The sequence below is a fragment of the Lactiplantibacillus argentoratensis genome (genome assembly GCF_037290055.1).
Classification (GTDB): Bacteria; Bacillota; Bacilli; order Lactobacillales; family Lactobacillaceae; genus Lactiplantibacillus; species Lactiplantibacillus plantarum.
The window spans coordinates 345695-576380 of record NZ_CP147647.1 but is presented as its reverse complement, the minus strand read 5'-3'; the positions used below and the strand labels follow the sequence as shown (position 1 = coordinate 576380).

Here is a 230686-nt window from a genome sequence, read left to right as displayed (position 1 = left end):
TCTTTGATAACGTTAATCAAAGCAGTACCACCACCAGCAACAAAGCCTTCTTCAACGGCGGCCCGAGTTGCGTTCAAAGCATCTTCAATCCGGTATTTACGTTCCTTCAATTCAGTTTCAGTAGCGGCACCGACACGAACAACGGCAACCCCACCAGCTAATTTAGCTAAACGTTCTTGTAACTTTTCTTTGTCAAAGTCAGAAGTTGTTTCACCGATTTGGTTACGGATAAATTCAACCCGTTCTGAGATAGCATCCTTGGAACCAGCGCCTTCAACAATGGTGGTGTTATCCTTAGTAACCGTAACTTTGTTGGCTTGACCTAATTGATCGATGGTCGTGTCCTTCAATTCAAGGCCAAGGTCGTCAGTGATAACCGTCCCGCCAGTTAAGATAGCGATATCTTGTAATTGTTCCTTACGCCGATCACCAAAACCGGGTGCCTTAACGGCGACAACGTTAAACGTCCCACGCATCTTGTTCAAGACTAAGGTTGGTAAAGCTTCACCAGAAATGTCATCAGCAATGATCAACAATGGCTTGCCTTGTTCAACGATGGATTGTAATAGTGGTAAGATATCTTGAATGTTTGAAATCTTCTTATCAGTAATTAAGATATATGGATTGTCAAGATCCGCTTCCATCTTATCATTATCAGTAACCATGTATTGTGATAAGTAGCCGCGGTCGAATTGCATCCCTTCAACAACGTCTAAGCTAGTATCAACACCACGTGATTCTTCAATCGTGATAACACCGTCATGACCAACTTTTTCCATGGCTTCGGCAATCAATTTACCAGTTTCTTCACTTGCTGAAGATACAGAAGCGATTTGCGCAATATCTTCTTGCGTCTTAACTTCGTGTGCCATAGCGTGTAATGAGTCAACCGCCGTCTTAGTAGCTTCTTCAATCCCCCGACGAATGCCAACAGGGTTAGCACCGGCCGTAACGTTCTTCATACCTTCATTAACGATTGATTGTGTTAAGACCGTTGCAGTAGTCGTCCCATCACCAGCGATGTCATTAGTCTTTGAAGCAACTTCAGAAACTAACTTAGCACCCATGTTTTCGAAATGATCGTCTAATTCGATCGCCTTAGCAATCGTTACACCATCATTAGTAATTGTTGGTGAACCATATGATTGTTCCAAAACAACGTTGCGACCCTTAGGACCTAACGTTGACTTAACTGTGTCAGCTAATTGATCGACACCTTTTAGCATCGCTGAACGTGCATCTTCAGAGAACTTTAATTCTTTAGCCATTATCTCTATTCACCTCATGAATTTAATTTATTTTAAGTTGCGCAATTTAAATGGATTAGTCTTCGATTGCAACGATATCTTTTTCGTGCAATACCAAATACTTAGCACCTTGATACTTGACTTCGGTACCGGCATACTTATCGAATAATACTTGATCGCCGACCTTCACGCTGGGGTCAACTTTTGTCCCGTTATCTAAAACACGACCGTCATTGACGGCAACAACCTTACCGCTTTGGGGCTTTTCCTTAGCGTTATTGGCAATGACAATACCGCCAATTGTTTGTTCTTCTTCTTCTTGTTGTTGCAAGATAACGCGATCTCCTAATGGTTTTAACACGTGAATCCCTCCATTTATTCTTTTTTAGCACTCCTCAACCTCAAGTGCTAATTACATTGTCAACTATATCATTTTAATTCAAGATTGCAAGTGATTTGTCAATTATTAGTCAAAGAATGTCAAATCGACTATAATGAATACTATTGAAGTATCAATAAATCTTAAATCAAACTTTTAAAAGGACGTGACTTGATGGTTAATCGCCGCCAATCAATCTTTATTCTTATCATCTACTTTATTATTTACGCACTACCGAGCGTCCTTGTGACTGCTTTCCATCAGCTAGGGGCCCAAGTATTCGTGATTCAAACGGTCGACTACTTAGTCGGTGCAATCCTACTCATCTGGTTGGCGAGTCGCATGCGGACAAAAAACGTTGTTGAAAAACAACCAAGTAACTGGTTCATGACGTTCATCTGGGGATTGATTGGACTTATCCTAGTCATCCTCGGTCAAGTCATTATTTTAAAAATCACGGCTTTGATGGGCCAATCAACAGCCTCAACCAACACGACCACCCTCTTAACCGTTGGGCAACAATATCCCGCGTTCTTCCTAGCCATCATTGTCGGTGCACCCATTATGGAAGAAATCGTCTTCCGCAAAGTTATCTTTGGTAATCTAAGTGCGGTCACCGGCCAAATCGGCGCGGCCTTGATTTCCAGTGTGCTATTTAGTTTTGCACATGCGGATGGTCACTTTATCCTCTACGCCTTTATCGGGTTATTATTCTGCTGGCTATATCGGCACACCGGTCGGATTCAAACGTCAATGACGGCGCACATCTTAATGAATGCCTCGGTCGTGTTACCTACGTTATTAGGGCTAGTACACTAACATAACTTCTAGGCCAAACGATTACGGTTGGCGTTCACCAGCTATTGACTCTTAGTACGCGAAAAGGCTTCCCTGAAAAATTCAGAGAAGCTTTTTCGTATCAGTTTAACCTCAAAGATGAAACTGATTATTAATCTTCAGTCTCATTTTCATCGTCATTACCATTGTCACCTAATTGCTGACCGTAATGTTCAATGAAGTAGATCAATGTTTGTAATTCGTTGGTCAAATCAACGTTCTGCACCCGTACTGTCTCCGGAACGGAGATTCGTAACGGCGTGAAGTTCATGATTCCTTTGACGTTTGCATCAACCAAGTCATCGGTAATTTTCTGAACAACCGTGGTTGGTACCGTTAAGATAGCAATCTCAATCTGTTGTTCGATCAATTGCTTTTTGAGCTCCGTCATTGGGTACACTGGAACCCCACTTTGGACCGTATTGGCAATCGCCTCGTTGACATCAAATGCTGCTGAGATGCGGACATTACTGTTTTTGTGAAAATTAAAGTTCAGTAGGGCGTGGCCCAAATTACCGACCCCAATTAAAGCAACATTCGTTAAGGTGTCTTGATTTAAAATCTTTTTAAAAAATGCGAGTAACGTTTCAACGTCGTATCCATACCCTCGTTTTCCGAGCGCCCCAAAATACGAGAAATCTCGCCGAATCGTTGCTGAATCTACTTTAACCGCCTCGGACAACTCGGTCGATGAGACCCGCTTCTTATCTGCATCTAGCAAGATATTTAAGTAGCGGTAATAAATCGGTAACCGTTTTGCCGTTGCCCGTGGAATTTTTGTTTCTGCCATTCGGACGTGTCCTCCTAATTAAAAGTTTGTGAATTTGCTGACACTATTCTAGCATAACGTGTGACTTTGTGAAATAATAATTACTTATTATTCCTAATAATTGGGTCAGACCGTTACAATATGCTACAATTATGTCACGAATTAAATGTGAAAGGAGCTTAATAAAGCGTGATTTTACTACAAGTACAGCAAGTTATGCGGCGTTTTGGCGCCGATGTCTTGTTCGATAACGTACAAATGGACATTCAAGAACACGCCCGGGTAGCCCTCGTCGGTCGAAACGGGGCCGGAAAATCAACCTTACTTAAAATGATTGCCGGTGAAACGGTACCGGACGAAGGCCAGATTTCAATGCGTAAGGGCTTAACGATCGGTTACTTGGCGCAAGACCAGGGGCTAGATAGCAACAATACGATTTGGGAAGAAATGAGTAGCGTCTTCGCTGAGTTACATGCCATCGAAAAACGGATGCATCAGCTCGAAAATCAATTGAGTGACCCCGCAATTATGAATGATGAGCAGGCTTATCAACAGACGTTGAAAACCTATGATCAAATTCAGACGGAATTTCAACAGAAAAACGGCTACGGTTACCAAGCCGAGATTCGAGGCGTGCTGCACGGTTTTCAATTCGACGCCGACGTGTACGATAAGTCGGTCACGGCACTATCTGGTGGGCAAAAGACCCAGTTGGCCTTGGCCAAGTTGTTACTTGAAAAACGGGACTTACTCATCCTTGACGAACCGACGAACCATTTGGACGTCGAAACCCTTACTTGGTTGGAAAGTTATCTCCAATCTTATTCCGGCGCGCTGCTAATCGTCAGCCATGACCGCTATTTCTTAGACCGGGTCGTTAACGAAGTCTATGACTTATCACACCACGAAATGGTGCACTACACTGGCAACTACGACCAGTTTGTGCAAGAAAAAGCGGCCCGAATTCAAGCACAGTGGAAACATTACGAAAAACAACAGGCAGAAATCAGCAAACTTGAAGACTTTGTTAATCGTAACATTGTGCGTGCTTCTACGACAAAACGCGCCCAGGCTCGGCGGAAGCAGTTAGCCAAGATGGACCGCCTTGACCGCCCTGATAGTGACGAGAAAACTGCCCACTTTGGCTTTCATGCGGCTAAACAAAGCGGCAACATTGTGTTGACCGTCAAAGATGCAGCCGTGGGCTATGATGGTCAGATTCTTTCGGAACCCGACAACTTGAATATTAAGAAACATGAAGCTATTGCTATCGTTGGACCGAACGGTATTGGCAAATCGACTTTCCTAAAGAGTATTTTGGGACAGATTCCATTCATTAAAGGCCAGGCCGTTTTTGGCACCAACGTCGTTACGGGCTACTATGATCAAGAGCAACGTAATTTAAACGACAAAAAAACCGTCCTCAGTGAACTTTGGGATGAACATCCCACCACTCCTGAAAAAGACATTCGGACCATTTTGGGCAGCTTTCTCTTCACTGGTGAAGACGTTGATAAACCCGTTCATGCCCTATCTGGTGGCGAACGGGCCCGATTACTGTTGACCAAACTTGCCATGCAAAATGACAACTTCTTAATCTTAGATGAACCAACTAACCACTTGGATATCGATAGCCGTGAAGTTTTGGAAGTCGCCCTCAACGACTTTGACGGCACCCTTTTATTCGTGTCACATGACCGCTACTTCATCAACCAAGTCGCCACGAGTGTCGTAGAGGTTTCTCCGGAAGGCACGGAACTCTTCTTAGGTGATTACGACTACTACATCGACAAGAAACAAGAACAAGCTGAAATCGCGGCTGCGGCTGCTAGCCAAGCGGCCGAAAAAGCTGCTGAAGCCAGTGCAGCGTATTCAACCAGTGCCACCAATGCTGCTCCCCGCTCCAAAGGCCAGCAAAATTACCAAGCCAGCAAGCAGCAACAGCGTGAAAAACGTAAGCTTGAACGCTCAGTTGCCGCCCTGGAAGAACAGATGACTGCCTTAGATGGACAAGCCACACAGATTCAAACTGAAATGGCGCAACCTGAAGTATCGGCCGATGTTGGTAAACTACAAGACCTACAAAAAGAACTTGAAGCCATCAATGCTCAACAAGAACAAGTTGAAACCGAATGGACCGAACAAGCCGAAGCTTTAGAAGAACTGAACTAACTTTCCAACAACTCATCAGATAAAAATAATAGTCGCCGCAAGAATTAATACACTTCTTGCGGCGACTATTATTTTGCCCCTATCCGCGGCATAAATCATGATTAAAAGAGGATGATTCCTAGAATCAAAAACGACCAGCTTAGGCCCGCTGGAAACAGTTCGGGTTAGCGTAAACCTGCTTAGTTCGTTCGTCCTACACCGACCTCCAGGCATTTCTGCCAATTGCCGGAACGTGGTGGGCACAGATTTAAGCCGAAGCCCACGTCTTAAATACTGGCCTTGCACTAACCCAGCAAAGAACGCTTGCTAAGTGAAATTTCACCACTGGGCATTGTCAGAAACGCCTTCCAGTCGGGATAGTATTCGAATGGCAGACTGTGAGGTACCCAACTTTTGATGAATTGGTCGTTGCTTTTCATAAATGGTAATTTTGTCAATCAACTGTCAGACTGAAAGTAATATTGAGATAGCTTACTATTTTGGAATCACCATAGTAATAATCGAGCACCTCAACAAAGTAGTTAATGTAATCTTAAAGTCTTGTTTAAAGTTCCATTATCAAAATAGCCAACGACCAATTGTACCAAGTTAAGTGGCCGTTCATCAGCCATTCGAGCGGCTTACCGACCGGAGGGGCTGGGTGACAATGCTCAGTAGCCAAATTATTCTTAGTCGGAAGTGTTTTTCTTCCGGCTTAGAATAAGACTCGTATTTGAGATGACGCGGGTTGTGCGTTAGCTCAAATCGATGTCGGCTTACGTTCCAGCAATTGTCACCCAGCCCCGGAGGTCGGAATAGGACGCGCACCGGCTGACGAACAGGAATCCACCTAACCGGCACGTTTTAATCATAATTAATGAAAAGATACTAAAACGGGTGTGGTAAGAATTGACTTTTCACACCCGTTTATAACTGCTTCATTACTTCAACATGCCTGGCATCCAATCAAATTCTAAACTTGGATCGGCATTCAGCGACGCGTCGCCGAATTGGTGATGCTGATATTGAACATAGCCCGCAGCACCAATCATGGCACCATTATCACCGCATAGCTTTAGAGGCGCTAAGATTAGTTCGGTGTCAGGGAAAGCGGTTGGTAGATTTTGTTGTAACCGTTCACGTAGCCCCTGGTTCGCTGCAACCCCACCGGCTAAGACTAATTGCTTAACTGGATATTGTTTGAGGACACGTAACGTCTTACTCATCAGAACATCAACCACGCTGGCTTGAAAGCTAGCCGCTAAATCGTTCTTATCCAGCGTCGCGTCAATTTGATCTGCGTGATGAACCGTATTGATGAACGCGCTCTTCAGCCCACTAAAACTGAAATCATAGTTGTCTTCATCAATCATTGCTCGTGGAAATTTAAAGGTATCGTGACCTGCATGGGCCATCTCATCAATGACTTTACCTGCCGGATAAGGAACACCCAATACCCGACCGATTTTATCATAGGCTTCACCAGCGGCATCGTCACGTGTCTCACCAATAATTTCAAACTGCCCATCCGCTTGCATGTAGACCAATTCAGTATGACCGCCAGAAACTAATAGTGCCATTAGCGGAAATTCGAACGGCTTAACAAACCGAGCGGCATAAATGTGACCAGCCATATGGTTGACTGGAATCAACGGCAAGTGGTGAGCGTATGCCACCGTCTTGGCTGCATTGACGCCAACTAACAGTGCCCCGACTAACCCGGGACCATACGTTACGGCGACCGCATCCAAGTCAGCATACGTCACGTGCGCCTCTTGAAGTGCGGCTTCAATACAAATTGTAATTTGTTCAATATGATGACGGCTGGCAACTTCAGGAACCACGCCACCAAACCGTTTGTGACTATTAATCTGAGTTGCAATCACGTTGGATAAAATCTCATGGCCATTTTTAATTACTGCCACACTGGTCTCATCACAACTGGACTCAAACGCTAAAATCAAGTTTTGTTTTTCCACGGTTCCCATCCTTTTAATTAATCATTTTACGCATGATCCACGCATCTTCTTCAGGATCATGATAATACTTTTTACGCGTGGCAATCTGGTCAAAGCCACATTGCTGATACAAGCGCTGAGCGGCGAGATTACTGGCCCGGACTTCTAGGAATACGGGTCCTGCCGATAATTGTGCTAAGCAGGCTGTTAATAACCACCGCGCATGCCCTTGACGCTGATAGGCCGGATCAATTGCAATATTCGTAATTTCGGTCTCATCAAGCACCGTTGAGCGGCTGACAAACCCGATCAGTTCATCCTGCCACCGTAATAAATCATAGTGTACCGTTGGTAACGCCATGTCCGCCGCAAACGTTGCTTGCCGCCAAGGTGCACCACCGGGATATGCTAACGTCGCTAACTGGTAACAAACTCGGACGGCTTCGTCCGCGTCAAGCTGCGTACTGGCGACAAGCCGCCGTTCAGTCATCCGTAGCTACCGGAATACGATAAGTCATATCAATAGCATCTTCATGGTCGCCAAAATAGTAGCGTTTCTTGATGCCGGTCTTTTCAAACCCTAAATCGCGGTAAAGTTGTTGCGCAATCGTATTACTGTAACGAACCTCAAGGGTCACCGTTTGGTAATGCAACTTACGCGCCCGCTTCATCATGACTTGCATCATAAAATGGCCGAGTCCCTGACCTTGAACATCGGGATGGACAGCAATATTGGTGATATGTGCATCTTGGCGGCGATCATCAAAGACACAACCACAGAAAGCGACGAGGCGATCTTCATGACGCATCACAATATAGAAGCGACCACTCTGTCGGCGAAGTTCCGTCTTAAACGCATTTTCATCCCACGGTGTTTGCCCCGCATATACGGCCCGTTCAATGGCTAGCATCTCGGGCACGTCGGTAATCAGTGCGCGTGAGACATAGTAATTGACTTCGCCCACTTTTACGATGTGATTCTGAATAGCCAATATGCGTTGGCGGCGCTGATTGCCACCGGTCGTCATTTTCTGAAAGTACTCCTTAAATTTTCTCAACATAGGGCGCATGTTCCTTTTCTGGGTGCTTGGCTTGCCAATCACGTTCAGCTTGCGTTAAACGCAAATAGTTTGGCACAAAGTTATGAATTTCACTCACAGGTGTCATCGTTCGACCCATCAAGCCGAGTACCACGGCCTGGGGCAAATCAAGTTGTGGCGCTGCTCGCACGAACTGCTTGGCTAACGATTGCTGCAAAACTTCTGCGTATTGATCGACGTCGGCGCCGACAAAAGTAATCGGCTCGTTATAGCTCGCCAATCGTTGGCCCCACTCGGTCACGCTGATATGCTGATCGGCGACAACGGCAACTGGGTGCTGGTTCTGAATCCGATATAACCCGGCAAAGATGTTATCACGACGCGCATCAAATAACGGCGCCACTAATTGGCCTTCCGTCACAATGTTGCCAGCTAACACGGCCAAACTCGATACACCAACTAAGGCTTTATCTAATGTAAAGGCAAGTGTTTTAGCAGTCGTCACGCCAATTCGCAACCCCGTATACGACCCTGGTCCGGCAGCAACGACGATCCGGTCTAAATCAGCTGGTGCCAATTTAGCTTGAGCCATGGCTTGTTCAATAATCGGTAATAATGTACTACTGTGGTTACGGCCAACATTAGTGGTCGTTGTGGCCAAAATCTGGGTATCTTCTAATACCGCGACACTCAATGGCCGATTCGAAGTATCAATCGCCAACAACTTCATAATTTTAAAAAACTCCTCATTTTGAATTACTTCACATATCTTATCATAATTTACTTACTTTGAAAGCTTTACGGTAGTAACCAACCAATTCAATCCAGAAACAATCAACAACTATCCTGACCAGTTTCCACTCATACTTACCAATCACTGAATTGAAAACCGAATGTAAATATTATTTACATAACTTATACATATACTTCACTAATCCTTGTCCGCACATTTACAATACCTTGTTATGCTACACAAGTAACTAAAATTACTTGGAGGTAATTGGAAACTATGTCAAAAGTTAGTAAGTCATTATTAGGTCTTTCATTCATTTCGGTTTTAGGTTTAGGACTCGCAGGTTGCGCTAGCGGAACCAGTGCTAAATCTGGTGGCAGCAGTACGGATAGCAGCAAAACCATCACGGTGGTCTTCTATCCTAACGAATCAGCGAAGAGTTTTGCTGGTTCCCGTACGGCCATTAAGCAAGCAGTTGAAAAGGCAACGGGTAAGACGGTTAAATTACAAACTACGACCGACTATAACGTTGCGATTCAAGCAATTGCATCCGGTAAAGCTCAAGTTGCATACATGGGTGCTAACGGTTATATCCAAGCACACCATAAGAGCAAAGACGTTGTGCCGTTTGCCGCACAATCCGATGCTAAGGGAACGTTGAAGGACGCTACTTATAACTCCTACTTAATGGTACAACAAAAAGATGCCAAAAAGTATGAAGAAAACGGTAAGTACAGCATTAAGAACGTCAAAGGCAAGAAAATGTCTTACGTCTCCAACAGTTCAACTTCAGGCTTCTTAGTTCCAACAGCTGAAATCTCACGTGAATTCAACATCAAAACTGCTGACCAAGATAAATTAACTCAAAGCGGATCATTCTTTAGTAAAGTGCTCTATGGTGGCTCTCATCAGGGTTCCGCGGTCAACTTACTCAAGGGGGATGCGGATGTCGCTGCCTTTGATGATGCTGATTTAATGCCATACTTAAACGTTACCAAGGGATCATGGGACAAGGTCGGCTCAACTTTCACTGTTAAGGATAACGCCGAAGCGCCATTTACAAGTTTAGCCGGCAAGTCGGTCGTTAACATTGCCATGATGCCTGTTCAACAAGGCCCATGGGTATACAATACCAAGGCCCTCAGCAAGGATGATCAAAAGAAGATCGCCACTGAGTTCACGTCGAAGTCCTTTGCCCAAAACAAAAAGATCTTCTCTGAACCAAATGCGAAGACACCAATGATGTTCCCTAAGAAATCAGAAAAGTCCAAATTAGTTAATGTTACCGACAAGTGGTACGCGCCAACGCATAAGTTAGTAGGTTACTAAACCACGTACCATTAGTTCACAATGAAAGGATTTGCCAATGCTCAAGGTTATTCAGCTAGATAAAACATATGGTTCCAATAAGCATTCGCTCAAAGCAGTCAACTTCACAGCTAAACCGGGCGAAGTAACTGCCATCATCGGCCCGTCTGGTGCTGGTAAAACAACTATTTTACGGAGTATCAATCAGTTGATCCGCGATGATAGTGGTCAAATTTTGCTCGATGACACTGACATTCGTCAAGCGAACAAAGCTGAATTACGCAAAGTTCGTCATCATATCGGCATGATTTTCCAAAACTACAATCTGATCAGTCCGTTAACGGCCCTTGAAAATGTTCTGCATGGCCGCTTAGGCGCTAAATCAACAGTTGCTGGCATGCTCGGCCTTTACAGTAGCGCCGAAACACAAGAGGCGCTACAACTACTCGACGAAGTAGGGTTAAAAGAATACGCCTACCAACGTTGCGATCAATTAAGTGGTGGCCAACAACAACGGGTCGGGATCGCACGGGCATTAATGCAACATCCTAAAATGATTTTATGTGATGAACCGATTGCTTCCCTAGATCCCAAATCAACGACCATTGTCATGGACATTCTACGGCGATTGGCAAAGGAAAAACAACTGATTATCCTCATTAATCTACATCAGGTCGATATCGCAATGGCGTACACCGACCATATCGTCGGCATTAACAGCGGCGCCATCGTTTTCGAAGGCGCCACTAATGAAGTTGACGACACGGTCTTACAACACATTTATCGCCAACCTGACCAATCAACGGCGGTGGCTGCCAATGAAAACTAATCCAATGACACCGCAACGCTTTTTTCGGCAACGTCGGTTGCGATTATCAGTTGTTTTGCTCATTTTAATTGGCATCTACGTCTTATCCATGGCCCTCGTTAATTTTCAGGCGTGGGCTTCGATCAGTAAGATTCCAGCGGGCTTAATGTGGTTGTTTACCAACTTTATTCCGACAAGTCGTTCGATTTCTTATCTGGGACCGATTCTTTATCAGCTGTGGCGGACCTTGCTCGTGGCAATTTCATCAACCATGGTTGCTAGTCTATTCGCCCTGATTTTTGCAATCTTGGGTGCTAAGACGACCACCCCAACGCCTGTCCTCCGCTGGATTATTCGTTTTGGTGCTTCACTCTTACGTAATATTCCGGTGGTCGCTTGGGCGATGATTCTTCTGTTTTCTTTTAAACAGAGTGACTTTACGGGCTTCTTGGCACTGTTCTTTATGACGCTAGGCTATCTAACACGGGCCTTTACTGAAACTATTGAGGACCTCGATGCCGAAAAGCTTCAAGCACTGCAAGCCGTTGGCGCCAACTATTTCCAATGTGTCTTCTGTGGGGTGTTACCCGAAGCCGCTAGTACCTTGACTAGTTGGATTCTCTACATGATTGAAAACAACTTACGGGACGCAACCTTGGTCGGGCTCTTGACGGGTACAGGTGTTGGTTTTCTCTTTGACTACTATTTTAAGGCGTTCCGCTATGACGCTGCTGGTCTAATTGTTTTGTTAATTGCGATTTTAGTCATTGTTTTAGAATTGACATCTAATCGAATTCGGAGGGCAATTGCATGATTGAAAACAGTCAACCCAAAACACAAGTACTTCAACCGTCAGCACCACCAACCCAGTCGATTTCATTGGTGACTCGGCCCCGCAAAATCCTGCGAGCCGTTATGATTGGCCTAACGCTGATCAGTGTCTATTCATTAGTCACACTCAATAATGCCAACCTGAACATCATTGACGCTTTGCATAGCTTAGGTCTCAACCTGAATGCTATGTTCTTACACCCTAGCGTTGGTCAAGACACACTGGGGCAACTCTTACGGGCCCTAATGACTAGTGTTTCATTAGCGCTGTTGACGACTTTGTTAGGAGCGCTAATCGCCTTCTTCATTGCCGTCGGTGCTGCCCGTAACTTAGCACCCAGTTGGTTAGCTACTAGTATTAAAGCAGTCATGGCCTTTATTCGTGCCATTCCAACGATTTTATGGGTGTTAATTTACTCCGTAGTCATGGGATTAGGTGCTAGTGCCGCCGTGGTCGGCTTGACCTTCCACAGTGTAGCGTACCTGGTTAAGGCCTATTCTGAAAGTATTGAAGAAACCTCGCAAGATACGATTGAAGCGTTAAAGGCGAGTGGCGTGGGTTTTTGGCCAATTGTTTTTCAGGCCATTCTTCCGTCAATCATTCCAGCACTGCTTAGCTGGACGTTTATCCGGTTTGAAATTAACTTTGCCAATGCGGTCGCCGTTGGGGCTGCAGCCGGTGCTGACGATATCGGTTACTACCTCTTCATGGCTGGTAGTTTCTACTTTGATTTCCATGAAGTTGGTTTGATTGTCTACCTACTCTTGGGTGTCGCAATCGTGCTCGAACTGGTTTCTATGCGGTTACGTGGCCACTACTTAAAGAACAACTAAGTAAATTCAAAGGAGTTTTCATCAATGACAATTAAAGCAGTAATTTTTGACTGGGCCGGTACGACCATTGACTATGGCAGCCGGGCGCCCATCGTGGCTTTCCAAAAAGCCTTTGCCAACGTTGGTATTCAAATCTCTGAAGCTGAGATTCGCCAAGATATGGGACTAGATAAGTACACCCATATCCATAAAATCATGGATTTACCAGCCGTTCAAAACGACTGGCAGGCACGTTTCCAAGTCTTACCGACTGAAGACGACTGCAATCAAATCTTTAGCAACTTCAAAGCAATCTTGCTTAGCTCTCTAACTGAATTCGGGCAATTAAAACCCGGTATGTCAGCCGTAATTGATTATTTAGAGGCCCACAATATCAGCTATGGCACGACCACCGGCTACGACGCTGAAATGTTAGCCTTAGTCTTACCGATTGCGGCTAAGCAAGGCTATCGGCCCGCCGTCAACATCACTTCAGAACAAACTGGCGGTGTTGGTCGACCTGCGCCGGCAATGCTTGCGTTAGCCGCTGAACAGCTCACCATCACCGATCCAACGACCGTCATGAAAATCGGAGATTCCGTTAATGATATCTTAGAAGGCAATAATGCCAATGCTGTATCTGTAGGGATTATTGATGGTAGCAACATCATGGGACTTTCGGAGTTAGCCTTCAACGCCCTTAGCCCGGCCGAACAAGCTGAACGACGAGCCCACGTCACTGCCGCTTATCAACGCGCTGGTGCCGATTACATTTTACAATCGATGGCTGAATTACCGGCATTGCTTGATCAAATCAATCAACCGGTTGCCACTGATCATTAGCAGACAAGGAGCCCGATTTTTATGAAACAACCTTATTTACTCCTAACACCCGGTCCACTCAGTACAACTGCCAGTGTTAAGGACGCAATGCAAATTGATTATTGTACTTGGGATAGTGACTATCGGCACGTCACTGAAACCATTCGGCAACAAATCTTAGCTATGGCCCAAGCCAATCCAGAAAACTATACGACCGTCCTACTACAAGGAAGCGGCAGTTTTGGTGTTGAGGCCACCATTGGCACAGCAGTACCACGGACCGATGCGACTTTAATGATTGCCATTAACGGCGCATATGGGCATCGGATCAGTCAAATCGCGGAATATTACGATATTCCACATATCGACGTTGTGTTCAACGAAGATGAAGCCGTCGATCCGGTTCGGATTGAAGCAACCTTGGCTGACCATCCGGAGATTACCCACTTCGCAACCGTTCATAGCGAAACGACAACTGGGATTCTCAACCCAATCGAAGCCTTAATGCCTATCATGCATGAACACGGGATCGTAACGATCATCGATGCCATGTCCAGTTTAGGTGGCGTCCCGATTAACATTGATGAATTGGATTGTGACTACTTGATTAGTAGTGCCAACAAGTGTGTGCAAGGCGTGCCCGGTTTTGCGTTCATCATTGCAAAACAAGCGACCTTGGCCCACACTGCTGACAACGCTCGTTCACTTTGTCTAGATCTCTACGACCAATGGCAAGCCATGACCAAGCAACCAGGAAAATGGCGCTTCACTTCGCCAACCCACGTGGTACATGCCTTTGCGCAAGCACTCATTGAATTGCAAGCAGAAGGCGGCGTGACACCACGCTACCAACGTTACCGTGCTAGTCAACAACTCCTTAGCGACGGCTTACAAGCGCTAGGTTTTGAATTAGTGATTGATCCAGCCATTCAAGGGCCCATCATTACGTCATTCAAATACCCGAACGTCGACTTTGATTTTGCTGACTTCTATCAGTTCATCAAGCAACGCGGCTTCGTCATTTATCCTGGGAAGGTTTCAAATATCCCTAGCTTCAGAATTGGTACCATCGGTGATGTTGATACAACTGATATTCAACGACTCTTAACAATTATCGGTGATTATCAACAACTTCACCGCTAACTACATTGATCAATCTAAAAGGTGCGTGCCAAGGACTCAATCCTGACATGCACCTTTTTTGACGACCACAAAAGCGGCTTTGAAATCTATTGACGAGATTTCAAAGCCGCTTTCAATTATCAGCTAACCGATACTAGTCACGATCATCGTAGCCATTGGGATGCTTCTGCGTCCAAGCCCACGCTGTTTCAATAATATCGTTAACATTGTCATAATTTGGTTGCCAACCTAGCACGTCACGCGCCTTATCACTCGCCGCAACCAATGAGTCTGGATCACCAGGCCGCCGTGGTGCTAGCTTAGCTGGAATTGGTTGTCCGGTAACTTCACGAGCAGCCGCTAACATTTGTTTGTTAGAGAAACCAGTTGAAGAACCCAGGTTAAAGGCATTACTGTCATTTCCTGCAGCCAAGTACTTCAAAGCCAAGATATGTGCATCAGCTAAGTCGATAACATGCACATAGTCACGCACATTCGTCCCATCCGGCGTATTATAGTCATCGCCGAAGATTTTAAGTTCATCGCGTTTTCCTTGCGCAACTTGTAAAATGATTGGAACCAGATGTGTTTCGGGGCCATGATCTTCGCCAATACTGCCATCTGGCTTGGCACCCGCAACGTTAAAGTAACGTAACGCGACAAACTTAATACCATAGGCAACGTCCGCCCAGTGCATAATTTGTTCCATCATTAACTTGCTAGCGCCATACGGGTTGATTGGTAACTGTGGATCAGTTTCTTTAATTGGAATCTGCTTAGGTGTCCCATAAGTAGCGGCCGTTGATGAGAAGACGATTTGCTTCACATCATGGGCCTGCATCGTTTCAAGTAACGTGATCATCCCACCAGTATTGTTATCAAAGTACTTCAGTGGCTTACTCATTGATTCTGGTACGATTGAAAAGGCGGCAAAATGCACGACAGCTTCAATGTCCTCAGTATCAAAAACGTGATTCAAAAAATCCGCATCCCGCAAATCACCCTGATAAAACTTGGCCGCCGAATTAACAGCAGCACGGTGTCCCGTGACCAAATTATCAACGACCACGACGTCCGTACCGTGTTCTACTAACCGATCGACCATGTGAGAACCAATGTAGCCAGCTCCCCCTAAAACTAAAATTGACATAATGAACCTCCCCTGTATGGATGTATTAATCATAGCATACTGAATCGCCAGCGACTCTAATAAAAACGTGCGTTCTAATCGACCAAGTCGCTCACGATCACATCATTAACACACTAGTGTAAATACCAACCCAGCAAATTACTGAATCGGCTCTGGTAAAGTCCGCCATTGAATCGTGACCTCACAACACTTCTCATCATCAACTTCGATCAAATGACTCGTCGTGACCTGATCGGCCACTTCGCTCGGTAAGATGTTCGCATGAGCAGTCACCGTTTGCCCGTACTTGACTTCATTTTCATAGCGAACATCAACGTGAACTAAATCATGTTGAAGCAAGAACGTCGCGGGTAGCGTATCTACGAGCCAATCAAAATAGTGTGCATTATTAACATGCCGGTTGGGATCAATGTCAAAGAAGCGGACATGGTACGGCTTCGTAATCGTTGTATCGGTCGCTTCAAAACTAATCGGTCGTGGCAAGCGCGGAATACGCTTGACGACTTCCGACTGATACGGCGCGACCAGTTCTGGTAAAATTTTTACGATTCGCCGGGTCGTTTGACTCATCATGACCCAGATACTCGTAATATAGGCCAACTGTTGACCATCTGCGTCCCGAATCCAAAATTCACGGTAAGCAAAATATGGATTATAAGCACTACCCCGAACGGCAATCGTAACGACTTCGTCTTGGCGGGGCATCCGTGTAATATCGATGGCATATTGCGTGACGACCCAACCAACACCATGGCTTTGCACCATTTCCGTCGTTAAACCAAGGGCGTCGCTTTGATCCTCTGATGCCAATACGGCAATATCAATTAATGTCGTTAAGGTTGCGCGACCAGTGCGGTCACATTCATAATACGTAATCCGGTGCTGTTCACTGTAAAGACTCGCATTTGCGCCTAAAGTTGCCATTCATCAAGACTCCTCATCGTTGGTATTTAGTTCATGAAACTGATTATAAACGCTTTGCCGGGGAATATTCCGTCGCTTCGCAATCGTCTTAATGGCCACGTTGGGCTTATCTCCGGCTGCAATCAACGCTTCGACTTGGGCTTTGACTGGCAACTGTGCCAATTCATCCGTTGTTTCTGGTTCATCCTTATCCGGATTACCACCGATCAAAAGGACAAATTCGCCCTTTAACTGATGATCCTGCGCCCACGTCACCATTTCAGCCAAGGTTCCACGCGCGAATTCCTCGTAACGCTTAGTCAATTCCCGGCACGCCACAATTGGCCGCGTCCCTTCACAGACGGTCGCTAGGAGGGTCAAGGTCTTGGCAACACGGAATGGCGATTCGTACAAGACCACTGTTTCATGTCGCCGAGCCAATTTAGCTAAATCAGCTTTTTGTTCATTCTTCTTACGCGGTAAAAAGCCGTAGAAATAAAATGGCTGTGGCACTAGGCCAGAAGCAATCAGCGCAGTCAGGCCGGCATTGGCACCTGGTAGTGGCACGACTGGAATATTCGCGGCAATGCAGGCTGCCACAAGTTCTTTGCCGGGATCACTGATTGACGGCATCCCCGCATCGCTAACTTGTGCTAAGTTAACGCCCGTCTGTAATTTTTCAATTAACTGGGGAATCCGTTCTTGGGTGTTATGTTCATGAAAGCTAATTTGTTTCGTTGTAATTTCAAAATGATTCAATAACTTTTGGGTATTCCGGGTATCTTCTGCGGCAATTAGGTCAACCGTTTTAAGCGTCGCCACTGCCCGATAAGTCATATCCTGTAAGTTGCCAATTGGCGTCGGTACTAAGTACAAGGTCCCGATACCCGCATGATCTGCAAAACTTTGTTGTGTTTCCAAAACGTCCTCCTAACAATCCTCTCGACCGTGACTTGTTCCTATGAGTGACTCGTGGTGAAAAGCACAAAAAGTCTGGGACTACTCCCAGACTTTTTCGACTATGCGCGTTCACGTTCACCATAAATGACTTCCAAACAAAAAACGCAGGATTCGTCATCGTCACGCCGTTTGCCGTAAAACTGGTTGCAGACGTGGAAGCCCTCATCATAGAGTTTTTCCAAGTTTTGCCGTGACTTTGAGAGCGTGGTCGTGCTAGCCGCTTTTTTCGGCAATTCATTTTCAATTTCGACCATGTGTTCACGTAAATGTTCATTTTCAATGACCAATTCCGCGTTTTTCTCTAACACCGTTGTCATATCGGCGCGTAACTTAGCCATTTTGTCTAGCATTTGTTGCATCTGTTGTTCCATTTCACCGAAACTATCGTATAAATCACGCTTATCCACGCGCTCACCCTCGTTTTCCTTTATTTAAGCGTTTGTTTGAAAAATCGGCCATAACTTTAACGTTAAGCCTTCTAAGACATTTTGAAAACTAATATTGCTAGCTAGCTGGCGCTTGGCCGTTAAAGCTAGTTCTGTCGCCGCAATCAACTGCTCATCGCTGACTTCAGCCGTTAACCCGGCCAATTCTTTTTGGTACTGACCAAAGGTTAACGCTGTCGTTGCCACCTCAAAATGTAATTGCAATAGATCTTGGAACAAGGCCGCAATTAAATCCAACATAACCAGCTGATGATCAGCGTCCTTAGCCAAACCAACTAAATTGACCTGCACAGCCACAAAACTCCGTGGGTCACCCTTAACAGCCTGGTCAAACCACCGCCACAATGCTTGCGCAGCTTGTGGTAACCAATCATCCGCTAGCAACGCCTGCGCCTGGGTCACGCTATTTGTCAGGCCCCGTAACATCTGTGCTTGGTTTGGCGCAATCCCGGCCTGTTCAAACGTCTGCTGTAACGCCTGCGCATTTAATGGTGGGAATTCGATCACCTGGGTTCGTGAAATAATCGTTGGTAGCATCAGTTGCTTATTAGTCGTTAATAACAAGGCCGTGACGTTACCACTTGGCTCCTCAATAAACTTCAATAAGCTATTGGCAGCACTCGCTGTCATCTTCTCCGCATCATTAATGATGAACAGTTTCCGGTTACCTTCGACCGCACTCTTAGAGAATTCAGCTTTTAAGTAACGAACCTGATCAACGTGAATTCGCTGACCCTCGGGAGCCACTGTCACAATATCAGGGTGCGACCCATTAGCAATCCGGACGCACTCCTCACAAGTGCCATCTGGTTCACCATCATTAATATGCAGGCAGAACAACCGTTGCGCAATCCAATGGGCCAGTTCTGGTTGTCCAGCGCCTTCCATCCCCGCGAATAAGTACGCGTGGGCCAGATGGTTCTGGGCGATGATGTGTTTAAATGCCGCTAATAAGCGGGGCTGTTTCGCCGCTAACGTTTGCGCAAATGACTCGGTTGTTGCCATTAATAATCATCCTTCATTAAAATTGGTGAAATTGTTCAATTGGTAGAACAAAGACCGTGGCGCCACCGACTTGAACTTCAACTGGATAGGCAGCTGCGCCATCCATCGTCACGTCTAGATTGACTGGTGGTGTCATAAACTGTTCCCGCGCATGACTCGTTTCTTTAATCATGGCTAAAACTTCATCCACACGGTCATCATCAATACCAATCATAAAAGTGGTATTACCTGAACGTAGGAAGCCCCCCGTCGTTGAGAGCTTCGTGGCCCGAACATTGGCTTCAATGAACTGGCTGCTCAACCGGTTACTGTCCTTATCTTGAACGATTGCAATAATTAATTTCATTGGTCTTCCCCTCCCTTGGATGCCACATAAGTCGGTAACTGTGACGCCATAATCTCTAAGGCCTGCGTCACAACTTGGTCCAATGGCTGACTTGCATCGACGCGCTTGATACGGTCAGGATGATCAGCCAGTAATCTCAAATACGCTGCTTGCACCCGGTGATGGAAACTTAAGGCTTCCACGTCCAAGCGATTGATTTCATTTTGGCGATGTTGTTGAATGCGGTTTAATCCAACGGCAGCATCTACGTCAAAATACAACGTTAAATCTGCGGTTAACCCCGCGGTCGCGAACTGATTCATATCATAAACCGCTTGTTCCCCAATACCACGACCGGCCCCCTGATAAGCGACCGAGCTATCGATGTAGCGATCACACAAGACAAGTTGGTCGTTCTGCAATGCTGGTTGAATGGTTTGGACGATATGTTGTCGCCGTGCTGCCGCATAGAGTAACGCTTCCGTACGGTCGTCCATCGCCGTATTATGACGGTCTAAAATGATTTTTCGAATTGCTTCTGAGATTTGATTCCCGCCCGGTTCACGCGTCACAACTAAGCGATCCCCTAATTGTGGCTGTAATTTGGCCACAATCGCGTTTAAAGCTGACGTTTTGCCGGCACCGTCTGGCCCTTCAAAAGTAACTAATTTTCCTGTCAACATTCCCAATCCCATCTATTTTCTTATATGTAGCAATTGTACTTGATTTTTGAGTACCTGTCTAATACGGTTACCACTAGTGAGGGTACTTTTTCACGATTTTTACGTGGGTCGGCTACTACCAATTGTGGTTTTGATGATTTATTCGGTGAATTGCTAAAAAGTTATTAGGTAGTACTACCCACGATTGATAAATACCGATTTTAGTTTGTTATTCATTAGTAGATACACATCTTCTATTCCAATTGCCGCACCTAGCATGTCTTAATCACAATGCATGACAGATTAACTGGTAAAATAATGCTAGGGTTCTAAATCAAAAACGCACGCCGTAGATTTACAAAAATCAACGGCGTGCGTCTTTATTTTGAAACAAGTTATCTCTTAAATCACTAACAGTCTATTTATCAATGACCGAGCGCTGAATCGTCTGCCCATGAACTTGACGTAAACGTGCTTCACGATATAGATATAAATACTTAGCACGCGCTAAGGCGGTCTGCGTAACTAGTTCACTCGTATTATTATCATAGACCGCTTCTTGGTTCTGCTTCGCGCGGTCCCAGTCCAACTTAGCGGCATTCAGGGTCGACAACAACTGTTCATCAAAAACTTCCTTGGGATGCTTGATCTTCTGTTTACGTTTAAACATGGTGGCACCTCCAATTACATTTCTTGGCGACCTTCAACTGCTTTGAATAAGGTCATTTCATCCGCATATTGAATATCACTACCAACCGACAAGCCGTGCGCCAATCGGGTCACTTTGATTCCCGCCGGCTTAACTAGCCGCGAAATGTACATCGCTGTTGCTTCACCTTCAGGCGTGGCATTGGTGGCAATAATGACTTCCTTGATGGCTTCATTTTGCTGTAGCCGTTTCAATAAACTGGCAATGTTGATATCTTCCGGACCTTTGCCATCAATGGGTGACAATACCCCATGTAAGACGTGATACAGCCCGTTGTATTCCTTAATCTTTTCCATTGCCATGACATCCTTGGCCTCTTCAACAACCAGAACGGTGCTTTGATCACGCGACTTATCCTTACAAATCACACACGGATCATCTTCGGTGATATTACCGCAAATACTACAAAAATGCAGGTCCCGTTTGGCCGCAATCAGCGACTTAGCGAACTCGGTGACGTCATCACCGTTCATATCAATTGTATAAAACGCCAGCCGTGTCGCAGTCTTGCCACCAATGCCGGGCAACTTCATATAACTATCAATCAACTTAGCAATTGGTTCTGGATACTGCATGTACTTACCTCGTTTTTACTGTAATCCCTTAGTATATTTTCCCATCGTACTTTGTGTCTGTTCATCGACCTTAGTCAACGCGTCGTTCACCGCAGCGACGACTAAGTCCTGTAACATATCCACATCATCAGGATCAACAGCATCAGGGTTAATCGTAATATCCTTCATCTTCTTATCACCAGTAAAAGTGACTTTAACCATGTCGTCTGGCGCCGCACCCGTGAAGGTTTGTTCATTTAAAGCCGCTTGTTCGGCTGTCATTTGCGCCTGCATCTTCTTCATTTGTTTCATCATACTTTGCATATTGCCCATTCCACGCATCATAATTATCAGTTCCTTTCGTCTTTAGTCCGGCTGTACTTCAACTAAATCACCGAACATATTCTTAGCTTCTTCAACGACCGGTTCTTTGGCCGGTGCTTGTTGCTCTGATGTTGCACCTCCTGGCTGGTGAGTGGCCAAATAATCCTTACGAATTTGTGGCCACTGTTCTTTAGGCACACAGACAATCTTGGGTGCCTGTCCCATCAGCCGATCCAAACCATTTCCGAGTGCATCGATCAAGGTCTGGTCATCAATCGCTTTTTGATAAACAAACGCATAGTCAAACGCAACCACAACACCCTCTGAACTGGCCGCAACTGGTTGGGCCACGTGCATTAGGGCCCGCTGCGTCACACTCAAAATGTTCATCAAATCAGTCCAAACATCGCGCACCTTAATGAGATCATTCTTCGTTGCCGCTCCCAGAATAGGATAAATCTGACTGACATTAACCTTCTTAACAACCGGGCCATTACTCGACCGCGGCTTAGCCGGTGCGGGTTTAGTGACACTACCACCTTGAGAACGTAACGTTTTGACCTCGCTTTGCAACTGTTCAACTTGTTGTGCCAGTTTATGCACAGTGGGATCTTCAGGATTGACCGTTGCCGCAGCTACCGGTTGAACGGCCGCCTGACCATCCAACTGAGCTAGCTTGACCGTCAACACTTCTAAATAAACGTCGGGGTGCGTCGTGAACCGCATTTGTTGTTGAATATCGTTCAACGTCTTGACCATTTGGTACAGGACTTCAGCATCGATTTGCTTGGCAAATGCTTCAAATTGTTGATCATCCTCGCCCATCGCCACACTATCGACCATTTCAGGGGCCTGTTGATAGAGTAACACGTCACGCGTATAACTGATCAAATCTTCAATGAAACGGTTCGCATCTTTACCTTCTTGTAAGATTTGTCGCATCGTCTCTAGTGCCGGCTTCGTATCATGGTCGGTGACCTCACTGACATAGTTAGCCAGCAACTGCTTGGTCACACTTCCCGTCACCATTAACGCATCATCCAACGTAACCGTGTTATCTCCAAACGAAATTACTTGATCCAGAATACTTAAAGCATCCCGCATTCCACCTTCAGCAGCCGCTGCAATGACGCGTAGCGCTTTTTCATCATAGGTCACATCCTTCTCATTGAGGATGTACACCATCCGATCGTAGCTATCCTTAGCTGTAATCCGCCGAAAATCAAACCGTTGCGTCCGTGAAATAATCGTTAATGGAATCTTATGGGGCTCCGTTGTCGCTAAGATAAATATAACGTTAGCCGGGGGTTCTTCTAGCGTTTTGAGCAACGCATTAAACGCGCCAGTCGATAACATATGAACTTCATCAATAATGTAGACTTTATAGTCCGCTTGCGTTGGAGCATACTTCGCTTTGTCCCGAATATCACGAATCTCTTCCACGCCATTATTAGAAGCCGCATCAATTTCGATGACATCATTTAGTTGCCCCTTGGTAATCGCCGTACAAGTCTCACATTCATTGCAAGGTTCCCCATCAACAAGATGGTGACAGTTAATTGCCTTGGCAAAAATCTTTGCTGCCGACGTTTTCCCAGTTCCCCGGGGACCGGTAAACAGATACGCATGACTCGTCTGGTGGGTCATAATGGCATTTTTTAGTGTCTGGGTAATCATCTGTTGCCCGACAATCTCATCAAAGCGTTGGGGACGCCAAACCCGATATAGTGCCCGATACATGCGATTCTTCCTTTCTTACATCAGTCATACTTTGGTTATCATTATTTATTATAAGCCATTGTTTAAACGTCCTGAACAGTTAGCTTCCTGGTTGTGCTGCTTCCACTAACGATCAGTGTCAGTTATGCAAATTAAGCATCTAAGCGCACTTGCCAACGAGTCGATGCCCAGGCCTTTAACCACCTTTGTTAGGCGTTTGGTTATTCCTTCAACAAGCAGTGGCTTTAACTATCAGCCTGAAAAGCATCACCCAAATAACGTATTACTACTATAATAATAGGTAAATAAAAATAAACCAACCTATCAGCACGTTCAAAACTAGCACTCAATATTTAATTTAAATAAAAAGCTCTCAACCGAATGGCTAAGAGCTGTTACATTTCATAAAAACAAAAGGCACAAGATGAAGCAAACTTAGTGCTGCTTCCTTCCGGACCTGACACGATTCGTAAATCCACCCTTGCCTTTTGGCCTTGCGGCAAATACTATAATACATGATTTGCGCCACAATTACCAGCCATCGGCCTAATTTTTTTCAGCAGCTTCACGTCGTGCTTTTTTAGCCGCCTTTTTCCGTTTACGAATCCCACGGAAGAAGTTTTCCAACATCTCGCCGGCCGGACGTGCCAAGATGCGTTCATGAACCGTTACTTGATGATTTAACCGGGTATCATCCATCACCTGATACAAACTACGAACGGCGCCAGCCTTGGGATCACGGGCACCAAAGTAGAGTTCAGGTAGCCGTGCATTAATAATAGCCCCACTACACATCAAACATGGTTCCAAGGTGACATATAGCTGACAATCGGCTAATCGCCAACTATGCAAATATTCGCAAGCTTCCTGAATCGCAATAATTTCCGCGTGCATCGTTGCATCCTGACCATGCTCCCGTAAATTGTGACCACGGCCAATAATTTCACCCTGGTGAACGATCACGGCCCCAATCGGCACTTCGCCAATTAAGTAGGCCATCCGCGCTTCATGTAATGCTTCTTGCATCCAGTCTTCCGCTGTTGGTTCCGTCACGACTATCCCTCCTTTACACTTTGTAGGATGTAATACCCTTTGTCCTTCTTAATCACCTGACAATTACCAAAGGTCGTTTGCATCAATTTCTTCGCAGATGGTGCGCCCTGCTTTTTCTGTAAAACGACGGTGAGTGTTCCACCAACGACTAGCCGTGAAACGGCCCCCGTTAACATCGCATCCACCACTGCCTTACCTGCGCGCACCGGTGGGTTGGTGACAATCGCCGCGTAATTAGTCGCGGTGACTTGTTGATAGACATCAGACGTAAAAATATTAGTATTCGTAATTTGATTCAAAGCAACATTTTTACGCGCTAAGCTTAGCGCTAACTCGTTCACATCGACCATATCAACCGTTCGTTCGGGTGATTGATACGCGAGCGCCATCCCAATGGGACCATATCCGGTTCCCAAATCTAGCATTGGGCCCGCTGGCAAATCAGTTGGATCAAACGCTGCAAGTAGTGTTCGTGAGCCGTAATCCACGGTACGCTTGGAGAAGACACCGTTGTCCGTCGTAAATTTAAACGAGTGATTAAAAATTTCAAAATTCCATTGCTTTTCATCATGCACAATATCCGGATTGTGTGTATAATAATAGTTGGTCATATTTATTTTCCTCTAAATTTCTGGTCTATATCTATGATAACTGATTCAGCGAGTGAACCACAAATAATTTAAAAAACTTTTTAGTCGGTTAAAAGCTGACACTAACACAACATCTAGGGCTTGTGATTTTTACCACACCCTAGATGTTGTGTTTTTTGATTGTTTTTTTCACCACATGTTGTATACTAAATTTATCAGAAAAACGAGTTAGGATGATGAAAAATGAAAAAAGTTACTGTATTTACTAAAAACAACTGCATGCAATGCAAGATGACTAAGAAGTTCCTCACGGCGCACAATATTGCCTTTGAAGAGAAGAACATCAATACGAATCCTGAATACGTCGATTACCTGAAGAGTCAAGGTTTCCATGCTGTTCCGGTCGTTGAAATCAATGGCGAAGACAGCATTGCCGGCTTCCGTCCTGATGCTTTAAAACAATTAGCTGTTTAGTTTGTTCACGCTTTTTTGCGTGGTTACATAGCTGGTTTACCCTTTAAAATATGATAAACGACCCACAATCATCAACCTACTGATTGTGGGTCGTCGATTTTGCCAGCCACAATTATACTGATAGAAAGAGGATTCCTTATGACCTTAAAAGATTTAAAAGACGTCACGTATTACGACTTAAATAATGAGATCAATATTCCCGTTAACAATCAGATTCCGCTCAACAAGGATCAGGAGGCACTTGCCGCTTTCCTTGAACAAAATGTTGAACCGAACACGATGAAATTTGATAGTCTTAAGGCGCGCTTTGACTACCTACGTGAACACGACTATTTGGAAACCCCTGCCATTGATAAGTATGATTTTAGCTTTATCGAAAAACTTTACGATTACTTGCGGTCGCAAGACTTCCACTTCAAGACGTTTATGGCGGCTTACAAATTTTATGCCCAATACGCCTTAAAGACGGATGATGGCGACTATTACTTGGAAAACTTTATTGACCGTGTGGCAATGAACGCCCTCTACTTTGCTGATGGTAATGAAGACTTGGCGATGGACCTGGCCGACGAAATCGTTCACCAACGTTATCAACCAGCCACCCCCAGTTTTCTCAATGCTGGCCGGGCCCGGCGTGGTGAATTGATTTCTTGCTTCTTGATTCAATCGACCGATGATATGAACTCAATCGGCCGGACGATTAACTCCGCGTTACAACTTTCTCGGATCGGTGGCGGGGTCGGTATTAACCTCAGCAACTTACGGGGTGCCGGTGATCCAATCAAGCATATCGATGGCGCTGCTAGTGGGGTCGTACCCGTCATGAAATTATTAGAAGACAGTTTCTCCTACTCTAACCAATTAGGTCAACGTCAAGGTGCCGGGGTCGTTTACCTTAGTGTCTTTCATCCAGATATTATTGCCTTTCTTTCTGCTAAGAAGGAAAACGCCGACGAAAAGATTCGGCTCAAGACGCTTTCACTCGGTGTCACCGTACCCGACAAGTTTTACGAGTTGATCAAGGCTGACGCTGATATGTATCTCTTCAGCCCTTACGGCGTTGAACGCGAATACGGGGTACCGTTCTCATATGTCGATATCACCAAAGAATACGACAATATGGTCAAGAACCCGAACATCCGTAAAACTAAGATCAAGGCGCGTGACCTTGAAAATGAAATCAGCAAGTTACAACAAGAATCTGGCTACCCATACGTCGTCAACATTGATACCGCGAACCGCGAAAATCCTATCGACGGTAAAATCGTGATGAGTAACTTGTGCTCAGAAGTGATGCAAGTGCAAACCCCATCATTAATTGATGACCAACAACAGTATGAGAAGTTGGGAACTGATATTAGTTGTAACCTTGGTTCGACTAACATTGTTAACTTAATGACCTCTCCAGACTTTGGACATTCTGTTGAAGCCATGGTGCGCGCGTTAACTTTTGTTACTGACCACTCTAACGTCGACGTCGTTCCTTCCATCCAAAAAGGGAACCGTCAAGCCCATACTATTGGGTTAGGTGCCATGGGGCTCCATGCCTTTTTCGCGAAGAATCAGATGGAATACGGCAGTAAAGAAGCCGTTGACTTTACCAATATCTACTTCTTACTCTTAAACTACTGGACCTTAAAAGCTTCTAACGAAATTGCGCGTGAACGTCACGAAACCTTCGTTAACTTTGAAAAATCCAAGTATGCCGATGGTTCTTACTTTGACAAGTACACCACCCAAGATTGGCAACCAAAATATGACAAGACCGCTGCACTGTTTGACGGTATCTTCATTCCAACCAAAGCTGATTGGGAAGCCCTCAAAGAATCCGTTATGCGTGATGGTCTCTATCATCAAAACCGGATGGCTGTCGCCCCAAATGGGTCAATCTCGTACATCAACGATACGACTGCCAGCCTACACCCAATCATCAACCGGGTCGAAGAACGACAAGAAAAGAAAATTGGTAAGATTTATTATCCCGCTCCTTACCTATCTAATGATACAATTAACTATTATAAGTCAGCATACGATACTGATATGCGTAAAGTTATCGATGTCTATGCGGCTGCTCAACAACACGTTGACCAAGGAATGAGCTTGACCCTCTTCATGCGGTCAACTATTCCAGCTGGCTTATACGAATGGAAAGATGGTCGCACTGATAAGATGACCACGCGGGACTTAAACATTTTACGGAACTACGCCTACCGCAAAGGGATCAAATCGATTTATTATATTCGGACCTTTACGGACGACGATGGCGAAGTCGGTGTTAACGAATGTGAAAGCTGCGTAATTTAGTATCTTAGATCTCTAGGAGGATAACAAATGGCAACAGACTTGGCTTACTACCAAAAACTGCTCAGTAATGGCAACTATAAGGCAATTAACTGGGATCGAGTTTCAGATGCAATTGATAAAAGTACTTGGGAAAAGTTAACCGAACAATTTTGGTTAGACACCCGGATTCCAGTTTCCAACGACATGGCAGACTGGCGTGAATTAGATGATGATCACCGGTGGGTCGTGGGACACGTTTTCGGCGGTTTGACGCTGCTGGATACGTTACAATCACAAGACGGTCTGCAAGCACTTCGCCGCAACGTCTTAACTTCACATGAAACGGCCGTATTGAATAACATCCAGTTCATGGAATCCGTTCATGCAAAGAGTTATTCAACAATTTTTGAAACATTGAATACGCCGGACGAAATTAATGAAATTTTTGACTGGAGTGACAGTGAAGAATTCTTGCAAGCAAAAGCCCAATGGATCTACAAGCTTTACGATAACATCGACGAAGATCCATTGAAGCAAAAAGTTGCGAACGTCTTTTTGGAAACTTTCCTGTTCTATTCTGGTTTCTATACGCCACTGTACTACTTGGGCCACAACCAATTGCCAAACGTTGCCGAAATCATTAAATTGATTTTGCGGGACGAAAGTGTCCATGGCACTTACATTGGTTATAAGTTCCAATTAGGCTTCAAAGACCGTTCTGAAAAGCAGCAGGCAGAATTTAAAGACTGGATGTTCGATTTCTTATACAAACTCTATGAGAATGAAGAAAACTACATTCATTTAGTTTACGATCAAATTGGTTGGTCTGATGAAGTCTTAACTTTTAGTCGTTATAACGCCAACAAAGCCTTGATGAATCTCGGCCAAGATGCCCTCTTCCCAGATACTGCGGAAGACGTTAACCCGGTCGTCATGAACGGGATTTCAACGGGGACTTCTAACCATGACTTCTTCTCACAAGTTGGGAATGGTTACCGCTTGGGTCAAGTTGAAGCAATGCAAGACACCGACTACGATATTGGTAATCCAGACGATTAATCAACACGTTAGTTCACAAAAATGCGGCGCCTATCCGGGCCGCATTTTTGCTAGAAAATTTTATCTTGGGGGTAGTTTAGAATGGCAATTCATAATATCTGTGTTTTTTGTGGGTCTAATTCTGGTTTAGATCCCGCATTTAGTGAGAAAACGGTGGCACTCGGTCAATACTTGGCCGCTAATGATTACCAACTCGTCTATGGCGGTGGCGACCATGGTTTAATGGGGAAAGTCGCCAAAGCAACTATGGATGCTGGTGGCCGCGTTATCGGGATCATCCCGCATTTTCTGGTCGCAAGAGAACTTGCATTTAAGGACGTCACGACTTTTATCGAAACGCGCACGATGACCGAACGCAAGGAAAAGATGCTTCACCTCGCTGACGCCTTTATCGTTTTACCTGGCGGGTTTGGCACCTTTGAAGAATTCTTACAAATGTTATCTTGGAGTCAAATGGATATTCACCAAAAGCCGATTGCGCTCTACAACATCGACGGCTTCTACGACGATCTAGTCGCCATGCTACAAAAGACCGCTGATTTAGGGTTTGCCCCCGAGGCTAACCTCGACCTATTCATTAATGGGCATGATCTTGATGAAATTTTCGCTGGTTTCCATGATTTCAAACATGTGTTACCGCCTAAGTATACGAACTAAATAATCTAGCCTACGCAAAACAGCTCTAGTGCTTCTGCCACAATTAGTTCAGCCCTCATCATATTAGTCGGCTGAATTCTAAAGTCATCATAAAATGCCCCATCATTGCTTCTCGCAGTGATGGGGCATTTTGCTATGTCATTAACGATACTTACTTTATGACATACTATTCAGTTATTTCAATCGTTTCAACAACCATACTGGCCGGTGCCGCTCAGACTTGTGCACCCGGGTATTAACGACTTGTAGCAATTGTAAAATGGTGAAGATTAGTGAATTACGTTTTCGGTACGCAATGTACTTCGGTTCCCACTCAGTCACATACTTCTCTTTGTACGACCGTAATCCCTGAAAACCATATAACTGGTAGCCATATTCGTAAATTAAATGAGCAATTTTTTCTTGAATAAAACTGTAGCGTGAAACCCCTACACCGGATAATGGTGCCATTCCCATATTGAAATAAGCATAGCCATCGTCACGCGCCTGTTCAAATAGGTGCACAAAGACCGTGTCCATAATGCCGGATGGCGCCGATTTGCTTGACCGCATTAAGTCAATTGAAGTCGTCTGATGATTTCCCTGCGGCATAATATTCGCAAATGCGACAATTCGGTGGTCAGGATCATAAACGACCGCTACGGGTGCCTGATTGAGATACTGCTCATCAAAAAATCCGAGCGAGAATCCTTTTTCCGTCTCACCTGCTAACCAACTATCCGAAACGGCTCGTAATTCAGCCATAACGTCGGCACTGAACGGTGGCTGCAAGATGGCAAACTCATAGTGATCACGGGTAAACTTATTCATTAGGGCCCGCTCACCCCGTAGCCGTTTACCAGCCAAACTAAAGTCTGCCAATTTAACGTGCCCTTCTTCACCAGTTTTGATAAAGTCAAAGCCCATTTCGTGTAGGCGCATCGTCAGCATCTCACTAATTTCGTAAAAGACTAGCGAGCAACCGTCACTATCTGCGTCATCCAATAACTGTTCCAAGGCAGCTTGTAATACCGCTTGATTACCGAATGGCTCTCCCATAATAATCAGTTTATCAGCCTTCTGCTGGTATAAGAAGATCAGTTGATCGACCCCATCGACTTGATAGTAATATGCTAACTTATCATTCAAATAAGCCAAGTGTGAGATTTCATTGCCGCCATAAGTTTCAATCACTTGTTTGACCCGAGCCGCATCCATCTTTTGACGCAATCGGGCGTTATAGCCACTCGCAAAGTAGCGGTACATAATAATCAAAATCATTGCCGCTAAGACTAACCCAATCACCCCAAATAACCAGAGCTTTTGTGATGGGAAGAACAGAGCTTCAGGAACCGCATGCCGATGATGAATTTGGGGCGCGTTATAGACCCCCACAATCGTATACAAGATAAAGGTCACCACATACACGCAGCTAACCCACAACGTTTGCCCCCACGAAAAAGCCAACCGATCACGATAATAAGCATGCCGCGACAAAGCCACTAGCGCTAGAATCACAATCAAGAAAATCACAAATTTCATCGAAATTGCATCATAAACGACGAGCCAGCGAATCGTATTCAAAATTGCAATCAGCAGGACAATCACCGTTGGCCAAAAAGCTTTTTTGACCCGGCCAGCAGTTCCCAACGCCACCCCAATCAGTAAGAAGGCCATAATAATACTGCTGGCCTGATTAATAAAGAAAAAGGTGTACGGATAAAACTGTAAGAAGAGTTTATTGTTATATGCAAAGTTAGGGACCGTTGACATTAACAACATCAGAAAACCAGAAAAATAGAGAAAAACCGTCAGTACCATCTGAGCAACACGTTGTAATGCCTGCTTAGGAATACCCGCTAAGCGCACGTTTAAGCGATGGCCGGTGTCATGGATGAATAAGACCAACCCGATGGCAAACGGGATAATATAGTAGAATAACCGGTAAAATAAGAGCCATGCGACTGCGTCTGGTCGAGAAACTCCGACCGCACCGAGGCCAAAAATCATGAAAACGTCGAATGACCCAATACCACCGGGTACCATTGACACTTCACCGACAACCGAAGCAATCACGAATAACGGCACGACCGCTGCAAAATCAATGGGTAATCCCATAAAGTTTCCAATTAATAAGAAGAACAGCACACAGCCAGTCCATTCACCAAACGACCCACTCAATAACCGAACGACGTTGCCGAGCGTAAGGCCATCGAAGAATTCCGAATCGTTGACTCGTGTAAAAATAAAGATGGCTGGAAAATACAGTGCACCACCGACGAGCCAGATCCAGTAACTGCCATACATGTTCCCAATGCCAAAGCCATAGACTAGTACGAGTGAAATCATACAATATAATGACAATCCCGAAACTAAAAACAAAGCGATCTTGGAAATGGCAAACACGATTTGTTTCTTAGTGGCTTCGCGATTATAAAAGTTAGCACGCAGTGAGGCGCCCAGCACGCCCCCAAAACCACCGATATTCGTAAATGTATTGGTGATCCATCCAGCTTTTAAGATATAGCCAAGTGAATAGTGGTTGGGTAAAAACTTTGTAATCATGACGTCATACGTCAGCATTGGTGTCACTGCGATAATACCAATCACGACCATGCTCAACAGATGCCACCAGCTTTGCGAAGCAAGCGCATTCGCCAACTGCGCGCCACTGACTTCCTTCGCAATTTTGCCGACTTCCGTAATCACAAATAACAGGACAGAGAATACAAATAATGCTTTGATGATCCCCATGCGTTTATTGAGTGCCGTCCCGATTTTCTGTAACGTTGCCTTCAAAAAAATTCCCCCATTGGTGTGTTTGTTCTATTATCGCAATCTTAGCCTGTTTATACAACCGTTATAGGTCGTTAATAACCCCCACAGGTCTGATTTGTCGCCGTATTAAGCTATGAACATTTTAAATACCTGTTACTAAATTGTTCCGAATGGGTGTTAGTAGTTAGCACTAATTATGATTAATTATCGAAATTAATACCAGCATAAACCAATATTAATTGATTTTTAGTTGCCAAACTTGCTTTGCCAACCTTTACCGTTTATGTATAATTAAAGTGATACATAAACAAGGAGGAATTTCTTATGCACCATGCAAAAAAACTCGTCGTTGCACTAACGAGTCTACTCATCTTAACCGGCTGTACCACTGGTAATCAACAAGCCGCCAACCATACCAGTGTCAAAACCAAGACGGTTCGGGTTGAGAAACGGACTGCTGCTAATAAAGCCGCCTGGGCAAAAGCAAGGGCCGCTAGTCGGGCTAACGCGGCCTCAGCCAAAGCTCTTAGTTCAAACACGACCCAACTCGCAATTGCAACTAGTCAGGCTAAGCGTCAATCCGAACAACTAAAAGCAAAACATGACGACGCAATAGCATCATCAAAATCAGCGTCACAGGCTGCCGCCAAATCAGCTGCTAGTGAAGCGGCCGCACAATCACGCTCCCAGTCAGAAGCCCAGTCCGCTTCGGCCGTCGCAGCCGCTAGCCAATCTAAGCAAGCGGTCAAGGCCAGCAGTCAAGCAGCTGCTCAAAGTCAACAAACTCAAACTAGTACCGCAACCACGAGTCGGCAGAATAATTTTTCTGGCGATACCGATACCGCCCAAACTGGACGTATCGTGGGTAACCGCAATTCCAAAATTTATCACGTTGAAACGGGGCAAAACTACCGGATGGCCGGTAAAAATGCCGTTTACTTTAGTACGGAAGACGCAGCGCGGGCCGCTGGTTTCCGTAAGTCATTTCGATAGGAGGATCACTTCATGGCATTGATCGGCACCATCTTATTATTTGCAACCCTGTACTGGTTCTGGCGCTTACATCGGCGCTACCGTGGGCGTCAATGGTGGCGGCATAGTTGGCCGGCCATTATCGCATTGCTCGTCAGCTTTAGTATTCTCGGCACATCTGATGAATCCACTCAGCCAACTGTGAAAACAAAGACCGTTACTAAGACACACTTAGTAACGGCTAATAATGACAAGCAATTGACGGCACTTCAGGCTGCCAATCGTGCTTCTGCTAGCAGCTTAAAGCAGGCTGTGAAAAAACTTTCGAGTAGTCAACAACATATTGACAAACTCAAGGTTACGAACAAGCAATCTGGTGCAACTTCGACAACAGCACCAACCAAGGTCAATTCTGACCATAATCCAAGTAACACTACGTTGGCTAGTAAAACTTACAACGGTCAACAAACGATCACGATTAATCAGAATCAGCCCGCATTTACCGCTAAGGAGCTCAGTACGAGTCAGGGTGCCTGGCAACAATATGGCAATTTAGACTCACTTAACCGGGTGACGGCTGCTAATGCCCTCTTAAATCAGTCACTGATGCCCAAAGCTGAACGTGAGGCCTTGAATGTTCGACCAACTGGTTGGCATAACAAACGCATCAGTAGCGGTTGGCTTTACAACCGCAGTCATCTGATTGGCTATCAATTAACGGGGCAGAACAACAATATCAAGAACCTCATGACCGGAACCCGTTCTTTGAATGACCCTGAAATGACGACCTATGAAAACCAAGTTGCGGCCTATTTGAAAGAAAGTCCGAAAAACTACGTCCGCTATCAAGTGACCCCCATTTTCAAAGGTAACGAACTGTTAGCCCGCGGTGTTCAAATGCGTGGTCAGTCAGTTGGTAGCAATACTGTTAGTTTTAATGTCTATATTTTCAATATCCAGCCCGGTATGACCTTGAACTATACTGATGGCACTAGTCAGGTCAGTCACTAACGATCATTGATCATCGTATTCAGCCTATCACGCAGCAGCCACAAAAGTGATAGTGCCCTGTCGACCAGAAGTTCAACCCAAGTGAAATTTTAAAACAAGCCCAACAGACGTACTATGCGACGTTCTGTTGGGCTTGTTTTGACTTGCTTAATCCAATACGGTTACGCCTCTAACGCCAAGTCACCGTAATCATACGGTGGTTGATATCAAATTGCACTAACACTTAGCCTAAGTATAAATTCTCAGTAATCGTTATATGCGTGGTCATGCACGTGATTCGCACCAACGCCACATCCAGAGATAAAAAAAACCACACCCCATAGTAGGGTGTGGTCTGATGACGTTCCGTTAAGTAAATAATTACTTAAGGGTAACGACACCACCAACTTCTTCAAGCTTAGCTTTCATATCGTTGGCTTCGTCTTCTGAAACGCCTTCTTTGATGATTGAAGGTACGTTATCAACAAGACCCTTAGCATCTTTCAAGCCAAGACCAGTGATATCACGAACGGCCTTAATAGCCTTAACCTTTTGGTCACCGGATTCAGTTAATTCAACATCGTATGAATCCTTAGCAGCGGCAGCGTCGCCACCAGCAGCACCGGCAACAGCAACAGGGGCTGAAGCTGAGACATCGAATTCTTCTTCGATAGCCTTAACTAAGTCGTTTAAATCTGAGATTGAAGCTTCTTTTAATGAGTCGATAATAGCATCTTTATCAAAAGCCATTTTTTGTTCCTCCATTTTATATGAACTTATATTTTAGTTTTTTTAACACACTGACAGCAAATTAAGCTGCGTCTTCGTCGCCTTTTTCAGCAACCGCCTTAACAGCGTATGCAACGTTACGAACAGGTGCTTGTAACAAGTTGGCGATCGTAGCCAATAATTCTTCACGTGATGGCATCGTAGCGTATTCTTGAACAGTTTCAAGATCAGCAACTTTACCTTCGATCACGCCACCCTTTAATTGAAGGGCATCAGCGGTCTTCGCGAAGTTAGCCAAGATCTTTGCAGGAGCAACTGGGTCTTCTTCAGAGAAGGCAACGGCAGTAGGACCAGCAAATACAGGTTTTAAGTCTTCAAATCCGGCCTTATCAGCGGCACGCACCATGATCTTGTTCTTGATAACGCGCATCTTAACACCGGCTTCACGTAATTGCTTACGTAAATCAGTTACTTGTTCAACAGTCAAACCACGGTAATCAACAACAATGGCTGATACTGAGCTCTTCAATTGTTCTGCAACTTCTTCGACTTCTTGTGCTTTAACAGCAATTGTTTCTTTACTCAACAGATTCACCTCCCAGAATTTTGGTTCAGGGATTTATAAAAAAATCCCTATGTCCACCAAGACATAGAGAAAAAACAATGTCCTCGGCAGGTAGATTAAGGCCGTTAAGCCGCCTGAGTCTTAGGTAGAGATATTACTTAACCTCTAGTAATCTATCACAGATCACCCACGGGGTCAATTGTTTTCAGAATTTAATCCTTAAAATGATGCTAAATCAACACGTACCGCTGGGGTAAAGGTTGAAGTAACAACTAAGTTTTGGATGAAAGTCCCACGTACTGAGGCTGGACGAGCTTTCACGATGGTGTCTTCAATGGTCTTGAAGTTACCAACTAACTTGTCAGTATCGAATGATACCTTGCCAACAGGAACGTGAACGTTACCGTCACGGTCAGTCCGGTAAGTCACCTTACCAGCTTTTGAATCGTTAACGGCTTTAGCAACGTCCATCGTAACCGTACCAGTCTTAGGGTTAGGCATTAAGCCTTTAGGTCCAAGAACCCGACCTAAACGACCAACTTGGGCCATCATGTCAGGGGTAGCGATTGCGACATCAAAGTCTAACCAACCGTCTTGGATCTTCTGAACTAAATCAGTTTCACCAACAAAGTCAGCACCGGCTTCTTCAGCTTCTTTAGCCTTGTCACCCTTAGCAAAAACGATAACGGTTTGATCTTTACCGGTACCATTAGGAAGGACAACCGCGCCACGAAGTTGTTGGTCGGCTTGCTTTGTATCAACGTTTAATTTGAAGGCAACTTCAACAGTTGCATCAAACTTTGCGAAATCCATTTTTTTAACCAAGTCTACCGCTTCAGTTACATCGTAAGCTTTGTCACGATCAACGAGCTTAGCGGCGTCTTGGTATTGTTTACTTTTCTTTGCCATCTAAGTGTTTTCCTCCTTGCAAATGTGGTTCAAACGGAGATTTCCTCCCACTTGACACATTCATTTTGATGAAGTGTCCGACATACTCAACAGTACTGAATTAGCCTTCGACGGTGAATCCCATACTCCGAGCAGTACCTTCGATCATGCGCATAGCTGCTTCAACGTCAGCTGCGTTTAGATCTTGCATTTTAGTTTCGGCGATTTGCTTAACTTGATCTTTGGTTACAGTTGCAACCTTCTTCGTGTTAGGTTCACCGGAACCACTTTCAACACCGGCAGCTTTCTTCAATAGAACGGCAGCAGGTGGGGTCTTAGTGATGAAGTCGAATGAACGATCTTCGTACACCGTAATCACAACAGGGATGATCATACCTGCTTGATCAGCAGTACGAGCATTGAAATCCTTTGTGAAACCCATGATATTGATACCTGCTTGACCTAAAGCTGGGCCAACTGGCGGAGCAGGTGTTGCTTTGCCCGCAGGAATTTGTAATTTAACAACGTTAGCTACTTTTTTAGCCACGAGACATTCCTCCTTAGTCCGTGATGTGGTAAATGGAGCTGAGTTTTTGCTCCTCCCACGTAAACGTGCATATGTGACGCACAGACATCATTGTAGCATATCTATTTTTCACCAGCAACCTTTTTTGTGGCTTCTGGATATAAAAACTGGACGATTTGGCGATCAACTTCATAGTTTTCATGTAATCGTGAATGGCGGGCATTCTTACCATGTACCACAAATTCTTGATACTGGTCACGCGTTGGCCGCAGTAAAAAGCGCAATGACAACGCACTATTCAGAGCGACAGCACCATCACTTTGCGCCGCATCGCCAATGTTACCCGCAATATTCAAATACGAAATCGTGTTTGGCAATCGTTGGAGCGTTCGCAAAAAATAATTATAAACGGGCGTAGTCTTAGTTGGTCCGGTCGCCGTCAACGGGTGGTTTTCAATCGGATACGTATTTTGCCCGACCTCACTATCATTAAACGGCGCACCAATTGTGACAACCTTGCGGACTTCCGGTAAATTGACCAGTTTGGCAGCTGTCGTCAAGTATTGAAAGAGCACCACACCACCCATCGAATGAGCGACTAAATTGATCGTCTGAACGTGCTCATGCGCAATCAAATACTGCACAACTGCCAAGACGCCCGCCGCCTGTTGCCGTACAGCAACGCGTGGCGTGGCAAAAATCAACTGTACCATTGGGCGGTAAGCGTCTAGCTCACCAGTCACATGGGGATGATTATGTCGATCAATCATTACGACTAATGACTTATTGGCGATGCCACCGGCCGTAAAGCGTTGTAGCATGCCACCAAAAGAGAACCGGTTGCCCGCATACCCTGGAATAAATAGCGTCACGGCGCTATCATCTGCTGAATTAGCCGACACCGACTGCCGCAAATGCTGCGGTCGCCCGTATTGCCAAAATTTAAAGGTGATACGCCCCAAAATACCGAGCACTAAGGCGCCGATGATGACTAAAATTACTTCTGCCAAGATGGTCCACCAGCTTACTTAAATTAATTACCGAATCTGATCAACTTGATCGAAGTCCAATTCAGTACTTGTTTCCCGACCGAACATATTGATATTAACCTTGAGCTTCATCTTTTCGTTGTCAATTTCAGTAATTTCACCAGAAAGGCCAGAGAAAGCGCCATCGATGATGGTAACTTGTTCGCCAACTTCAACGTCCAATTCGGTATGCCGAGCACTCATGCCTAGTTGATGCAAGATTTGTTCCGCTTCTTCAGGCAACAATGGCGTTGGTTTACTACCTTGCCCATGTGATCCTAAGAACCCAGTAACACCTGGCGTATTCCGAACAATATACCAAGCTTGGTCCGTCATGACCATCTCAACCAAAACGTAACCAGGGAAGATCTTCTTCATTTCAACTTTGTCTTTCCCATTCTTGACTTCATGAGCTTCTTCTTCGGGAACAACGACCCGGAAAATATTGTCTTCCATTCCCATAGATTGAATACGGGATTCCAAGTTAGAACTAACCTTATTTTCATAACCAGCGTAGGTATGTAAGACATACCATCTTTTCTCAACAGACTCGACCATTATTATTCTCCTTTAAAATGTCTTTTGGCAAAATAAAAAAACCTCGTTTGCACGAAGTTTTCTTTCAATGCCATTATTATAACAAAAATTTGTTCAAAAAGCCATTAATGCCAGCTTGTTAACATTTGTAATAATAATTGGATAATCCAATCAAATAAAGCGAAAAACGCCACGAAGAACAGTGATGTTGAGACAACTGTCCACGAATCACGACGATTTTCCCGCCAAGTTGGCCAGGTCACTTTTTTCATTTCGTGTCCAACTTGACCAAAAAATTTAAATAAGCGCATATCTAATCCCCCTACCGCGTTTCACGATGAAGTGTGTGTTTACCACAATATTTACAAAATTTCTTAACTTCTAAGCGGTCAGTTCGATTCGGGTTAGCATCAATCGTGTAGTTCCGCGAACCACAAACGGTACATGCCAGTGCAACTTTTTTCTGTGCCATCGACAAAACCTCCATAATAAATCAGGTATAACATTAGCATGGAACTTTTCGAATGTCAATTTCAGGCAGCGTCTTGTAAAAAGTCACGCATCTTCTTGCGGCACCGATCCGTGGCGTTGATCACTTGATCAACTTTCACTTGCCGACTCGATGCGATTCGTTCTGGCGATTGCCCTGCTAGTAGATCCGCAAAAACCAATCCTTCAAATGTTGAACAGATTGTGGGAAAAGTCCGCACCCGCTCACGAACATGCACCACCTCTAGAGTTGACGCCCTTACCGTCTGAATATTGCACAAGAGATCCTCATCATTAACATCCAGTGATAAGATATCCCCTTCCGGACGGCGCTTGCGAGCCTGTGACCGGCGAATATGATCAATAATCTGATTACTCAATAGCACCCGGTAATAGGTACCAAAGCTACACTGCCGTAGCCGTTGATACTTCTGGGCCGCTCGATAAACGGCAATTCGACCTTCTTGGAGCCAATCGTCCTCGTCAAAGTTGCGGACATAGTACTGCCGCCGCAACCGCCAAACAACCGGGACGTACTGCTGGGCTAATGCATTAATGCTTGCATCATCACCATCCGCTGCTAAGTGGATCAATTGCTGTTCATTCACGTGACATTCCTCGCTTCTGACTAGTTTTCAGAAACTGCACCCCTGAGCATCTGTAATGCTACTATACCGGGTTAATCATGCCGTCACAAGCGAACGAACGTTTCAATTCAGCCATCTCATCACTCACAGAAATCCCGTTATACCGGGTTATCAAAACTAACACGGTTGGTCCATTCAGCAATCTAATAGTGCCATATCGCACTAATTATTAGTAATATCAAAATATCACTAACGCCACAGACAAGCACGATCAACTTAAGCCCGCTGGCGACGAGTACACGCGTGCGCTGAAGTTGCAAGCAGCCACTGCGCTGTCTAATCAGCCGATTAATGCAATCACCATTAGTATCGCCAGTGCAAGCTCCGGTAACACCAAAACGGTTATGACAAGCCATCCTGACATCCGGTGAACGGTAGCTGAACTGGGTGCATTGAATCACCGGACATTTTCGTACCGCAACTGCTTTCAAGCCTTAAATTGTCACCGGTTATCTTTTGGAAAATTTAAATATTAATATGACGCTTCGAACACAACTCACGCTCGCAGCAACCACCTAATTACGACTTGTGATGATGTTTAACGTGATTGCGTTCTAGTTGTTGGCGGTACTGATCCAAGGCCGATAATTGATCCTCATTCCAGGGTGATTTACGAACGGCACCTAAATCCTGGGTGCGCACGGCAGTATGACGCACATCTTTCAGCGCAGTCTTGACGCGGTGTCGTAATTCCAAGGCTGGTACTCGTAATGCACCTTCTGAAAAGATGACCCATTGTTCTGCCTGGTCACTAGTCGCAACCGTCACTTGAAGTACTCGCGATTGCTTTTCACCCGCGTACTTTTCGATATAACTGTCAGCGGTCTGGTCTTTACTCGTCCAAATAATCTCAAGATCAGCTTGGCGATAACTCTTAGAATTACCCGGAACGTACATCGCATCAAAAACCAGGCTAATATTAAGGCCCGTAATTTTTTTATACTCAGTCAACATGCTAATTAACTCGTCACGAGCTTGCGGCAACCGGTCCGCTTGTTTTAAATGATTGAGTTCTGGCCAGTTGCCAATCATATTGTAAGCATCGACAATCAATAATTGTTGTTTCATCTTATTTTCCCAGTGGATGCCGGGACGTGTAGCCTTGATAAATCAGAAGGCTGGCCGCCACACTGGCATTCAAACTTTGAACATGACCAATCATTGGAATGGTCAACATTTCGTCCACACTCTTCTTAAGTAATGGTGAAATTCCCTTACCTTCATTACCAATAATCAAACCAACGGCACCGGAAGCATCCCACTGTCGGTAGTCCGTCCCGTTCATATCAGTCCCAAAGATCCACAGACCGGCTTCTTGCAATTGTTTAACCGTTTGAACCAAGTTCGTCACCCGCGCAACTTTCACGTGTTCGATAGCCCCCGTTGACGTCTTGGCAACCGTACTGGTTAACCCCACGGCGCGCCGTTTCGGAATAATGATGCCATGGGCGCCAGCTGCATCGGCCGTCCGCATAATCGAACCTAAGTTATGGGGATCTTCGATATTATCCAAGATCAAGAAAAATGGCGCTTCATTCTTAGCCTTAGCAACAGCAAATAAATCATCAATGGTGGCATATTCAAAAGCAGCCACCCCCACAGCTACCCCCTGATGGTTGGCGTTGTCGGTTAAACGGTCTAACTTTTGTTTCGGCACGTACTGTACGATCAAATTACGTTTCTTCGCAATCTTGGCAATGTCATTCAGTACATCGGCCTGTAGACCGCTTTGAATAAAGACTTTGTTGATCTGTTGATCACTCTTGATTGCTGCCATGGCGGGGTGCCGCCCAATTACAAAGTCAGCTGCTGTTTGGTCTTGTTCGTTATTTGACACTGGAAACCCTCCCTTCATCAACTTGTTTAATACACCACTGTGCCAGTTCTGCAATTCGTTCCGCCTGCTGAGTCAATTGTAAATACCCAAAAACGGCTTCAAAACCGGTTGAGATCCGGTAAGTGACGACATCGGTATGTTTGGCCGACGTATGACTCTTGGCATTCCGTCCACGCTTAAAAACGTCCACTTCAGTTGGCGTTAAAACTTCTTCGGCCTGCATCCGTTCGATCAGTGCCGCTTGCGCTTTGGCTGAAACATAGTGGGTCGCGTGGTGGTGCAACTTAGTGGCCTTAGTATAACCACTTTCAATCAAATGTTGGCGAATAAACGGTTCATACACCGCGTCACCGAGGTACGCGAGTGCAATCCCGTTTAATTGTTGATAATCAACTTGCATATTATTCCTTTCTAAACCGCACACCCTGAGGCGTATCTTCTAAAATAATCCCCTGAGCTTTCAAATCATCACGAATCTGGTCGGCCTTAGCAAAATCCTTAGCTTTACGAGCAGCTTCTCGTTCATCGATCAGTGCTTGAATCGCGTCATCAGCCAGCGTCGCATTGGCCGTTTCAAAAGTGACGCCGAAGACGCCAGTCAACTGCACTAATGCCTTCTGTAAGGCAATCAACGTCTCTTTTTGAACCGTTGCCTTGGCTGCATAGACATTGGCTAACTTAGCTAATTCATACACAGCAGCCACCCCGTTTTGAACATTGAAATCGTCATCCATTGCGGTTCCAAAGTTAGTGATGAGTGTCTGTAACTGTTCTGCCACCGCAGTATCCGTCCCGTTCGTCGCATCTTGCAACCGGAACGTGAGATTACGATAAGCATTACGTAACTTATCCAAGTTATTAGCTGCCTCGTCTAAGTTGGCCTGCGTATATTGAATCGGTCGCCGGTACTGGGTCGTCGCCATGAAGAACCGTAGCACTTGCGGATCAACCGTTTTAATAATATCGTGGACCGTCACAAAATTACCTAGTGACTTGCTCATCTTTTCGTTGTCATCGCCAACCGTCACAAAACCGTTGTGTAACCAATAATTGGCAAACGTCTTGCCGGTCTTCGCTTCACTCTGGGCAATTTCATTTTCATGATGTGGGAATTCAAGGTCCTGACCACCACCATGAATATCAAACGTATCGCCCAAGTACTTAGTAGACATGACCGAGCATTCAATATGCCAGCCGGGCCGACCCGCACCCCATGGCGATTCCCATGAAATTTCACCGGGCTTGGCTGCTTTCCAGAGTGCAAAGTCAATTGGATCTTCTTTACGATCGGTTTCTTCATCGGCAGTATGCTGACTGGCACCCACTTCTAAATCATCGATTCGCTGGTCAGATAACTGACCATACTTTTTAAACTTCCGTGCGCGGTAATATACGTCGCCAGCTGATTCGTAAGCATAGCCCTTTTCAATCAATGCTTGTACAAATGCAATGATTTCTGGGATATTCTCAGAGGCCCGCGGGTGAACCGTCGCTGGTTCAATATTGACCGCAGTCGTATCTTCCATAAAAGCTTTAATAAACCGGTCAGCAACTGCTGGTACCGTGGTGTGATCTTCAGCGGCACGTTTGATCAGCTTATCATCCACATCCGTGAAGTTGGAGACATAGTCAACGTGGTAACCGCAATATTCAAAATACCGTCGGATAGTATCAAAGGCAATTGCAGAACGCGCATTACCGATATGAATATAGTTATAAACGGTCGGCCCACAGACATACATTTTCACGACTCCGGGGGTGATAGGCTTGAACGGTTCTTTTTGACGCGTTAACGTATTAAAAACACTTAACATATTGGCGACAACTCCTTTCAATTGAATCATTACTTTTGATGATAGTTTACCATGTTTGAAACACAAATAAAAAGCATCCCTCGCACGGCGGAACCGAAACTCCACCATACAAAAGATACTTTCATATGCAGTCACGCGCCACTGGGTAACTTTCGCGATACTGAGATAACGCTCACCCGGGGACTAGCTTGCTGACCGCACGATGTATTAATTGCGTTGTCTTGCTGACGACGACCGCCACTTACGACAACCAACTAATATTTTAATAATCCATTCATTACTTGGCGAGTTCCGCAATCATAGCATCGAGATGCTTTTTGGTCGTTTCACGCCCTAATAATTCAATCGTTTCTGGTAATTCTGGCCCGTGCATTTCGTGAGAAACGGCGATCCGGATCGGCATGTATAGTGCCCGGCCCTTTATCTTCGTATCCTTTTGAATGCTCTTGATCGTCTTTTGAATTGCGGTTGCTTCGAAGACGTCAATATCTTCGATTCGTTGCCGGAATTCCTTCAAGACAGGGAGTGCCGTGTCATTATCAAGTTCGGCCTTAGCTTCATCATTGATATCAGCCGGACCATTGAAGAAGAGATCTGCTAAATCAACGATTTGACCAGTATAGCTCATCTGGTTCTTAAATAATGAAACCAACGTCCGTGTCCATTCAATCTGGCTCATATCTGGGCGTTGTGGTAACCGGCCAGCCTTGATCAATTGGCGAATTGACATTGCAAAGACTTCGTTTTCGTCAGCCTTCTTAATGTACTGGTTGTTCACCCATTCCAACTTCTTGCCATCAAAAGCTGCTGGTGACTTGCTCAACCGCTTTTCATCATACATTTTGATGAATTCGCGCTTACTGAACAATTCACTTTCGCCAACTGGTGACCATCCTAGTAGGATGATGAAGTTAAGCATTGCTTCTGGTAAGTAACCCAATTCACGGTATTGTTCGATAAATTGCAATACGGTTTCGTCACGCTTGCTTAACTTCTTACCGGTTTCGGTATTGATAATTAAGCTCATGTGACCAAACTTCGGTGGTTGCCAACCAAAGGCTTCATAAATCATCAATTGCTTAGGCGTGTTGGCAACGTGGTCATCACCACGGAAGACATGGCTAATTTCCATCATATGGTCATCAACAACCACCGCAAAGTTGTACGTTGGCATCCCGTCACGTTTCTTGATGACAAAGTCGCCACCAACCGTCTTGGATTCAAACGAAACTTTACCTTTAACCATGTCATCCCAAGCATAGGTCGTATTTTCTGGGACGTGGAAGCGAATAACGGGTTGGATACCAGCCGCCTTAGCAGCCGCGATCTTCGCCTGTTTTTCGTCTTCCGTCATGCCAGCAAATTCGTAGACGTAGTGTGGCATTTCCTTACGCGCTTTTTGAGCTTCACGTTGTGCCGACAATTCGTCTTCCGTCATGTAAGATTCGTAAGCTTTACCTTCATCAATTAATTGTTGAATCAACGGGTCATAGATTGATTTCCGTTCTGATTGACGGTAAGGGCCAAAGTCGCCACCCTTATCCGGACCTTCGTCCCAATCAATCCCTAACCACGTCAAATTGTCCATCTGACTCTTTTCACCGTCTTTAACATTCCGCTTTAAATCGGTGTCTTCAATCCGAAGAATGAACTTTCCCTTATTATGCCGGGCAAATAAATAGTTAAACAATGCAGTCCGAGCATTACCAATGTGTAAATGGCCAGTTGGACTTGGTGCGTAACGCACACGAATCTTGCTCTTTGCCAATGTGATTAACGCCTCTTTCGTATTTTTTCATCTTAAATGTTACGCCGGAACCTTTCTATCGACCAGAATATTCCGACTTTCACTTGCTTTTCCAGTTTACCATGTTTACCACTAAAAATTAAGGTTTCAGACTGAACCCATTGTAAAAATATCGAAACAGGCCCTAATCGTACACTAACAACATCCCGATTTATTGATAATGAGCATTAACCCTCCTATTTTGTTGCGATTCGGCCGCCTCCCTTACGACGTCCTGGATTAGTCATCATTGAACAAAAAAACGGTAGCCCCCATCAAATGAGTTGCTACCGTTGAATCGCTTAACCTAGTGCCGATTATCGCGATTATTATTTCGATTATTACTATGATTATTGTTGTGCTTATTATTTCCATCCGCATGATCCGGGATTCCGCGATTAGCGTGTGCTAAACGGGCAAAAATCATTCGACCAGCATCCGTTTGTAAGGCGCTCGTTACAACGACATCCACCTTTTCATTGATGTAAAACTTCCCATCTTCGACGACAACCATCGTCCCATCGTCCAAGTAACCGACCCCTTGTTGGCGTTCGCTACCATTTTTGACGACCATGACATTCATCTCTTCACCAGGAATAACCCGTGGTTTCAACGACTTAGCCAACTGATTAATATTGAGGACTTGTACGTTTTGGAACTCAATCACCTTATTCAAGTTGTAGTCATTCGTCACGATCACACCGTTGACTTTTTTAGCCAATTGAATGAGTTTACTATCAACTTCTGGAATATCCTCAAAATCGCCCTCGTACATTTCAACCGGGATAATATTTTCATTTTGTAGCTTATTTAAAATATCTAGCCCGCGACGACCCCGCACACGTTTAATACTATCAGCTGAATCCGCAATGTACTGTAATTCATACAAGACGAAGTTCGGTACTAACAGTGTTCCTTCTAAGAAACCAGTCTTGACAATGTCGTAAATCCGGCCGTCGATCAAGATGTTGGTATCTAGAATCTTATAATGATGATAGTTCTGATCTGGCTGAGCATCAGTAATCTCCGGACTTGTTTCCTTTTCACGACGGCGGAAGTTGAAAACTTTCCGCCACTCGTCGATCCGGGTAGTCCCGACTCGCGCACCAATGTAACCAAAAAACAACATCAAAATAATTGGGACGACCGTGTTCAATAGGAATAATGGACTACGATTAAATAATTGCGAAATCAGAACCGCGATCAATAACCCAATAATAAATCCGATACTGCCAAATAAAAGTGTCATTGGATTTTGCTTGGATAAGTTCTTTTCGACTCGATCCACCAGTCGTACAGCGGCATTGGCTAAGAACAATGACAAAACCCATAGAATCAGCGCCCCCAACAAAAAGTTGGTAAAAACGTTATTCAATAACACATTTGGTTGCGACAAAATTGTCGTCCACAAGAACGGCAGGTAAGTTAGTCCTAACGTACCCCCGACGACAATAAATACTAGTCGCACCGTTAACTTCTTCATGGCATCAGCCCCTTTTTAATAATTTGGTTGTTGTAATGCTAATTGGAGCGCTTCTTTTAGCGTGGCAACTCCAATTACTTCGATTCCAGTTGGGATATCCCAACCTTGCAGATTATTCTTAGGAATAAAGATACGTTTAAAACCTAGCTTAGCCGCCTCACCAACTCGTGATTCAATCCGGTTGACCCGCCGAATCTCACCAGTCAAACCGACTTCACCAACAAAACAGTCACTCGGACGAGTCTGCTGGTCACGATAACTAGAAGCCACACTGACCGCAATAGCTAAGTCAATCGCCGGTTCATCTAACTTAACGCCACCGGCCGCTTTCAAATACGCGTCCTGGTTCTGAAGCATTAGACTCGCCCGTTTTTCCAACACTGCCATAATCAAGGAGACTCGATTATGATCCAAGCCACTTGCGGTCCGCTTCGCATTACCAAAGACCGTTGGCGTTACCAGCGCTTGAACTTCTACTAAGATTGGTCGTGTTCCTTCCATTGAAACAACGATGGCGGAACCCGTAGCATCCTTCAGACGTTCTTCCAAGAAGATCTCTGAGGGATTGGCCACTTCATACAAACCGCCCGTTCGCATCTCAAATATTCCCAGTTCATTCGTTGACCCGAATCGATTCTTGACTGCCCGTAAAATGCGGTACGTATGATGTAAATCACCTTCAAAGTACAAAACGGTATCAACCATATGTTCTAAGATCTTAGGCCCCGCAATGGCACCACCCTTAGTCACATGACCCACAATAAAAATGGTAATGCCGTTAGTCTTCGCAATTTGCAGTAGTTCAGCCGTAATTTCACGGATTTGTGATACCGAACCAATCGCAGAGTCCATATCAGGTTCTTGCATCGTTTGTACCGAATCAATGACCACAAATTCTGGATGCGTCGATTCAATCGTTGAACGAATATTCGACATATCAGTCTCAGGATAAAGATAAAAGTCTTCACTGCTAACAGCCAACCGGTCCGCCCGCATCTTCACTTGGGAGGCACTTTCTTCACCAGTCACGTATAGGACGGAACCACCCGTCTCGGCCAATTGCCCCGAAACTTGCAGTAGCAACGTTGACTTGCCAATACCTGGATCACCACCGATCAAAACTAGTGAACCTGGCACAACGCCGCCACCTAAGACCCGGTTGAACTCTTTCAACTTAGTCTTGACACGCGGTGTCTTAGTCAGCGACACTTCTTTGAGTCGTTGTGGCTTAGCCGACTTACCCGCAAAGCTCACCCGCGACTTGCGGTCCGGTTTTGTATCAAAATGTTCTTCAGTTAGTGTATTCCATTCACCACAGTTCGGACACCGTCCTAAATATCGCGGTGTTGAATAACCACAGTTAGAACAAACAAACTGAGTTTTTGCTTTTGCCACGTACACACGTCTCCATTTCTCCGCCAACATATCAATTTAATGTTGGGTATTGGAATTTCTAAAATAATTACTTCATCCGCGTCACACTGTCATGATTCATGATTAAAACGTGCCGATTGTGTAAGTTCAAAAGCAGCCAGCTTAGGACCGCTGGAAACAGCTCGGGTTGGCGTAAACTTTTTTTGGTAGGTGCGTCCTACGCCGACCTCCAGGCATTTCTGCCAATTGCTGGAACGCGGTGGACACAGATTTAAGCCGAAAATCGCGTCTTAAATACTGGTCTTCCACTAACCAAGCACAAGACGCTTGCTAAGTGGAATTTCACCGCTGAGCATTGGCAGAAACGCCTTCCAGTCGGGACAGTGTTCGAATGGCGGACGAAGATGTACCCAACTTTTGATGAATTTGTCATTGTTTTTCATAAACAGTAATTTTGTCAGTCAACTGTCAGGGTGAAAATGATATTGGGATGTCTCACTATTCCTCAATCAACATAGTAATAATTGACCATCTCGACAAAGTGGTTCATACAACTCTAACGTTCGTTTAAAGTTCCAGTATCAAAATAGCCAACGACCAATTGTACCGAGTTAAGTGGTCGTTCATCAGCCATTCGAGCGGCTTACCGAAACGTGCTCGGTGCCACTGAAGCCTGTGCTTGCTACGCCAACGGACTAATGCCAAAACCGCATTAATCCGTTGGCTAGGCAATGCTCGGCTTCAGCCCGTGGCCCCTCACACTCTTGAGACCGGAGGGGCTGGGTGACAATGCTCAGTAGCCAAATTATTCTTAGTCGGAAGTGAATTTCTTCCGGCTTAGAATAAGACTCGTATTTGAGATGACGCGGGTTATGCGTTAGCTCAAATCGACGTCGGCTTACGTTCCAGCAATTGTCACCCAGCCCCGGAGGTCGGAATAGGACGCTCACCGGCTGACAAACAGGAATCCACCTAATCGGCACGTTTTAATCATGATTCTTACTAAACAAACAGCCAGCACGATGCAGACTTAAATAATCAATCAAACTCAATTAACTGAATCGTCATTTTCATGCTATGGGTGTTCACAATCATAAGTTTATTTTACCATTATTAATCATTAAAGCCTTTAAATCACCTTGGCTTTACCGATTTTTTATTATTTCCTATTTATTGGTCGAGCCGAAGCCCCCAGAACGTGTCGTGGTCACATCCGTTTCGTTCGTAGCGGTCAGATAAGGGGTGAAAATCCCTTGGGCAATGCGTTCACCCTTTTTAATGTGAACGTCGCGAATCCCCATGTTGATTAATTGGACGAAAATCGCGCCTTCGTTCTTGGGGTTGTTGTAGTAGTCGGCGTCAATGACGCCAATCCCATTTGGCAGAATCAAGTTACGTTTCAAGGGATTGCTAGAACGATTGGCTAATAGTAAGTATTCGCCGTCATTCATAAATGCCTTGATACCCGTGGGAACAAGCCATGGCTTAAGGACTTTAGCCGCCGCATCCAAATCGGCTGCAGAACTCGGTTCACCACGATGTATTTGCCAAAGTACTTTGATAAAGTTCATTTTCCAAATTGACGGTAACGTAAAATCTTCCGCCGCTTCGAAGTCATAGCCAGCTGCTTGCTTGGTGGTGCGGTAAGGTACATGTAACCCCGCCTGCGCGTATTGACTTACAATTTCAAATCCCCGTGCCATTTCAAATTCCTACTTTCTCAACATTAATTTAGTGTTCACATTTTACCATACTTTTATTATAGAAGTTTCGTTGACAAAACGGGCAATTACCGGTTTAATTACGGTAGATATAAAACCCTTTACAAGGTGGTGAAATCAATGGAATTCACGCGTGAAGCACACCGCTTTTATTTTAATGACGATCACGGCAAGTTGGCTGGTGAAATTACCTTCCCCGCCATCAATAATGATCAAACCTGGGTCATTGAACATACCTTTGTTCGTGACGACTTTGGTCATCAGGGCATTGCCGGCCAATTAACCAAAGCCGTTATTGACGCCGCTCGAGTTGAACACAAACGTATTCAGCCACTGTGTACCTACGCTAAGGCTTACTTTGATCGGCACCCTGAAGCTGCCGACGTATTAGTCACTAGTTCTCAATCAAAGGAGTAATTCATATTATGAATCAGGATCAGTTAAAACAACTTGTTGGTCAAAAAGCCGTTGAATACATTCAAGACGGCATGCAGGTCGGCCTCGGAACCGGCTCAACCGTTAAATTCATGGTTGATGCTCTGGGTGAACGGGTCAAAAATGAACATTTAAACATTGTCGGCGTCTCAACCTCCGACCGAACCGCTGCCCAAGCTAAGGCGCTCGGTATCCCGATGAAATCCGTTGACGAAGTCGACCATCTCGACTTAACGATCGACGGTGCCGACGAAATCGCCGATGATTTCCAAGGCGTTAAGGGTGGTGGCGCCGCCTTACTCTTCGAAAAAATCGTTGCCATCAATTCTGATAAAGTCATGTGGATTGTTGATGAAAGCAAAATGGTCCATCAATTAGGTGCCTTTGGCTTACCCGTTGAAGTGATTCCTTACGGCAGCCAACATGTCTTTGAAAAAATGGCTGCCCGGGGCTATAACCCAGTATTCCGTAAAGTCAACGATGAACTCGTCCGGACCGATTCTAATAATATTATCATCGATTTACACATCGACCCAATCACGGATCCCCACGCTTTAGCCGAAGATTTAATTCACATGGTTGGTGTGGTTGAACACGGCCTGTTCTTAGACATGGTCAACACTGTCATTGTCGGTCATGCCAATGGTCCCGAGGTTATCGAAGCACGACCATAGTTTTGTGCGACTCCCCGCTTGCCCCACCCGTCATAAACCGATACAATTAGAATTAGATTAAAGGAGAGTGATCTTTTGAGTAAAGCAATCAGTATGAACCAAATTGCTAACTTTCAAGCCGACTTGGACCAACGTCCCGAAGCAAAAGTCATCGAACGTAGTGTCACTAAGAACGGTATCTTAGCAAGCAGTCAAGATATTCAGGCCATGAGCCAAACCACACCAGTATTTTCCATTGATTTGGATACCGGTGACGTTGCGAACCAAAAGCAAAGTGGCCGTTGCTGGATGTTCGCCGCTTTAAACACGATGCGGCATTCATTAGCTGAAAAATTCAACTTGAAACATTTCGAACTATCACAAAACTACACCTTTTTCTGGGATAAGTTCGAAAAAGCGAACTATTTCTATGAAAACGTATTGGCAACCGCTGACCAACCAACTAGCAGCCGTAAAGTTGCCTGGTTGATGACCACGCCACAACAAGATGGTGGCCAATGGGATATGCTCGTTGCCATTATTCAGAAGTACGGTATCGTGCCTAAGAGTGTCATGCCTGAAACTTACAACAGTTCAAAATCGGCTGAAATCAACAGCACACTTAACTTAAAGTTACGTAAAGATGCCGTTGAATTACGTGAACTAGTGGCTGCCGGAACTAGTGACGACGCGATTCAAGAACGCAAGGAAAAGATGTTAAATGAAGTCTATCGCATGTTAGCCTATGCCTTTGGCGAACCCGTTTCACATTTTGACTGGGAATATCGTGATGATAAGAAACAATACCACATCGACCAAAACTTGACGCCACAAAGCTTCTTCGAAAAGTACGTTGGCTGGAATTTGGACGATTACGTTTCAATCATCAACGCCCCAACCGACGACAAGCCTTATAACCATACCTACACGATTGAAATGTTAGGTAACGTCTTAGGTGGCCGTGAAGTCAAACATTTGAACGTGTCTATGGCCGACTTCAAGCAATTGGCCATCAAGCAATTACAAGCTGGCCAAAGTGTCTGGTTTGGTTGTGATGTTGGTCAATCCTCCGACCGCCAAAAAGGGGTCATGGCTACCGATGTCTACAGTAAAGATGAATTATTCGACGTTGACCTTTCAATGTCGAAGGCTGAACGTCTTGATTACGGCGAAAGTCTGATGACCCACGCCATGGTTATCACCGGTGTCGACCTCGTTGACGGCCAACCAACTAAGTGGAAGGTTGAAAATAGCTGGGGCGACAAGGTTGGGACTAAGGGCTTCTTCGTCATGAGCGATGCTTGGATGGACGAATACTGCTACCAAGTCGTTGTTAACAAGGAATTCTTATCTGATGACTTAAAGGCCGCCCAAGCTGAAGAACCAACTGTTTTAGCACCTTGGGATCCAATGGGTGCCTTAGCCTAATTAAAAGTTAATGGGCAATTTAAGCACCGTCACTGTGTTGAAGTGGCGGTGTTTTTGTGTTGCCGTTAGACCAGGTACCGTTCAGGGATCACTGACAATTGCGATCAAAAAATCGACCAAGCTCGTGTGAGTTTGGTCGATTTTTCATTATTACGTTTACTTATAGCAATTACTATTATAATTATTTATACATCTGTTTGAGGGTACTGATTTCACGCGTTGTGATGTGCGCTGCCCGGTGTGATTGATAATACATCACCGCACTCTTATTATCCTCATGCTCCAACCCCAGCGCGTGTCCCAATTCATGGGTCGCAACAGATAATTTATATTCTACCGAATGGTTGCTGGCTGGGAAACGATTCGTGTAAATCACACACTTCGCCGAATCCATCCAAGTCGTTCCTTGCGAACCACTCTGATAGTACGTCCGCCAAGTCCGGCCGATTTCTGATCCAGTCGTCGCCGTCTCGTCTTCACTCTCGCCCAACGTAATCTGGGCTTTCGCTTGGTCCTTAGCCTCAACTAACTTCACCGCGTTAGTGTTGTTCCAACGTTCCACGGCTCGTAGCCAAATCGCTCGATACACCTTGCTGTCACTTGTGATCCGATACGTGATGACCCGACTCTTAAAACGGGCCTTATAGTTCAAAACCTTAGTCCCGTTATTTATATAGTCATAATGATAGTTATCCATCTGATCATTGTAGTAGACCTGATCATGCGCCGTATCGTGACCACTAGCCTTGTCCGCTTCAACTCGTGACGCATTCGGGTTGATCAGCGTACTGATTTGTGGCGCAAACATCAACAGCATCCCACAGAAACCCAAGCTCATTATAATTAATAACAATAAATTTTTATGTTTCATCATAACGCTACCCAGCTTTCTGATCAGATTTTTGGCTGTCAAGCGCGCCAAATCGCAACTTTGTTCATCTGGTATGTTACAGTGTTCACCATTCTATTACAAGCGATATATTATATTTACTTATGAAAATTGCCTCAATGTATTACATTAAAAATATTTATATAGCCTTTGTTGCCCATTAGAACGCTGATATATCAATGTTTTAAATCATAACCATTTTTGAAACACTCATCCTTAATTATTATTAATAATTATAATCAGTTATACCGGCCATTTATTTAATGCTTTAACCAAAAAAAGAGCTCCAGCGGCTGCTGAAGCTCTTAATTCATGATAGATTAATCTGACAACGACCCCTAAAAGTGGGTCACCCTAGCAATTATTCTCAATAAAAAACACCACTTAGGCGAACTATTACTAATCTTAATACTCATCTTTACCGATAACGCGTAGTTGCTGGTCGAGGTGGTAACAAATCGGTACCCCATTGGCAACTTCGACACCATCAATCCCCGTATCACTAATATGCTCTAAATATTTGATCATCGCACGCAACGTACTACCATGTGCCACCACGAGTTGATTTTGGCCGTCTAACAACCGCGGTGCAATCTCATCGATCCAATAAGGCATGATACGGTCGTAAGCCATCTTCAAGCTTTCGCCTCGCGGTTCGACGGCGGCACCGTACTTGGTGTAACGTCGATCATGGTCTAGTTCAGTGGGCGCCAATAACGGTGGTACCGTATAAAAGCTGCGCCGCCACTGTTGGACTTGCGCCTTACCGTACTCTTGACGGGTCACATCCTTATTTTGACCACGCAAGGCCCCGTAATGTCGTTCATTTAACCGCCACGTCTTATACTCCGGCAGCCATAACTGATCAATTTCACTTAACATAATATTCGCAGTAACGATGGCCCGTTTCAGAACCGAGGTATGCACAGCGCCAAACTGTAGTCCCGTAGCCCGTAGTCGCTTGCCAGCTTGATGAGCTTGTGCAATCCCCGCTGCCGTCAGCGGAACGTCGCTCCAACCGGTATACGTATTATCCCGGTTAGCCGTACTTTCACCATGGCGAACCAATACTAGTTCTGTCATTCTCTTTCCCACCTACTATCTTCAATACTTCCTATGATAATCGATTTGGTTCATTTTTCAAAGTCACAACCAGCTGTTACGTGCGATAACGCACTTGCCACAAAAAAACGGTCAAGCTGATTAATATCACCCTGACCGTCCACGATTAATTAATTTTCTTGATTTGAAACGGCGTGCGCGGCTTTGATGACATGTTCATCATCAGTGGCGGCCGCGGTTGGCTGCTCAATCGCACCCATCGTATCCCGTTCACGGAACCGATTACCGACAAAGGTCACGACGGAACCAATCAAAATCACAACAATTCCGACCACTGTCGTCCACAAAATTTGTTCATGGAGGATCAACGCTGCTAAGATTGGCGCCAACCCCGGCTTAATGAAGAATACTAGGGAAGCCGTTGAAACATCGGTTTGTTCCATTGCCAAGAAATAAAACGCGAAGCCCCCACCAGTAACACAAACGCCGATAAAAAATAGTAACCAGAAATAGTTGAGATTAACATTCACCAAAACCGGAATGGCAGCAAATTGCCGCAAACCGATGGCCGTCAACCCATTGGCGACAGCCGGAATCTTAGTAATCCAAGCTAAAACTAGAAGTTCAAACGCACCAGCAAAGAAAGTAAAACAAGTCATCGTCAGCCCATTCAAGCCCCGTTTAACAGACCCATAACGCGAGATGATACTGTACAGCCCAAAAGTCACGGCAGACCCAATGGCTAATAGCAGCCCGAGCCCATTCGTCAAATGGGCCGGATTAACAATGATCAACAACCCAATCACAGAAATCACGACGGAGATCAAGTTAGCTCGACCCAACCGTTCTCGCAGAATTAAATAGGAGAATAATAGCGCAAATACCGGATTACAACTAAACAATACGGCCACAGTCGAAGCTTGATCGACCGTAATCGCGAGTTGGTAAAGCGACATACTGACAATGACACACACTAGCCCGGTTAAAGCAAATAGCCGCCAGTCAGCACTCACTAACTTCCGTCCAGTTTGCTTTAATGCCCGCAATGCAAATGGCAGTAACACAATTGCCCCAATAAAAAATCGAATTAGATTCAATTGGATTGGATTAAAGGCACTGCCGGCCATCTTTAGCGCAATTTCCATCGAACTAAACATTAAGGTCGAAATTGCAATGTAAAGATATGCTTTCTTCACGAAACGTTCGCTTCCTTCTTAATCAAAATTTAATACACAACGGTTCTCAGTATAGCACCATTTTCACGTGACTTTCAAATCAGCTCAGTATACTACCTCGCTTTTATCCGCGGGAAAACGCCTTTTAACGCGGAATCAGGCGTTATTTTTTTCAATTTTTAATTGCTTTTGAAAACAATTTTCATCAGGCTGGAACCATTCAATGGCATCTTGCCGCCTCAACCATCATCCAGCACGCACTCATCAGCTTGTCATCAAAAACTACCAGCGAGACGTGTTGGGACAGCCCTGAGCAGAAAGTATCTAATTGGTCAAACCTTGTTGACCGAACTAAATTGAGTTTTCATCATTAATAACCAGCAAAAAAGCACCCGAAACGCCTGTCACTAGTGGCACGCATTCGGGTACTTTTAATTTTAAATCACACAATAATTAACGAATAAAGTTGGCTTGAACGATCACCATCAAAATCGGAATAACGATCAGGCTCAATAGTGTCGTTTCTGTCACCATGACCGCGGCATAATCGGCATCCGCCCCGTACAGTTTGGAGACAACTGGCGCGTTCGTCATGACGGGCATTGCGGACTGCAGAATGAAGACTTGCTTCATCTCCAATGGAATCGACATTGGAATAAGCATCAGCGTCATCAGTACCGGCGCAAGGATAAAACGCCCAAGTAAAATTCCCAAGCTATCCCGGTCGAAGCGCATGCTGCTTAACCCGGCGTTGGCCATCGAAATCCCAATAAAGATCATGGACAGCGGAATCGTTAGACCGCCGATATATGAGAAATCATCCATCAAGAATTTTGGGACGTGAATGTTTCCTAGAACAAGCAAGACGCCAATCATAAATCCTAGTAATGGCGGTGAGAAGATCTTGGTCAGTGTCTGCTTCAAGTCAAACTTAGCGGTGCCAGTACCGTCACGTTGAATCAAGTAAACGCCCAGCGTCCAGAAAATAGTGGTATTGGCCATGTAATAAACTAACACGTATGGCAATGCGCTATTCCCAAACAAGGCTTGATTAACCGGTAGCCCAATAAACACCGTATTGGAGTTCAAAAACATGGAGGCAAATAAGCCGCGATGACTCTTTTTAATATTTAAGGCTCGCATCACCCCGAACGAAATGCCAAACAAAATAGCCATATTAAGAACTGGAAAACGTAATCCTGGCAACGTTGATAATAATTTATGCGCTGTAAACTGCTTTGTGATCGTTGCAATCATATAGGCTGGTAGCGCAATTTGAGTGACCAATCGGGCAATCAGCTTAGTCGCACTTTCATTAAACCAGCCCCAGCGTGCCAACAAGTAACCAACTGCAATCATCACGATTATCGTCATGACACCTTGAATACTCTGCACGAATGTCTGTAAAATTTGCACGCTCAGTCTTCCCCTCTTAACAAATTGCTCATCATTGAATATCGCCATCAAGCTATGTAAAATAATAATTCAATGAGAATTATTCAAGTATACCACTGTTTTATGATGGCTTGTACCGTAATTTATAGATGGAAACGTTTGACGCCGGTCACAATATTACTTATAGTGTTCTATAATTGTGTTACTATCTGATGCTAGTAATTTTTTGATTATTAAAATCTTTTTAAATTACTAACTTTAAGGACCAATGATTTGCTAAACGTCATAAAATGACTATTGAGGGAAAAATCTAAAGTGATGAGGAACGAATATGTCAGAAAATAACAATGATAATGAAATGGGACCACGCCAACGCCGCTATCGTGAACAGCAACAGCGTAACCCACATTTGAAACCACACAAAAAACGTCCTTGGTTAATTACTTTACTAATCGTCGTTGTCCTGTTGATCGTTACGGGTGGCTGGTGGGGCTACAAGACCTGGAATGCCGCTAAGGATACGATGAATACGACCTACCAGTCGACCGGCTCGACCAAGCTTCGGAATGTTGATGCCGTTATTAAGAAGGGCAAGCCATTCTCGATTCTACTGTTGGGAACTGATACTGGTGCACTAGGTCGCGGCAAGGACTTCTCAGCCCGGACTGATACCATGATTGTTGCGACAATCAATCCTAAAAAAGAAAGTATGACGCTCACTAGTATTCCACGGGATACGCAAGTGATGATCGATGGGCAATCACAAAAAATTAACGCAGCCTACACCATTGGGGGCGCAAGTGGTGCCGTCAAGTCAGTAGAGAAGTTACTGGATGTTCCAATTGACTTCTACGTCTTACTGAACATGGGTGGTTTAAAACAGATCATCAACGCGATGGGCGGCGTGACCGTGACACCTAAGCTGACTTTCAAATACGGTAATGCCAACGTTAAGAAAGGCGTTAAGATCAAACTTAATGGTGCAGCGGCACTTGATTACTCACGGATGCGTTATGACGATCCTCAGGGTGATTATGGTCGTCAAAAACGGCAACGGCAGGTTATTATGGCCATGGTTAGTCAGTCTAACTCACTTGGGTCAATTGCCAATATTGAAAAGATTACGAAAAAACTCGCTAAGAACATGCGCACCGACTTAACTTGGAATGACATGGTCGCACTCGATACGAAGTACAAGAATGCGTCTCACCATGCCAAATCATATACCGTTCAAGGTACTGACGCGACGATCGATGGGCTCTCTTATCAAGTTGCCTCTTCGTCAGAACGTTACAAGAATTCGAAGCGCATCCGTAAAGCGCTGGGACTCTCAAACAGTAATTTAACAGAGTCAGTCTTCTCTGAGACAGCTTCAATTACAACGGGTAGCTCAAGTTCCAGTTCAAGTTCATCAAGTACCACAACGTCTAGTGATACCACTACTTATGGCACTAGTACGACACAAGATACAACGACGCAGGACCAGACCACGACTCAAGATCAAACCACGACTAATCAGTACTAAGCAACTATTAAAAAATGGGTTTCTTCAGAATAAAAATTCTGAGAAGCCCATTTTTTGATGATTATTTTTAATTGACCGGCCAAGATTGTAAAAAGTGTTGAAACTTTGCTTCGCGCTGTTCAATTAGATCCGGTGCCGGCAATGCTTCTAGTGCGGCAAGTTGGGTCTCAATCGCCTGGTTGATCGCAGCGACTAATGTCTGATCCTGATGGTCAATAACCAGGTCAACTAAGCCGCGCGACTGCAAAGCGCTAGCTGTCATTGGTAATAAATCGATGGCGTCACTGCTGGTCTGTTGCCCATGTAAAATCGCGGTGACTGCCTCGGGAGAAGCAACGTTGAAAAGTGCATCATCTAGCATGATAATGCGGTTGGCGTTGGCAAAGGCTAACGCCCCACCGCTATGGCCCTCACCGAGAAATACAACAACGTTCGGTACGGTCAGCTGACCAGTCGCCGCAATCAAGTCCGCAATGGCCTGACTCTGACCATAGCGTTCCGATCGGGGACTCGCATCAGCACCTGGCATATTGATTAAGCTAACGACCGGCCACCCAAATTTAGCCGCATGGGTTACGACTCTTAACGCCGTGCGATAGCCGGGAACAGTTAATGCTCCCCCGTTTTTTCGACGCCGGCTCGCAATATCAACACCCCGGTCAACGCCCAGAACAGCTAATTGGCGACCAGTGGCAGTGCGCCCAAAGCCCGCCGTTAAAGCCGCATCCTGACCTAATAAACGGTCTCCCCGTTGTTGCGTCATTGTCGGCAATAACGCTTGAATGATAGTCGGCGCACTGATCCGATCAGCCGCCCGTAATCGCTGTAATCGTTTATCCATGGGCTGACCTCCCAATCCCATAATTCGCTAATGCTTGTCCTAGCGTTGACCGCAATTGAGGTCGTTCAACAACTGCATCCACCATGCCATTTTTAAACAGCTGATCCGCCGTTTGAAAATCCGCCGGCAGCTTGACAGGCAAAGTTTGTTGGATGACCCGGGCTCCGGCAAAGCCAATCTTAGCACCCGCTTCTGCGATAATCAGGTCACCCTTAAACGCAAAACTCGCCGATACGCCCCCCATAGTGGGATCTGTCAGCACTGTGATCAAGGGTAACGGCGTTGCTGCTAACCGTGCTAATTCTGCCAGAATCAAATTCATTCCGACCAAGGCATAAACACCTTCTTGCATCCGAGCACCACCTGAGGCGGTCACAATGATCAGTGGTAGCCGTTGGGCCCGCGCTTGTTCACTAGCATGCAATAAGCGACGTGTGACCGCCGTGTTTAACGTCCCCATCATAAAATGACTATCCATCACTGCTAAGATACAGGGTTGTTGCTCAATCAGGGCCGTTCCACAGACAACAGCCTCGTTTAACCCGGTCTGGCGTTGGGCCCGCCGCAGTTTGTTCGTATAGTCCGGGAACCCCAGCTGATTGACAGGCCGCTCAGTCATCGTCAACGGCTGAAACGACCCTTCGTCGACGAGTTGTTCTAATCGTTGCGCCGTCGTCAGTCGTTGCCAATAGTGACAATAAGGACATTGCTGATAAGTGCCCCATTGGCGTTGGTGGACGTGCCGACCGCACTTAGGGCAGGCTTGCCAGGTCCCAGAAGCTGGATAATGACTCATTTCGACGCCTCCCAACGTGCTAGACTGTGAATCGTGTACTGATCATGAATGTAGGCCGGCCGGGCCACCGTTTGCTGTAGAAAAGTTAAGTTCGTCGTGGGTCCCGTCAATGCTACTTGCGCTAAGGCCCGTTGTAAGTTGCGCACGGCTTGCTGACGGTTCGCACCGGTGACCATCAACTTGGCAATTAAACCATCATACATGGTTACTAGCCGATCGCCCTGATGATAATCCGTATCCACTCGTACATCGGCTGGCCAGCTCAGCGTTTCAATCCGCGTCTGCTTAACCGGTAAGGTAGCGGTCAATCGAGCTTCGATCGCCGTACACTTGGGCTGCAAGCCAACATGCTCTGGAAAATCAACCGTGACGCCAGCCGCCTGTTTGATTTGTTCAGCCACAATATCAATTCCGGTCGTTAATTCTGTCACCCCGTGTTCAACCTGTAAACGCGTATTCATTTCCATAAAATAGAACTGACCATCCGCAAATAAGTATTCAATTGTGCCCAAACTTTGATAATGTGTACCCGCTAATAACTGCCGGGATAAATCGTATAAGGTTCGGCGTTGTGTCTCAGTCAAAATACTTGCCGGACTTTCTTCGAGAACCTTTTGCTTGTGCAATTGGAGGCTACAGTCACGATCACCAAGAATGAATAATTTCGTCCCCGTGCCGAGGACTTGAACTTCAATGTGGCGGGCAGTTGTCAGAAATTGCTCTAAATACATCGCATCGTTCAAAAAGGACGCAGCAGCTTCTTGACGCGCAGCCCGCAATTGTTGATGGAGTTCATGAACGTCGGTAAGCACTCGAATACCCTTGCCACCGCCACCATAACTGGCTTTCAAAACTAGTGGAAAACCGATCTTGGCGGCCGCGTGTTTAATATCCGGCCATGCTAAGCCCTGTAATGATTGACCTGCTAGTACCGGAACGGCTTGTTGCCGTGCAAAATCCTTAGCGCGGGCCTTATCACCCATCAACTTAATTTGCTCAGTCTGCGGGCCAATCCAGGCAATGCCACATTCCGCACACATGGCGGCAAAATCCGCATTTTCAGCTAAAAAACCATATCCCGGGTGAATCGCATCGGCGTGCGTATTAATTGCAGCCATTAGAATCGCTTCGGCATTTAAATACGATCCACTGGCAGCTGCAGGTCCGATACAGACCACTTCATCCGCTAATTGTGTGTAACCCGCATGCCGATCAGCAGTTGAGCAAACGGCGACCGTCTGAATATTCAATTGTTGACAGGCTTTGATAATCCGTACGGCAATTTCACCGCGATTCGCGATTAACAGCTTGCGAAACATAGCTACCGATCCTTTCGCATTGTAAATAACGGTTGTTCGTACTCAACAGTGGCGTCGTCAGCAACTAGTACTGCTGTTAACGTCCCATCGGTCGGACTAACTAATGGATTGAATAATTTCATACTCTCAATCTGGCCTAGTTCTTGACCAGCTGTCAGTGACTGACCAACCTTTAAATCTGGTGCCAAGTGGACCACCCCGACCATCGGACTCGGCAGTGTAACGACTTCATCTTCAGTCTCCGCAACTGTGCTGGCAGGCGTAGCGGCTACGGGAGTTACCGTTTCTGAAGCTAACGCTGGTTTTGTCACTTCAATCTCCAAGTCGCCGGCTTTAACGCGAATTTGCTGATAACCCTGTCGCGCGTATTTCTCAACTAATCGATCTAAATCTTTTAATTCCATCTGCACACCCCTACTTCTTGATCAAGACTGAGCCATACGCTAGCCCGCCACCAAATGCTGTTAACAACACTGGCCCAGTTAAGGTATCAAAAACATTGGCTAAGGCCATTGCCACCCCAGCTGAGGACGTATTACCATAATGATCAACATTATGTGGAAACTTCGTCATTGGTAACGCCAAGTTAGCCGCAATTTTTTCAATGATCCGTAAATTAGCTTGATGACAGATCACGTATTGTAAATCACTGGGTGTCAGTTGCACACTCGCAATTAACCCACGCATCTGTTCTGGAACAACCGTCGTGGCAAATTGAAAAACATCCCGTCCAACTTGGTAAAACGCATCCGTTTGCGGGTAGTTCGTTGCGGCAACTTCAGTAATCGGCCGTACTCGTCCAGAGTGAATGACCGTAGCGTTTCCTTGCGATTCTAATTTCTCAGCGATCAAGCTGTTTTCATCTGGATTGTCAGTAGCTTGTAATAACGCGCCACCAGCACCGTCCCCAAAGAAGACGGCTGCCGTCCGGTCTTGAAAGTCCATCATCTTGGAATTAACTTCCGCACTGATCACCATCACATTTTGGTATTGCCCACTGCGAATAAACTTGTCAGCCGTTGCTAGGCCAAACGTGAACCCAGCACACGCTGCACTCAGGTCGAACGCAAACGCATTATCAGCGCCAATATTAGCTTGCACTAAACAAGCCGTCGCAGGTGTTAAGGCATCGGGCGTAATTGTCGTAACTAGGATCAAATCAATGGCACTGGCAGCTAAACCACTTTTTTGTAGTAACTGCTGGGCGACCTGGGTGGCTAAATCCGAGGTGTTTTCATCATTCATCGCGTAGTGTCGGGTTTTAATCCCAGTATGCGCCTGAATCCATTCGTCGCTAGTGTCCATAATGGCTGCTAATTCGTCATTATCAACAACGCGTCCCGGAACATATTGTCCCATGGCGGTTAATTTTGTATAAGTTGGCATTTTTAAACCCCCGCTACTTTCCGTTTCGATTAGTTTAATTTTATCAATAAAAGCCTATCCGTCAAAGTTTACGGCTGTATTTTTGGTAAATCCTTAGAAACCTAGCCAAAATGAAAGAACAGTGGTGCCCATAACCGACACACCACTGTCCATCATAACTTTGTTAATACTTATCTGGCGCCATAAAGCCATTTTTAGCTAATAGCGGCATCACATCAACCCGTTTATCCGTCGGGACTTTCTGCGCAAACACCTTTAATCCCGCTGCTTGTAACGCATATAATGCCCGTGCTTCGGCTTGACCGATTGCAATAGCATTGGTGACCATCACCATGCCCGCTGAAAAAGCTAGACTACCAATATCAATGCCCGTTTTGCTAAAATCAAGTCCCCCCGCTACTAAGCGCGCCATGTTCTGGGGCGTATCAGTTAGGATTAGTGGCTTTACTTCATCAAATAGCGAGTCTTGATAAATCTCGATCATTTTGTCAACTGTAATCACATTAGCTTTCACACCAGGGGGCGCGGCTTGCACAATTAGAATCTTGCGAAGTGCATCCTGGGCAACTTCGTCTGAGACGACCAAAATACGGTTAGGACTGACCGTCTTGGTCCACACCGTGGCAACTTGCCCGTGGAGTAGCCGACTATCAATGCGTGCTAAACGAATATCCATCGTCATAGCGGCTCATCTTCCCCATCGTCCTGTAACAACTTGAGATGCTTAATCCCAATCTTTCCAGTCTCTTCAAGGTGGGCAATCACCTCATCAATTGGCTTATCACGAACAGTGTAAGCCTCAATCAGCATTGGCAGGTTCAGACCGGTAATCAGACCCATGCGCTCTGTATGTTCGGCAACGATCCGACTAGCGGCGTTAAATGGCGAACCGCCCCATAGGTCAACCAAGAATAAGACTTGGTCATCCGCGTCAAACCGGGCAACCGCAGCAGCTAATTTATCAGCTAATTCATTAGGTTCTTCGTCCAGTTGAAAGGTAACCGTTTGGACCTTATCTTGCTTGCCAAAGATCATGTAGGATGAATCGACAACGCCCTGCGCAAAACTCCCATGACTGACAACGACAAATGCTAACATCTACTTTCCCTCCTCAGTCGGTTAAATCTACTCAATAAGATACATGCAAAAAGCATGCCAAGTTAGTGTATCAACTCATCGCGACCTTTGCCTGATGAGTCTCCAATAATTGCACAATATAATAATTTTCAGCATCTGAGAAGGTTAACTGTAGTTGATCTGTCAATTGCTGATTGGCCTGTTGCACAAGTGGGTACCACTTCGATGCCATAATGTCTGGCATCTCTTCGGTGGGTGCCGAAATTTCATCTTTGATGGCCGTTCGTTCTAGCGCACCCGCTAAGTGCATAATCAAATCAATGCGAAAAGCATTCGTCATTACACCATCCAAGTGCGTCGCAATCACTTCGCTATACTCCCATAAAATTCCCGTTAACTTCTTAGGATTTAAAAACGTGAAGTAATCGCCTAAGTACCGTTCGCAGAGTTCCGGTGTCAACTGCTGACTTTCTTCCGCCATGGTCTGTGGCGAATCGATACCCGTCGCTAACTGGTCAATAAACTTTTCGCCACCACCTTGTAGCAATTCTTCCAATGAAATAAAAGGGACGTCTAATTCGGGTTTTGTAATCCCAGTTGCCGCAATGATTTGATAATTTTGACTGATCTGTTGTATTCGTGTCTTCATTTCAACCACTGAGATTGGAAATACCGTGATGCCTTCAATGAAGTTTTGGGCTAATAAACTGTCTAAAATTGACTTGATACGTTCAGCCGTCCCAACGCCGGTCGCACAAATTGCAATAATCGCCCGTTGTGCCGTCTTATCCGTCGCTAAGGCGGGCTTGACTGTTGCGCGCTGACTATCCGTTGGTAGGTTCCGTGAAATTCGCGAATAACCTTTGAAACCAACGAGCTCCTGATACATAGAATCCAGATCACTATCGACCAGGCTAGCCTTCCGAACGGCTTCCAAAACAACCGGCGTGGTCACCATGTCAATCGTTCGCGTCGCAATTCCCGTCTCCTGCTGAATTCGTTCCCCGAAGGTCGTTAACGACCCCATATCGACTAGTAACAAAATTCCTTTCCCAGAATCAAGCTTTTCTACTCGTCGCTTGACATGATCATAGGCGACACTCGGGTCCATATCGAGAGGCATGTCGAAAGCCTGAACATCATAATCATCTAACAATTGTCCGACGACCTGTGCCATGGAAGACGCGGTACTCATCCCGTGCGCTGCCACCAACACGCCAACTTTGCCGTTAAGCTGCATCGATTTTAACGAGATGAGCAAAATGGCCAGATAATAAACTTCGGACTTGGGAATCGGTAAATGATACCGTTCCTCTAATCCTTGCTTGAGCGCCTCCGCTGCTTTGATTTCAGCCGGATATTCACGCACCATCGCTAACATATCCGAACTCATTTGACGCATGGGCTTGCCGGCCTGGATGCGTTTGATAAAGGAACTGACGTGCAAGCTCACAGCGTAAATAAAGTTATCCTTGAAATTATAACCTAGCATGTCTTGAACCGTCATCTGCGCCGTCTTGGTAAAATCAATGACGTCCTGATCAACGATCTCGGCTAACTTGTTTTCTGGTGAAACTTCTAACTGATTTTGTTTATAAAATGATTTTAAATGCACATTGATATCGGTCGTGATGAAACGATTGATGTGTTCCTTATCAAGGCCTTCTCGTCTTAGTAATGCTGCTTTATCACCAATAATCTCATATAAATTATATGGTAATTCATAATTATCGTTCTTATTACGAAGCGGCGTTGGACCATCATTTGGCTTCACGATGAGAACCGGGTCCAACAACTCAGAGATGGCCCCCAGTTCGTGACGGTTAGAGGCTACTGTCATGAGACCGCTACGGATATTTTGTGGCAAATAATCCATCGTGATTGTGATTTCACTGTCATTTTCGATGCTATTGACAAAACCCTGGGCACACACCAGCTGAATGTTCGACTTCAACTGACCGACGTTCCCAAATGTGACTGAGCCAAGTAAGGCCTGCACCACGTCCTCCGTTAACCGAATCTGTTTATTGATTCGATTAGCTTCCAATGACAATAATGTCTTCAGTAATTCTAAACGTTCCTTGGCTGAGCGATGATTGAACGCTGGTAGCTGAATCGTAATCGGAATTCGCCGAACAAAGGTCTGCAGTAGGGTACTTTCTGGGTCCTCGGTCGTTGCGCAAACTAAGCGGACATTGGCATGGTGACTCTTCGCCGTCTCACCGAGTCGTGAATAAGTCCCGTGATCCATGAAATAAAAAATCATTTCCTGACCTTCTGGTGGTAGACGGTGCACTTCATCTAAGAACAACATGCCCCCATCCGCTTCTTGGATCAAACCGTCCTTATCTTCATTAGCACCTGTAAAAGACCCCTTAACATAACCAAACAAATGCGACATCAATAATTCCGGATTATGCGCATAATCGGCACAATTGAACGTAATCAGGCCTTGCGGGTTCGTTAAGACTTGTTGGGTTTCCGCAAAACGATACATGGCGTTTGCAAAGTAAGTTTTACCAGAACCAGTCGGGCCAATGATTAATGTATTTAATCCCCGCGGTGGATAAAGAATGGCCGCTTTCGCCTGTTCCACTTGATTAGCAAGGCTCTCATGCGAGCCAATCATGCTGGCAAATATATCATTTACAACCGGTTTAGGCACAGACGTCGCGACGGGCGCTGTCGGTATTCGCTCTGTCGTCGCTCCATTCGCTACGCCACTAGTTGTTGTGGCCGTTGTGGCTGTTGCATTCACCGGAACATAGTGCACAGGCCGCCCTGTCAGCTTGTGCAACTGGCCTTCTCGCACCAGTGCATTTAATTCCTTGCTGACGTTTGAACGCGCTATCATTAAAGCGGTCGCTACCATTTCCGTCGTCAGTCCGTGTCGATCGCTATGTTGACGGACGTATTCACAAATCTTGGATTTTCTGGTCAACTTCGCCACTCCTTTTCACCACTATCAAATAGCTGATCCGTTTTGATACACTATAACACACTATATTCTACCATAGTTCCCGAATCAGTTACTTTTTAAGACTTGTCAGTACAACTATTTCTGTTTCATGGTATTGAAATTCCATTTATGACGCACCTTAACGTACCCAGATAATGCTTTTGATGCATCAAAAAAGCTTAGACACTACAACGCGCTAAACCCGCCCGTTGATGCCTAAGCTTCTTAAGCTAACTAGTAATAATCCAACTCGTCGACAAAGGATCTTCGGCAGCATTGGTCATTATTTCAAATACTTATCTTTTTTACCCTTACCCTTGAATATTCGCCCAAGGACTTGGAAAAATGTCAGTGATTTTACAATTCGATCAGGCTCAATATATTGCCGAACGGCTCGTAACACCTTCTTAGGGTCCTTAGCTGAGAAAGTAATCATACCGTTCCGTTTCGTTTGAAAAGAGAACCGCGGAATCCAACGGCCACCAAACATTACGGATACGACCACATATTTCACTTCAGTCCAAGGGATTTGAATAAAGTTACGAACATTGCGATCATCATAAAATTCAAAGCCGTTATCACCGACCATGATTTTACCGTAATCGGTCAACCCCATATGTGAATTGCCGTTCGTAACTAAATCAACCTTAGTATTGATTGATTGCACCATATTAATCCCTCCTCGTATCCATCCTCATACCGATTATACGGCGAGTTTGTCAGTTATGCAAAGTACGCTTGTAAATAAAAAGGATGAGCTCCCACGAGTCCATCCTTTAAATATGACATAAGCAAGTATTACATCCAACCAATAACGTGCAACAGAACCCCCAATACGAAGAGGCCAAGAATAATAATGATTGGTGAAACTTTCTTCTTTAATAACCACATGCAGAGGAAGGTTAACAGCAACGCCATCAAACCAGGAATCAATTGATCCAAGTTATCTTGTAAGGTGGTTACCTTGTATTTGTCAAGTGAACGACCAGCAGCTTGCTGTGTTAAGGCTTCCTTAACACCAGAAGCACCCTTTGGTAGTTTATCCCAATCAATGTACGACCCAGCTTGTTGCTTAATGGTCGAAACTTTAACTGGACTGAAGTCCACCTTAACCCACCGTTCAATTAACGCCGCTAAGATAAACATCCCTAGCATGGAAGCACCACGGGTAATATCTTGCAAAATACCACCAGATAAGTCATCAGTAATCTTAGAACCGGCTTTGTAACCGAATTCTTGGGTATACCACATGAAGCCCATCCGAATTGCATTCCAAACAACGAAGTATAAGATTGGTCCAACAATGCTACCAGAAATAGCCAATGATGCAGCTAAGGCACCAACGATAGGCTTAACCGTGTACCAGAACACTGGGTCCCCAACACCGGCTAAAGGTCCCATCATACCAACTTTAACCCCTTGAATCGTAACGTCATCAATAGGTGCCCCATTGGCACGTTCTTCTTCAAGCGCTAAGGTAACACCAATAACTGGTGAAGCCACGTATGGATGAGTGTTGAAGAATTCTAGATGCCGCTTCAAAGCAGCAGCACGGTCTTCTTTAGTTGTATATAATTTCTTGATTGCTGGAATTAAAGAATAAGCCCAACCACCGTTTTGCATACGTTCGTAGTTCCATGAACCTTGGAGGAACGTTGAACGCCACCAAACATGCAGACGATCACTTTTACTTAATGTAACTTTTTTAGTAATATTTGTAGTTTCAGACATCTCAGTTTGCCTCCTTCTCTAATACTTGTCGATAATGTCGCCAACCGGATCACCCGTGTTGGAGCCACCACCATTGCCAGAGTTACCTTGCTTTGAAAGTGCCAAGTACATTAAGGCTAAGGAAATACCAATTGCACCTAAACCAATCAAAGTAATTTCACTGATTGCAGCTAAAACAAAACCTAAAGCGAAGAATGGCCAAACTTCACGAGAAGCCATCATGTTGATAACCATTGCATAACCAACGGCAACAACCATACCACCACCGATTGATAAACCATCAGTTAACCAGCTAGGCATAGCGTTTAACATTGCCTTCACTGGCGTAGCACCAACGGCCAAAATCAAAGCGGCTGGAATCGCAATACGAAGTCCTTGCATGCAGATCGCAACCCATTGCCAGAAGTCAATTTTGCTAAAACTACCTTCTTCAGCGGCACGGTCCATGATGTGGACAATCCCAGTTGCTAACGTACGAGCGATGATCGTTAAGAGTAAACCAGCAACGGCCAAAGGAACGGCAATCGCAATAGCTGAAGTAACTCCGGCACGGCCTTGACCACCTAAAACTAAAATAATTGCAGATGCAATTGATGCTAACGCAGCATCAGGTGCAACGGCGGCACCAATGTTGGCCCAACCTAAGGCAATCATTTGTAAACTCCCACCTAAGATAATACATGGGACTAATTGTCCGGTTACTAATCCGATTAGGGTACATGCAACAACTGGTTGATGGAAGTGGAATTCATCCAAAATACCTTCCATACCAGCTAAAAATGATACAAGTACGACTAAAATCACTTGAATTACGTTCAAATTCATGATTTAATCCTCCATCTTTTCTGATATTCTTGGAACTACTTTTGTTCCTTCAACATATTTTCAGCTTTGTTCAAAATGCTATCCATATTTTCTTTACCATCACTTGGAACCTTCCGAACATCAAATTCGATGCCGTCTTTTTCAAGTTTGCGGTAAGTGTCGATGTCATCTTGGTCAAATGCCAAAACCTTGTTTGGTTGAACTTTACCAGCCGAATGAGCCATCGAACCAATGTTCAATGTCTTAATTGGCACACCACCCTCGATTGCACGTAATGCATCTTGTGGTGTTTCGAATAAGACCAATGCTTTTTGACCACCAAAGTGCTTGTCGTCTTTAGCAATCTTAATCATTTGAGCAATTGGAATAACGTGCGCTTTAACACCAGATGGTGCTGCTTGCTTGATCATGTTAGTCCGCAGTTCGTCTTTAGCAACGTTATCAGACGCAACAATGATCCGAGTTGGGTTAACCGTCTTACTCCAAGCAGTGGCAACTTGTCCATGCAAGAGTCGCGAGTCAATCCGTGCTAACCCATATTCCAACTTCCCTGGCCGGCCAGCGTTATTGTTAGTCGTTGCAGCGGCAGCAGCCTTTTCTTCCTTAGGTGCTAATGCTTCAGGACGAACCTTTACCCCATCCTTAGCAGTTTCAATGATATGCGTGGCAATTTCGTGTGCCGAATCCATTGAAAGTCGTGAAGCATACGCTTCAATTAACATTGGCAAGTTCAAACCGGCAACGATTGCCCATTTGTCCTTGTGTGCTTCAAACAAGCCGTTAACTTGATTGAATGGTGTACCGCCCCAAAGGTCGACTAAGAATAAGACTTGCTCTTGATCGTCGAATGAAGCAATGGCTTTTTCTAACTTAGCCTTGATGTCGTCAGGGCCTTCGCTAGGCATCAACGTAACGGCTTGAACGTTTTCTTGTTCGCCGAAAATCATTGATCCAGATTGATAGATGCCTTTAGCGAATTCGCCGTGACTAGCAATGATAATGCTTACCATCTTTGTACCTCCTATTTTTTCGTTACAGTCATATAAAACGAATAAATAATATCTAAATTGCCTGTAACTATTTATGTTTTTGATACTGTAAGCGCAATCTTTTTCGCACTCACTTATATATATGCAAATTCCGTGCCAAAATACACTAAAGCTAAAAGCCCTTATTTCAGGCTAGAAGTTGATACACTAGTGTGATACAGTATTAAAAACGATTATTTTGTGTGTCAAATAGCGTATTTTTAATATAAAATTATGAAACAGTAACTAATGTTAACTATGGTATCAATTTCTTAATAGCTCAGTGCCCGACGACCATTTAATTGCCACATCGTCTCAAACGCTTGGTTATCCATCTGTCCGGATTGACCACGCCAAGGATCATTGTACCTAATAGTTGCCGTTGTATATCCAGTGAGCGTCACTGTATGACTCGCAAAACCATCGAGTCCCTGAACCCAAGCGACTACCGGATGACGTTTAGCGAGCTGCACTTTAATTCGTTGCAGGCTCACCCCACTGAGATCTACAGCGGACGGCAGATAGTGGCGGATCGTTGGTAACAAGCCTTGGGGGTAGATGTAGAGACCAATACCATAGGCCGAAGCAGGATCGCCAACAAAGCCAGTGTTAGGATTCGAACTGCACGGCACGTGGCTGGCAAACTGTTCCTTATTAATATTAACGCCGGCATACTGCAGCATCATGGTAGTCGCTGTCATCTCACACCCCGTTGGCAACTCCGGTAGCTGGTCAATCAGTGGTACCCGCAGTTGAACCGACGCCGTACTGGCGGGTTTTAGCTGATTAGCAGCTATCCAGCCGCTCTGCTGACGACCATTATGCACGTAGTAAAAGCGCTGGTAATGCCCGTTGCGATAAATATTAGCTTGCTCAGTACGCGTCCACTGTGTATGCTGGTGATACTTTAAATGTAAATTAACACGCAATTGGGCACGCTGATGACGCACGACGGTTAAATGGTAACCGACACCGTTCTGACTATTCGTCTGATAGACCCGCGGCTGCACCACCTGAATCCCTGTAATCGGATAAGTCGTTACGGCCGCTTGTGCGGGGTAAACCACGCCGCTAACCAGCAAGCCGCCCACCAAGATACGCCACCACCATCTACTCATTCTAATCAATGCCTGGTCCTCGCCTTCTCTTAATATCGTAATCAGTAGATTAACCGTTTTCATTATAATGCTGGTAATCATGAGATTAAACAATAAGGTACGGCAAATTTGGTGAACATAGTTGAAGTAGTTGGCAAAAAAGCAAGCCTGAAATAACGTGACCAGTCCAATTTACCGCAACAAAAAAAGAATCGATCCTTCAAGGCTTAACCTATCGAAATCGATTCTTATATTCGTTAGTGCGGCCAAGAAGATTCGAACTTCCACCGGGTTAACCCCGACAAGATCCTTAATCTTGCGCGTCTGCCAATTCCGCCATGGCCGCATAACAACTCACAAAAAGTATCATAACAAAATTTTGCGAGTCTGACAAGCTTATTTTAAGATTTTTGTACTTTTACACCAGTTGCATCCATTGGCAATAGGAATAATTGGCCGGTGAGTGTTGTATCTTGGCTCAATTGTGCCTGCAACGTAGCGAGTTGACCGTAATCACCCAGAGTAATCACCGTCGGCCCAGCACCACTCAAATAAGTCCCCGTTAATCCCAGAGCGTGGGCATGGTCTCTAACCGTTTGTAGTGCCGGCACTAACTTAGCCCGATACTGTTCATGGAACTGGTCCTGTTCTAGCAGTGGTAACGCCACGTCCCAATTTTGAGTTGCTAGAGCAGCCACTAACGTATTTGCCACACTACTACCAGTAACGGCTTGGTGGTACGCCAATTCAGTTGGTAAGGCTTGGCGACTGGCGGTCGTCAATAGCGGTTCGTTAGGCACGTAGACACTTGCAAAAAGCATCGGTAACGGTAACTTCACCGCACGGACGCGTCCATCAGTGTTCGTCGCCACAACCAAGCCTCCTAATAGGGCTGGTGCAACGTTATCTGGATGACCCTCCAGTTGAGTGGCAACTTCCAGTAGCTCAGCAGAAGAGCGCGTTGCGCCGGTCAATTCGTTTGCCAGCACTAAGCCGGCTACAATGGCCGTCGAGCTACTACCCAATCCGCGCGCTAACGGGATTTTTGAAGCCATCTGTAAATGCTGTGGTTGTAAATCTGGTACCAAATGCAACGCCGTTTTAATAATTAAGTTGCGTTCATCCGTCGGCACATCCGCCCCAAAGGGATGGTCAATCTGCCAATGATCACTAGGTTGCAACACTTGTAGCGTTAATTGCATGTCTAGCGCCAGACCGATTGAATCAAAACCGGGACCAAGATTAGCGGAAGTCGCCGGAACCGAAATCGTTAACATGTCCTCACCTACGCATTCTTTAAAACTTTATAACTCGCTAATAGTTGCATATTCTCTTGTTCACCGATTTCACGAGTGATATCTGCTAACTGTTGATCATTCATGGCATGGGTAATGATCACAACACGAGCGTTGCCGTCACCTAATTGATTTTGAATGATTCGACTAAATGAAACTTCTGCGCGGGTCATAATCGCCGTCAATTTCATCATCATCCCCGGCACATCACGCATCTTCAAGGCAATAAAGTGAGGATACACAACATCTTCAGGCGTTGCTAAGACAGTCTCCTGGCGATAAGAGTTAAACGTGTTACCAGTCGTATTCAACGCAATATTTTTCGCAACCGTTGTAATATCACTCAGCACACTGTTGGCGGTCGGGAGTTCTCCAGCGCCGGGACCGTAAAACATCGTGTTCCCCACAGCCGTTCCCGTTACCATTACAGCATTATTCTCATTTTGTACCGTGGCAAGTGGATGTTGATCAGAAACGAGCACAGGTCCGACTGATACCGCAATGCGATCGTCAATTTCTTCCGCAATCCCGAGTAATTTAATCGTATACCCAAGCTGGTGAGCTTCCGCAATATCCTCTGGGCTGATTTTCGTAATTCCCTGAACTTGAACGTGGTCGAGGGAAAGACTCATCCCAAAGGCAAACTGCGTTAAAATAATCATCTTGAATGCCGCATCAAGGCCTTCGACATCATTAGTGGGATCACTTTCGGCAAACCCCAAGTCTTGTGCTGAGCTCAAGGCTTGATCATACGACCAATGCTTAGTCAGCATCTGCGTCATGATGTAATTAGTGGTCCCGTTGACGATTCCCATGACCCGTTGAATCCGGTCAGCGGCGAAACTATTATCAATCGTCCGTAAAATTGGAATCCCACCAGCAACACTAGCTTCATAGAATAAGTCGCGATGATTTTCACGAGCAATCTGAACCAACTCCCGGCCATATTGCGCAATCAAGTCCTTATTGGCCGTCACCACGTGTTTGCCAGCTTGCAAGGCTTGCGTAATATATTCCTTCGCCGGATGAATTGAACCCATCACTTCGACCATAATTTGAATGGACGGATCATCAAGCAGGGTCGCGATTTGGTCGGTCATCTGAACGTCCCCCAAATCAACTTGTTCGTGCTTTTTCAAGTTGTGGACAACTACGCAGGCTAGTTCCAACTTACGACCGGTAATTTCTGAAATCTTTTCCTGATGCGCTTGAAGCATTTTTACAACGCCGGTCCCGACTGTGCCTAGTCCGACCACACCAATTTTAATCGTTTCCATCTTAATCCCTCCATATCAATAGTTAAGCTAATTCTATCGGAAGCGTACCACTTTAGCAAACCTTTTCAGACTAATTTAATTGGCCCCTGACAACGACCACACGTATAGCGGCGAGTGTCCATGCGGCGCTTGCGGTAATACCGCTGGCCACACCGTTGGCATTCATAAATATACCGATACGGTCGGGCCGTCGCCTGCTTCGGCGCTGGTGCATAGCGCGAGCCACCCACTTGCGCGAGTAATCGTTTAAAGTCTGCATCACGATGCCGATATCCCCGCTTAGTCAAATGTAAATGATAATGGCACAATTCATGCTTGATGACGCCAATCAAGGTGGCCTCATCAAAATCAGTCAGCATCTTCGGATTGATATCAATATCATGCGAGGCCAACTGATAACGACCACCCGTCGTTCGTAACCGAGCATTAAAACAAGCGCGGTGCTGGAACGGACGGTGAAAATCACGCATGGAAATGGTCGCAACGAGCTGCTGTAACTCTAAATCAGTCATTATGCTTCAGCCGGTGTAATCATCGTCAAAGCAATGCGCTGCCGCTGTTCATCAACTTCTTCGACCCACACCGTTACGATGTCGCCAACTGCCACCGCCTGACGCGGATCTTTCAAGAACTTATCCGTTAGTTTGGAGACATGTACGAGGCCATCTTGCTTGACACCAATATCCACAAACGCCCCAAAGTCGACCACGTTGCGTACGGTTCCTTGCAACTGCATTCCTGGTTTTAGATCACTCATCTTTAAAACGTCTTGCCGGAGTAACGGTGCGGGCATCGTATCACGAACATCACGCCCGGGCTTTTGCAAACTACTAATAATATCCTTTAAGGTCAGTTCACCGACACTGGTGCTGGTCGCAAGTTGCGCTAAATCTAATTGATTCAACTGTTGGGCTTTAGTCGTCCCAACGTCCGTCGTCTTTAATCCAGCCGCTGCCAATAACGCTTTGGCTGCAGGATAACTTTCTGGATGAATATCCGTGTTATCAAAAACATTCTTGCCGTCAATGATTCGCAGGAAGCCGACCGCTTGTTCATAAGCTTTCGGTCCCAACCGCGGCACTTTTTTCAATTGTGGTCGGCTCGTGAACTCGCCATTTTCATCCCGATAAGTAATCACATTTTGGGCAATCGTGCTGGATAGCCCCGAAATATGCGTCAATAGCTCCGAACTAGCGGTATTCAAATTGACCCCAACTTGGTTAACCGCGGTCTCAATCACCGTATCCAGCTGCGTTGTCAATTCCTTCTGGGGCACATCGTGCTGGTATTGCCCCACTCCCACTGACTTCGGATCGATTTTGATCAATTCTGCCAGTGGGTCTTGTAGTCGCCGGCCGATACTGATCGCACTACGTTGTTCAACGTGTAGCTCAGGAAATTCAGCACGCGCCTTAGCACTAGCAGAGTACACGGAAGCCCCGGCTTCGTTCACGATGACATAATAAACCGGTCGGGTCATAGTCTTCAATACCTGTGCCACAAACTCCTCGGATTCGCGGGAAGCCGTCCCGTTACCAATCGCAATCATTTCAACATGATACTTCTCCAAAAAGGCTTTAAACTCACCCGCAGCAGCTTCCCGTTTGGCAGTTGGAGCTGGTTTGTGTGGATAAATCACGAGCTTATCTAAGAACTTACCATTCGCGTCCATCACGGCTAATTTACACCCCGTCCGGTAAGCAGGGTCGAACCCTAATACCACGCGACCTTTTAATGGTGCCTGCATTAATAAGTGGTACAAATTATCGCCAAAGACTTTGATGGCCTGTTCATTGGCAGCCGCACTCAATTCATTGCGAAGTTCACGTTCGATGGCTGGGCCAATAAAGCGTTTGTAGGCATCCTGATAAGCAGCTTCTACTAGTTCAATCGCTGGGCCGTGGTGCTGACCAATAAAGCGAAAATGACAATACCGGTCAATTCCAGCACGATCAACATCAATGCTGACTTTCAATACTTTTTCGGCTTCCCCACGGTTGATAGCCAGTACCCGGTACGGTACCATCTGCTTGATGGGACTATTAAAATCATAATACTGTTGGTAAACACCTTGTTCATCGGCTGCTTTACCCTTGGGTTTCACTTTTGCGACTAGTAAGCCCCGGTCACGCGTATAATTCCGGACCCAGTTTCGTAAACCAGCATTATCACCAAAGGCCTCAGCCAAGATTTCGTGAGCTCCAGCTAACGCGGTATTCGCGTCTGTGATGTCCTGCGCTTCGTTCACAAACTGCGCCGCGTGTTCCTGAATACCACTTGCCGGAAAACGTAATAACCAAGCTGCTAACGGCTCCAGTCCAGCATCTTTCGCAATCGTTGCCTTCGTACGTCGCTTCTGTTTGTACGGTAAGTACAAATCTTCGACATCTTGCAACTTGTCAGCTTTTTCAATGGCTTGCTTTAAAGCCGGCGTCAAGTGATCTTGTTCAGCAATCAACTTCATCACATCTGCCTTACGACTCTCGAGACTCGCAAGCCGATCATAGTTATCTTTAATTTCGCGAATTTCAACTTCATCTAAGTTACCGGTACGTTCCTTTCGATACCGTGCGATAAACGGAACGGTGTTGCCTTCGTCCATGAGTCCGAGAACCGCTTTGATCTGTTGCGGTTTAAACTTCGTCAGCGTTTGATTAACTAACGTTAAAATCTGATTATCCATTATTTCACCCAATCTTTTAATCTCATTACATTATATTATACGCGTTTTACCCAAGTTTCCGCGCCGAATGACCATCTGAAAATTGTCGTTGACTGTCACTACCAATCGAAGCCATTACCGATACTGTTCACACATTGGTTGTGAGCTGGAAAAAACCAGCCCATTAGGCTAAACGAGCACGGCGCGGCCGCACAGTTGGCTGCCCCGCAACCAACAATAAAACGCTCGGCAACGCATAAACGTTACCGAGCGTTTTATTAGTGTGCTAAATCCAATCACCCAGATTAGCGCTCCTACATGACTGTATTCATGATCCGTTGCACGTTATTTGAAACGCGGCCCATTTCAGTCTCTTGATCCGTTTCAGCCTGATTAAAAGCAGCCACATCAATCGTTTGATCGTCGATGTTCATGCTAGCCGTCATGGCCGCACACGCATTCGTGTAGGCTTCGTATGCTGCTAACAAATTACGGTGCCGCCCCATTAACCGTGCGGGTACCGCAACTTTTTTCAACTGTGCCAAATTTTGTTGATACTGTTCAGTACCATCGCTAAATTCCATCTGAATATCATTGAATTCAGCTGGAACCATTTTGGCAACTGCGTCATTATCAATGGCCTGACGTAGTTTTTCAAAAGATGGGTTTAATTCTTCCCCCATTTTTTCAGTACTTTCGATAACTTTAGACAGTACTGGCATATACGTTTGAATCGTTGCTTTTTTCATGTACAAACTCTTTTCTTTAAATTAGTTAGCCTTATTTTACCCCTAATGGATGGGTTATGCGCGCCGCATGTGTCGACGTTGGAAGAACTTAACAATTTCAACAATCACGACCATCGATAAGGAAGCTAAGGCCACGATTCCCCATTGGTAAGCATCCAAGTGACTCACGTGGAATAACCCATTCAGACCGGGAACGACGATTGTCATCGCCAGCATCACAAATGCAATTAGAATCGCCCAATTAAAGAACTTGTTTCGGAACAAGCCGACCGTAAACAACGATTCATGAATGGATTTAGAATTAAACGCGTGGAACAACTGAATCAAGCCAAGGGTCGCGAAAGCCATCGTTAACGCATCAGCATGAGCTAATGAGGCCGTTGCGTGAACCGGATACGTCAAAGCTAACCAGTACACGAGCAACGTAATGCCACCTTCCAGTAGCCCTTGATAAATAATACTGCTGAAGACCCCACCTGAGAAGAAATTAGAATTTCTCCCGCGCGGTTTATGCTGCATAATGTTCTTTTCAGTTGGTTCAACGCCTAAGGCAATTGCTGGCAAGGTATCGGTCACTAAATTGATCCATAAGATATGCACTGGTGCCAAGATTTGCCAGCCCAACATCGTCATCACGAACAAGGTTAAGACTTCCCCTAAGTTCGCTGACAAAAGGTACTGAATCGCCTTTTGAATATTGGCGAACACTTTTCGGCCTTCCTCGACAGCAACCACGATCGTGGCGAAGTTATCATCAGCCAAGACCATGTCACTAGCCCCCTTGGAAACTTCCGTCCCAGTGATTCCCATACCAATACCGATATCAGCGGCCTTCAAGGCGGGCGCATCGTTGACCCCATCACCAGTCATAGCAACAACTTTGCCTCGTTTTTGCCATGCGTTCACGATTCGAACTTTGTGTTCAGGTGCCACCCGGGCATACACCGAGTAATCGCCGACCTTTTTGCCGAATTCCGCATCACTCATTGCATCTAACTCGGCACCAGTAATCACAGCGTCATCTTCGCCAGCGTTAATGATACCAAGACGGACGGCAATCGCTTCGGCGGTATCACGGTGGTCACCCGTGATCATCAACGGCCGAATTCCAGCTGATTTAGCTTCTGCAACGGCTTGCTCAACTTCTGGCCGTTCCGGATCAATCATGCCGACCATCCCGGCAAAGACCAGGTCATTTTCTAACGTTTCCGTATTAACAGTCGTCGGAACCGTGGTGATCACTTTATAAGCAAATGCTAAGACCCGTAAGGCTTGCGTTGCCAATTCATGATTAACAGCTAGAATCTGGTCACGGCTTGTCTTGGTTAACGGCTGAGCGTCACCGTTACTTTCAATCTGAGTGACCCGTTTGAGTAATTCATCAGGAGCCCCCTTGACGGCTACTAAGAAGCGACCATCTTCTAAGGGGTGCACCGTCGACATCAATTTACGTTCCGAATCAAAGGGGACTTCTGTCACTCTGGGGCGGTCCGTCAACAACTGATCGACTGGATAACCCTGATCCAAATTATATTGAATCAACGCTGTTTCCGTTGGGTCACCTGCTAACCCATCCGGCATGATCTTTGTATCATTACTTAAAATCATCACTTGGGCTAAATGGCTATCAAGCGGCAATTCAGTAGCGCGCGCGTCCACCAGTTCCTGGTTGACGACCAACTTTTCAACGGTCATTTTGTTTTGCGTCAACGTTCCGGTCTTATCAGAGGCAATAATATCGGTACTTCCCAACGTTTCAACTGCGGGTAATTTTCGTACTAACGCATGCCGTTTGGCCATCCGCTGGGTTCCTAACGCTAACGTGATCGTAACGATTGCCGGCAACCCTTCTGGAATTGCGGCTACGGCTAACGAAATCGCCGTCAATAACATGTTGATCAAACTCTCTTGACCGCGCAGCATTCCGATACCAAATACCACTGCGGCAATAACTAAGATTAAAATCGTCAGCGACTTACCTAACTGTGTCAAGTTCGCTTGCAGTGGTGTGGTCGTCTCATCGGCCGCTTCAATCATGCCGGCAATCCGACCAACTTCGGTCTGCATCCCAGTCGCCACCACAATCCCAGTGGCCCGACCATACGTCACGTTACTATTCATGTACGCCATGTTTAACCGGTCTCCGATTGGTAACTCCCCATCGGCAATCATCTCCGCCTGCTTCTCAACTGGGACAGATTCACCCGTCAGCGCCGATTCTTCAACCTTCAATGACGCACTCTCAATTAATCGTAAATCCGCGGGAACGATATCCCCGGCTTCTAGCGACACAACATCCCCGGGAACCAACGCGTCACTCTTGACCGTTTGCAGCTGACCATCCCGTAAAACAGTCGCGTCCGGCGCTGACATTTCCTTCAACGCGTTGATGGCCTCTTCCGCTTTCGATTCCTGGAAGACACCGAAAATCGCATTTAATACCACCACCAATAAGATGATAACGGCATCGACGGCTTCCCCAGTAAAGGCGGCAATCAAGGCAGCCACTAACAGGACGATAATCATGAAATCCTTGAACTGCGCAATAAATTTTTGCAACAAGGAAGTCGTTTTTTGCTGATTCAACGCATTCGGCCCATATTGTTCTAACCGTTGCGTCGCAGCACTTTGCTGTAAGCCGTGTTCATCAGTGCCTAGTTCCTCATAAACGGCGGATAACGCTTGTTGATACTTTGGTTTTGTACTCATCGTAAGCTCCTTTTCTGGCATCCGAGCCCCACTCCCTAACTGATCTCCAGATAGAAAATGAGACTCATGTATGCACGCAAAATTGTGTGAACATACATAAGTCTCACTATTTAAGACAATACCGGATTGGCTTCTTGCTGACGATATTGCCGCAGAATATTTCTGCTAGTTACTCCCTTATGATTGTATCGTAAGAATACCAGATTCCATGGGAGCTGTCTAGCAAAATAATCGCTTTGACTACCTCTGCATTCGCCACAGCACTCGGATATTCTCACATTAAGCGTTTACATATTTTAAACCATTCTACCGCTTTTCCACCAATCCCACCAATATTACGGTAGTCACCATAAAATTATGTGACTATGCAAAAAAGCGACCTGAAGCTGAATAATCTTCAAGTCGCCTTTTTAATTAGGTTAGCCGTAATCCTAATCGATTATCAGCTAACTAGCTTATTTCCAAAAATCATCAAACACAGTGATGGCCGCGTGCCGTTTGTGGGCAGTCTTTAAGTACCACGCCTCAATCTTTTCGGCCGCAGCATCGCTGACCGTCCGGCCTTCCAAGTAATCGTCGATGTCGTCGTACCGAACACCTAACGCGACTTCATCAGGTAATGCTGGCCGATTTTCTTCCAAGTCAGCGGTCGGGACTTTGTCATACAAATGCTTGGGCGCATCTAAAGCGGCCAGCATTTGTTTACCTTGACGCTTGTTCAATCGCCATAGTGGCACAATATCCGCACCACCGTCACCGTACTTGGTATAAAAACCAGTAACAGCTTCGGCTGCATGGTCGGTTCCCACGACAGCACCGTGCATTTCACCGGCAATCCCATATTGCACGATCATGCGTTGGCGCGCTTTAATATTGCCCTTGTTGAAATCATGAATCGTCAATTGGTTAGCTTCCAATGCAGTCACCATGGCATCCGTAGCCGGTTGAATATCCACCCGATCCGTCACGTCGGCTTGCATAAAATCAATCGCTGCCATCGCATCCGCTTCATCCGCTTGATTGCCATATGGTAACCGGACTGCGATGAATTGATAGCGATCATCACCCGTTTCCTGCCGCATTTCGGTAATGGCCATCTCCGTCAATTTTCCAGCTAACGTGGAATCTTGACCGCCAGAGATGCCAAGCACATAGGTCTTCAAAAAGGTATTTTTAGTTAAATAAGCCTTCAAAAAATCAATACTTCGACGAATCTCAACTTCTGGATCAATCGTTGGTGCAACGTGTAACGCTTTAATAATCTCAGCTTGTAATGGCCGCATTAGTAAGCTTCCTCCTCATCTTTATGGTTAACGTGGTCTCTGACCGTGTTAATAATATTCATTTTATGATCATAAAGTTTTTGTGACAAGTCGACCGGGTAATCCTGAGGGTTTAAATCCCGTTTGTATTCGTCCCAAAGTGCATCTAGACTTTCAAATGAATACTCCTTGATTTCATCTAACGTTGGTAAAGTATAAACTTGTTGACCGCGGTCATAGATGGGAACCAATAGTGGTCGCGCATCAAAGTCACTGACCGTCTTATTAATATACGTATAGCTTGGATGGAACATGTAAATTGATTCTTCGTTGCGCGGATCTTCATCGTACAACGTCACATAGTCACCTTCCGACTTGCCATCCGCACGCTTCGTAATCCGCCAAACTTGTTTTTGACCAGGCGTTGAGACCTTTTCCGCGTTATTTGAAAGTTTGATCGTATCAACCATCTGATGATGATCATTCTCGATCGAAACCATCTTGTACACGGCCCCTAACGCGGGTTGGTCAAAGGCCGTGATTAGCTTCGTCCCAACACCCCAGACACTAATTTTAGCACCTTGCATCTTCAAGTTTTGGATCGTTTTTTCGTCCAAATCATTTGACGCATAAATCTTGGCATCCGGAAAACCAGCTTCGTCTAGCTGTTCACGCACGCGTTTTGATAAGTAAGCCATATCGCCACTATCGATACGAACCCCTTGGAAATTGATTTTATCACCCATTTCCTTAGCCACTCGAATCGCACTCGGCACCCCGCTACGTAACGTATCATACGTATCCACTAGAAAGACACAGTCATGATGGGTCTCCGCATAGGCCTTGAAAGCTTGATAATCGTTTCGATAAGTCTGCACGAGCGCATGCGCATGGGTCCCGCTAATCGGAATACCAAAAATTTTGCCAGCCCGCACGTTACTCGTCGCGTCAAAGCCACCAATATAAGCCGCCCGGGTTCCCCAGATGGCCGCATCAAACTCCTGCGCCCGCCGAGTACCGAATTCTAGCAAGCCATCTTCACCGACAACCGACTTAATGCGCGCCGCTTTAGTCGCAATCAGCGTTTGATAATTGATAATATTGAGTAGTGCCGTTTCAATTAACTGACAAGTGGCCAGTGGTCCTTCGACTTGTAACAACGGTTCATTATTAAAGACCAAGTCTCCTTCACGAACCGCACGAATCGTCGCATCAAATTTGAAATTCGCTAAATAATCTAGAAAACCGTCTGAGTAGCCACCCAGTTCACGTAAATATGCGATGTCAGTTGCAGTAAAATGTAAATGATTGATATAATTAACAACTCGTTCCAGACCCGCAAATACCGCGTACCCATTTTGGAACGGCATCTTACGAAAGAACACTTCAAACACCGCATGTTTGTTGTGAATACCTTGTTCCCAGTAGGTTTGGATCATATTAATTTGATAAGCATCCGTATGCAAGGTAAAACTATCATCCGGATAGATTTGCGTCATGAGTATAATTCTCCATTTCGTAGGTAATAACCGTGTTTACAGTAAGTTAAGCTTATTTTAGCATTTTTTATAAAAGAATGCGCTTAAGCATCCAAAAAGTTGCAGAATTCCTTGATTTACCTATACTTTAATTATGATTAGAAAGTGAGGTCGCTTATGTCAGTCCCTTTTGACACGGTTAACATCTTAAACGTGCCGTTTATCAAGACAACTAACGCTGGTTTTGTTCAGCAACTTCAAACCGATATTCTCGCGCATCGCAATCGCTTTGTGGTGACCGCTAACCCCGAGATCTTAATGTACGCTCGTGAACACCCCGATTACCAACAGGTGTTAACGCAAGCGGACTATATCACGCCAGACGGCATTGGCGTCATTCAGGGGGCCCAGATTCTTGGCACACCACTCCCCGAACGGATCACCGGCTATGACACCCTTTTAACACTACTAGAATGGGGTAGCCAACAGCACCAACGGATCTTTTTGTTAGGTGCCAAGCCGGCCGTGTTAAAGCAAGTGACCACGATCGTTCAACGAGATTATCCCGGCATCGTTGTCGCGGGTGCCCGTGATGGCTATTATGACGACGAACAAACCGTTGTCGACCAAATCGTGGCCGCGCAACCCGATATGGTCTTCGTAGCCACTGGTTTTCCTAAGCAGGAATTTTTCATCGCCGAACACCGCCAACGCCTCGATGCGCTCTGGATGGGTGTCGGGGGTAGCTTCGACGTAATTGCAGGCGCGGTTAAGCGGGCGCCGTTATTTTGGCAAAAACACCACGTTGAATGGCTCTACCGTCTGATTCAAGAACCAAGTCGTTTCAAGCGGATGCTCGTGTTACCCCGCTACTTGCGGTTAGTTAAAAAAATAGCGCGCCAGCAAGCCCATTAACTGGCAATCATTACCAGTTATAAGCCACTGCGTTACGATGACAATTGCTTTTGTGCGTGTACCCAGTCTTCAGTCATGAATCCAAAAATAGCTCACCTAGAATAACATCCTAGGTGAGCTATTTTTGGTATCACCACTCTAATCAGGTGCCCAGCACCCGACCGACTGGTTATTTTTCAAGATAAAACTCAAACCGGTTACCAACGTACTGGGTCCGCACGTATTCAAACGGTTCGCCGGTTTGCAAATACGAAATCTGCCGTAACCGTAGCAACGCATCGCCACGCCGGACTGACAAGTATTCCGCGATACGCTCAGAAGCAGACATCGCCGAAACCGTCTGTTGAGCCTTACCAGGCACTAAACTTGCCTTCTCTTCTAACGTCCGATACAACGAACTCGTAATTTCGTCCTTGGTGAACTGCTTGACGAGTCGTTCTGGAACTGTTGCGACCTCAAAACAAATTGGCACATCATCACCATAGCGAATTCGTTCCATCCGTAGAACTTGTTCGTTGGCGCCTAACGCCAACTTTTCGCTCTCAGATAGCGACGGGCTCGTCACGTGATATGAAATCGTCTTACTTGATGGGACCTTACCCTGGGCCAGCATTAGATCAGTAAAACTGGTGACACCGGACATTTTTTCTTGGACCTTCTGATTCGCGACAAACGTGCCGGCACCGACTCGCCGCTCTAATATTCCTTCGTCAACCAATGTCTGGATTGCTTGTCGAAGGGTCATCCGACTAACATCGAACTGTGTAGCCAGCTCCCGCTCAGACGGAATCCGGTCACCAACGGCCCACCGACCTGCTTCAATCGCCTGCTTAATTTGGTTGTGGATTTGAATATAAATTGGCGAACTCATGGTACTCATCCCTTACTTCTAATTTATTTAGCTGCTTTTTTACCGTAGCTATATGTTGCGACTAAATCTTGATTGCCATCTAAGATGTTGATATCAGCATCTTTACCGGCTTCCAATGTTCCTTTCTTAGTCAACCCAAATTCACGTGCTTGGTTGACAGAAGCCATCTTAACCGCTTCAGCAATGCCGCAACCGGTGAACTTCTGAATGTTCTTGAAGGCATTAATGAATGTCAGGACAGAACCAGCCAAGTTACCTTCTTCAAGACGTGCTTGACCATCCTTAACAATCACTTTTTGACCACCTAATTCACTGATACCGTCGGGTTCACCCTTGGCACGCATTGAATCAGTCACCAATTCGATCCGGTCAACGCCCTTTTGTTCGTAAGCGAGCTTGATCATGTCAGGCACGATATGGAACCCATCACAGATCAATTCACAGTACATGTTGTTTTCAAGCATGGCATGACCAGTAACACCTGGTTCACGGTGCTTGAATTCACGTTGCGCGTTGTATAAATGCGTCACGTGAGTTGCTTTACTTGCTAATAATTGTTCACGAGTCGCGTTACTGTGGCCCACTGAAGGCACAATGCCATTTTCCAAGCAGTACTTTTCAAATTCACGCGAACCAGGATCTTCCGGCGCGTAAGTAATCAACTTAACCCGACCACCCGACAACTTGTTCCAGTTGTCTAATAAGTCAACGTTAGGATTCTTAATGTACTTTTCAGGTTGGGCACCCTTAAACGTCGCCGAAATGAATGGGCCTTCCAAATGAACCCCTTGGATAACCGGATTTTCATCGGCGGCCTTGTTAATACCGGCCATCGAATGGTCTAAGTTTTCGTTGGATTGCGTCATGGTCGTACAGAAGTATGACGTAATACCTTCGCGGGCAACCATATCATTAACCATTTCGTTAATTTCAGCTGGATTCCCGTCCATTGAATCAAAACTATAACCACCATGGCTATGAACATCAATGAAGCCCGGTACAATCGTTTTGCCACTCACAAATTCGATATCATCATCGGGTTGGGCCACGTAGTCATCCATTGGACCAACCGCTTCAATTTCCTTACCGAAACGAATGTAGCCGTCATCGATCTTTTCTAGACCAGTATAAATGATGGCATGTTTTAACACTTTGCTCATGAACAATTCCTCCTTGGATTTATCTGGTTTAATTATAATCGGTATAGACCAAACTTGCAACCACCAGCACCAAGTAATTTAAGATTCGCCAAGTTCCTTCGCAATCGTTGCATCAATTCCCTTCACCACTGCGGTCATAAAGCCGGCCTCTTCCATGGCCAGTAATCCAGCAACCGTCGTGCCACCAGGTGAAGAAACTTGATCGATCAGGTCAAACGGAATTTTATCAGAAGCTAAAACATTCTGCGCACTGCCCAGCGTGGCCTGCGCCGCAATCTTAGTCGCTGCATCCTTGCTCAAACCGTGCTTGACGCCTGCGCGGGCCATCGCGTCAATAAAGAAATAGATGTAGGCCGGCGAACTACCTGCTAAGGCTGAAAAAGTTGGAAAATCTTTCTCAGCGATGGCACTCGTGGCACCAATCGCATCGAATAATTGTTGCCCAGCCGCATATTGCTCTGGTGTTAAGGCATCATTACCAACCAACGCCGTCATCCCGCCACCAATCGCCACGTTCACATTCGGCATGATTCTCAGAACGGGGAGATCAGGGACAACCGTGGCATAATCGGCCAAACTCAACCCTGATACCATTGTAATAACCCACTTGCCCGTTAAGGCTGCTTGAACTTCTTTTAATGCGGCCAACGCAATGTTCGGCTTAACTGCCAAAACGATAACGTCAGCAGCTTGTGCCACGGCCAAATTAGTGTCACAGGCCTGTAGCCCATTTTTTTGCGCATAAGGTTGATAACTCGCGGCATGGGCACTGTGAATATAAATATCTGCTGGGACGACCGCTTGTTGTTTTAACCACCCATCAATAATCGCGCGGCCCATGTTACCGGCACCAATGAATCCGATTTTCATCCGTAAAACGCTCCTCTGACTTATAATTTATATCATTAACCACTAACCGATTAACGGCTAGGCAGGATTAAACAGACATTCCCGCTTACTCTTCTACTATACCAATATTTGTGAAACTGTGGGTAATTAATCACTTTTTTCAGTTCAACTTTCACTATCAACAAATAAATATCACGAGCCACTCTATTAAGGTGATTGCTTATCAATACTGAAACCAATTGATTAATCTATTAATAATCGGCCTTCAATATGCGCGTGGCTCGTTGACAGGCCCGCCTGAACAAGCTAATGTAAACAGCAATCAAACACAGCGTTGCTTCCGAACACGGCTGTCTAAAAACAACTAAGGAGTGTTTCACTATGAACCAGAACAACCATTTCCGACTCACCTTATCAACCCTGCTGCAACAATGCCAGCAAGACATCACTAGTCTGCCCACGGCCATGCGCGCCGTCTTCAGCTGGCAACGGGGACTTAATGAATTAAAGACGCTTCGCCGCACCACTAAGTTGATGATGAGCACGATGCTAATCGTGACCATCATTGGTTTTATTCTGGGCCGCGATTACAGCCTACATGGCTGGATTGGCCTATTGACCGGGATTACGGTCGTGATTAACTTAATTCTGGTTGATCAAGGGCGACTGACGAACTATAGCTGGGGCATTATTGCTTGTGCGGCTTGGCTTACTACGGCCATCACCAATCGGCTGATTGGTGACATTGCGTCGCAATCATTTTACCTTATCATGCAATTTGTCGGCATCACCGTCTGGCATCGTAAAATGGCAGCGCAACCCGACGCCAGCGAACTGACTGGTCGTAAATTGAGCAAATTAGCCGGTTGTGCCTGGTTCGCGTTAGCCGTACTCGTCTACGCCATTGTCTTACACTTTAGTAAACAACTTAACGGTAACCAAATCTACCTGGACGCGACCCTGTTACCACTTGGGATTGTCGGTAGTGTCCTCATGGTCAACGGTTATCGTTCCCAATGGGTTGCGTGGATCACACTCGACGTGATTAACGTTATTATCTGGTTCAACCAATTAAAAGGCTTCAGTCCTGCAGCCGCCTCAATGTTAGCATTGCAGCTGGTGATGCTCGCAAACGCATTATACGGTGCCTATTTGTGGTTTTTTGGTCAAAGTGCCCAGCAAGATAAACTAGACGCACATTAACCAAGCCGGCTAACCACCATTTTAAACAACCACTAACCAGTTCAAAGTTGACCATAACTTTGAACTGGTTTTTATTTGGGTCGCTATACTGCTACCTTAAAAGTGTCTATCAGTTTACATTTACCAACGAGTTTGTTTAACCCGGTTTGTAAAATTAAGTTAGAAATTTAAAAAGCCATTTGTGATAGACTTTTGAGTGTCAAAATCAAAAGAAAGGCTGATCACAAATGACCTATACTCATCTTACCATAGACGAACTTGCCACAATTTATTCTTTTTGGAAACTCGGTAAAAAGGCTTATCTAGTGGCCCCAGCGCTCCATCGGAGTGCTGAAACTGTGTATCGTATTTATCGGTTTCTTGACGCTGGCGGTACGATTATTGATTACCAATGCCACTATCGAAAGCATAAACAACATTGTGGGCGTAAACCAATTCAACTACGCCCTGATGAACTGGCCTATATTCAAGCCAAAACTCAAGCTGGTTGGCAACCAGATACCATTATTAATCGCCAAGAACGGGCTTTCAGCTGTGGGGTTCGAACCCTTTACCGCCTTTTCAAACGCGGTGTTTTGGGGTTGTCGACCAAAGATTTACCGATGCACGGCAAACGGCACCCTAATGGTTACATTGAACGCCGTGGGAAAGCGGGTCAATTGGGCAGGGATTTAAAGAATCGTTATCAGGACTATCCTAATTTTAATCAAGAATTCGGCCATTTAGAAGGTGACACGGTTCAAGGTAAAAACCATCAGGGTGCGGTAACCACGCTGGTTGAACGACAAACTAAGGTCGCAATTGTGCTGAATTCGCATACCAAGTCGGCACACGATGTCAATCGTAGTTTAGCAGGATGGCTTTCGAAGCTGCCACGACACCTATTTAAGTCAATTACGTTTGACAATGGTAAGGAGTTCGCCGGTTGGCGAACCATTGCTAACCAATTTGATTTAAATATTTACTTTGCCGCTGTCGGAGCACCCAATCAACGTGGTTTAAATGAGAACACCAATGGTCTGCTGCGTAAAGATGGTTTACGTCACAATCTTATTATGGACCAGCTATCAGATAGATTTGTTCAAGCAGTTGCCAGTCGACGAAACCACATCCCACGAAAAAGTTTGGGTTACCAGACACCTCTGGAAGCATTCATCAGTCAGATTACAGATGAACAGTTAAAAAATTTCTAACTTAATTTGACAATTCGGGTAAGTTAAAACTACTTAACTGACTACTGAGGGGGTCGTTTACCATGATGACAGTCGTTCGTCGCACGCTACACGACAAAATTTTTATTATTGCATTAATTTGTGCTGGTTTAAGTTTGTTTATTGGGACACCATGGCTGGCAGCAATTAATTGGACCACCATCGGCACCTTATTTGCACTCATGATCTGTGTTCAATTGCTTCGCGCGATGCATTTGCTTGATACTTTAAGGGACTGGCTCTTAGTTAAATCACACGATACCCGTCAAATGTGTCAATTATTCATCTTACTGGCCTTTGGTGGCTCAATGATTTTAACTAACGACGTTGCGATCCTAACGTTAGTTCCAATCTTTCTCACACTCGCCCGGCGGCAGCACCTGGCCATTGCCTACCCAACGACTTTAATTATCATGGCAGCCAATCTTGGTAGCGCATTTACGCCCATTGGCAATCCCCAAAATTTATTTTTGGTCACGTTCTATCACGTTAATCTATTCACGTTTTTTAAATTATCGACCCCGTTAATGCTTGCTAGTCTAGCTTTATTAGTCGCCTTAAGCTGGCGGTTACCTCACTTGTCGCTAACTGTAACACCAACCAAATCTACGCCCATTTCTCGCAGTCAAATCGGGCTTGCGGGCGGCCTGCTCAGTTTCATTATGCTTGGCATTTTTAATTTGGTGCCCATTTCACTAGTTATTATCGGAACGATTGTCGTAGGCCTCATGATTAACCGACGCGTCTTTCAGTACGTCGATTACGCACTACTCTTAACCTTTATCTGCTTCTTCATCTTCGTTAGCGCCATCAGTCATAATCCCGCAATAACGCATTGGCTCAACCAATTGACTCAGACAGCCCCCAGTGTCTATATTACTGGACTAATTACTAGCCAAGTCATCAGCAATGTTCCAGCCACCATCTTACTAGCGAATTTCACGCCCCATTTATCAGCGCTATTTTTAGGCGTCAACATCGGCGGTCTGGGGTCATTGGTGGCCTCACTAGCAAATCTGCTTGCCTTAAAACAATTGTTGCCCTTCAATGATGAACAACCACTCCACCATTTTTTGATCGTGTTTACGGCCCTCAATGGACTTGGCCTGTTCATTTTAGGCCTTGGTGGCTGGTTCTATTTACACCTATAATTCAGTTACGCTGAGTAACGATTCAGTGAGAACTTGCAAACCAATCAACTTGAAATAGTGCGAAAACCAGTAACTAGCGTGACATCATAAAAGGAGCAGTCTCAATATCATGTGAGCCTGCTCCTTTTACGTTCTATCTCTGAGATGTTTAGTGATACTTAGTGCGCCTGATCCACCAACATGGCCGGAGTGACGATTTGCTGACCATCGTAGCGGTGACCCTTGATCACGCGTTTCGCCCTGACAAATTCACCATCGACCGTCAGCGTTAACGCACAAATTCCACCATCAAACAGGCCTGAACGACTGCCTGCATCAATTAGATATCGTGGAACGTCTTGCGCATCTGCCTGCATCTTTAAATAACCAGTGTGTGAACCAGTCAAGGTCTGCACCGGCGTATGACCAGTAATGATGACTTTATTGAATAAGTTCCGATGCCAACGGTGACTGCCAGTCGTGAAGTCATCATAATAGTCATCCCGAATCCACAGTAGGTCAGTCGTTGTTTGTTGTGTTAATGGGTATTGCCAGTTAACACCCGCGTGCATAGCCAGTAACCGACCATGTTGCCACATCAGCGGCAAATGTGCTAAGAAATCAGTATCCGGCTTTAATAGCGCACCATTTAATGCCCGCCGAACATGATTGGGATTGGAGGAGTAAATCCCTAATTTGCGCCAGGTCCGGTGACCACCGTTCAACACCCAAGTTGCGGTGGCATTGTCATCACCATGAGCTGTCCGTAGCCAAAATTCATCATGATTGCCAAGCCAAGTAAAGCCACATCGCCGTATTCCCGTACCCGTTTTCTAACCATCGTCAGTACTTTTAGCGGCGCCAACGGAGCTGACTCGGTGGCATGACCAAAATAGCGTGCCGCCGTACCATCAATATAATCGCCCAAGAAAATCAAGCGCGTCGCGGTAACTTCAGGATCGGCTAATAAAACTGTCAGATCATCCGCGGCACTATGAATATCACCAATAAACGTATACAGCGGCATATTACTCCCTCCGTCTCATCGATAACCACGTGCATTAGTCGGGTTTAACGACCACCAATAACATCTGAAATCCTTGAACGGCATATAACGCGTGCCGGGCATCCTTAGGAATCACGATCGATTGTCCCGCAGTTAAATGATAAATGGTGCCTTCAATCGTAATTTCCGCTTCTCCACTTAAAATATTGACCATCGCATCGCCCTGGGCAGAATGGCCGCCAATCTCTTGGTCGGTTGCGACTGAAAATAGCGTCATACTTAAATCATCCCGTTGAACCAGTGTCCGGCTATTAACTTGATCATCATCCAGTGGAATTTGTTCAGTTAAATTGAGGACCTTAGCATGATCAATTTTGTTAATTAAACTCATTTGAATTCCTCCGCATCTCGCTATTAAGGCCTATTTCGTTTCTAATTGAATAAACTGGCACGGCTGCTCAGCGACCAACGTATGGACCGTATGAGCTGGCACCAATAAAATCTCGCCCGCATGCACTTCTTGGTCGGTCTCCGTCGCCAAACGGACGGTCAAAGTACCATCAACAACCTCAAATAAGCGGGTCAGCGTGGATTGTTCAGCACTAATACTTTCACCCGCCGCCATTGCGTACATCGCAAACGGCAGTTCAATCCCTAATTTTCGAGCAAATGATTTACTAGTAATTGCATGCTCCCGGTAAGTCATCGTGGTTTTTAAATCAATTTTAGTTACCGCCATTTCAAATCCTCCTTGGTCATCATCATGGTCGCTTACGTTATTCATGATGGTATGATTTCTTAAATTAAGCTTAACGCTAACAAACTCAATTTTCGAGGTTCGATTGAATAAACATCTTATAATTCTGAATAACTGACTGCTAGTCATATACTTAATAACCACGTCATCTCTGACAGGTAAATGCCTTTGCATCCAGATATGGGCCATGCAAAAAGCTGCCCAAGCATTATTGCGACGCTGGACAGCCTGCCGTTACTGCATTTGATAACAGTTCTGTGGAAAATTTGATTTATTCAGTCAACTAGTTGGGGCTGGTAGTGGGACAACCAAGGGTACGCATACGTAGCCTCTTCAACCAAATCTCATAGATCAAGTTCCAATACGACTTATTTTCGATAATAAGCCTTGGCCCAGCAGTTGCGACGCTCCCGACACCACTGTTCAAAAATACCTACAAACATTTGGACATCTTGCGCAGGAATTAGTTCTTCCGTTCGCTGCATGTGCACAATATCAGATATCACCGGATCAAAAGTATACGTAACAACCAGATGTTGTGGGATTCTTCGAATAATCCCACCGTTACGAGTAATCTCTAATCGCATCGTCTCCAGCTCAAGTTGAACTTGCGAATAAGTCTCTCTGGAGCAATAATCGACAACATCATACTGCTCATAACATCGTTTATACCAGGCATGCGAATTAGCCGGCAAATCATCAAATTCACCACGATTCATACGATTTCGAACAGCACGGCTAGCGCGCTTCTTTCCATAACCCATATGTGCTTTAAAAATTGGTGTGCTTTTATAAGAACGACTCATAATAATTGTGATGGCCGTCATGACGCGTTAACTAGTACGTATTTTTAAAATTAACAATGCCAGCCATTAACCTCTTCCGTGTACTTACGGAATAAATAAATTCATTGACCAGACCTCCTATCCCATCTGGATCGTGCCCCAAATAGAATACTAAAACATATCACATTATTATTGATGATGGCAAATAAACAGACCGAGACAAAAAAATCCACTTCATGAAGAATCCGTTACGCATTCTTCACGAAGTGGCACTACCTGCCGATATTAAGATAAATTTAAGCCAATAAAAAAGTCGTTACATCAAGATCCTAAGACCTGATTAACGACGAAAGGCGTAACAATTGGGCTAGCTGGGTTCGAACCAGCGCATCACGGGATCAAAACCCGTTGCCTTACCACTTGGCTATAGCCCAATAATGAAATGGAGGGGAGTGGATTCGAACCACCGAACCCGAAGGAGCGGATTTACAGTCCGCCGCGTTTAGCCAGACTTCGCTACCCCTCCGTAAATCATTCAACTATATTAGAATACATAATTTTGAATAAAAAATCAAGACTTTTTTCAAAGTTTTTTTCAGTTTTTATTTCAAATCCAGAATTTGCGTATCTTGATACCACTCCGCCATAAAATTATTGGCTTGCCATTCATTGATACGCTTGAGTCCATAGCCCACTGCTTGGTCATAATAGGTGGTCTGACCAAACACCCGCGGTTGCGGATGGACGTGCAAATGACCAAATAAAACGTGCGCCACGTTAAACTGATCCAACAGTTGTCCTAACCGGGGCGTTCCCATTAACGCGTTAGCCATATTCCAAAACCGATTATCATCAGAAAAACGCAAATAATCGATCCGGGGAACAAAGTGCGTCATAAAAATAACTTGCTTGTGATCCACAGCAGCCAAGTTAAGCTGCGCTTTTACTTGGTTGAACATTAAATCAGTCCGCTCCTGATCGCTCATCGGCTGTTTAATAGCCCGGTCGATCCAAAACGCATTCTTCCAGTGTAAGAAGTCGGCCGCAGTCGTATCAGGGACCTGGGCAGCATACTGATAGTCATACCAACCGTTATGTCCAATCACGCGCCAATCTGTACCAGAAATATCGATATACCGGTTATGCAGGTAGCCATCAAAATGCCCTGTTTCAAGCTCGTCAAACGAAATGCCATGGACCATGTCATGATTACCTGCAATCCAGTAAACACGCGTCTGTGCGCCTAATAGGGCCTGTAAATCGACGACAAACTGCTGACTACGCTGAAAGTCATTAAAAAGATCGCCAGCAATCAAATAAATCTGAACACCATTCTGTAAAAGATAGGTCGCCTGAGATCGCATCATCGCAGTCGCATCCACTCGATTAACATCAAAATGATTATCACTACTGAAAGCAATTCGTACGATGGTCAACCCCTCCAAAACAAAAAAGATATGCTACCACTAAGATAACATATCTTCGAGTAAATATTCAATTTAGCGAATGCCTTGCATCGACCGTTTAATCATTGGCACCATCATAAAGAGGATAATCCCTAAAACGACACTAACAATCCCGGTAATCGCAAAATATGGCACTTCGGTTTGCGTCGAGTAGAAACGGACAATCTGTGCATTAAGTGCACTACCAACTGAATCAGTTAGGAACCACATACTCATCATCTGAGAAGCAAAAGCCTTTGGTGCAAGCTTGGTGGTAACTGATAAACCAATTGGTGAAATCAACATTTCAGCAATTTCAACGACTGCCCAACTGGCAACTAACCACCATGGACTAACCTTCCCTGCAGTTCCAAAGAGCGCCCCAGGTACAGCCATCACTAGGTAAGAAGCCCCAGCGAATAGCAACCCAATCGCAAATTTAGTTGGTGAACTAGGTTGTTTTTTACCCCACTTAGTCCACAACCACACGAATGGTGTTGTATAAATCATGATGAACAATGGGTTTAGCATTTGGAAATCAGAAGCAGCTAGATGGGTAAAACCAAGATCCAAATTAACCCGGTTAGCTGCAAATAACGCAAGTACGGACGAACCCTGTTCTTCAATTGCCCAGAATAAAGCAGCGGCAATAAACAATGGGATATAAGCCCGAACACGTGAACGTTCTGTTGCATTAGTCTTGTCAGACGTTAACATCAAAATAAAGTAAACGATTGGTGTCAAGATAACAAGCGTACTAATTAAACTAATAACATTTGCTAACGTAAGAGCATTCATTAATTGCATTAATAGTAGAATCAACCCAATCCCAACGATTCCTAAGATTGTCCACCGCATGATTTTTTTCAAATCACCGGGTTCCAATGGATCAGTTGGATAGAGGCTAGCAGAACTTAAATTCTTCTTACCATCAAAGTAGTATTGCAATAGACCAAAGAACATCCCAATCGCAGCTAAGGAGAAGCCTAAGTGGAAGTTAACATTTAAGCCGATCCGACCAACTAAGGCTGGTGCAACCAATGAACCTAAGTTAATCCCGAAGACGAAAATACTAAAACCTGCATCCCGACGTGTATCTTCCACTGTATACAATTGACCAACCATGTCAGAGACGTTTGGCTTTAATAACCCAGTCCCAATGACAATAAGTGCGATTGAAACAAATAGTGCACCAACTCCAAATGGCGTTGATAACACGATGTGGCCTAACATGATGAAGACCCCACCAATAAAGACGGTCTTACGGCTACCCCAGACACGGTCACTTAGAAAGCCACCGAGGACACTAGAAACGTAAACTAAGGCCGAATAGATTGACATAATGGATGCTGCGGTGACTTGGTCAAATCCAAGACCACCTTTAGCGACACTGTAGTACATGTAATAGATCAGTAGCGCACGCATCCCGTAGTAACTGAATCGTTCCCACATTTCAGTGAAGAACAACGTCCGTAAGCCACGGGGTTGGCCAAAGAACGACCGATCCAGCTTTTGTTCCTTATCCAATAGAGATTCCTCCAAACTTCTTAACCAGTTTGTATTTCGTTTAAAAGTAACAAGTTTTGTTTCTTAATTAAACATAATAACTATTATACTAGCCTTAATCTTAATCAACAATAGCACTAACCGTTTTCTAATCTAATAACCATTAATTAAATTAATATCCACCATACATAAATAGTCTTAAATCCTTTTATAGCACCCAAAACTAGTTGATAGGACATTTTATAAGGCTTTTAGCTTTCTAAAATTAACACTAAATTCTAATTTAATATAAAATAATTAATAGCATTCAAATGCTGAAAATACGCAATTGGTATTAAAAATCTAATTAAACAAAAAAACAAAACTGAAATTATCAACAATAAAGTACCGCTATTAAAATGGCTATGATTGTTCGTAGCATGTAATTTACAGTTATTGCGACTAATTATGATAAACCGCAAGATTGATATGCTAAGCATACCTAAAAAAGCAGTGGCGAAAATAGGCATCATCTTACTAAGCCCTTACGATCATTTTGATACTTCGGCATTCAAATAGCTAACATTCTTATATCAAAAAAGCAGCTTTGCGTTTGCGCAAAGCTGCCAATCATTTTATGTCTATTTAAAAATAAAAAGGCGAGAACCACGTCCCACCTCACAAGTGCCGGCTACCAGAGTCGAACTGATGACCCTCGGTTTACGATACCGATGCTCTACCAACTGAGCTAAGCCGGCATGATATAAAAATAGATGTTAACACAATTGCCAACATCTATGTCACTCCGACAGGCGGGCTCGAACCGTCGACATCTTGATTAACAGTCAAGCGCTCTACCAACTGAGCTATGTCGGAATAATCGCATGGCAACGTCCTACCCTCGCAGGGAGCGATCCCCCAACTACTCTCGGCGCTAAGAAGCTTAACTTCTGTGTTCGACATGGGAACAGGTGTATCCTTCTCGCCATCGTCACCACACTATTGAGAAACTTGTGCTCTCAAAACTAGACAATATCAACTATCTTCATATGAACCGGAACACCAATTACTTGGTTAAGTCCTCGACCGATTAGTATTAGTCCGCTTCATGCGTCACCGCACTGCCACTTCTAACCTATCTACCTGATCATCTTTCAGGGGTCTTACTTCCATAAAGGAATGGGAAATCTCATCTCGAGGTGTGTTTCACACTTAGATGCTTTCAGCGTTTATCACATCCATACGTAGCTACCCAGCGATGCGCCTGGCGGCACAACTGGTACACCAGAGGTATGTCCATCCCGGTCCTCTCGTACTAAGGACAGGTCCTCTCAAATTTCCTACGCCCGCGACGGATAGGGACCGAACTGTCTCACGACGTTCTGAACCCAGCTCGCGTACCGCTTTAATGGGCGAACAGCCCAACCCTTGGGACCGACTACAGCCCCAGGATGCGATGAGCCGACATCGAGGTGCCAAACCTCCCCGTCGATGTGGACTCTTGGGGGAGATAAGCCTGTTATCCCCAGGGTAGCTTTTATCCGTTGAGCGATGGCCCTTCCATACGGTACCACCGGATCACTAAGCCCGACTTTCGTCCCTGCTCGACCTGTCTGTCTCGCAGTCAAGCTCCCTTGTGCCTTTACACTCTGCGAATGATTTCCAACCATTCTGAGGGAACCTTTGGGCGCCTCCGTTACTTTTTAGGAGGCGACCGCCCCAGTCAAACTGCCCACCTGACACTGTCTCCCACCACGATTAGTGGTGCGGGTTAGAGTGGTCATACAGCGAGGGTAGTATCCCACCAACGCCTCCACCGAAACTAGCGTTCCGGTTTCTATGGCTCCTACCTATCCTGTACAAGCTGTACAAACACTCAATATCAAGCTACAGTAAAGCTCCATGGGGTCTTTCCGTCCTGTCGCGGGTAGTCCGCATCTTCACGGACAATATAATTTCACCGAGTCTCTCGTTGAGACAGTGCCCAGATCGTTACGCCTTTCGTGCGGGTCGGAACTTACCCGACAAGGAATTTCGCTACCTTAGGACCGTTATAGTTACGGCCGCCGTTTACTGGGGCTTCAATTCTGAGCTTCGCCGAAGCTAACCCATCCTTTTAACCTTCCAGCACCGGGCAGGCGTCAGCCCCTATACGTCATCTTACGATTTTGCAGAGACCTGTGTTTTTGATAAACAGTCGCCTGGGCCTATTCACTGCGGCTGATCTTGCGATCAGCACCCCTTCTCCCGAAGTTACGGGGTCATTTTGCCGAGTTCCTTAACGAGAGTTCACTCGCTCACCTTAGGATTCTCTCCTCGACTACCTGTGTCGGTTTGCGGTACGGGTAGTTAAGTACTCACTAGAAGCTTTTCTCGGCAGTGTGACATCAGACGCTTCGCTACTAAATTTCGCTCCCCATCACAGCTTGTCCTTAAAGTGAAAAGCATTTGACTCTTCACAAGACTTACTGCTTGGACATTCTAATCCAACAGAATGCACATCTTAGCCTCCTGCGTCCCTCCATTGCTCAAACGCACTTAACTAGTACAGGAATCTCAACCTGTTATCCATCGTCTACGCCTCTCGGCCTCGACTTAGGTCCCGACTAACCCTGGGAGGACGAGCCTTCCCCAGGAAACCTTAGTCATTCGGTGGATAGGATTCTCACCTATCTTTCGCTACTCATACCGGCATTCTCACTTCTAAGCGCTCCACAAGTCCTCACGATCTTGCTTCACCGCCCTTAGAACGCTCTCCTATCACGCGACCTAATGGTCGCATCCATGGTTTCGGTAGTATGCTTAGCCCCGGTACATTTTCGGCGCAGGATCACTCGACTAGTGAGCTATTACGCACTCTTTAAATGGTGGCTGCTTCTGAGCCAACATCCTAGTTGTCTATGCAACTCCACATCCTTTTCCACTTAGCATACATTTAGGGACCTTAACTGATGGTCTGGGCTGTTCCCCTTTCGACGGTGGATCTTATCACTCATCGTCTGACTCCCGGATATGAATCAATGGCATTCGGAGTTTATCTGAATTCAGTAACCCAAGACGGGCCCCTAGTCCAAATAGTGCTCTACCTCCATGATCCTAATTCCGAGGCTAGCCCTAAAGCTATTTCGGAGAGAACCAGCTATCTCCAAGTTCGTTTGGAATTTCACCGCTATCCACACCTCATCCCAGCAATTTTCAACTTACACGGGTTCGGTCCTCCAGTGCGTTTTACCGCACCTTCAACCTGGACATGGATAGGTCACCTGGTTTCGGGTCTATAACCTCGTACTAAAATCGCCCATTTCAGACTCGCTTTCGCTACGGCTCCGACTTTTTAGTCTTAACCTTGCACGGGATCATAACTCGCCGGTTCATTCTACAAAAGGCACGCCATCACGCATTAACGCGCTCTGACTTATTGTAGGCACATGGTTTCAGGAACTATTTCACTCCCCTCCCGGGGTGCTTTTCACCTTTCCCTCACGGTACTGGTTCACTATCGGTCACTAGGTAGTATTTAGCCTTGGGAGATGGTCCTCCCGGATTCCGACGGAATTTCACGTGTTCCGCCGTACTCAGGATCCTGAACTGAGAGAATTTGATTTAATCTACTGGGCTATCACCATCTATGGCGGATTTTCCCAAATCCTTCGACTATCAAGTTCTTTGGTAACTCAAATGTTCAGTCCTACAACCCCAAAGTGCAAGCACTTTGGTTTGGGCTGTTCCCCGTTCGCTCGCCGCTACTTAGGGAATCGAAATTTCTTTATATTCCTGCTGCTAATGAGATGTTTCAGTTCACAGCGTTTACCTCCAACTAGACTATGAATTCATCTAGTGGTAACAGTTGATTAAAACTGCTGGGTTGCCCCATTCGGAAATCTCCGGATCATAGCTTACGTACAGCTCCCCGAAGCATATCGGTGTTAGTCCCGTCCTTCATCGGCTCCTAGTGCCAAGGCATTCACCATGCGCCCTTGTTAACTTAACCTCATTTACCTAACGGTAAATGCGATTAATGAGTTTAGCGATAATTAAACTTCAATAAAAAACTCAAAAAACGCGGTGTTCTCGGTTTCATTATGAAAAAATATATTTGATATTATCTAGTTTTCAAAGAACAAGTTTCAATGACGACTAACGTCGTCAATGGAGAATAGCGGGATCGAACCGCTGACCCCCTGCTTGCAAAGCAGGTGCTCTCCCAGCTGAGCTAATTCCCCATGAGGTATTCAACTTATGGAACCAACTGGTTCGGTTCCAATGGGCCTAAATGGACTTGAACCATCGACCTCACGCTTATCAGGCGTGCGCTCTAAACCAGCTGAGCTATAGGCCCAAAAAACGCTTATTAAATTGAGAGTTAGACCTCTCAAAACTAAACAAAGTTTCGAAGAATGTGTAGGTTTCCGTAATATTCCTTAGAAAGGAGGTGATCCAGCCGCAGGTTCTCCTACGGCTACCTTGTTACGACTTCACCCTAATCATCTGTCCCACCTTAGGCGGCTGGTTCCTAAAAGGTTACCCCACCGACTTTGGGTGTTACAAACTCTCATGGTGTGACGGGCGGTGTGTACAAGGCCCGGGAACGTATTCACCGCGGCATGCTGATCCGCGATTACTAGCGATTCCGACTTCATGTAGGCGAGTTGCAGCCTACAATCCGAACTGAGAATGGCTTTAAGAGATTAGCTTACTCTCGCGAGTTCGCAACTCGTTGTACCATCCATTGTAGCACGTGTGTAGCCCAGGTCATAAGGGGCATGATGATTTGACGTCATCCCCACCTTCCTCCGGTTTGTCACCGGCAGTCTCACCAGAGTGCCCAACTTAATGCTGGCAACTGATAATAAGGGTTGCGCTCGTTGCGGGACTTAACCCAACATCTCACGACACGAGCTGACGACAACCATGCACCACCTGTATCCATGTCCCCGAAGGGAACGTCTAATCTCTTAGATTTGCATAGTATGTCAAGACCTGGTAAGGTTCTTCGCGTAGCTTCGAATTAAACCACATGCTCCACCGCTTGTGCGGGCCCCCGTCAATTCCTTTGAGTTTCAGCCTTGCGGCCGTACTCCCCAGGCGGAATGCTTAATGCGTTAGCTGCAGCACTGAAGGGCGGAAACCCTCCAACACTTAGCATTCATCGTTTACGGTATGGACTACCAGGGTATCTAATCCTGTTTGCTACCCATACTTTCGAGCCTCAGCGTCAGTTACAGACCAGACAGCCGCCTTCGCCACTGGTGTTCTTCCATATATCTACGCATTTCACCGCTACACATGGAGTTCCACTGTCCTCTTCTGCACTCAAGTTTCCCAGTTTCCGATGCACTTCTTCGGTTGAGCCGAAGGCTTTCACATCAGACTTAAAAAACCGCCTGCGCTCGCTTTACGCCCAATAAATCCGGACAACGCTTGCCACCTACGTATTACCGCGGCTGCTGGCACGTAGTTAGCCGTGGCTTTCTGGTTAAATACCGTCAATACCTGAACAGTTACTCTCAGATATGTTCTTCTTTAACAACAGAGTTTTACGAGCCGAAACCCTTCTTCACTCACGCGGCGTTGCTCCATCAGACTTTCGTCCATTGTGGAAGATTCCCTACTGCTGCCTCCCGTAGGAGTTTGGGCCGTGTCTCAGTCCCAATGTGGCCGATTACCCTCTCAGGTCGGCTACGTATCATTGCCATGGTGAGCCGTTACCTCACCATCTAGCTAATACGCCGCGGGACCATCCAAAAGTGATAGCCGAAGCCATCTTTCAAACTCGGACCATGCGGTCCAAGTTGTTATGCGGTATTAGCATCTGTTTCCAGGTGTTATCCCCCGCTTCTGGGCAGGTTTCCCACGTGTTACTCACCAGTTCGCCACTCACTCAAATGTAAATCATGATGCAAGCACCAATCAATACCAGAGTTCGTTCGACTTGCATGTATTAGGCACGCCGCCAGCGTTCGTCCTGAGCCAGGATCAAACTCTCAAATTAATGATGAGTTCTAAAAAGCTCATTTAATGTTGTACTAAAATTTATTTGCTAGCGAATTGACTTCGCAAATGTTTTGCTCTTGATTCAAAATCAAGAGACCCTACACATTTGATTCGTCGAAACTTTGTTCAGTTTTCAAAGGTCTAAATCGTTCGTTGATTACCTCAACGCAACTTAATCATCATATCAAGTTATCAACATCTTGTCAACAACTTTTTATAATTAATTTCCGTTGGAAGCAAGCGGCTAACCGCTATGTGCGCCTCAACAACGTATACTAATTTACCAATTATCCTGATAAATTGCAAGCCCTAAAATGCAAAAATAACCAGTCAATAATATCATGTTAATCAATCCACTTTGACAATATACGGTATTTAAAACCATAATCATGTTAATTGACTTCAAATCCTACCTACCGCCACAATAAAATTCGCTTTTACTTAATTTTAGCCCCCAAATACCTCAACAATGTTCGGGTAAAAATAATCTAACTTTTTTTCAATAAATCGCTTTCTGAACTAAAGTTACTCAATCTGACCCAACAAAAACGGCAGTTAGCTTAGGAAACCCTAAGCTAACTGCCGTTTTAAATCTAATTATTTATCTTCTTCTGGACGCATCGTTGGGAAAAGTAAGACATCACGAATCGAATCCGCATCCGTCATTAACATAACCAACCGATCAATCCCGATACCTAACCCACCAGTAGGCGGCATCCCGTATTCCAACGCCTCGACAAAGTCTTCATCAATATGTTCAGCTTCGTCGTTACCAGCAGTCCGTTCCGCAGCCTGAGCTTCGAAACGTTGCCGTTGGTCAATTGGATCATTCAATTCACTGAACGCATTGGCGTATTCATTACCTAAGATGAAGAGTTCAAAACGATCAGTAAACCGTGGATCTTCTTCATTCTTCTTAGCTAATGGTGAAATTTCAACTGGATGACCATAAACAAAGGTTGGTTCATTCAACGTGTCTTCAACAAATTCTTCAAAGAACGCATTAATGATGTGACCAACTTTCCAGTATGGTTCATACTTCACGTGATGTTCATCCGCCAATTTTTGTGCATCTTCAATTGACATTGGTTGCCAGAAATCAATCCCAGTCTTTTCTTTAATCGCATCGACCATGTGAATTTGCTTAAATGGTTGATTGAAATCAACTTTTTGATCATGATAAGTGACAATGCCATCGTCAGTTACGGCTTGCGCTGCGGCTTTAAAAATACCTTCTGTCTCAGCCATTACATCATGGAAGTCGAAATAAGCGACATAAGTTTCCATCATGGTAAATTCAGGATTATGTTCACGGTCCATCCCTTCATTACGGAAAACCCGACCAATCTCATAAACCTTTTCCATGCCACCAACGATCAGGCGCTTCAAATGTAATTCCAACGCAATTCGTAAGTAGAGATCAATGTTCAACGCATTGTGGTGAGTCACAAATGGCCGTGCTGCCGCACCACCAGCTTGATTATGCAACATTGGCGTCTCAACTTCTGTGAAGCCTTGATCGTCTAAATGATGCCGAATCGCTGAAATGATCTTCGTCCGCTTCAAGAAACGATCAAAGCTATCACGGTTAGAGATCAAGTCCAAATACCGTTGCCGATAGATCTGTTCCACATTCTGTAACCCATGGAACTTATCTGGCAATGGTCGTAACGCCTTTGATAAGAACGTTAAACCAGTTACTTTAATCGTTAATTCGCCAAAGTCCGTCTTAAAAACTTGGCCGGTAATTCCAAGGAAATCACCAATATCAGAACGCTTGAAGATATGGTAAGTATCTTCGCCGACTACATCTTTACGAATGTATAACTGCATCTTACCTGAGCGATCCCAGATATCAGCAAAGCCGACTTTACCCTTACCACGCTTAGCTAGCATCCGTCCAGCAATGGTTGCCACCACTTGTTTAGCGTCTAGCTCGTCCTTATCCATATCCCCATACTTGTCTTGCAAGTCCTGGGCTAAATCAGTCCGTTCGAACCGGTGACCAAAGGGATCAATCCCCTCTTCACGCAGTTCATCCATTTTTTCGCGACGAACCTTCAGTTGGTCGTTCATCGTCTGTTCTTGTCGTGCCACTAGTGTTCCTCCATTTCTAGTTAGCGTACAGATTTATTCCGTACCTAAACAATCACTACATGTTAATTTTGACAATCACGCCGCCAAAATGCAAGTTAATTATTCACTTTACCGCGTGACTAGCCAAATAAGTTGCCGTCTGCTCCTGAAACTGCGTTAAAATGCGCATCATTTCTGCTAACGAGCTTGCCTCCATTAAAGCCACTTTGGTCCGTGCCGACCTTGGGATGCCTTTTAGATAGTACGGCGCTTGTTCACGGAATTCATGACAGCCGCCCCGCTCACCTTTTAAAACCACTAACCGCTGCAAATGTTCCATTGCCGTTTGCATCTTAGCCATCGGTGTGGGTGGCGTTAGTAACTCCCCGGTTGCTAAATAGTGTACTGTCTGGGTAAGCATCCACGGATTACCTTCTACCGCCCGGCCAATCATGACGGCATCGGCCCCGACTTCATCAAGCATCCGCGTAGCATCTTGAGGTGTCTGAACGTCACCATTACCCATCAATGGAATCGTGAGGGCATCCGCCACCCGTTTTAACACGTCCCAATCAGCATGGCCTTGGTACATCTGCTTACGAGTCCGTCCATGCATTGCAACGGCAGCTGCACCAGCTCGTTCGGCAGCCCGCGCATTCTCGACGGCATATACGTGCTCTGCGTCCCAACCAGTTCGCATCTTGACCGTCACTGGTTTATTAACCGCAGCAGTCACAGCCGCGACCATCTCGTAGACTTTATCTGGACTTAAAAGCCACTTAGCGCCCGCATCAGTCTTAACCACTTTATTCACCGGACAGCCCATATTAATATCAATAATATCAGCATTGGTCTGCTGATCGACAAACTGGGCGGCTTGAACCAGTGTTGCTTTCGAACCACCAAAGATTTGAATACTCATTGGATGTTCTTTTGGATCAACAAACATCATTTCCAGGGTCTTACGATTATGATACATGATCCCGCGATCGGAAATCATCTCACAAACGACTAGCCCCGCACCAAAATCCTTGCAGATTACTCGAAAGGCCGCGTTAGTCACGCCGGCCATCGGTGCCACTACGACACGATTGGGAATCGTCACATCACCGATCTGCCACTCTTGATTCATTAAGCGTCACCCTTGGACCGTGAGAGCACTGCTTCTAGTTCGCGTTCACTGAACTGATACTGGTCCCCACAAAAATGACAAACTGCCGTGGCACCATGATCTTCATCAATCATTGCTTGAACCTCATGCTTAGGCAAAGCCATTAGTGCTTCGGCAAATCGTTCTTTAGAACAATCGCATTCAAACTTAACTGGCATTTTATCTAATACCTTAACGTCACCATCAAATAACAAATCCAAAATATCTTCTGGTGACTTACCATCACGCATCAATTGGGAGACTAATGGCATGTCTTTGAGCTTGTTTTCTAGCGAGCTGATGGCTTCATCCGTCGCATTTGGCAATACTTGCACCAAAAAGCCACCGGCAACTCCAATCGAATTGTCGTCATTTACAAACACCGACAAGCCAACAGCTGATGGAATCTGTTCGGATTGTGCTAAGTAATACGTAAAGTCTTCGCCTAATTCACCAGAAACTAACGCAACCGTTCCGGTGAATGGATCCCCAACCCCCTGATCCTTAGTCACAGATAAAAAGCCATCAGTTCCAACAGCCGCCTTCACATCGATCTTATGCTTATCATTCAAAGGCAAGTGCACATGGGGGTGCTGTAAATACCCCTTGACCGTACCTTTAGCATTGCCATCAACAACGATACCACCAACAGGACCGTTCCCGTTGATTTTAACGGTCATTTGTTCTTCACCCTTTAAAACCGATGATGCTAATAATAACGTACCAACCAAGCTGCGGCCTAACGCTGCTGATGCTGCACTCCAGGTATCATGTCGGCGTTGGGCTTCAGCAACCACGCCCGTTGCGCTAACTGCGTACGCTCGAAACATCTCATTACCCGCGACGCTTTTTACTAAATAATCTGCCATTTAATCATACTCCTATCTCAATCCGTCTTTAATTGCGACCCGACGCTCATAACCGAATTAACGCAATTGATTTATTTTCCTGAAATATCATAACGCATAAAAGGAGCCGAGACAAAGTCCCAGCTCCTTCATTTTACTTTATTCAATACTATGCTTGCGAATTAGTATCATCCTGCGATGATGGTGTGGCACTTTCAGCATTTGGTAAACCAGTGGCTGAAGTTGCGACATCACTGTCGGTAGCTGATTCAGTGGCTGAATTAGCTGTTGAATTGACACTACTGTCAGCACTAACTTCTGAACTAGCATCCGATTCACTTGGGAAACTTGGTTCAGCAACACTCACATTAGTCGTAGTGTCAGCTGAGTCTGCTTGCTTATCATCCGCACTTTGGTTTTGCGCGTGCTTTTCAGCTTCGCGACGTTCCAATTCACGTTTGGATTCTTCGAAGGTAGCTGCTTTCTCACTTGGGAATTCATTACTATCCTTTTCAGGCATCTTACCAGTCTTAAACAGACTGAGAATTTGCTTTTCATCCAATGTTTCGTACTTCAATAAGGCTTCCGCAATTAACTTATGCTGTTCACGGTGTGATTCGATAATATCCGTAGCAGTTTGATGCGCTTCTTGGCTCAAACGCCGGACTTCATCATCGATCAATTGTGCCGTATGTTGTGAAAAGGCACTCGCACCCATACCCTGTTGGTAAGCTGCTTGTTGGTTGGCATTTTCTAACTCAACAGGACCAAGCTTTTCACTCATCCCATATTGAGTAACCATTGCCCGGGCAATTTGCGTTGCCTGTTCAAAGTCATTAGAAGCACCTGATGATTGCGCCCCAAAGATAATTTCTTCAGCAGCACGACCACCCATTAAACCAGCCATTTGTTCCTTCGCATCACGTTTCGACATCAACATCTGATCTTCACGTGGTAACATGATGGCATAACCGCCAGCACGACCCCGTGGCACGATCGTTACTTTATGAACGACCCGTGCATCATTCAAGACCAATCCAACAATCGTATGACCAGCTTCGTGATAAGCCACGGTTTCCCGTTCATGCTTATTCACAACGCGATCATGCTTAGCAGGTCCGGCAATGACCCGATCTTCTGCTTCATCGAGATCCGCAGCGTCAACTTGCTTCTTATTACGACGGGCAGCTAACAAGGCCGCTTCGTTCAATAGGTTTTCCAAATCGGCACCCACGAATCCAGGTGTTTGCTTGGCAATTTCCTTCAAATCAACGTCAGCTGCTAATGGCTTATTCTTAGCATGGACTTTTAAGATGGCTTCCCGACCCTTGACGTCTGGACGACCAACTAAGATCTTCCGGTCGAAACGACCTGGACGAAGTAAGGCAGGATCAAGTACATCAGAACGGTTTGTCGCCGCCATGACGATGACACCTTCATTACCTGTAAAACCATCCATTTCAACTAACAATTGGTTCAGGGTTTGTTCACGTTCATCATGACCGCCGCCCATACCATTGCCACGTTGCCGACCAACCGCATCAATTTCATCAATAAAGATGATAGATGGGGCGTTCTTCTTAGCTTGTTCGAATAAGTCCCGAACCCGGCTAGCACCAACCCCGACGAACATTTCGACGAAGTCAGAACCAGAGATTGAGAAGAATGGGACACCAGCTTCACCGGCAACCGCTTTAGCAAGCAACGTTTTACCAGTACCAGGAGGCCCCTCGAGGAGTACCCCAGATGGGATCCGTGCACCTAAGGACACGAACTTCCGCGGATCTTTCAAGAATTCGACAACTTCGACCAATTCTTGCTTTTCTTCTTCTTCACCGGCAACATCTGAGAAACGAACCTTATTTTGCTTACTATCAGCTGGTTTTGCTTTGGTCTTACCAAAGTTCATAACCCGGTTGTTCCCGCCGCCTTGTCCTGCTTGTCCCATCATCATATAGAAGAGGAATAACATCAGGATGACTGGCGCGATGTACATTAATAACGTGACCCAGATGCCGCTAGATTCTTCGGCCTTAGCCGTAACCTTGACGTCATGCTTAGCCGCCAACTTAGAAACTTGGTCAACCGTGGAGTTGTTTTCCAACATCGTTGTTGAAAATGACGTCGTCTTTGTAGATGCGCTCTTGATACCAAGGGCGTTTGCAGAAGAAGTCGTCCGTGCTTTCCGGTATGAACCAGTTACCTTGTAGACGCCGCCACTAGGCTGGATACTAACGTTTTTAACGTTATTCTTATCTAATTGTTTGACAAATTCGCTATAACGAATATTTTGCGTTTGTGAGCCGGAATTACCGCCAAAGAAAAAGTAGATAATTCCCATCAAGCTCAGAAACATCAAAATGTAAAATAAGCTATTACGAAAGAGTCCATTGCGTCGATTGTTCATATGTGCCTCCTTCATCGAAACTTTTATATACAGTACTTCGATAGTCTAAATAATAGCACATTTGACTATCATTGACCAATTATTTATGCTCGTAAATCGCAGGTTTTAAAATCCCAACGTACGGCAAGTTCCGATAGCGTTCTGCATAGTCAAGACCGTAACCGACCACAAACTCATTCGGTACTTCAAAACCAATATAATCTGCCTTAATATCAACGAGTCGACCAGCTGGTTTATCCAATAACGTGCAGACCTTAACTGAGTTCACATCGCGCCGCTTCAACAAATCGATCAAGAACTTCAACGTCCGCCCGGTATCAATGATGTCTTCAATGACTAACACATCACGACCCGTCACATCAGCATCTAAGTCCTTCGTTAGTTGAACCTCACCACTAGAGATCGTTTCATTACCGTAACTTGATAAATTAATAAAATCAAGATCCGCGTAAATATCCATTTCACGAATAATGTCCGTGGTAAATAAAACGGCACCCTTGAGTACGCAAATAATTAATGGGTTCTTACCAGCATATGCAGTTGTGAGTTCTTTTCCTAATTTTTGTGCAACCTGATGGATATCCTCGCGACTATAAAGTACTCGTTCAATGTCGTTGTTCATCGTTTCAGATGTACTCCTTTCAACTCTCGTGTTTTAAGGCTAAAAATACTGTCTGGGTACCAGTCGTACGATAGCTAAACTTATGACCGACCACCCACAGAACGTTCCCTTGAGCATTCACTAACACTTGCACCTGTTCACGCCGTTCAGCCGGAACTTTTCGATCAATCAGCAGTCGACGTACCAGCTGATGACCACCGCCCTTGAGAACGATTCGATCACCAGCTTGCCACGGCCGCCACACTAGCGGCCAATCGGCTTCTGTTAACCAAAATGGCTGACTGACAACATTTGGCACCCGCGTAAAGATTCCCACCGTTTGGGTTGCAGTAATTTTCTGCCATTGGTTTAAGTCTACCATAATTTTTTCACGGGGCATTAACTTTTTACCCCTTTTTTTTATTGGCAAAGCTTCAATGATACCAGCGTTACGGTACAACTCCCAGGCCGCGTTTACCGTTAATCTACTCGTGGCAGGCCGCGTCCGTTGTCCCCACGAGACCAGCGGTTGTAACTTCGACTCGGTGAATAGTTGTTGCGTCTGCTGCTCGAGCCACGTCGCAAAAACGGCTAACTGCCACTGGCTCGGGAGTGCGCCCCACTGATCAACAACCAACGCCCCTGTGGCCGTTACGACCTGCGACAGTAGTACCGTGACCATTTGCTTTTTAGCCGTCAACAGCGTTGTCAACTGTTGCTGGTAATCGGCCACATGCTTTAATAACTGGGGATTAACCGTCATAAGTTCTGGCACGACACGGTGCCGAATCCGATTACGGGTCAAGGCCACATCTTGATTAGTAACGTCTTCAAAATAAACGACATGCTGCTCGGCAGCATAGTTTCGTAGCTGATCTTTCGACCACGTCAACAACGGCCGAATTAATCGGCCCGTTGCAAAGGGCCGACTAGTTGCGATTCCTGTCAATTGTGAGATGTCGCCACCACGCGCAAGCTTCATCAGATACGTTTCGACTTGATCATTGGCGTGGTGCGCAGTCAAAACTGCCGTTGCACGATTTTCCCGCATCACCTTAGCAAAAACATGGTACCGAAACTGACGCCCAGCTGCTTCGATACCACTCTTGGGATGTGCCGCGGGTAGCCAATCGGCCATGACTAGCTGCAAGTTTTGCTGCTGGCAATATTGTCGCAAGTAGTCCGCTTCCATTTGACTTTGTTCGCGTAAATGATGATTAACATGAGCCACCACTACCCGTGGCCGTTCCGCTGCTGGCAATCGTTGCAACAAATGCAACAATACCATTGAATCGACCCCAGTCGACACCGCTACCACCACTGTTTGCTGTGGTGATAACAGTTTGGCTGCAGCTAATTGCCGATTGAACTTTTGAATTGGTGTCATCTTAACCTCCCATCTAACTTCATTATAAATACATTGGATTTATTTATTGTTAAAACTTGCCGATTAGTTGGCTGGTCGTTTGTCACCTATTTGAACATTATTCCGACTGGATAGCATAAGATGAACTAGCCAAGCAAGTTTACAGTAACTCACACCGTTTCCAACGTGTCTCGCTGACTGACCTTGAACAATCGGCAATTTTCAATAAAAAAAGCACGGTCGTGACTCTAAATAGCCGCACCGTGCTTCAAAATTTAACTAGATTAATGGCAAGTCACTAAGTTTAGCTACGACGACCGCCACGGCCACCACGCTTACCTTCAGTATTACGCTTTAAGGTTGCTAGCCGATCCTCGCTATCTTTTAAGAAACCAGACATCAATGAATCAAAGTCCTGCTTCTTAGGTTCATGTTGTCGTGATTGGTAACGACCGCCGCCATTTCCCCCACGACTATGGAAATTATTTGACCGATCGTGATGATTGCCATTGCTTTGACGTTCACCATGACCATGGTTGTTACCTTGATGATTGTTTGGCCGGTTGCCACCCTGATGGTTGCCATGATGTTCATGTTCACCCTGAGGTTTGTCAACCGCTTTACGGATTGACAAGCCAATCTTACCGTCATCACCAACGGATAACACTTTGACTGTAACATCGTCGCCCACGCTCAAGACATCATGAATGTCCTTTACAAAGCCATCGGAAACCTCACTGATGTGTACTAGCCCCGTTTGATTATTACCCAAGTTTACAAATGCACCAAAATTAGTAATCCCAGATACCTTACCAGTGACTTTTGTACCTACTTCAATTGCCATAAAAAAAGTTGTTCCTCCTATGAAATAATGGTTTTAGTATAGCATACTTTGTGAAACGTTGAGTTATACATTTAAGCAATTAATAAAAAGTGGTCTACTCATATAAAGCAGACCACAACCCCGATTAGTTGGCAGTTACATCCGCAGCATTATCATTTGGTAAGCTGTAGACCGTTTCGCCACTCTTCGTATAATCATACTTTGAACGTAATAACTTTTGTAAGTAATCCTTATTATTCAACTGTTTGATCTGACTCTCAAGTTGATTATTTTTTTGCTGCACCTTTTTTAATTTAACTTGACTGGTCGCAACTTGACGGTTTACCTGGTGCAGATTGGACCGCGTATTAATCAACTGAAAACCAAAGAATAGTATCAATGCTCCGAACACCGCAACAATCAAAATAAACCGTCGCCGCCGTACTTGTGCAACACGCTGGGCTTGCCCATGCTCGTCGGTGGCAACTTGACGAATATAATCATTATCTAACTGCTTGATTTTGTTACGTGACCCGTTCGTCATGTTGGTCCAGTCCTTTCAAATTGGGTTGCCTAAATTATAACAACTTCATCGGCCGGTGTAAACGACATCATGCTGATTAAGTCAACGTTTACGACCATTTCGATGAACGGATACACCGACCTAATCACTAAATGGTTGGCGATAATCCGTTTTGTAGTCTTCGCTGATGATATCATACGTCAGCTCGGCATCATTTTTCTTAGTTGTTTCCAATAACTGCGTCACTTTGACTGTTAATGTCTTATTTCCAAAACTAATAATTAGTTCATCATCAACGCTAACATTACTGGAAGATTTCGCTACCTTACCGTTAATTTGAATCCGCCCCTTATCGGCGATTTCTTTAGCAACAGAGCGCCGCTTGATGATTCGTGAAACCTTTAAAAACTTATCTAAACGCATACTCATGAATGATGTTCCTTTCCTTTTGCAACGGCCTTAATTAGCCGCTTTCCATATGGCAACACTAACCACTCGCGAATCGTGAATAATCGGGCATAGACGGCCCCGGCAACAAACACCAGCACACCGATTAGCACCCCAATCACCGTTATAATTCCAGCCATTCCACGCGTATTCGCTAGTATCGGACCTACTAAGGCGGTGATTTGATGACAACTAAGGATCACCACGATACCCATTACGGCACTTAATGCGAGCAATTTTATCAAATAACCACTCTCTAATAGCACCTGCTGCAAGTCTTCCGGCGAACCTAACCACATGACCGCAAACATCACGGCCAAGCTCAATACGGTCACCGCACTGGCACCGTTGATGCCATAGTGGACCACGAAGATGTAATTAGCCAGCACTTTTGTCGCTAATCCAGCAATGATGCCAATGATCATGGCCGTATATTCGTTCAAACTCTGTAACACACTTGTATACGTCGTAATCAACGCTGCAAATAAAATACTAATAATATAGATTCGCAATGCCGTTGTTCCTTCTAATGAACCAAATAACAAGCGATTGATTTGTGGCATCAACGCAACTAGACCGACCGTCGCTGCCATTGATAATGCTAAACTAACGTGAACCATCGCCTGTGTCTGGCGCTTGAATTCAATCGGTTGACGCTTGGCTAACGCATCCGTCAAAGCAGGCAATAACGTTGCTGAAAAGGCCGTCGCCACCACCAACCCTAACTGAACCAAAGGTTGACCACGATCGTAGACCCCTTTTAGTGCCTTGGCTACTTCTGGTAACTGACCTTGATGCACCAAGCCCCGCATAACCGTAAATGAATCCACTAATTGCAGTAAGATAACGACAGCGGCGACAAGACACAGCGTCCCACCTTCAATTACAAATCTTTTGGTTAATTTGCGATAACTAGGTAACGGGTGGGTCGGTGCGGGTGCGGGCGCCAATAAATAGCGTAGACCAAAAGCAGTAAAAATCAGTGATGAACAGATTGCAGCTAGTGGCGCTGAACTCATTGCCCACGTTCCCATCCAATAATTATCCCAACCGAGACGGACACTGAAATATGCAGCCATGATGATAATTGCGACCCGTACGACCTGTTCGATCAGTTGGGACACTGCGGTCGGTCCCATCAAAAATTTTCCTTGATAGTAACCACGGCCGGTTGCTAACCATGGCATAAAGACAAACATCCAAGCCACGGCACTAATGATTGGTGCTAGATTAACGTCACCCATGTGGGCCGCAATCCACGTTGCACCAAGCTGCAAGCCGAAAAAGACGACCAACGATAATCCGGATAAGATATGAAACGCCCGCCGTGCAATCAGCGACTTACTCGTTTCGTCTGGCTGTTCTGCCACTAACTTAGAAATAAAATTTGGAAATCCATTTAATGCAAAGGTCATGCCAATGCCGTACAGCGGATAAATCTGCTGATAAACGTAAAATCCCGTATTACCAACCATGTTCTGTAAGGGAATCCGGTATACCGCGCTTAAAATCTTAGCGACTAATGATGATATCGATAAAATCAACGCACCTTTGAACACGGTGTTCAAGTGATCCTTTGGCATAACAAATCCCTTCTACCGAGCAACTCGGTGTCTCATACTAATTCATTTGAGCCGTGCCCTGACTAGCCAGGACAACGCCCCATCAGACGATAATTCCTGCTATTTGCCATTGGTTCCACTCGATAGCGCTTAACCCACCCCGTGCAACCATGCTTCATAACAACAACTACCGAGCTAAGACGCACTAGCGACATCGTCTTCGGCTAAGATCAAACTCAGTTGTTCGACAAACTGTGTTAATTGCGCCAGCCACTCATCCTGTTGCATCTTTGGCTGAATGACTAATTTAACCTTCATTTTATCATCATCAATTCCAACTGTCGCTTTTAATTTTGTTTTTGCCAAGGCCTTAAAAATATCTTTAGTATCTAGCTTAGCCGTCCCTTGTTTGGATAACGTTAGGTGTAGCTCACTATCGTCACGCTGAATCTTCTCAATCAGCGCGTCATCCGCCAGTAACTTCAGCTTACCTACTGCTAATAGTCCAGCGACTTCTACCGGATAATCACCAAATCGATCCATTAAATCATCCTGAACTTCCATGTACTGATCATTATTCTCCAGCTGGCGAATCCGTTTATAAATTTCGATCTTTTGCCGTTCATCTTCAATATAGCTGGTCGGCAAGTAGGCTTCGATTCCAAGTTCGACCGTGGCATCGGTCTTAACTTTAGCCGCCTGACCACGCTTCTTCGCCACTGCTTCTGACAACATCTGGGTATAGAGGTCATAACCAACTGAGTCAATAAAGCCGTGCTGTTGCTTACCTAACAAGTTACCAGCACCCCGAATCGACAAGTCGCGCATCGCGATTTTAAAGCCAGATCCAAGTTCCGTAAAGTCCTTGATGGCCTGTAACCGTTTCTCACCAACTTCTGTCAAAACTTTATTTTGCTGATAAGTAAAGTAAGCATAGGCGACCCGACTACTCCGACCAATCCGACCACGCAACTGGTATAGCTGTGACAGTCCCATCCGGTCAGCATTTTCCACAAATAAGGTGTTGACGTTTGGAATATCAACCCCGGTCTCAATGATCGTCGTTGTCACTAACACATCGTACTCACCCCGAATGAAATCGTAGAGAATCCCTTCGAGTTGTGACTCAGGCATCTGACCATCAATATGGGCCACCGCCGCGTCAGGAACCAAGTCTTTGATCTGTGCAACGACTTTATCAATATCATGAACCCGGTTATGCAAATAAAAAACCTGCCCATTACGTTGCATTTCTCGTTCAATTCCCTCTTTAATGACGCCAAAATTCTGTTCCATGACGTACGTTTGGATCGGATAACGGTTCGTTGGCGGCGTCTCAATCACTGATAAGTCCCGTACACCGAGCATCGACATGTGTAATGTTCGCGGAATCGGCGTTGCCGTTAACGTCAAGACATCCACACTAGCCTTCAAGGCCTTCAGTCGTTCCTTATGCTTGACCCCAAACCGTTGTTCCTCATCAATAATGAGCAGGCCCAGATCAGCAAACGCGACGTCCTTAGACAGTAAGCGGTGCGTACCAACCACGATGTCAATTTCACCACTCTTTAACTGTTGGACCGTCTCTTTCATTTCCTTAGTTGTTCTGAATCGTGACAGCATGCCAACGTTAATCGGGTAGCCTTCAAACCGATTCAGCATCGTTTCATAATGTTGCTGAGCTAAAATGGTCGTTGGCACTAGAAAGGCCACTTGTTTGCCGGCCTCAATCGCCTTAAACGCGGCCCGCAACGCGACTTCCGTCTTCCCATAACCAACATCGCCGACCAATAGGCGGTCCATCGGTTTCGGTCGTTCCATATCATGCTTGATTTCATTAATACTACGAATTTGATCCGGCGTCTCTGGGTACGGAAAATCGTTATCGAAATCATCTTGATAACTATCGTCCGGTGGAAAGGCGTAACCTTTCTCCGCCTCTCGCTTGGCATACAGGTCGACTAGTTCATCCGCGATATCTTCAATTTTCGCCGCGACTTTGCGCTTCGCTTTCGTCCATTCGGTACCACCCAACTTATTGATGCGTGGCGTCTTTGATTCTGACGAAACGTACTTTTGAACTAGGTTTAACTGGGTCACGGGAATAAAGATCTTCGCATTATTTTGATACGCAATCGTAATGTAGTCTTGATGGACACCATCAACTTCCAGCGTCTCCATACCAACGTACTTTCCGATCCCGTGATTGACGTGCACGACGTAATCGCCGGGTTTGAGATCCGTATAACTCTTCAACCGTTCGGCATTAGCCAAGGTCTGACGACGTGGACGCTTCTTAGCCACCTTTTTGAACATTTCTTGCTCGGTTACGATGACTAATTTACCATCCGGAAACTCAAATCCATTTTGCAAGCTACCTTGCACGATTTGAACCGCACCCGGTTGTAAATTAGTGGCCTTAGTCATGACCGCTTCGATTTCAAAATCATCAAGCGTATCACTGACCTTTGTCAGACGCTCAGCCTCTGATACCATCAAGACCACCGTCTGTTTAAGGTTATGCCACCGATCCAGTTCGGTCTTCAACGCTGGGAGCTGCCCAAAAAATTCCTGCATCGGGCGTGTGCGCACGTTAGTTACTTGCGCTAGTTTGACGTTGCCGATGCCCTTTTGAAACAGCGAAATCAAGAGTTGTGCATGTTGGTCATCCCGGAGCAAATCCCGAATATCATTGCCGTAACTCGCAGTTGCCAGCACCCGGTGATGTGCCAATTGGTCCGTAACCCAGTCAGCTTCTTGCGTTAATAACTGCTGCTCACTATCAAGCAAACGCGAATATTCTTCGAAGATAACGAGCCCGTCAGCGGCCACATAGTCAAAAATACTCGTTTTCCGGTCGTATAAATAATCGCCATATAATAATAAATCGTTTCCGATAATTCCTTTTTCCATGTCAGCTAAAGGTTGTGCTAAATTATCGGCCAAAGTCTGGCGTTCGGCTGGCTTGAGTTTCTTACTTTCAGCCGCAATCGCCGTTTTAAGACGCTGTGCCCCGGCCTGCAGCATAGCTGATGTCAGGATAAAATCGGTAGCTGGCAAAATTGTATACTCATCCAAGTTTTCCACCGAACGTTGCGTTTCCGGGTCAAAATACTTCAGTGTATCAACTTCAGTATCAAAGAAGTCCAGTCGTAAAGGGTAGTCCGCATCTAACGGGTAAATATCCACGATTGAGCCCCGTACCGCAAAATCTCCTGGGCGTGCGACTAACTTTTCCTTAACGTAACCCATGTCGTGTAGTTGCCGCTGCAAGTCTTCCAAATCAATATCTTGACCAACGGCTACCGGTAACGTGGCTGCTTGAAATTGTGCGACGGGCGGCAAGAACCGCCGGGCACCTGCAACCGAGGTCACGACCACTGCCGGACTGTCACGCAATAAGGCGTTTAAAGCCTGGACCCGTTGCGCTCGTGACTCTGGTGAACTTGTCGCAACCTCCGTCGCAATCATTTCTTCAGCTGGGAATAAAAAAACTTGGTCTTCATCTAAGAGACTCGTTAAATCATCCACTAGCTGACTCGCGTGAAAACCGTTATCGGTCACGATCAGTAATGAATGCGTTAATTGGTGAAATAGCGCGCTTAAATAAACCGTTCGTGCCGAACCGTTCAATCCAGTGATTAGTTGCCGACTACGCGGGCTGATACCTGCTAAAATTGTTTGAAAGTCGGGCGTTTGCTCAACAATCGTTTCAATATCCATTCTGTCGTTTCCTCCCGGGCTAGTTATATTGATTCATAACTGCCGCAAAATCATCATTTGCTAACCAAGCTTCGACCGCCGCTAGCGCCGTAATCTTAGCATCGTCAAACTTTGTCACCTCGGCTGGCGTAAATTTTCCCAACACGTAATCAACCACACTCATCTTCTGAGGATGGTCAATACCAACTTTAACGCGCTTGAAGTGCTGATCGCCAACATGACTAATAATGCTCTTGATGCCATTATGACCACCCGCCGATCCCTTTTGTTTGAGGCGTACTTTTCCTAATGGCAAATCTAAATCATCATGTATAACGAGCAAATCAGCAGGATCAACATTGTAATAGCTCATCAACGGTCCCACCGCTCGTCCAGAATCATTCATATAAGTGGCGGGTTTCACCAGTAAAATCTTCTCACCGTCTTGAAAAGCCGTTGCCACCTGTGCTTCAAATTTACTCGTTTGAAACGTAACGTTTAGTTTGCTAGCTAATTCGTCCACAATCATAAAACCAACATTATGACGTGTCTGGGCATATTGCCGCCCAATGTTGCCTAACCCAACGATCATTTTCATAATTTTATCTTCTCCTATTACTTTGCATACCAAAACAGGCCGAACCGGTAATCGACCCGATTCGGCAACTCTGAGTAACGATACCACCTAAGTCGTATTGGCACCACTACTCACACCGTGACCGACGCGCCCGCCAGTCAAGTGTTCAAAAGTTAGCGTTTATTAAGTGCGATAAGTATACCACAAAGGGCTTATTGACGCCCGCCAAAGGGTTTTGCGGACATTGTTAATAATTGTATTAAAAGCATGCTCAATCTAACACTTATTTTGCACAAACATGGTATACTTTAACCGTAAAAACTAAATTTTCACTACGAGAGGATGACTTATTTTGTCAAGCATGCCAAATCATCAAAAAGTTGTGTTAGTCGGCGACGGCGCTGTTGGTTCTAGTTACGCTTTTGCCATGGCACAACAAGGAATTGCTGAAGAATTTGTAATTGTCGATGTTGTTAAAGATCGGACAAAGGGTGACGCCCTTGATCTTGAAGACGCCCAAGCATTCACCGCTCCCAAGAAGATTTACTCAGGCGAATATTCAGATTGTAAGGACGCTGACTTAGTTGTTATTACAGCCGGTGCGCCTCAAAAGCCTGGTGAATCACGTTTAGACTTAGTTAACAAGAATTTAAATATCCTATCATCCATTGTCAAACCAGTTGTTGACTCCGGCTTTGACGGCATCTTCTTAGTTGCTGCTAACCCTGTTGACATCTTAACTTACGCTACTTGGAAATTCTCAGGTTTCCCAAAGGATCGTGTCATTGGTTCAGGGACTTCCTTAGACTCTTCACGTTTACGCGTTGCGTTAGGCAAACAATTCAATGTTGATCCTCGTTCCGTTGATGCTTACATCATGGGTGAACACGGTGATTCTGAATTTGCTGCTTACTCAACTGCAACCATCGGGACACGTCCAGTTCGCGATGTCGCTAAGGAACAAGGCGTTTCTGACGAAGATTTAGCCAAGTTAGAAGACGGTGTTCGTAACAAAGCTTACGACATCATCAACTTGAAGGGTGCCACGTTCTACGGTATCGGGACTGCTTTAATGCGGATTTCCAAAGCCATTTTACGTGATGAAAATGCCGTTTTACCAGTAGGTGCCTACATGGACGGCCAATACGGCTTAAACGACATTTATATCGGGACTCCGGCTGTGATTGGTGGAACTGGTTTGAAACAAATCATCGAATCACCACTTTCAGCTGACGAACTCAAGAAGATGCAAGATTCCGCCGCAACTTTGAAAAAAGTGCTTAACGACGGTTTAGCTGAATTAGAAAACAAATAATCATTTAATACGATTAAATGTATGATGAACGCTCGTCTATAGCAGACGGGCGTTTTTTTATTTGCTTGAGGGTACCTTAGCGATTCATTAAAGCGCAACACGCACTAAAGGCTATTTTTAAAACTTTCTTATCACGATTACCGGCCTTGAAGTTTGCACTCATCTCACTTCTGTTATAAGGTGAGAATATTACGAATATATGGAGGACCAACTTAATTATGAAACATAAACGTGGACTTATGATTGGGGGCAGTATCCTCGGTCTCCTCGTCATCGGATATGTTGCCACGAGCTTAATCTGGCAACATCAACAAACGTTCCTCAGTAATACGTCGGTCGCTGGTGTTGACGTCAGTGGTAAAACCGCCGCTCAAGCAGCACCGAAAGTTAATCGCGCTTTAGAACATCGCACTTATCGAATTATTGAAAACGGCCAAACAAAGTACTCATTTACCAGCAAATCAGCCGGTATTACAATCAATACTAAAAAAGATTTAACCAAATTAGTGACCAAACAAAACTACTGGCGTTGGCCCCTTGCACTATTGCAATCGGCTCAGGCTGATGATAGCTCAGCGGTTGGACAACTAACCATCAATCATACTGATTTGAAAACCCTACTACAAAAAATCACCACGACTGCCAATCAAACCAAACGAACAAAAACTGAAAACGCCAAGTTAGTTTATCAACATAACCAAGTTGAGATTAAGAAAGAAGTTCAAGGAACCGAATTAGATCAAGCTAAACTTAAGACGGTCGTCACCAAAGCAATTAGTAATGGTGACAGTCATATCACCCTTAAAGACGCCTACGTCACTCCGACCGTTACCAGCACGAGTGCTAGTTTAAAGACGGCCAAAGCAAAATCAGCGAAATACGCTACCGAAAAGGCCACCTATAATATCAACGGTCATAAATTCACGATTCCTCACGACCTAATTCTCAGTTGGATTAAAGTCGATAAGCAAGGTAAAGTGAGTTTAGACCAAAACGCTGTTCTGACTTACGTGAAGCAATTGAATGATAAGTATCATACCTATCATACGACGCGTCAGTTCAAGAGTACGGCGCGTGGAACCGTATCCGTCAGCGGCGGGTTTTATGGCTGGACCATCAAAACTGAATCGGAAGCCAAAGCCCTCGCTACTGAAATCTTGAAGGGCAAGGACTTTACCCGCTCACCAATCACCAGTGGTTCCGGATATAACAACAAGGGCACTGACATCGGCAACACCTACGTCGAAGTTGATAAAGAAAATCAGCATATGTACGTCTACGTTGATGGAAAGCTCAAAGTTTCAACGGACATCGTTACTGGAAAGCCCGGTAAACACGCTACAACAACGGGTGTTTGGTACATCTGGAATAAGGAAAAGAACGCGACCCTTAAAGGTGATAATGACGATGGCTCAAGTTATTCCCAACCAGTTTCTTATTGGATGCCGTTCGATGACACTGGCGAAGGAATTCACGATTCTTCATGGCAAACTCAATATGGTGGTACTTGGTACAAGAAGCACGGCTCGCATGGTTGTGTGAACACCCCACCTTCTGTCATGAAAAAAGTTTTTGCTACCGTGCCAGTCGGAACACCAGTCATTGTTTTCTAATTTAAATCTAATTTAGCCAAGCCGGTCTGAATGTTATCATGCCGGCTTTTTCATCCCTTTTAGCCGTCGTTTTATGTCATAATGATACGTGTAAGCGGTCGTTTTATGGTATTATTTATTAAAACAAACTAATAAATCTGGGGGACCAACTGCTATGCTATTAAAAACACTCGTTAAGCCCAAAGAACGCCTCGTCACCATTACGGCGGACGCGACCTTAGAGGACGCCTTAAAAGTCCTGGAAGATTCCGGCTTCCGCTGTATTCCAATCTTAGATGAAACCGGTCATATCTTCCGCGGTAATATCTACAAGATGCACATCTACCGGCACAAATCCCGTGGTGGCGACATGTCGCTTCCCGTGACGACCCTGCTTAAAAATGCCACGAAAACGATTCAAGTCGACTCCGCCTTCTACAACATCTTCTTCTCCATCAAAGATTTGCCATACATTGCGGTGCTCGATGAACACGGTTATTTCTATGGCATTCTCACTCATACGCGTCTGCTCGACATGCTCTCACAATCTTGGAACGTTAATGTTGGTAGCTATGTTTTAACAGTTGTCTCCGTTGGTGAACGTGGTGATCTTGCAGCCATGGCTAAGATTATCACGAAATATACTTCAATCGCCGGCTGCCTGACCTTAGACGTCCAAAACGGGACACTCGGTTATCGGACGCTCTTTACCTTGCCAGAAAATGTCGACAGTGAAAAGCTCAAACGAATTATCGACAACTTGAATCGCAAACAATTTAAAGTCATCGAAGTGGAAGATTTACAAGCTGAATAATATCAGTTGCCCCGAGGTTACCTTGGGGCTTTTTTTAATGAGATGAATTTTCAGATCAAAAGCGACCCGCTTAAGACCGCTGGGCGCAATTCGAGTTGGCATCAGTATGTCGTCCTAGCACCGACCTCCAGGTATTTCTCACAATTGTTGGAACGTGGTGGGCGCAGATTTGAGTCGAAAAATCGCGTCACAATTGCTGGCCGTTCATTTGCCATTCAAGCAGCTTACCGAAACGTGCTCGGTGCCACTGAAGCCTGTACTTGCTATGCTAAGTTATTCTAAGCCAGAAGAAAATTATCTCCGACTTAGAATAGGACTCATATTTGAGATTGCGCGCTAGGGTTAGTGCGTTAGCTCAAATCGACCTTGTGGACATTCCAGCGATTGTCACCCAGCCCCGGAGGCCTTAGTAGAACACACACTGGAATCTTGATGCAGCATTAAATTACCGCTGACTAATTTCAAACCATTTAAATCTACCTGCTAATTTTAACAAGCAATGTCATTTATCTAAAATCATTTGACAAGCATGAAAGTCAATGATAAAGTAGTCAACATTAAATAAAGATTAGAAAACAATTAAACGCGACGATTAGGAAAGTAGCACTTAAGCAATTGTTCAGAGAGGTTCCGGCTGGTGAAAGGAACTCATACTGCTATCTTGTGAAAATCCCCTAATCACGGTAAGTGCAATCATTATTTGTGAGTACTTAATGGCAGCATCCATTATCATGCTAGCGCATCGTCACTTAATTTACCGTGCGTGAAGTGAGGCCAGTTTACTGGCAAATAATAGGTGGTACCGCGGAAACGCCCTATATCAATCAACTACTTGATTGGTATAGGGCGTTTTTATTGTCTAATCGAAGGAGGAATTTCTATGTTAACAGGAACTCATTTGGTGCAGCTCAAAAATGGTTTTCATTTATTTACTCGTACAGTTGGTCACGGACCAGTCAAAGTATTATGTGTTCACGGTGGCCCTGGTAGTAATCATACCGAATTTGAAAACTTTGCCACTGAGCTAGGTGAAGACAATTTTCAAGTCAGCATGTATGATCAATTAGGCTCCTTTTACTCAGATCAACCTGACTTTTCAAGGCCCGAAAATCAACAGTTCTTGTCCTTGGATTATTATTTATCTGAACTAGAAGAAGTCCGCCAGCAGCTCGGACTCGAAGATTTCTACTTACTTGGGCACTCGTGGGGTGGCTTATTGGCTCAAGAATATGCTTTGAAATATGGTCAGCACCTCAAAGGCTTAATTATCATGAGTATGATTGATAACATTGCCGAATACACACCACACGTCAATAAATTGCGCGAACAAACGTTAACAGCAAGCCAAGTTAGCTATATGCGAGGTATTGAAAGCGCTGAAGCCTTTGATGATCCAGAATACCAACGTCTTGTCACGACTCTCAACCAGCACTTCGTTTGTCGCCATCCGGAAAATGCGCCTCGTCAATTAGTCTCAACACTAGCTACACCTGTCTATAATTATTTTCAGGGCAATAACGAGTTCGTTATGGTTGGGGCATTAAATGGCTGGGATCAACGTGCAAACCTCCATAAAATCACAACGCCAACTTTGCTCACCTTTGGGGAATACGATACGATGCCACTATCAGTCGCTCGGCGTATGCAGCAAACTCTTCCACAGGCACGGTTAACTTTAACGCCAGATGGTGGACATTGTCATAGTGTAGATAATCCAGACGCTTTCTTCCATAACTTGAGACGCTATCTCACCGATGTCGAAACCAATCAATTTACAGCATATTAATTGAGGAGGAACGCTAATGTTGATGAAAAAATTGACAACTATTAGTTGCCTTTTACTAGTACTAAGTAGTCTAACCGCTTGTGGGCAAGCACATGCCAATGTCACAACCACCAGGAAAACCCTGCATTTGATGCAGGATAGTGAATTGACCTCATTGGATACCTCAAATACAGCCACACTTACACAATGGAACGTCTTACAGCAGTCCATGGAAGGTCTCTATCGCATGAACGCTCAGAATAAAGTGGTCGGTGCAATGGCCACTAAAGTCGTTAAACCAACAAATCATGGCAAAACCTACACCTTTCACTTACGACGAAATGCAAAGTGGAGTAATGGTCACACCGTCACTGCCAAAGATTTCGTAACCGCTTGGCAACGCTCTGTCAGTGCCACTTCTACCTCTGGTTATAGTTACATATACGAAGGTATCAAAAACGCTGCTCAAATTTCAGCCGGACATAAATCTGTTAAATCATTGGGCGTTACTGCAGTGAATAAGCACACTTTAAAAGTTACGCTCAGCCACGCCATGCCATACTTGAGTAAGATGCTCACCATGCCAGCTTTCTTTCCCCAGGATCATCAAGTGGTGTCCAAATACGGGAAAGATTACGGAACTACTAGTACAAAAATGGCCTACAATGGCCCGTTCGCCGTTAAAGGTTGGAACGGGACTAATGATTCTTGGAATTTGTTAAAAAATACATACTATTACGATAAAAGTGACATCAAGTTAAATAAAATAACAATGCAAGTTGTCAAGGACTCCACAACTGCCCATAATCTCTTCTCACAAAATAAATTAGATGACGCTACTGTCACCGGCGTCACCGCGCAGGGTGTTCAAAATGACTCGCATCTGAAACACGTCAGTAAAGCTGGCACTTATTATTTACGTCTCAACATGCAAAAAAATCGGGCTTTAAACAATCAATATTTACGTCAAGCCTTGAATCTTGTGCTTAATAAAAAAACACTCACCAAAAATATTTTGAGTGATGGTTCAACACCTGCTTACAATTATGTCACACCAGGTTTAACCACCGATCCCACTACGGGCAAGGATTTTGGTACTGAAACTCAAAGCACCTACCGACACAATGTTGCTAAAGCACAAGTATTATGGAATAAGGGTCTCAAGCAACTTGGCCGTTCTTCTGTAACATTAAAGCTAGTTAGTGATGACACAACGGTCGCTAAGAATATTGACCAGTTTGTTCAAGCCGCTGTAGCACAAAACCTGAAACATGCCAAAGTGTCAGTTTCAGCGATACCTTCAAAGGCCTCCGGCGAAGCAGTTACTAACGGAAATTACGATTTGACTTATACACTCTGGCTAGCAGACTACGCGGACCCGATTTCCTTTTTCGACATTCTGACAAAGAACAATCCGCAAAACTACGGGCACTATGATGACACTGTTTTCAATCAACAAATCACCGCTGCACACAACCAGAACGCAACTAACACACAATCATACTGGCAAAATATGAGAACTGCCGCCAAACGTCTCAACCAAACAGCAGCAGTCGTACCGCTTTACAACATGACTGAAAGTCACCTTGTAAATTCTAATTTAAATGGTGTCAGCTATCATGCGGTTGGCGAAAACGATTATACGCGTGCTTACTTCAAATAATTGTCTGGGTTCTGAAATGAACACCAGTCATTATGCACTATATCTGCCCATAATGAACTCTTAGCGCCAACTTCACTATGAGTCGATTAGATTATTTTGTTCAACTGACATCGTAATGACTCGACAAAAAAACCGTTATTTCAATGACTCATCCTTCATCGAAATAACGGTTTTTAGTCTGATTTGTAAAAGTCACACTCTACTGAATCCGGTCACTAAAGTGCAAGACCCGATCCAAGCTGTACATAATTGGCGCGGTGATACTCATGATAATCAACTCTGATAAAGCAGTTGTTAGATACGTCGGCCAGAAAGCGACGCCGCTACTCATCATGGTAATCATCAACGCGATCATAAACATTGAAACGGTGAATAATGCGATATTCAGTAACATCCGTTGCCAAACCGTCTTCAACTTGGGCGCCAGCCACGTCAATACCAGCAAGGCCAGTAATGATTGGCCACCACCAAAGAGAACGTTGAGGAGACTCGCACCGGGGCCAAAAGCATCAAATAAAATAACGCCGGCAACAATTCCCCAAACATACTTGCGATTGAACACGGCTAAGTGGTTCAACCCTTCAGAAACGCGGAATTGAATTGCGCCCGATGCCAAGCTAAAAGCTGCGGGGCCTAGGCATAATACAACATACATTGCAGCGACTAGGGCATTGATAATCCATGGTCGAATTTTTGATTGTGTCATTCGCTTAATTCCTCCTAGTTTTTTTAACGTGGGATGGTTACGAACCACGTATTGATTGAAACAAAGCGAATATAATCGTAGCACGCTCTAGTAGTTCCCGCAAGCTTGTTAATTGAAAATGCTGGTAGGAATAAATAAGTTACCTAATGTAGCCGCCATTACCGCCTTAATTGCTGGCATCCGGTTGCCGGCCTCTTCAAAGACGACCGCCTGCTTACTCTGGAAGACATCATCCGTAATTTCAAACGCCGTCATTCCGTACTGTTCGCCTAATTTGGCTCCCAACTGCGTCTTTAGATCGTGTAGTGCTGGTAAGCAATGCATGACAATCGTCGATGACTTGCCAGTAGCTGCGAGCAACGCAGTATTAATTTGAAACGGCAATAGTTGCTTGATCCGCTCACCATAGTCGACCTGCTCGCCCATTGAGACCCAGACATCCGTATAAAGCGCATCAGCCTGAGTAACGGCTTGTTGCGGATCAGCCGTAATCACGACCGTGCTCCCAGCTGCCTGTGCATACTGTTGGGCCAACGCGACCACGGCTGGGGCTGGCTGTAACGCTACCGGGGCCCCGATAGCGATATTGATACCGAGCATCGCTCCCGCCACAAGTAAACTGTTAGCCATATTATTGCGACCATCACCAACGTACGCTAACGTCAACCCTTTTAAATGACCAAAATGTTCATTTAAAGTTAAAAAATCCGCTAAAATCTGCGTCGGGTGCCACTCATCGGTCAACCCGTTCCAGACTGGCACACCGCTATAGGTCGCTAAGTCTTCGACCGTGCTTTGCTTAAAGCCCCGAAATTCAATGCCATCATACATGGACCCCAGTACTTTCGCCGTATCAACAACTGACTCCTTCGTCCCGAATTGGATGTCGTCTTTACCTAAAAACTCTGGATTCGCGCCCAGATCATTAGCCGCCACAGTAAACGCAGTACGTGTCCGTGTCGACGTTTTTTCAAACAGCAACGCAATATTTTTTCCTTGTAAATAAGGGTGTGGGATATGGTGTGCTTTAAGGGTCTTCAAGTGACTAGCAAAGTCAATTAAGTAAGCTAATTCTGTTGGTGTATAGTCGATTTCCTTCAAGAATGACCGGCCTTCAAATTGATTATTCATTCGTCGTGACCTCCGTTGTCAAAGTTGTCAGTACCTTTGCAATCAAGGCAATCCCAGCTAATAAATCGGCCGGTTGCATCACAATTGGGGGTAACAAACGTAACGTATTATCGCCAGCTGATAACGTCAATAAGCCTTCTACTTGTAGCCGGGTGATGACTTGATTAACCGGGATTTGTTCATTTAAATGGATTCCAATCATTAGGCCCTTCCCCGTGATTTGTTTCACTACCGGTATCGGTTCGACTTGAGTCGCTAGGGCTTGCCAGACAAGTTCGGCATGGGCCCGAACCGTCGTTAACAGCGCCGGTGTTAATTGGGTCAAGACACGTTTTGCCGCCGCCATAGCAACAGCATTACCGGCGAACGTCGAGCCATGGCTGCCCGGACCAAAGGCAGTGGCTAATTGCCGCTGACCAACCATTGCCCCCACTGGCAAGCCATTCGCTAAGCCCTTGGCAACCGTGTAGATATCAGGATCCAGGCCGTAACCTTCATAGGCCATCCGGTAACCAGTCCGACCGATTCCCGTCTGCACCTCATCAATAATCAACAAAGCACCCGTTGCTTGGCATTTCGCATTAACCGCTTGTAACCAAGCTGTTTGTCCCGCAAAGACGCCGCCTTCACCTTGAACGACTTCTAAAATAACGGCCGCCAACTCTGGTGTGATTTTGTCCAAAGCCGCGTCGTCATTATAGGTTGCAAACGTGATGCCAGGTACTAATGGCGCATAGCCAACCTGAATATGAGGATTGCCCGTCATCGACATAGCGCCATAGGTTCGACCGTGAAATGAATGCTGAAAAGCTAAGATGCCGGTTTTACCCGTGTACTTCCGTGCGAGTTTTAATGCAGCTTCATTGGCTTCGGTTCCGGAATTTGCAAAGTATACGAGTCGCTCTTCACCATTCGCTAACAGGCCAGCAACGGCATCTTGTAATTCATTTTCGTATAAATTCGACGTATGCCAGATATGCGTCAACTGCTGGGTGACGGCTGCCTGAATTTGTGGTTGGTGATACCCAAAGTTGCAAACCCCGATTCCCGCTGTAAAATCTAAATACGTCTTGCCATGATTATCAGTCAGATGAACGCCCTGACCATCTGTAATGGCAAATGGAAAACGTTGATAGGTTGGAAACACGTGTTGCATGGTCATACGGCCACCTCCTGAACAATTGCGGTTCCTGGTTGATCGATTGCATTTGTAATAATAGCCTGCTTGACTCCCGTCTGAATCGCGGCAATTGCAGCTTGAACTTTGGGTTGCATTCCCGCGGTGATCACAGCTGTTCGAATCAATTGCTGAGCTTGTTGTGCCGATAGTGACGTCATCACATTACCGTGATGTATAATTCCCGGGACATCGGTTAGCAAAACCAATTTTTCAGCATGTAGTTGTTGGGCTAGCACGGTCGCTGCCATATCCGCATTGACATTGAGCCATTGTCCCGTCTCGGTTAAGGCTAAAGGGGCCAAAACACCGATATGATGAGCCAACAATTGCATTAATTGCACTTGATTGACAGCGGTGAGCCGGCCGACATACCTTAGCTGTTGATAATCAATCAATTCACCAGTTAGTAACTGATTATCCGCCGCATTGAGCCCCAACACAGGTAGGTGATGTTGCGTTAATTTTGCAAGTAAGGCTGGTTGCGCATCTCCTAGCAGGGCCAACTTGGTCAGCACTAAGGTCGCCGCATCCGTCACCCGCAACCCGTTCATCTTATGCACGGGCAAAGCAAGCTGAGTCGTCAGTCGATTGATCATCGGTCCCCCACCGTGTACGATCAGAATCTGATAATGCTGTTGGTACCACTGTGCGATTTGGTCAAAGAAAGTGTTACTCAATTGGCTAATCGCCTGGCCCCCAATCTTAATTACAATTAATTTTGTCATTTTCACCACCTCCGTTTAAGTATGATAGCTCGCGTTAATTTTGACGTAGTTGTAAGTCAAGTCACAACCCCAAGCCTGACCACTTGCTGTACCGTGATGTAAATCAACATCGATCATAATCTGGTTATCACGTAAGGTCGCCTGCACTGCTGCCATATCAAAGTCAACGGCCAGACTTTGTTGAACAAGTAAAACGCCGTTCATTTCAATATCGACCGTCGCCACATCGATGTCTGCATCAGTGGCGCCAATCGTGCTAATGATTCGCCCCCAATTCGGGTCTTCACCGAAAATGGCCGCCTTAACGAGGTTAGAGCCAACAATTGCTTTGGCGATTTGCTGACCGTCAAACGTTGTAGCGGCGTGGACCACATTACATTCGACTAACTTGGTCGCACCCTCACCGTCAGCGGCAATTTGCTTGGCAAGTTGGCCTAAGACATAGTGCAACGCCTGATTAAAAATATCATAGTCGGTGGTACCCACTTGTAAACTCGGATTATCTGCCAGACCATTCGCCAACGTGACCACCATGTCATTAGTAGACGTGTCACCGTCAACAGTAATTTGATTGAATGTCTGATCAACGTTAGTACTTAGCATGTCCTGTAAAACTGGCCCGTCTATTTGGGCATCGGTGGTGACAAAACCAAGCATGGTTGCCATCTTGGGATGAATCATTCCAGAACCTTTGGCAAAACCGGTCAAGGTAACTAACTGGCCGCTGAGTTCACACTGCACACAGACGGTTTTTGGATGCTGGTCTGTCGTTAACACGGCGTAGGTCACCGCGTCACTCTTCGTTGGTGTCAATTGCGGCAAGCCGTTTTTGATTTTATCCATGGGTAACTGAGCACCAATCAGCCCAGTTGAAGCAACGCCAATCAAGTTCGGCGCCACGTTTAGTTTATTCGCTAACCAGGCTTGTTCTTGCAGCGCATTCTGCCACCCCTGCTCGCCAGTACAAGAATTGGCGATTGCACTATTCAGCAGCAATCCCTGTAATTGGTGGCCCTGGTCGATCATCTGTTTAGTTAACTTAGTTGGTGCTGCCTGAAACTGATTCGTCGTATAAGTTCCAGCCGCACTGGCAGGCACTTTTGAAAATAGCCAACCAAAATCTTTTTTATGACGACGAAGACCAATATGAATGCCATCACTGTAAAAACCTGCCGGCCACTGAAAGGCAACCGTTTCAAACTTCGTATTCGTTAAAACTTGCATCTGCATAACTTCCTCTCTTATTGCACCTTATCAGGGAAATACCGGTAACGTCGGTAATCCGGCCGTAACCGCGAAATCAAAATAGCGATTGAAATTCTGAACGGCTTGCCCCGCGGCGCCTTTCATCAGATTATCAATGACACTCACAACCACGATGGTATTCGTGACCGGATTATAATCAACACCTAACACACAGTTGTTGGAACCAACCACATCCTTAATTGTCGGCATTCCCGTTGGTAGTACTTGCACGAACGGCTGCTCGTGATAGGTTGCCGTGAAGGCTGCGCGAACCTGCGTCGTGGTCAGCGCGGACCTTGCTTTGGCATAAATCGTTGCCATAATTCCACGCGTTACTGGAATCAAGGTAGTGGTAAATTCAATCGCAGGAATCGCGGACCACCACTGCTGTAACTGTTGCATCATTTCAGGGATATGTTGATGCTGATTCAACTTATATAAACTCAAATTATCATTCACGGCGACGTAATGACTCGCATCCGTCGCTCGTTTGCCAGCACCGGATAAACCAGACTTCGCATCCACGACAATCGAAGTCGGTTCGATCAACTGTTGCTGAACAAGTGGCGCTAGCCCTAGTAACGTGGCGGTCGCATAACAGCCGGGATTCGCAATGTAGGTGGACAACGGCGCCGGCATATCAGCTAAGCCGTAGCTCGCCTGTGCCAAAGCGGTCGCCGGTGCTGGATCACGTTGGTACCACCGCTGATATTGCTCTGGATCATGCAAGCGGAAGTCACCAGATAAATCGATGACTGGAAAATGAGCGGCGACGAAGGGCAATGCCAATTCTCGCGTGATGCCCGCTGATGTTGCAAAAAACACAGCTGCATTATCGCGCATGATTGCCGTCGCATCGAATGGTCGAATAACCGCCGTTTCTTTCTGGTACATGGCTGCCACCGTCTTTAATGCCACCGTAGTTGCTCCCACGTGCCCGTATAATTGGATGTGATCGACCTCGGGATGTTGCTTCAAGAGCCGGTACAGCACCATGCCACTGTAACCCGTAACGCCAACTAGCGCGACTTGCATATAATCACCTCAAATATTCAAAAATAGTATATTAGCCGCATATTCATGCAGTAAGTATGCTTCACACTATATTCTCATTATCTTTAAAATGCAAGCTTCATTGAAAAAATATTCATTTTAATTTGTTATTCTGCATAAAATTAGCTTTATTCAGCATTTTATACATAAAATATGTATTTTTAATTGACATTCACCAAAAATTGCTGTTTACTTATCCCATTAGTCAAAATGAAATTTTAATCAAATCATCAGAAAGGGTGCGATTGGGATGAACAAATACTTAACTTTAGCAGACGGCACACAGTGGATTGGAACGGCGATTGGGGATTGCCAGCTAGAGGCCGCGGGGCGCATCGTCTTCAATACGGGAATGACGGGTTATCAGGAAACGTTGACTGATCCATCCTACTTAAATCAAATGATTGCCTTCACCTACCCATTAATTGGTAATTATGGTATCGATCCGACCGTGGCCCAGGCACCCGCGATTGGCGCGCAAGCCATCATCGTTCACGAACTGGCCACTTTTAATGATCACTATACTAGTCGCCAATCACTGGCGAATTTTCTGACAACCCACCATGTGGCTGGCATTGAAGGCGTCGATACTCGTGACCTAACGATTCACATTCGCCAAACGGGAGCCCAGATGGCAATCTTAAGTAATCATCCCATCACTGATTTTGAAGCAAAGCTCGCCACGTTTGTGCCCCAAGCACTTACGGCCGCGCCACTCCCAGTAGCGACGACCACTACCCGGCCGCGCATCGCAATTCTCAACTTTGGTGAAAAAGCAGCCATCACTGCCGAATTGCAAGCCCGGGGCGCGGACGTTGTTGTCCTTCCACCTACAGCTAGTCTCAAGGCCGTGGCCGCGTATCACCCTGACGGAATTTTGTTATCCAACGGTCCCGGTGATCCGACTGACTATCACACTTACTTAGCGACCATTCGCCAACTCGCACAACGTTATCCGCTGGCTGGCATTTGCCTTGGTCATCAGTTGATTGCGCTCGCCTATGGTGCTCAGACTTACCAGCTTTCCTTTGGTCACCACGGGCTAAACCATCCGGTACAAGCCTGCGCTGACGGTCGTATTATCATGACTTCGCAAAATCATGATTACGCCGTCGATCCGGCATCGATCAAGGGCACCCCGCTGATCGTCACGCACACTGAATTAAATGACGGCAGCATTGAAGGCTTGCGCCTACCGCACCAGGCCGTAATGTCGGTGCAATTCCATCCCGAAGCACACCCGGGGCCCCAGGAAGCTGGGCAATTTTTCGATGATTTCTTACTAACAATTCAAAAGGAGGCGGTTGTTAATGCCTAAAAACAATGCCATTCATTCGATTGCTGTCATCGGTTCTGGTCCAATCAAAATCGGTCAAGCCGCTGAGTTCGACTATGCCGGTACTCAGGCTTGTCTAAGCCTTAAAGCGGCCGGCTATCATGTCATTTTGATCAATTCAAACCCAGCAACCATCATGACTGACACGGCCACCGCCGACGAAGTCTACTTAGAACCTCTGACTTTGACCAGTGTCACTAAAATTCTGCGGGCCGCCCACCCTGATGCTTTGCTCCCGACACTTGGTGGACAAACCGGATTGAACCTAGCGATGGCGTTAGATCAGGCTGGCGTTCTTAATGAGTTGAAGATCCAACTGCTAGGAACTTCCCTAGCCACCATCAATCAAGCTGAAGACCGGGCAGCATTTAAAACACTTATGAAGCGGCTCCATCAACCGATTCCAGCAAGTACCACTGTTCACCACGTGACCAGTGCATTGTCGTTTGCTGAAAAAATCGGTTATCCGGTCATTGTTCGTCCAGCCTTTACACTCGGGGGTTCAGGTGGCGGCATTGCCAATAATGCCGCCGAATTGACCCAAACGTTACAGCGGGGGTTGACCATGTCCCCCGTCACCGAGTGCTTGATTGAACAAAGTATCGCCGGCTTCAAAGAAATTGAATTCGAAGTCATGCGTGATAATCAGGGTACCAAGATCATCGTCTGTTCCATGGAAAACTTCGATCCGGTCGGTATTCACACTGGCGATTCTATCGTGTATGCCCCCGTTCAGACTTTGACTGACACTGAATATCAGCAGCTACGAACGGCGGCTTTGACGATTGTGGAAGCCCTCGACATTAGAGGTGGGTGCAACGTTCAACTCGCTCAAGACCCGAATAGTCGTCAGTACTACGTCATCGAAGTGAACCCGCGGGTCAGTCGTTCATCGGCGCTAGCTTCTAAAGCGACGGGATATCCAATTGCCAAAATTGCAGCCGATATTGCAATTGGTCTAAATTTATCTGAGATCAAGAATCCAGTCACGCAGACAACCTATGCGGCCTTTGAACCAGCTTTAGACTATGTGGTTGCCAAAATCCCCCGGTTTGCGTTTGACAAGTTTCCAACGGCCGACGCTCACTTGGGAACACAGATGAAAGCCACGGGGGAAGTCATGGCGATTGGGTCAACCTTGGAGGAAGCCACGCTCAAGGCGATTGCTTCGCTTGAAATCGATCCCAAGACCCAAGCGTCCTTGACCCCTGACCACCACGTCACCACGACTGAATATATCGACCAATTGACCCACCCGACAGATCAGCGGCTCTTCTATCTATTGGCGGCGCTGCAAGCGGGTTGGCCGTTAGCAAAATTAGCGACGCTAACGCAAATCACGCCATTTTTCTTGAGTAAGTTACAGCACATCGCCCAACTCATCCAAGATATCAAGCAAATACCGACGCCCCAACACCTCTTAACGGCGAAAAAGTACGGCGTGAGTCTGGCGACCATGGCGCACTATGCACAATCTTCGGTAACGACCATTGCGACTATGACCGCTGATTTACCGTTCGTTTACAAAATGGTCGATACGTGTGCAGGTGAATTCACCAGTGTCACACCATATTTTTATAGCACTGCTTTTGGGCAAACTAACGAGAGCCACCCACTAGGACACAGTATTTTAGTGCTTGGCTCTGGCCCCATTCGAATTGGACAGGGTATCGAATTCGACTACACTACCGTTCACTGTGTCAAAGCCATCCAACAAGCTGGCTACCATGCGATCGTCGTCAATAACAATCCCGAAACGGTCTCCACCGACTTTTCGACCTCGGATAAGCTCTATTTCGAGCCACTGACCATCGAACGCTTAATGCCAATTATTGCGCTGGAGCAACCAGTGGGCGTCATCGTCCAATTTGGGGGCCAAACTGCGATTAATCTCGCCCATCAACTTACTGAATTAGGGGTCACCGTCTTAGGAACTAGTGTATCTGCCACCGATTTGACCGAAGACCGGCAATCTTTTGCGGACTGTTTGCATCAGCTAAAGATTGCCCAAGCCGCCGGGACAACTGTGACTGAATTATCCGGTGCCCGTCAAGCAGCCCACGCAATCGGTTACCCCTTACTCGTACGGCCAAGCTTTGTACTCGGCGGCCGGGCCATGGCAATCGTTCATAACGATCATGAGCTCACGCCAGTTATTAAATCAGCGGTGGCAGCTGGCCATGGTGTGCCTATCTTGATGGATCAATACTTGGCGGGAACCGAGTGTGAAGTTGACGTTCTCTCCGACGGAACGTCGTGCTTCATTCCAGGAATCATGGAACATATTGAAGGTGCGGGCGTTCATTCGGGCGATTCCATTACAATCTATCCGCCACAACACCTCAGCCCTGCTGTTCAAGATAAGATCGTCACCATTGCCACCAAATTAGCACAACACCTCCACTGTGTCGGTATGATGAACATTCAGTTCGTCGTCACCGATGATGTCTACGTAATCGACGTTAATCCGCGGGCAAGTCGAACAGTTCCTTACATGAGCAAGGTTACTCACTTGCCACTGGCACAACTGGCAACTCAACTAATTCTCGGTCAAAGTATCGCAAGCCTTGGCCTAGTGCCCGGGCTCTTGACCCCCACACCACAGCAAGTTGCCATTAAAGCCCCAGTCTTCTCCTTCAATAAATTGCCACAATCACCAGTCGTTTTAAGTCCTGAGATGAAATCAACTGGTGAGACGCTCGGTATCGGCCCGACGTTTACGACCGCTTGGCGTGCCGCCATGGCTGATAGTTACCACTTAGAGACTTGGCAAACCACGGATGGTCTCATCACCGACGCGGCAACTTTGGCGCAACCCGCGGCTCAGGAACTGTTCGCGGCTAATCACCTCACTGTCACCACGATGACTAACACGGCTGATTGGCCCGCCACGACTAAAGCAGTGGGTTTCACACTTAACGACCAACCGGATAATCCCGTGGCAATTGCTGCATTGAACCATGGGCAACCACTAATTACGGCGATTGACACGCTCAAGACCCTGTTGGCCAACGCGACAACGATGGTAACCGAATAAGCTTACCATCTCGCAATTAGTCCAACTGACAAGATTACCTAGACAGCCGTATCCAGCTCACACCATGCGGTCCTATGTGTTCACAGCAAAAAATGCTTATCAAGACTGGCATCTCGCCACTCGTCTTAATAAGCATTTTTTAGTCGTTACCTGGCAGCCTGTTCGTCACGAGCGCCAAAGTTTAATTTATCCTGAATCTGATGCCGAAAATCGGCAAAATCGGCGCTCACCCGTGACCGTGGATGTGGTAATGGATTCGTCACAATTTCTTTGATTCTTCCCGGCCGAGGCGTCATCACAATAATTCGGTCACTCAAATAAACCGCCTCATCGATGTCATGAGTAACTAGAATCATCGTCGTCCGAGTCTGTTGCCAAACCCGCTCGATGACATTTTGAATATCCGCACGTGTAAACGCATCAAGGGCCCCCATCGGCTCATCCAAAAGCAGGAGCTGCGGGTTCATGATAATTGACCGCGCGAGGGCCGCTCGTTGGGCCATCCCACCAGAAACCTGATGCGGATAAGCATTTTCAAAGCCTTTTAGCCCCATCAATTCAATATAGTGGTCGACCAATTCGTGGTCATAATGCCGCCCACGCGTCACTTTCAGGCCGACACTAATATTCTCCTTGATTGTTGCCCACGGGAAAAGACTGCCATGTTGAAAGACATAACCGCGAGAATTATCTGGTTGTTTAATCTGCTGATCATCGATCGTTAACTGACCGCTAGCGGGATGGTCTAACCCAGAAATCAGGCGTAGTAACGTGGTCTTACCACAACCAGACGGTCCAATGATTGCTACGAACTCACCTGGATTGACGGTGAAATCAATATCATCTAGCACGTCGATCTGGTGACCATGATTGTCTTGAAGCCGCTGATTAACATGTTGAACTGCAAGTAATCCCATCTTATAAGCTCCTTTCTAGTGGGCGCTATCACGCCAGCGTAGGCAGTAATCTTGAATTTTGGTAAACACCGCAAATAACACTGAAAATAGAATCGCCATAATCACGATTGCCGCATAGACTTGCGTATAATTCCCGGTACCCTTCGCCCAGTTGATAAACCAGCCCAGTCCGACCTTAGCACCAATCATCTCGGAAATTACCAGCATTGTAAACGACAATCCCATCGCTGTATAAACACCAGTAAAGATACTTGGCAACGCCCCGGGAAGAACGATTTTGCGAACGATCTGCCACTCACTAAATCCCAAGGTCTTTGCTGATTCAAAGTATTCCTTGTTGATTCCTTGAACACCACCAATCGTCATGAAGGCCACTGGAAACCAGACCGAGAAGGCAATCAAGAAGACTTCGGCCATATAACTAGTTGGAAAGATGACCATCGTCAGCGGCATCCAGGCAGCCGCCGGGATAATTCCGATAACCTTCAAGTAGGGGAAGGCCCAGTAGTTAAACTCACGATAGCGCCCCATACCCAAGCCAAGTAAAATTCCGAGGACGGTCCCAATCACAAAACTGATCAACCACAGTGCTAAGGACGACAACGTCGAGGCCCAGAGCAAGGCGGCATTTTCGCGCATCTGGTCCAAAATCTGGGCAAAGCTCACGAAAAAAGGCTGTTCTAGGACGGCAAATTTCTCAGTCAGTAGGTCCTGCACGATCAACAAACCACCTAACGAGACGTTCAACTGGGCAAAATGCCCATTATATCGGCGAATCCGGCCATTTGTGACCGTGCCAACGAGCGTAACGATCAATAAATAGATAAAGTACCCGCCCAAAAACCAGTGATACATCTGATTATTAACGGTTTCCCGCGATGTGATCAATTGATTCTCAAAATATGCAATTGCTAATACGACTAAACTAACGATGTTCCAGGTCAGGCGCCAGGGTTTCCAGTAACGGCCGGTTGTCTTAGCTGCCTGCGCAGCCTTTTTTCGACTCAGTTGGACTGCTGTTATTTGCATGCTGTTCTGCCTCCTTGAATTTAGTTCTTAGATAAATCAGGATACCAATAAGCTTGCTTCAATAATTGCTTGTTATTCGTATTCTTCTTCAAATACCCAGCCTGCTTCAGTTGCTTAATATAGTAACTTAAATCTTCTTTACCAGTCTTAAGATTCAATTCAAAGTGTTCATCCTTCAAGATTTGAGTCACATTCTTCACATTGATAAACTTCGTCTTGGAGACATACCCTTTATTCAATTCAATCTTTGCGGTCTCTTCAGGATGCTTATTGATCCAAGCAGCAGCTTGCTTGTATGAACGGACGATGGCTTTAGCCTTGGCTGGATTCTCCTTGACTAACTTGCTCGATACGTACAGGTAGCAGCATGCACCCTTGGATTTCATTCCCATTGCAGCCATCTTGGCGTTACCACTATTGTTATTATTGTCAATAATGGTCTTAAACCCAGATTGCTTTTGCGCTTGGTAAGCATATGGATCAACGGTCCCAATCGCATCAACCTGACCCTTTTCAGCGGCCTTTGCTAATAGGTCAGTGCTATAAACTTTCCACGTTACCCCCGTCTTTGGATCAATGCCCGCATGTTGAAGTGCAATGGACGTCACGTATTGGGGTGTTGAACCTTGAGCCGGAATCCCAATCGTCTTGCCTTTCAAGTCCTTCACACTCTTAATGCTCGAGTTTTTCGGAACCAGTAACTTGATACAGCCTTGGTGGATGCCACCCACAGCTTTGATCTGCGCCCCATTTTGAATCGCAGGTAAGTATTGAAAGTCACCATTTTGCGCGTCATATTTACCACTCGCAAAACCCGCTTCGAGGTCACTGATATCCCGTGGGTTAGCTACTAGTTTGGCCTTGAGTCCGTTTTTCTTAAAGAAGCCCTTCTCATACGCGATATAATTTGGCGCATTACAGATAGAACCGTCCTTCGCTGGTATTGTCACTTCGCCATACTTATAAGTCTTAGATGTGCCCTTGCTACTAGCGCTACTACTGCCGCAGCCAGCTAGCACCGTCCCCAGTGCAATGAAACTCAATAACCCAAAAATAATTCCCTTTTTTCGCATATGCGAAGCCTCCCAAAAAAATATAATAAAAAATCGCCCCACTGTCGTTATGACAGAAGGACGATTACTCGTGTTACCACCTTTAATTCGACTATTTCTCGCAAAATAGTTCTCAGCAGGTACGTCAATCTCACTGAATTGAGATACCCTTGTCCGTTTATCGGGGACCACCGTCAGCGCTTAATCATTCGGCACTGAATGCTCCGAGACCATTTTCGACCATGTGGGAATACCGGCTTGCACCTGACCCGGCTCTCTAAAAACCCACGATTGATTTACTTATCCCATCACCACATTTGAATAATTAGAATATAATTAGATTATAGTTCTAAGTTCACACTTGTCAACACAAATTTTAATGCTTCCAGTTTTTGATTTGAATTCAGCTGTTCTTTTATCGTTGCCAAATCAACGTTTTGTGTCCAATTTCAGCTATTGAAATTAGTTTTGAGTTATCAGTTGCTCCATTGAAAATTAAAATTAGATGAGTCGCTCAGATATTGTTAAGCATGCGGCTAGTTCGATTTCTATTTATGAGCACTTGTTCGTCCTATTCCGGATTGCGGGGCTGGTTGCCAATTGCTAGAAGGTCGCCGACGTGAAGCGCCTTACAATTAGTTGTCGGCAGGTGACACAAGCCATACATGTTTACACTAATCCGAACTTCTTTCAGCAAGCCTCAACTAGCTGATTCTGCCCCCAGAAATCCGCATGGCATTACCGTCTTTCAGTAATCGGTAACGCCGGAATCTCGTTGAATAGGATTGGGACGGTTTCGAGGGTCACCTCCGAAAATTCTAAACCAAACCATTTGGCAGGTGTCGTCGCGTATTTTTTAATCATTAATTTCGTCTCGATCACTAATCGATCCAAGCGGGATAACCGACTACCATTTTCTAACTTCTCCTCGATGATGACGAAGCGGAAGTCACCGACATCGCGACCAGAAGTGACGGAATACGTCTGCTTCTGTGGCGCCAAACGTCCTGTGGCCATTAAGTCGCGAACAATCGTCCGTAAATAGCGGTTAATATCTTGGCGGACGCGAAATCCAAGGTATAACTTAACGGTCCCCAAGTAGTCCGTTGCTAACGTGTCGACCGTATATTCAGCGGTATACGGTTCATCCGTGATTGTCACATTAACAAACCAGTAGACGTCGGCACGTTTCGGCCACTTGTCTAAAATCGAATATAACACCTTTCGCTCCACTTGGTCGCCATCCATTCGGCTCGTTAGGAAGACCACGTTCGTCTGGAACTTGTCCACCGTCTGATCGTCGCGTAACTTAGCAAGCTGGTCCTGATATTGTCGTAAACTAAGCGGATGATTATGTTGTCTGACAATCTGTTCGCCTCGATACCACACAGTCATCACTAGGAAAATTAGTAAAGCAAGTCCGACCGCTACGTAGCCGCCGTGCCAGAACTTGGCCGCACTGGCAATCAAGAAAATTACTTCGATGATTGCAAAGAAATCGGTCAGTAGTCCCGCACCAATCAACGGTAAGTGCTTTTGCCGTAAAAATGCGTAGATCAAAGTGGTCGTCATCAACATTGTCAGTGTGATGGCTAACCCGTACGCGGCTTCCATTCTTTCACTAGTTTGAAAGAAAATCACCAGCATACTCGTCACGCCCCACAACCCCAAGTTAACGACCGGTAGATACATTTGGCCCACTGCTTTACCGGGATAAGTAGTCAGTAATCGGGGGAATAATTTCAGTCGAATCGCTTCACTGACTAACGTAAACGACCCACTAATCAGCGACTGTGACGCGATGATGGCTGCGAGCGTTGCAAAAATCACCGCCGCCATCGTTAAACTAGCAGGTAGCATCGCAAAAAAGGGATTAACGTGGCTCTGAGCCGCTTGACCGGGTCCTAAAATCCACGCAGCCTGACCGAAATAACTGAGTAGTAAACATACTTTGACATACGGCCAGCTCAATCGAATATTCGTTTTGCCGATGTGCCCAAGATCACTGTACAGCGCCTCGGCACCCGTTGTTGCCAGAAAGACGCTCCCTAGAATCAAAATACCCACTTTGTTCGCCGGGCTGATCAAGAGTTACCACGCATAGTATGGATTCAGGGCACGCAAGATCGTCCAATCCTGTGCCAAATTAACGAAGCCACTGACTCCCAGAAACGTAAACCAGCCCAACATGATGGGACCGAATAACTTGCCAATCGTGTTAGTCCCAAAACGTTGTAGCATAAATAGAAGCGTGATGATTCCAAGTGTAATCAGGATAATCGTGGTTTGACTGGCACCGAATAGATCGACGTATGCAGGAACATCGCGTAAGCCTTCAATGGCGGTCGTAACCGTCACTGCGGGGGTCAGCGCCCCATCCGCCAGCAATGCGGCCCCGCCAATCATGGCTGGAATGACTAGCCAACGCGCACGGTGACGCACTAATGCGAATAATGAGAAAATTCCGCCTTCACCATGATTATCTGCATTTAACGCAATCAGAACGTACTTAACGGTCGTGAGCAACGTCATCGTCCAAAAGACTAGCGAAACGGCCCCTAACATAAATTTCTCATCAACGGCCTACATCCCGCCCTGGCCAGTAATGATGGCTTTCATCACGTATAACGGACTGGTTCCGATATCACCATATACCACACCCATTGCGACTAACAGCCCCGCCGCGCGATGCTTATTGAACTGCGCCTGTTTGCTCATTATGCCCCCATCCTTTCGCCGACATTCCAAATTCACACCCGATCGTACCCGTATAATGGGTTCAATTAGCTTACCGAATCGCCACCAGAAAGACAATCATAATGCACATTAAAGTAAGTTCACCGATAAATGGCTTCGTATAGCGCGCATCAATTACTGACCGCTGGATCAGAAACTAAAAGCGGGCCCCAATTCAGTTATTATCTGAATTGGAACCCGCTGATTATCCGTACTCGGTCATCGCACCGAAATAGTTCAATTATGTAAATAATTAATCCCCATCGATTGACTATGATTGGAACGTGCGTTGTGGCCGACGTCGTGTTCGATCAGCTAATCCGATACTTATTTGTAACGCATTGTCAACTCGGCGCATCGTCTGATCATCCAAATGGGTGACGCGATCTTTAAGTCGTTGCTTATCGATCGTTCGTATTTGCTCTAACAACACAACCGAATTTTTTTCAATCCCCGTATGGGCAGCGTTGATGTTAACGTGTGTTGGCATCTTCGCTTTTTGAACCTTAGCAGTGATTGCCGCGACAATCACTGTGGGACTGTAATGGTTACCGACATTATTCTGCACGATCAGTACCGGACGCATACCTCCCTGTTCGGAGCCTACGACTGGTGATAAATCTGCGTAAAAGATGTCACCACGCTTAATGTCAGCTGCGGCCATCGCCTCATCTCCCTTTATTCGATACCCAATGTATCTGATAGTACCCCAATATAACCATCTTGCTACTCATAATAGCATGAACCATTCACTTTTAGCAACCGTTTACCAATTTAATCCAAAGAACTAATCACTAAGCACCGCTAAAACTAATACTTCCGGCCCAGAAAATCGGGTCGCCACATCCACAGCAAAACCGCCTATCAATTGGGGCGCACGCATACACTATCCCCACCAAGGACCGGCGTCAGGAATCACTAGTCCAACTCGAAAAGAGTACCAGAATTTCTTCCAGTACTCTTTTAAAATTAGCGTAATTATTATCGACGATGCCATCACTCACTTCGATACTATCCGGTCGTCAGCATCGTACCAACCAACTTACGGACAATTAGTCCACATAAACGCGCGGAACACGTGGTGCCAGCCCACAAGCAATCTCATAATGGATTGTCCCACAATAGTCCGCCACATCTTGGAGCGAAATGGTACGATCACCGTCCGTGCCGACTAAGGTAACCTTAGTTCCCACCGAGACTTCGTGTGGTAGCCGCACCATCAATTGATCCATGCAGACCCGTCCGACGATTTCGCAAAACTCACCATCAACAAGTACATGGAAGCCTTGCAATCGACGTTCATAGCCGTCCGCATAACCAATCGGTACCGTGCCGATCCATTCATCCTGAGCAGCGGTATAGGTGGCGCCATAGCTGACTGATTTGCCCCGAGCCAGGCGTTTAACAAACGTCAAGCGTGCCGTTAGCGACAACGCCGGTTGCAAGGGGTACGGCGCGCTGAGTTCGCGGCCAGAAGGATTCAGGCCATAGAGTGCAACCCCGAAGCGCACCATGTTGCCATTACAAGCTTGATGCCAGAGACTGGTGGCCGAATTAGACACGTGAACATAGCGTGGTAGCTCATCCACCACTGCAATCAAGTGTTTCCAATTATTTAATTGGTGGGTAAAATACGTATCATCTGCCTGGTCAGCCGTCGCAAAATGCGTAAAGATCCCTTCAAAATCAAATGGTGACTGCGGTTGGCGCAAAGTCGTAACCGCTGTTGCCAATTCTTCGGGCGTCTGGAACCCGATTCGGCCCATCCCCGTATCCAATGCAAGATGAACGTGAAGTGGGGTCGTCACTTGATTAGCCGCTAAAATTGCGGCAGCCGTTGTCAACCAATCCTGCGTTCCAACGGCTAGTGAGATATCCTTTTCAGCTACCAATGGCGCGTATTCTGGTTCCGTGATTCCAAGTACTAAGATTGGTTCAGCAAAACCAGCGGCCCGCAACGCTAAGGCCTCATCTAAAATTGCAACACAAAAGCCGGTCGCCCCAGCTTCCTTAGCAGCCTGGGCAACTTGAATAATCCCGTGTCCATAACCATTCGCCTTAACAACTGCCCATAACTCAGTCAACTCATCTTTCTGTGCCATTTCATTACTGATATTCGTCTTAATTGCCTGCAAGTCGACTGTGACTTGTGTGTGGCGGTGCTCCCCAATTACAACCATCACAAATTGCCTCTTTCCAATATAACTTGTGTCATTACTAATGTATCCGTGTGTGAAATCGAAATCCACGCGGGACCGTCAAACGGGTGACGCGTAACTTCCGGTTTACCCTGGGCGTTATCTAAAATTTCGATATCTTGAAATCCAACCGCCGCACCAATTCCCGTGCCATACGCCTTACTATATGCTTCCTTAGCTGAAAAACGCCCAGCCATAAACTCAATCTGGCGTTTAACCGGGTAACGCGAAAACACCGCCAATTCCGCTGGTGTTAAGACCTTCTCAGGCAATCGCAATCCCTTCGCTAGAATCGCTTCAATTCGACTCAGCTCAGTTAAATCAATGCCAGTACCATATATCACGCCGCTCACCCCTCTATCTCATACCATGTTAGCTTAGGTTGATGTTTCCAATTTACCACAGCTACCGCCTCGATAAAAGGGCCCATACACGCAATCTTTTCATGTCAGCATGAATTATTGTCAAAACGTGCCAGTTTACTTGGCTTGTTGTTCGTCAGCACTTGTGCGTCCTATGCCGACCTCCAGGGCTGGGTGACAATTGCTGGAACGTAAGCCGACATCGATTTGAGCCCGTGCACAGCCCGCCCGGTCTCAAATACGAGTCTTATTCTAAGCCGGAAGAAAATCACTTCCGACTAAGAATAATTTGGCTACTGAGCATTGTCACCCAGCCCCTCCGGTCTCAAGAGTGTGAGGGGCCACGGGTTGAAGCCGAGCATTGCCTAGCCAACGGATTAATGCGGCTTTTGCATTAGTCCGTTGGCGTAGCAAGCACAGGCTTCAGTGGCACCGAACACGTTTCGGTAAGCCACTCAAATGGCGGATGAACGGCCACTTAACTTGGTACAATTGGTCGCTGACTATTTTGGTACGGGGACTTTGAATAAAACATCAGGGTGCATAAACTACTTTGTCGCAACATTCAATTTTGACTACAGCGGCTTAAGATAGTGAGCTATTCCAATATCATTTTCAGTCTGATAGTTGCTTAGCAAAATTACCGTTTATAAAAAACAACAATTTATCAAAAGTTGGGTACATCTCCGTCCGCCATTCGAATACTATCCCGACTGGAAGGCGTTTCTGACAATGCCCAGTGGTGAAATTTCACTTAGCAAGCGTCCTTTGCTTGGTTAGTGGAAGACCAGTATTTAAGACGTGGGCTTCGGCTTAAATCTGTGCCCACCACGTTCCGGCAATTGGCAGAAATGCCTGGAGGTCGGCGTAGGACGAACTAACCAAGCAGGTTTACACTAATCCGAACCGTTTCCAGCGGGCATAAGCTGGCCGACTTTGACTTGCCAAGTTTGGCACGTTTTAACAATAATTCATTCGAATGTCTGGCGACTACTTGTATTTTAGCATTGGAGGGTATAAAAAAAGCCGAGCGTGCGCTCGGCTTTTGATGCAAAGTTAATTTAATTCAACTTAATTTGTGCGTTGACTTTAATCATTGGTGCGGATCGTGTAGCTCCGCTTGCTGCTTTGCTTGCGACCTTCGTCATGGTTGCGGTTGTTGCTCCGGTTATCATCGCGGCTGCGACCTTTATAACCATTGCTCTTCCGATCGCCACGGCCACCGTTACGATCACGGTCGCGATTGCGACCATTGTGAGAATAGCCACCACGGCCATTGCCGTGACTGTTATTGCGGCTGCGATTGCCGCCACGATATCCGCCACGCCGGTTGTTACCGCCGCCACCTTTGTGACGAGGTAATGGGCGTTCTGGCGTAATCTTAACGGGTACGGCTGAAGCGTCGTCCTTAGTTAAGTCATTTAACAAGGCAGCAACTAGATCAGTAGCATCGTATTTTTGTAATAATTCAGCAGCCTGATCAGCATACTTTTCAGTTGAAGTCTTGGCAACTAATGAATCAACATTGGCTTCTGCGGCAGCTAGTTGGCCAGCAAAAGCTTCAGATTCAGTTGGTGGCTTCAATGGTAACATCCGCTTCTTGGTCAACTTTTCGATGACCCGCAAATATTCCATTTCGTTTGGTGTTACAAAAGTTAATGAAACACCCTTGTGTCCGGCACGGCCAGTACGGCCAATCCGGTGAACATAACTGTCCGGATCCTGTGGAATATCGTAATTGTAAACGTGGGTCACACCAGAAACATCAAGTCCCCGGGCAGCCACATCGGTTGCAACCAGAATATCCAACTTGCCAGCCTTGAATTGACGCATGATTTGCGTCCGACGTTGTTGGCTCAGATCACCATGGATTCCAGCAGCGTTATAACCACGCGCTTCGAGACCCTTTGATAATTCGTCAACCCGACGTTTCGTCCGACCAAACACGATTGTGAGTTCAGGTGCCTGAACATCAAACAATCGGGTCATAATATCGAATTTTTCAAATTCTTTGGCTTTAACGTAATATTGATCGACCGTATCAGCAGTCATTTCTTTTGATTTGATCTTAACGTGATGCGGTTCCTTCATGAACTGCACACCAATGCGTTTGATTTCAGGTGGCATCGTTGCGGAGAACAACATGGTTTGGCGTTCATCCGGCACTTGTTTGATAATTGATTCGATATCTTCCAAGAAACCCATGTTCAACATTTCGTCAGCTTCATCAAGAACTAACATCTTGACGTGGTCTAACTTGACCGTGCCCCGACGAATGTGGTCAAGCAACCGGCCGGGAGTTCCGACGATTACTTGCGGGTTTTGCTTCAGATTTCTGATTTGGCGCCGAATATCAGCACCACCGTAAACGACTTGGACTTTCGCCCGTTCGTCTTTACCTAAGCGGAAGATTTCTTCCTGAGTTTGAATTGCTAATTCACGCGTTGGTGAAACAACTAATGCTTGAATGTTATGGTTGTCAAAATCCAAGCGTTGTAAGATTGGTAATGCAAACGCGGCGGTCTTCCCAGTACCGGTTTGTGCTTGGCCAATCACATCTTTGCCTTCTAAAACCATTGGAATGGTTTCGGCTTGAATCGGGGTCGCTTCTTCGTATCCGGCCCGATTAACTGCTTTAAGTAGGCTATCGGATAAGCCTAGTTCTGTAAACTTCAAATATGTTTCCTCCTAAGGATGACACCATGGGATTACTGCCAGCTAGGAAAAAATCCGTTTCCCGTAAGACGCTGTCATGTAAGCCAACGGTCTGACTTTCATATGGTACAACTGAATTATCATACACCGGTTATTCTAAATAAGCAAGCAAGGCCCCTGGCAATACTGGAAGGGAAACAACATTATTAAGCTAATGTTAGCGTCACCATTACCCAGTCATTGCGAGGGGCCTTATTAATCAAATCACTTAAATTTTATTTTTCAGGAGCAGCTTCTAGTGCCGTCAGAACTTTTTCAAGATGAATCCCGTGACTCCCCTTCAATAAGATCTGATCGTCCGCACCAACTGCCGCGGTTAAGTCAGCAATCAATTGGGGTTGCTGATCTGTTTGATAGTAGTGAACCGCACCGGCGGGGTACTTTTCTTGTAGCACTTCTGCCAACGCTCGCATATGCTCACCATTCAAATAGACGCTGGCAATCGTGGCTGGATCCAATTCACTGGCTAAACTCATGTGTAGTGCATCCGACTGGTCACCTAACTCAAGCATATCACCGAGTACAACGATTCGCTGGCCCTTAGTAGGTACCGCCGCAAAAGCGGCTAAGACCCGTCGAGCGGCCGTTGGATTAGAGTTATAAACATCACTTAAGATAGCTTCTCCACGGTAACCAGTTAACCATTCCGTCCGGTTCTCCGTCGGCACAAAACTGGCGATTGCTTGTTGCGCAGCGGCTGGTCGAATGTGAAAAGTATCAGCTACCAAGAGCGCCGCCAATGCATTATTGACATTGTACGCACCCATCATCGGAATTGTGTACGTGTTGTCCGGCCACAGACTCGTCTTAAATTGCGTTTGAGCCCGACTAGTCGTGATATCACTGCCTGCTAAGGTGTTCGTATCATCCAACCCAAACGTCCGTTGATGCTGACTGACTTCCTTAGCACGTTCTTGTAGCAGTGGTTCATCACCATTAAAAATGAACGTGCCATCTTCTTTTAAGCCGTGGACAATTTCCATTTTGGCATCGGCAATTCGATCCCGTGTACCAAAGAACTCAATGTGGGCTTCCCCAATCATGGTAATCACCGCAACGTCCGGCTGAACGAGACGGCTCAAGAAATCCAACTCGCCAAAATGGTCCATCCCCATTTCAACGACGACCACTTCTGTATTCGGTTCCATACTGAGTAACGTCACTGGCACACCAATCTGATTGTTAAAGTTGGCGTGCGTCTTTGTCACGTTAAACTGAGTGCTCAAAACACTCGCAATCATATCCTTCGTCGTCGTTTTACCATTACTACCCGTGACAGCGACGACCTTCGGATTGATTTTTTGTAAATAGTATTGCCCCAGCTGCTGTAGTGCCGTCAATGTATCAGCAACCATAATGACGGGTAAGTCTTCTGGAACGTCGTCGGCATGGTCGCTGGCCCATAAGGTAGCAACGGCCCCGTGCTCGATTGCACTTTGAATATATTGATGACCATCATTAGCGCCCATCAGCGGAATAAATAGATCCCCTGCTTGGAGCTTTCGGCTATCAAACGCCACACCCGTTACATTAACATCGGGCCACGCCTGTTCGGCATTGACCGCTTGAACGGCCTTAGCAATTTCGGCAACTTGCATCTTCATATCGATTAAACTCTCCATTCATGGCGACCACTTGTCGGTCAGCCAAGTTCTGACTAAGGTTCCACTTTCTCGAATCGTAGCCCAATTCAAGCTACGCGCATAAAAATTATACCACTTTGACCCCAGGGACTCTATGGCTAGACCAATTTAGCCCCTAAATCCCGCCCCAAACGACTTAAAAACGCCCGCTGAATGATCAGCCAAGCGTTAAGATGATAATACTATAAATGTTCTTCGAACGCAGCCTGGTCCTGCACTTGCAAGTCCCACACGCCTGAATTCAAGTTAAAAGTAAGGGTCGCGACATGGTGGGTTCGCCGATTCTCTCCACCACGAGCGGGATCAAAAACTTCGATTTCATTGCCTGTCGTCTCCGTGTGCACCGGCACCAATAATTGGCGTTGCCGAACCATTGACTGATCAAAGTAAATGAACAAACCATCTGGCATCAATTGAACGAGTTGCTTGAGAATCGCTTCAGGTACTCGTGGAACACTCAGTGAACGCATAAACATACGCCGGCCACGGTAAGCTGCCAAAGTGTGGCGCACAATGGCAGCACTTAAAATATGGCTAAATGCGGAAATATAATAGAAGTACACTTTGATACCACCATTGCGTTGTTCCAAGAAAACGTAGTGGTTGCGCAGTTTGTAATTAAACGGTGATCGAATTGGACGATCCATATGTCCGAGATACAATAGCTCGGCAATCTCAGTCGCGGTTAGAAAATCCAAATCGCCAACTTCATCATAATCAAGCCACTTAACGGGTAACGCGTGACTCTGTAACAAATATCGCCGAATTTCATTTTCATCATTAATGACGTTCAGACCCGTGTGAGCATTTACCGCATGCTCGTTATCATCAACACCGACTAACGAGACCAAGTTAGCTGGCAAGCGTTTGATACCATGCACAAAGTCGCTCTGGTCGATCCCGTAAGCAAAGACAAGGTTATCCAGTTTTTCCAAATTGGCGTAAATATATTTGCGTTGCAACCGTCTCACTCTTTCAACTTTCTATTTGTTTTCATTATAATCCGTTATTAACCTAAACGCATTTTTTTATTACATGTTTTTTAAACGAGTGATGCGATCAGCCATCGGTGGGTGCGTATCGAATAAGTGTGTCCATGATTTCTTCGCCTTAAACGGATCAGAAATATACAGGGCCGCGCTGCTAGGATCCGCCGCTTGCATCGGTTGGCTGTCATCGATTTTTTCAAGTGCACTGATCAGCCCCAGCGGATTACGAGTCAGTTCCACACTGCCGGCATCCGCTAAGTATTCGCGATTACGGGATAGCGCCATCTGCACTAAACTAGCTGCTAGCGGCGCCAAAATAATGACAACAATCGCTAGGATCATTAATAAGACCTGGGCACCGTTGCCGTCACGATCATCATCCCGACTGCGCCGACCACCGCCCCACCAAAAGGCGTTCATCCCCCAATTGACTAACAAACTGATAGCCGCTGTCAAAGCCAAGGCAATAGTCTGTAGTCGAATATCATAGTTACGCACATGACTCATCTCGTGACCAATAACGCCTTCCATCTCTTCACGCGTTAATCGTGCCTGAATACCAGTTGTCACTGCAACTGCCGCATGCTTAGGGTCATTCCCCGTCGCAAACGCATTGGGACTCTCATCATCAATAATGAAGACGCGCGGCATCGGTACTTTAGCAACCAACGCCATGTCTTCCACAATGTGCCAGAGCTCGGGATCATCGTCAGCTTGATGTAGTTCACGCCCGTGATTCATGTTCATGACAATGTCGGTCGACTGACTAATCATTAATACCATATAAAATGCCGCTGCAATCAAAGCTACTAGTAGTCCCGCAATCGCACTATTAAAGAACACGTAGCCAACTGCTAAACCAATCACTGCAAGTAATATGACAAAAGCGGCCATCACGTATAACGTGTGCCGCTTGTTGCGGGCAATTTGCTCAAATAACATGGGCATAACCTCTAATCTTCAAATGAAACCGTGGGTGCTGCTTTTTCTGCTTCAGGAACAGTTAAGAATTCAACGTTCTTGAAGTGATGAATGCCAGCAATAATGTTTGACGGGAATTGTTGTAACTTCATGTTATAGCTGGCAGCGCTAGAGTTAAACAGTTGCCGTGAATAAGCAATCTTGTTTTCTGTATTGGTCAACTCTTCCATCAACTTACCGAATTCTTGATTGGCCTTCAAATCAGGGTAGCTTTCAGCTAACGCAAAAATGCTCTTCAATGAATTCGTCAATTGATCAGAAACTGCCATCGCCTGTTGGTGATCACCGCTTGGCACTTGCGCTAATTGATTTCGTAACGAAACTACTTCCGCCAAGGTACTCTTTTCATGCTTCGCGTAACCTTTGACCGTATTGACCAGATTAGGAATCAAATCAGTCCGCCGTTTTAGCTGAACATCGATTTGGCTCCATGCTTCCTGCGTATACATCCGTGACTTAACTAAACCGTTATAAATTACCACGTAAATTGCGATCAAAACCAATACGACCGCAACGATAATTAAAGCTATCATCAATAGACCCCCTCTAAATTATGTCTTATCTGAGACATGTGACCTTAAGTTATATTGTACCGTGAAATTCCGTTAGAAGATATCGATACCCCTAGAATGTAATAATTGTTAATATTTGTTATTAAAATGACTTGTAAAGGCCTTCTGAACCTGAGTTGGCGCCGACTTAAACGACCATTGCTGTTCGTACTTACCGCGAATCATTAATCGACCAGCCCCGGTCTTATCACAGGTAATTAGGGTAATCAGCTTCTGACCAGGAACATCATCAATTACTTGGACATCAGTTGCTTTAATGAATGTTCGCTGACTCGTCTTATACGCATAAATCTTCTTGGCATCACTCACATAAATCATTTGGCCAACCTTGCTCTTATAGTACAGCGGACTGAATAGTGCCCCATGCTTGATCATATGGTGACCAGCCAACGCGTAGTTACCCTGCCCCATCTTCTGGTTAGCTTTCATCGTGCCGGCCGCTAATGCTAACGTTTCATTGCTGACACCATTACCGATTGGCAGGTACAAATCAACGGACGGAATCGCAATCGAGCCAATCACGTTGATTGCATTCTTATTCATGCGGGCCTTGGCAACGGTCTGAAAGTCAAGCGACTTGACCTTTGAGAAGTTAAAATCGCTCTTCTTCTTCGTATTCTGCTTAACCGTCTTAGCCGTAACGGTCGGCGAGTATGAACTCACTAGCCAGCTCTTGATCTGTTCATTGAAAATTAATGCCAATGATACTAGCACCAGCAGGACAAAAACGCCCCGACCTAACCACTTTAACCCGGGATGTTGCTTGGACTTCATTAATCCCGCCTCCTAATTTGTTTACGCCCTTCATCAAAGGTTCTACGGTAAATATACCTTAATTAGTTCGCATAATAAAGCCCCGAATTCGTTTAGTTCGTTAGAATTATCTCTAGCTTATCATAATCATTATATTTGCATCCGTAATCAGATTCTTGTTATGCTAATTGTATCAAAAACAGAAAGCAGGTTGGACCTATGGAAACGATGGTAAAAAACGATCTCAATCAACTAATGCAACAACGTGAGGATGGCCCATACATTGCAATTTACCTCAACACGGCCGTTGTGCTCAACGACCTCAATCGCCGCCGCTTACAATTCAAACAATTAGTTAATGAAGCTGAAACCCAGATGGCCCACCACTTTCCGAAAACCGAATTTGCGCCATACGCGACGCAACTAGAGCAATTAATTAATGACAACGCCTTCTGGCTACAGCACACTGGCCCTCAGACGGGTATCATCACTAACAGTCGTGATCTACACATTTTCGACTTACAATATCCCACTGACAATCATGTCAGCGTCAATAGCATGCCAGCTATTCGCCCAGTACTAGCCGACCGCCAGCATCAATTCGACTTCGACTTGTTAGCACTCAACGAAGATAGCATGGCGCTCTACACCCAACGTGATGGCAGTTTCGCCGAACTTGATTTGCCAGCTGAGGCCCCCCGCACCCTGACAGAAGCATTGGGCACTGAAAAACGTGGCGGTGACCTGAATTTCAACGCCAGCCCCGTTCACGGTGCCAACTATCATGGTCATAATGCGAAAGCCGAAGAACGCGATATTGACCAACGAAATTATTACCAACAAGTGGCGCAGTACGTTCAGGCCCATTCACAAAAGACGCGACGGCCATTGATCTTAATGGGACTACCACATAACCAGGCAGTCTTCCGTGCCGTCAACAAGAATCCGTACCTGTCACAACACCTCATGATCAATAAGTCACCGAAAAACTTAACGGTGGGCGCAATGCAAACAGCCACAGAACCCGTTCAGACGATGTGGCATACCCAATTAGCCGACATTTTACTAGAACGTTATGATCAGGCTAAGTCCCGCCAGTTAGCATTGGCCGATCCTTTTGACATGATCAAGCCAGCACTAAGTGGGCGGATCGACACCTTGATTGTCGCCGCAGACGCGAATGTCGCCGGCTCCTTACCAACGGCCGATGTTCAATTAACTGATCCAATTGCCGCTCCTGATAATTTAATTGACGACCTGGTCGATGTCGTGATTGCCATGAACGGGCAAATCCGAATCATCCCCGCAGACCGGATGCCCGTAGAAACCGCTGCTCTCGCGATTATGCGCTACTAATCCAACCGGTAATATCCTAAATCAGCCCACCTCAGTTTGCTCAATGAACTAAGGTGGGCTGATTTATTATGGCAAGCGCCTATTAATCAATTCAGTACTTACCATTCACTTTGTGTTAAACCAAGCAACTAACTTGGGCTTTCTGCTAATCAAGCCTTCGCTACCTCAGTCCATGACTACTTCGTGATGGTGATTCGAAGTGGCACCACGTCGTTCGTTACTGGCGGGTTAATGGTTAACACCTCCGCCTTAGCCAACTTAAACGTTACCAGTTTGCCAGCCCTCAGATCAATCGAGCGCTGAACCTTTGTACCTTTTTGAATACTAATGACCAAGTTCGCCTGGCGCTTTGCCGGCGTTGACCAGGAGATTTGATACTTACCGGCCGGAATTTCACGACCAGCCGTATAATTACCAAAGGTATTCTCAAGTACCGCCCGTCGTGACTTAAACTGCAACGGCTTAAAGCGAGACGGGGTCAACTCGGTCTCGCCATGCCCCGTAAAGTTAAGATGATTGCCACTGACATACAGCATGTTCTGAATCGTTTGGCCGCTACCGAGAAAGCCACTCACGTATACCTTGCCATTAGTCACGTGGACGTCATAATACCCTGGTTTAAAATCCTGACCAGCCTGATCTGCCGCCATCTCTTTTTGGACTGAGTATCGGAAAGTTTTAGCAGTATTCGTCTTCGTAGAATGTAAGCGAATATCGCTGTGCGCGACCCGGTACTTATGGATCATCACCCCGATTAGAATCACACATAGGATTGAAAAAATCCCAATAAATAAATATCTAGTCTTGCGCGTCTGCTGATTCATAGATTTTCCCCTCAGCCATATCATAGATTTCATCCGCCAACACGACCAGATCCTCAGCCGTGTGACTAGCAATGATAATAGTTGCGCCACGGGCTTTTTCTTCAAGCAGGATTGTCCGAACTTGCTTGACCCCATCCGTATCAATTGCATTGGTTGGTTCATCTAGTAAAATCAAAGCTGGCCGTTCAAAGATCGCCTGCGCGATTGCCAAGCGTTGCCGCATCCCCAAGGAGAACTGCTTGACCGTTCGCTTGTCATCTGGATCCAACCCAACTCGCGTAATGGTTGCATCGATGTCAGCATCACTCGCGACTTTTTTAATTTTAGCCAACAGTTGCAAGTTTTTACGTGCCGTGTATTCTGGCATTAAGTTATTATTTTCAATCAAAATCCCTAGGCTAGGTGGAAAGTCCATCCCATCGTGTAACTGTGTGCCATTAATCATAATTTTCCCGGACTCAATGTTAATTAATCCGGCAATGGCGCGTAGCAGCATCGTCTTCCCCGCACCATTCTTACCGCGCAACCCATAGATTCGCCCATCCATGAATGTTCGACTGATATGGTCCAAAACCAAGTGCCCATCCAATGACTTAGTCACATCGTTCAATTCAATCATCGTAATCACCTATAACAGATCCATTCGATTGAATCTGTACCTTCCAATTAAGATAAATAGTAGCACCATGACCAGCAAACCAACATAATAAAGGCCAACATGCTGTACTCGGCAGGCCATTAGCGCGTTCGGAAACAGTACCAGCCCCATCACACCGTTCATGTCAACGGCTGGTATGGAAACACTGACAAAGACGTATACATTAAGAACAATGTAAACAATCAACGGTTCAACATACAAGTCACCCACAAATTGAATAGAAAATAGCAGTAAAAATGCTAATAACGAAAGCCCCATGTGTGCCCAGTTAGGCCACCATACGGCATAGCCAGAAATTATTCGGCACAGTAAATAAACAACCAATCCACCCATTAAAGCGCCCATTTGATGCCCGATTTTAGTTATATACAAACGGCCAAAAAGCTGGCAACGCGTCTGAGTTCTGACAACTGTTTGGATAAACGGCCCGTGCAACTGATGATGCACGAAATTAAAATTCACGGCCAGTAAGGCAATAATTGGGAAAAACCAAATGCGCACCAAGTAGGGATTCGCGAGCGGTGGTAAACCATCGGTATAGAAATAAACCGTACCGGGGTGGATTCCTTCAAAAAAATGTGCGTAATACACCACCGGTACTAACGCAATCAACAGTAACACGCTGTATTGAAGTCGTCTTTTCATTGCCAAAACTCCTCATGCTGAATCCACAACACTCGCAAGCACAGTGTCATAATCGGCACGGCAACAAGTGTAATTAAAGCCGACATCGGTAATGCCGTTAAATCCTGCATATAATAATATCGTTTGAGCAAGTCAACTTCTTGGAACATCGGCCTGATTGGTAAACCATAATAAATGATAGGAAGTACCGCGAGCGACAAGAATAGCACTAAATGCAATTTAGGGAGTAACTGAAAGAACCAAAACAACACAATTCCAAATTCCAAACTAATCAAGAAATACGCTAGCGTTTGAACCACAAAGAGATAAATAAATGTTCCCCAACCTGATCCTGGTAACGAAATTAACGGCAATACGCCGAAGAACGCGAAAACCACCCAAAACAGCAAGGTACTCCTAATCAGACCAGTTGTCTGTGCGCGTAAATAACGGACTCGGGAGCCAAAGCGAACCACAATCTGAGAATTCTCATGCCACAACATATACTCGAACAGCAAATATAGCGGCAAATACATAAAGGCAAACGTTAAATTATCAAAATAATTAAAGGCGGATTTATTCGTCTCAAGCAAATACATCCCTAACGTATCGGCGTTTATTAATAACTGCAGTCCTTTTATGAACCATGTACACATAAAAAATATAATAATTATCAAGTACGACCCATATCGCTTCTCGCTCCGTTCAAAGCTCATCCCGATGCACCTCAGTCCCATAACCAACACAGATAACGCCTAATAAAACGATGACGTACACGAGCAGTATCATCAGCTGTGCCGTTAACGTTGTCTCTTGGAAAGGTTGGAGAACGCTTAAAATGGAATAATTCGTAGAAATCGGAATAAACCACGCCACCATGCTCAGGCCAAAAACATAACTAATTTTCTTGAACATAAAACTCAATGCGATAATTGCCATCGCAAACCACCCTAAGATCATCGCTGTTAACAAAATTGTGAGTAAGTTAGCCAATACTGGATGTAGCAATTGCCAATATAAGAATGGGTCAGAGCCATCTTGATAATCACTCATCCGATAACTGTTACCGCTACCATTTTGAAAAAGCAACAATGCTAATCCATAATTTAACAGCAGCGCAAATAAGGCACTGGCCGCAACACTAATAAAGGACGTTCGTAATAATTGTTGCAAGTACTGAGGCTTTCGCATCCGTGTTATGAGTAGATTAATCTGACCAACCTTAACATCTTGTAAATACCATCGACCGGGGCCAAGTAGTAAGTATGCTGGTAGCAACCACAACAGTGCCATTTGTGGATAGTGCCCCAATGAACTCCCTGCTAAAAACGTCAAAAACTGGCCCGAAAAAGGTTCCCTTTCTTTAACTATCAGTAATAAATCTATATTAATCACAATCACGAAGAATAGTGTCATGAGCCAGTAGCGTTTATCCATCATCAAACGTGTCTTAAAATACTTCATCTGATCCTCCCCTATCAACATTCCGCATGTTGATCAATTGACAGCGCCTATCAAAGCACAATGGCTGCTGCAATCACAAGCTGCTGTCAACATATTCACGACAGGCAATACCAATAGGCTAGAACAAGTCTATTGATTTAACGCTTGAGAAACAAATCGGCGTTAGTGACAATGACCACCAAAGCAATCATTAACCAGTAACGCCGAACTATTACTAACGAGTTCTAAATGTCTTCATCTAGTCCCGTGAACTGAATGGAAGCATTAGTCTTGATATCAAAAAAATATTATTGCATGTTTAATTCGTTTCCTCGTCCCAGAAACCAGATACAGAATAGCGACTACTATTATAGTTATTATTCTGTGCAGTTAAATACACGTTCTTCTTCGACGCGTTTGAATACGCCGCTGAATAATACGAACCATTGCCTTGCTTTACGTTTAGCGATGGTGATACATTGGTCCCACCCGCATTCTCTAACCAGTAAGTAGTGACCGTACGGGCCCCTTCTGCGGAACTCTGCATATTCACTTTCCACTTATTATTTACATTAGTGGTTTGACGATAGCGTGCCCCACTCCGCGTATTGGCTTGGTAGGGTTGAATACTAAAGTGAAATCCCCAATTGTCATTCGAAGCGAGCGCAGTGTTCGCGCCGACTGCTCCAAAAGTTACGATACTTAACAAACGGCAACCATTTTAAGTTTAAGCGCTTTCATTTTGTCGTCCTCCAAAAAGTATTGTCGCTTCCATTCGTATTAATAATATAATTATTTTTATGATTGGTCAATAACAATTTTATATTATAGTTATCATTCGCCCGAGCCAATTTCACCCTAATTCTTAGCAGCAGCATGGTCACAAAAAAAGACGCCCCAGCCGAAGCCGGAACGCCGTTTAATTGTCTGCTTATTTGAGACCGTATTTCTTGTTGAAACGATCGACCGCACCATCGGCCTTGGTAAACTTTTGCTTACCAGTGTAGAATGGATGTGAATCTGACGTAATTTCAACACGGATCAATGGGTAAGTATTACCATCTTCCCATTCAACAGTTTCTGCTGAAGTTGCTGTTGAACCAGAGATGAACTTAAAACCAGTAGTTGAGTCTTGGAACACAACTAAATGGTAATCTGGATGAATTCCTTTTTGCATTGTATTTCGCTCCTTTGCCCTGAATCATTTGCTGAAACAGAGATTATCATAGTTTTAACCAACGATAAACATGTTATCACGAATCACAGCTTCCCGTCAACCTACAAAGTAGCCTGCCAGTATTAACGACGCGGCCGCCGGGTTGATTGTCCAGTGAACTTTAAGCTAGCTAGATCACGAACAAACTCAGTGTTGGTCTTCGTGTGTTTTAAAAATTGTAAGAGCTGTTCGGTGTACTCTAACGCGTTGCCAGTCATTGATCGCCGAATCTGCCAGACTGGCTCCAAATTCTGACGACTAACCAACAATTCCTCTTTACGCGTACTGGATTGCTTCAAATCTAGCGCCGGGAAGACCCGCCGTTCAGCTAACTCGCGGGATAGCTGTAATTCTGAGTTGCCAGTTCCTTTGAATTCTTCATAAATCATGTCGTCCATCCGGCTACCCGTATCGACTAACGCGGTGCCTAAAATCGTTAGGCTACCACCTTCCTCGATATTGCGCGCGGAACCGAAGAACCGCTTGGGCTTGTAAAACGCCGTGGGATCGACCCCACCAGACAACGTCCGCCCGCTAGATGGGATGACCAAATTATATGCCCGCGTAAGCCGGGTAATCGAATCCAATAAGATAATCACATCCTGTTTGTCTTCAACTAAGCGCCGCGCACGTTCAAGCACTAATTCCGCAACACGCACGTGATTTTGTGGTTGTTGATCAAAAGTAGAACTCACCACTTCTCCCTTGATTGACCGCTCTAAATCAGTCACTTCTTCGGGCCGTTCATCAATCAGTAACATAATCAGCTTAGCGTCTGGATAATTGGCGACGATGCCATTTGCAATATTCTTTAACAGCGTCGTCTTACCGGCTTTAGGAGGTGCGACAATTAAGCCCCGTTGACCGAAGCCAATCGGGACAAAAGTATCAATCAAACGGGTCGCTAAAACGGCAGCCGTTGTCGATAACTTAATTTGTTTTTGTGGATAAAGTGGTGTTAACGCTGGAAAATGGGGCCGTTGCTTGGCCTCATTAGGATCCTTACCGTTAACTGTCCCTACCCGCATTAAACCGTAATACCGTTCGTTAGGTCGCGGTGGCCGGGCTTGACCAGCCACATAGTCTCCGTTACGAAGACCAAAGCGATGAATCTGCGACTGAGAAATATAAATATCTTCCTGCGAAGGCCCATAATTAATTGGCCGCAAAAAGCCATAGCCCTCTTGGCTAATAATTTCCAAGACGCCTTCCATTTGTACAAAGCCCCGCTTTTTATCCTGCTCACGGAGAACGGCTAATGAGAGTTCCTTCTTATTCATTTGCGAATAATAAGAAATTTTATACTCACGAGCATAGTTATAAATTTCTTTTAACGTTTTCTGCTCGAGATCGTGCATTGTTAAAATTTTTTCCATAACCACTGTTCTTTCTTAGCTGTACATCGTTAGTTTTCGGGAACTTCTTCGTCAGCTGCAATTTCCACATCCGCACCAAGTGTATGCAATTTATCGATGACCCGATCATAGCCACGTAGAATATTGTCAGCGCGGCTAATTTCCGTCACGCCACTAGCTGCGAGACCAGCAATCATTAGCGCCGCCCCAGACCGAATCTCGCCGGCCTCGACATGCGCACCTTGTAAGTGGGAAGAATGACCCACGACAATCAAGTTATCTTGAACGCGAATGTCCGCCCCCATCTTACGCAACTGTTCAACGTGTTGCGTGCGTTGCGGATAAATCGTATCAATCACCACACTACTACCGTTAGCGCGTAATAATAACGGGGTGATTGGTTGTTGCAAATCAGTGGCAAAGCCTGGGTAAGTCATCGTTTTAACCCGAATTGGGTCCAAATCATTGGACCGTGGGACGTAAATACTATCCTCATTAATCTGTAAATCAACACCCATTTCGACTAGTTTTGCCGTGAATGACTCCATATGTTCAGGGATCACATTCTTTAGCAAAATACCGTCCCCAATCGAAGCAGCCAGGGATAGATACGTTCCCGTCTCAATCCGATCAGGAATAATCGTATGGGTTGCCCGCGAATGCAGTGCCGGAACGCCTTCGATTCGAATCACGTCGGTACCAGCACCCCGAATTTTAGCGCCCATATTATTCAAAAAGGTCGCTAAATCAATGATCTCAGGCTCTTTAGCCGCATTTTCAATCGTCGTCGTACCATGCGCTTTGACGGCAGCCAAAATAATATTGATCGTCGCCCCAACGGAAACCACGTCTAAAAAGATACGCGCTCCGTGAAGGCCCTCTGTGCCCGTTGAGATAAAGACAGAGTCATTCTCTTCAACGACGTTAGCACCGAGCGCCTTAAACCCCTTGATATGCTGATCAATTGGTCGTGGGCCAATATTATCACCACCAGGGAAAGTCACCGTTGCACGGTTAAAACGACCGAGTAAGGCCCCCATAAAGTAGTAAGAAGCCCGCAAGCTTTTAATGGCATGACTTGGTAATTCAGATTCTTCAATATTTGTTGGATCAATTGTTAGAACATCGTTTTCAAAAGTGGAATGGACGTTCATCGACTCTAAGATGAGCCGTAAGTTGTGAACGTCTAAGATGTGCGGAACCGTATCGAATTGGACCGGAGTGTCTGCAAGAATCGCAGCAGGAATCAGTGCGACGGTACTATTTTTTGCGCCACCGATCGTTAATTCCCCAGAAAGTCGTTTTCCGCCATGGATTATCATTTTTTTCATAACATAACTTTCCTCGCTAAATAAGTGTCACACTGTATCATACAATCATTAACCATAATAAAGAATGTCTGTCAAAAATACAACCAATATCAGGAAACTGTAATCTTTTTACCCAATAAAATCATCAACTCGACTAATTCAAGCGCTTTCATGAATGATTTGGTAAGATAATTAAGCTAAATCTGCGCAATTTAAGGTGCCGTCAAAGTCGCCGATATCACACAGTTTATTCTGATATTAACAGTTAACATAGTCACATGATTATCGTCACTATTCCTCACTAATTTTGCTGCTGTCATACTATGTACCCCATACGATGATTGGGAGCGCGATGATGCCGAATAATAATTCAATTAAACGTTCCACTTTAATCATGCCCCGCCCAGAACGATTATTAGCACAACGCCCGATAGAAAAATAGAAAAGTGCTAATGCGCGTGATAAATTTCACTGGCATTAGCACTCTCTGGACTGAATTGAACCTGATGGACTATCAGTATTCATGACTAATCACTTCCTTATTTAATTAATAACCTTCCGTTACCCGTTAATCGCAAGTAGCTGTTCCATATGTTGAGGTTTCATATTAAGTTCACGCAACTGCAATAACGTCTGCTTTAAGTTTTCATACTCGGCTTCCGTGTATAAACGGCTCTCAAAGCCAATCTGATAAGCTTCGGCAATTGTAACCAAATCGCGTCGTAACCGGTGTCGAATTTCGTTCGGTGTCAACATTGGCATCACCTCCATTTATTATTCACCATAATACCATATAATGCGCCGATCAACGGTCCATGATACGATTTGATAATCTTTGATAATTGATAATAATCGCAATTGACCCCCGCTACATCAGCCTTTCAACTCGCTGTCAGCTAATGAAAATTGCATGAGATTTATTATGATAATAATCAGTTGATAACCAAATTAATAAAATCTTTAATCCCCCTTTTGATAAGACCTAGAAAATTCCCACTGACATCCTCAAAGATGTCATTCTAACCAAATCATCATAAAAAGGGGCTACGTTCCAACCTGAATCACATAAAAACACACGCTCCCCTGGCACTAATCGCCACACCAATTGCGACCAGCCACCACTGAACAACGGGGGATTTGATTGCTCAGTTTATTTAACTACTTAAAATGCGGCAGCCCGCACACAAACTGGTTGTGTTGGCTGCCGCATTTTTACGGTGGTGACCATGATCCCTACCTGTCCGGGAACTCAGATTAGCTTTCTCACAGTTCCGTCACTATGACTTGAACTAAATTTTGACGAGGGTCATGCCGTTAATCGCTTACAATTGCATCGTTCAATCCTGCTGGAGATCCTCATCCTTGACGGTCTGCAAATAACGATAAACACTCGGATCAGAGACTTTGAGCACTTTGGCGGCTTCGCTAACTGAATCCTTCAGCAGGAAGTAGCCTTGGTGGTATAAGCTACGAACGATTTCTAATTTTTCGTTTTGCTTTAAGTATTCTACAGAGACGCCATACTTTGCACAGACCGCCTGGGTCACTTCCCGAGCTAAATCGGTGATAGAGGTGGTTAGATGTTCCGGCGCGACCGGCGTGTCATGGGTCTTCTCGTTAGCTGGTGTTCCTTTAAGTTGATGAATCGTTGGTGAGTTCAAATGTTTGTAGCTCGCCATTACCTTCAACACTTGTTCCTGCAGGTCGTCTAGGGCACTATCATCCGTATTAATACAGATCATCCCGACGATTTCACCATCTAATCGTAAAAAGTAAGTTGATGATCGTAGTGAGTGCTTGCCTTGCGAAACACCTTTGTAATTGGCAAGATAATCCCGCTTTTCAGTTTTACCGGCCTTCATCGTCCGCAACGCCAAGTCAGTTGCAGGATCGCCAACTTGCCGATGTGATATGTGGGAATTACGAATTGCCACAACGGAGTGGTTTAAATCCAACAAGTCGTTCAGGACAACTTCACTACTGGGGCCTAAGATATCTGCTAAAAAATCAACAAACGGAATAAACTCGCGCACGTATTCTTGCTCAGCTGTTAATGGTTTTTGCATAACGGCACTCACCTCACTATTTTTTTACAACGTTATGACTTAATATTATTTTATCACACTGATAAAATGTTAATACATGTAACGATATAAACATTTAAACAAAAAAGATGATATTGCCTTTAGTCAGCTCATCATCTTTTCGCGACACTTTTATGCATGAACTTGTGAATCGGTCGATCGTCCAAAAATCTTTTCCTTCATCCGAAGACCGGTCGGTGTCGCTGCTAAACCACCCAATCCAGTTTCCCGAAGTGCCTTTGGCAAGCCCTTACCGACTTTATCCATCGCTGCAATGACTTCATCCGCTGGGATTTTGTTCGTGCAGCCAGCCAGAGCCATGTCCGCCGCAATCAACGCATTACCGACCCCAATCGCATTCCGTTTAACACACGGTAATTCAACTAGCCCAGCAACGGGATCACACACTAACCCCAGCAAGTTACTGATTGCCATCGCCAAAGCCTCGGCACTTTGTTCAGGCGTCCCACCAGCCACTTCAACCGCGGCGGCCGCACCCATCGCAGAGGCACTACCAACTTCAGCTTGGCAACCACCAGTCGCACCAGCAATCCCAGCATTATTAGCAATGACCATCCCAAAGGCGCCAGCGGTAAATAGGAATTGGATCATCTGGTCACGGTTGAGGTTCATTCGGTCCTTCAGTGTGAAAATCACACCAGGTAGTGTCCCCGTCGATCCGGCCGTTGGTGTCGCACACACGACGCCCATCGAGGCATTAACTTCATTGGTTGAAATCGCGTTCTGAACAGCTTGCATCATCGTATCGCCAGATAAGGTGTGCCCTTTTTGACGATACTTTTTCAAAAGAACAGCTTCACCACCAGTTAAACCAGTCGTTGAATAGACCCCGTCGCCTGCAGCCCCCTTATTAACAGCCGCTTCCATGACGTCTAGATTCCGGCCCATCGTGTGCCAGATTTCTTCGCGACTCGTTTGCGATGTTTCCATCTCTTGTTCAATCATTAATTCGTAGATTGGCTTCTTGGTTTTCTTGGCCGCTGTTACTAGTTCTGCTACGCTCATATACATGATAACTGACCTCCCTGGTTATAAGTAAACTAGATTCGTGTGACCCTGCGCTAATTTTTTGATTTCATCCTGTTTGAGACGGCGATCTAAATCATATTCATATAAATTGCCCCGAGCCGTCTTGTACTGCTGTTGGTCGTTTACTTTAGTCAGGTCAGCCAACTGTTTAGTCACGTGCTGATGGTCATTCTCACCACCCTGAACTAACAAGATAGGAAGTGGCCCTTTTGGTTTAACATCAAAACCATCCATCTTGATTTCACGAATTTCGATGGTCCCGCCCCCGATTGAACATCCAGCGACCGTCACTTGTTTATCATCATTCTTCAAGTCAATAATGGCGGTGTTCGGGTGGTTGATTGGGCTATCGCCAGGCTCTTCGATAAAGGTAATGTTCATCCCCTGATCCCGGGCCAAACCAATGGCATACGGAACCCGGCTATCATCAGGATCAAAGCCAAGAATGCCACTAATAATCGCATAGTCCGTGCCGTGGCCCTTGTGGGTTTGCGCAAATGATTCATAGTAATGAATGACAATATCTGTCGGTTTGTCCCGAAAAATGCTATTCGCTGCTCGCCCAATCGCACACGCCCCCGCAGTATGGGAACTGGATGGTCCAATCATAATCGGGCCAATAATATCAAAAACACTCTTGTAATTCACCGTCATTTTAGTCATCCTCCTATTTGAATCATCACGTTAACTTAAGCTTTGGCACGGGCAACTAGCGCTTCATTGCACATTCATCGTCAGTACACCGTTTTTGAAACTTTATGAATCTTGAAGTTACGGCACAAGCAAGCACCACAGTTGTACTGATGAGAAAGCATACAGCCGTTGCATCAAAGCTTTCATTTCTGAATTAATTCCGCCGCTGTGATTAATTCAGCCTCAAGTATGGCCATTCGATTCGTGACCCTCACGAACCCCCAACACCGTCACGAGAATCTCGTCAACAACACCAGCAACGAGACTTATGACAAAAATTGGCTTCAATCATATTAACCAATGTGAATTCATCTCGTATTTCAGTCAGATTACTAAACAAACAATTTGATGATATTGAACAGGATACCACTAACTGCGATTAAACCAATGACCACAACAAAGACATTGCTGTGTTTGCCGGCATATTGCTGTAACTTAGGACTTTTATGAATAGCATACATTGGCATCAAGAACAAGATGAACGCAATGATTGGTCCAATGATGGTTTCAATCATTCCCATAATGGAAGGATTGATCCAGGCAACTATCCAGGCACTTAGTAGCAGAACCAGATCAACAATTGTCGAAACAGTTCGACTCGGAAGCGTCTTGTCAGATTTTTCTTCCATCTTACGAATAATCCCACGTAAGCCTTCACTCGTTCCTAGATAATGTCCTAAAAAGGACTTGGCGATTGCAATAAAGGCAATTACGGGAGAAACATATTTAATAATTGGGTTATTGAAAGCAGTCGCAACGTAATCAAGGATCGAGACATTTTCATTCTTAGCTTCAAGGATTTGGTCTGGAGTCAACGCCAATGTACAACTAATAACAAAGAACATTGCGACAATGACCATCAACGTTTCGGCCGACAATAGAATTGTCGAAATCTTTTTATCGACTCTGTCCTTGCCTTCCCCACTATATTCTTTACGTTCGGCAACGGAAAACGAAGAGATGATTGGCGAATGGTTAAACGAAAAGATCATGACAGGAATAAGTAACCACAAGTTTCCTAACGTTCCAACCAAGTGTCCCCCAGATACAGAACTGGAAAATGTTGAGAGGATTGCGCCATTCCAATGCGGAATAAGATAAAAGGAAAACAGAACGATTACAATAATAAATGGGAAGGCCAGGCCACTCATAACTTTGGTAATCAAAGAGGTGCCAAAGCGAGCAATTCCAATGAGGATCCCAACAAGTACAAGTGACAACAACCAACGAGGTGGTGTTTGCATGTGCATTTGGTCAGTAATAAATTTCGATACAGTATTCGTAATAGAAACAGAATAAACTAACAAGATTGGATAAATGGAGAAGAAATAAATAATAGTAAAAAGCAATCCAATCTTAAAACCAAAATGTTGTTCAACAACATCAGTGATGTCATCACCATCATTTTTAGCCGACAGGACAAACCTACTCAGGCCCCTGTGAGCAAAGAACGTGGTTGGCAAAGCCAAAATAAGTATCATGATAATACCAAGAATACCTGCCGTACCTACCCCAATCGGTAAGAACAACACGCCGGCCCCAATCGCGGTTCCGAACAAACTCAGCATCCAAAAAGTATCATTTTTTCTCCAACCCTTAAATATATTCGTCATTGTTAAGTCTCCTTTTTATAACGTTGTTCTGGTCACACCAGAGAATGTGTTAACATAACCTGCATGAATAACCCTCCTACTTAGATTTGACGTCGTAGCTCGCTGTAAAACGCTACTTTGTGACAAATATCACTTTAGCGCCGTGAAAACCTTTTCTTTATGATAAAATGTTATCATGGTGACAATTATCGTTCATGTGAGTCTAATTAGCAAGATTAAATATTTTTGATATCAAATTAAAAAGGACTGAGATTATCATAACAGACCTAGCCTGTATCCATCTCAATCCTAGTGATATTAAGTTTAACATTCAACTGAATTATTTGAATGATAATTTATTCTCATAATAATTTTATTTTATCTCTGTCATACCATGCATGTATGGTTGGAGTACCTTAGGGATTTTAACCGTCCCATCAGCTTGTTGATAATTTTCCATAATCGCAGCCACCGTCCGGCCAACTGCAAGTCCAGAGCCATTCAATGTGTGGACGTAATCGACCGTTCCATCAGCTTTCCGATAACGAATCATCGCCCGCCGTGCTTGGAAGTCCAAGCAGTTAGAGCATGAACTGATTTCCCGATAAACGCCTTGTTCTGGCATCCATACTTCCACATCGTAGGTCTTGGCTGATGAGAAACCAGTATCCCCCGTTGAAAGTTTGATAACATGGTATGCAAGCCCTAATTCGCGCAACACTTCTTCGGCATTATCCGTTAATTTTTCGAGCTCATCGTATGAATTCTCAGGTTTACAGTACTTGACCATCTCGACTTTGTGAAATTGGTGCATACGAATCAAGCCCCGGGTATCACGCCCCGCACTCCCAGCTTCGGACCGGTAACAAGGGGTCATCGCCGTGAAGTACGTTGGCAACTGATCTTCAGATAAGATTTCATTCGCATAGTAATTGGTCAGCGGTACTTCAGCCGTTGGAATCAACGTCATTCCTGAAGATTCAACCGTGTAGACGTCTTCTTTGAACTTCGGAAATTGGCCAGTCCCATACATCGTCTGAGCGTTCACCAAGTATGGCGGAATAATTTCATGGTACCCTTGCTTTTGTGTGTGCAGATCCAGCATAAAGCTGTAAACCGCCCGTTCTAAGAGAGCACCCGCATCCTTATAATAAACAAAACGTGCGCCCGCGACTTTCGCTGCCCGATCAAAATCCAGGATTCCTAAGCTCTCACCCAATTCCCAGTGCGCCTTAGGTTTAAAATCAAACGTTGGAATATCACCGTGCTTACGCATCTCAACGTTGCTATCTTCGTCAGGACCGACTGGTACATCATCAGCAGGTAAGTTCAGGAAGCGAATCGCTAAGTAATGAAGCCGATCGTTTACTTCCGTCTGAGCAGCTTCCGTACTCTTAATATCACCGTTCAGCTGTTTGACTTGTTGAATGAGGGCTTGGCCCGCTTCCGATTGCGGATCACTTTGCCCAATTTGTTCCGTCAACTGGTTTTTCTGTTTCTTCAAGCCTTCAACCTTAGTAATCGCATCCCGGTTTTGTTGGTCTAACTGTAAGTATTCATCAACCTCAGCCGGATCGACTTTCCGTGTCTGGAGCTTAGCCTTAACAAGTTCTGGGTTATTACGAACAAACTTTGGATTTAACATACGAAAAACCTCCTTAAAATTAAAACGTCCCATAGTCTTCGCCTAAAAGACTATGGGACGTTTTTTTACCAACGTGGTACCACCCAATTTACTGCTCTACGAGTATATCGTCTCACCGCGACCTCTTAAAGACGAGGCCAAACGCTAAATGGCGGATTCATCAGTCCAATCAACCAACTTTCAGCAACCGTTGGCTTTCTAAATAATCAGATTAACTACTAGCCCATTATGTTTGCGCTTTCAATTTACACTTATAATCTAGACCTCCCATCGATTATTGTCAATAGTTTTTTATCATCATTTTATTTTTCTATTATTAATAGAATCATTTATTGCAGTCTTAATTATTTCACTGGGTCTTGAATGAGGATTAACATTCTAATTCAAAAGCAGCCAGCTGAAGCCCCCTAGAAACAGTGCGAGTTAACGTAAACCTACTGTTGCGGGGGCGTCCTACTCCGGCTTCCAGACATTCTGGGCAACCCTCGGCAGACTAACAATAAGCCAACCAATTGGTACTTTTTAATCACATTTAATGCTAAAGGATAACTAACACAACACGTATAGCCACTATTATCAGCACAATACCAGTTACGACTTTTGAGGATTTTTATAGCGAATTTTTGATGGACAAGCAAAAGCAAGCGTTCAGATTATCTGAGCTTTAGTCAGATAATGACAACACTTGCAATTCATTTAATCCACTGCAGCAGCTAACAAATCTGAAAGTTCTGCCGCCGTCGGATATGACTTTTGGGTTCCCTTTTTCATCACTGTCATGGCTGCATACTGGTTCGCATGCTTCAACGCGTCCGGGATGGCTTCACCCTGTGCAAAGTAATGGGCAAAACTACCAATAAATGAATCCCCAGCGCCAGTCGTATCAACAGCTTTAACCTTCATTCCTGGGACGATTTCTGCATGGTTTTCAGTAACCCAGAGTGCGCCCTTATGACCCAACGTAATAATCAGATTTTCAACGCCACGACTAATCAAATCACACGCCGCGACCTTGATCTCATCCAGGTTATTTGTTGGTAACCCAGTTAGCGTAGCTAATTCTGTTTCATTAGGCGTAAAGAACGCAACCTTCGAGACATAGTCAATATTCAAATTCTTGTTAGCAGGAGCTGGATTAAGGAGAACTGGCACTCCAAATTGTTGTGCTAGATCGATGGCGTGATAATTAGTCTCTAGCGAGATTTCTTGTTGCAGCACAATTAGTTTACTATTCTTGATTAGTGCCTGTTTTTCATCCAAAACAGCGGGAGTCAGTTCCTTGTTAGCCCCCTTGATAATCAAAATACGGTTATCACTGCTTGGATCTACGAAAATCGGGGCTACCCCACTATTTTGATGACCAATGCCAATACCATCCGTACGAATACCATTTTTTTGATAATTAGCGAGTTGTTCTTGTCCAAACCCATCATTACCAACCATCGTAATAAAATTAACATCTGAACCTAGGCGTGCCGCCGCGATGGCTTGATTAGCACCCTTACCCCCGTAGCCAATGTTGAATTCTGGCGCCTCAATCGTTTCGCCTTCGACAGGCATCCGCCCGATATAAGTTGTCAAATCAACCATATTAGAGCCAATTACTGTAACATCTGCCATGTTATCGTCCCCCTACTTTTCTAATCCGGTCGTTACACTAAAGTGCCGTTTTGCTTGTGGTTCCAACATAATTAGCGTTCCAGCTTTGGTCGCAGCTGCTTTGCCTTCTGGTGTACTGGTGCCCGGTAAGGCAAACGCTGCAACTTGTTGGTCCGCGTTGTAGAGTAGCCACCGTGTCACAATTGGAAATTGTTCGGTCTTAAACTTAGTCAAAAAGTTATGTGAGTCATCCAAATGCATTCTAAATTCGGCTTCATCGGTATACTGCGTTAAGTCGCGAGAGAAGAACACAATTTCGGGATCATAGTGCGCTTCATCCGTTAAATCATTGATCAATTCTCCGGATGCTTTTAGTTGGTCGTTATAGGCCAACCATGCATCAGTTGGATGAACGTGAGCAGGGACTGTTTTCCGGAGTTTAAATGCTTCATCCGGTAAATTCTGTTCAATATGGGCATTCTTAGCGTATGCATAATTCATATGACACATATACTGAAGCGGCATCGCCTGCGCATGTGACAAGTTAGTCACATCTAGATTAATATCAAACAGTCCAGAATTTGCTCGCATCATGACGGAAGGTTCACTTAAATAATGATCGCCAAAACCTTTGACATATTCAAAATCTGCATGAATCGTCAACGTATCTTCACCAATCGTCAAATAGGCATGGGCCATCTTACTGGTTGGAAACTCGCCATGTAACTGATAATCGTCCTCAGGTGCAGGCGTTCCATTTCCTAGTAATCCAGACGTAAACTGGAAGCAGCCATACGTGTCGGCAATACCCTTACCCGGCAATGGTTGGGAAAACATATCTTTCATTTTCAAGGAAATACCGTCAAAGACCACATCCCAGATAATCAATCCCATGAATGGCAGCACGACTAATTCGCCACGCTGATTCGTCAGTCGCAAGCCTTCTACTCCAGATGGATATAGAAATGTTTTTGCACTGAAATTATCATCTTTGTAGAGTTCAAACTCTGATTGACTAAACATTTGATGCGATAACTTAATTGTTTTCATAATAGCTCCTCCATATGTGTGACTTCGCTCGCTGCCTGATGACGCTTGTAGTAACTAAGTGCATAACTACCTACAATTGCAAAACTAATAACATCGATAATGAATGACAACGAAACAGAACCCGTCATGTCCGCAATCAAGCCTTGAATCAACGGCGTCACAGCACCACCAATAATCGACATGACAACGATTGCTCCCGCAGTTTCCGTGTAGCGTTTATCAGTAACCGTATCCAGCGTTTGTGAATAAATTGTTGGCCACCCCGGACCGAACAAGCCACTCGCCAAAATCGTCAGATAGACCGCTGACTCATTAGGGACAAAGGTAACATAGCCTAATGCGAGGGTCCCCACTACTGAAAATCCAAACAGAACTTGCGCCGTTGCAAACCGTTTCATTAACGCGGTCGCCAATAGCTTGCCGCAGAAGAATGCAATATAGGTATAAATCATAAAGGTTGAGGCATCGCGCTCGTTGATACGATTACTAAAACTCATCGCTAAGTTGATTGTGTATGCCCAGACCGCCGTCTGCATGCCCATATACACAAACTCCGTACCAATCCCCTTCGTAAAGTCCTTATTATGAATCAAATAACGTAGCGTTTCACCGACACCAGCTGATTTTGCGGCTGCTTGATCTGAACGTTGTTTAGGCTTGCCACTTGGAAACTGTGTCAAAACAAAGATAAAAATTGCAACAAGTAACACCACAATCAGATATTTATACGGGAGCAGCGTCTGCTGTAACATCCGCTGTCCATAGGCTAACCGAGCAGCACCATGCATTTTTGCCATGGTCGTTGCCAGGCTAGCACCATCGTTGAAAATCAAATACTTACCCAGGAGGATTCCAACGACTGCACCAATCGGATAAAAGATTTGTGAAATATTTAGTCGAACGGTTGAGGCCGACTTAGGTCCCATCAACGTACTGAACGTATTCGCACTCGTCTCCAGAAAGCTAAGTCCACATGCAATGGCAAATAATGCAATTAAGAACACCCCGTATGTGGCTAAGTGAGACGCTGGGAAAAAGAGCAAGCAGCCAATCGTAAATAAGCTCAGTCCGATTACGATTGCTAACTTATACGACGTCTTTTTGATAACCCGACTAGCTGGAATCGCAATGACGAAATAGCCCAGATAAAATGCACTGTTGACTAAGGCACTCGTTGCATTATTCAATTCAAAAATAGTCTTAAATTGCGTAATTAAGATGTTATTTAAGCTGGCTGCCGCAGCCCACAAAGGAATGAGTAATGACAATAGCATGAACTGGAAAATCGGTGTTTTATCCAAATAACCATCATCTTGCTCATGGGCTGATAGCTTAATCACACCCCGAAATAACTTTTGCATGGTTCCCCTCCTTGATGTTAGCGCTTTCTTTTTTAAACTGGAATGGTGCGCCATCATTCAGCCATCACTACTTACCAATAATTGCCATACTTGCTGATACACCGAGGCGCGTTGCTCCAGCATCAATCATCGCTAATGCTTCATCGCGTGTATGGATTCCCCCAGATGCTTTGACCCCGATTCGATCCTGAACGGCACCCTTCATCAAACTAATATCATGAACCGAAGCACCACGGGTTGAAAATCCAGTCGATGTCTTCACAAAATCAGCGTGTGCATCGGCAACGATTTCACTGGCCTTAACGATTTCCCCATCCGTCAACAGCGCCGTTTCAATAATCACTTTGACGACCTTATCAGCCGTATGTCCAACGGTTACCACACTTTCAATGTCGTGTTGAACTTCATCATAGTGGTCGCCTTTCAATTCGCCGATATTAATGACCATATCCAGCTCATCCACACCGTCAGCAATTGCCTGTTTGGCTTCCGCAACTTTAATGGCGGTTGTATTCGCGCCCAGAGGGAAACCAATCACGCATGCAGTCGCAACATCCGAACCAGCAAGTTGCGCATGGACGTGCTTGACCCAGTATGGATTGACCATAACTGAATAAAAGTGATTTTCGAGTGCCTCCCGTACTACCTGATCAATTTGTTGCTCAGTCGCTTCCGGTTTTAATAACGTGTGATCTAAATAACGATTCAATTTCATGATTAATGAAACCCCTTTCTTTTTAACAACTTCAGTATATCACGAATTGAACATTTGTAAACACCGCATTTGAAATTTTGTTCACTTTGGCGTTTATGCTATACTGAAAAGGGTTATCAACAACGGACTGTTCAGCAATCAAACTCAGGCTAGATTGATCAGCCATCTGCACTACCATCGACTTTATCTGCTGAAAAACGGTTTGTTTGATCACCTTATTCGCAGTTAAATAAACAGTCATGATTTCAAAAAATAATTAATCATAAACTAACGAATACAATTAAAGTGTTATTCAAAGATTGGAAGTCAGGATATGGAAAAAGCAATCAATCAAGATAAGGTAAAACTCGCCTTGAAGGTCTGTCACCTCTACTACGAAGATGGCCTAAGCCAAAGTGACATTGGCAAACAGCTCCAAATTTCTCGGCCGACAATTTCAAGACTCCTAAGTTATGCCAAAGATACTGGCCTGGTTAAAATTGAAATTGCCGATCCATTAAAAGATTTAGGGACCTTAGCACAACAATTAGAACATAAGTATCATTTAAAAAAAGTCCTTATTAGTTTTGATGCGAGCAACGATAGTCAACTCATCAATGAAAAACTCGGAGAATTGACTGCTGATTATCTGCAAACCATCGTACAAGACCACGATTCCATCGGGATTAGCTGGGGAAAGACGATCAAAGCGGTTGCAGATCATTTGCATATTAGTACCCGTAACGACGTTCGTATTGTTCAATTAAAAGGAAGTGTCGCTGCCTCTGATATGAACAACTTCGCCAACGATATCGTCACCAAATTTAGCGCGGCCTATCATACTAACGCAGTTACACTACCGCTACCGGTAATTTTTGATGATCCCGTCACTAAAAAAATCGTCCTCGACGATCGGTTTATTTCTCAAATCATCAGAGCCGGTGAAGCAACCAATATCGCCCTATTTACCAGCGGAACCGTGCGCTCGGATGCGATGCTATTCAATCTAGGCTACCTAAACGCTGCAGAAATCAAGCGGCTTCAATCTTCTTCTGTTGGTGATATCGTCTCTCGTTTTATTACCAAAGATGGGACCATTGCTGACTCCGCAATCAATGCGCGTACCGTCGGAATTCAGTTGGAAGCACTCAAGCATAAAAAATACGCGATTCTGGTAGCGGGATCTAGTAGGAAAGTGCCATCCATTCACGGTGCCTTAATGGGCGGCTATGCTAATGTCTTGATTACTGATAGCCAATCTGCTACCGCATTGTTGGAACTTTGATATTCTAAACCACCCCATAACCACGCAAAAAACGCGTACCAGCCATTCAAGCTAGTACGCGTTTTTTTGACAGCACTTATATTTCGAATTTATGCCTTCATCTTACCAGTCTGGTTAGCGGCATCGATGAATGCCTTGAATAACCCTTCTGGACGGTTAGGCCGTGATAAGAATTCTGGATGGTATTGTGAGGCCACGAAGAAGCGCTTCTTTGGTAATTCAATCACTTCGACGAGCCGGTTGTCAGGCGAAGTTCCGGAGAAGACCATGCCCTTAGCAGCCATTGCTTCACGATACTTATTATTGAATTCATAACGGTGGCGATGACGTTCCATCACAACTTCTTCATTGTGATAGGCTTTAGCCGCCACAGTTCCCGGCTTCAGCTTGCAAGGGTAAGCGCCTAAACGTTGCGTTCCACCCATGTCTTCAACGTCTTCTTGGTCGGCCATCAAATCAATAATATTGTCCGGCGTCTTCGGATCGATTTCAGCAGAGTTAGCATCCTTCAATCCAAGTACGTTACGTGCAAATTCGACACTGGCCATTTGCATTCCCAAGCAGATACCTAAGAATGGCACGTCGTTTTCACGGGCATACTTGATTGCCGTAATCTTACCTTCAATTCCCCGATCACCAAAGCCACCAGGAACTAAGATTCCGTCAGCATCGCCGAGTAGTTCTTCGACATTTTCTGGCGTAACATCTTCAGCAGAAATCTTCTTCAAATCAATGTCGGCATCATCCGTATAGCCAGCATGCTTCAATGCTTCCGTCACTGAGATATAAGCATCCTGTAAAGCGACGTATTTCCCGACTAGCGCAATCTTGATGGTCCGTGATAAGTTCTGGACATGATGTTCTAAGTCAATCCATTCACTCATGTCGGCCTTAGGTGCCTGTACATCAAAATGGTCAAGGACGATTTGGTCCATGTTTTGTTTCTGAACATTCAACGGAATTGAATAAATCGTCTTAACGTCTAAGGATTCAATGACTGCTTCTGGTTCCACGTCACAGAAGGACGCAATCTTATTCCGCATTTCCCGCGTAATTGGTTGTTCAGTCCGGACAACTAACATGTTCGGCTGAATCCCATAACTCCGCAATTCCTTAACAGAATGTTGCGTTGGCTTCGTCTTCATTTCACCAGCTGCCCGTAAATATGGGATCAACGTGGTATGGATGTAGAAGACATTGTCGGAACCTAAATCACTCTTCATTTGCCGTAGCGCTTCAATAAATGGCAAGGATTCGATATCACCGACCGTCCCACCGATTTCAGTAATCACGATATCGGAATCCGTCGTCGTACCAGCGCGCATGATTTTTTCCTTGATAGCGTTCGTGATATGCGGAATCACTTGCACCGTGGCGCCTAAATAATCGCCCCGCCGTTCCTTTTGCAGAACTTCTGAATAAATCTTACCGGTGGTAACATTTGAATATTTATTAAGGTTAATGTCGATAAACCGTTCATAATGTCCAAGGTCTAAGTCAGTTTCGGTCCCATCATCGGTCACGAAAACTTCACCGTGTTGATAAGGACTCATCGTACCAGGATCAACGTTGATATAGGGATCAAACTTTTGAATCGTGACCTTTAAGCCCCGGTTCTTCAATAAACGCCCTAGCGAAGCAGCGACGATACCTTTACCAATGGATGACACAACGCCACCAGTTACAAAAATATATTTGGTCATGTGATAACTCCTTAAAGATTTATTTCGTGGGGTGGTATAAATAAAGAAAGCTCCCTATTTCAGCAGAAATAGGGAGCTAATACGATCGTTTGTCTCAGGTATTTCTACCAGAGAGCCCAAATAAGATAATACAAGGAGATTCCCTTTTCGTCAAGGAAAAATCTTGAAAAGCTTATTTCGATTCGTCGTCTTCGTCATCGTAGTCGTCATCATCATCGTCATCATTTAACTCTGATAATTGACCCTCGATACCGTCTGGCAACGTTTCATCAGCAACATCGTCGTCTGTGTCATCAACACCCGCAAGTTCATCGTACTTGCTGCTTGCTGAATCATCAGTATCGTCGTCCTGATCATCATCGTCATCGTAGTTATCGTCATCTTCGGGATCATCGTCATCGTAATCGATCACGTCGTCATCATCCCCGGCATCGGCCAAGAAGGCGTTAACCTTCTTACGCTTCTTGCGCTTTGGCCGATCCTCATCTTCGTCATCGTCCGTATGAATAACGGCTTCGTCAATGGATTCAAATGGGTACCATGCACGCAGGCCCCACATATTGTCACCGAGCGAAATGAAACTACCATCGATATTAAGATCGGTATAAAATTGTGATAAACGCTCCCGAATTTCTTCGTCGCTTTTACCTAAATATGATTGCACAGCGTTGGTCAAGTCGGCAAAAGCCATCACATCACCATGTTGTGATAAGATCGCGTGAGCAACCTCGATTAAAGATAATTCGGACTTTTTTTGTCCATCAAATTGTTTTAGTTCCAAACTGGTGCACGTCCTTTCCACAGTTTATAGTACATAATACCAAATTAGGCCGTGAATTGCAATCGCAACTTGTAGTTACCAAGTAGCTGTTCACCCGCGTATAAATCGTAATCAACGTTCACCTCACCTGAAAATGGCCGTTCACGTAGCCGTACTCGTAACATCGGCGTCACCGTTTCAACAGGTAGCATCCCCATGGGTGTTTGATAATGAGCACGCACCCGTTTACCATTGGAAAAGTGCAACCGAAGTCGGTTCTCCGCACTCCGCGTCAACACGACGTCCCCATTAGCTGCCAGCTTAATCGTCACTGGAATCGGCTCTGGCGCGTCATCGTTAACTTCCTTATACCGTAAATAAAACGCGTCACCCATCTGAACTAGTTGACCATCGACATCCAGTGCATAGTTCGCCGTATCGTCATCTTGCCGCGCCTGCGTCTCTAAATGAATCGCCACTGGCACGCCAGTTGTTAAATCATCCATAGTTGGACCTCCTAATATTTCAAAATCACACGCTGAACGCCCGTCTACGATCACCGTGTTACCACACTCGCTATATCCTTTTCAGCGTTCACGACCGCGCGACTCTCATCACGCCCATCGTAAAACTTCCTGTTTAATTATAAGCCATTCAAGCCAAAATAACTAAAAATAGGACTAAAAGCGGTCAACTTAGACCTGCTGGGAAAAGTTCGAACTCGCGTAAACTTTTTGAGTCGGCTGTGTTCCAACAATTGTCCCTCAGCTCCGGAGGTCGAAATAGGCCGCACGTTGCTGACGAACAAAAAGCCAACTAACTTGCACGTTGCATTCATCCTAATGCTGGCATGCTACGGATTACGTTGATTTGTCTAAGCCAATGCACCGGTACCATTTTTCTAGTATAATTGGTGATGATACGGACAACGGTGGCGGTTTCATCACGAAACATCCCTCGTGTCCGGCAATAGCGGATAACGGGGTGGCTTTCTTGACAGAATCAACAATTGCAACTTTGAGTCAAAAATACGAACCGGCAGCGATGCTGGATAGTTTTGCGTACACGAACGCCCTGCTGTGGTTAACGGCGGCTCGTCAGCAACCAATCGTTCATTTCTGGCAGTTACAGCCAACCGTCATTCTCGGCCTATTAGACCAACGCTTGCCACGGCTAACTGCTGGCTTAGCAGATCTACACGCTGCCGGTTATCAGGTCATGCTCCGTAATTCAGGTGGGCTAGCCGTAGTTGCTGACCCTGGTGTACTAAACGTCTCCTTATTTCTCCCAGCAACTCGTGAACGCTATTCAATTACAGCGGCATACCAATTGATGGTCGACTACGTTCAGGCAGTGTGGCCACAATTAAATATCACGACTGGTGAGATTACACGCTCCTATTGTCCCGGTGATTATGATTTGAGTATTGCCGGTCGTAAAATTGCTGGAATGTCGCAACGGCGCACTGCCGAAGCGCTGGTCATCATGCTGTATGTCAGCGTTGATGGCGATCAGATGGCCCGTAGTCAACTCATTCAGCGTTTTTACCAAGTCAGCTTAGCCGGTCACCATGACGAGCGGTTTCCAGATGTTGATCCACAAGTCATGACGACCGTTGCCGACACTTTGGCAACGCCGACTGACACTACCGCCGCACAAGCTCGCTTTATCGCCATCCTAGCTCAACATGGGACGGTCGACACGACGAGTTTGCCGTTAGTCACCGAAGAACCTGAATTTCAAGCACACTTAAATCAAGCCTATCAACAAATGCAACGGCGACAACAACGCTTGCATCACTGAAAGAAGGAATTAATTTGGCCTATCGCCAGCAACTATTACCCATGGAGAAAGTCTTTCGTGACCCGGTCCATGATTATATTTATATCCAACATCAAGTCATTCTCGATTTGATCAACACCTCGGAATTTCAACGACTGCGCCGCATTAAGCAACTCGGTACGACCTCGCTGACTTTCCACGGTGCGGAACACTCCCGCTTTGGGCATTGCCTCGGTGTTTATGAGATTACCCGCCGTATTTGCGATAACTTCGAACGTAACTACCCGACCCAGACCCCTGGTGACGGTGGTTGGGATGACCACGAGCGATTGGTCGCACTATGCGCCGCCCTGTTACACGATATCGGTCACGGGCCATACTCACACACGTTCGAGCACATCTTCCACACCGACCATGAAGCCCTGACTGTTCAGATTCTGACATCACCTGAAACCGAGGTCAATCAGGTCTTACAGCAAGTCTCACCTGACTTCCCGGCCCAAGTTGCAGCCGTCATTCAAAAAACGTATCCGAATCCCCAAGTCGTCCAGATGATCTCTAGTCAAATCGATGCCGACCGGATGGACTACCTACTGCGAGATTCGTACTTCACGGGTACGAATTACGGTAATTTCGATTTGACCCGTATTTTGCGCGTTATGAAGCCGTATCAAGGCGGCATTACATTTGCAATGGAAGGCATGCACGCGGTCGAAGATTACATTGTCAGTCGCTTCCAGATGTACATGCAAGTCTACTTCCATCCAGTATCACGTTCCATGGAAGTCATCCTCGATCGCCTACTGGAGCGGGCTAACGATCTTTATCAAAGCCACGCGGTCGATGCTGAAGCGACACCAGTGATGTTATTGCCGTTTTTCAACAATAACTTTACGTTACACGATTATTTACGGTTAGACGATGGCGTCTTAAACACTTATTTCAGCCATTGGCGTGATAGCCGTGATCAAATTCTCGCTGACCTCGCAACCCGTTTCTTAGACCGGCGTCCCTTAAAATCAGCCCGGGTCGATGCAACGACTCAGCCGCTAATTCCAACGTTACAAAAATTAATTGAACAAGCCGGCTTTGATACGCACTACTACACTGACATCAACGACAGTTACGATCTCCCTTACGACGCCTATGATCCTAAGATGAAGAAGCCGCGTACCCAGATTGAACTGCAACAAAAAGACGGTTCCTTACTCGAACTATCCACCGTCAGTGACCTAGTGCGAGCTATCACCGGGAAAGTCTCTGGCGATCAGCGGTTTTTCTTTCCAAAAGAAATGCTCAGCAAAAACGCCGAAAACGATTTATTTAAACCAATTTACCAAGAATTTCAGCAATATATTTTAAACGATCGTCTGGTCGTACCACACTAATTTTGGAGGAATTATTATTATGTCAGTCAAGCTTATCGCCATCGATATGGACGGCACCTTACTCAATGAGCACAGCGAACTAAATCCCGCAACCGTTCAAGCAATCAACGCCGCCAATGCGCAAGGAATCAAAGTCGTCATTTGTACGGGACGGCCATTAAGTGGCGTCACGCCCTTTTTAAAGCAACTGGGGATCGCTGGTGAAGGTAATTACGTCATCACTTTTAATGGTTCAATGGTTCAGACCATCACCGGTAAGATCATCACGGGACTGACGCTATCACATGACGATTACATCGACATTGAAACGCTCAGCCGCAAGCTTAATATCCATTGTCACGTTGAAAGTGAAGACCATATCTACACCGCCAATCGAAATATCAGCCCTTATACGGTCGGCGAAAGTGCCCTCGTCAACATGCCGATTCGGTTCCGGACGCCCGAAGAAATGCGCCCAGACTTACCAATCGTCAAGTGCATGTTCATCGATCACGGCCCACTACTGGATGCAGCCATCAAGCAATTACCAGCGTCATTCTCCAAGCGCTTTACCATTGTTCGCTCAGAAGCGTATTTCTTAGAATTCATGAATCCCGCCGCTAGCAAGGGTAACGCCCTAGCCACATTGGCCGACCATTTGCACTTAAGTCCCGATGACGTCATGGCAATCGGTGATCGGGGAAATGATTTGAGTATGTTACGTTACGCGACCAACAGTGTTGCGATGGGTAACGCCATTGATGAGGCCAAGCAAATCGCCCGTTATGAAACCAAGACTAACGTTAAAGACGGGGTCGCACACGCCATTAACACTTGGGCACTCGCCTAAGCGACTTTTCAAACTAATTTCAAGCAACGCTAATAGCGCGTTTTAACGCGCCGTTAGCGTTGCTTTTTTTTACCACTACTATGATTACTCAGCATTTCTCGAATAATCCAGTCAAGCAAAAAAGTGGCGATCAGTCATTACCTGATCGTCACTTTTTAATGCTGGTTATTCGAAACTACCAGTTGCACTATTTTCCTTAGTAACACTACCACTATCCGGATAGTAACGATAAGTATCCGTTACTGTCTTGGAAGCGGAGGAACTAGACTCATCCGCCGCATAAATTGCGGTAATCTGATAGTAAGCACTAGTCTCCTTAGTGATATTAAATTCGGTATCCGAAGCAAACGTAACACCGGACGCATCCTGAAACTGTTTGATGATCGCCGAAGTCGTCAGCTCTGAAGAACTGCTACTGGTAGACGTGCTACTATTCGACGAACTTGTCATCGTTGAACTATCGGCACTAGTGCTACTCGTACTGCTTGAGGACGCACTACTATCACTCGCACTAGACGTAGAACTTGAACTGACGACCGTTGAGCTATCACTGCCAGAACTAGTCGATTGCGACGCCTCATAATTCATAATGGCTTGTTTCATGGCCAAAGCTTTTTTCTGTAATTTTTTGATAACCGGATGTGTCGCTTGCACATCGTCCAACTTATCAATATTGGCCTTCGCAGTGGCCAAATCATGGATACTTAATTCATCACGGGCAGCGTTATAGTAACCATTGGCTAGCTTGACCGCCTGGTACTGCTTGACAAGCTTCTGCCGAGCTGCAATAAAACTGGCGTCAGTCGTGCCATCATAACTACTTAACGTGTCAAAGTAACCCTTTGCTAGACTGAGCTGATTATTATCAAGCGCTTCTTCAGCTTCCTGATAATACTTTAACCCAAGGGCTAACTTTTTGATCGCTGGAGTTGATTCAGAAGCACCCGCTAAAGTCTTCTGGGCAGCGGCAATTTTTTGTTGCGAAATTTGCTGATCAGCTTTGGTTAAAACGGCCGTTGTACTGTTACCAGTTGCGGTCGTGGCCGAACTTGCGGTTACGCCTCCGGTATTTTTGGCACAGCCTGAAAGTGTAATCAATCCAATCAGGACGATTACAAACAGTGGCCAAGATGATCGATAGGCATGATCCACGGCAAACCCCTCCTTTTTATCATTCTCCATTATACCATTAATCGTAATGTCAGTTTTTTCAAAGCTCCGAGACGCGATTATACTAAATTAACCTAACTAACGCCGCCACGTAATAAGCCGTTAAACCAAGTACCGCCACTAAGTTGGCCCACCGATACATCACAATTAAGGCCAAGTATTCCCGAAACATAGCAAATGGCAAATAATACAGTGGGGTGTGCGCCCCGATTCCCGTTAAGTTCAGGTGCAGCTGCCGAGCAAAAATATTAGCCCGTAAAACATGATAGCCGCTCGTGACAATCACGGCGCGATAAAACGGTTGCTGCCGCACAATTAGTGCGTGCGAAAATTTTAGATTCTCAATCGTCGACGTTGACCGATTTTCTTCTTGAATGGCGTCTCTGGGAACCCCCTGATCAACCAAGTACTGCCGCATTGCGGTACTCTCAGCCATGACTTCATCAGGCCCCTGACCACCCGAAACAACGATCGTGATTGGCTGATGATAACGCGCCCGCTGCGCCCGGTAGTACTTCGCTGCCGCCTGAAGCCGATATGCTAGTGTTCGCGTTGGCTGGCCGTTCGGCATCAATCCCGCGCCTAAGACGATCATGTAATCGATTTGTCGGTGCCGACCCAACCTGGTCGTGACGCAAGCTAATAGGTAGGCGAAAAAGCTGAACGCAAAATACGCCGTCAATAACAACGCCAGGCCTAAGAACTGCCATAAGCGCCGTGAGTGCCAAACGCCTAAGTTGATGACTGATAGAATCAACATTATGACTAATACGCCACCAACGATTGCTAGCAAGCTGTAATGAAACGCCCAGCCTTCCTTACGAATCAGCCGGTAACTATACCTGACAAAACTAATGCCTACGATCAAAATCACAATCGGCAATAACGTATAAGCCACGATTTTTGCACCGACCAGCATAAATTGCCAAGTGGGGCTTGCCTGCGCACTGAAACGATAGTAAGCGCTTAACAAAATGCCGATAACTGCAATCAAAAAAAGATGTCCCGTTAACCAATGCCGCCGGTCCGTTAATTGCAAAGTCACCGCACTAGCAAGGGCTAAACTACCCCAATAAAATGGTGTCATCGCAACACCCCCTTAACTTATATTGTAATCATTTTAAGGATTCGTGCTAGTGTTTATGGATAAAAAAAGGCGCCGGTAACCCGACGTTGGTCCGTTATCCGTTCCGCGCCATCACCTAACTAATGTCGAAACACGCCGAAACGAAAGATTCGCTGATATCCGGCGTCCAGTCCAACTTTGACTAGGTCACAATGCCCACCAAACAACACCTTTACTTTATCACTTTTAGAAATTACTGCAACTTAAAAAGCGTCAGATCAGCAATTGCCAATTTGACGCTTCGTCGATTAATTTTCTTCGTTATGGAAACGATTCTTAAATAATGGACTAACTGGTTTATTTTCATGGATAAACTTGATTGCTTGCCCCATTAATTGACCAACTGAAACTTGTTCGATCTTATCGATTCGTTTAGCAGCTGGTAATTCAATTGAATCCGTCACAACTAATTTCTTAATTGGTGACTTTTCAATCCGTTCGATGGCAGGACCAGACAGAACCGGATGCGTACAACTAGCATAGACTTCAGTTGCACCCGCATCAACCAGTGCCTGAGCACCTAAAGTAATCGTTCCGGCCGTATCGATCATATCATCGATCATGATGGCCCGCTTACCCTTGACGTCACCAATAATATTCATAACTTCGGCAACGTTGGCCCGTGGTCGACGCTTGTCAATGATTGCAATTGGTGCCTTCAAGAATTCAGCTAATTTACGTGCCCGAGTCACACCACCATGGTCAGGTGAAACAACCACAGCATTTTCATCCAAGTGGTGGTTCAGGAAGTAGTCAGCTAACAGTGGCGCACCCATCAAGTGATCTAACGGGATATCGAAGAAGCCTTGAATTTGGGCAGCATGAAGATCGAGTGCCAAAATCCGCGTTGCACCGGCTGTTTCCAGCATATTTGCAACTAACTTAGCGGTAATTGGTTCGCGAGAACGGGCTTTCCGATCTTGACGCGCATATCCGTAATAAGGAATAACCACGTTAATGGTCTTAGCACTCGCACGACGTAAGGCGTCAATCATGATCAATAGTTCCATCAAATTATCATTAACAGGAGCGGAAGTTGATTGAATGATATAAACTTGGTCACCACGAATACTTTCCTCAATGTTAATGCGAATTTCGCCATCACTAAAGCGATCGACCGAGGTCTTACCTAACTTAACCCCAACGGCGTCCGCGATTTTTTCTGCCAATGGTTTATTTGAATTCAAAGCAAAGATTTTTAACTTTGGATCAAAATACTGTTCTGACATAATTTCCTCCATTCGAAAATTTATTACTTACTAAATAATAGGCATTTTGCTAGTGAAAATCAAGTCCCAACAACAAGGCATAATTGCGTGAGACTGGGCTGGAAGCACGACTTTCGGCAATCTACGCCCCTTCGTGATTAAAGATTAAAGTTTCGTGAGCGCCAATTTCCGAACAATCACAGTTAATGAGACCGCTATCAGCTGTAATCGTTACTAACACGCACATTGTACTAGTTATGTTCTTAGCGGTGCTTAACCGCTGCCCTTTCTTAAGTTCAAAAACAGCCAGGCCCGAGAGTCGGAATAAGACGTGCGTATGAAATCTACTAGACTATTCAGTTATCTAAACACACTCAGCGGTGTTGATTTAAATAAGTCACGACATCGCGCCCCAAGCGATTCATCCCTTGATATTGTTGGTACTGCTGGCCATTCTGAGCCATGACGACAATGCTATAAGTGCCTTGTTTGGTCTTAAAAATGGCCGCGTCGTTTTGGACGCCCTTGTCCGGATATTCACCAGTCTTATTATAGACCGTCGCGTGTTTAACTAAGTATGGTAGCTTGCTGTGGTTGCGACAGCCCTTGAGTAGGTTCAGCATCTTCTTATCATACGCTTTGCCTAATAGCTTATGTTGATATGTCAGCGTTAAAAAACGGGTCAGGTCCGTCACCGACGTGTAATTGTCGCGACCGCGGCGCAGTGCATCCGTATCGAGCATGTACCGTTGTAAAACCGTTTGCTTGAATCGATAATGCTTAATGGTCGTATTAACGGCCTTGAAGCCCCCCGCACGTTTGATCAAGCGGTTCGCCGCGTTATTGTCGGAATTATGGATCATTAGTTTTAAATCACGTTGATCTTGCCGGGTTAGCCGTAACTTTCGTTGTTGGACCCGCCGATAAATCGTCAGCATGACGTAAACTTTGATCGTACTAGCGGAACGTTGCCGGGTCACACGCTGGTTTCCCGTCTGCACAGTTAGCTTTCGCCGGCCTAATCGGGTCACCTTGACTGACCAGCGTCCGCCTAGCGATTTCAAATCACGTTGCGCGATGCTTTTAACGGCTGTTTGCTCACTTTTAACGCTAGTTGCGTGTACTGGTAGTGCTAAGCTCCAACCACCAAGCAACGCCAGCCCACAAACAAGGCCGCGAATCCACTTCTTTGTCTGCATCCCAATGCCTCCAAACTTTTCCATCCCTTTAACTCCTCGCCAATTATACCAATTTCATAGCTCAATTAAAATCACTCGGTTGATCCGAATTGACCCAGTCGAAGCCGATTTAACAGACCAATAGCGCCTTATGACGTGACAGGTCAGGCTGCTGCGCACACAAAAAGAGACCGTCCCAGCAACAGCGCACTGGGATGGTCTCTGAATTCATCATCAATGATGGTAATTACATATTTTCTGGTTCATGTGGTAAGCGACCCCAGAAGTCAGGCTTGTTCGTCTGACGTGCCCGGGCAATTGCCATATCATGGAAGTTAACATCATCAGTAATGGTCGAACCAGCCGCGATAAACGAGTGGTCAGCCACTTCAACTGGCGCAATGATGTTCGAGTTACTACCAATAAAGGCGGAATCGCCGACATTCGTGTGGTGCTTGTTGACTCCGTCATAGTTAACGAAGACCACGCCACAACCAACGTTAATATCTTGACCTAACGTTGCGTCACCAACATAAGTCAAATGGCCGACCTTGGTCCGATTACCGATCTTAGCCTTCTTGACTTCGACAAAGTTACCAAGATGGACGTGTTCACCAATCTCAGCTTGCGGCCGCAAATGGCTATACGGGCCAATGTTGCTGTCGGCGTGCATGATGGAATCTTCCAAGAAGGAAGCCGTCACCCGAACACGATCTTCAATCACCATGTCATGGATCTCGGAGTGCGCGCCGATGAAGCAATCTTCACCAATTGTCGTATGGCCCTTGATCAAGACGCCTGGTTCAATAATCGTATCAGCACCAATCTTAACGCCCGCATCAATATAGGTATCGTCAGGGTTGATAATTGAAACCCCATTTTCCATATGCTGCGCGTTGATCCGTTGTTGCATCACTTTGGTTGCTTGGGCTAGAGCTGCACGGGTATTTACCCCCATTGATTCATCAAAATCATCCATTTGATAGGCGGCGACCACATCACCCTGATTCTTCATGATCTGAATCACGTCAGTCAAATAATATTCGCCCTGTGCATTATCGTTGGTCACTTCATGTAAGGCGGCAAACAACTTCTGATTATCGAAGCAGTAGACTCCCGTGTTAATTTCATGAATTTCTTGTTCTTCCTTAGTCGCATCCTTTTGTTCTACAATCTTTTCAACGATGCCTAACCGATTGCGAACAACCCGGCCGTAGCCTCGAGGATTAGGTGCCTTGGACGTTAAAATCGTGCCAGCAGCACCCTTAGCTTGATGATATTCAAATAATTCTTCAAAAGTTTCAGCTTTAAATAAGGGTGTGTCGCCACTGACGATCAGCGTCATCCCATCCGCATCTTTTAAGAGCGATTCGGCTTGTAATACTGCGTGACCGGTTCCTAATTGTTCCGTTTGAACCGCGTACTCAGTTCGGTCGCCTAAGGCTGCTTCCACATCTTTGGCACCATGGCCTACAATGGTCACGATATTTGCCATGTGGGTGGCTTCAACTTGGGTCAAGACGTGGTCGACCATCGATTTGCCACAGACCTGATGTAATACTTTGACTAGCTTGGATTTCATCCGGGTCCCTTTACCAGCGGCCATGATGATTGCATTTTTGGTTGTCATTACAAATTACTCCTTAGTCCTCAGATAAGTCCATCATATCAAAAAACTGGTCTGGATAACACACCAGGCTAGACTTCCGCACCGAAAACCTTCTCCAAATAGTTACCAGCAACGACTTTAATCGCCTTGTCACTATCACTCACGTTGGTTACTCGTAATAACGACGTGTAGTCATCGATTAAACGATTGCCAACAAAACTGGCTTCGGCAAAAACGGTGATGCCAATTAAATTAGCATCAAATTCTTCAATCAAGGTCTTCATCCCGTTGATTGTGCCGCCGCCCTTCATGAAATCATCCACGATGAGCACGTTGGCGCCTTCCGTTAGGCTTCGCTTGGAAAGTTCCATCTTCTTGATCCGTTCTGAAGAACCCGAGACATAGTTCACACTAACGGTCGAGCCTTCCGTAATTTTAGAATCATTGCGGACAATCACAAACGGCACGTTTAAATAAGTCGCAACACTTTGGGCAATCGGAATTCCTTTAGTTGCAACGGTCATAACAGCGTCGATTTTTTGATTCAAGTACTGAGTCGCAATCACCCGACCCACTTGGCGCAAAATATCTGGTTGGCCTAAAATATCAGATAAATAAACATAGCCACCCGGTAACACCCGACTCTTGTCGGCAACCTTGGTGGTCATCTCGTCAATAAATTCTTGGGCCTCTTCCTTTAAAATATAAGGAATAAACCGCGCACCACCAGCAGCACCGGGAATGGTTTCCAAGATTCCTGTTCCCCGGGCCTGAAATACTTTCTTCAAAATCGTTAAATCTTCACTGATTGACGACTTTGCGGATGCGTACCGTTCCGCGAAGTATGTCAATGAAACTAATGTATGGGGACGTTCCAACAAATAGCGCGTCATATCTATTAAACGTTCGCTTCTACGTACTTTCATAACTTCCACCTCAACCTAACTCTCATTTTTAAAGTCTATGCAAAATGATAACACAAACGTTCGGAAATAAGCTAATTTTTTCACATTTTTTTACTAAACCATCGGAATTTCTTAATATGTTTGCCAATATTCTGGTCAGTACACCTAATAATGGACGAATTTGAGAACAATAAACTAGAATGGACCAAATCAGTCATCAAAATCACCCATAAATAACAGCAACGGGTGTACAACTCAGTCGGTACAACAAAAAAGCTTTCAAGAAGTCGTTAACCACTTGAAAGCTTGCTTATCAGTGACAGTCAGATAACTGCCCCACACAATTTTTTTGATTATCAGTAATGGTATCAACAGCTTAACTACCAACGCGCAACCGCTGATAACCCAGCGCGGCAAAGTAGAAGATACACTCGATTGCAGCGATGAAGAAACTGACTGGTAAATTCGTGACGTAACTCAAGTACAGCCCCAGCCAAACCCCAATCAACGCGAAACCAATCGCTAGAAAAATCATCTTGCTAACCGTATGGACAAAGTATCGCGCTGCCGCTGCTGGTAACGTGAGTAAGATAAAGATCAGTAATGACCCCACAATTTGGGCAGCCACGCTGACGCTCATCGCAACGAGTACCAAGAAGACCACTGAGATGCCGGTCGTCCATAAGCCGCTCACCCGGGCGCCAATCGCATCGAAGGAATCAAATTTGAGTGGCCGGTACAAGCCCAACATCACGAATAGGACGATGGCCGATAAGATTGCGACCCGGATGACATCCGCACTGGCAATCCCAATCACACTCCCAAACAGGATGCTCGTCGCATAACTCGAAGTTTGATTAGATAACGACAGGAATAGAATCCCTAAGCCGATAAACAGAGCGGAAATTGCAGAAATCGAGGCTTCGCGTCGTGATTGTTTCACACTCATCTGCCCCACGATGACCGAACTAATCACGGTAAAAATCAGCATCCCACTCAACGCGGTCCAGCCCATAAAAATCCCGAAGGCTGCACCGGCAAACCCAATTTCAGACAGTGTGTGTGTCAGAAATGAGAGGTTCCGGGCAATCACGAAAACGCCAATCGTCCCACAAATAATTGCAATAAAGGTTCCTGCTAAGTAGGCATTTCGCATAAATACTAAGCTAAACATTGACATTAGTGGCCTCCTTTAATTGCTCTACCGACATATCAGCGATATTGCCAAATTGCTGGTGGCCGGGCTTTAAGGCCAGATAATGTTTGGCGTATTGCTTCGCTAATGGCAAGTCGTGCGTCACAAAGAAGACGGTAATGTTGCTAGTTTGGTTTAAGTTCTGAACGAGGTCCAACAATTCATACTTCATTTCATTGTCCAGACTAGCCGTCGATTCGTCTAAAATTAATAGCTGCGGTTGTTGCACAATTGCTTGTGCTAAGTAAGCCCGCTGCTTTTCACCACCAGAAGCCATCCCAAGTGGTCGCTGACGGAGTTTCTTCAAATTGGTCACGGCTAATGCTGTCGCTACCTGACGATGTTCAGCTCGAGACAGCCACGGCTGCCACCCTTTTAGGTTCAGCCCGACAAAGTCCTCAATCGTTAACGGATACTCCTGGTCTAAGTTGCGAAATTGGGGCACGTAGCCAATTTTAATAGCTTTTTTATTCGGATAATACTTAATTTGACCGGCTGTTGGCTTCAGCATGCCAAGCAAGGCGCGAATTAAAGTGGTCTTCCCCACCCCATTTTCACCAATCACGGTCAAAAAGTCACCTTGTTCAATGTTAAAATTCAAATCTTTAAACACCTGGTTGTTTGGAAAGCCAATTCCAAGGTGTTGGACGGCAATTAACGGTTCCGTCATAACACTACCCCAACTTTCTAAATTAAAGTAAATCGTAATGATTACTATTTTAGTTTACCTGAATGCGGTGATTTGTCAATACCTGAGTTCAAAATGCCGTAATCATTACCAGCTGCAGCAATCATCGGGGGCCTAATCAAATAACACCTTGACCACTAGTTGAATGCGCTTATCACTAAGACGAGATTGCAAAAAAAAGACCGTTTTTACCGTTAAGCCGGTAAAACACGGTCAATTCATGTTTATCATTACTTTAATTTAAGGTGCTTAAGCCAACCCCGCCTGCTCATGCAAGAATTCATCCAACACTTCTTGATAGCGATCCGGGTGCGTTCGGATGGCTTCAACGTGACCAGCATCGGGGTCGATATACAGGCCCTTTTGTTGTGGTAACTGGTCGTACAAGGTATGTGCATTGCGGACAGGCACCGTCTGATCCTTGGAACCATGAATCATCAAGATCGGTAACCCACCATCAATCACCCGTTGCAGAATCCGGCCATCCTTAAACCCATAGCCCGCGCGGACGTGCGCTAAGCGATTCGCCACCGGCATAATCGGATAGGCTGGCAAGTGGAACTTATGAGTCAGTCTGAACTTCGCTTCATCATAAAGATCCGCATAACCGCTATCCTCCACAATAGCTTTAACATTCTCCGGTAACAGCTCACCACTAGTCGCCATGACCGTGGCGGCCCCCATCGAAATTCCCATCAATACGATGTCAATATCCAGACCTAATTGACTAAGCGCCATCGTAATCCAACGTTCATAATCTAGTCGGTCTAGCCAACCATAACCAATCGTATGGCCTTGACTATCACCAAATGACCGAGCATCAGGCATCAAGACGTCATATCCCAAGCTCATAAAGATGCGCGCATACGGAATCATTTGTTCGCGCGAATGTCCTAGACCATGCGCCAAAATCGCCAAGCGGCCAATTGTTTTCGGATTAGGGATATATGTTGCGACTAAGTTCAGCCCATCAAAGGACTGGATCATCCACTGCTGTTTAGGCTGCTTGAAATACCAAAAATTCTCAATTTCAGTGTTTTCTGCCCGCGAACGTTCGCGGCCCCGCTGCTTCTGTGCGTCACTCACGTGCATCGCGACTTGATACGCCGCTAAGCCACCAAGTAACGTTCCCGCATAAGTTGCAGCACCAACGACGCCCGCCAGTTTCAATCCAAATTTTGTCGACTGCTTCATCCGAACACCTCCGTTACTCCTTATTTAATCATAAACGCGCATAAATTGCTTACAAAAAGAGATTGCGTTGTCTGAATAAACGATTACACGGTGAAAGCAACGATCATTTTCGTGTGTCAATCTGCAAGCAAAGCCGCGGCTACTCGCGTTCCTGTGCCAATTGCACTACCACACCATCTCTGGCTGGACACAGGTCGTGATAGCAAATGGCTCAGCGCTACCATTTAACCGTGGCAGTAAACTAGAGACTCGGCTCATTCAACCCCGTATCAATAAAAAAAGTCCACCATCACGGCGGACTACTGCGGTCTAATGTTCATTTAAATTAACTGGCCGCACAAGGTATACTTCCCGGCAAAAACCCTTCAAGGAATTATACACTCGTTGCGCTCGCGATTGTTTGCGACACACACCGAAAACAGTTGGTCCGGTACCACTCATCTGGGCCGCATCCGCCCCAAACGTTAACAATTGCCGCTTAATCTGTAAAATCTCGGGGTAGCGTTTTGCCGTAATTGGCTCCAAAACGTTGCCCATATTCGCAAAAATCTTCGCAAAATCCTGCCGTTGAATGCCAGTCAACAAGGCCTCAATATTGGGATGCTGGTCGATACGCTCGTAATTGACCTGCCGCAAAATATTTGGCGTTGACACACTGACTTTCGGTTTCGCGAGAATAATCCACATCGGCGGCAACTTAGGTAGCGGGGTGACTACATCGCCTTTTCCCGTCACGTGGGCCGTCTGACTGTAGACACAGTATGGCACATCTGAATCTACTTGCAATCCCAAACGTGCTAACGTGGCTAAGTCCAAGTGGAGATTCCACATCCGGTTCAAGCCCCGTAAAACAGCGGCGGCATCAGATGAGCCGCCTCCTAGACCAGCCGCTACCGGAATGGCCTTTCTTATTTTGATACGGACACCCCGATCAACATGACAATACCGTTTTAAAACGCTCACCGCTTGAAAAGCTAAGTTACGGCGATCATTCGGCAAAAAGCCACTATCGGTGACCACTTCGATTCGGTTCGTATGCAATGATTCTAACATGACATAGTCGGCCAGATCGACCGACGTCATCACCATGTCCCACTCTTTATCCCCATTTGGATGTTCAAATAAGGTATCCAGTCCTAAATTGATTTTGGCCGGTGCTTTTTCAACGATCTGCACGCGTCTCACCCTCTTCCATGACCGCGATTACCCGGGGTCGCTGACTTACTTTGATACAATTATACTAATATCAAGGCAAAATAAAAAGACCTTGCTTGGGGGTCTTAATATTGAGAATTCACGAGACGCGAATTAAGCTTCAGTTGTTTCATCATCAAAAGCGATTTGAACGTTCTTTGTCAGAACATCAGTATAACTGTAGGAGACCCGTTCAAATGCGTTTTCTTGTTGATCTAAATCCACAACGAACACCGAACGATAAGTTTCTTTCAAAATACCGTGGCGTTCAGTTGTTTTCTTACGGCCAGCCTGGGCAACGACCTTCATGCGTTGGCCGATCCGTGAGTCAAGTTTATCTTTAATTGCAGCTAGTGAAATTGGCATTGAGAATCCTCCTCATGAAAGACACTATACTAGCTTTTCACAAAAAAGTCAATATTATATCACAAGGTTTTCTAATGTGCAACCATTTTATAAGCATAGATAACTTAAAGTAAGTCAGCCTGATGTAATGCATCCGTCAATGTAATAAATTCATCGACCGTCAACCGTTCGGCACGAATCTTAGGATCAATTGTCGCGATATCAAGAGCCTGTTGAATGGCCGTCTTCGTCTCAGGTTGTTTACCAAATAGACTTTGCAAATTATTCCACAGATTTTTCCGACGGTGCGCAAAGCCCGCTTTAACGACCTTGAAAAAAGCTGCTTCGTCAAATGGCACGTGTGTCCGCGGTGGCAATGCCGTCAATTTCACGATTGCAGAATCGACATTCGGTGACGGCACGAAAACCGTCCGGGGAACGACCATCGCCATCTCAGCAGCCATCCGGTACTGCACAGCAATCGTTAACGCACCGTACGCCTTCGTACCCGGTTCAGCTGCCAAACGGTCGGCAACTTCCTTTTGCATCATCACAACAATATTTTCAAAAGCAACGTCCCCCGCCAAAATGTTCATCAGAATAGGCGTTGTAATATAATACGGTAAATTGGCGACTAACTTCAACGGCCGCTCGTCATCTAAATGTTCACTGATCATCGCGGCTAAATCAGCCTTCAAAATATCTTGGTTAACGACCGTTACGTTGTCATAGTCAGCCAACGTTTCATCCAAAATCGGTAGTAACCGGTCATCAATTTCAAAAGCCAAAACGTGATGGGCAGCCCGTGCCAAATACTCAGTCAGTGCCCCGATCCCAGGGCCAATTTCAATCACGTTATCATTGGTTCCAATGTCAGCAGTGGCAACAATGTTGTGTAACACGTTCTGATCAGTTAAAAAATTCTGTCCTAAACTCTTCTTAACTTGTAACCCGTACGTATGCATAATTGCCCGTGTGCGGGCGGGATTCGCAATATCTAAATCTCTACTCATCATTTCTCCTCTGTGGTTAGTTGGTCAACAGCCGCCCAAAAATCAGCTGGCTGAATTTGAAATAGTTGCAACCGTTTGGACAACTGTTTGCCGTTGACGTATCCGATACCTAAACGTTCACCCAATTGTTCGCGTCGTTGACGTGCCGTGGGACCAGCTAGTAAGCCCGCCGCAATCAAATCATGGTGACTGATTAACTGTTGGGGCTCGTCGATTTGCTCCGTATATAGATGGGCGAGTGCAGTTTGGATCGCCGCTGGGCTCGCGTGTTCAACGCCCAGGCTCCCCCCAGCCTTAGTTGGTACACCAGCTTTGCGGGGCAAAAAGGCGTGCTTGACACCCGGAACAGCCGCCGAAATCGTCTTCCGAATACGTTCACCGGAAAAGTCTGGGTCGGTGAACACGATCACGCCGCGACTGGCCTGCAACGTTTTGATCTGGGCTAAGGTGGCTTCGGAAATCGCCGAGCCATTCGTTTCAAGTGTATCTGCATCGACAGCTAGGGCGAGACGCTTCGTGTCATCTTTCCCTTCAACCACAATTACTTCTTTAATCTTTTTCAATCTTAAAAAATTCCTCTGCATTTTGATAAGTTTGGGCCGCTATAATTTCCGGCGTCGTTTCACGTAACTTGGCAATTGCTTCAACAACGTACCGCGTGTAACCGGGTTCGTTCTGCTTTCCCCGGTATGGTTCCGGCGTTAGATAAGGGGCATCCGTTTCAACCAGCATTTGCGTTAGTGGCGTTTGCTTGACGGATTCATGGACTTCACGCGCATTCTTAAATGATGCGACACCACTATAGGAAATATGCATACCTAAGTCCAAGAACCGTTTGAGCCACTCAGGGTCACCATTAAAGCTATGCATGACGCCACCCGTGTCACGAATATCAGCTGCTTTCAAGATCTTATAGGTATCTTCGAAAGCATCACGATTGTGCACGGAAATTGGCAATTGCATCTCTTTAGCAATGGCGACTTGGCGGGCAAAGACTTGCCGCTGAACGTCTTGTGGCGACGTATCCCAATGGTAGTCCAGTCCAATCTCACCTAACGCGACGACTTTCGGATGTTGGACTTGTTCAATCAACAACTTTTCAGCCACCTGATCATAGTTTTTGGCATCTTCCGGGTGCCAACCAACAATCGCGACTAACTGAGGATACGTTTCCGCCAGTTTAATCGCATCGGCGTTCAGTTGTGTATTCGAACCAACGATTGCCATCCGCGTAACATCAAGGTCGGCCGCTTGTTGTAAGTAACGTGGCACTTCCTGGATGAATTCTTCACTATTTAAATGGGTATGAGAATCAAAAATCCGCATGTAATAACCCCTTTTCGACTTTTGTTATCTTAGTTGATTTTACCATGGGACGCAAGTTTTCGGAAAAGAAGACGGTAATTCTAAAACAAAAAGCCTGGGTTTCCCCAGGCTTTCAAGCAAAATTAATGACGTACACGCCGCCAATACAGTCCCGCATACACCACCGTCATCACGACGACCACGCCTAACATGTATACGGGCAATGTCACGATACTACCGTGGTGGAGCCAACTCATTAAGTAAGTTAGCACACTCACTAGTAGATAATAACCCAGGCTAAACCAGCCACTGGCACTCCCCATCACCGTTTCATAGCCAATCAAAGCACGATTCAACGCGTTTGGTAAGGTGATGTTCAGACCTAAGAAGGCTAGAAAAATCCCAATCAGCATCCCAATGACGTGATTGCCAACAGCGGTCATTACCAAGCCAACTGCCGCTACCAAACTCAATCCTAAGCCACTTAAAGCGACCTGTATTGGTGACCAATAGTTGACAAGCCAATTCACTAGCAATGCGCCCAGCAGACTGGCCGCGGCTAAGACTAAACCGAGACTACCGTATTGCACAGCACTAAAGCCGAAGTGCGTTTCAAAAATAAACGGCGCTTCAGCGTAATAACTAAACAAGATACCATTAATACCACTAATCAATAGGCCGTAACACCAGACCACGGGATCGTGCAATAACCGTGAAACGACAACGCTTTGTTGCCGCCAAGAGGCCACTTTGACCGTTCTTGGTCGAGTCTCTGGCAAGCAACACCCTGCGTACAGCAGTATTACGACTGCCATCATGATCAAGACCGAGAAGACATGCTGATAGCCGAACACAGTCTGGACGCCACCTCCGATGAGTGGCCCGAGGGCGGGCGATAGTGCCATGGCCGCACTCACCTTAGCAAAGATTTTTGCACCAGTAACACCCGTAAAGCTCTCACGCATGATAGTCTGTGTCACAACCGAACCAGCACTAGCACCGAAAGCTTGGATCAAGCGGCAAACCAATAACCAAGTAAAGCTCGGGCTCAGATATAACCCTAAGTTACCGATCAAATAAAAGGCTAATCCACCTAACATGGCATCACGGCGCCCGCGATAGTCAGCATATTGCCCCCAGAAGAGCACCCCAACTGCAAAAGCCACAAAATAACTGCTCATGGTTAGCTGGCTGTGGCTGGCGCTAACGTGCATTGCCTGACTGAGTGCTGGCAAGATCGGCGTAAAAATTGATTCACTGATTTGTGGAAAACCCACTAATGTGATTAACAGTAATAATGATGGCACTTGTTTTTGGACGTTTTTCATTTAATTAAGTCTCCTAAATTTAATTAATTTGCGGAAAAACGTCCTTTTCCATCTACGGAGACGCATACGAGAATCTGTTCATACTTCATATGTTCTCACCTCATTTCTTGTTCGTACTACTGTACGGGAGATTAACCCATTTGTCAAAAACAACTAAAATAACAATTGAATTACAAATAAAAAATCGAGCTCACTAGTCAGTGCGCCCGATTTTTTATTCAACATTTAGTTTTTACGAAATCAATGATCCGTTTACCATATTATCTGGTACCGTAATTAATTGCACCTGACCGTCGTGTTCTGCTGACAGTAACATGCCTTGGCTCATTTCACCACGAAGCTTCCGTGGCTTTAAGTTACCAACGATGATAACCTTCTTGCCAATCAGTTCTTCGGGTTCTGGATACCACTTAGCAATACCTGAAAGGATTTGGCGATGATCAGCATCTCCTGCATCTAAACGGAATTGTAGGAGTTTGTCAGCCCCTTTCAATTTCTGCACCGTAATGACTTCAGCAACTTTCAATTCGACCTTGTCAAAATCATCAATGGTAATCGCTGGTTTAGTGAGGTTCAAATTAGTCTCAGCTGGGTTCCAGCCTTGTTCGACTTCAGCTTCATGTTTCGCGTTTTCCATGGCTTTACGCCCCTTCTGTTTGTCGGATTTCGTCATCTTACCCTTCAAGAATTCAACTTCGGCATCCATATCGACCCGTGGGAAGATTGGGGTTCCCTTAGCAACGACTTGTGCACCAGCCGGCAAATCAGCCAGTTGTAAGTCGGCAATTGCTAAAGTTGCTGGGTCCAACCCTAATTGGGTAAAGATTTCCTTAGGTGCATGCGTCATGACTGGACTGATCAAACTAGCAATCACCCGCAAACTAGCTGCTAAATGGGCCATCACACTGGCTAACTTATCAGCATCATTCGCATCGTCACTCTTAGCTAATTGCCAAGGTGCCGTTTCATCAATATACTTGTTCGTCCGACTGACCAACTTCCACACTTCAGCCAGCGCATCTGATAAATGCAGGCTGTCCATGCAAGCGTTGAAGTTCTTAATAGTCGTGGCAGCTGTGGCTTCTAAGTCAGCGTCAAATTCAGTCACACCGGCTTTGAATGCTGGTAATTGACCATCTTCATATTTATTGATCATCGCAATGGTCCGGTTCAGCAAGTTTCCCAAGTCATTAGCCAAGTCATAGTTAACCCGCGCCACAAAGTCCTCTGGTGTGAATAAACCATCGTTACCATAAGGCATGGCTTTAACTAAATAATAACGAAGCGCATCCAAGCCGTAACGTTCAACCAATGTTTCAGGATAAATCACGTTACCCTTAGACTTGGACATCTTGCCGTCCTTCATCAATAACCAACCATGACCAAAGACCTTCTTAGGTAATGGTAACCCGAGTGCATGCAAAATAATTGGCCAGTAAATCGTATGGAAGCGCACGATTTCTTTACCAACCATTTGAACATCGGCAGGCCAGAACTTGTTAAACAAGTCTTCAGAGTCGCCGGTTGCGTAACCCAGTGCCGTAATATAGTTTGTCAGGGCATCAATCCACACGTAAACGACGTGCTTAGGATCACTCTTGACAGGGACACCCCAAGTAAAGCTCGTCCGAGAAACGGCCAAGTCTTCCAGACCTGGTTTAATAAAATTATTGATCATTTCGGTCATCCGATTAGCTGGTTCAATAAAGTCAGGATGACTTTGATAATAATCTAACAACCAATCTGCGTACTTACTCATCTTAAAGAAGTAGGACTGTTCTTTAACAAGTTCGACTTCATGACCACTGGGCGCCTTACCACCAATAACCTTGCCGTTATCATCACGGAAAACTTCAGCCAGCTGCGTTTCAGTGAAGTATTCTTCGTCATCAACGGAGTACCAGCCTTCGTACTCACCTAAGTAGATGTCACCATTTTTAAGTAACCGATCGAAAATTTCTTGGACCGCGCGTTCATGATAATCATCGGTGGTCCGAATAAACTTGTCATTAGAGATTTCTAGCAATTGCCATAAATCCTTGATTTGTTTTGCCATCCCATCAACGTATGACTTCGGATCAGTGTTCAATTTTTCTGCTTTTTCTTCAATTTTGAGGCCGTGTTCATCCGTCCCGGTTAAGAAGTAAACATCGTAACCCATCGCACGTTTGTAACGTGCTAAAGTATCGCACGCAATTGTCGTGTATGAATTACCGATGTGCAACTTCCCCGAAGGATAGTAGATCGGCGTCGTAATATAATAAGTTGGTTTTGTTTCTGCCATGACGTAAATTCCCTTCAAACTGGTTTATGATTAACTCGTTAAGCATGTCTTTGATTAAAATCCATGAACAAATCACACGCGTCCAAACAACACGTCTTGGTCTAAAATAACATGTTGCTGGGCCAATGTGTAGAATCTCTTATATTGTATCATATTTCCTGTGTTTATTAAGAAACACTAACAAAAGAGTTCTCCACACGCAAAGATCGTGGCAGACTAGTCAACTGTGCACCATGCTTCAAATGGCCCAACCAACCACCACAAAATAACCGATTAAAATCACGAGTTGATTTTAACCGGTCATTTATTGGTAATCTATTATTATTCAACAACCCACGAATATCGGGCCAGCGCTTCACGAACGACTTCCGCGATCCGGCTATCGTCCGGCCGACACCACTTATAATCATAAACTTCCGAGTCGACTTTGAGCGCGCCACTCCCCGCAACTAAAAAACAATTTAACTCGACTATTTTTCCCGGTTGATTATAGGCCGTACCACGGTGGGTGAAGGCCCACTTAAACCGATCTGGCGACACAACTAATGACAACTCTTCTTTTAATTCTCGCTGCAGAGTCTGTGTTAGCGTCTCTCCCACACCGACCTTGCCACCAGGAAAATAATAAGCTGTGTTTTTTGATTCCCGTGTTAATAAGACTTTTCCATCAGCGCAGAAAACCCCATTTGCGCAAATAATATCCGGTTGCATACCCAATCCGCCCCAATCTATATTGTTATGACCTAACATTCGATTCTCAACAACACTTCAACCTGCCATAACTATCTGCAACTCACACAGTGGCAGGCAACTACTTAGTTGCTTGAACTGAAGTCAGTGTATCTTAATCACGCACTTTTCTCAATCACCCTAATTCACCTAAGAATCATGAATTAAGGTACTTATAACTGCCTAGTTTTAAGGCAGTCCCAAGCCATCGTATCCACGACCAACGAGATAATTATTACCAAAACTAAACAGGAATTTACATAAACTACTTCTTGACTTTACACTAACTTTACTTCCAAATGATGTATCCCAACCGTTCGCTTTCAAATCAGATGGCTAAGTCCATATTGATTAGCTAAGGTGTAAGTGCCAAAAAATGTAGCGGCAGCTCACATTATTGAATGTCCGAACTACCGCTACATTTTTAGTTGTCATGATTCATCAATTAAAGAATATTCAACCGTAGTACCAAATTTCAACGGTTCACGGTCATAGTGACTGTATTGATCCAACATAGTAATTCAACTGATAACTCGTTCAATTAAGCAAAGTATCACATCAATCACTCATAAATCATTTTAAAACAAGTCCAGTTGATGCGGTCCTAAATCACCAAACGAAACGCCTAGCAACTCTTTGAGTGCCATCGCGTTATCGGCCGCGTCACCACCAGAATTATTATTAAAGATGACGCAAACCTCGTCCGCCTGCTGTTGTAACTGTTCCACCGTTTGCTTGAATTCAGCTAGTTCTTGATCACTATACCGATATAAAGTCCGTTGGCTACGCCAGTTAGCGCCCTTGGCTGACCAGCCCTGCTGGTTACGACCATGTAAGCGTAAGAGTGCCAATTTCGAATTCGTTACGACCGGCTCGAAACTAACGCCATCATTTAAAGCGTGCGGCTCATCGACAATCACATGGGTAATCCCCAGATCCTTCAGAAAACTAAAGACCGCATCTTTGACACTCTCCTCGTACCAACTCTGGTTACGAAATTCGACTGCGATTGGAACACCGGGTAACCACTCGACCATCCGTTGTAGGTAATGGAAGTTGCGGTTCGACCGTTCAAAAAACGGCGGAAATTGGAAGAGCACCGCTTTTAATTGCTGGTGCTGCGTTAACGGTTTGAGCATCGCACGGTATTCCCGATAAGCTGTCTTTAGCGCATCCATCGAGACCCCTTCGTCATAAGTGTCATGCAGCGTCATCACCTGATTTGCTTTCAAAATAAACTGAAACTTATCAGGGACGGCCTTTTGCCACTTCGCGACCGTCGTCACTTTCGGAATACCATAGAATGGCGTGTCCACTTCGACGACTGGTAGGACTCCCGAATATTCAGTTAAGGTCAGCTTTTCAGTACCACCCAGTAAACTAGGGTGTTCCGTCCAAGTTGTTAAGCCAATTGTTATCATCAGACCTGCACCCCCTCGAAGAAGTCGACCGCATCTTGTTGCACCATCGTAAATGCAAATGGCAACTGGAGCGGTTCCGCATTGATTGCAAGCACTTGAGCCTTCGGATTACGATAGTCAATTAGGCCGGCGAACGGGTACACCCGAAACGAGGTCCCACAAATAACGACTAGGTCAGCCTGCTGTAAATATTGAACTGCCCGTTCGATATTGGCACTCGCAATCCCCTCGTCGTACAACACCACGTTAGGCCGTAAGTAGCCATGGTCTGTCTGATGGTAAGGGGATTTCAAATACTCATGCCAATCGACATGCTGACCACACTTGGTGCAGTAAACCTGATAGAGATTACCGTGAAATTCAACGAGCTGAGCCGTTTTAGCCACCCCATATAAATTATCAATATTTTGTGTAATCACACTGGCCCGCCCTTGCCGAGTCAGTGCCGCCATCTTTTGATGAATCACATTCGGTTGGGCGTCTGGATAATATAAATTGGATTGTAAATATTGATAAAATTCCAGCGGATGCTCCGCCAAAAACGCGTGGCTTAAATAATATTCCGCGTTATGGTGTTCGGTATACAGTCCATTTTTAGACCGGTAATCGGGGATTCCCGAGGGCGTCGAAACGCCAGCTCCCGTCATAAAAACGATATGCTGAGCTTGTTGTAAAGTTGTTTGTGCTGCTGTAATGTCACTCATTCTGACATCTCCCTGCTTAGCTTACCGTAACGTATAGGGTAGATTCATTTCTTGGAATAATTCTTTGACCGTCTTATCGTACACCTCTTTGAAAAAGGCATCGCTCTTCTTTTGCGCCGGTGCTGGTAAGACAAACGCATTCTGACGGTCACTCTTATATAACCCAATGTACGCTCGGGTATGTTTATTTTTATCTAATAGATCTGAATGGTAAACGTCAAATAACTGCCGGACTTCCAGCCGCTCTTGCCGTTCACTGAGCACACTCTGAACGGTCACAAATTCCGTTCCGTGTAGGACTGGTAAATGCCAAGCCGTCATCTGATCATCAAAAGCCTTGAACAGCTTTACGACGGCACGCCGCATCGCAAACGGGGTGTCAACTGGCTTCTGACTGATTACGGCGTATAGCTTCTGTGCAGCCGGCCAAGCTTGTGGATAGGCTGTTGTCACCTTTTGCAAATCATCAGCTGGTAATTCACCATTAAAGAAAACGAGTAGGTCAGTCAATGTTAATAACCGTAACGTCATCATCGCATCCGCCTTGCCCGCAGGTTCCGGTTCGATTGTGGCCGCCACACCTTGCATGTATAGCGTTTCGATCTGCTCATCGATTAAGTCATGTTCCCGTTGTTTGCGTACGACCAAGACGTGGCTCACCATGTCATAAAGTTCCATAGCGATTGCCATCAATTGTTCGTCCAGTTGTTGATCACGCGTGGTCAAATTAAAGGTAATCTGTGGAAAGCCTTGTAATAACAATAATAGATGTAATAATTCATGTGACGCTGTGTAATTAGGAGCCGTAATATCGCTAACCTGAACGGTCAGGTCACCATCATCTAACACTTGTTGTGCTTGATCATGGCGGACGTAACCCGCTTTTGTGTCACCAAAACGAACACTAATATTGCCCGGATATAATGAATTGGCGGTACTTAATAAATCTGTAACAGTTTGGTTCAATTTAATTTCAGTCATCGGTCTCTTCCTTTGTTTGCCGCAATTCCGCAATGAGTTGTTGCGTGGTTGCGAGGTCTTGTTGAGATGCTAATTCAAGTCGTTGTAAGATAACGGGGAGTTCCTCAGGAGTCGCCCCCGCTGCCATCGCGAGCGATTTCAACTGGAGGTGCATATGGCCCTGCTGGATACCAGTCGTGACCAAGGCGCGTAAAGCGGCCAGATTTTGGGCTAACCCGATGGCAACCATAATTCTTTCCAAATCACCCGCCGTTTGAATACCTAATATTCGTTGATTCAACTGGGCTAACTCGTTAATCTTGATTGAACCGCCCACAATGCCAACCGGTAGTGGCAATTCCAGTTCACCGTGCAGCATCTGACCATCACTGGTCCAGGTACTCATGCCACGATATTGACCATCCTTAACAGCATAGGCGTGTGCCCCGCTCTCCAAGGCGCGCCAGTCGTTGCCACTAGCAATAGCGACAGCATCAATACCGTTCATGATACCTTTATTATGAGTCGTGGCCCGGTACGGATCAAGCTGAGCGACCGTGCTGGCCGACGCAATCTTCTGGGCAACTAGTTTGCCGGCATACCGCCCAGCCTGTAATAATCCGACTGGAATGTCACAAACGGCCTTGACTAAGCTCGCCGTTGCATAATTCGATAGAATACTCATTAAAGCGTCCTGCTTCGTCATCACACCGATGGCCTTTGCCACGGCTTCCAACATACTATTGAGCATATTGGCCCCCATAGCAGCCTGCACATCAACGAATAGGTCAATTGATAAATAGCCTTGTCCGAGAATACGCGTACGTAGGCGCCGAGCGCCACCACCTCGTTTTTTTAAACTGGGATGGGCCGCATCAGCTACTTTTAATAATGCTGCAGCGTGGGCTTCAATCACGGCAGCGGTTGCAGCCGGATCAGACAACTGCTCCAGAACGATTTGACCAATCATTTCACGTTGATTAAGGACGGTCGTGAAGCCCCCTGCACGCTTGACAATTTTAGCGCCATTACTTGCTGCCGCAATAACAGAAGGTTCCTCAGTAACCATTGGAACAATGTGATCCACGCCATCGACGACTAAGTTGACAGCCAACCCCATCGGTAATGGGTAATCCGTCAAATAATTCTCAATAATTTCATGATGTTGTGGTAAATAATATTGTTTAAATAACGCCTGTTCAGCTGGCGTTAAATGGGCCTGTTGCGCTACGATGGCAGTGCGTTCCGCCCAATTTTTTTGATAAAAGTGCCGAAAATCAGCTGTCATATTCTCATTCCTATTCTCTCCATTCGACTCATCTACCGAACCGACCTATTGATTGAGGTGTTCTGAAATAATTCCCTCACGAACACCACTTTCAGAAAAGATCACCCGATCACTATCCAACATTTGTAATAACGTCACTAGCGGTAACATTCCACCAACAATAATGTCCGCACGATCATATTCCATTCCTGAGATTTCCTGGCGACCTTTTTTCGACCGTGACAGTAAGTCCAAAAACGTATGGAACACCGTCTCTGTCTTCAGACGATACCCGTGAATGTCTTCAACTTTTAACTTTTGTTGCCGGCGCCGATTAATGCGGGCTAAGGTTCGGTTGGCACCACCCAATAGAATGATTGGAAAGTGCACTGCCTCTGATAACCACCAAATATCTGCCAGTCGGTTACGTAGGAACATCTGCGCCCGAAATAGACTCGCAGACGGCACTAAGTCGTCGAGACCGAATTGTTCCGATAATGTCACCGCGCCAAATGGAATGCTGATCAGTTGCTGTTTGCGGCCATTTTTGACCAAGATCAGTTCACAACTTGCGCCACCCGTGTCTAAGATTAGGCAATCATGGATGACCAATGAATTGGCAACCCCAAGATAATCGTAATAGGCCTCATCGTCACCAGATAAAACGCGTAAATCGAGCCCCACTTCTTGCTTGACTTGATTGAGAAATTCAGTCTGATTTTGTGCCATCCGAACTGCGGCTGTGGTGATGCCAATAACATCCGTATTGGGCATTTTTTCATAAAGTCGGCGAAAATTGAGTAACGCCTTGATTGTTCGCTCAATTGCGGCTGGCTGGAGTACGTGTGCCGTTCCCATTCCTTCCGACAAACGCGTATCTTCCTTAACACGCTTGATTTCTTGAGCAGTGCCGTTAGCATGCAACCGACTGACCGCCATCCGCGCCGAATTGGACCCTAAATCCACAATCGCTAAGTTTCTCATAACACCACGCTCACTTTTCGTTTATAAAATATTAGTTAGGTTTATTCTAACATTTATGATGTAACACTGTGACTTCTAGGGCCGGATTGCACACCAAAAAATATCAAAAAGCCCAAAATGAACGACGCTAGTGTTTTGACTAGGGCCGTTCATTTTGGGTTCATTAGACTAGCTAGTTGGCAGTAACGATCGGAGAACTCGAACAACTTCGTCCCGGTTTAAGTCAAAATCGGGATCTGATTTAAATCGTTTTTTGAATATTTGCTCGGGCTCTGCTTCAACCAGCTGAATAAAACTTTTTAAATCATTCTGACAAGTCCTTGGTACGACCTTTGAGTCGAACGTTTGATTCTCAATAATCAAATCACACAACCGGCAGACATCCTTATAATGTTTGTTCTTATTAGCACGATGACGTAATTTATCACCATTTGCTAACCGTTGTCGAATATCAAGATGAGCTTTGGCTTTAAAGTAGATCAATCCGGGTACGCTCAAGATAGAAACATGGCCAATCTTTTGCTGGCATTGCTTCAACAAGCTATAGTAATCATCATTTAATACAATCGCCGACAAACTAGGGCCCGTTGCAAAATGTAACGGCATTGTCTCTGTCGGTAATCTAAGTTCATAGCGCAATGGTATCTTTGAAAACAATTCAATCTGTTGGGGGACGCCCGTGACCGCAAGTGCAGGATCTAACGCAAACCGGTAATACACTTTCTTCTTATTCACATCACCCCCTATCTCAGCACACAAGTAGCCATATTTCTCGATAAAGTCATCAAACTTTTGTGAAAAGCCCAGTTGACTATTTTCAAATATGACGACCATATCGTAATCCTGGGTCGCTCTAAAATCCTGATGATCTTGCGCTAACCAAATTGCGGCAGCATTGCCACCAATAATAACGTAACAATCTTCATAGCCTTCGAAAAAGTCAAAGAACTTGTGAAATAGCATCACCTTATGCTCCGTTCCAAATTTGATCAACCAATTCTTCGGCTTCGCCTTGAGTCCGCTCGTCCATATCATTTCTAAATAGTACGTATAAATGAAAGGGATCCAACACATTCTTAGGATAATTGGCAATTAGTCTAAACAATGTGTTAAAACCGCTGAGCTGATACTTTGAAACTTGCACCTCACAAGCGACTTTCCGCTCATCGGTATCTGCGTCAACCGTTGTCCTCAAGGTTTGCCGTCGAGAACGGTCCATAATAACTGTCTGTTGCTTCCGATTATCACTGATCATCGTCACTTTAGATAAACCAGTAAGGCCGGAATAAAGAAAATTCTTACTAGCTGATTCAACTGATGCTTTCGCCAACTGCACCAAGTCAACAGATTGAACTGGCGACACTAAGAATGGCGCTATCTGATCAAAAAAACGGCGGCTATCTAACTCGCAAGTATAGACGCGCTCCTTAGTCTCGCCGATTGACTTCAGCCAACCATGTGCAACTAACGGTTTAACCGCTCGACTAAAGGTAACTCGATTATTGATGCTAACTTGCTTGCCAATCGTTGATGCAAAGCATTGTCCGCTTTTGATCAAGAAACGGTCATCAGTCGTTCTGAAGGCTGCTAACTCGGGACATACTTTGGCCTTCTCTGGATGACGTTCAAAAATCAACTGTGCTAATACGATGGTTAATGCTAGTCGTTGTGCCGCGGAGGCTAAAGGATTGCCCGCTATTCCAGGTGAGTCATTCACGGCTTCAGGTAATAACCGTGTCCCCATAAACGGCAAAAACATCTCACCATCTGATGTCATAAATGGCATTCTGTTTTTCAAATATTCGTGACGCTCATTGGCGGAAAGCTGAGGAAAAATAAACACCAATGGGTCCCGATTTACCTGACTAACTCGTGCATAGAGCCCTAGTGGCCGCAAATCGCGCAGACCACCATAAGACATAAAAAGGACCGGCTTATCAAGGATTGTCCCCTGCACAACCACCGTATTATTTTGATCCGAACGACTCAACGACAATGTCGACGTTGAAACCGATTCGCCAATAGTTACCGGGATACCCGTACTTTGACTAATATGTTCTAGTTGGTTAACAAGCTTTATCACATTCTTCGCCCCCTCCATCCAAATGATTGTAACATGTTTTCTTCGATTGTAACGCAGTAATGTTACAATCGTTTTAAATGATGTTACAATCATCCAAATTAGCTGAGCTACAGGCAAAAATTAACACTATCACGTGACCGAAACTTGTTATTGAGCACCTCCTCATTAATCAGATAGACACGGCAATCGTCCGTAATTACTCCGCTAGTCATTGCCATCAGTCATTATTTACGTCAATTGACGCCTGTTCCACTTAAAAGTGACTAAGTTTTTTTCTAAAAAAACGTCGAATTGAACAGCTGTTGGACCAACTCCTAACAAGGGCCTAAATTTGAATACAATTGTCATACCCCTTTAGATACAAAAACATCCCAACATTAGCACTCACTGCCGATATCGAGATGTTTCTATATAATAAGTATTGAAGTTTATTAACGTATTACTGCCTTAATCAACCTGTCTGCTGCTGACACTAACTGTGATTGGCCACCCGCATTTTGGCTTGATAAGCCGCTAAAATTTTGCGTACATCATCCGTTGACTTGGCATCCATCATCGTGTTACGCAGGTCAGTAGCGCCTAGTTCTGGGCGCGCATAGATTTTAAAGAACCGTTTTAAGGACGGAAAACGTGGCACGTCATAACGGGTGGCAAAGTCATCGAACAAGTCGAGCTGCATGTTCAGTAAACCCAATAGTTCATGCAAATCATGCGATTGGGGCTGGGACTCAAACGCAAACGGATTCGCGAACACTCCCCGACCAATCATGATACCATCTAATCCAGGATGTGCTTTGGCTAACGCCACCCCGGCCTGATAATCAGCCACGTCACCATTAATCTGGAGTAACGTTTCCGGGGCCATCGCATCACGCATTTTAATCAAGTCATCGATAACTTCAAAGTGTGCGGGTACCTTACTCATTTCCTGTTTGGTCCGCAAGTGAACGGTCAAGACTGCCACATGTTGCGATAACAACGTTGCAATCCAGTCATGATATTCAGCAACTTTACTGTAACCTAAGCGCGTCTTCGCACTAACGGCCAGTCCCGACGTCTTTGCAGCCGCAATCACGTCTTCAGCCCACTGCGGATTGCGAATCAAATCGCTGCCACCATGATTTTTGATGACCGTCCCATCCGGGCAGCCCATATTGATATCAACTGCTTCAAAGCCCCGGTCACGAAGTTCAGCTGTAGCCGAAGCAAAGTCAGCCGCTTCGTTACCCCACAGTTGAACGACCGGTTTTTGCGACTCAGCTGCCGCCACGTACAAACGACCATGCACCGGAAACTTCGTATTCGGGTTCGTAATACTCTTAGCATAGACGAATTCACTAAAAAACGTATCTGGAGCAGCGGCATGGCTAATGACTTGCCGAAAAACAGTATTACTAACGGCTTCCATCGGGGCCATCGTAAAAAATGGTCGCCCGTCTGCCTTGGCTTGGGCCGCAATTTGCGACCAGAATGGTGTTGCTGTCACGTTCTCATACTCCCTTATCACTAGTTTAACTTTTGGATTGAATGCTTTTAATTTTAGCATTGATATGCCTGCTTTGCAGGAATGACGTTTGCTGGCCGTTCGTCCGCTCCCAAGCATCGCTTAACCAACAGATAAACGCGAACTTTGTCACGATTGGTTGGCGTCGCGAACATCACGCCTAGTCACACTATTGGTTAACACTGTGACTAAGCGCTATTTTAAGCAACATGCTATACTTCATTAGCATTAACAACATCATTAATAACTTGTAGTGTCTGATCTAATATTTGCTTATCGACAGCGCCAACCTGACGCATATCCCGACGGACGTAATCAAACGTGTGAAATTGGAGTGGATTGATATAGCCGTCGACTTTCGGTGTTTTGATTTTGATCAACAACCCCAAAGCCGTCATCCGGTTATTGGCAGCATGGGTAATGGGACAAACTAGCGCTAGCTTTGTTAATCGCGCATACTTTTGATTACTAACAACTAATGCTGGGCGATACTTTTGGATTTCGCGCCCAGCACTCGGATTAAAATTGATTAAAACGATGTCACCCTTACGTGGAATATACTGATTAGTCCCATTCACTATCGACGTCCTCCATGTCCAGGGTTATGTCAGACTGCTCTAGTTGGTCATTAAACCAATCACCCTCGAACGGATTGCGATGTTTCAATTTGAATAAAATCGAACCATCATCTAGCTGCTCTGCTTCAAACTCTGTGCCATTCGCAACATTGAACTTTTTAGGAATTGTCAATGTCGTTGAATTACCAACCAACCGTGCTTTCATTACGCATCCCTCCCGTGTATCTTGAGTATACACGAAGTCACGCTCGTTGCAACTGATTAGCTTCCATATCTTGCCTGGACACAAAAAAGGATTTCGAAATAACGAAATCCTTTTTTCAGTTCAGCAACCTACTTATTGATTATAACTAGCAGCCATCTGATTCATCATCTTCTTAAAGCGGCGTTTACGGAACCATCCTAAGAATAGCACGCCGAGCTTATTATTGGCATTCGTCTTATTATCCTTGCCTAAAAAGGTTTCGGCATATTCTAAGACAGTTTGGTGACCATCGGTGTCCGGTGCGAATTGATAATCGACGCCGTAATGATCGCGGAGCGTTTCTAATTCATACGCATATCGAACACCGGGTTGCGCGTGGGTAATCTTCAAATTACCGGTCAGACCGTTGGACCACTGTTTGGCATACTCATAACCTTGCAAGCTCTGCCGTGGCGCCGGCCGACCCGTTTGCTGCTGAATATCAGCCCGCGCGGAATCGATCAACTGTTGGTATAAATAATCCACAGGGGCGTTCAAAGTTAATTTAATCTGCATTCTGGTGGCTCCTTTCTATCTGACCCACTCGCCGATAAACGACGAAAAGTGCTGCGCTGACCGCTAAACCTAATCCGAGCGTCACCCATTGACCGGTCGTTCCGGCCAGGGGACTTAAGATAACGGCTAATAATCCAAGGTTCATCCCGATGAGTAAACACTGCTTTAAGCTTTTCATGACAATCTATTCTCCAATCGCTGCTGGTTTAATCTTGTTGGCAGCCTTAACGAATGGCACGTAAATCGCAAAGGCAACGGCGGCATTAAATAATTGTAAGACCACTGACCGCCAGTCCATTGTGGCAACTAAGGCGTTCATAATCGGTGGCATTGACCAAACGATATTGTTCGTAATCGGTGCGACCCACCCAGCTGATAAAGCAGCGTAGGCGATCGAAACAGTCACAACTGGTGCTAAAACGAACGGAATAAAGTAGATTGGGTCAAGTACAATTGGCATCCCGAACATCACGGGTTCGTTAATATTAAAGAATCCGGGGCCAATCGCCAACTTAGCCACTGAACGTTGGTCGTCTCGTTTACTAAATACTAAAATCGCTACTAATAATAGTAAGGTCGAGCCGGCCCCACCAATCCATGCATATAAGTCAAAACAGTTCCGCGTCCAAACGTATGGCAAGGCTTTGCCAGCTTGGTAAGCGTTAACATTAGCAAGCTGAGCCGTCAACCAGATTCCGTCCAAGATTGGTGCCAGGACATTGGAACCATGAATCCCGAAGAACCAGAAAACTTGAACTAACAGCGTCATTAAGAGGACGGCGCCGTACCCTTGACTCATATTCAATAGTGGTTCTTGAATAATCTTCGCGATCCATTCAATCACCGTGGTGTTGAATTTACTGAAGATCCAGTTAATAATCCCAACGACATAAAATGCAGCGGCGGCTGGGATAACCCCAGTGAAGGCGTTTGCAACTGCCGGTGGCACAGAATCTGGCATCTTGATTGTAATGTGTTTCTTCATCAAAGCAATGTAAACGGCACTCGCAATGGCCCCTAAAATCATGACCGTAAAGAAACCATACGAACCAAAGTACGTGTTGAAGTTGAAGTAACCCCAAGCCGTCACCTTTTTGCCAGCAACCGCCATGCCAGAGTCCGTCAAAATCTTAGTAGCGCCCTTGCTCAACGTACTCGTCAACGTGCCGGTAAAGTTTTGTGGCAAACTCATGATGAAAGTTCCAAGTGTCACGATCCCACCAGTAACTGGTTCAACTTTGTACTGGATTGCCAATTGATACCCGAATGTAAATGAGAAAATCAGACCTAAGATGGCTAACGTCCCCGTCCAAACCATCGCATTAATTCCAATCAACCACTGCATCGAATTAACAATGCCCATCCAACCGAACTTCGTTGGAATATCTCGAACTAAAGCGTTCAGAACCGTGGCGATCGACCCGGCCATCATTGCCGGCATAATTGCTATAAACGCGTCACGTAATGCGATCAACCACCGAACTGCACCAATCTTGGCCGCAACTGGCACTAAGTGTTTGTTAAGCCATTCGATAAATGAATTCATAATATACCCCTCACTCCTAATGTAGGTTTTCGCTAGTTAGTGACCCAACACAACCGTTGCGTCACCCCCGTACTAGTTTTGTAAATCAATATTTTCGGTATGGTAGTAGAGTTCTAAATCTGGATAGACGAAGAACGTCCTGGAGAAGTTGAAGACCGTCCCATTAGCCAAGTAATTGATTGCTTCCAAGCACAACGTTTTGTCACCATCTGGGCAACCGATCAACTCCGCCCGTTGCGCGTCCACCCGCACTTGATGGACGTAGTTTTCCGTGGTGCTCCCCGTAATACCATATGCTTCTCGCAAGAAGGCGAAGATTGAATGCTGCACGCTCTCACTCGATAAGAACGGGACGACCGTTCGCGGAAAATAAGACTCTTCCAGGTCATACAAGACGTCATTCAAATAACGTAATCGCACCACCCGATAAACCTCGTCACCAAGCGCAATGTTCCCCTGTTGTGCTAAAGTTTCATCCGCTGTCACTTTATCAAACGTGACAACTTTTGATACTAATGGTCCACCCTCAACCATGGCGGACTGGTCAAATCCAATCGATAAGTTGAGCACTTTCTTCGTGTTCTGCGGTTGTTTGATAATAAAATTGCCGCTCCCCTGCACGCGACGCAACAACCCATGCCGGAAGACCACATCAAGCGCTTTACGAATCGTATTGCGACTGGCGTTGTACTGCGCCATTAACACTTTCTCGGTTGGTAACTTAGTCGGATATTCATCCGCCATTATCGATTTAATGATTGCCTGCGCAATTGCCTGATACATGACTAAACCTCCTTTCGATAAATTAGTAGGTGCTTGTAAAACTTGTGCCCACAAATTATATTATCACAGAATATATGAAAACGTTTTATTTTTCGTAATTTTATACCAATAAATTTATATTATGACTAAAGCCAGCCACAGCAAGCGCTTTCGAATTCCTTACCACCCCTTTTCTTGCCAAAAGCTTATTTTAACAAGCACTTTTTTACAATCATTCATGTAAGAAAGCAAACGAAATCAGCCTAATTTTCAATTTAGTCTGTCTTTTCCTTTTAATTAGCAACCGTGATGCGTTGGGCCATCGTTATTAATTTACCGGAAAGCCACATATATTAAGGGCCTACAAAAAAGTGCAACTCACCGTCTTCACACATCCGACGATCAGTTGCACTATTTTCTACCATAATTTATTTAAAATAATTAATTCCAATGGCGTCTTGCATCTCACGCCACGTTTGGTCAGCGACCACGTTCGCTTTCGCTGTACCATCCTTCAAAATTTGTAAGACTTGAGCTGGATCAGCTTCGTAAATTGCACGCCGTTCGCGGATTGGCCGCAATACACCGTCCAACACGTCCATCAAGTAGCGTTTAATCTTAACGTCACCCAAGCCACCATGTTGGTAGGCGGCCTTCAAGTCTGCGACCTTAGCCTTGTCTTCATCGAAAATATCAAGGTACGTGAAGACCACGTTACCTTCGACCCTACCCGGATCTTCAATATGAATATGATCAGGATCGGTATACATGGACATGACTTTCTTCTTCAAAGTATCGGCATCGTCAGAAAGGTAAATCGCATTTCCTAGTGATTTACTCATTTTGGCATTGCCGTCAAGTCCAGGGATTCGGCCCAAGCCCTTTGGTGGGAAGTAGCCTTCAGGTTCGACCAACGTGTCAGTTTGGTAAGTCTTATTGAAGCTCCGTACGATTTCACGGGTCTGTTCGAGCATTGGTTCTTGATCGTCACCAACGGGAACGGTCGTCGCCTTGAAAGCCGTAATATCAGCGGCCTGACTGACTGGATAAACAAAGAAACCGGCAGGAACACTTTCACCAAAAGCTTTTTGCTTGATTTCCGTCTTCACGGTTGGGTTACGATTCAAGCGCGCTACCGTCACTAAGTTCAAGTATTGATTCATCATGTCAGTTAATGCTGGAATTTGAGACTGGACTAAGATCGTTGACTTTTGGGGATCGATTCCCACTGCCAAGTAGTCCATCGCAACTTGTAATAAACTTTTACGAATCTTTTCGGGATCATGCGCATTATCCGTCAACGCCTGGTTATCCGCAATCATAATGTATGAGTCATAGTCCCCAGAATCTTGTAATGCGACCCGGTTACGTAATGAACCGACATAGTGCCCGATATGCAGCTTACCAGTGGGGCGATCACCCGTTAAAATCACTTTTTTTGTCATTGTATTCATCCTTTCTATTGGCACTAAAAAAGCGCCTGATCAACTAATACTAGTTAATTAGGACGCATCACCGTGGTACCACCTAAATTGCAGAAAGCTTGTCTCTGCCACTCATTGACCGATAAGGGTGGGTCCCCGGTGTTCACCGAATCTCCAAAAAGCCAATTCATTAGTCCGCCCCAGCTTTCAGCACGCGCTAGGTCTCTGTTATTGGACGCCTTACTGTTCTTTTCTTCAACGATTAATTAGTTCTAGTGTACTGGTTATACCTGACCGTGTCAAAATAAATTCTGGGCATCATTCGCGCTAGCTAGCCGCTACCATTTCAACATAACGACCGTCATTTCGACGTTTAAGCCCATCGAAATTCAAGCGGGCGTTCCTTCAACACCATTAAAATTCAGTTAAGTGCTCCCAGCCCCAGTCCCCAATTTACGCTTCAGTATAATTCCGGGCGCCGGTCTTCAAACACTGGAATCTGACCACGAACCTGGTCAACTTGTGTTAAATCAAGCTCGGCCGTAATCAACTGGGCATGGGCACCACCGATAGCCACAATTTGGCCGAGCGGGTCAATAACTAGTGACTGACCACCAAATTGATTATCAGGATCACTGCCAACGCGGTTAACCGCAACCACGAATCCTTGATTTTCAATCGCACGTGCTTGCAGTAATAGCCGCCATTGCATCTGCCGCACTGTCGGCCACTCAGCACTGACAAAAATCACTTGGGGGCCACGGGCTGCTTGTTTACGAAGCCATTCTGGGAAACGAATGTCATAACAAATCGCCCCCATCGCAACAGTTCCGTCGAGTTCAAAAACGTTCTCGGTCTCACCAGCGGTAATATAACGGTCTTCCGCCATTAACCCAAACCGGTGGACTTTATCGTAACGACTCAGTAACTGTCCCTGACGATCGACGACTAACATTTCATTATAGTAATGCCCATCGCGAGCGACCGCGACTGAGCCACCGACAATGTTGACGCGAAACTGCCGAGCTAACTTGCTGAGTAATTGTAACGTTCGCTGCCCATCATCATCCGCCAAGACATTCAGGCGAGTTAACGCATAACCGGTATTCCACATCTCCGGTAAGACGATCACGTCAACAGTTTGTTCAGCTGCCCGTTGAATGGCCACTTCAATCTGCTCGTAGTTGGCATCCGGATCTCCAAACTGAATATTAAGTTGTGCTAGTGCGACACGCATTCGTTCCACCCACTTTATTAGAATGATTAAAATCATATTAGAATAAATAGTCATAGGTTGCAAGTTTCAGCCTTGCCATCGTAAGGCTGCCGAACTTGCCCACCGTTGGCCAGCACGCCTTAGTGCCACTCATAATCACATTTCACAACAATTACTGATAAATCAGTGAATTTGCAGGCGCTTTGATTGACATCATCCCTAAACCCGCCTAAAATTGTTCAAGCGATTTAGACGATTATCAGACGGGAGGCCCTCTACGTGGCAACATCAGATCAAGAGCAACAACGCGAACAACAACGGGTTGATCGAGTCATCGAGCAAGTTAAAGAACGGGCACAACAGACCGACGACTTGCTGGCAAAGGCTCATCACGAAACCGATGTCATTCAGAAAAACTATGGTGATAATAATTCCGTCAACACGTTTGAAGTCGATGACCGGATTGAAACGAACGCGGAACTGCAACAACAAAAGCAAATGGTTGAACGCGCCGTGGAATCCGAAGCCATCTTGAAACGGCAAGTCGGTGTCTTGAAAGATCTCAGTAACTCACCCTATTTTGGGCGCATTGATATTCAAGATAGTCCCGACGAGGAAGCCGAACGTTTATACATTGGCACCGCCTCATTTGTCGACGCTGAACAGAATTTCTTAGTTTACGACTGGCGCGCTCCGATTTCCTCAGTCTACTACAATGGTACTCTGGGCCAGGTCCAGTACCAAACGCCGGCCGGACAACAGACGACCGAGCTGATCAAGAAACGCCAATTCCAGATCAATCATGGTCAGATTAAGAATATGTTCGACACGAATGAAACGGTCGGTGACGAAATCTTGCAGGCCGTCCTTGGAGAACAAAATGATGCCTACATGCAAAATATTGTAGCAACCATTCAAAAAGAACAGAACGATATTATTCGTGACACCACTAGTGACTTACTAGTTGTCCAAGGGGTCGCCGGCTCTGGAAAGACGTCCGCCATTTTACAACGGATCGCTTTTCTGCTCTACCACTCACGGGCTTCCCTAGAAGCGGACCAAATGGTATTATTCTCGCCCAACCGCTTATTCAGTCACTACATCTCCGAAGTCTTACCTAGTTTAGGGGAGCGCAATATGCGTCAAGTCACGCTTGCCGAATTTCTCAGTGCACGTTTTCAAGGTCTAACCGTTGAAAGCCTCTTTGAGCGCTACGAAAGTGACCGCCAGCGTGAACAACTGACACCGGCAATTCGCGATTTTCAAGAAAGCGCCGACTTTATGCGCCAAGTCGATCAATATTGCCATCAGCTACCAGCCGACCAATTACGCTTCACCAACATCGTCTTTAATGGCGAAATCTTCTTCGCTAAAGAGGTCATTACAAAGATTGCGGCGGCCTTACCAGCAGCGATGCAACCAGCTGACCGTTTCCTAGCAATCAAGAACACTTTAATTAAACGCTTAAAGCATCGCATTGACGATGAAGCCCAAGCTGACTGGGTCAATGATATCATTGACCAATTGAGCGACGAAGCTTACCACGACTTATTAGGTTCCAAGCGCCGTGGTGATTTTCAATCACTCGACGATGAAGTCTTCTATATTGGTAAGCAAATCGTGACCAAACGACTGCGGCAAGTCTACGATGCGATCTATAATGGTTACTTCTTAGACACCTATGAACAATATAACGATTTCTTAGCGCAAGTTGATCGGCCCACCACCGTGACGCCTGACCAATGGCAACAACGAATTGCCGCTTACCAGGCCGCTATTGATTACCATCGGATTGCTCTGGTTGACTGCGCGCCACTATTGTTATTACGCGATGTCCTAACTGGCAGTGGTCAGAACCGACGGATGCAATATATCTTTGTCGATGAGATGCAAGACTATTCGCTAGCACAACTGTTATATATCAAGCACGCGTTCCCACTAGCTAAGTTCACACTGTTAGGTGACAGTGAACAAGCATTATTCAAGGGGATTGAGTTACCACAGCAATTACTGGAACGCCTCAAGGATGCTTTCAATGTCCGACGGGCGAACTTGATTACGTTGAATAAGAGCTACCGTTCGACCGAACAGATTACGAACTTTGCTAAAGCGCTATTACCCGACGGCGACCAGATTCAAGCGTTCACACGTAAAGGCGATTTACCTAAGGTCATGATTCGCTATGGCGAAGACGCCGCTCTCAGCAGTCTGTGTAGCGAAGTTGAACATCAGCTCAAGGCAACTAACACCGTTGCCGTACTAACTAAAGATTTAGCAGAAAGCAAGCAGGTCTACCAATACCTGAAGCGCTATACAGTAACAACGTTGATGGCCGATAGCGACCGTACCATGCCACAAGGCGTGATTGTTATGCCAATCTACCTTGCAAAGGGGTTAGAATTTGACGCGGTGGTCGCATACGATGTCTCCGCTACCAATTATCCCGATGCGGATTCAGTTGGCATCTTATATACGATTTCGTCACGATCAATGCACCACTTGACATTGCTCAGCATCGGTGATGTCTCCCCACTAATTGCCCAATTGGACCCGACATTATTTACGATTGAACATCAGGTACGAGTATAACTGTAATTAAAAAACGACTAGAAGTAGCGGTGTCATTACGCTAGCTACTTCTAGTCGTTTTTCGTTATCACGAAACTAATGCTTGACCATTTTTCTCACGACCAGTTAACCCGGTAGTGAAAGTGCAATTAACCAACTCAACGGTTATCAACAGGTGGATAATATAAGCGCCACCGCTTTATCCACCTGTTGATAACCTTAAAATTTAAAATCTGCTGCTTATCAGTTTAGGTTATATTTGCAAAAACCGTAGTACGCTACCAAGCAACTACGGTCTACGTCCTTATTTAACTGACTTGATACTTTTTTATCTGTGCATATTCAGCACCATGTATCTGTTTCAAATTACGAATTTCAATATCATTTTGAAGTTCCAAGAAATAACGATCCGACACTCCAAAGAATCGTCCTAGCCGCAGCGATGTATCAACCGTCACCTGTCGACGATCATGTAGTAAGTCTTGAATCCGTGACGTGGGTACCCCAATCTGTTGAGCCAAAAAATATGCAGAGATATGCAAGGGAGCCATAAACTCTTCTTCAAGAATTTCACTAATTTTAGGTGTTGGGATTTCATTCATTTTTTGGTCTCCTAACCATGATGATAATCGACTATTTCAACATCATAAAACTCATTACCATTTCGAATTGCAAAACATATCCGATACTGATTATTAATCCTGATGCTATATTGCCCTTGGCGAGCATGACTTAATTTTTCCAAGTGATTGGTAGGCGGTAGGCTCAAATCATTAATTGTTTCCGCATGATCAATCATTTAGTAGTTTTCGCAATGCTAATCGCTGAATGGTTGGTGGCAATTGTTTAGAGAATTTTTGTTGGTAAACCTTGTGAGTTTCCTTATCTGCAAAATTCTTAATCAATTATCGTTTTCTCACTTATATTATTTTACAATTGATTATACCCGTATCACGTGTATATCTTAATCCATCCGACTCTTGCTCCTATTATTAGCTGACCACACCCAAATATCCAATTCATCTGAGTACCCGGCTAGTACGACCCCTATTTTAGCTAGGAACCAACCAGAGTATCCCTAGATTTGCTAACATATGTGTCACACTATTCACACGAATATCATGCTTAGATAATAGGTAGGTGGTCCCCAGCACTATGCCGAACAGCGTGTAATATGCTAATGGCACCAAGCTATTTCCGCTATGCAGATAACCGAAAAGAAGCCCATTGATAACAATGGTAGCCGCTTGGTACTCCCGGTCAAGATATTGGTCTGACAAGACGTAACTAAAGAAAAAGCCCTGAAACTCAGCTCCTCAGCGATTGGTCCAAAAATGACGGCATCGAGTGTCATCGCTACCGGATTTTTCCGCAACAGTAAATCCAATGCACGTTCATTACCCGATTCAGTTATGTGCCATACCGCCGTCAGCTTAGCATAGCCAAAAGCAAGCGCCACGATAATGACTGCGCCGATCACCATGAGTAGCAAGGCCCGTTTATTTAGCCGCGTTCGCCACGGTCGAAAATCAAATTGCCGTAATTCCGCGGTCGTCTTATAGATGTTGTACAAGAAAACGATAATCACGGCATATAAACTGAAGCTAACTAACAGCGTAAACCAATTGGCCGTAATCAAATAAATATACACGGGTAAGGAACTGATATTGACAATAATGACACTCAACACACTCACAATTAGTAAATTACCAATAAACCGTAAATTCTTCTGTAACATTTCATCCACTCCATCCAAACAACCGTAACTAGAATGCTCACTAACGGGCTTTTAAATCAATCCACTCAAGTTACTTGCCAAGTCCATTTGGCCTCATGCCATTAGCATGAGGCTCAGATTAGCTGTGACGTGCACGACACTGTTGACTCGAATATCCCGGCCAGATAATATGTAGGTTGCCGCGAGTACGAGACCCATAACCGTATAGTATGACAACTGCCCCCAACTAAAACCGCCACGCAGTAGACCAAACAACACGCCGTTAACAATAACGGTAACTAGTTGGTAGCGTGGCTGATCAAAACGTTCCGCCAGCGCATAACTGAAGAAATTGCCGCGAATAATTAATTCCTCGCAAATCCCACCGTTAACAGCGCCAAGTTCTTTTTCATTTAATGCTTTAAAATTACTGATGCTTTTTCTCATTTTTACCACTTCTTTCTAATGATGAGTCATAGTGTTTTTGCGCTGACGTAGATTAAACGCTCGCCTTGATGAAATACGCCAATTCTCATATGTGTAACCAGCCCAAGTCCAAAACTTATTATTACTACCACCTTTAACTTTAGAAAGCTCATTTTTTTGCAATGCCTGAAAATTATTAATATTTTTCATTTTAATCACCTTTTCCTATATTTATATTTCATCAATTTGATTTAAAAATTCGGATTCTTTAAAAATATTTAACGATAAAATCAGTTTACTTTTGTTGCTTATCAATTCAATATTGATTGCTTTCTATGCTCTTAATATAATACCTACCCGACCTATCGAACGATATTTTTTCAAACGTCATATTTTTAGCTATTATCGTACAATAATTTACCGATACCACGAAAATAGCCGTTTAGTCGACAACCACCACGACAATAAGTCAACATGCTAATACAACACCCTCACGCCTCGTTCAAATCTATCAGACTAAAAAAACGCCGTAGTCCCATACTACGGCGTCCAAGCGGTCCTTAACTTCCGCCCAATCTATGTGGTTAATGTTCTTCTATGATGCTATGTGTTGCAGTCACCTGACCGGCACGATGAATGGCATTCTTTAAGACGAACGGGGCAATCATCGTCACCACAATGATGACCAAAATAATATCCGAATAGTAATCGTTTGATAGTAAGTGCGCTGAAAACCCAATTTGTGCCGTTATCAATGCCATTTCACCACGCGAGATCATACCGGCACCGACTAAGTAATTACTATGGTGACTGAACCCATTTAACTTCGCGCCCAGTCCACAACCCCACAACTTAGTTAACACACCGAGCACCGTCATGACCACGATGAACGGTAGCGATTGCCAGACCCCTTTGAACGTCATATTTAAACCCACACTGACGAAGAATAATGGAATAAACGTCGTGTAGCCCACTGGTTCAATACTAACGTCCACCACGTGTTGGTAATCAGTTTGTGCAATTGCGACTCCGGCGAAGAAAGCACCTATAGCACCACTCAAGCCCACTAGTTCTGCCAACCATGCCAACGCTAAACAAATAATAATCGCCATAATAGTTGGACTGGCAGCCATCAACAGATGATCACTCAAGCGCATCAGATACGGGGCAACCCACTTAATCACGATGAAGACCCCTATGAAGAAGCCAACCTGTTCCAAGAGCACGATACCGAGATTAGTCTGGGCAACGCCACTCTGACCACCCATCATTGCAATCATGATACTCAACAGAATCACCCCGATAATGTCGTCAGCGACCGCTGCCCCTAGAATCGTGGCTCCTTCCTTAGTATCCAACACTTTAAATTTCTTTAGTACCTCCACGGAAATCGAAACCGACGTGGCTGAAAAGATGACACCGATAAACAGTGATTCAAACCAGCTAAACTGAAAGAAGCGACTCGCAAGCCCCATAATGACGGCTGGAAAAATCACTCCAATAATAGCCACGATAATGGCAGGGCGTAAATACTTACGTAAAAGTGCTAAGTTGCTTTCCAGTCCACCAATGAACATCAGTACCACGACCCCAATATCTGAGAACGTTTGAACTAAAGTCGTTAAATGGACCCAGTTAAGTAGTGCCGGCCCTAATATCACCCCGACCAGAATCTCACCAATCACGGCAGGAATCCCCGCACGGTGAGCAAAGTGCCCAGCGAGGGTTGTCGCCAAAATCAACAAACAAAGTATTCCCAAAAAATCCATGTGCTCACCCATCCATCAAAAGTCTTACCATCTATCATACACCTTTAGTCCTGGCTCATCTTGTAAGCATGTGCGTTCTGGAACCGGCGCGCATAGTGCCAGCCCAAGCCGATCAGTAGACCAATAATGGCGGGAAGTGCCCAATCAAATCCTAGTTTAGCTAATGGTAAGTACCGTTGATCCCATGCAAGAATCGTTTGAACCCATCCTAACCGAGTAATCAGGGCTGGTGCAGCACCTAGACCATCAATGAACGCTGGAATCAAAGTTAACGCCGTCGTCCATCGATAAACGAGCGGATCACGATGAAATAGCGGTGAGGCAATCGCTAAGATAATCAGTGTAATCGCCAACGGATACAGGAACATCAGCATCGGCGTCGACCATGCAATAATTTGATCCAACCCAATATTAGCGATTAGAAATGAGGCCCCACAGGCCAAGCGGTTCCAAGCGCGATAACTGATTTTAGGAAATTTAGCGTGCAAGGCTTCCGCAAACGATGTCGCCAAACCCACTGCCGTTGTCAGACACGTCAAGGTCGCCATAATTGCTAAAACAATCGCACCCGGCGTGCCCATAAAAGCATTGGCAATCTGACCAAAGGCAATGCCACCATCCGCAGACAACTTAAATTGCGATAACGACGTCGCACCAATCCAGATCAGACCAAGATAAATGACTGCTTCTAAACTAATACTCAACAAACTAGACTTGGCGGCCGTCTTAGCAATCGCTCCGGCATCCCGTTGACCAAGGCCCCGAATCGTGGTGACAACTGCAATTCCGAACAACAAGGCGGCTAACGCATCCATCGTATTATACCCTTGCAAAAAGCCGTTCAAGAACGCGCCGTGTTGGTAGGCCGCGGTCGGTGTCGCATTCGTGGTCCCTAGCGGCCGGCTGAAGGCAATCCCAAAAATTAAGGCGAGCAAAATCAGAAAAGCTGGGTTTAACAATTTACCGATCGTATCGACGATCCGGGTGGGCCTACGAGCTGCCCAGTAAGTGATACTGAAGAAAATCAATGAGTAAGCTAATAAATACCACGGTGCCTGTGCCGAACTCACATGACTAGCAATACCAATTTGAAACGGCGTAGTGGCTGTCCGCGGCGTCGCGAACAAGGGGCCCAAAGTCGCACAAGTCAGTACCATAAAAATCGTCGCGTAGCGTTTGCCAATTGGCCGCGCTAGCTCATAAATCCCACTACTGTGCGTCACACTGATGGCGATAATTCCTAACAGTGGCAATAGTGTCCCTGTCAGCAAGAATCCCCAACCAGCTGTCAACCAATTGGCCCCCGCCAGCTGCCCTAAGTGAATTGGGAAAATCAAGTTGCCAGCCCCAAAAAACATCCCAAAGAGCATTGATCCAATAATGATGTAATGTTTGATTGTTAATTTTCGCGTTATTTGCATAGTCGTCTCTCCTCCGTTAAGCGTCGTTCTCATCAACCAGTTTGAACAATCACTAGTAAGAGCACTCGATACAAACCACCATCACTACTTGTTAAGCGCATTGTCTCCATCCTCTCAACTGCCATGGGACTAAAAAAGCGTCCTTACAAAATCATCAATTGATTTTGTAAGGACGCTAACGCGTGGTACCACCTTAATTCGTCACGAACCGCAGCTCGTCACCTTTGCGCGTACGGCCAATTACCAACACCGATGACGGGTTTCCCCAAACAGTAATGTTAACTGACGATACGTTGGCCCGTTAATGGGGGCACCCAGCTAACACTCCAGCTCGTCGCATTAGCAGTTCTCAGGCTACTTTCCAGCCAGGCTCACCACCGCTTCACACCATCCAGCGGCTCGCTTAAGATTACCCTGACTTTACTCTCCTGATCATCACGTTTAGTCTCATTTATTTTTAATATTTGCAATCATAAACTCATTGCGTAGTCTTGTCAACTGTTTCGCTAAAAATAATCATCCGAGTTAATCCGATAATGCCCACTGCCGAATCGCAGCTGCGACCCCGTTCGCATCATTAGTAGCCGTCACGTGATCAGCGTGTGCCTTAGCAATATCACTGCCATTGCCCATCGCGACAGCTGTTCCGGCGAAAGCAAACATTGGCAGATCATTCTGTTCGTCTCCCAGTGCCATCACTTCGTCCGGTTGTATTTCCAGAGCTGCCGCTAAATCCTGAACTGCCTGCCCCTTGTTGACACCAGTATGCATCAGTTCCAAGAAGTTAGTTGCCGCACGTACCACGTACAGGTCCCGACCAAAAGTCGTCTTAACTTGCGCTTCTACGGCATCGAGTTGCGGGCCTTCACCTACAAAGACCCCCTTAGCAATTTGAAAATCAGCTGGTAAATCGTCAGGGTCTCGAATCAACAGCCCAGCTTTGTTTTCCCACGCCTGTACAACTGTGACCCAGTTAACATCGCGGTCAGCTGTATAGATCGTACTGTCCGCATCGAGCACGTTAAAGGGCACGTGATGTTGTTTTCCAAACGCGGTTAATTGCCGATAGTGCGCATTATCCACTAAATGTTTGGCGACGATCCGGCCAGCAATGCTCTCGATTACAGCACCGTTATACGTAATCACGTACTGGTCATCACCAGCAAGGCCTAACGCATCTAAATAATGTTGCGCCCCAGCAAGTGGCCGGCCGGTACACAAGACCACCTTAATCCCTTGGTCGTGGGCTTCCTTAACTGCCGCAATCGTACTTGGTAATAATTGCCCCTTTGAATCCAGAAGCGTGTCATCAATATCAATCGCAATTAATTTAATTGTCATGGGTTTTCGTTCCTTTCAACTGCGAATACGGTTACAATTAAGTCATGCCACCGCTCATCGCGAACTATAATTCTAATATAGCATAGCGCGTCAGCCATCAAGGTTGATTTTTGAAAGGAAGCGGTGCGATTTTACAAAATCTTGAAGCGAGGTTTAGTGATGAAAATCTTACACGAGACGGTCCAGACAATTCCCCGCCTCCCCTTTAAATATTACGAACATGATCCATTGACTGATATCAACGTTGCCCCACACTGGCACCAAGGGATTGAGTTAAATTATCTCGTCAGCGGTACGACCTTAAAATTCGTCACCGATGGACAGACGAATGAATATCGGCCTGGTGACCTTTGGACTACTAATCGACGCGTGGTTCACAGCGCTAGTGGGCCCACCGAAGTTGACTGGGTAGAGTTCGGCATCATCATTGACGACGATTTCTTACAAACTCAAATTCCGGCAAGTGCGAACTGGCAATTGACATTGAACGGCGCGGCCTCATCGAAAACTCACCCACAAGCCTACGCCGATGTCCGCCAACAATTAGTCACGATTCACGACCTGTTGACGACCCCCACGACCGATCTGCTGAGATTACAAATTCTCAGCCACTTTTACCAGTTACTTGTCACTCTGGGTCAAACGTTTACCGTTCCTCTGACTGCAACAACGGTCAGCCCTAACTTGACGTTAACGGATACGATCATGACTGCCATCAATCAACATTACGCTGAGCCCATCGATGGTAATACCCTTGCCGAGCAATTTCACGTTTCGTTGACCACTTTGAATCAGCAATTCAATGCAAACGTCCAACTATCCGTTAACCGATACTTACGACTGATCCGATTGATGAACGCCCGTCGCCTCCTGTTAGAGACCGACCATAAGATTGAATATATTGCCATGCAATGCGGCTTTCCGAATAGTAAGACGTTCAATCGGAATTTTAAATCTTGGAAGGGTATGACGCCTACCGACTATCGTCAAGCCTATGCCCGGTATCACCGAATTGATACTAGTTGCCTCTAAAAATGTCCCTTCGTGGTCTGAATTTCGTGGTAAGCTACGGCTATCAATTAAACGACGGGAGATTTTAACCATGATTAAATTAATGGCAACTGATATGGATGGCAGCTTTTTGCGTGACGACATGACTTACGACGAAGCTCAATTTGCACTGCTTTATCAACAATTACAACTACGGGGCGTACGGTTCGTGATTGCAAGCGGCAATCAATATTTCCAACTCAAGTCCTTCTTCAAGGACTATCCTGAGATGATCTACCTTGCTGAAAATGGGGCTTATATCCGCGATGCCGACCACGTTTACGCACTTAACGCCTTTCAGCCAGACACAATCCAGACGATTCTGAATAAGATTCAAACCATCCCGGATTTAAAGCTACTGGTTTGCGGTGCCAAAAGTGCCTACACCCTAACGACCACTGATCCTGAGCACGTGGCACAAATGCGACATTATTATCATCACTTAGCCGTCGTTGAAAGTTACGACCAGCTTGATGATGACATTATGAAGTTCGCCATCACATGTCCACCAGAACGCACCACAGCGATTGTGACGCAACTACGCGAGTTACTGACGGGTATCGCCGAACCAACCAGCAGTGGTCACGGCGACATCGACATTATCCAACCCGGCATGAATAAGGCGGCTGGCTTAGCGCAACTCGGACAGGTTCTCGGAATCGACCTCACAGACATGGCTGCATTTGGCGATGGGGGCAATGACCTAGAAATGCTCCGGGAAGTCGGCTGTGGCGTTGCCATGGCGAATGCTCAACCAGCCGTGACAGCCGTAGCCAACGCCACGACAGGTACAAACCAAGAACAAGGCGTCTTACAGTGGATCAAAAACTGGTTGGAGGCGTAAGCCATGCAACCACGGTTGACCACCACCATCAGTATTCTTAGCCTTTCCACTGTAACAGGCATCACTACCGTTATTACAGGAATCATTCCCCAGCTCAAACGGACCTTTCCCACCGTCCCGACTACGCTGATTGAATGGCTCGTCACCATCGCCAACTGTAGCGCATTGATTACTTTGTTACTCAACCCCCGATTAACAAGCCGGTGGGGATTACGGCCAATCGTGATTAGTGGACTCTTGATCAGCGCCATCATGGGACTGATTCCCGCTATCACGACTAACTTTACCGTAATCATGGTCAGTCGGCTCGGATTAGGATTAGGCGTCGGCCTCTTTTCACCACATGCCATCAGTTTGTTGACCCACAGCTTTACCGGTGATTTACGGGCCCGACTGTTAGGTTACCAGACGGGCCTCTCAGCCCTAGGTAACGCGATATTGCTAGGATTAGCAGGCCTGCTGATCAGTCTCAGTTGGCACGCCGTCTTTTGGCTATACGGGCTACTGGTGATTGTTGCTGGGGGCGTGGCGTGGTTCGTACCGGAACCCACTGTTCCATCAACAACGACTAATCACGCACGCACTGAAAAGACACAACTACCACGGCACCAGTGGACGTTACTAGGACTTACCTTTATCACCTATCTACTCATCTGGGGCGTTCAATTAAAGCTGCCGAGTTACTTTAGCGCCCGTCATTTTGGTAACGCCGCCACTATCAACTTAACCTTAGCAGCCATGAACATCGGTGGCTTGCTGGCTGGTCTCACTTTTGGCTATCTATACCGCTATTTACACCGGTTCACCTTAACCTTAGGCTATGCCGGAGCAGCTATTTCAGTCTTAGTATTATGGTTGGCATCCAATGCAACTGTGGCTATTGGCGCTGCCGTATTTTTCAACTTTATTTACTCGTACACCGGGCCATATTTGGTCTTCACTAGCAATACTGGCCTGGATACCATTCAAGTCAACGTCCTGAGTAGCTACCTGACGATTGCCACCATTATCAGCGCTTTCTTTGCGCCACTGGTCTGGAACAGTCTCGGCCAACTTGGGCCACAGACGCTCACCGCCAACGTTCTCATTTGGATTATGCTCATTTTAGGTGGCTTAGCCTTGATTACCGGCAGCCATCATCCACGAAAGGAAGTTTAATTAATGACCAATAATAACGATCGTCTTCATACTGGCGAACTCTACTTACCTAACGACCCTGAACTTGAAAAACGCCAATTTGGCTATCTCGATCAGCTCTATGATTTCAACCAAACTCGGCCCAGCGAACTAACCAAGCGCCAAATTCTACTTAGCAAGATGTTCGCAGAAATCGGCCCGAAGTGTTACATCGAACCACCGTTTCACAGTAACTTTGGTGGGCACCATGTCCACTTTGGCAAGGGAGTTTACGCCAATTTTAACCTAACACTGGTAGATGATACCCATATTTACGTTGGCGACTATACGATGTTCGGCCCCAACGTGACAATTGCAACCGCGGGCCATCCGATTTTGCCATCATTGCGCGAACAAGCTTATCAGTACAATATGCCAGTTCATATCGGCCGTAACTGTTGGTTCGGCGCAGGTGCCATCGTACTACCCGGTATTACGATTGGCGACAATGTCGTCGTTGGCGCTGGTAGCATCGTGACCAAAGACTTACCCGATAACGTCGTCGCCGTGGGGAATCCCGCCCATATCTTGCGACACATTAATGATCACGACCGTCAGTACTACTTTAAAGACCGCCAGATTGATCCTAGCTTGTTAAATTAATTAAACAAACCCGCTGTATTCTACTGTGATGTGTGCGTAGAATACAGCGGGTTTGTTTAGTTTAGGATGTTTTTCCAAATCCATTCTATATATAAAGTCTAGTCAAACATCTCGGTTAACTCACAAATAAAACCGTGAGGACTGTTGTCAATTCCAACAGTCCTCACGGTTTATATCAAATCAGTCATAAAATTATGGCAATACATTAAACAACAGTGCGCCTAACGCGCCACCAACCAATGGTCCAGCGATTGGCACCCAACTGTAGGCCCAATCAGAAGTTCCTTTATTGGCGATGGGCAATACCGCGTGCGCAATGCGGGGCCCTAAATCCCGGGCTGGGTTAATTGCATACCCGGTCGTTCCACCCAGAGACAGCCCGATAGCGATAATCAGAATTCCGACAACAATCGGGTTTAATCCCGCCGTAAATTGGCCTTTCGTGAAGGCTAACAAGCCAAAGACTAGGACGAACGTTCCAATCACTTCACTGATAAAGTTCCAGAAATACCGCCGGATACCAGGACCGGTTGCAAAAATGCCGAGAATCGCGCCAGCATCCTTAGTTGCTTGCCAGTGTGGGTAGTAGTGCAACCAAACCACGAGGCCACCAATCACCCCACCAGCAATCTGAGCCGCACTATATGGAATCACGTAGGCCCATGGGAACTTACCGGCCACTGCCATTCCTAGTGAGACCGCTGGATTAAGATGTGCGGGGCTCATAAAGCTGGATGCATAGACGCCCATCGTGACTGCAAATCCCCAACCTAAGGTAATCGCAACCCAGCCCGCATTTTGCGCTTTGGATTTATTGAGCGTTACCCCAGCTACAACCCCATCACCTAACAGAATCAAGATAAAGGTCCCGAGAAATTCCCCCAACAATTGTAGTGCTAATGGATCTTTCATCATGACCACCCCATTCCTTAGCCCTGCTTCAGTGCTGTTAAGTCCGATTCAGCAATCGTCTGATTCAATAATTCGGTTTGTGCTTTGACCGTTGCAGCATCCCAACCAAGGTAATCGGCCATTGTCGCTATGACGCCATCCTTTAAGCCATCCAGCGTATCTCGCATGAATAACAAGTGGTTAGTGCGCCGCAGCAAGTAGTCGACTGGCGTCAGGGTCATTTCTTCATCCAAAGCATAACGTAAGCTAATCGTTTCGGCTAAGCTCAGACCGTGCGTCGGTTCAACTTTACCAATCAGACTAAAGACCCGCGCAGCATTGGAACCGTACATATTTGCAATCCGCAACGCTTCATCATTCGTCAAACCATTATCCGTCCCTTGTTTAGCATAAAATGCAATCGTTGCATCCACGTTGTGCGGATCAATATCGCCACCAGAAACGGGGAGGTTCTTCGAATTGATTTCATTAAAGTGGGCATCATACTTATCTGCTAAAATCTTGGCAATCAGCGCCATGGCACCCGCAGCCATTTTACGGTAATCAGTAATCTTCCCACCAGCAAGGGTCAACAGCCCGTCTGGACTACTAGTCAACGAACTACCGCGTGAAACCGCTGACGGACTGAGTTTGTCCTCTGCCAAGGAAGTTTCCAAGTCATTCAGGACACTTTCGACATCTTCACGACTAGCTTCCTGACTTTCAAACTGATCAACAACCTTGATAACTTCCTTGAAGCTCTTATCACTGATTTTCCCTGAATTACCACCGTTATAATCGGAACTACCGTTAGCGGCAATCAGTGGCCGCAATCCGGCCCAACTAGCCTCAATATCATCTAAGGTGATTTTAGCAGTTGGAAAGCGACGGTTGACGATTTCCAACAAGTAGTCAACATCTTCTTGCGTAACGGTCGGGTGTTTCAGATCACCATGATAATCCGTATCAGTCGTTCCGAAATACGTCTTGTTTTCACGTGGCACCACGAAGATCATCCGGCCATCTTGATCACCAGAATCAAAATAGGTTGGTTGTGGCACTGGGAGTTTCTCAGCGTCAACGACTAAATGTACACCCTTGGTTGGCCGCATCTGGGATTGATACTTTTCAGTATGGTCCATCTTACGAATCGTGTCTGACCATGGACCGGTCGTATTGATGACGATTCGGGCATGAATCTCGAACGATGCACCAGTCAATAAGTCTTCAGCGGTGATACCATTGATCCGGCCATCATCATCATGTAAGAGGCCGGTCGCCTTCACATGACTTGCCATAATCCCACCATTTTCGTGAGCCTTCTTAATGTTTTCAATCACTAGGCGCGCATCATTATTCCGAAAATCAAGGTAAACACCGCCACCAACTAAATGTTTAGGGTTCAGCTGTGGTTCCCGTTGTAAGACTTCCTCGCGCGAAAGGGTATAATTGGTGAATTTAGGATCTTTAACTTCGGCGAGCTTATCATACAGATCCATCGCCACTTTGACAGAAAAGAGGTCGAAGGTCGCTCCCGTCTCATCATAAATCGGCAATAACATTGGGTCGGGCTTAGGAATGTGTGGCGCAATCCCCTGGACGACCGCCCGTTCTTTAACGGTATCGGCGACTACCCCCACGTCAAACGTCTTTAAGTAACGAATACCCCCATGGACCAGTTTCGTCGACCGTGATGAAGTCCCTTCTGCAAAGTCTTGCATATCGATCAACCCGGTCTTCATGTTCATTGCGGTTGATTGAATGGCGACACCGGCACCGGTAATCCCACCACCGATAACGAGTAAATCTAACGTTTCATTTTGCAAGCGTTCAATATTTTGTTGACGCGTCGTTGCTGAAAATGCCATGTTGTTGTCCTCCTCTATTTTCCTGCGTGATATGGGGTGTGCTTAAAGACTTGGGTCGCTTTGACCGCTGCCTGCCATCCCTCGTATAAGTTCGTCCGTTCAGCTGGCCCCATCTCAGGGTCAAAACTCGTGCCGGGCTTATACGACGCTTTTAATTCTTCCAAATCCTGCCAATAACCAACGCTAAGCCCGGCTAAGAAGGCAGCACCAAGCGCTGTCGTTTCCAGATTAGCAGCCCGCATAATTTGCGTATCCAAGATATCCGCCTGAAATTGCATCAACCAGTCATTACGGGCAGCGCCACCGTCAACTTTTAATACTGGAATCTCAATACCGGAATCTTTCTTCATTGTTTCAACCACGTCCCGCGTTTGGTAAGCCAATGCTTGCAAGGTTGCTTTAATAAAATCTTCACGAGTCGTGCCACGCGTCAAGCCAAAGACTGAGCCACGTGCTTCAGAGTCCCAATATGGTGCCCCTAAACCAGTAAAGGCCGGAACCACATAGACTTCATTTTCATTATGCGATTCGCGCGCCGCCCGTTCAGAATCGGGAGCGCTTTCAACTAGGCGAATTCCATCACGCAACCACTGAATCGCTGAACCGGCAACGAAAATTGACCCTTCCAAGGCGTAGTACACTTTACCGTTGATGCCGTAACCGATCGTGGTCAATAGATTATTATCGGATAATTGGGGTTTTTCACCGGTGTTCATCACGATAAAAGCCCCAGTCCCGTAAGTATTCTTCACGGTTCCCGGTTCAAACGCCAGTTGACCAAACAAGGCCGCTTGTTGATCACCAGCCATCCCACTAATTGGAACTTCCGACCCAAAGAAATGGTAGTCCTTGGTCTTGCCATAAACTTCAGAATTAGTGCGAACTTCTGGCAACATCGCCGCTGGAATATTTAATAATTGCAAAATCTGGTCGTCCCACTTCAAATCATGAATATTGAAGAGCATCGTCCGACTGGCATTGGAATAATCCGTCACGTGGGTGGCCCCACCGGTAAGTTTCCATAGGAGCCACGTATCGATCGTTCCAAAGAGTAATTCACCCTTTTCAGCTCGTTCTTGGGCCCCCTTCACGTGGTCTAAGATCCAGCGAATTTTAGTTGCCGAGAAGTAAGCGTCTGTGACGAGTCCCGTATGTTGATGAATCAAATCACCATAGCCATCTTTAACCAGCTTCTCAGCAATCGGCGCGGTTTGCCGTGATTGCCACACGATTGCGTTATAGATTGGCAAGCCAGTTTGCTTGTCCCAAACGATGGTTGTTTCCCGTTGATTCGTAATTCCAATACCACTAATTTGAGCGGGTTTGATTCCCGATTCAATGAAGGCATTCGCAATAGTAGACAAGACAGCATTCCAGATTTCATTGGCATTATGTTCGACCCAGCCCGGCTGCGGGAAATATTGTGGAAATTCCCGTTGTGAGTCGGCCACTTTATGGCCCGCATGGTCAAAGATAATGGCGCGGGTACTGGTTGTCCCTTCGTCAATTGCCATAATGTACTTGTCGGTCATGGTGTGTCACTCCTTAGTCATAACAGTTTTATGAAAACGCTATCATAATTGATGATTGAATCATACCATGTCGCGACCATTTTGTGAATAGATTTGCATAAATTAAATTTTGCACAATTGAATTTACTTTAAAACTAGTTTTTACTATGTCACAGTTCGATACTGCCATAGCAAGCATCGTCACGTTTAAGCGGCAGCTTCTGGTTTCAT

Annotated in this window: 207 protein-coding genes, 7 tRNA genes, 3 rRNA genes, 1 other RNA gene, 3 pseudogenes, 1 riboswitch and 2 other annotated features (1 of these 224 only partly in view); of the genes and pseudogenes, 40 read left to right on the top strand and 181 right to left on the bottom strand. The window is 45.5% G+C overall.

The genetic code is table 11. The features are described 5' to 3' along the window. Positions 1 to 1268 carry the 5' portion of a chaperonin GroEL gene (gene groL, locus V7R88_RS02695; RefSeq protein ID WP_003640986.1) on the bottom strand. 358 nt of this gene lie to the left of the window's left edge, so the window shows 1268 of its 1626 coding nt (coding positions 1-1268); the start codon lies at positions 1266 to 1268; the stop codon falls past the left edge of the window. Between the two features lie 55 nt (positions 1269 to 1323). Then, a complete protein-coding gene (gene groES, locus V7R88_RS02690; protein ID WP_003640985.1) occupies positions 1324 to 1608 on the bottom strand; it encodes a co-chaperone GroES in 285 nt (94 codons plus the stop codon). A gap of 192 nt (positions 1609 to 1800) precedes the next feature. Between groES and V7R88_RS02685 the strand changes: the two genes are divergently transcribed. Beyond that, positions 1801 to 2445, top strand: coding sequence for a type II CAAX endopeptidase family protein (locus tag V7R88_RS02685; RefSeq protein WP_338816395.1), 645 nt, complete (start codon positions 1801 to 1803; stop codon positions 2443 to 2445). Between the two features lie 130 nt (positions 2446 to 2575). Here the strand turns inward: V7R88_RS02685 and V7R88_RS02680 are convergent, their stop codons facing one another. Then, positions 2576 to 3253, bottom strand: coding sequence for a redox-sensing transcriptional repressor Rex (locus V7R88_RS02680; RefSeq protein ID WP_003640983.1), 678 nt, complete (start codon positions 3251 to 3253; stop codon positions 2576 to 2578). Between the two features lie 168 nt (positions 3254 to 3421). Between V7R88_RS02680 and V7R88_RS02675 the strand changes: the two genes are divergently transcribed. Beyond that, on the top strand, positions 3422 to 5404 hold the full coding sequence (locus tag V7R88_RS02675; RefSeq protein ID WP_214417585.1) for an ABC-F family ATP-binding cassette domain-containing protein: 1983 nt from the start codon (positions 3422 to 3424) through the stop codon (positions 5402 to 5404). Positions 5405 to 6324: 920 nt separating this feature from the next. Here V7R88_RS02675 and tsaD read toward each other — a convergent pair. The 4 genes from tsaD to tsaB are packed head-to-tail and all read right to left on the bottom strand — an operon-like array spanning position 6325 to position 9111. After that, positions 6325 to 7371, bottom strand: coding sequence for a tRNA (adenosine(37)-N6)-threonylcarbamoyltransferase complex transferase subunit TsaD (tsaD, locus tag V7R88_RS02670; RefSeq protein ID WP_214417584.1), 1047 nt, complete (start codon positions 7369 to 7371; stop codon positions 6325 to 6327). A 4-nt stretch (positions 7372 to 7375) separates the two neighbouring features. Continuing rightward, positions 7376 to 7831, bottom strand: a complete 456-nt coding sequence (gene rimI / locus V7R88_RS02665) for a ribosomal protein S18-alanine N-acetyltransferase (protein ID WP_063724612.1) — start codon at positions 7829 to 7831, stop codon at positions 7376 to 7378. Next, the gene (rimI, locus tag V7R88_RS02660; RefSeq protein ID WP_054396888.1) at positions 7824 to 8402 is read right to left on the bottom strand and encodes a ribosomal protein S18-alanine N-acetyltransferase; all 579 of its coding nucleotides are present in this window, start codon (positions 8400 to 8402) and stop codon (positions 7824 to 7826) included. The genes rimI (V7R88_RS02665) and rimI (V7R88_RS02660) overlap by 8 nt, the downstream gene beginning before the upstream one ends. Then, positions 8386 to 9111, bottom strand: a complete 726-nt coding sequence (gene tsaB / locus V7R88_RS02655) for a tRNA (adenosine(37)-N6)-threonylcarbamoyltransferase complex dimerization subunit type 1 TsaB (RefSeq protein WP_338816394.1) — start codon at positions 9109 to 9111, stop codon at positions 8386 to 8388. The genes rimI (V7R88_RS02660) and tsaB overlap by 17 nt, the downstream gene beginning before the upstream one ends. A gap of 279 nt (positions 9112 to 9390) precedes the next feature. Between tsaB and V7R88_RS02650 the strand changes: the two genes are divergently transcribed. From V7R88_RS02650 to phnW, 6 genes are read left to right on the top strand one after another with little or no spacing between them, the layout of a single operon-like run. Continuing rightward, positions 9391 to 10443: a phosphate/phosphite/phosphonate ABC transporter substrate-binding protein gene (locus V7R88_RS02650; RefSeq protein ID WP_046947587.1), complete on the top strand. Its 1053-nt coding sequence runs from the start codon at positions 9391 to 9393 to the stop codon at positions 10441 to 10443. Between the two features lie 37 nt (positions 10444 to 10480). After that, positions 10481 to 11251: a phosphonate ABC transporter ATP-binding protein gene (gene phnC, locus V7R88_RS02645; RefSeq protein ID WP_338816392.1), complete on the top strand. Its 771-nt coding sequence runs from the start codon at positions 10481 to 10483 to the stop codon at positions 11249 to 11251. Further along, positions 11241 to 12044, top strand: a complete 804-nt coding sequence (gene phnE / locus V7R88_RS02640; protein WP_003640974.1) for a phosphonate ABC transporter, permease protein PhnE — start codon at positions 11241 to 11243, stop codon at positions 12042 to 12044. The genes phnC and phnE overlap by 11 nt, the downstream gene beginning before the upstream one ends. Next, positions 12041 to 12895, top strand: coding sequence for a PhnE/PtxC family ABC transporter permease (locus V7R88_RS02635; protein ID WP_338816391.1), 855 nt, complete (start codon positions 12041 to 12043; stop codon positions 12893 to 12895). The genes phnE and V7R88_RS02635 overlap by 4 nt, the downstream gene beginning before the upstream one ends. A gap of 24 nt (positions 12896 to 12919) precedes the next feature. After that, on the top strand, positions 12920 to 13717 hold the full coding sequence (gene phnX / locus V7R88_RS02630) for a phosphonoacetaldehyde hydrolase (protein WP_057716945.1): 798 nt from the start codon (positions 12920 to 12922) through the stop codon (positions 13715 to 13717). Between the two features lie 21 nt (positions 13718 to 13738). Further along, entirely contained in the window at positions 13739 to 14839 is a 1101-nt protein-coding gene (gene phnW / locus V7R88_RS02625) for a 2-aminoethylphosphonate--pyruvate transaminase (protein ID WP_057716946.1), read from the top strand. A gap of 133 nt (positions 14840 to 14972) precedes the next feature. Here phnW and galE read toward each other — a convergent pair whose 3' ends face one another. The 14 genes from galE to V7R88_RS02555 form a co-directional block, all read right to left on the bottom strand. Continuing rightward, complete coding sequence (gene galE / locus V7R88_RS02620; RefSeq protein WP_015379869.1) at positions 14973 to 15968, bottom strand: UDP-glucose 4-epimerase GalE; 996 nt, start codon at positions 15966 to 15968, stop codon at positions 14973 to 14975. 138 nt (positions 15969 to 16106) lie between these two features. Further along, positions 16107 to 16892, bottom strand: coding sequence for an acyl-[acyl-carrier-protein] thioesterase (locus V7R88_RS02615; RefSeq protein ID WP_003640969.1), 786 nt, complete (start codon positions 16890 to 16892; stop codon positions 16107 to 16109). 3 nt (positions 16893 to 16895) lie between these two features. After that, positions 16896 to 17792 carry a 16S rRNA (cytidine(1402)-2'-O)-methyltransferase gene (gene rsmI / locus V7R88_RS02610; protein WP_003643942.1) on the bottom strand — a complete coding sequence of 299 codons (897 nt, stop codon included), beginning with the start codon at positions 17790 to 17792 and terminating at the stop codon, positions 16896 to 16898. Positions 17793 to 17890: 98 nt separating this feature from the next. Continuing rightward, positions 17891 to 18238 carry a DNA replication initiation control protein YabA gene (locus tag V7R88_RS02605; protein ID WP_003640967.1) on the bottom strand — a complete coding sequence of 116 codons (348 nt, stop codon included), beginning with the start codon at positions 18236 to 18238 and terminating at the stop codon, positions 17891 to 17893. Positions 18239 to 18262: 24 nt separating this feature from the next. Then, positions 18263 to 19282, bottom strand: a complete 1020-nt coding sequence (holB, locus tag V7R88_RS02600; RefSeq protein ID WP_003640966.1) for a DNA polymerase III subunit delta' — start codon at positions 19280 to 19282, stop codon at positions 18263 to 18265. Between the two features lie 16 nt (positions 19283 to 19298). Further along, a complete protein-coding gene (locus tag V7R88_RS02595) occupies positions 19299 to 19628 on the bottom strand; it encodes a cyclic-di-AMP receptor (protein WP_003640965.1) in 330 nt (109 codons plus the stop codon). Next, a complete protein-coding gene (gene tmk / locus V7R88_RS02590; RefSeq protein WP_011101140.1) occupies positions 19625 to 20290 on the bottom strand; it encodes a dTMP kinase in 666 nt (221 codons plus the stop codon). The genes V7R88_RS02595 and tmk overlap by 4 nt, the downstream gene beginning before the upstream one ends. Before the next feature lie 397 nt (positions 20291 to 20687). Then, entirely contained in the window at positions 20688 to 20939 is a 252-nt protein-coding gene (locus V7R88_RS02585) for a YaaL family protein (protein WP_003640957.1), read from the bottom strand. A 14-nt stretch (positions 20940 to 20953) separates the two neighbouring features. Beyond that, on the bottom strand, positions 20954 to 21553 hold the full coding sequence (gene recR, locus V7R88_RS02580) for a recombination mediator RecR (RefSeq protein ID WP_003637790.1): 600 nt from the start codon (positions 21551 to 21553) through the stop codon (positions 20954 to 20956). 15 nt (positions 21554 to 21568) lie between these two features. Further along, positions 21569 to 21877, bottom strand: a complete 309-nt coding sequence (locus tag V7R88_RS02575; protein WP_003640956.1) for a YbaB/EbfC family nucleoid-associated protein — start codon at positions 21875 to 21877, stop codon at positions 21569 to 21571. Between the two features lie 21 nt (positions 21878 to 21898). After that, entirely contained in the window at positions 21899 to 23596 is a 1698-nt protein-coding gene (dnaX, locus tag V7R88_RS02570) for a DNA polymerase III subunit gamma/tau (RefSeq protein WP_003644909.1), read from the bottom strand. Between the two features lie 385 nt (positions 23597 to 23981). Then, positions 23982 to 24068, bottom strand: an RNA gene (gene ffs / locus V7R88_RS02565) — signal recognition particle sRNA small type. A gap of 53 nt (positions 24069 to 24121) precedes the next feature. Then, positions 24122 to 24628, bottom strand: coding sequence for a tRNA adenosine(34) deaminase TadA (tadA, locus tag V7R88_RS02560; RefSeq protein WP_003640954.1), 507 nt, complete (start codon positions 24626 to 24628; stop codon positions 24122 to 24124). Between the two features lie 2 nt (positions 24629 to 24630). Then, positions 24631 to 25239, bottom strand: a complete 609-nt coding sequence (locus tag V7R88_RS02555) for a class I SAM-dependent methyltransferase (protein WP_003640953.1) — start codon at positions 25237 to 25239, stop codon at positions 24631 to 24633. Between the two features lie 222 nt (positions 25240 to 25461). Here V7R88_RS02555 and V7R88_RS02550 point away from each other — a divergent pair, with 222 nt between their 5' ends. The 4 genes from V7R88_RS02550 to V7R88_RS02535 all read left to right on the top strand — a co-directional run bounded on the left by V7R88_RS02550 (position 25462) and on the right by V7R88_RS02535 (position 29691). After that, positions 25462 to 25692, top strand: a complete 231-nt coding sequence (locus V7R88_RS02550) for a redoxin NrdH (RefSeq protein WP_063732271.1) — start codon at positions 25462 to 25464, stop codon at positions 25690 to 25692. 138 nt (positions 25693 to 25830) lie between these two features. Beyond that, positions 25831 to 27996: a class 1b ribonucleoside-diphosphate reductase subunit alpha gene (gene nrdE, locus V7R88_RS02545; RefSeq protein WP_338816390.1), complete on the top strand. Its 2166-nt coding sequence runs from the start codon at positions 25831 to 25833 to the stop codon at positions 27994 to 27996. 27 nt (positions 27997 to 28023) lie between these two features. Beyond that, positions 28024 to 29034: a class 1b ribonucleoside-diphosphate reductase subunit beta gene (gene nrdF / locus V7R88_RS02540; RefSeq protein ID WP_003640950.1), complete on the top strand. Its 1011-nt coding sequence runs from the start codon at positions 28024 to 28026 to the stop codon at positions 29032 to 29034. Positions 29035 to 29115: 81 nt separating this feature from the next. Then, positions 29116 to 29691, top strand: a complete 576-nt coding sequence (locus V7R88_RS02535) for a TIGR00730 family Rossman fold protein (RefSeq protein ID WP_003643936.1) — start codon at positions 29116 to 29118, stop codon at positions 29689 to 29691. A 174-nt stretch (positions 29692 to 29865) separates the two neighbouring features. Here the strand turns inward: V7R88_RS02535 and mprF are convergent, their stop codons facing one another. Beyond that, positions 29866 to 32469 carry a bifunctional lysylphosphatidylglycerol flippase/synthetase MprF gene (gene mprF / locus V7R88_RS02530; protein WP_003640948.1) on the bottom strand — a complete coding sequence of 868 codons (2604 nt, stop codon included), beginning with the start codon at positions 32467 to 32469 and terminating at the stop codon, positions 29866 to 29868. A gap of 303 nt (positions 32470 to 32772) precedes the next feature. Between mprF and V7R88_RS02525 the strand changes: the two genes are divergently transcribed. Together V7R88_RS02525 and V7R88_RS02520 are read left to right on the top strand one after the other, a co-directional pair. Continuing rightward, positions 32773 to 33441, top strand: coding sequence for a hypothetical protein (locus V7R88_RS02525; protein WP_063732270.1), 669 nt, complete (start codon positions 32773 to 32775; stop codon positions 33439 to 33441). Between the two features lie 12 nt (positions 33442 to 33453). Further along, on the top strand, positions 33454 to 34431 hold the full coding sequence (locus V7R88_RS02520) for a DNA/RNA non-specific endonuclease (protein WP_338816389.1): 978 nt from the start codon (positions 33454 to 33456) through the stop codon (positions 34429 to 34431). Positions 34432 to 34791: 360 nt separating this feature from the next. Here the strand turns inward: V7R88_RS02520 and rplL are convergent, their stop codons facing one another. From rplL to V7R88_RS02435, 17 genes are all read right to left on the bottom strand, one after another. Next, a complete protein-coding gene (gene rplL / locus V7R88_RS02515; RefSeq protein ID WP_003637775.1) occupies positions 34792 to 35160 on the bottom strand; it encodes a 50S ribosomal protein L7/L12 in 369 nt (122 codons plus the stop codon). Between the two features lie 61 nt (positions 35161 to 35221). Further along, positions 35222 to 35725 carry a 50S ribosomal protein L10 gene (gene rplJ / locus V7R88_RS02510; RefSeq protein ID WP_003643933.1) on the bottom strand — a complete coding sequence of 168 codons (504 nt, stop codon included), beginning with the start codon at positions 35723 to 35725 and terminating at the stop codon, positions 35222 to 35224. A 29-nt stretch (positions 35726 to 35754) separates the two neighbouring features. After that, positions 35755 to 35868 (bottom strand) — a sequence feature (ribosomal protein L10 leader region). A 55-nt stretch (positions 35869 to 35923) separates the two neighbouring features. Beyond that, complete coding sequence (gene rplA, locus V7R88_RS02505) at positions 35924 to 36613, bottom strand: 50S ribosomal protein L1 (RefSeq protein ID WP_003640943.1); 690 nt, start codon at positions 36611 to 36613, stop codon at positions 35924 to 35926. 100 nt (positions 36614 to 36713) lie between these two features. Next, positions 36714 to 37139, bottom strand: coding sequence for a 50S ribosomal protein L11 (gene rplK, locus V7R88_RS02500; RefSeq protein WP_003640942.1), 426 nt, complete (start codon positions 37137 to 37139; stop codon positions 36714 to 36716). A gap of 101 nt (positions 37140 to 37240) precedes the next feature. Continuing rightward, positions 37241 to 38128 carry an alpha/beta hydrolase gene (locus V7R88_RS02495; protein WP_003640941.1) on the bottom strand — a complete coding sequence of 296 codons (888 nt, stop codon included), beginning with the start codon at positions 38126 to 38128 and terminating at the stop codon, positions 37241 to 37243. A 27-nt stretch (positions 38129 to 38155) separates the two neighbouring features. Beyond that, positions 38156 to 38704, bottom strand: a complete 549-nt coding sequence (gene nusG / locus V7R88_RS02490; protein WP_003643932.1) for a transcription termination/antitermination protein NusG — start codon at positions 38702 to 38704, stop codon at positions 38156 to 38158. A gap of 104 nt (positions 38705 to 38808) precedes the next feature. Then, positions 38809 to 38994, bottom strand: coding sequence for a preprotein translocase subunit SecE (gene secE, locus V7R88_RS02485; RefSeq protein WP_003640939.1), 186 nt, complete (start codon positions 38992 to 38994; stop codon positions 38809 to 38811). 11 nt (positions 38995 to 39005) lie between these two features. Then, complete coding sequence (gene rpmG, locus V7R88_RS02480; protein ID WP_003637768.1) at positions 39006 to 39155, bottom strand: 50S ribosomal protein L33; 150 nt, start codon at positions 39153 to 39155, stop codon at positions 39006 to 39008. 61 nt (positions 39156 to 39216) lie between these two features. Further along, positions 39217 to 39780, bottom strand: coding sequence for a sigma-70 family RNA polymerase sigma factor (locus V7R88_RS02475; RefSeq protein WP_338816388.1), 564 nt, complete (start codon positions 39778 to 39780; stop codon positions 39217 to 39219). A 558-nt stretch (positions 39781 to 40338) separates the two neighbouring features. After that, the gene (locus V7R88_RS02470; protein ID WP_338816387.1) at positions 40339 to 40887 is read right to left on the bottom strand and encodes an NYN domain-containing protein; all 549 of its coding nucleotides are present in this window, start codon (positions 40885 to 40887) and stop codon (positions 40339 to 40341) included. A 1-nt stretch (position 40888) separates the two neighbouring features. After that, a complete protein-coding gene (gene rlmB / locus V7R88_RS02465) occupies positions 40889 to 41674 on the bottom strand; it encodes a 23S rRNA (guanosine(2251)-2'-O)-methyltransferase RlmB (RefSeq protein WP_003640935.1) in 786 nt (261 codons plus the stop codon). Then, the gene (locus V7R88_RS02460) at positions 41646 to 42056 is read right to left on the bottom strand and encodes a Mini-ribonuclease 3 (RefSeq protein ID WP_338816385.1); all 411 of its coding nucleotides are present in this window, start codon (positions 42054 to 42056) and stop codon (positions 41646 to 41648) included. The genes rlmB and V7R88_RS02460 overlap by 29 nt, the downstream gene beginning before the upstream one ends. Position 42057: 1 nt before the next feature. Next, complete coding sequence (gene cysS, locus V7R88_RS02455) at positions 42058 to 43470, bottom strand: cysteine--tRNA ligase (RefSeq protein ID WP_003644975.1); 1413 nt, start codon at positions 43468 to 43470, stop codon at positions 42058 to 42060. Between the two features lie 277 nt (positions 43471 to 43747). Then, entirely contained in the window at positions 43748 to 45238 is a 1491-nt protein-coding gene (gene gltX / locus V7R88_RS02450; RefSeq protein ID WP_003640932.1) for a glutamate--tRNA ligase, read from the bottom strand. Positions 45239 to 45563: 325 nt separating this feature from the next. Continuing rightward, positions 45564 to 46739 (bottom strand): PIN/TRAM domain-containing protein, encoded by a 1176-nt coding sequence (locus V7R88_RS02445; RefSeq protein ID WP_003640931.1) that lies wholly within the window; start codon positions 46737 to 46739, stop codon positions 45564 to 45566. 15 nt (positions 46740 to 46754) lie between these two features. Beyond that, on the bottom strand, positions 46755 to 48134 hold the full coding sequence (radA, locus tag V7R88_RS02440) for a DNA repair protein RadA (protein WP_003643928.1): 1380 nt from the start codon (positions 48132 to 48134) through the stop codon (positions 46755 to 46757). A gap of 1145 nt (positions 48135 to 49279) precedes the next feature. After that, a complete protein-coding gene (locus V7R88_RS02435; protein ID WP_054396918.1) occupies positions 49280 to 49816 on the bottom strand; it encodes a dUTP diphosphatase in 537 nt (178 codons plus the stop codon). A gap of 138 nt (positions 49817 to 49954) precedes the next feature. Here V7R88_RS02435 and V7R88_RS02430 point away from each other — a divergent pair, with 138 nt between their 5' ends. From V7R88_RS02430 to V7R88_RS02420, 3 genes are all read left to right on the top strand, one after another. Continuing rightward, complete coding sequence (locus V7R88_RS02430; RefSeq protein WP_003640927.1) at positions 49955 to 50251, top strand: GNAT family N-acetyltransferase; 297 nt, start codon at positions 49955 to 49957, stop codon at positions 50249 to 50251. A gap of 8 nt (positions 50252 to 50259) precedes the next feature. Then, positions 50260 to 50943 carry a ribose-5-phosphate isomerase RpiA gene (gene rpiA / locus V7R88_RS02425; protein ID WP_003640926.1) on the top strand — a complete coding sequence of 228 codons (684 nt, stop codon included), beginning with the start codon at positions 50260 to 50262 and terminating at the stop codon, positions 50941 to 50943. A 75-nt stretch (positions 50944 to 51018) separates the two neighbouring features. After that, the gene (locus V7R88_RS02420) at positions 51019 to 52350 is read left to right on the top strand and encodes an aminopeptidase C (RefSeq protein ID WP_003643927.1); all 1332 of its coding nucleotides are present in this window, start codon (positions 51019 to 51021) and stop codon (positions 52348 to 52350) included. Positions 52351 to 52531: 181 nt separating this feature from the next. Here the strand turns inward: V7R88_RS02420 and V7R88_RS02415 are convergent, their stop codons facing one another. The 4 genes from V7R88_RS02415 to V7R88_RS02400 form a co-directional block, all read right to left on the bottom strand. After that, positions 52532 to 53224: a matrixin family metalloprotease gene (locus tag V7R88_RS02415; RefSeq protein ID WP_063724449.1), complete on the bottom strand. Its 693-nt coding sequence runs from the start codon at positions 53222 to 53224 to the stop codon at positions 52532 to 52534. Positions 53225 to 53644: 420 nt separating this feature from the next. Continuing rightward, the gene (locus V7R88_RS02410; RefSeq protein ID WP_210697234.1) at positions 53645 to 54322 is read right to left on the bottom strand and encodes a 2,3-bisphosphoglycerate-dependent phosphoglycerate mutase; all 678 of its coding nucleotides are present in this window, start codon (positions 54320 to 54322) and stop codon (positions 53645 to 53647) included. Positions 54323 to 54471: 149 nt separating this feature from the next. Continuing rightward, positions 54472 to 55497: a DMT family transporter gene (locus tag V7R88_RS02405; protein WP_003643926.1), complete on the bottom strand. Its 1026-nt coding sequence runs from the start codon at positions 55495 to 55497 to the stop codon at positions 54472 to 54474. A gap of 432 nt (positions 55498 to 55929) precedes the next feature. Then, positions 55930 to 56892, bottom strand: a complete 963-nt coding sequence (locus V7R88_RS02400; RefSeq protein WP_003643925.1) for an AEC family transporter — start codon at positions 56890 to 56892, stop codon at positions 55930 to 55932. A 310-nt stretch (positions 56893 to 57202) separates the two neighbouring features. Between V7R88_RS02400 and V7R88_RS02395 the strand changes: the two genes are divergently transcribed. Beyond that, positions 57203 to 58396 carry an LCP family protein gene (locus V7R88_RS02395; RefSeq protein WP_003640920.1) on the top strand — a complete coding sequence of 398 codons (1194 nt, stop codon included), beginning with the start codon at positions 57203 to 57205 and terminating at the stop codon, positions 58394 to 58396. A 67-nt stretch (positions 58397 to 58463) separates the two neighbouring features. Here V7R88_RS02395 and accA read toward each other — a convergent pair whose 3' ends face one another. From accA to V7R88_RS02285, 22 genes are all read right to left on the bottom strand, one after another. Further along, positions 58464 to 59237 carry a carboxyltransferase subunit alpha gene (gene accA, locus V7R88_RS02390; RefSeq protein WP_015825180.1) on the bottom strand — a complete coding sequence of 258 codons (774 nt, stop codon included), beginning with the start codon at positions 59235 to 59237 and terminating at the stop codon, positions 58464 to 58466. After that, on the bottom strand, positions 59230 to 60033 hold the full coding sequence (locus tag V7R88_RS02385) for an acetyl-CoA carboxylase carboxyltransferase subunit beta (protein ID WP_015379848.1): 804 nt from the start codon (positions 60031 to 60033) through the stop codon (positions 59230 to 59232). The genes accA and V7R88_RS02385 overlap by 8 nt, the downstream gene beginning before the upstream one ends. Further along, a complete protein-coding gene (locus V7R88_RS02380; protein ID WP_338816383.1) occupies positions 60030 to 61352 on the bottom strand; it encodes an acetyl-CoA carboxylase biotin carboxylase subunit in 1323 nt (440 codons plus the stop codon). The genes V7R88_RS02385 and V7R88_RS02380 overlap by 4 nt, the downstream gene beginning before the upstream one ends. Positions 61353 to 61354: 2 nt before the next feature. Next, the gene (locus V7R88_RS02375; protein ID WP_003640916.1) at positions 61355 to 61756 is read right to left on the bottom strand and encodes an acetyl-CoA carboxylase biotin carboxyl carrier protein; all 402 of its coding nucleotides are present in this window, start codon (positions 61754 to 61756) and stop codon (positions 61355 to 61357) included. A 10-nt stretch (positions 61757 to 61766) separates the two neighbouring features. Beyond that, on the bottom strand, positions 61767 to 62738 hold the full coding sequence (locus V7R88_RS02370) for a ketoacyl-ACP synthase III (protein WP_195235583.1): 972 nt from the start codon (positions 62736 to 62738) through the stop codon (positions 61767 to 61769). A 163-nt stretch (positions 62739 to 62901) separates the two neighbouring features. Further along, positions 62902 to 63420, bottom strand: coding sequence for a PTS system mannose/fructose/N-acetylgalactosamine-transporter subunit IIB (locus tag V7R88_RS02365; protein ID WP_003640914.1), 519 nt, complete (start codon positions 63418 to 63420; stop codon positions 62902 to 62904). Continuing rightward, positions 63417 to 63836: a PTS sugar transporter subunit IIA gene (locus V7R88_RS02360; RefSeq protein ID WP_003640913.1), complete on the bottom strand. Its 420-nt coding sequence runs from the start codon at positions 63834 to 63836 to the stop codon at positions 63417 to 63419. The genes V7R88_RS02365 and V7R88_RS02360 overlap by 4 nt, the downstream gene beginning before the upstream one ends. Before the next feature lie 70 nt (positions 63837 to 63906). Then, positions 63907 to 66756 (bottom strand): sigma-54-dependent transcriptional regulator, encoded by a 2850-nt coding sequence (locus V7R88_RS02355; RefSeq protein ID WP_338816382.1) that lies wholly within the window; start codon positions 66754 to 66756, stop codon positions 63907 to 63909. Positions 66757 to 67057: 301 nt separating this feature from the next. Beyond that, a complete protein-coding gene (locus V7R88_RS02350) occupies positions 67058 to 67444 on the bottom strand; it encodes a DUF956 family protein (RefSeq protein ID WP_003640911.1) in 387 nt (128 codons plus the stop codon). A 128-nt stretch (positions 67445 to 67572) separates the two neighbouring features. Next, positions 67573 to 68505, bottom strand: a complete 933-nt coding sequence (locus V7R88_RS02345; RefSeq protein ID WP_003644988.1) for a PTS system mannose/fructose/sorbose family transporter subunit IID — start codon at positions 68503 to 68505, stop codon at positions 67573 to 67575. A gap of 18 nt (positions 68506 to 68523) precedes the next feature. After that, positions 68524 to 69330 (bottom strand): PTS mannose/fructose/sorbose transporter subunit IIC, encoded by an 807-nt coding sequence (locus V7R88_RS02340; RefSeq protein ID WP_003640909.1) that lies wholly within the window; start codon positions 69328 to 69330, stop codon positions 68524 to 68526. 35 nt (positions 69331 to 69365) lie between these two features. Continuing rightward, positions 69366 to 70340, bottom strand: coding sequence for a mannose/fructose/sorbose PTS transporter subunit IIA (locus V7R88_RS02335; RefSeq protein ID WP_054396932.1), 975 nt, complete (start codon positions 70338 to 70340; stop codon positions 69366 to 69368). Between the two features lie 290 nt (positions 70341 to 70630). After that, positions 70631 to 71485, bottom strand: coding sequence for a C39 family peptidase (locus V7R88_RS02330; RefSeq protein WP_338816593.1), 855 nt, complete (start codon positions 71483 to 71485; stop codon positions 70631 to 70633). A gap of 231 nt (positions 71486 to 71716) precedes the next feature. Beyond that, positions 71717 to 71801 (bottom strand) — tRNA-Leu (locus V7R88_RS02325). A 55-nt stretch (positions 71802 to 71856) separates the two neighbouring features. Continuing rightward, positions 71857 to 72732, bottom strand: coding sequence for a homoserine kinase (gene thrB, locus V7R88_RS02320; protein WP_003640906.1), 876 nt, complete (start codon positions 72730 to 72732; stop codon positions 71857 to 71859). Positions 72733 to 72740: 8 nt separating this feature from the next. Next, positions 72741 to 74027 (bottom strand): homoserine dehydrogenase, encoded by a 1287-nt coding sequence (locus V7R88_RS02315; protein ID WP_003640905.1) that lies wholly within the window; start codon positions 74025 to 74027, stop codon positions 72741 to 72743. A gap of 65 nt (positions 74028 to 74092) precedes the next feature. Then, positions 74093 to 74539 carry a SprT family protein gene (locus V7R88_RS02310; protein WP_338816380.1) on the bottom strand — a complete coding sequence of 149 codons (447 nt, stop codon included), beginning with the start codon at positions 74537 to 74539 and terminating at the stop codon, positions 74093 to 74095. Next, a complete protein-coding gene (locus V7R88_RS02305; RefSeq protein WP_338816379.1) occupies positions 74539 to 76710 on the bottom strand; it encodes a Tex family protein in 2172 nt (723 codons plus the stop codon). Before V7R88_RS02305 ends, V7R88_RS02310 begins: the two co-directional genes overlap by 1 nt. A 293-nt stretch (positions 76711 to 77003) precedes the next feature. After that, on the bottom strand, positions 77004 to 77438 hold the full coding sequence (locus V7R88_RS02300; protein ID WP_003640902.1) for a hypothetical protein: 435 nt from the start codon (positions 77436 to 77438) through the stop codon (positions 77004 to 77006). 54 nt (positions 77439 to 77492) lie between these two features. After that, positions 77493 to 80147 (bottom strand): cation-translocating P-type ATPase, encoded by a 2655-nt coding sequence (locus V7R88_RS02295; RefSeq protein WP_338816378.1) that lies wholly within the window; start codon positions 80145 to 80147, stop codon positions 77493 to 77495. 455 nt (positions 80148 to 80602) lie between these two features. Further along, positions 80603 to 81430 (bottom strand): ammonia-dependent NAD(+) synthetase, encoded by an 828-nt coding sequence (gene nadE, locus V7R88_RS02290; RefSeq protein WP_338816377.1) that lies wholly within the window; start codon positions 81428 to 81430, stop codon positions 80603 to 80605. Beyond that, positions 81430 to 82908, bottom strand: coding sequence for a nicotinate phosphoribosyltransferase (locus V7R88_RS02285; protein WP_003640899.1), 1479 nt, complete (start codon positions 82906 to 82908; stop codon positions 81430 to 81432). The genes nadE and V7R88_RS02285 overlap by 1 nt, the downstream gene beginning before the upstream one ends. A gap of 156 nt (positions 82909 to 83064) precedes the next feature. Between V7R88_RS02285 and V7R88_RS02280 the strand changes: the two genes are divergently transcribed. Beyond that, on the top strand, positions 83065 to 83802 hold the full coding sequence (locus tag V7R88_RS02280) for a WecB/TagA/CpsF family glycosyltransferase (protein ID WP_003643865.1): 738 nt from the start codon (positions 83065 to 83067) through the stop codon (positions 83800 to 83802). A 169-nt stretch (positions 83803 to 83971) separates the two neighbouring features. On the opposite strand, the gene V7R88_RS02275 is transcribed toward V7R88_RS02280, so the two are convergent. From V7R88_RS02275 to proC, 3 genes are all read right to left on the bottom strand, one after another. After that, complete coding sequence (locus V7R88_RS02275; protein ID WP_003640897.1) at positions 83972 to 84673, bottom strand: GntR family transcriptional regulator; 702 nt, start codon at positions 84671 to 84673, stop codon at positions 83972 to 83974. A gap of 23 nt (positions 84674 to 84696) precedes the next feature. Beyond that, positions 84697 to 85833: an N-acetylglucosamine-6-phosphate deacetylase gene (nagA, locus tag V7R88_RS02270; protein ID WP_003644997.1), complete on the bottom strand. Its 1137-nt coding sequence runs from the start codon at positions 85831 to 85833 to the stop codon at positions 84697 to 84699. A gap of 78 nt (positions 85834 to 85911) precedes the next feature. Further along, positions 85912 to 86703, bottom strand: a complete 792-nt coding sequence (proC, locus tag V7R88_RS02265; protein ID WP_338816376.1) for a pyrroline-5-carboxylate reductase — start codon at positions 86701 to 86703, stop codon at positions 85912 to 85914. 360 nt (positions 86704 to 87063) lie between these two features. Here proC and pnuC point away from each other — a divergent pair, with 360 nt between their 5' ends. The 3 genes from pnuC to V7R88_RS02250 all read left to right on the top strand — a co-directional run bounded on the left by pnuC (position 87064) and on the right by V7R88_RS02250 (position 90247). Next, positions 87064 to 87885, top strand: coding sequence for a nicotinamide riboside transporter PnuC (gene pnuC, locus V7R88_RS02260; RefSeq protein ID WP_054397052.1), 822 nt, complete (start codon positions 87064 to 87066; stop codon positions 87883 to 87885). 227 nt (positions 87886 to 88112) lie between these two features. Then, positions 88113 to 89078 (top strand): IS30 family transposase, encoded by a 966-nt coding sequence (locus V7R88_RS02255; RefSeq protein WP_033609918.1) that lies wholly within the window; start codon positions 88113 to 88115, stop codon positions 89076 to 89078. 62 nt (positions 89079 to 89140) lie between these two features. Continuing rightward, positions 89141 to 90247, top strand: a complete 1107-nt coding sequence (locus V7R88_RS02250; protein ID WP_338816375.1) for an SLC13 family permease — start codon at positions 89141 to 89143, stop codon at positions 90245 to 90247. 158 nt (positions 90248 to 90405) lie between these two features. Here V7R88_RS02250 and V7R88_RS02245 read toward each other — a convergent pair. From V7R88_RS02245 to pth, 27 genes and pseudogenes are all read right to left on the bottom strand, one after another. Beyond that, a pseudogene (locus V7R88_RS02245) lies at positions 90406 to 91253 on the bottom strand (metallophosphoesterase). A gap of 34 nt (positions 91254 to 91287) precedes the next feature. Continuing rightward, entirely contained in the window at positions 91288 to 91623 is a 336-nt protein-coding gene (locus V7R88_RS02240; RefSeq protein WP_003640891.1) for a cupin domain-containing protein, read from the bottom strand. A gap of 30 nt (positions 91624 to 91653) precedes the next feature. After that, the gene (locus V7R88_RS02235) at positions 91654 to 91971 is read right to left on the bottom strand and encodes a cupin domain-containing protein (RefSeq protein WP_338816374.1); all 318 of its coding nucleotides are present in this window, start codon (positions 91969 to 91971) and stop codon (positions 91654 to 91656) included. Positions 91972 to 92357: 386 nt separating this feature from the next. Further along, on the bottom strand, positions 92358 to 92795 hold the full coding sequence (locus V7R88_RS02230) for a hypothetical protein (protein ID WP_338816373.1): 438 nt from the start codon (positions 92793 to 92795) through the stop codon (positions 92358 to 92360). Positions 92796 to 93136: 341 nt separating this feature from the next. Continuing rightward, a tRNA-Gln gene (locus V7R88_RS02225) sits at positions 93137 to 93208 on the bottom strand. 9 nt (positions 93209 to 93217) lie between these two features. Further along, positions 93218 to 93300, bottom strand: a tRNA-Tyr gene (locus V7R88_RS02220). A gap of 76 nt (positions 93301 to 93376) precedes the next feature. Continuing rightward, positions 93377 to 94219 (bottom strand): metallophosphoesterase, encoded by an 843-nt coding sequence (locus tag V7R88_RS02215; RefSeq protein WP_338816372.1) that lies wholly within the window; start codon positions 94217 to 94219, stop codon positions 93377 to 93379. Between the two features lie 54 nt (positions 94220 to 94273). Next, positions 94274 to 95746 (bottom strand): peptide MFS transporter, encoded by a 1473-nt coding sequence (locus tag V7R88_RS02210; protein WP_003643855.1) that lies wholly within the window; start codon positions 95744 to 95746, stop codon positions 94274 to 94276. A gap of 643 nt (positions 95747 to 96389) precedes the next feature. Then, a tRNA-Thr gene (locus V7R88_RS02205) sits at positions 96390 to 96462 on the bottom strand. Positions 96463 to 96507: 45 nt separating this feature from the next. Continuing rightward, a tRNA-Asn gene (locus V7R88_RS02200) sits at positions 96508 to 96580 on the bottom strand. 6 nt (positions 96581 to 96586) lie between these two features. Next, positions 96587 to 96703: ribosomal RNA gene (rrf, locus tag V7R88_RS02195) — 5S ribosomal RNA — on the bottom strand. Between the two features lie 71 nt (positions 96704 to 96774). Beyond that, a 23S ribosomal RNA gene (locus V7R88_RS02190) occupies positions 96775 to 99695 on the bottom strand. A 159-nt stretch (positions 99696 to 99854) separates the two neighbouring features. Next, positions 99855 to 99927, bottom strand: a tRNA-Ala gene (locus tag V7R88_RS02185). Between the two features lie 41 nt (positions 99928 to 99968). Next, positions 99969 to 100043: transfer RNA gene (locus V7R88_RS02180), tRNA-Ile, on the bottom strand. 86 nt (positions 100044 to 100129) lie between these two features. Next, a 16S ribosomal RNA gene (locus V7R88_RS02175) occupies positions 100130 to 101696 on the bottom strand. The 16S, 23S and 5S rRNA genes sit together here with 4 tRNA genes alongside, the layout of an rRNA operon. A 599-nt stretch (positions 101697 to 102295) precedes the next feature. Continuing rightward, complete coding sequence (gene lysS / locus V7R88_RS02170) at positions 102296 to 103795, bottom strand: lysine--tRNA ligase (RefSeq protein ID WP_003642090.1); 1500 nt, start codon at positions 103793 to 103795, stop codon at positions 102296 to 102298. Positions 103796 to 103898: 103 nt separating this feature from the next. Further along, on the bottom strand, positions 103899 to 104906 hold the full coding sequence (gene dusB / locus V7R88_RS02165; RefSeq protein ID WP_063724005.1) for a tRNA dihydrouridine synthase DusB: 1008 nt from the start codon (positions 104904 to 104906) through the stop codon (positions 103899 to 103901). Beyond that, positions 104906 to 105793: an Hsp33 family molecular chaperone HslO gene (hslO, locus tag V7R88_RS02160; RefSeq protein ID WP_003642088.1), complete on the bottom strand. Its 888-nt coding sequence runs from the start codon at positions 105791 to 105793 to the stop codon at positions 104906 to 104908. The genes dusB and hslO overlap by 1 nt, the downstream gene beginning before the upstream one ends. 148 nt (positions 105794 to 105941) lie before the next feature. Then, positions 105942 to 108179: an ATP-dependent zinc metalloprotease FtsH gene (gene ftsH / locus V7R88_RS02155; RefSeq protein WP_003643854.1), complete on the bottom strand. Its 2238-nt coding sequence runs from the start codon at positions 108177 to 108179 to the stop codon at positions 105942 to 105944. Between the two features lie 79 nt (positions 108180 to 108258). Continuing rightward, positions 108259 to 108801, bottom strand: a complete 543-nt coding sequence (gene hpt / locus V7R88_RS02150; protein WP_003642086.1) for a hypoxanthine phosphoribosyltransferase — start codon at positions 108799 to 108801, stop codon at positions 108259 to 108261. 19 nt (positions 108802 to 108820) lie between these two features. After that, a complete protein-coding gene (tilS, locus tag V7R88_RS02145) occupies positions 108821 to 110167 on the bottom strand; it encodes a tRNA lysidine(34) synthetase TilS (RefSeq protein WP_053339255.1) in 1347 nt (448 codons plus the stop codon). Positions 110168 to 110450: 283 nt separating this feature from the next. After that, the gene (locus V7R88_RS02140) at positions 110451 to 110990 is read right to left on the bottom strand and encodes a S1 domain-containing RNA-binding protein (protein WP_003642084.1); all 540 of its coding nucleotides are present in this window, start codon (positions 110988 to 110990) and stop codon (positions 110451 to 110453) included. A gap of 124 nt (positions 110991 to 111114) precedes the next feature. After that, complete coding sequence (locus tag V7R88_RS02135; RefSeq protein WP_003642083.1) at positions 111115 to 111513, bottom strand: FtsB family cell division protein; 399 nt, start codon at positions 111511 to 111513, stop codon at positions 111115 to 111117. Between the two features lie 120 nt (positions 111514 to 111633). Next, on the bottom strand, positions 111634 to 111915 hold the full coding sequence (locus tag V7R88_RS02130; RefSeq protein ID WP_338816592.1) for an RNA-binding S4 domain-containing protein: 282 nt from the start codon (positions 111913 to 111915) through the stop codon (positions 111634 to 111636). Between the two features lie 2 nt (positions 111916 to 111917). Further along, positions 111918 to 113522, bottom strand: coding sequence for a putative polysaccharide biosynthesis protein (locus V7R88_RS02125; protein WP_214417565.1), 1605 nt, complete (start codon positions 113520 to 113522; stop codon positions 111918 to 111920). A 174-nt stretch (positions 113523 to 113696) separates the two neighbouring features. Further along, positions 113697 to 117224 carry a transcription-repair coupling factor gene (mfd, locus tag V7R88_RS02120; RefSeq protein ID WP_338816371.1) on the bottom strand — a complete coding sequence of 1176 codons (3528 nt, stop codon included), beginning with the start codon at positions 117222 to 117224 and terminating at the stop codon, positions 113697 to 113699. 19 nt (positions 117225 to 117243) lie between these two features. Continuing rightward, entirely contained in the window at positions 117244 to 117801 is a 558-nt protein-coding gene (gene pth / locus V7R88_RS02115; RefSeq protein WP_338816370.1) for an aminoacyl-tRNA hydrolase, read from the bottom strand. A 331-nt stretch (positions 117802 to 118132) separates the two neighbouring features. On the opposite strand from pth, the gene V7R88_RS02110 reads away from it, so the two are divergent. From V7R88_RS02110 to V7R88_RS02085, 6 genes are all read left to right on the top strand, one after another. Further along, positions 118133 to 119095, top strand: a complete 963-nt coding sequence (locus V7R88_RS02110) for an L-lactate dehydrogenase (RefSeq protein ID WP_003642078.1) — start codon at positions 118133 to 118135, stop codon at positions 119093 to 119095. Positions 119096 to 119313: 218 nt separating this feature from the next. Continuing rightward, positions 119314 to 120708, top strand: coding sequence for a L,D-transpeptidase family protein (locus tag V7R88_RS02105; protein ID WP_338816369.1), 1395 nt, complete (start codon positions 119314 to 119316; stop codon positions 120706 to 120708). 154 nt (positions 120709 to 120862) lie between these two features. Beyond that, on the top strand, positions 120863 to 121501 hold the full coding sequence (cbpA, locus tag V7R88_RS02100) for a cyclic di-AMP binding protein CbpA (RefSeq protein WP_003643849.1): 639 nt from the start codon (positions 120863 to 120865) through the stop codon (positions 121499 to 121501). A 42-nt stretch (positions 121502 to 121543) separates the two neighbouring features. Beyond that, the gene (locus tag V7R88_RS02095; protein ID WP_054397617.1) at positions 121544 to 121783 is read left to right on the top strand and encodes a hypothetical protein; all 240 of its coding nucleotides are present in this window, start codon (positions 121544 to 121546) and stop codon (positions 121781 to 121783) included. Between the two features lie 598 nt (positions 121784 to 122381). Beyond that, entirely contained in the window at positions 122382 to 123287 is a 906-nt protein-coding gene (locus V7R88_RS02090; RefSeq protein ID WP_063724013.1) for a proline iminopeptidase-family hydrolase, read from the top strand. A 16-nt stretch (positions 123288 to 123303) separates the two neighbouring features. After that, entirely contained in the window at positions 123304 to 124929 is a 1626-nt protein-coding gene (locus V7R88_RS02085; RefSeq protein ID WP_338816368.1) for a peptide ABC transporter substrate-binding protein, read from the top strand. 199 nt (positions 124930 to 125128) lie between these two features. Here the strand turns inward: V7R88_RS02085 and V7R88_RS02080 are convergent, their stop codons facing one another. The 6 genes from V7R88_RS02080 to argC all read right to left on the bottom strand — a co-directional run bounded on the left by V7R88_RS02080 (position 125129) and on the right by argC (position 130951). Continuing rightward, positions 125129 to 125635, bottom strand: a complete 507-nt coding sequence (locus V7R88_RS02080) for a QueT transporter family protein (RefSeq protein ID WP_338816367.1) — start codon at positions 125633 to 125635, stop codon at positions 125129 to 125131. An 8-nt stretch (positions 125636 to 125643) separates the two neighbouring features. Next, positions 125644 to 125689: riboswitch (PreQ1 riboswitch) on the bottom strand. Between the two features lie 54 nt (positions 125690 to 125743). Beyond that, positions 125744 to 126766 carry an ornithine carbamoyltransferase gene (argF, locus tag V7R88_RS02075; protein ID WP_338816365.1) on the bottom strand — a complete coding sequence of 341 codons (1023 nt, stop codon included), beginning with the start codon at positions 126764 to 126766 and terminating at the stop codon, positions 125744 to 125746. Then, positions 126759 to 127928 (bottom strand): acetylornithine transaminase, encoded by a 1170-nt coding sequence (locus tag V7R88_RS02070; RefSeq protein WP_338816364.1) that lies wholly within the window; start codon positions 127926 to 127928, stop codon positions 126759 to 126761. The genes argF and V7R88_RS02070 overlap by 8 nt, the downstream gene beginning before the upstream one ends. Further along, positions 127925 to 128671, bottom strand: a complete 747-nt coding sequence (gene argB, locus V7R88_RS02065; RefSeq protein ID WP_338816363.1) for an acetylglutamate kinase — start codon at positions 128669 to 128671, stop codon at positions 127925 to 127927. Before argB ends, V7R88_RS02070 begins: the two co-directional genes overlap by 4 nt. A gap of 15 nt (positions 128672 to 128686) precedes the next feature. Next, on the bottom strand, positions 128687 to 129895 hold the full coding sequence (gene argJ, locus V7R88_RS02060) for a bifunctional glutamate N-acetyltransferase/amino-acid acetyltransferase ArgJ (protein ID WP_072535965.1): 1209 nt from the start codon (positions 129893 to 129895) through the stop codon (positions 128687 to 128689). 30 nt (positions 129896 to 129925) lie between these two features. Further along, positions 129926 to 130951, bottom strand: a complete 1026-nt coding sequence (argC, locus tag V7R88_RS02055; RefSeq protein WP_338816361.1) for an N-acetyl-gamma-glutamyl-phosphate reductase — start codon at positions 130949 to 130951, stop codon at positions 129926 to 129928. A gap of 268 nt (positions 130952 to 131219) precedes the next feature. On the opposite strand from argC, the gene V7R88_RS02050 reads away from it, so the two are divergent. Both V7R88_RS02050 and carB read left to right on the top strand, forming a co-directional pair. Then, a complete protein-coding gene (locus V7R88_RS02050; RefSeq protein ID WP_338816359.1) occupies positions 131220 to 132287 on the top strand; it encodes a carbamoyl phosphate synthase small subunit in 1068 nt (355 codons plus the stop codon). Next, positions 132280 to 135342: a carbamoyl-phosphate synthase large subunit gene (gene carB / locus V7R88_RS02045; RefSeq protein ID WP_338816358.1), complete on the top strand. Its 3063-nt coding sequence runs from the start codon at positions 132280 to 132282 to the stop codon at positions 135340 to 135342. Before V7R88_RS02050 ends, carB begins: the two co-directional genes overlap by 8 nt. A 146-nt stretch (positions 135343 to 135488) precedes the next feature. Here the strand turns inward: carB and V7R88_RS02040 are convergent, their stop codons facing one another. The 13 genes and pseudogenes from V7R88_RS02040 to V7R88_RS01980 all read right to left on the bottom strand — a co-directional run bounded on the left by V7R88_RS02040 (position 135489) and on the right by V7R88_RS01980 (position 151310). Further along, entirely contained in the window at positions 135489 to 136259 is a 771-nt protein-coding gene (locus V7R88_RS02040) for an ABC transporter ATP-binding protein (RefSeq protein WP_054397598.1), read from the bottom strand. Between the two features lie 15 nt (positions 136260 to 136274). Further along, positions 136275 to 137288, bottom strand: a complete 1014-nt coding sequence (locus tag V7R88_RS02035; protein WP_054397596.1) for an ABC transporter permease — start codon at positions 137286 to 137288, stop codon at positions 136275 to 136277. A 20-nt stretch (positions 137289 to 137308) separates the two neighbouring features. Beyond that, positions 137309 to 138361, bottom strand: coding sequence for an ABC transporter substrate-binding protein (locus V7R88_RS02030; RefSeq protein WP_338816357.1), 1053 nt, complete (start codon positions 138359 to 138361; stop codon positions 137309 to 137311). A gap of 717 nt (positions 138362 to 139078) precedes the next feature. Beyond that, a pseudogene (locus tag V7R88_RS02025) lies at positions 139079 to 141058 on the bottom strand (KUP/HAK/KT family potassium transporter). Positions 141059 to 141347: 289 nt separating this feature from the next. Continuing rightward, positions 141348 to 141740 carry a type II toxin-antitoxin system PemK/MazF family toxin gene (locus V7R88_RS02020; protein ID WP_003637688.1) on the bottom strand — a complete coding sequence of 131 codons (393 nt, stop codon included), beginning with the start codon at positions 141738 to 141740 and terminating at the stop codon, positions 141348 to 141350. A 388-nt stretch (positions 141741 to 142128) separates the two neighbouring features. Continuing rightward, positions 142129 to 143256 carry an alanine racemase gene (alr, locus tag V7R88_RS02015; protein ID WP_054397592.1) on the bottom strand — a complete coding sequence of 376 codons (1128 nt, stop codon included), beginning with the start codon at positions 143254 to 143256 and terminating at the stop codon, positions 142129 to 142131. Beyond that, positions 143256 to 143618, bottom strand: a complete 363-nt coding sequence (gene acpS, locus V7R88_RS02010; RefSeq protein WP_054397590.1) for a holo-ACP synthase — start codon at positions 143616 to 143618, stop codon at positions 143256 to 143258. Before acpS ends, alr begins: the two co-directional genes overlap by 1 nt. Positions 143619 to 144725: 1107 nt before the next feature. After that, a complete protein-coding gene (locus V7R88_RS02005) occupies positions 144726 to 146312 on the bottom strand; it encodes a DEAD/DEAH box helicase (RefSeq protein ID WP_338816354.1) in 1587 nt (528 codons plus the stop codon). Between the two features lie 254 nt (positions 146313 to 146566). Then, positions 146567 to 147955: a UDP-N-acetylmuramoyl-tripeptide--D-alanyl-D-alanine ligase gene (locus V7R88_RS02000; protein WP_338816591.1), complete on the bottom strand. Its 1389-nt coding sequence runs from the start codon at positions 147953 to 147955 to the stop codon at positions 146567 to 146569. Positions 147956 to 148176: 221 nt separating this feature from the next. Continuing rightward, entirely contained in the window at positions 148177 to 148965 is a 789-nt protein-coding gene (locus V7R88_RS01995) for a hypothetical protein (protein WP_003642056.1), read from the bottom strand. Between the two features lie 60 nt (positions 148966 to 149025). Continuing rightward, the gene (gene htpX, locus V7R88_RS01990; RefSeq protein WP_338816353.1) at positions 149026 to 149925 is read right to left on the bottom strand and encodes a zinc metalloprotease HtpX; all 900 of its coding nucleotides are present in this window, start codon (positions 149923 to 149925) and stop codon (positions 149026 to 149028) included. Positions 149926 to 149936: 11 nt separating this feature from the next. Next, on the bottom strand, positions 149937 to 150497 hold the full coding sequence (locus V7R88_RS01985; protein WP_054397582.1) for a LemA family protein: 561 nt from the start codon (positions 150495 to 150497) through the stop codon (positions 149937 to 149939). A gap of 108 nt (positions 150498 to 150605) precedes the next feature. Next, a complete protein-coding gene (locus V7R88_RS01980; RefSeq protein WP_003642053.1) occupies positions 150606 to 151310 on the bottom strand; it encodes a class A sortase in 705 nt (234 codons plus the stop codon). A gap of 198 nt (positions 151311 to 151508) precedes the next feature. Here V7R88_RS01980 and V7R88_RS01975 point away from each other — a divergent pair, with 198 nt between their 5' ends. Further along, entirely contained in the window at positions 151509 to 152645 is a 1137-nt protein-coding gene (locus V7R88_RS01975) for a hypothetical protein (RefSeq protein ID WP_338816352.1), read from the top strand. Positions 152646 to 152821: 176 nt separating this feature from the next. On the opposite strand, the gene V7R88_RS01970 is transcribed toward V7R88_RS01975, so the two are convergent. The 19 genes from V7R88_RS01970 to deoC all read right to left on the bottom strand — a co-directional run bounded on the left by V7R88_RS01970 (position 152822) and on the right by deoC (position 171864). Next, a complete protein-coding gene (locus tag V7R88_RS01970) occupies positions 152822 to 153469 on the bottom strand; it encodes a hypothetical protein (protein WP_338816351.1) in 648 nt (215 codons plus the stop codon). Beyond that, entirely contained in the window at positions 153444 to 154088 is a 645-nt protein-coding gene (locus V7R88_RS01965) for an ATP-binding cassette domain-containing protein (protein WP_063724030.1), read from the bottom strand. Before V7R88_RS01965 ends, V7R88_RS01970 begins: the two co-directional genes overlap by 26 nt. A gap of 9 nt (positions 154089 to 154097) precedes the next feature. Next, on the bottom strand, positions 154098 to 154772 hold the full coding sequence (locus V7R88_RS01960) for a DUF2705 family protein (RefSeq protein WP_338816350.1): 675 nt from the start codon (positions 154770 to 154772) through the stop codon (positions 154098 to 154100). Beyond that, entirely contained in the window at positions 154769 to 155407 is a 639-nt protein-coding gene (locus V7R88_RS01955; RefSeq protein WP_338816349.1) for a hypothetical protein, read from the bottom strand. The genes V7R88_RS01960 and V7R88_RS01955 overlap by 4 nt, the downstream gene beginning before the upstream one ends. 49 nt (positions 155408 to 155456) lie before the next feature. Then, on the bottom strand, positions 155457 to 156215 hold the full coding sequence (locus V7R88_RS01950) for a hypothetical protein (protein ID WP_338816348.1): 759 nt from the start codon (positions 156213 to 156215) through the stop codon (positions 155457 to 155459). Between the two features lie 298 nt (positions 156216 to 156513). Then, positions 156514 to 156903: a DUF2712 domain-containing protein gene (locus V7R88_RS01945; protein ID WP_338816347.1), complete on the bottom strand. Its 390-nt coding sequence runs from the start codon at positions 156901 to 156903 to the stop codon at positions 156514 to 156516. A gap of 222 nt (positions 156904 to 157125) precedes the next feature. Next, positions 157126 to 157371, bottom strand: coding sequence for a type B 50S ribosomal protein L31 (locus V7R88_RS01940; RefSeq protein WP_003637671.1), 246 nt, complete (start codon positions 157369 to 157371; stop codon positions 157126 to 157128). Positions 157372 to 157493: 122 nt separating this feature from the next. Continuing rightward, positions 157494 to 158786 carry a transcription termination factor Rho gene (gene rho, locus V7R88_RS01935; RefSeq protein ID WP_338816346.1) on the bottom strand — a complete coding sequence of 431 codons (1293 nt, stop codon included), beginning with the start codon at positions 158784 to 158786 and terminating at the stop codon, positions 157494 to 157496. A 29-nt stretch (positions 158787 to 158815) separates the two neighbouring features. After that, the gene (locus tag V7R88_RS01930; protein WP_003642050.1) at positions 158816 to 160096 is read right to left on the bottom strand and encodes a UDP-N-acetylglucosamine 1-carboxyvinyltransferase; all 1281 of its coding nucleotides are present in this window, start codon (positions 160094 to 160096) and stop codon (positions 158816 to 158818) included. 540 nt (positions 160097 to 160636) lie between these two features. Further along, positions 160637 to 160831, bottom strand: a complete 195-nt coding sequence (locus V7R88_RS01925) for a hypothetical protein (RefSeq protein WP_338816345.1) — start codon at positions 160829 to 160831, stop codon at positions 160637 to 160639. Positions 160832 to 161412: 581 nt separating this feature from the next. Further along, the gene (locus V7R88_RS01920) at positions 161413 to 162141 is read right to left on the bottom strand and encodes a helix-turn-helix transcriptional regulator (RefSeq protein WP_003642048.1); all 729 of its coding nucleotides are present in this window, start codon (positions 162139 to 162141) and stop codon (positions 161413 to 161415) included. Positions 162142 to 162291: 150 nt separating this feature from the next. Next, a complete protein-coding gene (sdaAA, locus tag V7R88_RS01915) occupies positions 162292 to 163191 on the bottom strand; it encodes an L-serine ammonia-lyase, iron-sulfur-dependent, subunit alpha (protein WP_054397576.1) in 900 nt (299 codons plus the stop codon). Positions 163192 to 163209: 18 nt separating this feature from the next. After that, positions 163210 to 163863 carry an L-serine ammonia-lyase, iron-sulfur-dependent subunit beta gene (sdaAB, locus tag V7R88_RS01910; protein WP_063723800.1) on the bottom strand — a complete coding sequence of 218 codons (654 nt, stop codon included), beginning with the start codon at positions 163861 to 163863 and terminating at the stop codon, positions 163210 to 163212. A 371-nt stretch (positions 163864 to 164234) separates the two neighbouring features. Next, positions 164235 to 165515, bottom strand: a complete 1281-nt coding sequence (locus tag V7R88_RS01905; protein ID WP_063723801.1) for an aromatic amino acid transport family protein — start codon at positions 165513 to 165515, stop codon at positions 164235 to 164237. A gap of 352 nt (positions 165516 to 165867) precedes the next feature. Further along, positions 165868 to 167139 (bottom strand): serine--tRNA ligase, encoded by a 1272-nt coding sequence (gene serS / locus V7R88_RS01900; protein ID WP_338816344.1) that lies wholly within the window; start codon positions 167137 to 167139, stop codon positions 165868 to 165870. Between the two features lie 696 nt (positions 167140 to 167835). Then, entirely contained in the window at positions 167836 to 168759 is a 924-nt protein-coding gene (gene rbsK / locus V7R88_RS01895) for a ribokinase (RefSeq protein WP_338816343.1), read from the bottom strand. A gap of 12 nt (positions 168760 to 168771) precedes the next feature. After that, positions 168772 to 169788, bottom strand: coding sequence for an aldose 1-epimerase family protein (locus tag V7R88_RS01890; RefSeq protein WP_338816342.1), 1017 nt, complete (start codon positions 169786 to 169788; stop codon positions 168772 to 168774). After that, a complete protein-coding gene (locus tag V7R88_RS01885; RefSeq protein ID WP_338816341.1) occupies positions 169785 to 171149 on the bottom strand; it encodes a sugar MFS transporter in 1365 nt (454 codons plus the stop codon). The genes V7R88_RS01890 and V7R88_RS01885 overlap by 4 nt, the downstream gene beginning before the upstream one ends. Before the next feature lie 67 nt (positions 171150 to 171216). Beyond that, positions 171217 to 171864, bottom strand: a complete 648-nt coding sequence (gene deoC, locus V7R88_RS01880) for a deoxyribose-phosphate aldolase (protein ID WP_338816340.1) — start codon at positions 171862 to 171864, stop codon at positions 171217 to 171219. A 313-nt stretch (positions 171865 to 172177) separates the two neighbouring features. Here deoC and V7R88_RS01875 point away from each other — a divergent pair, with 313 nt between their 5' ends. Next, the gene (locus V7R88_RS01875) at positions 172178 to 173128 is read left to right on the top strand and encodes a sugar-binding transcriptional regulator (RefSeq protein WP_338816339.1); all 951 of its coding nucleotides are present in this window, start codon (positions 172178 to 172180) and stop codon (positions 173126 to 173128) included. An 89-nt stretch (positions 173129 to 173217) separates the two neighbouring features. Here V7R88_RS01875 and V7R88_RS01870 read toward each other — a convergent pair whose 3' ends face one another. The 3 genes from V7R88_RS01870 to V7R88_RS01860 all read right to left on the bottom strand — a co-directional run bounded on the left by V7R88_RS01870 (position 173218) and on the right by V7R88_RS01860 (position 176097). Continuing rightward, the gene (locus tag V7R88_RS01870) at positions 173218 to 174831 is read right to left on the bottom strand and encodes a CTP synthase (protein WP_338816337.1); all 1614 of its coding nucleotides are present in this window, start codon (positions 174829 to 174831) and stop codon (positions 173218 to 173220) included. Positions 174832 to 175003: 172 nt separating this feature from the next. Further along, positions 175004 to 175612: a DNA-directed RNA polymerase subunit delta gene (gene rpoE / locus V7R88_RS01865; RefSeq protein WP_003642041.1), complete on the bottom strand. Its 609-nt coding sequence runs from the start codon at positions 175610 to 175612 to the stop codon at positions 175004 to 175006. Positions 175613 to 175656: 44 nt separating this feature from the next. Continuing rightward, positions 175657 to 176097, bottom strand: a complete 441-nt coding sequence (locus tag V7R88_RS01860) for a DUF1934 domain-containing protein (protein WP_003642040.1) — start codon at positions 176095 to 176097, stop codon at positions 175657 to 175659. Positions 176098 to 176461: 364 nt separating this feature from the next. Between V7R88_RS01860 and V7R88_RS01855 the strand changes: the two genes are divergently transcribed. Genes V7R88_RS01855 through yidA form a run of 3 tightly spaced genes read left to right on the top strand, consistent with a single transcriptional unit; the run spans position 176462 to position 179590 of the window. Beyond that, entirely contained in the window at positions 176462 to 177394 is a 933-nt protein-coding gene (locus V7R88_RS01855; RefSeq protein WP_338816336.1) for a lipoate--protein ligase family protein, read from the top strand. Positions 177395 to 177408: 14 nt separating this feature from the next. After that, positions 177409 to 178761 carry an HD domain-containing protein gene (locus V7R88_RS01850; RefSeq protein ID WP_054397565.1) on the top strand — a complete coding sequence of 451 codons (1353 nt, stop codon included), beginning with the start codon at positions 177409 to 177411 and terminating at the stop codon, positions 178759 to 178761. Between the two features lie 19 nt (positions 178762 to 178780). Beyond that, positions 178781 to 179590, top strand: a complete 810-nt coding sequence (yidA, locus tag V7R88_RS01845; RefSeq protein ID WP_338816334.1) for a sugar-phosphatase — start codon at positions 178781 to 178783, stop codon at positions 179588 to 179590. 165 nt (positions 179591 to 179755) lie between these two features. Here the strand turns inward: yidA and V7R88_RS01840 are convergent, their stop codons facing one another. The 33 genes from V7R88_RS01840 to V7R88_RS01680 form a co-directional block, all read right to left on the bottom strand. Further along, the gene (locus tag V7R88_RS01840; protein WP_152707380.1) at positions 179756 to 180772 is read right to left on the bottom strand and encodes a hypothetical protein; all 1017 of its coding nucleotides are present in this window, start codon (positions 180770 to 180772) and stop codon (positions 179756 to 179758) included. Between the two features lie 52 nt (positions 180773 to 180824). Then, the gene (locus tag V7R88_RS01835; RefSeq protein ID WP_054397559.1) at positions 180825 to 181847 is read right to left on the bottom strand and encodes a YdcF family protein; all 1023 of its coding nucleotides are present in this window, start codon (positions 181845 to 181847) and stop codon (positions 180825 to 180827) included. Between the two features lie 287 nt (positions 181848 to 182134). After that, a complete protein-coding gene (locus tag V7R88_RS01830; RefSeq protein WP_003643830.1) occupies positions 182135 to 183115 on the bottom strand; it encodes a ribose-phosphate diphosphokinase in 981 nt (326 codons plus the stop codon). Positions 183116 to 183468: 353 nt separating this feature from the next. Further along, entirely contained in the window at positions 183469 to 184293 is an 825-nt protein-coding gene (locus tag V7R88_RS01825) for a serine hydrolase (RefSeq protein ID WP_063731296.1), read from the bottom strand. A 226-nt stretch (positions 184294 to 184519) separates the two neighbouring features. Beyond that, complete coding sequence (gene glmU, locus V7R88_RS01820) at positions 184520 to 185902, bottom strand: bifunctional UDP-N-acetylglucosamine diphosphorylase/glucosamine-1-phosphate N-acetyltransferase GlmU (protein ID WP_114648410.1); 1383 nt, start codon at positions 185900 to 185902, stop codon at positions 184520 to 184522. A 68-nt stretch (positions 185903 to 185970) separates the two neighbouring features. Continuing rightward, positions 185971 to 186807 carry a pur operon repressor gene (gene purR / locus V7R88_RS01815; protein ID WP_003642030.1) on the bottom strand — a complete coding sequence of 279 codons (837 nt, stop codon included), beginning with the start codon at positions 186805 to 186807 and terminating at the stop codon, positions 185971 to 185973. Between the two features lie 355 nt (positions 186808 to 187162). Next, positions 187163 to 187960: a metal ABC transporter permease gene (locus V7R88_RS01810; protein WP_063723574.1), complete on the bottom strand. Its 798-nt coding sequence runs from the start codon at positions 187958 to 187960 to the stop codon at positions 187163 to 187165. Beyond that, entirely contained in the window at positions 187953 to 188651 is a 699-nt protein-coding gene (locus V7R88_RS01805; RefSeq protein ID WP_003642023.1) for a metal ABC transporter ATP-binding protein, read from the bottom strand. The genes V7R88_RS01810 and V7R88_RS01805 overlap by 8 nt, the downstream gene beginning before the upstream one ends. A 267-nt stretch (positions 188652 to 188918) precedes the next feature. Beyond that, positions 188919 to 189863, bottom strand: a complete 945-nt coding sequence (locus tag V7R88_RS01800; protein WP_064775097.1) for an alpha/beta hydrolase — start codon at positions 189861 to 189863, stop codon at positions 188919 to 188921. 309 nt (positions 189864 to 190172) lie between these two features. Further along, entirely contained in the window at positions 190173 to 191039 is an 867-nt protein-coding gene (gene ispE, locus V7R88_RS01795; RefSeq protein ID WP_045352037.1) for a 4-(cytidine 5'-diphospho)-2-C-methyl-D-erythritol kinase, read from the bottom strand. Between the two features lie 132 nt (positions 191040 to 191171). Beyond that, the gene (locus tag V7R88_RS01790; RefSeq protein ID WP_003642020.1) at positions 191172 to 191423 is read right to left on the bottom strand and encodes a Veg family protein; all 252 of its coding nucleotides are present in this window, start codon (positions 191421 to 191423) and stop codon (positions 191172 to 191174) included. A 104-nt stretch (positions 191424 to 191527) separates the two neighbouring features. Continuing rightward, complete coding sequence (rsmA, locus tag V7R88_RS01785; RefSeq protein WP_021356650.1) at positions 191528 to 192418, bottom strand: 16S rRNA (adenine(1518)-N(6)/adenine(1519)-N(6))-dimethyltransferase RsmA; 891 nt, start codon at positions 192416 to 192418, stop codon at positions 191528 to 191530. After that, complete coding sequence (gene rnmV, locus V7R88_RS01780) at positions 192415 to 192978, bottom strand: ribonuclease M5 (RefSeq protein ID WP_063723569.1); 564 nt, start codon at positions 192976 to 192978, stop codon at positions 192415 to 192417. The genes rsmA and rnmV overlap by 4 nt, the downstream gene beginning before the upstream one ends. Continuing rightward, positions 192965 to 193741, bottom strand: coding sequence for a TatD family hydrolase (locus V7R88_RS01775; protein WP_069137150.1), 777 nt, complete (start codon positions 193739 to 193741; stop codon positions 192965 to 192967). The genes rnmV and V7R88_RS01775 overlap by 14 nt, the downstream gene beginning before the upstream one ends. A gap of 122 nt (positions 193742 to 193863) precedes the next feature. Next, positions 193864 to 195048, bottom strand: coding sequence for a multidrug effflux MFS transporter (locus tag V7R88_RS01770; RefSeq protein ID WP_114648409.1), 1185 nt, complete (start codon positions 195046 to 195048; stop codon positions 193864 to 193866). Between the two features lie 232 nt (positions 195049 to 195280). Continuing rightward, a complete protein-coding gene (gene metG / locus V7R88_RS01765; protein WP_003643823.1) occupies positions 195281 to 197332 on the bottom strand; it encodes a methionine--tRNA ligase in 2052 nt (683 codons plus the stop codon). 321 nt (positions 197333 to 197653) lie between these two features. After that, a complete protein-coding gene (locus tag V7R88_RS01760) occupies positions 197654 to 198043 on the bottom strand; it encodes an NUDIX hydrolase (protein WP_003646492.1) in 390 nt (129 codons plus the stop codon). A gap of 596 nt (positions 198044 to 198639) precedes the next feature. After that, positions 198640 to 199482: a DUF72 domain-containing protein gene (locus tag V7R88_RS01755; protein ID WP_003642012.1), complete on the bottom strand. Its 843-nt coding sequence runs from the start codon at positions 199480 to 199482 to the stop codon at positions 198640 to 198642. Beyond that, positions 199482 to 200186 carry an NAD-dependent protein deacylase gene (locus V7R88_RS01750; RefSeq protein ID WP_003642011.1) on the bottom strand — a complete coding sequence of 235 codons (705 nt, stop codon included), beginning with the start codon at positions 200184 to 200186 and terminating at the stop codon, positions 199482 to 199484. Before V7R88_RS01750 ends, V7R88_RS01755 begins: the two co-directional genes overlap by 1 nt. A 21-nt stretch (positions 200187 to 200207) precedes the next feature. Beyond that, a complete protein-coding gene (locus V7R88_RS01745; protein WP_054397547.1) occupies positions 200208 to 201167 on the bottom strand; it encodes a hypothetical protein in 960 nt (319 codons plus the stop codon). Next, on the bottom strand, positions 201160 to 202434 hold the full coding sequence (locus V7R88_RS01740; protein ID WP_114648406.1) for a hydroxymethylglutaryl-CoA reductase, degradative: 1275 nt from the start codon (positions 202432 to 202434) through the stop codon (positions 201160 to 201162). The genes V7R88_RS01745 and V7R88_RS01740 overlap by 8 nt, the downstream gene beginning before the upstream one ends. 45 nt (positions 202435 to 202479) lie before the next feature. After that, complete coding sequence (locus V7R88_RS01735; RefSeq protein WP_011101010.1) at positions 202480 to 203397, bottom strand: Ppx/GppA family phosphatase; 918 nt, start codon at positions 203395 to 203397, stop codon at positions 202480 to 202482. Between the two features lie 168 nt (positions 203398 to 203565). After that, positions 203566 to 204360 (bottom strand): hypothetical protein, encoded by a 795-nt coding sequence (locus V7R88_RS01730; RefSeq protein ID WP_003643820.1) that lies wholly within the window; start codon positions 204358 to 204360, stop codon positions 203566 to 203568. A gap of 4 nt (positions 204361 to 204364) precedes the next feature. Beyond that, positions 204365 to 205480: a hypothetical protein gene (locus tag V7R88_RS01725; protein ID WP_225829445.1), complete on the bottom strand. Its 1116-nt coding sequence runs from the start codon at positions 205478 to 205480 to the stop codon at positions 204365 to 204367. A gap of 472 nt (positions 205481 to 205952) precedes the next feature. After that, the gene (locus tag V7R88_RS01720; RefSeq protein WP_114648405.1) at positions 205953 to 206966 is read right to left on the bottom strand and encodes a tRNA dihydrouridine synthase; all 1014 of its coding nucleotides are present in this window, start codon (positions 206964 to 206966) and stop codon (positions 205953 to 205955) included. 230 nt (positions 206967 to 207196) lie between these two features. Next, entirely contained in the window at positions 207197 to 207562 is a 366-nt protein-coding gene (locus V7R88_RS01715; protein ID WP_063731247.1) for a type II toxin-antitoxin system PemK/MazF family toxin, read from the bottom strand. After that, positions 207549 to 207767: a type II toxin-antitoxin system PemI/MazE family antitoxin gene (mazE, locus tag V7R88_RS01710; protein WP_033611254.1), complete on the bottom strand. Its 219-nt coding sequence runs from the start codon at positions 207765 to 207767 to the stop codon at positions 207549 to 207551. Before mazE ends, V7R88_RS01715 begins: the two co-directional genes overlap by 14 nt. Before the next feature lie 132 nt (positions 207768 to 207899). Continuing rightward, complete coding sequence (locus V7R88_RS01705; RefSeq protein ID WP_053566443.1) at positions 207900 to 208322, bottom strand: DUF3284 domain-containing protein; 423 nt, start codon at positions 208320 to 208322, stop codon at positions 207900 to 207902. Beyond that, positions 208312 to 208500 (bottom strand): hypothetical protein, encoded by a 189-nt coding sequence (locus V7R88_RS01700; RefSeq protein WP_003641999.1) that lies wholly within the window; start codon positions 208498 to 208500, stop codon positions 208312 to 208314. The genes V7R88_RS01705 and V7R88_RS01700 overlap by 11 nt, the downstream gene beginning before the upstream one ends. A gap of 6 nt (positions 208501 to 208506) precedes the next feature. Further along, a complete protein-coding gene (locus V7R88_RS01695) occupies positions 208507 to 209868 on the bottom strand; it encodes a PTS sugar transporter subunit IIC (protein WP_003641998.1) in 1362 nt (453 codons plus the stop codon). Positions 209869 to 209940: 72 nt separating this feature from the next. Further along, positions 209941 to 210651, bottom strand: coding sequence for a GntR family transcriptional regulator (locus tag V7R88_RS01690; protein ID WP_114648404.1), 711 nt, complete (start codon positions 210649 to 210651; stop codon positions 209941 to 209943). A gap of 407 nt (positions 210652 to 211058) precedes the next feature. Then, positions 211059 to 212075, bottom strand: coding sequence for a tryptophan--tRNA ligase (gene trpS, locus V7R88_RS01685; protein WP_114648403.1), 1017 nt, complete (start codon positions 212073 to 212075; stop codon positions 211059 to 211061). A gap of 439 nt (positions 212076 to 212514) precedes the next feature. Continuing rightward, a complete protein-coding gene (locus V7R88_RS01680; protein ID WP_114648402.1) occupies positions 212515 to 213291 on the bottom strand; it encodes a carbon-nitrogen family hydrolase in 777 nt (258 codons plus the stop codon). 258 nt (positions 213292 to 213549) lie between these two features. Here V7R88_RS01680 and helD point away from each other — a divergent pair, with 258 nt between their 5' ends. Next, complete coding sequence (gene helD, locus V7R88_RS01675) at positions 213550 to 215859, top strand: RNA polymerase recycling motor HelD (RefSeq protein ID WP_338816330.1); 2310 nt, start codon at positions 213550 to 213552, stop codon at positions 215857 to 215859. Positions 215860 to 216146: 287 nt separating this feature from the next. Here helD and V7R88_RS01670 read toward each other — a convergent pair whose 3' ends face one another. From V7R88_RS01670 to V7R88_RS01630, 9 genes and pseudogenes are all read right to left on the bottom strand, one after another. Then, entirely contained in the window at positions 216147 to 216440 is a 294-nt protein-coding gene (locus tag V7R88_RS01670; RefSeq protein WP_003646479.1) for a HigA family addiction module antitoxin, read from the bottom strand. 11 nt (positions 216441 to 216451) lie between these two features. Next, a pseudogene (locus V7R88_RS14360) lies at positions 216452 to 216743 on the bottom strand (type II toxin-antitoxin system RelE/ParE family toxin). A gap of 147 nt (positions 216744 to 216890) precedes the next feature. Beyond that, entirely contained in the window at positions 216891 to 217118 is a 228-nt protein-coding gene (locus V7R88_RS01660; RefSeq protein WP_225829446.1) for a CPBP family intramembrane glutamic endopeptidase, read from the bottom strand. Continuing rightward, complete coding sequence (locus V7R88_RS01655; protein WP_225829565.1) at positions 217016 to 217576, bottom strand: hypothetical protein; 561 nt, start codon at positions 217574 to 217576, stop codon at positions 217016 to 217018. The genes V7R88_RS01660 and V7R88_RS01655 overlap by 103 nt, the downstream gene beginning before the upstream one ends. 93 nt (positions 217577 to 217669) lie before the next feature. Then, positions 217670 to 218002: a CPBP family intramembrane glutamic endopeptidase gene (locus V7R88_RS01650; RefSeq protein ID WP_338816326.1), complete on the bottom strand. Its 333-nt coding sequence runs from the start codon at positions 218000 to 218002 to the stop codon at positions 217670 to 217672. Between the two features lie 15 nt (positions 218003 to 218017). Further along, the gene (locus V7R88_RS01645; protein WP_087841949.1) at positions 218018 to 218191 is read right to left on the bottom strand and encodes a ComC/BlpC family leader-containing pheromone/bacteriocin; all 174 of its coding nucleotides are present in this window, start codon (positions 218189 to 218191) and stop codon (positions 218018 to 218020) included. A gap of 374 nt (positions 218192 to 218565) precedes the next feature. Beyond that, positions 218566 to 219750: a cation:proton antiporter gene (locus V7R88_RS01640; RefSeq protein WP_152707383.1), complete on the bottom strand. Its 1185-nt coding sequence runs from the start codon at positions 219748 to 219750 to the stop codon at positions 218566 to 218568. A gap of 44 nt (positions 219751 to 219794) precedes the next feature. Continuing rightward, on the bottom strand, positions 219795 to 221171 hold the full coding sequence (gene brnQ / locus V7R88_RS01635) for a branched-chain amino acid transport system II carrier protein (protein WP_060677623.1): 1377 nt from the start codon (positions 221169 to 221171) through the stop codon (positions 219795 to 219797). A 165-nt stretch (positions 221172 to 221336) separates the two neighbouring features. Beyond that, positions 221337 to 221616 (bottom strand) — a binding site (T-box leader). An 80-nt stretch (positions 221617 to 221696) separates the two neighbouring features. Further along, positions 221697 to 222512 (bottom strand): Cof-type HAD-IIB family hydrolase, encoded by an 816-nt coding sequence (locus V7R88_RS01630; RefSeq protein WP_003641966.1) that lies wholly within the window; start codon positions 222510 to 222512, stop codon positions 221697 to 221699. Between the two features lie 159 nt (positions 222513 to 222671). Between V7R88_RS01630 and V7R88_RS01625 the strand changes: the two genes are divergently transcribed. The 4 genes from V7R88_RS01625 to V7R88_RS01610 all read left to right on the top strand — a co-directional run bounded on the left by V7R88_RS01625 (position 222672) and on the right by V7R88_RS01610 (position 226185). Next, positions 222672 to 223544 (top strand): helix-turn-helix domain-containing protein, encoded by an 873-nt coding sequence (locus tag V7R88_RS01625; RefSeq protein ID WP_114648398.1) that lies wholly within the window; start codon positions 222672 to 222674, stop codon positions 223542 to 223544. 70 nt (positions 223545 to 223614) lie between these two features. Beyond that, complete coding sequence (locus tag V7R88_RS01620; protein WP_114648397.1) at positions 223615 to 224406, top strand: Cof-type HAD-IIB family hydrolase; 792 nt, start codon at positions 223615 to 223617, stop codon at positions 224404 to 224406. 3 nt (positions 224407 to 224409) lie between these two features. Continuing rightward, the gene (locus tag V7R88_RS01615; RefSeq protein WP_003641963.1) at positions 224410 to 225564 is read left to right on the top strand and encodes an MFS transporter; all 1155 of its coding nucleotides are present in this window, start codon (positions 224410 to 224412) and stop codon (positions 225562 to 225564) included. A 3-nt stretch (positions 225565 to 225567) separates the two neighbouring features. After that, positions 225568 to 226185 carry a sugar O-acetyltransferase gene (locus V7R88_RS01610; protein WP_015379760.1) on the top strand — a complete coding sequence of 206 codons (618 nt, stop codon included), beginning with the start codon at positions 225568 to 225570 and terminating at the stop codon, positions 226183 to 226185. Between the two features lie 192 nt (positions 226186 to 226377). On the opposite strand, the gene V7R88_RS01605 is transcribed toward V7R88_RS01610, so the two are convergent. The 3 genes from V7R88_RS01605 to glpK are packed head-to-tail and all read right to left on the bottom strand — an operon-like array spanning position 226378 to position 230476. Continuing rightward, entirely contained in the window at positions 226378 to 227100 is a 723-nt protein-coding gene (locus V7R88_RS01605) for an MIP/aquaporin family protein (protein ID WP_003641945.1), read from the bottom strand. Positions 227101 to 227114: 14 nt separating this feature from the next. Beyond that, the gene (gene glpO, locus V7R88_RS01600) at positions 227115 to 228944 is read right to left on the bottom strand and encodes a type 1 glycerol-3-phosphate oxidase (protein WP_003643774.1); all 1830 of its coding nucleotides are present in this window, start codon (positions 228942 to 228944) and stop codon (positions 227115 to 227117) included. A gap of 14 nt (positions 228945 to 228958) precedes the next feature. Then, positions 228959 to 230476, bottom strand: coding sequence for a glycerol kinase GlpK (glpK, locus tag V7R88_RS01595; RefSeq protein ID WP_003643773.1), 1518 nt, complete (start codon positions 230474 to 230476; stop codon positions 228959 to 228961). Positions 230477 to 230686 lie beyond the last annotated feature (210 nt).

Coding starts and splice junctions, on each gene's coding strand:
- cysS (WP_003644975.1), bottom strand. CDS start 43,470: ATGTTAAGTGTTTTTAATACGTTAACGCGTCAAAAAGAACCGTTCAAG.
- sdaAA (WP_054397576.1), bottom strand. CDS start 163,191: ATGTATATGAGCGTAGCAGAACTAGTAACAGCGGCCAAGAAAACCAAG.
- V7R88_RS02635 (WP_338816391.1), top strand. CDS start 12,041: ATGATTGAAAACAGTCAACCCAAAACACAAGTACTTCAACCGTCAGCA.
- V7R88_RS02335 (WP_054396932.1), bottom strand. CDS start 70,340: ATGGTAAGCATTATCATTGCTAGTCACGGCGAATTCGCTAAAGGCATC.
- rlmB (WP_003640935.1), bottom strand. CDS start 41,674: ATGAAGGGAGGGTTTCCAGTGTCAAATAACGAACAAGACCAAACAGCA.
- V7R88_RS02135 (WP_003642083.1), bottom strand. CDS start 111,513: ATGACGAACGGGTCACGTAACAAAATCAAGCAGTTAGATAATGATTAT.
- V7R88_RS02575 (WP_003640956.1), bottom strand. CDS start 21,877: ATGATGCGTGGAATGGGCAATATGCAAAGTATGATGAAACAAATGAAG.
- accA (WP_015825180.1), bottom strand. CDS start 59,237: ATGGATAAACGATTACAGCGATTACGGGCGGCTGATCGGATCAGTGCG.
- nagA (WP_003644997.1), bottom strand. CDS start 85,833: ATGAGCAAAGTGTTAAAACATGCCATCATTTATACTGGTCTAGAAAAG.
- alr (WP_054397592.1), bottom strand. CDS start 143,256: ATGGTTGTAATTGGGGAGCACCGCCACACACAAGTCACAGTCGACTTG.
- V7R88_RS02555 (WP_003640953.1), bottom strand. CDS start 25,239: ATGACCAACTATTATTATACACACAATCCGGATATTGTGCATGATGAA.
- carB (WP_338816358.1), top strand. CDS start 132,280: ATGCCTAAAAACAATGCCATTCATTCGATTGCTGTCATCGGTTCTGGT.
- V7R88_RS01735 (WP_011101010.1), bottom strand. CDS start 203,397: ATGAGAAACTTAGCGATTGTGGATTTAGGGTCCAATTCGGCGCGGATG.
- V7R88_RS02255 (WP_033609918.1), top strand. CDS start 88,113: ATGACCTATACTCATCTTACCATAGACGAACTTGCCACAATTTATTCT.
- V7R88_RS01750 (WP_003642011.1), bottom strand. CDS start 200,186: ATGAGTGACATTACAGCAGCACAAACAACTTTACAACAAGCTCAGCAT.
- dusB (WP_063724005.1), bottom strand. CDS start 104,906: ATGAATCAAGAGTGGCAGATCGGTGATGTGACGATTCCCAATCGTGTC.
- V7R88_RS01640 (WP_152707383.1), bottom strand. CDS start 219,750: ATGGATTTTTTGGGAATACTTTGTTTGTTGATTTTGGCGACAACCCTC.
- V7R88_RS02460 (WP_338816385.1), bottom strand. CDS start 42,056: ATGCAAGTTGATTATCAACAATTAAACGGGATTGCACTCGCGTACCTC.
- V7R88_RS02315 (WP_003640905.1), bottom strand. CDS start 74,027: ATGGAAACGATTAAAATTGGTGTGGTCGGACTAGGCACAGTCGGGACC.
- V7R88_RS02360 (WP_003640913.1), bottom strand. CDS start 63,836: ATGTTAGCATTTGTCGTTGTCAGTCATGGGAGTTTTGCGCAGGGCGTT.
- V7R88_RS01830 (WP_003643830.1), bottom strand. CDS start 183,115: ATGTCAGAACAGTATTTTGATCCAAAGTTAAAAATCTTTGCTTTGAAT.
- nusG (WP_003643932.1), bottom strand. CDS start 38,704: ATGGTCGAGTCTGTTGAGAAAAGATGGTATGTCTTACATACCTACGCT.
- V7R88_RS02445 (WP_003640931.1), bottom strand. CDS start 46,739: ATGAAGAAGTTAACGGTGCGACTAGTATTTATTGTCGTCGGGGGTACG.
- V7R88_RS02000 (WP_338816591.1), bottom strand. CDS start 147,955: ATGAAGATGCAAGTTGCCGAAATTGCTAAGGCCGTTCAAGCGGTCAAT.
- recR (WP_003637790.1), bottom strand. CDS start 21,553: ATGCAGTATCCAGAACCAATTGCTAAGTTGATTGATAGTTATATGAAG.
- V7R88_RS01755 (WP_003642012.1), bottom strand. CDS start 199,482: ATGATAACAATTGGCTTAACAACTTGGACGGAACACCCTAGTTTACTG.
- phnW (WP_057716946.1), top strand. CDS start 13,739: ATGAAACAACCTTATTTACTCCTAACACCCGGTCCACTCAGTACAACT.
- V7R88_RS02375 (WP_003640916.1), bottom strand. CDS start 61,756: ATGGAATTAAAAGATTTAGATCGATTAGTTGAGAAATACGCGCGACAG.
- V7R88_RS01740 (WP_114648406.1), bottom strand. CDS start 202,434: ATGACAGCTGATTTTCGGCACTTTTATCAAAAAAATTGGGCGGAACGC.
- hslO (WP_003642088.1), bottom strand. CDS start 105,793: ATGGCAGATTATTTAGTAAAAAGCGTCGCGGGTAATGAGATGTTTCGA.
- V7R88_RS02535 (WP_003643936.1), top strand. CDS start 29,116: ATGGCAATTCATAATATCTGTGTTTTTTGTGGGTCTAATTCTGGTTTA.
- V7R88_RS01705 (WP_053566443.1), bottom strand. CDS start 208,322: ATGCAGATTAAATTAACTTTGAACGCCCCTGTGGATTATTTATACCAA.
- V7R88_RS02095 (WP_054397617.1), top strand. CDS start 121,544: ATGAATTTTCAGATCAAAAGCGACCCGCTTAAGACCGCTGGGCGCAAT.
- phnE (WP_003640974.1), top strand. CDS start 11,241: ATGAAAACTAATCCAATGACACCGCAACGCTTTTTTCGGCAACGTCGG.
- mazE (WP_033611254.1), bottom strand. CDS start 207,767: ATGAAAGCACGGTTGGTTGGTAATTCAACGACATTGACAATTCCTAAA.
- glpK (WP_003643773.1), bottom strand. CDS start 230,476: ATGACCGACAAGTACATTATGGCAATTGACGAAGGGACAACCAGTACC.
- V7R88_RS02350 (WP_003640911.1), bottom strand. CDS start 67,444: ATGGTGCAATCAATCAATACTAAGGTTGATTTAGTTACGAACGGCAAT.
- rbsK (WP_338816343.1), bottom strand. CDS start 168,759: ATGGCAGATGTTACAGTAATTGGCTCTAATATGGTTGATTTGACAACT.
- V7R88_RS02410 (WP_210697234.1), bottom strand. CDS start 54,322: ATGACAGAACTAGTATTGGTTCGCCATGGTGAAAGTACGGCTAACCGG.
- V7R88_RS02685 (WP_338816395.1), top strand. CDS start 1,801: ATGGTTAATCGCCGCCAATCAATCTTTATTCTTATCATCTACTTTATT.
- hpt (WP_003642086.1), bottom strand. CDS start 108,801: ATGAACAACGACATTGAACGAGTACTTTATAGTCGCGAGGATATCCAT.
- V7R88_RS02525 (WP_063732270.1), top strand. CDS start 32,773: ATGCACCATGCAAAAAAACTCGTCGTTGCACTAACGAGTCTACTCATC.
- argC (WP_338816361.1), bottom strand. CDS start 130,951: ATGCAAGTCGCGCTAGTTGGCGTTACGGGTTACAGTGGCATGGTGCTG.
- V7R88_RS02300 (WP_003640902.1), bottom strand. CDS start 77,438: ATGAAAAAAGCAACGATTCAAACGTATATGCCAGTACTGTCTAAAGTT.
- pth (WP_338816370.1), bottom strand. CDS start 117,801: ATGAAAATGATCGTTGGGTTAGGCAACATTGGGCGGCAATATGCCCAG.
- brnQ (WP_060677623.1), bottom strand. CDS start 221,171: ATGCAAATAACGCGAAAATTAACAATCAAACATTACATCATTATTGGA.
- deoC (WP_338816340.1), bottom strand. CDS start 171,864: ATGAAATTGAATCGTTATTTAGATCACACGTTATTAAAACCGGAAGCG.
- V7R88_RS01965 (WP_063724030.1), bottom strand. CDS start 154,088: ATGATTGAATTGAACGATGTGACTAAGTCATTGGATGGGCACTTGGTT.
- rplA (WP_003640943.1), bottom strand. CDS start 36,613: ATGGCAAAGAAAAGTAAACAATACCAAGACGCCGCTAAGCTCGTTGAT.
- pnuC (WP_054397052.1), top strand. CDS start 87,064: ATGAACCAGAACAACCATTTCCGACTCACCTTATCAACCCTGCTGCAA.
- V7R88_RS01605 (WP_003641945.1), bottom strand. CDS start 227,100: ATGATGAAAGATCCATTAGCACTACAATTGTTGGGGGAATTTCTCGGG.
- nrdF (WP_003640950.1), top strand. CDS start 28,024: ATGGCAACAGACTTGGCTTACTACCAAAAACTGCTCAGTAATGGCAAC.
- V7R88_RS01700 (WP_003641999.1), bottom strand. CDS start 208,500: ATGAAAAGCTTAAAGCAGTGTTTACTCATCGGGATGAACCTTGGATTA.
- V7R88_RS01670 (WP_003646479.1), bottom strand. CDS start 216,440: ATGAATGAAATCCCAACACCTAAAATTAGTGAAATTCTTGAAGAAGAG.
- V7R88_RS01650 (WP_338816326.1), bottom strand. CDS start 218,002: ATGAGAAAAAGCATCAGTAATTTTAAAGCATTAAATGAAAAAGAACTT.
- V7R88_RS02380 (WP_338816383.1), bottom strand. CDS start 61,352: ATGTTTCGCAAGCTGTTAATCGCGAATCGCGGTGAAATTGCCGTACGG.
- V7R88_RS01975 (WP_338816352.1), top strand. CDS start 151,509: ATGGAAACGATGGTAAAAAACGATCTCAATCAACTAATGCAACAACGT.
- secE (WP_003640939.1), bottom strand. CDS start 38,994: ATGCGCTTATTTAAATTTTTTGGTCAAGTTGGACACGAAATGAAAAAA.
- tsaD (WP_214417584.1), bottom strand. CDS start 7,371: ATGGGAACCGTGGAAAAACAAAACTTGATTTTAGCGTTTGAGTCCAGT.
- rimI (WP_063724612.1), bottom strand. CDS start 7,831: ATGACTGAACGGCGGCTTGTCGCCAGTACGCAGCTTGACGCGGACGAA.
- V7R88_RS02275 (WP_003640897.1), bottom strand. CDS start 84,673: ATGAGTTCGCCAATTTATATTCAAATCCACAACCAAATTAAGCAGGCG.
- V7R88_RS02365 (WP_003640914.1), bottom strand. CDS start 63,420: ATGACGATGGATATTCGTTTAGCACGCATTGATAGTCGGCTACTCCAC.
- V7R88_RS01885 (WP_338816341.1), bottom strand. CDS start 171,149: ATGCAAAAGTTATTTCGGGGTGTGATTAAGCTATCAGCCCATGAGCAA.
- yidA (WP_338816334.1), top strand. CDS start 178,781: ATGTCAGTCAAGCTTATCGCCATCGATATGGACGGCACCTTACTCAAT.
- V7R88_RS02650 (WP_046947587.1), top strand. CDS start 9,391: ATGTCAAAAGTTAGTAAGTCATTATTAGGTCTTTCATTCATTTCGGTT.
- glmU (WP_114648410.1), bottom strand. CDS start 185,902: ATGACAACCAAAAATGCAATCATCATGGCCGCTGGTAAAGGGACCCGG.
- V7R88_RS02035 (WP_054397596.1), bottom strand. CDS start 137,288: ATGCAAATAACAGCAGTCCAACTGAGTCGAAAAAAGGCTGCGCAGGCA.
- tmk (WP_011101140.1), bottom strand. CDS start 20,290: ATGTTGACAGGAAAATTAGTTACTTTTGAAGGGCCAGACGGTGCCGGC.
- V7R88_RS02340 (WP_003640909.1), bottom strand. CDS start 69,330: ATGAATTTGAACGTAATTCAAGTGATTTTAGTCGTACTTGTATCATTT.
- V7R88_RS01615 (WP_003641963.1), top strand. CDS start 224,410: ATGCAACCACGGTTGACCACCACCATCAGTATTCTTAGCCTTTCCACT.
- V7R88_RS01825 (WP_063731296.1), bottom strand. CDS start 184,293: ATGCAGACAAAGAAGTGGATTCGCGGCCTTGTTTGTGGGCTGGCGTTG.
- V7R88_RS01955 (WP_338816349.1), bottom strand. CDS start 155,407: ATGTGTACATGGTTCATAAAAGGACTGCAGTTATTAATAAACGCCGAT.
- metG (WP_003643823.1), bottom strand. CDS start 197,332: ATGGCAGAAACAAAACCAACTTATTATATTACGACGCCGATCTACTAT.
- nrdE (WP_338816390.1), top strand. CDS start 25,831: ATGACCTTAAAAGATTTAAAAGACGTCACGTATTACGACTTAAATAAT.
- V7R88_RS02415 (WP_063724449.1), bottom strand. CDS start 53,224: ATGATGAAACATAAAAATTTATTGTTATTAATTATAATGAGCTTGGGT.
- V7R88_RS01960 (WP_338816350.1), bottom strand. CDS start 154,772: ATGAAAAGACGACTTCAATACAGCGTGTTACTGTTGATTGCGTTAGTA.
- holB (WP_003640966.1), bottom strand. CDS start 19,282: ATGGCAACAACCGAGTCATTTGCGCAAACGTTAGCGGCGAAACAGCCC.
- rplL (WP_003637775.1), bottom strand. CDS start 35,160: ATGGCTTTTGATAAAGATGCTATTATCGACTCATTAAAAGAAGCTTCA.
- V7R88_RS02070 (WP_338816364.1), bottom strand. CDS start 127,928: ATGACCATGCAACACGTGTTTCCAACCTATCAACGTTTTCCATTTGCC.
- V7R88_RS02680 (WP_003640983.1), bottom strand. CDS start 3,253: ATGGCAGAAACAAAAATTCCACGGGCAACGGCAAAACGGTTACCGATT.
- V7R88_RS01905 (WP_063723801.1), bottom strand. CDS start 165,515: ATGACGAATATATTTAAGGGTTGGAGAAAAAATGATACTTTTTGGATG.
- dnaX (WP_003644909.1), bottom strand. CDS start 23,596: ATGTATCGGGCACTATATCGGGTTTGGCGTCCCCAACGCTTTGATGAG.
- mfd (WP_338816371.1), bottom strand. CDS start 117,224: ATGGATATTGAAACGATTGTTGAGCAAACGCCCGACTTTCAAACAATT.
- V7R88_RS01930 (WP_003642050.1), bottom strand. CDS start 160,096: ATGAAAAAAATGATAATCCATGGCGGAAAACGACTTTCTGGGGAATTA.
- V7R88_RS02040 (WP_054397598.1), bottom strand. CDS start 136,259: ATGGGATTACTTGCAGTTCAACATGTTAATCAGCGGCTTCAAGACAAT.
- V7R88_RS02235 (WP_338816374.1), bottom strand. CDS start 91,971: ATGGCGGTAACTAAAATTGATTTAAAAACCACGATGACTTACCGGGAG.
- V7R88_RS02435 (WP_054396918.1), bottom strand. CDS start 49,816: ATGGCACGGGGATTTGAAATTGTAAGTCAATACGCGCAGGCGGGGTTA.
- V7R88_RS01925 (WP_338816345.1), bottom strand. CDS start 160,831: ATGTTGACACCGAACGAAATTCGACACCGGTTACGACGCGATTTGGTT.
- phnX (WP_057716945.1), top strand. CDS start 12,920: ATGACAATTAAAGCAGTAATTTTTGACTGGGCCGGTACGACCATTGAC.
- V7R88_RS01655 (WP_225829565.1), bottom strand. CDS start 217,576: ATGTTACAGAAGAATTTACGGTTTATTGGTAATTTACTAATTGTGAGT.
- V7R88_RS02020 (WP_003637688.1), bottom strand. CDS start 141,740: ATGGCCGCAGCTGACATTAAGCGTGGTGACATCTTTTACGCAGATTTA.
- V7R88_RS01630 (WP_003641966.1), bottom strand. CDS start 222,512: ATGACAATTAAATTAATTGCGATTGATATTGATGACACGCTTCTGGAT.
- V7R88_RS01875 (WP_338816339.1), top strand. CDS start 172,178: ATGGAAAAAGCAATCAATCAAGATAAGGTAAAACTCGCCTTGAAGGTC.
- V7R88_RS01985 (WP_054397582.1), bottom strand. CDS start 150,497: ATGATAGCTTTAATTATCGTTGCGGTCGTATTGGTTTTGATCGCAATT.
- proC (WP_338816376.1), bottom strand. CDS start 86,703: ATGAAAATCGGATTCATTGGTGCCGGTAACATGGGCCGCGCGATTATT.
- rpiA (WP_003640926.1), top strand. CDS start 50,260: ATGAATCAGGATCAGTTAAAACAACTTGTTGGTCAAAAAGCCGTTGAA.
- V7R88_RS02550 (WP_063732271.1), top strand. CDS start 25,462: ATGAAAAAAGTTACTGTATTTACTAAAAACAACTGCATGCAATGCAAG.
- V7R88_RS02305 (WP_338816379.1), bottom strand. CDS start 76,710: ATGGATAATCAGATTTTAACGTTAGTTAATCAAACGCTGACGAAGTTT.
- galE (WP_015379869.1), bottom strand. CDS start 15,968: ATGTCAATTTTAGTTTTAGGGGGAGCTGGCTACATTGGTTCTCACATG.
- V7R88_RS01840 (WP_152707380.1), bottom strand. CDS start 180,772: ATGGAGAATGATAAAAAGGAGGGGTTTGCCGTGGATCATGCCTATCGA.
- V7R88_RS02105 (WP_338816369.1), top strand. CDS start 119,314: ATGAAACATAAACGTGGACTTATGATTGGGGGCAGTATCCTCGGTCTC.
- htpX (WP_338816353.1), bottom strand. CDS start 149,925: ATGTTATTTGAGCAAATTGCCCGCAACAAGCGGCACACGTTATACGTG.
- tsaB (WP_338816394.1), bottom strand. CDS start 9,111: ATGAAGTTGTTGGCGATTGATACTTCGAATCGGCCATTGAGTGTCGCG.
- rsmA (WP_021356650.1), bottom strand. CDS start 192,418: ATGATGAGTAGAGATTTAGATATTGCGAATCCCGCCCGCACACGGGCA.
- V7R88_RS01790 (WP_003642020.1), bottom strand. CDS start 191,423: ATGCCAATTTCACTAGCTGCAATTAAAGATAAACTTGACTCACGGATC.
- V7R88_RS02230 (WP_338816373.1), bottom strand. CDS start 92,795: ATGAGTCGTTCTTATAAAAGCACACCAATTTTTAAAGCACATATGGGT.
- V7R88_RS02130 (WP_338816592.1), bottom strand. CDS start 111,915: ATGCGTTTAGATAAGTTTTTAAAGGTTTCACGAATCATCAAGCGGCGC.
- V7R88_RS02310 (WP_338816380.1), bottom strand. CDS start 74,539: ATGACTGATTTAGAGTTACAGCAGCTCGTTGCGACCATTTCCATGCGT.
- V7R88_RS01730 (WP_003643820.1), bottom strand. CDS start 204,360: ATGCTATTTCACAAGTTCTTTGACTTTTTCGAAGGCTATGAAGATTGT.
- rimI (WP_054396888.1), bottom strand. CDS start 8,402: ATGTTGAGAAAATTTAAGGAGTACTTTCAGAAAATGACGACCGGTGGC.
- thrB (WP_003640906.1), bottom strand. CDS start 72,732: ATGTTAACGATTTCGGTTCCGGCGACTTCCGCTAATCTTGGTCCCGGT.
- V7R88_RS01970 (WP_338816351.1), bottom strand. CDS start 153,469: ATGAATCAGCAGACGCGCAAGACTAGATATTTATTTATTGGGATTTTT.
- ftsH (WP_003643854.1), bottom strand. CDS start 108,179: ATGAACAATCGACGCAATGGACTCTTTCGTAATAGCTTATTTTACATT.
- V7R88_RS02430 (WP_003640927.1), top strand. CDS start 49,955: ATGGAATTCACGCGTGAAGCACACCGCTTTTATTTTAATGACGATCAC.
- V7R88_RS01980 (WP_003642053.1), bottom strand. CDS start 151,310: ATGAAGTCCAAGCAACATCCCGGGTTAAAGTGGTTAGGTCGGGGCGTT.
- V7R88_RS01690 (WP_114648404.1), bottom strand. CDS start 210,651: ATGTATCAGGCAATTGCGCAGGCAATCATTAAATCGATAATGGCGGAT.
- V7R88_RS02240 (WP_003640891.1), bottom strand. CDS start 91,623: ATGAGTTTAATTAACAAAATTGATCATGCTAAGGTCCTCAATTTAACT.
- rpmG (WP_003637768.1), bottom strand. CDS start 39,155: ATGGCACAGAAAAAAGTTGCACTGGCATGTACCGTTTGTGGTTCGCGG.
- V7R88_RS02030 (WP_338816357.1), bottom strand. CDS start 138,361: ATGCGAAAAAAGGGAATTATTTTTGGGTTATTGAGTTTCATTGCACTG.
- V7R88_RS01810 (WP_063723574.1), bottom strand. CDS start 187,960: ATGTTTAGCTTAGTATTTATGCGAAATGCCTACTTAGCAGGAACCTTT.
- V7R88_RS02090 (WP_063724013.1), top strand. CDS start 122,382: ATGTTAACAGGAACTCATTTGGTGCAGCTCAAAAATGGTTTTCATTTA.
- V7R88_RS02250 (WP_338816375.1), top strand. CDS start 89,141: ATGATGACAGTCGTTCGTCGCACGCTACACGACAAAATTTTTATTATT.
- V7R88_RS01950 (WP_338816348.1), bottom strand. CDS start 156,215: ATGAAGTATTTTAAGACACGTTTGATGATGGATAAACGCTACTGGCTC.
- V7R88_RS01695 (WP_003641998.1), bottom strand. CDS start 209,868: ATGAATTCATTTATCGAATGGCTTAACAAACACTTAGTGCCAGTTGCG.
- V7R88_RS02595 (WP_003640965.1), bottom strand. CDS start 19,628: ATGAAATTAATTATTGCAATCGTTCAAGATAAGGACAGTAACCGGTTG.
- V7R88_RS02085 (WP_338816368.1), top strand. CDS start 123,304: ATGTTGATGAAAAAATTGACAACTATTAGTTGCCTTTTACTAGTACTA.
- V7R88_RS02050 (WP_338816359.1), top strand. CDS start 131,220: ATGAACAAATACTTAACTTTAGCAGACGGCACACAGTGGATTGGAACG.
- nadE (WP_338816377.1), bottom strand. CDS start 81,430: ATGCGGCCATTACAAGCTGAGATTATTAAAGCGTTACACGTTGCACCA.
- V7R88_RS02125 (WP_214417565.1), bottom strand. CDS start 113,522: ATGCCAAAGGATCACTTGAACACCGTGTTCAAAGGTGCGTTGATTTTA.
- V7R88_RS02520 (WP_338816389.1), top strand. CDS start 33,454: ATGGCATTGATCGGCACCATCTTATTATTTGCAACCCTGTACTGGTTC.
- V7R88_RS02370 (WP_195235583.1), bottom strand. CDS start 62,738: ATGCCAACTTATACAAAATTAACCGCCATGGGACAATATGTTCCGGGA.
- V7R88_RS01770 (WP_114648409.1), bottom strand. CDS start 195,048: ATGAAAAACGTCCAAAAACAAGTGCCATCATTATTACTGTTAATCACA.
- V7R88_RS02385 (WP_015379848.1), bottom strand. CDS start 60,033: ATGAGTCATTATCCAGCTTCTGGGACCTGGCAAGCCTGCCCTAAGTGC.
- trpS (WP_114648403.1), bottom strand. CDS start 212,075: ATGACAAAAAAAGTGATTTTAACGGGTGATCGCCCCACTGGTAAGCTG.
- V7R88_RS01860 (WP_003642040.1), bottom strand. CDS start 176,097: ATGGATGATTTAACAACTGGCGTGCCAGTGGCGATTCATTTAGAGACG.
- V7R88_RS01610 (WP_015379760.1), top strand. CDS start 225,568: ATGACCAATAATAACGATCGTCTTCATACTGGCGAACTCTACTTACCT.
- cbpA (WP_003643849.1), top strand. CDS start 120,863: ATGCTATTAAAAACACTCGTTAAGCCCAAAGAACGCCTCGTCACCATT.
- purR (WP_003642030.1), bottom strand. CDS start 186,807: ATGAAAGTACGTAGAAGCGAACGTTTAATAGATATGACGCGCTATTTG.
- serS (WP_338816344.1), bottom strand. CDS start 167,139: ATGTTAAATCCAAAGTTTGTTCGTAATAACCCAGAACTTGTTAAGGCT.
- argB (WP_338816363.1), bottom strand. CDS start 128,671: ATGACAAAATTAATTGTAATTAAGATTGGGGGCCAGGCGATTAGCCAA.
- argJ (WP_072535965.1), bottom strand. CDS start 129,895: ATGCAAGTTTTAACGAATACGAAGTTTGAAACGGTTGCCTTTCAGTGG.
- V7R88_RS02585 (WP_003640957.1), bottom strand. CDS start 20,939: ATGTTTAAACGTAAACAGAAGATCAAGCATCCCAAGGAAGTTTTTGAT.
- V7R88_RS02140 (WP_003642084.1), bottom strand. CDS start 110,990: ATGGCAATTGAAGTAGGTACAAAAGTCACTGGTAAGGTATCTGGGATT.
- phnC (WP_338816392.1), top strand. CDS start 10,481: ATGCTCAAGGTTATTCAGCTAGATAAAACATATGGTTCCAATAAGCAT.
- V7R88_RS02470 (WP_338816387.1), bottom strand. CDS start 40,887: ATGAAACAACAATTATTGATTGTCGATGCTTACAATATGATTGGCAAC.
- tilS (WP_053339255.1), bottom strand. CDS start 110,167: ATGACACCAATTCAAAAGTTCAATCGGCAATTAGCTGCAGCCAAACTG.
- rho (WP_338816346.1), bottom strand. CDS start 158,786: ATGGAAAAAATTTTAACAATGCACGATCTCGAGCAGAAAACGTTAAAA.
- V7R88_RS01870 (WP_338816337.1), bottom strand. CDS start 174,831: ATGACCAAATATATTTTTGTAACTGGTGGCGTTGTGTCATCCATTGGT.
- V7R88_RS02295 (WP_338816378.1), bottom strand. CDS start 80,147: ATGAGTACAAAACCAAAGTATCAACAAGCGTTATCCGCCGTTTATGAG.
- V7R88_RS01760 (WP_003646492.1), bottom strand. CDS start 198,043: ATGCAACCGGATATTATTTGCGCAAATGGGGTTTTCTGCGCTGATGGA.
- V7R88_RS02395 (WP_003640920.1), top strand. CDS start 57,203: ATGTCAGAAAATAACAATGATAATGAAATGGGACCACGCCAACGCCGC.
- V7R88_RS01920 (WP_003642048.1), bottom strand. CDS start 162,141: ATGCAAAAACCATTAACAGCTGAGCAAGAATACGTGCGCGAGTTTATT.
- V7R88_RS01620 (WP_114648397.1), top strand. CDS start 223,615: ATGATTAAATTAATGGCAACTGATATGGATGGCAGCTTTTTGCGTGAC.
- V7R88_RS01645 (WP_087841949.1), bottom strand. CDS start 218,191: ATGAAAAATATTAATAATTTTCAGGCATTGCAAAAAAATGAGCTTTCT.
- sdaAB (WP_063723800.1), bottom strand. CDS start 163,863: ATGACGGTGAATTACAAGAGTGTTTTTGATATTATTGGCCCGATTATG.
- V7R88_RS01835 (WP_054397559.1), bottom strand. CDS start 181,847: ATGACACCATTTTATTGGGGTAGTTTAGCCCTTGCTAGTGCGGTGACT.
- V7R88_RS02280 (WP_003643865.1), top strand. CDS start 83,065: ATGTCAGTCCCTTTTGACACGGTTAACATCTTAAACGTGCCGTTTATC.
- V7R88_RS01775 (WP_069137150.1), bottom strand. CDS start 193,741: ATGCGGATTTTTGATTCTCATACCCATTTAAATAGTGAAGAATTCATC.
- V7R88_RS01625 (WP_114648398.1), top strand. CDS start 222,672: ATGAAAATCTTACACGAGACGGTCCAGACAATTCCCCGCCTCCCCTTT.
- V7R88_RS01800 (WP_064775097.1), bottom strand. CDS start 189,863: ATGAAGCAGTCGACAAAATTTGGATTGAAACTGGCGGGCGTCGTTGGT.
- V7R88_RS02345 (WP_003644988.1), bottom strand. CDS start 68,505: ATGTCTGAAACTACAAATATTACTAAAAAAGTTACATTAAGTAAAAGT.
- V7R88_RS01890 (WP_338816342.1), bottom strand. CDS start 169,788: ATGAAAACAATTAAGTTATCGCATCAAATGTTTAGTCAATCAGAGTTT.
- argF (WP_338816365.1), bottom strand. CDS start 126,766: ATGAATAATCAATTTGAAGGCCGGTCATTCTTGAAGGAAATCGACTAT.
- V7R88_RS01680 (WP_114648402.1), bottom strand. CDS start 213,291: ATGCGTGTCGCACTAGCACAACTTAATATTCAGTTTGGAGATCCGGAT.
- V7R88_RS01805 (WP_003642023.1), bottom strand. CDS start 188,651: ATGACGGAACCGTTAATTGCCGTCCAACACCTTGGAATTGGCTTTCCA.
- V7R88_RS02080 (WP_338816367.1), bottom strand. CDS start 125,635: ATGACACAATCAAAAATTCGACCATGGATTATCAATGCCCTAGTCGCT.
- glpO (WP_003643774.1), bottom strand. CDS start 228,944: ATGGCATTTTCAGCAACGACGCGTCAACAAAATATTGAACGCTTGCAA.
- V7R88_RS02285 (WP_003640899.1), bottom strand. CDS start 82,908: ATGACGCAAATCTATCCGGATGATAGTTTTACCTTGCATACGGATGCT.
- V7R88_RS02615 (WP_003640969.1), bottom strand. CDS start 16,892: ATGGCAACTTTAGGCGCAAATGCGAGTCTTTACAGTGAACAGCACCGG.
- V7R88_RS01745 (WP_054397547.1), bottom strand. CDS start 201,167: ATGACTGAAATTAAATTGAACCAAACTGTTACAGATTTATTAAGTACC.
- V7R88_RS01940 (WP_003637671.1), bottom strand. CDS start 157,371: ATGCAAAAAGGAATTCATCCAGATTACCATTTAGTTGTGTTCCAAGAC.